195 protein-coding genes, 1 tRNA gene and 15 pseudogenes (1 of these 211 only partly in view) are annotated in these 230,686 nt (G+C 73.0%); 86 read left to right on the top strand and 125 right to left on the bottom strand.

Going from position 1 to position 230,686, the window contains the following annotated elements:
• The 6 genes from prcB to JKP76_RS14780 all read right to left on the bottom strand — a co-directional run.
• Positions 1–727 carry the 5' portion of a proteasome subunit beta gene (gene prcB, locus JKP76_RS14805; RefSeq protein ID WP_200491703.1) on the bottom strand. The gene continues 131 nt to the left of window position 1, outside the view, so 727 of the gene's 858 nt are visible here — the first part of the coding sequence; the start codon lies at positions 725–727; the stop codon falls past the left edge of the window.
• Positions 724–1,092 carry an endonuclease VII domain-containing protein gene (locus JKP76_RS21285; RefSeq protein ID WP_242472124.1) on the bottom strand — a complete coding sequence of 123 codons (369 nt, stop codon included), beginning with the start codon at positions 1,090–1,092 and terminating at the stop codon, positions 724–726. Before JKP76_RS21285 ends, prcB begins: the two co-directional genes overlap by 4 nt.
• Before the next feature lie 418 nt (positions 1,093–1,510).
• Positions 1,511–1,720 (bottom strand): ubiquitin-like protein Pup, encoded by a 210-nt coding sequence (locus JKP76_RS14795; protein ID WP_200491701.1) that lies wholly within the window; start codon positions 1,718–1,720, stop codon positions 1,511–1,513.
• Between the two features lie 89 nt (positions 1,721–1,809).
• Entirely contained in the window at positions 1,810–3,315 is a 1,506-nt protein-coding gene (gene dop, locus JKP76_RS14790; RefSeq protein WP_207147022.1) for a depupylase/deamidase Dop, read from the bottom strand.
• Positions 3,316–3,404: 89 nt separating this feature from the next.
• The gene (arc, locus tag JKP76_RS14785) at positions 3,405–5,186 is read right to left on the bottom strand and encodes a proteasome ATPase (RefSeq protein WP_200491700.1); all 1,782 of its coding nucleotides are present in this window, start codon (positions 5,184–5,186) and stop codon (positions 3,405–3,407) included.
• A 114-nt stretch (positions 5,187–5,300) separates the two neighbouring features.
• The gene (locus JKP76_RS14780) at positions 5,301–6,149 is read right to left on the bottom strand and encodes a tRNA (adenine-N1)-methyltransferase (protein ID WP_309229985.1); all 849 of its coding nucleotides are present in this window, start codon (positions 6,147–6,149) and stop codon (positions 5,301–5,303) included.
• Positions 6,150–6,295: 146 nt separating this feature from the next.
• On the opposite strand from JKP76_RS14780, the gene JKP76_RS14775 reads away from it, so the two are divergent.
• Positions 6,296–7,249, top strand: a complete 954-nt coding sequence (locus JKP76_RS14775; RefSeq protein ID WP_200491699.1) for a RecB family exonuclease — start codon at positions 6,296–6,298, stop codon at positions 7,247–7,249.
• Between the two features lie 110 nt (positions 7,250–7,359).
• Here the strand turns inward: JKP76_RS14775 and JKP76_RS22640 are convergent, their stop codons facing one another.
• Complete coding sequence (locus JKP76_RS22640) at positions 7,360–7,482, bottom strand: hypothetical protein (RefSeq protein ID WP_255522689.1); 123 nt, start codon at positions 7,480–7,482, stop codon at positions 7,360–7,362.
• Positions 7,483–7,766: 284 nt separating this feature from the next.
• Here JKP76_RS22640 and JKP76_RS14770 point away from each other — a divergent pair, with 284 nt between their 5' ends.
• Together JKP76_RS14770 and JKP76_RS14765 are read left to right on the top strand one after the other, a co-directional pair.
• Positions 7,767–8,258, top strand: a complete 492-nt coding sequence (locus tag JKP76_RS14770) for a hypothetical protein (protein ID WP_200491698.1) — start codon at positions 7,767–7,769, stop codon at positions 8,256–8,258.
• On the top strand, positions 8,255–8,788 hold the full coding sequence (locus JKP76_RS14765; RefSeq protein ID WP_200491697.1) for an RDD family protein: 534 nt from the start codon (positions 8,255–8,257) through the stop codon (positions 8,786–8,788). The genes JKP76_RS14770 and JKP76_RS14765 overlap by 4 nt, the downstream gene beginning before the upstream one ends.
• A gap of 21 nt (positions 8,789–8,809) precedes the next feature.
• Here the strand turns inward: JKP76_RS14765 and JKP76_RS14760 are convergent, their stop codons facing one another.
• On the bottom strand, positions 8,810–9,526 hold the full coding sequence (locus JKP76_RS14760) for an HAD family phosphatase (RefSeq protein ID WP_200491696.1): 717 nt from the start codon (positions 9,524–9,526) through the stop codon (positions 8,810–8,812).
• 184 nt (positions 9,527–9,710) lie between these two features.
• Between JKP76_RS14760 and JKP76_RS14755 the strand changes: the two genes are divergently transcribed.
• Positions 9,711–10,727 carry a GGDEF domain-containing protein gene (locus JKP76_RS14755; protein WP_200491695.1) on the top strand — a complete coding sequence of 339 codons (1,017 nt, stop codon included), beginning with the start codon at positions 9,711–9,713 and terminating at the stop codon, positions 10,725–10,727.
• A gap of 24 nt (positions 10,728–10,751) precedes the next feature.
• On the opposite strand, the gene metH is transcribed toward JKP76_RS14755, so the two are convergent.
• The gene (gene metH, locus JKP76_RS14750) at positions 10,752–14,546 is read right to left on the bottom strand and encodes a methionine synthase (protein ID WP_200491694.1); all 3,795 of its coding nucleotides are present in this window, start codon (positions 14,544–14,546) and stop codon (positions 10,752–10,754) included.
• Here metH and JKP76_RS24165 point away from each other — a divergent pair.
• Positions 14,458–15,616, top strand: a pseudogene (locus JKP76_RS24165) (PAC2 family protein). The gene metH and the pseudogene JKP76_RS24165 overlap by 89 nt on opposite strands.
• A 258-nt stretch (positions 15,617–15,874) precedes the next feature.
• On the opposite strand, the gene JKP76_RS14740 reads toward JKP76_RS24165, so the two are convergent.
• Together JKP76_RS14740 and mshC are read right to left on the bottom strand one after the other, a co-directional pair.
• On the bottom strand, positions 15,875–16,930 hold the full coding sequence (locus JKP76_RS14740; RefSeq protein WP_200491693.1) for an HD domain-containing protein: 1,056 nt from the start codon (positions 16,928–16,930) through the stop codon (positions 15,875–15,877).
• Positions 16,930–18,189, bottom strand: a complete 1,260-nt coding sequence (gene mshC, locus JKP76_RS14735; RefSeq protein WP_200491692.1) for a cysteine--1-D-myo-inosityl 2-amino-2-deoxy-alpha-D-glucopyranoside ligase — start codon at positions 18,187–18,189, stop codon at positions 16,930–16,932. The genes JKP76_RS14740 and mshC overlap by 1 nt, the downstream gene beginning before the upstream one ends.
• 75 nt (positions 18,190–18,264) lie before the next feature.
• Between mshC and JKP76_RS14730 the strand changes: the two genes are divergently transcribed.
• Both JKP76_RS14730 and JKP76_RS14725 read left to right on the top strand, forming a co-directional pair.
• Positions 18,265–18,981 (top strand): maleylpyruvate isomerase family mycothiol-dependent enzyme, encoded by a 717-nt coding sequence (locus JKP76_RS14730; RefSeq protein ID WP_200491691.1) that lies wholly within the window; start codon positions 18,265–18,267, stop codon positions 18,979–18,981.
• 12 nt (positions 18,982–18,993) lie between these two features.
• Positions 18,994–19,473: an anthrone oxygenase family protein gene (locus JKP76_RS14725; protein ID WP_200491690.1), complete on the top strand. Its 480-nt coding sequence runs from the start codon at positions 18,994–18,996 to the stop codon at positions 19,471–19,473.
• Positions 19,474–19,497: 24 nt separating this feature from the next.
• Here the strand turns inward: JKP76_RS14725 and JKP76_RS14720 are convergent, their stop codons facing one another.
• The 6 genes from JKP76_RS14720 to JKP76_RS14695 all read right to left on the bottom strand — a co-directional run bounded on the left by JKP76_RS14720 (position 19,498) and on the right by JKP76_RS14695 (position 23,883).
• A complete protein-coding gene (locus tag JKP76_RS14720) occupies positions 19,498–19,890 on the bottom strand; it encodes a VOC family protein (RefSeq protein WP_200491689.1) in 393 nt (130 codons plus the stop codon).
• An 11-nt stretch (positions 19,891–19,901) separates the two neighbouring features.
• Positions 19,902–20,702: an acyl-CoA thioesterase II gene (locus JKP76_RS14715; protein ID WP_200491688.1), complete on the bottom strand. Its 801-nt coding sequence runs from the start codon at positions 20,700–20,702 to the stop codon at positions 19,902–19,904.
• Between the two features lie 167 nt (positions 20,703–20,869).
• The gene (locus tag JKP76_RS14710) at positions 20,870–21,619 is read right to left on the bottom strand and encodes an SCO1664 family protein (protein WP_200491687.1); all 750 of its coding nucleotides are present in this window, start codon (positions 21,617–21,619) and stop codon (positions 20,870–20,872) included.
• Between the two features lie 14 nt (positions 21,620–21,633).
• Complete coding sequence (locus JKP76_RS14705) at positions 21,634–22,185, bottom strand: DUF3090 family protein (protein WP_200491686.1); 552 nt, start codon at positions 22,183–22,185, stop codon at positions 21,634–21,636.
• A gap of 54 nt (positions 22,186–22,239) precedes the next feature.
• Positions 22,240–22,941: a histidine phosphatase family protein gene (locus tag JKP76_RS14700; RefSeq protein ID WP_200491685.1), complete on the bottom strand. Its 702-nt coding sequence runs from the start codon at positions 22,939–22,941 to the stop codon at positions 22,240–22,242.
• A gap of 90 nt (positions 22,942–23,031) precedes the next feature.
• Positions 23,032–23,883, bottom strand: coding sequence for an undecaprenyl-diphosphate phosphatase (locus tag JKP76_RS14695; protein WP_200491684.1), 852 nt, complete (start codon positions 23,881–23,883; stop codon positions 23,032–23,034).
• Between the two features lie 181 nt (positions 23,884–24,064).
• Here JKP76_RS14695 and JKP76_RS14690 point away from each other — a divergent pair, with 181 nt between their 5' ends.
• Complete coding sequence (locus tag JKP76_RS14690) at positions 24,065–25,009, top strand: aldo/keto reductase (RefSeq protein ID WP_309229713.1); 945 nt, start codon at positions 24,065–24,067, stop codon at positions 25,007–25,009.
• Positions 25,006–26,976: an AAA family ATPase gene (locus JKP76_RS14685; RefSeq protein WP_200491682.1), complete on the top strand. Its 1,971-nt coding sequence runs from the start codon at positions 25,006–25,008 to the stop codon at positions 26,974–26,976. Before JKP76_RS14690 ends, JKP76_RS14685 begins: the two co-directional genes overlap by 4 nt.
• Positions 26,977–27,056: 80 nt before the next feature.
• Here the strand turns inward: JKP76_RS14685 and JKP76_RS14680 are convergent, their stop codons facing one another.
• From JKP76_RS14680 to JKP76_RS14665, 4 genes are all read right to left on the bottom strand, one after another.
• Positions 27,057–27,980, bottom strand: a complete 924-nt coding sequence (locus JKP76_RS14680) for a glycine betaine ABC transporter substrate-binding protein (RefSeq protein WP_309229715.1) — start codon at positions 27,978–27,980, stop codon at positions 27,057–27,059.
• Positions 27,977–29,053 carry an ABC transporter permease subunit gene (locus tag JKP76_RS14675; RefSeq protein WP_309232998.1) on the bottom strand — a complete coding sequence of 359 codons (1,077 nt, stop codon included), beginning with the start codon at positions 29,051–29,053 and terminating at the stop codon, positions 27,977–27,979. Before JKP76_RS14675 ends, JKP76_RS14680 begins: the two co-directional genes overlap by 4 nt.
• A complete protein-coding gene (locus JKP76_RS14670; RefSeq protein WP_200491681.1) occupies positions 29,046–30,125 on the bottom strand; it encodes a glycine betaine/L-proline ABC transporter ATP-binding protein in 1,080 nt (359 codons plus the stop codon). Before JKP76_RS14670 ends, JKP76_RS14675 begins: the two co-directional genes overlap by 8 nt.
• Positions 30,126–30,305: 180 nt before the next feature.
• Positions 30,306–30,572 (bottom strand): hypothetical protein, encoded by a 267-nt coding sequence (locus JKP76_RS14665; RefSeq protein ID WP_200491680.1) that lies wholly within the window; start codon positions 30,570–30,572, stop codon positions 30,306–30,308.
• Between the two features lie 132 nt (positions 30,573–30,704).
• On the opposite strand from JKP76_RS14665, the gene JKP76_RS14660 reads away from it, so the two are divergent.
• Positions 30,705–30,908 carry a DUF5703 family protein gene (locus JKP76_RS14660; protein WP_200491679.1) on the top strand — a complete coding sequence of 68 codons (204 nt, stop codon included), beginning with the start codon at positions 30,705–30,707 and terminating at the stop codon, positions 30,906–30,908.
• Here the strand turns inward: JKP76_RS14660 and JKP76_RS14655 are convergent.
• The 3 genes and pseudogenes from JKP76_RS14655 to JKP76_RS24160 form a co-directional block, all read right to left on the bottom strand.
• Positions 30,905–31,726, bottom strand: a complete 822-nt coding sequence (locus JKP76_RS14655; RefSeq protein WP_200491678.1) for a pentapeptide repeat-containing protein — start codon at positions 31,724–31,726, stop codon at positions 30,905–30,907. The two genes, JKP76_RS14660 and JKP76_RS14655, sit on opposite strands and share 4 nt — an antisense overlap.
• A 31-nt stretch (positions 31,727–31,757) precedes the next feature.
• Positions 31,758–32,168 carry a zinc-binding dehydrogenase gene (locus JKP76_RS21280; protein ID WP_309233066.1) on the bottom strand — a complete coding sequence of 137 codons (411 nt, stop codon included), beginning with the start codon at positions 32,166–32,168 and terminating at the stop codon, positions 31,758–31,760.
• A gap of 298 nt (positions 32,169–32,466) precedes the next feature.
• Positions 32,467–32,577 (bottom strand): annotated as a pseudogene (locus JKP76_RS24160) (NADPH:quinone oxidoreductase family protein); the annotation flags it as partial.
• Positions 32,578–32,842: 265 nt separating this feature from the next.
• On the opposite strand from JKP76_RS24160, the gene JKP76_RS14645 reads away from it, so the two are divergent.
• The gene (locus JKP76_RS14645; RefSeq protein WP_242471959.1) at positions 32,843–33,322 is read left to right on the top strand and encodes a class I SAM-dependent methyltransferase; all 480 of its coding nucleotides are present in this window, start codon (positions 32,843–32,845) and stop codon (positions 33,320–33,322) included.
• Positions 33,323–33,419: 97 nt separating this feature from the next.
• On the opposite strand, the gene JKP76_RS21265 is transcribed toward JKP76_RS14645, so the two are convergent.
• The 4 genes and pseudogenes from JKP76_RS21265 to JKP76_RS14630 form a co-directional block, all read right to left on the bottom strand.
• The gene (locus tag JKP76_RS21265) at positions 33,420–33,656 is read right to left on the bottom strand and encodes a hypothetical protein (RefSeq protein ID WP_242471958.1); all 237 of its coding nucleotides are present in this window, start codon (positions 33,654–33,656) and stop codon (positions 33,420–33,422) included.
• A 40-nt stretch (positions 33,657–33,696) separates the two neighbouring features.
• Positions 33,697–33,861: pseudogene (locus JKP76_RS24155) on the bottom strand (SRPBCC family protein); the annotation flags it as partial.
• Positions 33,862–33,932: 71 nt separating this feature from the next.
• Positions 33,933–34,733 carry an SDR family oxidoreductase gene (locus tag JKP76_RS14635; RefSeq protein WP_200491676.1) on the bottom strand — a complete coding sequence of 267 codons (801 nt, stop codon included), beginning with the start codon at positions 34,731–34,733 and terminating at the stop codon, positions 33,933–33,935.
• Between the two features lie 7 nt (positions 34,734–34,740).
• The gene (locus tag JKP76_RS14630) at positions 34,741–36,069 is read right to left on the bottom strand and encodes a M20/M25/M40 family metallo-hydrolase (RefSeq protein ID WP_200491675.1); all 1,329 of its coding nucleotides are present in this window, start codon (positions 36,067–36,069) and stop codon (positions 34,741–34,743) included.
• 114 nt (positions 36,070–36,183) lie between these two features.
• Between JKP76_RS14630 and JKP76_RS14625 the strand changes: the two genes are divergently transcribed.
• Positions 36,184–36,268 (top strand) — tRNA-Leu (locus tag JKP76_RS14625).
• 101 nt (positions 36,269–36,369) lie between these two features.
• On the opposite strand, the gene JKP76_RS22635 is transcribed toward JKP76_RS14625, so the two are convergent.
• Together JKP76_RS22635 and JKP76_RS14615 are read right to left on the bottom strand one after the other, a co-directional pair.
• Positions 36,370–36,666: a tyrosine-type recombinase/integrase gene (locus JKP76_RS22635; protein ID WP_200491674.1), complete on the bottom strand. Its 297-nt coding sequence runs from the start codon at positions 36,664–36,666 to the stop codon at positions 36,370–36,372.
• A complete protein-coding gene (locus JKP76_RS14615) occupies positions 36,555–37,574 on the bottom strand; it encodes a tyrosine-type recombinase/integrase (RefSeq protein ID WP_200491673.1) in 1,020 nt (339 codons plus the stop codon). The genes JKP76_RS22635 and JKP76_RS14615 overlap by 112 nt, the downstream gene beginning before the upstream one ends.
• A 540-nt stretch (positions 37,575–38,114) precedes the next feature.
• Between JKP76_RS14615 and JKP76_RS14610 the strand changes: the two are divergent.
• Positions 38,115–39,343 (top strand): annotated as a pseudogene (locus tag JKP76_RS14610) (IS256 family transposase).
• A gap of 347 nt (positions 39,344–39,690) precedes the next feature.
• On the opposite strand, the gene JKP76_RS14605 reads toward JKP76_RS14610, so the two are convergent.
• Together JKP76_RS14605 and JKP76_RS21260 are read right to left on the bottom strand one after the other, a co-directional pair.
• Positions 39,691–43,050, bottom strand: a complete 3,360-nt coding sequence (locus JKP76_RS14605; RefSeq protein WP_309232997.1) for a type ISP restriction/modification enzyme — start codon at positions 43,048–43,050, stop codon at positions 39,691–39,693.
• Positions 43,051–43,447: 397 nt separating this feature from the next.
• A pseudogene (locus tag JKP76_RS21260) lies at positions 43,448–44,482 on the bottom strand (DEAD/DEAH box helicase family protein); the annotation flags it as partial.
• 752 nt (positions 44,483–45,234) lie between these two features.
• Between JKP76_RS21260 and JKP76_RS23550 the strand changes: the two are divergent.
• From JKP76_RS23550 to JKP76_RS14590, 3 genes are all read left to right on the top strand, one after another.
• Entirely contained in the window at positions 45,235–47,211 is a 1,977-nt protein-coding gene (locus tag JKP76_RS23550; protein WP_200491672.1) for a DUF4209 domain-containing protein, read from the top strand.
• Positions 47,208–48,443, top strand: a complete 1,236-nt coding sequence (locus JKP76_RS14595) for a hypothetical protein (RefSeq protein WP_200491671.1) — start codon at positions 47,208–47,210, stop codon at positions 48,441–48,443. The genes JKP76_RS23550 and JKP76_RS14595 overlap by 4 nt, the downstream gene beginning before the upstream one ends.
• A 143-nt stretch (positions 48,444–48,586) precedes the next feature.
• Entirely contained in the window at positions 48,587–52,207 is a 3,621-nt protein-coding gene (locus JKP76_RS14590; protein ID WP_200491670.1) for an NACHT domain-containing NTPase, read from the top strand.
• 110 nt (positions 52,208–52,317) lie between these two features.
• On the opposite strand, the gene JKP76_RS14585 is transcribed toward JKP76_RS14590, so the two are convergent.
• Both JKP76_RS14585 and JKP76_RS14580 read right to left on the bottom strand, forming a co-directional pair.
• On the bottom strand, positions 52,318–53,949 hold the full coding sequence (locus JKP76_RS14585; RefSeq protein ID WP_200491669.1) for a hypothetical protein: 1,632 nt from the start codon (positions 53,947–53,949) through the stop codon (positions 52,318–52,320).
• A 186-nt stretch (positions 53,950–54,135) separates the two neighbouring features.
• Positions 54,136–54,282 carry a hypothetical protein gene (locus tag JKP76_RS14580; RefSeq protein WP_200491668.1) on the bottom strand — a complete coding sequence of 49 codons (147 nt, stop codon included), beginning with the start codon at positions 54,280–54,282 and terminating at the stop codon, positions 54,136–54,138.
• A 217-nt stretch (positions 54,283–54,499) separates the two neighbouring features.
• Between JKP76_RS14580 and JKP76_RS14575 the strand changes: the two genes are divergently transcribed.
• The 4 genes and pseudogenes from JKP76_RS14575 to JKP76_RS21245 all read left to right on the top strand — a co-directional run bounded on the left by JKP76_RS14575 (position 54,500) and on the right by JKP76_RS21245 (position 62,832).
• A complete protein-coding gene (locus JKP76_RS14575; RefSeq protein WP_200491667.1) occupies positions 54,500–55,648 on the top strand; it encodes a hypothetical protein in 1,149 nt (382 codons plus the stop codon).
• A gap of 527 nt (positions 55,649–56,175) precedes the next feature.
• Positions 56,176–61,668: a MobF family relaxase gene (mobF, locus tag JKP76_RS14570; RefSeq protein ID WP_207168329.1), complete on the top strand. Its 5,493-nt coding sequence runs from the start codon at positions 56,176–56,178 to the stop codon at positions 61,666–61,668.
• A gap of 659 nt (positions 61,669–62,327) precedes the next feature.
• A pseudogene (locus tag JKP76_RS24150) lies at positions 62,328–62,675 on the top strand (TIGR02391 family protein); the annotation flags it as partial.
• 43 nt (positions 62,676–62,718) lie between these two features.
• Entirely contained in the window at positions 62,719–62,832 is a 114-nt protein-coding gene (locus tag JKP76_RS21245) for a TIGR02391 family protein (RefSeq protein ID WP_242471956.1), read from the top strand.
• Between the two features lie 840 nt (positions 62,833–63,672).
• Here JKP76_RS21245 and JKP76_RS14560 read toward each other — a convergent pair.
• From JKP76_RS14560 to JKP76_RS14425, 30 genes are all read right to left on the bottom strand, one after another.
• Positions 63,673–64,989: a hypothetical protein gene (locus JKP76_RS14560; RefSeq protein ID WP_200491664.1), complete on the bottom strand. Its 1,317-nt coding sequence runs from the start codon at positions 64,987–64,989 to the stop codon at positions 63,673–63,675.
• A 3-nt stretch (positions 64,990–64,992) separates the two neighbouring features.
• Complete coding sequence (locus JKP76_RS14555) at positions 64,993–65,289, bottom strand: hypothetical protein (protein ID WP_200491663.1); 297 nt, start codon at positions 65,287–65,289, stop codon at positions 64,993–64,995.
• 16 nt (positions 65,290–65,305) lie between these two features.
• On the bottom strand, positions 65,306–65,866 hold the full coding sequence (locus tag JKP76_RS14550) for a hypothetical protein (RefSeq protein ID WP_200491662.1): 561 nt from the start codon (positions 65,864–65,866) through the stop codon (positions 65,306–65,308).
• Complete coding sequence (locus JKP76_RS14545; protein WP_200491661.1) at positions 65,866–66,423, bottom strand: hypothetical protein; 558 nt, start codon at positions 66,421–66,423, stop codon at positions 65,866–65,868. The genes JKP76_RS14550 and JKP76_RS14545 overlap by 1 nt, the downstream gene beginning before the upstream one ends.
• Complete coding sequence (locus JKP76_RS14540; protein WP_200491660.1) at positions 66,420–68,330, bottom strand: type IV secretory system conjugative DNA transfer family protein; 1,911 nt, start codon at positions 68,328–68,330, stop codon at positions 66,420–66,422. Before JKP76_RS14540 ends, JKP76_RS14545 begins: the two co-directional genes overlap by 4 nt.
• Positions 68,331–68,388: 58 nt before the next feature.
• Positions 68,389–69,558, bottom strand: a complete 1,170-nt coding sequence (locus tag JKP76_RS14535; RefSeq protein WP_200491659.1) for a M23 family metallopeptidase — start codon at positions 69,556–69,558, stop codon at positions 68,389–68,391.
• The gene (locus tag JKP76_RS21240; RefSeq protein WP_242471955.1) at positions 69,555–70,016 is read right to left on the bottom strand and encodes a hypothetical protein; all 462 of its coding nucleotides are present in this window, start codon (positions 70,014–70,016) and stop codon (positions 69,555–69,557) included. Before JKP76_RS21240 ends, JKP76_RS14535 begins: the two co-directional genes overlap by 4 nt.
• 49 nt (positions 70,017–70,065) lie before the next feature.
• Complete coding sequence (locus tag JKP76_RS21235; RefSeq protein WP_242471954.1) at positions 70,066–71,064, bottom strand: hypothetical protein; 999 nt, start codon at positions 71,062–71,064, stop codon at positions 70,066–70,068.
• Complete coding sequence (locus tag JKP76_RS14525; RefSeq protein ID WP_375335656.1) at positions 71,061–72,575, bottom strand: SCO6880 family protein; 1,515 nt, start codon at positions 72,573–72,575, stop codon at positions 71,061–71,063. The genes JKP76_RS21235 and JKP76_RS14525 overlap by 4 nt, the downstream gene beginning before the upstream one ends.
• A complete protein-coding gene (locus tag JKP76_RS14520; protein ID WP_242471953.1) occupies positions 72,572–75,016 on the bottom strand; it encodes a hypothetical protein in 2,445 nt (814 codons plus the stop codon). Before JKP76_RS14520 ends, JKP76_RS14525 begins: the two co-directional genes overlap by 4 nt.
• Positions 75,016–75,390: a hypothetical protein gene (locus JKP76_RS14510; RefSeq protein ID WP_200491658.1), complete on the bottom strand. Its 375-nt coding sequence runs from the start codon at positions 75,388–75,390 to the stop codon at positions 75,016–75,018. Before JKP76_RS14510 ends, JKP76_RS14520 begins: the two co-directional genes overlap by 1 nt.
• Positions 75,387–76,247, bottom strand: a complete 861-nt coding sequence (locus tag JKP76_RS14505; RefSeq protein WP_200491657.1) for a hypothetical protein — start codon at positions 76,245–76,247, stop codon at positions 75,387–75,389. Before JKP76_RS14505 ends, JKP76_RS14510 begins: the two co-directional genes overlap by 4 nt.
• A 286-nt stretch (positions 76,248–76,533) precedes the next feature.
• Complete coding sequence (locus JKP76_RS14500) at positions 76,534–77,106, bottom strand: hypothetical protein (RefSeq protein ID WP_200491656.1); 573 nt, start codon at positions 77,104–77,106, stop codon at positions 76,534–76,536.
• Between the two features lie 408 nt (positions 77,107–77,514).
• Complete coding sequence (locus JKP76_RS14495; RefSeq protein ID WP_200491655.1) at positions 77,515–77,994, bottom strand: hypothetical protein; 480 nt, start codon at positions 77,992–77,994, stop codon at positions 77,515–77,517.
• A gap of 146 nt (positions 77,995–78,140) precedes the next feature.
• Complete coding sequence (locus tag JKP76_RS21230; protein ID WP_242471952.1) at positions 78,141–78,599, bottom strand: hypothetical protein; 459 nt, start codon at positions 78,597–78,599, stop codon at positions 78,141–78,143.
• A 623-nt stretch (positions 78,600–79,222) separates the two neighbouring features.
• Positions 79,223–79,741: a hypothetical protein gene (locus JKP76_RS21225; protein ID WP_242471951.1), complete on the bottom strand. Its 519-nt coding sequence runs from the start codon at positions 79,739–79,741 to the stop codon at positions 79,223–79,225.
• A 290-nt stretch (positions 79,742–80,031) separates the two neighbouring features.
• The gene (locus tag JKP76_RS21220; RefSeq protein ID WP_242471950.1) at positions 80,032–81,372 is read right to left on the bottom strand and encodes a LysM domain-containing protein; all 1,341 of its coding nucleotides are present in this window, start codon (positions 81,370–81,372) and stop codon (positions 80,032–80,034) included.
• Positions 81,369–81,809, bottom strand: a complete 441-nt coding sequence (locus JKP76_RS14485) for a hypothetical protein (protein ID WP_200491654.1) — start codon at positions 81,807–81,809, stop codon at positions 81,369–81,371. Before JKP76_RS14485 ends, JKP76_RS21220 begins: the two co-directional genes overlap by 4 nt.
• Positions 81,806–82,231: a TadE/TadG family type IV pilus assembly protein gene (locus tag JKP76_RS14480; RefSeq protein WP_040339414.1), complete on the bottom strand. Its 426-nt coding sequence runs from the start codon at positions 82,229–82,231 to the stop codon at positions 81,806–81,808. Before JKP76_RS14480 ends, JKP76_RS14485 begins: the two co-directional genes overlap by 4 nt.
• Positions 82,228–82,614, bottom strand: coding sequence for a TadE/TadG family type IV pilus assembly protein (locus JKP76_RS14475; RefSeq protein ID WP_309229719.1), 387 nt, complete (start codon positions 82,612–82,614; stop codon positions 82,228–82,230). Before JKP76_RS14475 ends, JKP76_RS14480 begins: the two co-directional genes overlap by 4 nt.
• Before the next feature lie 85 nt (positions 82,615–82,699).
• The gene (locus JKP76_RS14470; RefSeq protein WP_224499417.1) at positions 82,700–82,885 is read right to left on the bottom strand and encodes a hypothetical protein; all 186 of its coding nucleotides are present in this window, start codon (positions 82,883–82,885) and stop codon (positions 82,700–82,702) included.
• A 40-nt stretch (positions 82,886–82,925) separates the two neighbouring features.
• Positions 82,926–83,840, bottom strand: coding sequence for a type II secretion system F family protein (locus JKP76_RS14465; RefSeq protein WP_040339416.1), 915 nt, complete (start codon positions 83,838–83,840; stop codon positions 82,926–82,928).
• Entirely contained in the window at positions 83,837–84,742 is a 906-nt protein-coding gene (locus tag JKP76_RS14460; RefSeq protein WP_200491653.1) for a type II secretion system F family protein, read from the bottom strand. Before JKP76_RS14460 ends, JKP76_RS14465 begins: the two co-directional genes overlap by 4 nt.
• Positions 84,739–86,139, bottom strand: coding sequence for a CpaF family protein (locus JKP76_RS14455; RefSeq protein WP_040339418.1), 1,401 nt, complete (start codon positions 86,137–86,139; stop codon positions 84,739–84,741). The genes JKP76_RS14460 and JKP76_RS14455 overlap by 4 nt, the downstream gene beginning before the upstream one ends.
• Entirely contained in the window at positions 86,129–86,926 is a 798-nt protein-coding gene (locus JKP76_RS14450; RefSeq protein ID WP_207147024.1) for a hypothetical protein, read from the bottom strand. The genes JKP76_RS14455 and JKP76_RS14450 overlap by 11 nt, the downstream gene beginning before the upstream one ends.
• A gap of 22 nt (positions 86,927–86,948) precedes the next feature.
• Positions 86,949–87,635 carry an SAF domain-containing protein gene (locus JKP76_RS14445; protein ID WP_224499416.1) on the bottom strand — a complete coding sequence of 229 codons (687 nt, stop codon included), beginning with the start codon at positions 87,633–87,635 and terminating at the stop codon, positions 86,949–86,951.
• A complete protein-coding gene (locus JKP76_RS14440) occupies positions 87,635–88,576 on the bottom strand; it encodes a hypothetical protein (RefSeq protein WP_051515983.1) in 942 nt (313 codons plus the stop codon). Before JKP76_RS14440 ends, JKP76_RS14445 begins: the two co-directional genes overlap by 1 nt.
• Positions 88,570–89,241 carry a hypothetical protein gene (locus JKP76_RS14435; RefSeq protein ID WP_040339419.1) on the bottom strand — a complete coding sequence of 224 codons (672 nt, stop codon included), beginning with the start codon at positions 89,239–89,241 and terminating at the stop codon, positions 88,570–88,572. Before JKP76_RS14435 ends, JKP76_RS14440 begins: the two co-directional genes overlap by 7 nt.
• A 113-nt stretch (positions 89,242–89,354) precedes the next feature.
• Complete coding sequence (locus tag JKP76_RS14430) at positions 89,355–89,807, bottom strand: helix-turn-helix transcriptional regulator (RefSeq protein WP_040339420.1); 453 nt, start codon at positions 89,805–89,807, stop codon at positions 89,355–89,357.
• A 488-nt stretch (positions 89,808–90,295) separates the two neighbouring features.
• Positions 90,296–91,147, bottom strand: coding sequence for a hypothetical protein (locus JKP76_RS14425; protein WP_051515984.1), 852 nt, complete (start codon positions 91,145–91,147; stop codon positions 90,296–90,298).
• Between the two features lie 1,494 nt (positions 91,148–92,641).
• On the opposite strand from JKP76_RS14425, the gene JKP76_RS14415 reads away from it, so the two are divergent.
• From JKP76_RS14415 to JKP76_RS14400, 4 genes are read left to right on the top strand one after another with little or no spacing between them, the layout of a single operon-like run.
• On the top strand, positions 92,642–92,908 hold the full coding sequence (locus tag JKP76_RS14415; RefSeq protein ID WP_224499415.1) for a metal-sensitive transcriptional regulator: 267 nt from the start codon (positions 92,642–92,644) through the stop codon (positions 92,906–92,908).
• Positions 92,909–92,929: 21 nt separating this feature from the next.
• Positions 92,930–93,235 carry a rhodanese-like domain-containing protein gene (locus tag JKP76_RS14410; RefSeq protein WP_040339423.1) on the top strand — a complete coding sequence of 102 codons (306 nt, stop codon included), beginning with the start codon at positions 92,930–92,932 and terminating at the stop codon, positions 93,233–93,235.
• A gap of 59 nt (positions 93,236–93,294) precedes the next feature.
• Complete coding sequence (locus tag JKP76_RS14405; RefSeq protein WP_200491651.1) at positions 93,295–94,674, top strand: MBL fold metallo-hydrolase; 1,380 nt, start codon at positions 93,295–93,297, stop codon at positions 94,672–94,674.
• A 56-nt stretch (positions 94,675–94,730) separates the two neighbouring features.
• The gene (locus JKP76_RS14400) at positions 94,731–96,890 is read left to right on the top strand and encodes an MMPL family transporter (protein ID WP_200491650.1); all 2,160 of its coding nucleotides are present in this window, start codon (positions 94,731–94,733) and stop codon (positions 96,888–96,890) included.
• 894 nt (positions 96,891–97,784) lie between these two features.
• Here the strand turns inward: JKP76_RS14400 and JKP76_RS14395 are convergent.
• The 5 genes from JKP76_RS14395 to JKP76_RS14375 form a co-directional block, all read right to left on the bottom strand.
• Complete coding sequence (locus JKP76_RS14395) at positions 97,785–98,636, bottom strand: cytochrome c oxidase assembly protein (RefSeq protein WP_200491649.1); 852 nt, start codon at positions 98,634–98,636, stop codon at positions 97,785–97,787.
• The gene (locus JKP76_RS14390) at positions 98,633–99,115 is read right to left on the bottom strand and encodes a DUF2243 domain-containing protein (protein ID WP_200491648.1); all 483 of its coding nucleotides are present in this window, start codon (positions 99,113–99,115) and stop codon (positions 98,633–98,635) included. Before JKP76_RS14390 ends, JKP76_RS14395 begins: the two co-directional genes overlap by 4 nt.
• A gap of 15 nt (positions 99,116–99,130) precedes the next feature.
• Positions 99,131–99,547 (bottom strand): hypothetical protein, encoded by a 417-nt coding sequence (locus tag JKP76_RS14385; RefSeq protein ID WP_200491647.1) that lies wholly within the window; start codon positions 99,545–99,547, stop codon positions 99,131–99,133.
• Between the two features lie 150 nt (positions 99,548–99,697).
• Entirely contained in the window at positions 99,698–99,919 is a 222-nt protein-coding gene (locus JKP76_RS14380) for a hypothetical protein (RefSeq protein ID WP_200491646.1), read from the bottom strand.
• 85 nt (positions 99,920–100,004) lie between these two features.
• Positions 100,005–101,234, bottom strand: a complete 1,230-nt coding sequence (locus JKP76_RS14375; RefSeq protein WP_200491645.1) for an IS256 family transposase — start codon at positions 101,232–101,234, stop codon at positions 100,005–100,007.
• A 491-nt stretch (positions 101,235–101,725) separates the two neighbouring features.
• On the opposite strand from JKP76_RS14375, the pseudogene JKP76_RS24145 reads away from it, so the two are divergent.
• The 4 genes and pseudogenes from JKP76_RS24145 to JKP76_RS14365 form a co-directional block, all read left to right on the top strand.
• A pseudogene (locus tag JKP76_RS24145) lies at positions 101,726–102,163 on the top strand (GntR family transcriptional regulator); the annotation flags it as partial.
• Between the two features lie 31 nt (positions 102,164–102,194).
• On the top strand, positions 102,195–102,539 hold the full coding sequence (locus JKP76_RS21215; protein ID WP_309232996.1) for a UTRA domain-containing protein: 345 nt from the start codon (positions 102,195–102,197) through the stop codon (positions 102,537–102,539).
• 26 nt (positions 102,540–102,565) lie between these two features.
• Entirely contained in the window at positions 102,566–102,919 is a 354-nt protein-coding gene (locus JKP76_RS21210; protein WP_200493006.1) for a rhodanese-like domain-containing protein, read from the top strand.
• A complete protein-coding gene (locus tag JKP76_RS14365; protein ID WP_200491643.1) occupies positions 102,916–103,794 on the top strand; it encodes a sulfite exporter TauE/SafE family protein in 879 nt (292 codons plus the stop codon). The genes JKP76_RS21210 and JKP76_RS14365 overlap by 4 nt, the downstream gene beginning before the upstream one ends.
• Before the next feature lie 164 nt (positions 103,795–103,958).
• Here JKP76_RS14365 and JKP76_RS14360 read toward each other — a convergent pair whose 3' ends face one another.
• Positions 103,959–104,540 carry a TetR/AcrR family transcriptional regulator gene (locus tag JKP76_RS14360; protein WP_040339429.1) on the bottom strand — a complete coding sequence of 194 codons (582 nt, stop codon included), beginning with the start codon at positions 104,538–104,540 and terminating at the stop codon, positions 103,959–103,961.
• A 62-nt stretch (positions 104,541–104,602) separates the two neighbouring features.
• On the opposite strand from JKP76_RS14360, the gene JKP76_RS14355 reads away from it, so the two are divergent.
• Entirely contained in the window at positions 104,603–105,787 is a 1,185-nt protein-coding gene (locus tag JKP76_RS14355; RefSeq protein WP_200491641.1) for a cytochrome P450, read from the top strand.
• Between the two features lie 57 nt (positions 105,788–105,844).
• Here the strand turns inward: JKP76_RS14355 and JKP76_RS14350 are convergent, their stop codons facing one another.
• The 3 genes from JKP76_RS14350 to JKP76_RS23545 form a co-directional block, all read right to left on the bottom strand.
• A complete protein-coding gene (locus JKP76_RS14350) occupies positions 105,845–107,035 on the bottom strand; it encodes an NAD(P)/FAD-dependent oxidoreductase (protein WP_200491640.1) in 1,191 nt (396 codons plus the stop codon).
• 288 nt (positions 107,036–107,323) lie between these two features.
• Positions 107,324–107,515, bottom strand: a complete 192-nt coding sequence (locus JKP76_RS14345; RefSeq protein ID WP_200491639.1) for a ferredoxin — start codon at positions 107,513–107,515, stop codon at positions 107,324–107,326.
• Between the two features lie 30 nt (positions 107,516–107,545).
• A complete protein-coding gene (locus JKP76_RS23545) occupies positions 107,546–108,694 on the bottom strand; it encodes a cytochrome P450 (protein WP_309229720.1) in 1,149 nt (382 codons plus the stop codon).
• Between the two features lie 357 nt (positions 108,695–109,051).
• Here JKP76_RS23545 and JKP76_RS23540 point away from each other — a divergent pair, with 357 nt between their 5' ends.
• Positions 109,052–109,633, top strand: coding sequence for a TetR family transcriptional regulator (locus JKP76_RS23540; protein WP_200491637.1), 582 nt, complete (start codon positions 109,052–109,054; stop codon positions 109,631–109,633).
• A 508-nt stretch (positions 109,634–110,141) separates the two neighbouring features.
• Here JKP76_RS23540 and JKP76_RS14330 read toward each other — a convergent pair.
• Positions 110,142–110,669: a TetR family transcriptional regulator gene (locus tag JKP76_RS14330; protein WP_309232995.1), complete on the bottom strand. Its 528-nt coding sequence runs from the start codon at positions 110,667–110,669 to the stop codon at positions 110,142–110,144.
• Between the two features lie 198 nt (positions 110,670–110,867).
• Between JKP76_RS14330 and JKP76_RS14325 the strand changes: the two genes are divergently transcribed.
• The 4 genes from JKP76_RS14325 to JKP76_RS14310 all read left to right on the top strand — a co-directional run bounded on the left by JKP76_RS14325 (position 110,868) and on the right by JKP76_RS14310 (position 114,568).
• Complete coding sequence (locus JKP76_RS14325; protein ID WP_040339434.1) at positions 110,868–111,704, top strand: mycofactocin-coupled SDR family oxidoreductase; 837 nt, start codon at positions 110,868–110,870, stop codon at positions 111,702–111,704.
• Positions 111,704–112,540: a mycofactocin-coupled SDR family oxidoreductase gene (locus tag JKP76_RS14320; RefSeq protein WP_200491636.1), complete on the top strand. Its 837-nt coding sequence runs from the start codon at positions 111,704–111,706 to the stop codon at positions 112,538–112,540. Before JKP76_RS14325 ends, JKP76_RS14320 begins: the two co-directional genes overlap by 1 nt.
• A gap of 42 nt (positions 112,541–112,582) precedes the next feature.
• Positions 112,583–113,569: a MoxR family ATPase gene (locus JKP76_RS14315; protein ID WP_200492545.1), complete on the top strand. Its 987-nt coding sequence runs from the start codon at positions 112,583–112,585 to the stop codon at positions 113,567–113,569.
• Positions 113,570–113,635: 66 nt separating this feature from the next.
• On the top strand, positions 113,636–114,568 hold the full coding sequence (locus JKP76_RS14310) for a VWA domain-containing protein (protein ID WP_051515986.1): 933 nt from the start codon (positions 113,636–113,638) through the stop codon (positions 114,566–114,568).
• Between the two features lie 218 nt (positions 114,569–114,786).
• Here the strand turns inward: JKP76_RS14310 and JKP76_RS14305 are convergent, their stop codons facing one another.
• Positions 114,787–117,084, bottom strand: coding sequence for a (Fe-S)-binding protein (locus JKP76_RS14305; RefSeq protein ID WP_200491635.1), 2,298 nt, complete (start codon positions 117,082–117,084; stop codon positions 114,787–114,789).
• 139 nt (positions 117,085–117,223) lie between these two features.
• Positions 117,224–117,928 (bottom strand): TetR/AcrR family transcriptional regulator, encoded by a 705-nt coding sequence (locus JKP76_RS14300; protein WP_051515987.1) that lies wholly within the window; start codon positions 117,926–117,928, stop codon positions 117,224–117,226.
• Between the two features lie 226 nt (positions 117,929–118,154).
• Between JKP76_RS14300 and JKP76_RS14295 the strand changes: the two genes are divergently transcribed.
• On the top strand, positions 118,155–120,452 hold the full coding sequence (locus tag JKP76_RS14295) for an MMPL family transporter (protein ID WP_197022343.1): 2,298 nt from the start codon (positions 118,155–118,157) through the stop codon (positions 120,450–120,452).
• Positions 120,449–120,880 (top strand): hypothetical protein, encoded by a 432-nt coding sequence (locus JKP76_RS14290; protein ID WP_200491634.1) that lies wholly within the window; start codon positions 120,449–120,451, stop codon positions 120,878–120,880. Before JKP76_RS14295 ends, JKP76_RS14290 begins: the two co-directional genes overlap by 4 nt.
• A 48-nt stretch (positions 120,881–120,928) precedes the next feature.
• Here the strand turns inward: JKP76_RS14290 and JKP76_RS24140 are convergent, their stop codons facing one another.
• The 5 genes and pseudogenes from JKP76_RS24140 to JKP76_RS14270 form a co-directional block, all read right to left on the bottom strand.
• The gene (locus JKP76_RS24140; RefSeq protein WP_375335666.1) at positions 120,929–121,198 is read right to left on the bottom strand and encodes a dienelactone hydrolase family protein; all 270 of its coding nucleotides are present in this window, start codon (positions 121,196–121,198) and stop codon (positions 120,929–120,931) included.
• A gap of 100 nt (positions 121,199–121,298) precedes the next feature.
• Positions 121,299–121,658 (bottom strand): annotated as a pseudogene (locus JKP76_RS24135) (dienelactone hydrolase family protein); the annotation flags it as partial.
• Between the two features lie 52 nt (positions 121,659–121,710).
• A complete protein-coding gene (locus JKP76_RS14280; RefSeq protein WP_224499410.1) occupies positions 121,711–122,784 on the bottom strand; it encodes a BtrH N-terminal domain-containing protein in 1,074 nt (357 codons plus the stop codon).
• A complete protein-coding gene (locus JKP76_RS14275) occupies positions 122,781–123,287 on the bottom strand; it encodes a PaaI family thioesterase (protein ID WP_170977905.1) in 507 nt (168 codons plus the stop codon). The genes JKP76_RS14280 and JKP76_RS14275 overlap by 4 nt, the downstream gene beginning before the upstream one ends.
• 112 nt (positions 123,288–123,399) lie before the next feature.
• Positions 123,400–124,947, bottom strand: coding sequence for a long-chain fatty acid--CoA ligase (locus JKP76_RS14270; protein ID WP_200491632.1), 1,548 nt, complete (start codon positions 124,945–124,947; stop codon positions 123,400–123,402).
• A 113-nt stretch (positions 124,948–125,060) separates the two neighbouring features.
• Between JKP76_RS14270 and JKP76_RS24130 the strand changes: the two are divergent.
• A pseudogene (locus JKP76_RS24130) lies at positions 125,061–125,252 on the top strand (TetR/AcrR family transcriptional regulator); the annotation flags it as partial.
• A 522-nt stretch (positions 125,253–125,774) separates the two neighbouring features.
• Here the strand turns inward: JKP76_RS24130 and JKP76_RS14260 are convergent.
• A complete protein-coding gene (locus JKP76_RS14260) occupies positions 125,775–126,839 on the bottom strand; it encodes an MBL fold metallo-hydrolase (protein ID WP_200491631.1) in 1,065 nt (354 codons plus the stop codon).
• Entirely contained in the window at positions 126,836–128,005 is a 1,170-nt protein-coding gene (locus tag JKP76_RS14255; RefSeq protein WP_040339444.1) for an acyl-CoA dehydrogenase family protein, read from the bottom strand. Before JKP76_RS14255 ends, JKP76_RS14260 begins: the two co-directional genes overlap by 4 nt.
• 361 nt (positions 128,006–128,366) lie before the next feature.
• Here JKP76_RS14255 and JKP76_RS14250 point away from each other — a divergent pair, with 361 nt between their 5' ends.
• A complete protein-coding gene (locus JKP76_RS14250) occupies positions 128,367–128,678 on the top strand; it encodes an EthD family reductase (RefSeq protein WP_040339445.1) in 312 nt (103 codons plus the stop codon).
• A gap of 21 nt (positions 128,679–128,699) precedes the next feature.
• Positions 128,700–129,125, top strand: a pseudogene (locus JKP76_RS24125) (MFS transporter); the annotation flags it as partial.
• Positions 129,126–129,436: 311 nt separating this feature from the next.
• On the opposite strand, the gene JKP76_RS23535 reads toward JKP76_RS24125, so the two are convergent.
• On the bottom strand, positions 129,437–129,625 hold the full coding sequence (locus JKP76_RS23535; protein ID WP_309229721.1) for a hypothetical protein: 189 nt from the start codon (positions 129,623–129,625) through the stop codon (positions 129,437–129,439).
• A 42-nt stretch (positions 129,626–129,667) separates the two neighbouring features.
• A complete protein-coding gene (locus tag JKP76_RS14235) occupies positions 129,668–131,119 on the bottom strand; it encodes an NAD-dependent succinate-semialdehyde dehydrogenase (protein ID WP_200491630.1) in 1,452 nt (483 codons plus the stop codon).
• A 136-nt stretch (positions 131,120–131,255) separates the two neighbouring features.
• Here JKP76_RS14235 and JKP76_RS14230 point away from each other — a divergent pair, with 136 nt between their 5' ends.
• Both JKP76_RS14230 and JKP76_RS14225 read left to right on the top strand, forming a co-directional pair.
• Positions 131,256–131,519: an SOS response-associated peptidase family protein gene (locus JKP76_RS14230; RefSeq protein WP_040339449.1), complete on the top strand. Its 264-nt coding sequence runs from the start codon at positions 131,256–131,258 to the stop codon at positions 131,517–131,519.
• Positions 131,520–131,878: 359 nt separating this feature from the next.
• Positions 131,879–132,685, top strand: coding sequence for an SDR family oxidoreductase (locus JKP76_RS14225; RefSeq protein WP_051515990.1), 807 nt, complete (start codon positions 131,879–131,881; stop codon positions 132,683–132,685).
• A gap of 79 nt (positions 132,686–132,764) precedes the next feature.
• Here JKP76_RS14225 and JKP76_RS22620 read toward each other — a convergent pair whose 3' ends face one another.
• The 3 genes and pseudogenes from JKP76_RS22620 to JKP76_RS14215 all read right to left on the bottom strand — a co-directional run bounded on the left by JKP76_RS22620 (position 132,765) and on the right by JKP76_RS14215 (position 135,220).
• A complete protein-coding gene (locus JKP76_RS22620; protein ID WP_309232993.1) occupies positions 132,765–133,202 on the bottom strand; it encodes an alpha/beta hydrolase fold domain-containing protein in 438 nt (145 codons plus the stop codon).
• Positions 133,203–133,284: 82 nt separating this feature from the next.
• Positions 133,285–133,638 (bottom strand): annotated as a pseudogene (locus tag JKP76_RS24120) (alpha/beta hydrolase); the annotation flags it as partial.
• Between the two features lie 136 nt (positions 133,639–133,774).
• A complete protein-coding gene (locus JKP76_RS14215) occupies positions 133,775–135,220 on the bottom strand; it encodes an NAD(P)/FAD-dependent oxidoreductase (protein ID WP_309232992.1) in 1,446 nt (481 codons plus the stop codon).
• Between the two features lie 207 nt (positions 135,221–135,427).
• Here JKP76_RS14215 and JKP76_RS14210 point away from each other — a divergent pair, with 207 nt between their 5' ends.
• Positions 135,428–136,447 carry an AraC family transcriptional regulator gene (locus JKP76_RS14210; RefSeq protein ID WP_166518254.1) on the top strand — a complete coding sequence of 340 codons (1,020 nt, stop codon included), beginning with the start codon at positions 135,428–135,430 and terminating at the stop codon, positions 136,445–136,447.
• Between the two features lie 681 nt (positions 136,448–137,128).
• Here the strand turns inward: JKP76_RS14210 and JKP76_RS14205 are convergent.
• The 5 genes from JKP76_RS14205 to JKP76_RS14185 form a co-directional block, all read right to left on the bottom strand.
• Positions 137,129–138,757, bottom strand: a complete 1,629-nt coding sequence (locus tag JKP76_RS14205) for an MDR family MFS transporter (protein WP_200491629.1) — start codon at positions 138,755–138,757, stop codon at positions 137,129–137,131.
• A 77-nt stretch (positions 138,758–138,834) separates the two neighbouring features.
• Positions 138,835–139,356, bottom strand: a complete 522-nt coding sequence (locus JKP76_RS14200) for a MarR family winged helix-turn-helix transcriptional regulator (RefSeq protein WP_051515993.1) — start codon at positions 139,354–139,356, stop codon at positions 138,835–138,837.
• Between the two features lie 74 nt (positions 139,357–139,430).
• Positions 139,431–139,766 carry a hypothetical protein gene (locus JKP76_RS14195; RefSeq protein ID WP_040339453.1) on the bottom strand — a complete coding sequence of 112 codons (336 nt, stop codon included), beginning with the start codon at positions 139,764–139,766 and terminating at the stop codon, positions 139,431–139,433.
• Between the two features lie 209 nt (positions 139,767–139,975).
• Positions 139,976–140,608 carry a TetR/AcrR family transcriptional regulator gene (locus JKP76_RS14190; protein ID WP_166518255.1) on the bottom strand — a complete coding sequence of 211 codons (633 nt, stop codon included), beginning with the start codon at positions 140,606–140,608 and terminating at the stop codon, positions 139,976–139,978.
• A gap of 85 nt (positions 140,609–140,693) precedes the next feature.
• Positions 140,694–141,596 carry an IS982 family transposase gene (locus JKP76_RS14185; protein ID WP_200491628.1) on the bottom strand — a complete coding sequence of 301 codons (903 nt, stop codon included), beginning with the start codon at positions 141,594–141,596 and terminating at the stop codon, positions 140,694–140,696.
• A 151-nt stretch (positions 141,597–141,747) separates the two neighbouring features.
• Here JKP76_RS14185 and JKP76_RS14180 point away from each other — a divergent pair, with 151 nt between their 5' ends.
• Positions 141,748–143,946 (top strand): MMPL family transporter, encoded by a 2,199-nt coding sequence (locus JKP76_RS14180; RefSeq protein WP_200491627.1) that lies wholly within the window; start codon positions 141,748–141,750, stop codon positions 143,944–143,946.
• 510 nt (positions 143,947–144,456) lie between these two features.
• On the opposite strand, the gene JKP76_RS14175 is transcribed toward JKP76_RS14180, so the two are convergent.
• Positions 144,457–145,344 carry an alpha/beta fold hydrolase gene (locus JKP76_RS14175; protein ID WP_040339455.1) on the bottom strand — a complete coding sequence of 296 codons (888 nt, stop codon included), beginning with the start codon at positions 145,342–145,344 and terminating at the stop codon, positions 144,457–144,459.
• 1,080 nt (positions 145,345–146,424) lie between these two features.
• Here JKP76_RS14175 and JKP76_RS21195 point away from each other — a divergent pair.
• The 4 genes from JKP76_RS21195 (at position 146,425) to JKP76_RS14155 (ending at position 149,496) form a co-directional block, all read left to right on the top strand.
• A complete protein-coding gene (locus JKP76_RS21195; RefSeq protein ID WP_051515995.1) occupies positions 146,425–146,661 on the top strand; it encodes a helix-turn-helix domain-containing protein in 237 nt (78 codons plus the stop codon).
• A gap of 702 nt (positions 146,662–147,363) precedes the next feature.
• Complete coding sequence (locus JKP76_RS14165) at positions 147,364–148,005, top strand: hypothetical protein (protein WP_200491626.1); 642 nt, start codon at positions 147,364–147,366, stop codon at positions 148,003–148,005.
• Positions 148,006–148,067: 62 nt separating this feature from the next.
• The gene (locus tag JKP76_RS14160) at positions 148,068–149,024 is read left to right on the top strand and encodes a hypothetical protein (protein ID WP_200491625.1); all 957 of its coding nucleotides are present in this window, start codon (positions 148,068–148,070) and stop codon (positions 149,022–149,024) included.
• 169 nt (positions 149,025–149,193) lie between these two features.
• Positions 149,194–149,496, top strand: a complete 303-nt coding sequence (locus JKP76_RS14155; RefSeq protein WP_200491624.1) for a hypothetical protein — start codon at positions 149,194–149,196, stop codon at positions 149,494–149,496.
• A gap of 541 nt (positions 149,497–150,037) precedes the next feature.
• On the opposite strand, the gene JKP76_RS14150 is transcribed toward JKP76_RS14155, so the two are convergent.
• The 4 genes from JKP76_RS14150 to JKP76_RS23530 all read right to left on the bottom strand — a co-directional run bounded on the left by JKP76_RS14150 (position 150,038) and on the right by JKP76_RS23530 (position 153,727).
• Entirely contained in the window at positions 150,038–150,427 is a 390-nt protein-coding gene (locus JKP76_RS14150) for a hypothetical protein (RefSeq protein WP_200491623.1), read from the bottom strand.
• Positions 150,428–150,494: 67 nt separating this feature from the next.
• Positions 150,495–150,995, bottom strand: a complete 501-nt coding sequence (locus tag JKP76_RS14145; protein WP_200491622.1) for a hypothetical protein — start codon at positions 150,993–150,995, stop codon at positions 150,495–150,497.
• A gap of 493 nt (positions 150,996–151,488) precedes the next feature.
• Positions 151,489–152,100, bottom strand: a complete 612-nt coding sequence (locus tag JKP76_RS14140; protein ID WP_200491621.1) for a hypothetical protein — start codon at positions 152,098–152,100, stop codon at positions 151,489–151,491.
• A gap of 109 nt (positions 152,101–152,209) precedes the next feature.
• Positions 152,210–153,727: a pentapeptide repeat-containing protein gene (locus tag JKP76_RS23530; protein WP_200491620.1), complete on the bottom strand. Its 1,518-nt coding sequence runs from the start codon at positions 153,725–153,727 to the stop codon at positions 152,210–152,212.
• Between the two features lie 462 nt (positions 153,728–154,189).
• On the opposite strand from JKP76_RS23530, the gene JKP76_RS22615 reads away from it, so the two are divergent.
• The 6 genes from JKP76_RS22615 to JKP76_RS14105 all read left to right on the top strand — a co-directional run bounded on the left by JKP76_RS22615 (position 154,190) and on the right by JKP76_RS14105 (position 159,946).
• The gene (locus JKP76_RS22615; RefSeq protein ID WP_200491619.1) at positions 154,190–154,789 is read left to right on the top strand and encodes a putative PEP-binding protein; all 600 of its coding nucleotides are present in this window, start codon (positions 154,190–154,192) and stop codon (positions 154,787–154,789) included.
• Positions 154,789–155,193: a putative PEP-binding protein gene (locus JKP76_RS22610; RefSeq protein ID WP_200493013.1), complete on the top strand. Its 405-nt coding sequence runs from the start codon at positions 154,789–154,791 to the stop codon at positions 155,191–155,193. Before JKP76_RS22615 ends, JKP76_RS22610 begins: the two co-directional genes overlap by 1 nt.
• Positions 155,190–155,981, top strand: coding sequence for a hypothetical protein (locus JKP76_RS14120; RefSeq protein ID WP_200491617.1), 792 nt, complete (start codon positions 155,190–155,192; stop codon positions 155,979–155,981). The genes JKP76_RS22610 and JKP76_RS14120 overlap by 4 nt, the downstream gene beginning before the upstream one ends.
• 184 nt (positions 155,982–156,165) lie before the next feature.
• Complete coding sequence (locus JKP76_RS14115; RefSeq protein ID WP_200491616.1) at positions 156,166–156,540, top strand: DUF5335 family protein; 375 nt, start codon at positions 156,166–156,168, stop codon at positions 156,538–156,540.
• 32 nt (positions 156,541–156,572) lie between these two features.
• Entirely contained in the window at positions 156,573–158,978 is a 2,406-nt protein-coding gene (locus JKP76_RS14110) for a glycoside hydrolase family 65 protein (RefSeq protein ID WP_200491615.1), read from the top strand.
• Positions 158,979–159,025: 47 nt separating this feature from the next.
• The gene (locus tag JKP76_RS14105; protein WP_200491614.1) at positions 159,026–159,946 is read left to right on the top strand and encodes a universal stress protein; all 921 of its coding nucleotides are present in this window, start codon (positions 159,026–159,028) and stop codon (positions 159,944–159,946) included.
• Positions 159,947–160,007: 61 nt separating this feature from the next.
• Here the strand turns inward: JKP76_RS14105 and JKP76_RS14100 are convergent, their stop codons facing one another.
• Positions 160,008–162,503, bottom strand: a complete 2,496-nt coding sequence (locus tag JKP76_RS14100) for an HAD-IC family P-type ATPase (protein ID WP_200491613.1) — start codon at positions 162,501–162,503, stop codon at positions 160,008–160,010.
• Positions 162,504–162,743: 240 nt separating this feature from the next.
• Between JKP76_RS14100 and JKP76_RS14095 the strand changes: the two genes are divergently transcribed.
• On the top strand, positions 162,744–163,829 hold the full coding sequence (locus JKP76_RS14095; RefSeq protein ID WP_200491612.1) for an Acg family FMN-binding oxidoreductase: 1,086 nt from the start codon (positions 162,744–162,746) through the stop codon (positions 163,827–163,829).
• A 22-nt stretch (positions 163,830–163,851) separates the two neighbouring features.
• On the opposite strand, the gene JKP76_RS14090 is transcribed toward JKP76_RS14095, so the two are convergent.
• Positions 163,852–164,841, bottom strand: coding sequence for a universal stress protein (locus JKP76_RS14090; RefSeq protein WP_200491611.1), 990 nt, complete (start codon positions 164,839–164,841; stop codon positions 163,852–163,854).
• A gap of 440 nt (positions 164,842–165,281) precedes the next feature.
• Between JKP76_RS14090 and JKP76_RS14085 the strand changes: the two genes are divergently transcribed.
• The 3 genes from JKP76_RS14085 (at position 165,282) to JKP76_RS14075 (ending at position 167,524) form a co-directional block, all read left to right on the top strand.
• Positions 165,282–165,683 carry a hypothetical protein gene (locus JKP76_RS14085; RefSeq protein ID WP_200491610.1) on the top strand — a complete coding sequence of 134 codons (402 nt, stop codon included), beginning with the start codon at positions 165,282–165,284 and terminating at the stop codon, positions 165,681–165,683.
• Positions 165,684–165,809: 126 nt separating this feature from the next.
• Complete coding sequence (locus tag JKP76_RS14080) at positions 165,810–166,322, top strand: GAF domain-containing protein (RefSeq protein WP_200491609.1); 513 nt, start codon at positions 165,810–165,812, stop codon at positions 166,320–166,322.
• Positions 166,232–167,524 carry a GAF domain-containing protein gene (locus JKP76_RS14075; RefSeq protein ID WP_200491608.1) on the top strand — a complete coding sequence of 431 codons (1,293 nt, stop codon included), beginning with the start codon at positions 166,232–166,234 and terminating at the stop codon, positions 167,522–167,524. Before JKP76_RS14080 ends, JKP76_RS14075 begins: the two co-directional genes overlap by 91 nt.
• Positions 167,525–167,574: 50 nt before the next feature.
• Here JKP76_RS14075 and JKP76_RS14070 read toward each other — a convergent pair whose 3' ends face one another.
• Complete coding sequence (locus JKP76_RS14070) at positions 167,575–168,264, bottom strand: response regulator transcription factor (RefSeq protein WP_309232991.1); 690 nt, start codon at positions 168,262–168,264, stop codon at positions 167,575–167,577.
• Between the two features lie 174 nt (positions 168,265–168,438).
• Here JKP76_RS14070 and JKP76_RS24115 point away from each other — a divergent pair.
• The 4 genes and pseudogenes from JKP76_RS24115 to JKP76_RS14055 all read left to right on the top strand — a co-directional run.
• Positions 168,439–168,702: pseudogene (locus tag JKP76_RS24115) on the top strand (flavodoxin domain-containing protein); the annotation flags it as partial.
• 41 nt (positions 168,703–168,743) lie between these two features.
• Positions 168,744–168,983: a hypothetical protein gene (locus JKP76_RS21180; RefSeq protein ID WP_242471948.1), complete on the top strand. Its 240-nt coding sequence runs from the start codon at positions 168,744–168,746 to the stop codon at positions 168,981–168,983.
• A gap of 76 nt (positions 168,984–169,059) precedes the next feature.
• Entirely contained in the window at positions 169,060–171,507 is a 2,448-nt protein-coding gene (locus JKP76_RS14060; RefSeq protein WP_200491606.1) for a phosphoketolase, read from the top strand.
• A complete protein-coding gene (locus JKP76_RS14055; RefSeq protein WP_200491605.1) occupies positions 171,504–172,640 on the top strand; it encodes an acetate/propionate family kinase in 1,137 nt (378 codons plus the stop codon). The genes JKP76_RS14060 and JKP76_RS14055 overlap by 4 nt, the downstream gene beginning before the upstream one ends.
• Before the next feature lie 24 nt (positions 172,641–172,664).
• Here JKP76_RS14055 and JKP76_RS14050 read toward each other — a convergent pair whose 3' ends face one another.
• Genes JKP76_RS14050 through JKP76_RS14040 form a run of 3 tightly spaced genes read right to left on the bottom strand, consistent with a single transcriptional unit; the run spans position 172,665 to position 175,704 of the window.
• On the bottom strand, positions 172,665–173,423 hold the full coding sequence (locus tag JKP76_RS14050; RefSeq protein WP_309229723.1) for an SDR family oxidoreductase: 759 nt from the start codon (positions 173,421–173,423) through the stop codon (positions 172,665–172,667).
• Positions 173,420–174,478 carry a phosphotransferase family protein gene (locus tag JKP76_RS14045; RefSeq protein WP_309229724.1) on the bottom strand — a complete coding sequence of 353 codons (1,059 nt, stop codon included), beginning with the start codon at positions 174,476–174,478 and terminating at the stop codon, positions 173,420–173,422. Before JKP76_RS14045 ends, JKP76_RS14050 begins: the two co-directional genes overlap by 4 nt.
• A complete protein-coding gene (locus tag JKP76_RS14040; protein ID WP_200491604.1) occupies positions 174,475–175,704 on the bottom strand; it encodes an MFS transporter in 1,230 nt (409 codons plus the stop codon). The genes JKP76_RS14045 and JKP76_RS14040 overlap by 4 nt, the downstream gene beginning before the upstream one ends.
• Before the next feature lie 324 nt (positions 175,705–176,028).
• Here JKP76_RS14040 and JKP76_RS14035 point away from each other — a divergent pair, with 324 nt between their 5' ends.
• Positions 176,029–177,003 (top strand): zinc-binding dehydrogenase, encoded by a 975-nt coding sequence (locus JKP76_RS14035; RefSeq protein WP_200491603.1) that lies wholly within the window; start codon positions 176,029–176,031, stop codon positions 177,001–177,003.
• Between the two features lie 13 nt (positions 177,004–177,016).
• Here JKP76_RS14035 and JKP76_RS14030 read toward each other — a convergent pair whose 3' ends face one another.
• From JKP76_RS14030 to JKP76_RS14020, 3 genes are read right to left on the bottom strand one after another with little or no spacing between them, the layout of a single operon-like run.
• Positions 177,017–179,767 carry a glycoside hydrolase family 2 TIM barrel-domain containing protein gene (locus tag JKP76_RS14030; protein WP_200491602.1) on the bottom strand — a complete coding sequence of 917 codons (2,751 nt, stop codon included), beginning with the start codon at positions 179,765–179,767 and terminating at the stop codon, positions 177,017–177,019.
• Positions 179,768–179,777: 10 nt separating this feature from the next.
• Positions 179,778–180,101: a PadR family transcriptional regulator gene (locus JKP76_RS14025; protein WP_200491601.1), complete on the bottom strand. Its 324-nt coding sequence runs from the start codon at positions 180,099–180,101 to the stop codon at positions 179,778–179,780.
• 51 nt (positions 180,102–180,152) lie between these two features.
• Positions 180,153–181,409, bottom strand: coding sequence for an APC family permease (locus JKP76_RS14020; protein ID WP_200491600.1), 1,257 nt, complete (start codon positions 181,407–181,409; stop codon positions 180,153–180,155).
• A 216-nt stretch (positions 181,410–181,625) separates the two neighbouring features.
• On the opposite strand from JKP76_RS14020, the gene JKP76_RS14015 reads away from it, so the two are divergent.
• From JKP76_RS14015 to JKP76_RS14005, 3 genes and pseudogenes are all read left to right on the top strand, one after another.
• Positions 181,626–182,021 carry a VOC family protein gene (locus JKP76_RS14015; protein WP_200491599.1) on the top strand — a complete coding sequence of 132 codons (396 nt, stop codon included), beginning with the start codon at positions 181,626–181,628 and terminating at the stop codon, positions 182,019–182,021.
• An 88-nt stretch (positions 182,022–182,109) separates the two neighbouring features.
• Positions 182,110–182,790, top strand: a pseudogene (locus tag JKP76_RS14010) (NADPH-dependent F420 reductase); the annotation flags it as partial.
• 177 nt (positions 182,791–182,967) lie between these two features.
• The gene (locus JKP76_RS14005; protein ID WP_200491597.1) at positions 182,968–184,263 is read left to right on the top strand and encodes an acyl-CoA dehydrogenase family protein; all 1,296 of its coding nucleotides are present in this window, start codon (positions 182,968–182,970) and stop codon (positions 184,261–184,263) included.
• A gap of 98 nt (positions 184,264–184,361) precedes the next feature.
• On the opposite strand, the gene JKP76_RS14000 is transcribed toward JKP76_RS14005, so the two are convergent.
• From JKP76_RS14000 to JKP76_RS13990, 3 genes are read right to left on the bottom strand one after another with little or no spacing between them, the layout of a single operon-like run.
• A complete protein-coding gene (locus JKP76_RS14000) occupies positions 184,362–185,264 on the bottom strand; it encodes an NAD(P)-dependent oxidoreductase (protein ID WP_200491596.1) in 903 nt (300 codons plus the stop codon).
• Between the two features lie 29 nt (positions 185,265–185,293).
• On the bottom strand, positions 185,294–186,076 hold the full coding sequence (locus JKP76_RS13995; RefSeq protein WP_309229987.1) for a CPBP family intramembrane glutamic endopeptidase: 783 nt from the start codon (positions 186,074–186,076) through the stop codon (positions 185,294–185,296).
• On the bottom strand, positions 186,049–186,990 hold the full coding sequence (locus JKP76_RS13990; protein WP_200491595.1) for an NAD(P)H-binding protein: 942 nt from the start codon (positions 186,988–186,990) through the stop codon (positions 186,049–186,051). Before JKP76_RS13990 ends, JKP76_RS13995 begins: the two co-directional genes overlap by 28 nt.
• 108 nt (positions 186,991–187,098) lie before the next feature.
• Between JKP76_RS13990 and JKP76_RS13985 the strand changes: the two genes are divergently transcribed.
• Positions 187,099–187,575: a pyridoxamine 5'-phosphate oxidase family protein gene (locus tag JKP76_RS13985; RefSeq protein WP_309232990.1), complete on the top strand. Its 477-nt coding sequence runs from the start codon at positions 187,099–187,101 to the stop codon at positions 187,573–187,575.
• 15 nt (positions 187,576–187,590) lie between these two features.
• On the opposite strand, the gene JKP76_RS13980 is transcribed toward JKP76_RS13985, so the two are convergent.
• The gene (locus JKP76_RS13980; RefSeq protein WP_200491594.1) at positions 187,591–188,418 is read right to left on the bottom strand and encodes a xanthine dehydrogenase family protein subunit M; all 828 of its coding nucleotides are present in this window, start codon (positions 188,416–188,418) and stop codon (positions 187,591–187,593) included.
• A complete protein-coding gene (locus JKP76_RS13975) occupies positions 188,415–188,918 on the bottom strand; it encodes a (2Fe-2S)-binding protein (RefSeq protein ID WP_200491593.1) in 504 nt (167 codons plus the stop codon). The genes JKP76_RS13980 and JKP76_RS13975 overlap by 4 nt, the downstream gene beginning before the upstream one ends.
• Between JKP76_RS13975 and JKP76_RS13970 the strand changes: the two are divergent.
• Positions 188,905–190,671, top strand: a pseudogene (locus JKP76_RS13970) (xanthine dehydrogenase family protein molybdopterin-binding subunit); the annotation flags it as partial. The gene JKP76_RS13975 and the pseudogene JKP76_RS13970 sit on opposite strands and share 14 nt — an antisense overlap.
• A 68-nt stretch (positions 190,672–190,739) precedes the next feature.
• Entirely contained in the window at positions 190,740–191,402 is a 663-nt protein-coding gene (locus tag JKP76_RS21175; RefSeq protein ID WP_309232989.1) for a molybdopterin cofactor-binding domain-containing protein, read from the top strand.
• A 136-nt stretch (positions 191,403–191,538) separates the two neighbouring features.
• Here the strand turns inward: JKP76_RS21175 and JKP76_RS13965 are convergent, their stop codons facing one another.
• From JKP76_RS13965 to JKP76_RS13940, 6 genes are all read right to left on the bottom strand, one after another.
• Positions 191,539–192,294, bottom strand: coding sequence for a hypothetical protein (locus JKP76_RS13965; RefSeq protein WP_200491592.1), 756 nt, complete (start codon positions 192,292–192,294; stop codon positions 191,539–191,541).
• A complete protein-coding gene (serA, locus tag JKP76_RS13960; RefSeq protein ID WP_200491591.1) occupies positions 192,294–193,523 on the bottom strand; it encodes a phosphoglycerate dehydrogenase in 1,230 nt (409 codons plus the stop codon). Before serA ends, JKP76_RS13965 begins: the two co-directional genes overlap by 1 nt.
• A gap of 19 nt (positions 193,524–193,542) precedes the next feature.
• The gene (locus tag JKP76_RS13955) at positions 193,543–195,204 is read right to left on the bottom strand and encodes an AMP-binding protein (RefSeq protein WP_200491590.1); all 1,662 of its coding nucleotides are present in this window, start codon (positions 195,202–195,204) and stop codon (positions 193,543–193,545) included.
• Between the two features lie 597 nt (positions 195,205–195,801).
• Positions 195,802–198,399 (bottom strand): alpha/beta hydrolase fold domain-containing protein, encoded by a 2,598-nt coding sequence (locus JKP76_RS23525; RefSeq protein ID WP_200491589.1) that lies wholly within the window; start codon positions 198,397–198,399, stop codon positions 195,802–195,804.
• A gap of 88 nt (positions 198,400–198,487) precedes the next feature.
• Positions 198,488–198,886 carry a nuclear transport factor 2 family protein gene (locus JKP76_RS13945; RefSeq protein WP_200491588.1) on the bottom strand — a complete coding sequence of 133 codons (399 nt, stop codon included), beginning with the start codon at positions 198,884–198,886 and terminating at the stop codon, positions 198,488–198,490.
• Positions 198,887–199,016: 130 nt separating this feature from the next.
• A complete protein-coding gene (locus JKP76_RS13940) occupies positions 199,017–200,507 on the bottom strand; it encodes a DHA2 family efflux MFS transporter permease subunit (RefSeq protein WP_200491587.1) in 1,491 nt (496 codons plus the stop codon).
• 344 nt (positions 200,508–200,851) lie between these two features.
• On the opposite strand from JKP76_RS13940, the gene JKP76_RS13935 reads away from it, so the two are divergent.
• The 7 genes from JKP76_RS13935 to JKP76_RS13910 are packed head-to-tail and all read left to right on the top strand — an operon-like array spanning position 200,852 to position 205,903.
• The gene (locus JKP76_RS13935) at positions 200,852–201,247 is read left to right on the top strand and encodes a VOC family protein (RefSeq protein ID WP_200491586.1); all 396 of its coding nucleotides are present in this window, start codon (positions 200,852–200,854) and stop codon (positions 201,245–201,247) included.
• 10 nt (positions 201,248–201,257) lie between these two features.
• Positions 201,258–201,731: a TetR/AcrR family transcriptional regulator gene (locus JKP76_RS13930; RefSeq protein ID WP_200491585.1), complete on the top strand. Its 474-nt coding sequence runs from the start codon at positions 201,258–201,260 to the stop codon at positions 201,729–201,731.
• Between the two features lie 19 nt (positions 201,732–201,750).
• On the top strand, positions 201,751–201,879 hold the full coding sequence (locus JKP76_RS22595; protein ID WP_255522687.1) for a hypothetical protein: 129 nt from the start codon (positions 201,751–201,753) through the stop codon (positions 201,877–201,879).
• Between the two features lie 53 nt (positions 201,880–201,932).
• Complete coding sequence (locus JKP76_RS13925) at positions 201,933–202,934, top strand: hypothetical protein (RefSeq protein WP_200491584.1); 1,002 nt, start codon at positions 201,933–201,935, stop codon at positions 202,932–202,934.
• Positions 202,928–203,992 (top strand): phosphotransferase, encoded by a 1,065-nt coding sequence (locus tag JKP76_RS13920; protein ID WP_200491583.1) that lies wholly within the window; start codon positions 202,928–202,930, stop codon positions 203,990–203,992. Before JKP76_RS13925 ends, JKP76_RS13920 begins: the two co-directional genes overlap by 7 nt.
• Positions 203,993–204,029: 37 nt before the next feature.
• The gene (locus JKP76_RS13915; protein ID WP_309229727.1) at positions 204,030–205,436 is read left to right on the top strand and encodes an aldehyde dehydrogenase family protein; all 1,407 of its coding nucleotides are present in this window, start codon (positions 204,030–204,032) and stop codon (positions 205,434–205,436) included.
• Positions 205,437–205,450: 14 nt separating this feature from the next.
• Entirely contained in the window at positions 205,451–205,903 is a 453-nt protein-coding gene (locus JKP76_RS13910) for a hypothetical protein (RefSeq protein ID WP_200491582.1), read from the top strand.
• On the opposite strand, the gene JKP76_RS13905 is transcribed toward JKP76_RS13910, so the two are convergent.
• Together JKP76_RS13905 and JKP76_RS13900 are read right to left on the bottom strand one after the other, a co-directional pair.
• Positions 205,904–207,298, bottom strand: a complete 1,395-nt coding sequence (locus JKP76_RS13905) for an MFS transporter (RefSeq protein WP_200491581.1) — start codon at positions 207,296–207,298, stop codon at positions 205,904–205,906. It abuts the gene before it with no gap.
• 73 nt (positions 207,299–207,371) lie between these two features.
• Positions 207,372–208,448, bottom strand: a complete 1,077-nt coding sequence (locus JKP76_RS13900) for an NADH:flavin oxidoreductase (protein WP_200491580.1) — start codon at positions 208,446–208,448, stop codon at positions 207,372–207,374.
• 175 nt (positions 208,449–208,623) lie between these two features.
• Between JKP76_RS13900 and JKP76_RS13895 the strand changes: the two genes are divergently transcribed.
• The 9 genes from JKP76_RS13895 (at position 208,624) to JKP76_RS13855 (ending at position 220,952) form a co-directional block, all read left to right on the top strand.
• The gene (locus JKP76_RS13895; RefSeq protein ID WP_200491579.1) at positions 208,624–208,965 is read left to right on the top strand and encodes a hypothetical protein; all 342 of its coding nucleotides are present in this window, start codon (positions 208,624–208,626) and stop codon (positions 208,963–208,965) included.
• A gap of 64 nt (positions 208,966–209,029) precedes the next feature.
• Positions 209,030–210,637 carry a GGDEF domain-containing protein gene (locus JKP76_RS13890; RefSeq protein WP_200491578.1) on the top strand — a complete coding sequence of 536 codons (1,608 nt, stop codon included), beginning with the start codon at positions 209,030–209,032 and terminating at the stop codon, positions 210,635–210,637.
• A gap of 116 nt (positions 210,638–210,753) precedes the next feature.
• Positions 210,754–212,655 (top strand): sugar porter family MFS transporter, encoded by a 1,902-nt coding sequence (locus tag JKP76_RS13885; RefSeq protein WP_200491577.1) that lies wholly within the window; start codon positions 210,754–210,756, stop codon positions 212,653–212,655.
• A gap of 82 nt (positions 212,656–212,737) precedes the next feature.
• Complete coding sequence (locus JKP76_RS13880) at positions 212,738–213,325, top strand: hypothetical protein (protein ID WP_200491576.1); 588 nt, start codon at positions 212,738–212,740, stop codon at positions 213,323–213,325.
• A 56-nt stretch (positions 213,326–213,381) separates the two neighbouring features.
• Positions 213,382–215,808: a phosphatase PAP2 family protein gene (locus tag JKP76_RS13875; RefSeq protein ID WP_200491575.1), complete on the top strand. Its 2,427-nt coding sequence runs from the start codon at positions 213,382–213,384 to the stop codon at positions 215,806–215,808.
• Positions 215,805–216,425: a phosphatase PAP2 family protein gene (locus tag JKP76_RS21170; protein WP_200491574.1), complete on the top strand. Its 621-nt coding sequence runs from the start codon at positions 215,805–215,807 to the stop codon at positions 216,423–216,425. Before JKP76_RS13875 ends, JKP76_RS21170 begins: the two co-directional genes overlap by 4 nt.
• A 108-nt stretch (positions 216,426–216,533) precedes the next feature.
• Positions 216,534–217,349: an ABC transporter ATP-binding protein gene (locus JKP76_RS13865; protein WP_309229728.1), complete on the top strand. Its 816-nt coding sequence runs from the start codon at positions 216,534–216,536 to the stop codon at positions 217,347–217,349.
• 2 nt (positions 217,350–217,351) lie between these two features.
• Positions 217,352–219,895, top strand: coding sequence for an ABC transporter permease (locus JKP76_RS13860; RefSeq protein ID WP_200491573.1), 2,544 nt, complete (start codon positions 217,352–217,354; stop codon positions 219,893–219,895).
• Positions 219,896–219,968: 73 nt separating this feature from the next.
• Positions 219,969–220,952 carry a rod shape-determining protein gene (locus JKP76_RS13855; RefSeq protein WP_200491572.1) on the top strand — a complete coding sequence of 328 codons (984 nt, stop codon included), beginning with the start codon at positions 219,969–219,971 and terminating at the stop codon, positions 220,950–220,952.
• Positions 220,953–221,042: 90 nt separating this feature from the next.
• Here the strand turns inward: JKP76_RS13855 and JKP76_RS22590 are convergent, their stop codons facing one another.
• The 4 genes and pseudogenes from JKP76_RS22590 to JKP76_RS13845 form a co-directional block, all read right to left on the bottom strand.
• A complete protein-coding gene (locus JKP76_RS22590) occupies positions 221,043–221,723 on the bottom strand; it encodes a penicillin-binding transpeptidase domain-containing protein (protein ID WP_309233065.1) in 681 nt (226 codons plus the stop codon).
• A 97-nt stretch (positions 221,724–221,820) separates the two neighbouring features.
• A pseudogene (locus JKP76_RS13850) lies at positions 221,821–223,767 on the bottom strand (FtsW/RodA/SpoVE family cell cycle protein); the annotation flags it as partial.
• A gap of 65 nt (positions 223,768–223,832) precedes the next feature.
• A complete protein-coding gene (locus JKP76_RS21165) occupies positions 223,833–224,999 on the bottom strand; it encodes a hypothetical protein (protein WP_242471946.1) in 1,167 nt (388 codons plus the stop codon).
• 159 nt (positions 225,000–225,158) lie between these two features.
• Entirely contained in the window at positions 225,159–225,836 is a 678-nt protein-coding gene (locus JKP76_RS13845; RefSeq protein ID WP_200491570.1) for a hypothetical protein, read from the bottom strand.
• Between the two features lie 127 nt (positions 225,837–225,963).
• On the opposite strand from JKP76_RS13845, the gene JKP76_RS13840 reads away from it, so the two are divergent.
• Positions 225,964–226,656 (top strand): NRDE family protein, encoded by a 693-nt coding sequence (locus tag JKP76_RS13840; protein ID WP_200491569.1) that lies wholly within the window; start codon positions 225,964–225,966, stop codon positions 226,654–226,656.
• A 9-nt stretch (positions 226,657–226,665) separates the two neighbouring features.
• On the opposite strand, the gene JKP76_RS13835 is transcribed toward JKP76_RS13840, so the two are convergent.
• On the bottom strand, positions 226,666–229,050 hold the full coding sequence (locus tag JKP76_RS13835; RefSeq protein ID WP_200491568.1) for a lysylphosphatidylglycerol synthase transmembrane domain-containing protein: 2,385 nt from the start codon (positions 229,048–229,050) through the stop codon (positions 226,666–226,668).
• Positions 229,051–229,149: 99 nt separating this feature from the next.
• Between JKP76_RS13835 and JKP76_RS13830 the strand changes: the two genes are divergently transcribed.
• The gene (locus tag JKP76_RS13830; protein WP_200491567.1) at positions 229,150–230,664 is read left to right on the top strand and encodes an NAD(P)/FAD-dependent oxidoreductase; all 1,515 of its coding nucleotides are present in this window, start codon (positions 229,150–229,152) and stop codon (positions 230,662–230,664) included.
• Positions 230,665–230,686 lie beyond the last annotated feature (22 nt).

Here is a 230,686-nt window from a genome sequence, read left to right as displayed (position 1 = left end):
AGAGCCGGCGCACCGGGTCGGGCCCGCCGGTCGCGGAGTCGTCGTCGGCGGCGTCGTAGAGCGCCTCGACGACGGTGCGGGTGGCGCTGCCTGCGGCCAGGCCCGGCCGCCAGGTCTTCTTCAGCGAGTTCTTCGCGAACAGCGAGCCGGAGCCGACGGCGGCGTAGCCGCGCTCCTCGTAGTTCCCGCCGGTCACGTCGTAGCTGAAGATCCGGCCGGGGGCGTTGCCCTCGGCGGCGTCGAGGTCGAACCCGGCGAACAGCGGGACGACGGCGAGGCCCTGCATCGCCGCCCCCAGGTTGCCGCGGATCATCGCGGCGAGGCGGTTGGCCTTGCCGTCGAGGGACATCGTCAGGCCCTCGATCTTCTCGTAGTGCTCGAGCTCGACCTGGTACAGCTTCACCATCTCGATGGCGATGCCGGCGGCGCCGGCGATGCCGATCACGCTGTAGGAGTCGGCCGGGTAGACCTTCTCGATGTCCCGGCTGGAGATCAGGTTGCCCATCGTGGCGCGGCGGTCGCCACCCATGAGGACGCCGCCGTCGTAGGTGACGGCCACGATCGTCGTGCCGTGCGGGGCGAGGTCCCCCACGGGCGCGGTCGGTACGGGGCGGCGGCCGGGCAGGAGGTCAGGCGCCGCAGTGGCGAGGAAGTCGGTGAACGAGGAGCCCACCCGGTCCAGGTAGGCGGGCGGGAAGCCGCTCCGGCCGGTCGACGAGTCGTTCACGCATCTCCCTCTCCCGCCTGCTCGCGCCGGCGTGCACCGCTGGTCCGCCCGGTGCTCCGCGTGCTGGTCCCGCGCGCCGCCGGGCGTCGCTGCGACCCTACCGGCGGCTCCCCCGGGCGGCTGGCCGCATCGGCCTCCGCCGCTGACGCCTCCACGAGCCTGGCGATCGCCTGCTCCTGGGCGTGGTGCTGCAGGTAGAAGACGGCTCTCTGCAGGACGACGGGGTCGTCCCGGAACTGGCCGAGCCCACCATTGCAGTTGAAGCAGAGCAGGGCTCGCACGATCCCGCTCGAATGATCATGATCAACATGGACGGCCGGCGCGGCGCGGCAGATGGCGCAGAGCCCGCCCTGCGCCTCGAGCATCGCGTCGGCTTCTTCAGCCGTGATGCCGTACCGACGCTTCAGGTGGTAGGTCCGCTCACCGCCGACGAGATCCTTCGATTTTCGTCCGCGGACGTTGTGGCACGGCTTGCAGTAGGAGGCGCGGCCGGTCGCTGACGCGGCGTTCCGACCGAAGGACTCGAACGGCAGAACTTCGCCGCAGTCCGGGCACCATTTGTGCCCTGCGGGGACAGCGATGTCTCGAGGGTGCCGACGCCGTGGGGGCCCGACCCGGTCGTCACGACTCGCACGATGCCGCCGGCGCGCATGAGCCCGGCAGTAGAAGGCATAGCCATCGCGTGAATTCTTGTTCCGGGTGAACTCGTCGATCGGCCGGTCCTCACCGCAATCGCGGCAGAATTTTGTTTCCATCAGAGGGAGAGATACGGAACAAGATCGTTCACTGACCCCCTTTTTGTACGTACGAGCGAACGAAGTCCTCGGCATTGGACTCGAGGACCTCGTCGATCTCATCCAAGATGGAATCGACGTCGTCGCTCATCTCCTGGCGCCGCTCGGCGGCCTCGGTGTCGACCGAGGCCTCGACCTCGTCGGTCTCCTCGCGCGAGCGCGTCGCCTTCTGCTGCCCGCCGGTGTCCTTGGTGGCCATGGCCTGCCCCTCCCGTCGTGGGAACTGCTGCTGCGGCTGAAGCTACCCGCCGGGTGCGACATCCGGGGGCCGGCGGACGGGCCTGTGGATCACCGGCCGGTGATCGTGTCCACCAGGTCGCGGGCCGTCGCGGAGGCCTCGAACAGCGCGCCCACGTGCTCGCGGGTGCCGCGCAGCGGCTCCATGGTCGGGATGCGCACCAGGTTGTCCCGGCCGAGGTCGAACACCACCGAGTCCCAGGAGGCGGCAGCGACCTGGGCCGGGAACCGGCGCAGGCACTCGCCGCGGAAGTAGGCGCGGGTGTCCTCCGGCGCGTGCACCACCGCGCGGTCCACCTCCTCGTCGGTGAGCAGCCGCTGCATCGAGCCGCGCGCCACGAGCCGGTTGTAGAGGCCCTTGTCCGGGCGCACGTCGGAGTACTGCAGGTCGACCAGCTTGAGCCGGGAGTCGCCCCACGCGAGCCCGTCGCGCGAGCGGTACCCCTCGAGCAGCCGCAGCTTGGCCGGCCAGTCCAGCCGGTCGGCGCAGCGCATCGGGTCGATCGCGAGGTCCTCGAGCACCTCGGCCCACCGGCGCAGCACGTCGTCGGTCTGCTCGTCGCCCTCCCCGTGCTGCGCGACGAACTTCTGCGCCAGCTCCAGGTAGCACTGCTGCAGCTCCAGCGCGGTCATCCGCCGACCGTCGCGCAGCCGCACCTGGTAGGTCAGGGACGGGTCGTGGCTCACCGCCCGCAGCGCCTCCACCGGCTCCTCCAGCGAGAGGTCGCGCGGCAGGAACCGGGCCTCGATCATCGCCAGCACCAGCGACGTCGTCCCGACCTTGAGGTAGGTGGACAGCTCGGCCAGGTTCGCGTCGCCGATGATGACGTGCAGCCGGCGGTACTTGTCGGCGTCGGCGTGCGGCTCGTCGCGGGTGTTGATGATCGGCCGCTTCAGCGTCGTCTCCAGGCCCACCTCGACCTCGAAGAAGTCGGCGCGCTGGGAGAGCTGGAAGCCCGGCGTCCGGCTCTCCACCCCGATGCCCACCCGCCCGGCGCCGGCGAACACCTGCCGGGTCACGAAGAAGGGCACCAGGCCGCGGATGATGTCGACGAACGGCGTCCGGCGGTCCATCAGGTAGTTCTCGTGGGCGCCGTAGGACGCGCCCTTGCCGTCGGTGTTGTTCTTGTACAGCTGGATGGGGCTGGTGCCCGGCACGAGCGCGGCCCGGCGGGTGGCCTCGGCCATCACCCGCTCCCCCGCCTTGTCCCAGAGGACGATGTCGCGCGGGGTGGTCACCTCCGGCGTCGAGTACTCGGGGTGCGCGTGGTCGACGTAGAGCCGCGCGCCGTTGGTCAGGATGACGTTGGCCATCCCGGTGTCCTCGTCCAGGTCGTTGTGGTCCAGCGCCTGGGCCGGGGTGAGGTCGAACCCGCGCGCGTCGCGCAGCGGCGACTCCTCCTCGAAGTCCCACCGCGGTCGGCGGCGCGTCGGCGCCTCGGCCACCGACCAGGCGTTGACCACCTGGCTGGACAGCGTCGTGGGGTTGGCCGTCGGCGCCCCCGGCACGGAGATGCCGTACTCGACCTCGGTGCCCATGACCCGCCGCACGCTCATGAGCCAACCCTAGGCCGGACGGCGCCCCGGGGACGGCGACGGCCCGGCCCCCGCCGTGCGGGGACCGGGCCGTCGGTGCGTGCGTGCGCCTACAGGTACTGGCCGGTGTTCGTGGCCGTGTCGATCGCGCGACCGGACTCGTTGCCCTTGCCGCTGATCAGCGTGCGGATGTAGACGATCCGCTCGCCCTTCTTGCCCGAGATCCGCGCCCAGTCGTCGGGGTTGGTCGTGTTGGGCAGGTCCTCGTTCTCCTTGAACTCGTCGACGCAGGCCTGCATGAGGTGGCCCACCCGCAGGCCGCCGGTGCCGGTCTCCAGCCGCTCCTTGATCGCCATCTTCTTGGCGCGGTCGACGATGTTCTGCAGCATGGCGCCGGAGTTGAAGTCCTTGAAGTACAGGACCTCCTTGTCACCGTTGGCGTAGGTGACCTCGAGGAAGCGGTTCTCCTCGACCTCGGTGTACATGCGCTCGACGGTGCGCTGGATCATCCCGGCGATCGTCGCCTCGCGGCTGCCGCCGTGCTCGGCCAGGTCGTCGGGGTGAAGCGGCAGCGTCGGCAGCAGGTACTTGCTGAAGATGTCCCGCGCGGCCTCGGCGTCCGGCCGCTCGATCTTGATCTTCACGTCGAGCCGGCCGGGCCGCAGGATCGCCGGGTCGATCATGTCCTCCCGGTTGGAGGCGCCGATGACGATGACGTTCTCCAGGCCCTCGACGCCGTCGATCTCGCTGAGCAGCTGCGGCACGATCGTCGACTCGACGTCCGAGGAGACCCCCGACCCGCGGGTGCGGAAGATCGAGTCCATCTCGTCGAAGAACACGATGACCGGCGTGCCCTCGCTGGCCTTCTCCCGCGCCCGTTGGAACACCAGGCGGATGTGCCGCTCGGTCTCGCCGACGTACTTGTTGAGCAGCTCGGGACCCTTGATGTTGAGGAAGTAGGACTTCCCCTGCCCCTCGCCCTTGAGCGCCGACACCTTCTTGGCCAGGGAATTGGCGACCGCCTTGGCGATCAGCGTCTTGCCGCACCCGGGCGGGCCGTACAGCAGGATGCCCTTCGGCGGTCGCAGCTGGTACTCGCGGAACAGGTCCGCGTGCAGGAACGGCAGCTCGACGGCGTCGCGGATCTGCTCGATCTGCCGCGACAGCCCGCCGATGTCGGCGTAGTCGATGTCGGGGACCTCTTCGAGGACGAGCTCCTCGACCTCGCTCTTCGGGATCCGCTCGTACACGTAGCCCGAGCGCGCTTCCAGCAGCAGCGAGTCCCCCACCCGCAGCGGCTGGTCGGTCAGCGAGTCGGCCAGGTAGACGACCCGCTCCTCGTCGGTGTGCCCGATGACCAGGGCGCGCTGGGTGACGCCGTCGACCGGCTCGAGCAGCTCCTTGAGCATGACGACGTCGCCGGCGCGCTCGAACCCGCGCGCCTCGACGACGTTCATCGCCTCGTTGAGCATGACCTCCTGGCCGGGGCGCAGGTCCAGGCCCTCCACGTTCGGCGAGAGGGTCACCCGCATCTTGCGGCCGCTGGTGAAGACGTCGACCGAACCGTCCTCGTGCCGCTCCAGGAAGACGCCGTAGCCGGACGGCGGCTGACCGAGCCGGTCCACCTCCTCCTTGAGCGTGACCAGCTGCTCGCGGGCGTCGCGCAGCGTCGAGGCGAGCTTGTCGTTCCGCTCGGACAGGAAGGCTGCGCGGCCCTCCGCCTCGGAGATCCGTTCCTCCAGCGCCCGCGCCTGGCGGGGGCTGTCGGCCACCTTGCGGCGCAGCAGCGCGATCTCCTCCTCGAGGTAGGAGATCTGCGTCAGCAGCGCGGCGACGTCACGCTCGCGCCGCGCCTTCGTCTCGTCGGGACCATCGATCGGACCTGGGCCCATCGCGCACCTCCGCACATTCGGGGGAGCCAGGACGCAAATCTATACACGCGCGACGACAGTTCGCCGGGGGCTCGCGCGGGGTCCGTGGCTCCCCGCGCAGGGCGGGGAGCCGGGTCAGTACTTCTGCGCGCGGCGCTGGCGGATGGGGGCGACGGCGCCCTCGGCGAGCCGCCGGGCGGTCACCAGGAACGCGGTGTGCGCGACCATCCGGTGCTCGGGGCGCACCGCCAGGCCGACCGCGTGCCACGGGCGCAGCAGCGTCTCCCAGGCGTGCGGCTCGGTCCACACGCCTTGCTCGCGCAGCGCCTCCACGTAGGTGGACAGCTGGGTCGTCGTCGCCACGTAGCCGACCAGCACGCCGCCGGGCCGCAGCGCGGCCGCCACCGTCGGCAGCACCGCCCACGGCTCGAGCATGTCGAGGACGACGCGGTCCACGACCTCGTCGGCCGGGTGGTCGGCGAGGTCGCCGAGGCGCAGGTCCCAGTTGGCCGGCACCTCGCCGAAGAACGCGCCCACGTTGCCCCGGGCGACGTCGAGGAAGTCCTCGCGCCGCTCGTAGCTGGTGAGCGCCCCCTCCGAGCCCACCGCCCGCAGCAGCGAGCAGCTGAGGGCTCCGGAGCCGGCGCCGGCCTCGAGGACGCGCATGCCCGGGCCGACGTCGCCGAAGCCGACGATCTGGGCGGCGTCCTTGGGGTAGATGACCTGCGCGCCGCGGGGCATGGAGAGCACGTAGTCGGCCAGCAGCGGGCGCAGCGCCAGGTAGCCGGTGTTCGCCGTCGAGTGGACGACGGACCCCTCCGGCGCCCCGATGAGGTCGTCGTGCTCGATGGCCCCGCGGTGGGTGTGGAACTGCTTTCCCGGCTCCAGGACGACGGTGTGCAGCCGCCCCTTGGGGTCGGTCAGCTGCACCCGGTCCCCGGCGACGAAGGCCCCGGCCACCGGCTCCGGTCGCCCGGCGGGCACGCCGACCGGCTCGGCGGGGACGTCGAGGTCGCTGTCGGGCTGGGTGTCCACGGGCGTCGAGGGTACGGAGGGCGCCGGTGTGACCCCCGTCCCCGGTCCGGCGCGGGCGCTCGGAACTGTCGCTCCCCCGACCTAGCCTCGGACCCATGACGCTGACGGTGGAGACGACCACGCCGCTCGCGCCCGACGCCGGGCCCGCCCCGGCCCCGGAGCAGGCGGCCGACCGCGCACCGCGCCGGCCCTCCCTCTCCCCCAGCCGCGCCGCGGACTTCAAGACGTGCCCGCTGCTCTACCGGTTCCGCACGATCGACCGGCTCCCCGAGCGCAAGAGCCTGGCCATGGTCCGGGGCACGCTGGTGCACTCGGTGCTCGAACGGCTCTACGACCTGCCCGCCGCGCAGCGCACGGTCGCCGGCGCGCTGGACCTGCTCGAGCCCGCCTGGGCCGACCTGCAGGCCGAGCCCGGCGTCGCCGACCTGTTCTCCGCCGCTCAGGGCGAGGGCGCCGAGACCGACGTGAACGCCCCCGAGTCCGTCGAGGCGTGGCTGGCCTCGGCCGGCAGGCTGGTCGAGCGCTACTTCACCCTCGAGGACCCGACCCGCATCGAGCCCGCCGGCCGCGAGGAACTGGTCGAGGTCACCCTCCCCGACGGGCTGCTGCTGCGCGGCTTCGTCGACCGGCTGGACGTCGCCCCGAGCGGTGCGCTGCGGGTCGTCGACTACAAGACCGGCTCGATGCCCCGCGAGGCGTTCGAGAACAAGGCCCTGTTCCAGATGAAGTTCTACGCGCTGGTGCTGTGGCGCACCCGCGGCGTGGTGGCCGCCCAGCTCAAGCTGATCTACCTCGGCGACGGCGATGCGCTCACCTACGCCCCGGACGAGCAGGAGCTGCTGCGCTTCGAGCGGACGCTCCAGGCGATCTGGTCGGCGATCGAGCGGGCCGCAAGCACCGGCGACTTCCGCCCGAACCGGTCCCGGCTGTGCGGCTGGTGCGACCACCAGGCCGTCTGCCCCGCCTTCGGCGGCACTCCCCCGCCGTTCCCCGCCGAGGCCGCCGCGGCGGCGGGCTGGCGGACCCTCCCGGTCGTCGAGCGGGGCTGACCCCGGCGCGCGAGCGGGAAGACTCCGCCAGGCGTGCGCGCCCCAGGCAGCAGCCTTCTGTCGCCCGCCTGGCGGAGCACCCCCATTCTCGCCGCGCTTCCCTCCCCCCGTCACATCCTGGGCCGGTGCCAGGCCAGCAGCCCGGCCAGCACCCCGAGCGCGTTCGTCGCCCAGTGGGCGCCCGCGCTCGCCAGCACGCTCCCGCTGCGCCGGCGCAGCTCGCCGAACACCACCCCGCCGACCGTCGTGAGGCGACGGCACCGGGGACGCCCGACGGTGCGGCGCGCCCTGGGCAGCGGCGCCGCCCGGGTGTGGCACGCGGGCGAGCGCGGCCTGTCACCGCTGGCCGACGCCCTGCTGCCCCGGGCCGCCGTCGCGGTGCTCTCCCGCCTCGACGTCGCGGGCCTGGTCGAGCGGTTCGTGGACGTCCAGCGGATCGCCGGCGGCCTCGACGTGGACGCGGTGGCCCGCCCGCCTCGACGTCGACCGCGTCGCCGCCCGGCTGGACCTCGACCGCGTGCTCGACCGGGTCGACCTCGACGCCGTCGCCGCCCGCCTGGACCTGGACGCCCTGGTGGCGGCCGTGGACATCGGGCGGGTGATCGACCGGCTGGACCTCGACGAGCTCGTGGCCCGGGTGGACGTCGGGAAGGTCGTGGACCGGGTGGACCTGGACCGGATCGTGGACCGGGTCGACGTCGACCGCGTCCTCGACCGGGTGGACATCGACAGCGTCCTCGAGCGGGTCGACCTCGACGGGATCGTCGACCGGGTCGACATCGACCGGGTGATCGAGCGGGCGCACGTCGTCGAGCTGGCGCACTACGTCGTCCGGGAGATCGACCTGCCCGCCCTGATCCGGTCGTCCACGAGCTCGCTGTCCACCGACGTGGTCCGCAGCGTGCGCGACCAGGGCCTGGACGCCGACCGGGCGGTGGAGCGGCTCGTCGACCGGCTCCTGCTCCGCCGCCGCGGGCGGTCCGACGGCTACCCGGTGGAGGGGACGTGACCCGGACCGGGACGCGACCGCCCTCCCCGCCGGCCTCCGGGGAGCCGGAGCCGGGCGGCCCGTTCCCCTGGCGGGTGGCCCCGGCAGCACCCGCGCCGTCCGGCCGGCTCCTGGCCTCCGGGCGCCCGGCCGGCTTCGTGACCCGGGCGGCCGCCAACGTCGTGGACGTCGGCCTGGCCACGGGGGTGGTCCTGCTGGCCTACGCGTCGGTCGTCGGGTTCCGCTTCCTGCTGGCGCCGACGTCGTTCCGGCTGACAGCCCCGGCCTTCGCCTGGGTGGTCGTGGCGGTCGGCGCCGTCCTGACCGTCTACTGGACGGCGAGCTGGACCGTGGCCGGGCGGAGCCACGGCGACCAGCTGATGGGGCTGCGGGTGGCCGGACCACGCGGCGAGCGGCTGCACCTCGTGCACGCCGCGGTCCGCGCGGTGCTCTGCGCGCTGTTCATGCCCGGCCTGTTCTGGGTGCTGGTCAGCCCGCGGAACCGGTCGGCGCAGGACGTCGTCCTGCACACCAGCGTCCGCTACCGGTGACCGGCGACGGCCGGAGCGGCGTCAGGGGGACGGCCGGCCCGCCGGCACGGCGCTCGACCGCGCCGAGGCGAGCACCTCGCGCAGCTCCGGCAGGCCCACCCCGGCGAGGTCCGCCCGCAGCACGAGCCCCTCGGCCGGCTCGACGGCCTGCAGCGTCGGGACACCGAGCACGGCGGCGCCGGAGGCCAGCCCCGAGGCGATGCCGACGGCGGAGTCCTCGATGACGACGCACCCGCCGGGCTCCACCCCGAGCGCCGCCATCGCCTGCAGGTAGGGCGCGGGATCGGGTTTGCGGGCCGGCACCTCGTCCCCGCAGACGGTGACGGCGAAGGGGTCCAGGCCGAGGTCCGCGCGGATGCGGCGCAGCACGATGTCGGCGATCCGGCGGGGCGTCGTGGTCACCAACGCCGAGCCGAGACCGGCCGCGTGCACGGCCCGCAGCAGGTCGGCGGCGCCCGGTCGCCACGGGATCGAGCCGGCCAGCAGCTCGCCGGTCCGGTTCTCCACCCAGCGGGCGTCGGCGAGGAGCTCCTCCTCGGTGCGGACCAGGCCCAGGTCGTCGTGCAGCACGCGCATCGAGGTCCGCATGCTCGTGCCGACCGTCCGCGCCCGGGCCTCGGCCGACATCCGGCCGCCCAGCCGGGCGGCGAGCTCGAACATCGCCTCGCCCCAGTACTCCTCGGTCTCGACGAGCGTCCCGTCCATGTCGAACAGGACTGCGGCGAGGGTTCTCGGCATGGGGCGGGGTCGTCCTCCGTGAGCGGCTCGGCGCGGGCGCGCCGGTGCACCAGTCTCCCAGCCCTGCCAGCGGAGCGGCCGGAGCGCCCCGCGGCGCCGGCCCGGCTCCCCCTCCGGGAGGAGAGCCGGGCCGCGGGAAGCCCGGGCGCTCCAGCACGCCGCCGGTCCTGACGATGACCCGGGCGTGAGCACACACCCGGGCGCCGCCGTGCTGCGCGACCTCGCCTCCCCGCGGGCGATGGCACGCACGCTGGCGCTGTTCTTCGTCGCGGGCGGCGCGACCGCGCTGCTGGCCGCCGCCGGCGGTGCGAACCACCCCGGGCGCCGGCTGGCCGTCGCGGCCGCCGGGCTGCTCGCCGCCTCGGTGGGGACGGCGGTCCTGCGCTGGGGCAGCGCCTTCCCCCGGGTGCTCCTGGGCGCGCTGGTGACCCTGGGCTGCGCCCTGATCAGCGCCGTCACGCTGATCAGCCCCGACCCGGTCACGGCCGTGGTCTGCGCGTCGATCTCGGCCTTCGTCGGCGTCATGGCCTGCTTCTTCGCCGACGCCCGGATCGCGCTCGCGCACATCGCCACCGCGGTCGTCGGCACCACGGCCGCCCTCGTGCTGCGCGGCGACACCCCCGTCGTGAGCGCGGCGGCGCTGGCCGTCGTCGTCCTCACCCTGTCGGCCGTCACCCGCACGCTGGCGCTGCGGGCTTCCGACGCCGACGCCGACGCGCTGACCGGGCTGGCCAACCGCCGCGGCTTCGACGAGGCCCTCGACGAGCGCGTCCGCCGCCCCGGCCTGGTGCTGTCGGCCGGGCTGCTGGACCTGGACCACTTCAAGCAGATCAACGACAGCGCCGGGCACGAGGCCGGGGACCGGCTGCTGCGCCGGGTGTCCACCGCCTGGCGGGCCGCCCTGCCCGAGGGGGCCGTGCTCGCCCGGCACGGCGGCGACGAGTTCGCCCTGCTGCTGCCCGGGCGCTCCGGCAGCGAGGCGCTGACCGTCGTCCGGCACCTCTGCTCGCTGGTGCCCGACGTCGGCGTCTCCGCCGGGGTCGCCGAGCGCCGGGCCGGCGACACCGCGGCGCAGCTGATGCGCCGCGCCGACCTGGCGCTTTACCGCGTGAAGGCCGACGGGCGGGGCGCCGCCGCGCTGTCCGGAGTGCCCGTCGAGGGCACCGCCGTGTCGGCTGCCGTGGAGGCCGCCGCCTCCTGACCCGGCGCCCCCCGCCCGGTCAGCTTACTCGTCCTCGGTGCGGTAGCCCAGGTTGGGCGAGAGCCACCGCTCGGCCTCGTCGACCGTCCAGCCCTTCCGCCTGGCGTAGTCCTCGACCTGGTCGCGGCCGACCCGCCCGAGCACGAAGTACTGGGACTGCGGGTGCGAGAAGTACAGCCCGCTGACCGCGGCCCCCGGCCACATGGCCATGCTCTCGGTGAGCTGGATGCCGGTGTGCGCCTCGACGTCGAGCAGCTCCCAGATCGTCTGCTTCTCGGTGTGCTCGGGGCAGGCGGGGTAGCCCGGCGCCGGGCGGATGCCGGCGTACTTCTCGGCGATCAGCGCCTCGTTGTCCAGGTGCTCGTCGGCGGCGTAGCCCCAGAACTCCCTGCGCACCCGCTCGTGCAGGCGCTCGGCGAACGCCTCGGCCAGCCGGTCGGCCAGCGCCTCGAGCATGATCGCGTTGTAGTCGTCGTGCTCCTTCTTGAACGCCTGCACCCGCTCGGCCGAACCGAGCCCGGCGGTGACGGCGAACGCGCCGACGTGGTCGCGCAGCCCGGTCTCCCGCGGCGCGACGAAGTCGGCCAGCGACTTGCGGGGCGACCCGTCCCGGCCCTCGGTCTGCTGGCGCAGCTGGTGCAGGACGGTGCGCACCTCGGTGCGCGACTCGTCGGTGTAGACCTCGATGTCGTCGCCGGCCACCTGGGCGGCCGGGAAGAGGCCGAACACGCCCGAGGCGCGCAGCCACTTCTCCTCGACGATCCGGTCGAGCATCGCCTGCGCGTCCTCGTAGAGCCGCCGCGCGGCCTCGCCGGTGGTGGGGTTGTGCAGGATGTCGGGGAACCGCCCGCGCATTTCCCAGGCGTTGAAGAACGGCTGCCAGTCGATGTAGTCGCGCAGCTCGGCCAGCGGGTAGTCGTGGAAGTGCCGCACGAACTGGGTCGCCGTCCCGAGGGTGCACGCGGGGCCGTCGCAGACGTCCTTCGCCTGCTGCAGCAGCATCCGCGGGCGGGGCGGCACGTACCCGGTCCAGTCGATCGGGGTCGCGGCCTCGCGTGCCCGGGCGATGGGCAGCAGCGAGCGGGTGTCCTGGCGGGCGGCGTGCCGCTCCCGCAGCGTCGCGTACTCCGCCTCGGTCTCGGCCAGCAGCGCCGGCCGCTGCTCGTCCGACAGCAGCGCCGCCACGACCGGCACCGACCGGGAGGCGTCCTTCACCCAGATGACCGGGCCGGAGTACTTCTGCGCCACCTTGACCGCGGTGTGCGCGCGCGACGTCGTCGCCCCGCCGATGAGCAGCGGGATCTCGAAGCCCTGGCGCTCCATCTCCGAGGCCAGGGTGACCATCTCGTCCAGCGACGGCGTGATGAGCCCGGACAGCCCGATGACGTCGGCGCCCTCGGCCTTGGCGGCGTCGAGGATCTTCTGCGCCGGCACCATGACGCCGAGGTCGACGACGTCGTAGTTGTTGCACTGCAGGACGACGCCGACGATGTTCTTGCCGATGTCGTGGACGTCGCCCTTCACGGTGGCCATGACGACCTTGCCGTTGCTGCGCTCGGCGTCGCCGGGCTTCTTCTCCGCCTCGATGAACGGGATGAGGTAGGCGACCGCCTTCTTCATCACCCGCGCGGACTTCACCACCTGCGGCAGGAACATCTTGCCCGCGCCGAACAGGTCGCCGACGACGTTCATGCCGTCCATCAGCGGGCCCTCGATGACCTCGATCGGCCGGCCACCGCGCTCGCTGATCTGGGCGCGCAGCTCCTCGGTGTCGCCCTCGACGAAGGCGTCGATGCCCTTCACCAGCGCGTGGGTGATCCGCTCCCCCACCGGCAGGCTGCGCCACTCCTCGGTGGCGACCTCCTTGACGGTGCCGTCGCCGGCGAAGTCGCCGGCGATCTCCAGCAGCCGCTCGGTGCTGTCGGGGCGGCGGTTGAGGATGACGTCCTCGATCCGCTCGCGCAGCAGCTCGGGCACCTCGTCGTACACCTCGAGGGCGCCGGCGTTGACGATGCCCATGTCCATCCCCGCGCGGATCGCGTGGAAGAGGAACACGGCGTGGATGGCCTCGCGCACCGGGTTGTTCCCGCGGAAGGAGAACGAGACGTTCGAGACGCCGCCGGAGACCAGCGCGCCCGGCAGGTTCTGCTTGATCCAGCGGGCGGCCTCGATGAAGTCGACGCCGTAGTTCGCGTGCTCCTCGATGCCCGTGGCGACGGCGAAGACGTTCGGGTCGAAGATGATGTCCTCGGCCGGGAAGCCCACCTTCTCGGTGAGGACGTCGTACGCCCGGCGGCAGATCTGCTTCCGGCGCTCCAGGGTGTCGGCCTGGCCGTCCTCGTCGAAGGCCATGACGACGACGGCGGCGCCGTACTTGCGGCACAGCCGGGCCTCGCGGACGAACTTCTCCTCGCCCTCCTTGAGGGAGATGGAGTTGACGATCGCCTTGCCCTGCACGCACTTGAGGCCGGCCTCGATCACCTCCCACTTGGAGGAGTCGACCATCACCGGGACGCGGGAGATGTCGGGCTCGGAGGCGATGAGCTTGGTGAAGCGGTCCATCGCCTCGACGCCGTCGATCATCCCCTCGTCCATGTTGACGTCGATGACCTGCGCGCCGGCCTCGACCTGCTGGCGGGCGACGGCCAGGGCCGCCGGGTAGTCGCCGGCCTTGATCAGGTTCCGGAAGCGCGCCGAGCCGGTGATGTTGGTGCGCTCGCCGACGTTGACGAACAGCGACTCCTCGGTGACGGTCAGCGGCTCCAGGCCGGACAGCCGCAGCGCGGGCGCCACCTCGGGCACCACGCGCGGCGTCTTCCCGTCGACGTCGCGCGCGATGGCGGCGATGTGCGCGGGCGTGGTGCCACAGCAGCCGCCGACCAGGTTGACGAAGCCCGCGTCGGCGAACTCGGCCACGATCGCGGCCGTCTCGTCGGGCGTCTCGTCGTACTCGCCGAAGGCGTTGGGCAGGCCGGCGTTGGGATAGCAGGAGACGAAGGTGTCGGCGACGCGCGAGATCTCGGCGATGTAGGGCCGCATCTCCTTGGCGCCGAGGGCGCAGTTCAGCCCGACCAGCAGCGGCTTCACGTGCCGCACCGAGTGCCAGAACGCCTCGGTGACCTGCCCGGACAGGGTCCGGCCCGAGGCGTCGGTGATCGTGCCGGAGATCATCACCGGCCAGCGCCGGCCCCGCTCCTCGAACAGCGTCTCCAGCGCGAAGATCGCCGCCTTGGCGTTGAGCGTGTCGAAGATCGTCTCGATCAGCAGCACGTCCGCGCCGCCGTCGACCAGGCCGTTGGCCTGCTCCAGGTAGGCCTCGACCAGCTGGTCGTAGGTGACGTTGCGGGCGCCCGGGTCGTTGACGTCGGGCGAGATGGACGCCGTCCGGCTGGTCGGGCCGATCGCGCCGACGACGTACCGGGGCTTGTCCGGGGTACGCGCGGTCATCGCGTCGGCCTCGCGGCGGGCCAGCCGGGCCGAGGCGACGTTGAGCTCGTAGGCGAGCTCGGACATGCCGTAGTCGGCCAGCGAGATCGTCGTGGCGTTGAAGGTGTTGGTCTCGAGCAGGTCGGCGCCGGCCTCGAGGTACTCGCGGTGGATGCCGGCGATGATCTCGGGCTGGGTGATGCTGAGCAGGTCGTTGTTGCCCTGGACGTCGCTCGGCCAGTCCGCGAAGCGCTCGCCGCGGTAGCCGGCCTCGTCGGGACGGTCGCGCTGGATCGCGGTGCCCATGGCGCCGTCGAGCACCAGGATGCGCTGGGCCAGCAGCGCGGTCAGCTCGGCGGTCGCGTCGGGGCGGAGGACGGGTGACTCGGTCACAGGTGTTCCCCATGGTGGTCGCTGTGGGTGTGCGGGCCCTGGCTTCGCGCGCGCGAGCTCCGGCACCCCGGCGGGTTGGCCCAGGCTTGGGCGGTCCCGATGTCGGCCCCATGGTCTCACCTCTGCCCGCGGCGGAGGGGCACGTCCCCTCTCCGGGGTTCGCGGTCGTCGTCGTCCGACGCCCCGGGTGGATCGACGTAGGCTGGCAGGGGTGATCGACCCGCAGCCCAGCGCCGAGGACATGCCCGACCTCACCGACCCGGTGGTGGTCGTGGCCTTCGAGGGCTGGAACGACGCCGGCGACGCCGCGACGGGTGCGGTCGAGCACCTGGAGCTGATCTGGGACGCCACCCCGCTCGCCGCCCTCGACCCCGAGGAGTACTACGACTTCCAGGTCAACCGGCCGACCGTCTCGCTGATCGACGGCGTGAGCCGGCGCATCGAGTGGCCGACGACGCGGATCTCCGTCGTCCGCCCGCCGGAGAGCCCGCGGGAAGTGATCCTGGTGCGCGGCATCGAGCCGAACATGCGCTGGCGGTCCTTCTGCGCGGAGCTGATCGGCCTGCTCCGGGAGCTCGGCGCGCAGACCGTCGTCGCCCTGGGCGCGCTGCTGGCCGACACCCCGCACACCCGCCCCACCCCGGTCACCGGCTCGGCCTACGACGACGACTCAGGCGCAGGCCTACGGGCTGGAGACCTCCCGGTACGAGGGCCCCACCGGGATCCTCGGCGTGTTCCAGGACGCCTGCGTGCAGGCCGGCCTGCCGGCGATCAGCTTCTGGGCGGCGGTGCCGCACTACGTCTCCCAGCCGCCCTCGCCGCGCGCGACGCTGGCGCTGCTGCGCCGCGTCGAGGAGGTGCTGGAGATCGCCGTGCCGGTCGGGGCGCTCCCCCAGCAGGCCGAGGAGTGGGTGCAGACCGTCGACGAGATGGCCAACGAGGACGAGGAGGTCGTCGAGTACGTGCGCTCGCTCGAGGAGCGCGCCGCCGAGGTCGACCTTTCCCAGGCCAACGGCGACTCGATCGCCCGCGAGTTCGAGCGCTACCTGCGCCGCCGGGGGAATTCCTGACGCGATCCTCCGGATCGCACCGCGGTCAGGTGCCGTCCCCCACCGGCGCTGAGCCGCTGCGTCGCTCGATCGCGGGGACCCTCCGGGCCCCACTCCTCACGACCTCACCGCAGCAGCTCAGCACTCGGCCGTCGAGGACCGGGCGCGTGACCGCGGCTCGGCGATGATCAACGCACGCCGAGGGCTGCCCTCCTCGTGGTGAGGACCGCCGTCAGCGCGATCTCGTCCGCGCGCGGTCGATGGACCGGGGGCTGAGCGTCAGCGGTCGCGGAGCAGGGGCGTCAACCTGCTGCTCGCGTCGTCGTCGAAGAGGCGGTCGTGGGTGTTGAGCGCGAACCGGTCGGTCATGCCGCTGACGTAGTCGACGACCTGGGTGACGGCGTCGGCCTCGGTGTCCCGGTAGGACGCCGGGAGCAGCTCGGGGTGCGCCAGGTGGTGGTCGACCAGCCGGCGGATGACGTCGACCGCCACGTGCTTCTGCCCCGCGGCGGTCTCGGACTCGTACACCCGCTCGAACATGAACGCCCGCAGCTCGTGCATCGCCTCGAGCGGCCCGGGCGCCATGACCACCTGGCCGCTGCCGGAGGTCAGCGAGCCCTCGATGACGGCTTCGATCATCGCGCCCACCATCTGGCTGCCCGGCTCGCCGAACACCGCACGGGTGCTCGCCGGGAGGTCGGTGGGGCGCAGCACCCCGGCGCGGACGGCGTCGAGCGCGTCGTGCGAGAGGTAGCCGATCCGGTCGGCGTAGCGCACGCACTCGGCCTCGCGGGTGGACGGCGGCGGCGTGATCTTCCAGCTGTGCGCGCGGACGCCGTCGCGCACCTCCCAGGTGAGGTTGAGGTCCTCGAGCACCTCGACGATCCGCACCCCCTGCGCGGCGTGGTGCCAGCCGCCGGGGACGTAGGGGTCGAAGGCGTCCTCGCCGATGTGCCCGAACGGCGAGTGCCCGACGTCGTGGGCCAGGGCGATCGCCTCGGCGAGGGTCTCGTTGAGGCCGAGGCCGCGGGCCAGCGAGCGCGCCACCTGGGTCACCTGCAGCGTGTGGGTGAGCCGGGTGACGAAGTGGTCGCCGTCGGGGTTGAGGAAGACCTGCGTCTTGTGCTTGAGCCGGCGGAACGCCTTGGCGTGCAGGATGCGGTCGCGGTCCCGCTCGAACGCCGTCCGCAGCCGGTCCTCGGCCTCCGGACGGGCCCGCCCGCGGGTGGCCGCGGAGCGGCAGGCGGCCGGGGCGAGCTGCTCCTCGGCGCGCTCGCGCGCGCCCCGGTCGGTGAACCGGAACGGGGCCTCCGGCCCGGGCAGCCCGCCGGTCATCAGCAGTCCTGCAGCGCGACGCCGAGCAGCGCGTCGACGGCGTCGCAGACGATCGCCGGGGCCTGCTCCTCCTGCTCGCCGGTGCCGGCGAGGGTGGCCGCGGCCCACGCGTCGACGACGGCGATGGCGCCGGGGCTGTCGAGGTCGTCGGCCAGCCGCTCGCGCAGGCCGTGCAGCACCGGGCCGGCCGGGGCGCCGGTGCCCTGGGCGACGGCGCGCCGCCAGGTGGCCAGCCGCTCCTGCGCCTCGTGCAGCAGGGCCGGCGTCCAGGCGCGGTCGGTGCGGTAGTGCCCGGAGAGCAGCGCCAGCCGGATCGCCATGGGGTCGACGCCCTCGCCGCGCAGCTTGGAGACGAACACCAGGTTGCCGCGGCTCTTGCTCATCTTCTCGCCGTCGAGGCCGATCATCGCCGCGTGCACGTAGGCCCGGGCGAAGGGCTCGGTGGCCCCGCCGGCGCGCAGCGCCTCGGCGTGGACGGCGGAGTACTCGTGGTGCGGGAAGACCAGGTCGCTGCCACCGCCCTGCACGTCGAAGCCCATGCCGATGGTGTCCAGGGCGATCGCGGCGCACTCGATGTGCCAGCCGGGCCGGCCCTTCGTGCCGCGCGGGCCCGGCCACGAGGGCTCGCCCTCGCGCTCGCCGCGCCACAGCATCGGGTCCAGCGGCTGCCGCTTGCCGGCCCGGTCGGGGTCGCCGCCCCGCTCGGCGAAGAAGCGCAGCATGGTCGCCTCGTCGTAGCGGGACTCGCTGCCGAAGCCGGGGGCCTGCGCGATGTCGTGGTAGACGTCGCCGGTGCCGTCGTCCAGCACGTAGGCCAGGCCGGCGTCGAGCATCTCCTCGACGTAGCCCACGATGCGCGGGATCGCCTCGACCGCGCCGACGTAGTCCTCGGGCGGGAGCACCCGCAGCGCCGTCATGTCCTCGCGGAACAGCGCCGTCTCGCGCATGGCGAGCACGACCCAGTCCTCGCCGTCGCGCTCGGCGCGCTCGAGCAGCGGGTCGTCGATGTCGGTGACGTTCTGGACGTAGTGCACGGCGTGCCCCGCGTCCCGCCACACCCGGTTGATCAGGTCGAACGCCAGGTAGGTGGCGGCGTGGCCCAGGTGGGTGGCGTCGTAGGGGGTGATGCCGCAGACGTACATGCGCGCCGTGCGGTCCGGGCTCGTGGGGACGACCTCTCCGCGGGCGGTGTCGTGCACCGAGAGGACGGATCCGGTCCCCGGGAGGGTCGGCAGGAGCGGAGCGGGCCAGGAGAGCACGACCCGAGCCTAGATTGCGGGTCCGACGCCGCCGGTCCGCACGTCCGCTGCGGTCCTCGCCCGGGGAGGACGCCCATGGAGATCGAGCAGTACCTGCCGGCGTTGCGCCGGGCCGACGACCGGTTCGCCGACGTGACGGCGGCCGCCGTCCTGGACCGCGGGTGGTCCGCCCGGGTGCCCGGCTGCCCCGGCTGGACGCTGGCCGACCTCGTCTGGCACCTGGCCACCGTCCAGCGGTTCTGGGCGTGGGTGATGCGCACCCGGGCCGAGAGCCCGGCCGGCTACGCCGAACCCGCCCGGCACCCCGACGACGAGCTGCTCGCCTACGGCGCGGCCCGCAGCGCCGAGCTGGAGGCGGCGCTGGCCGCGGCCGACCCGGGCGAGCGGGTGTGGACGTGGGGCCCGCGGCAGGACGTCGGCTTCGTGCTGCGCCGGCAGCTCCAGGAGGCGACCGTGCACACCGCCGACGCCGAGCAGGTGCTGGGCGACGTCCGCCCGATCCCGGCCGACATCGGCCTCGACGGGCTGGACGAGTGGCTGGAGGTGATGGTGCCGGCGAGCCTCCCGGACGGGCCTCCCCCGCACGCGCACCCCGTCGTCCTCCACGCGGTGGACGCCGACGCCGAGCGCACGCTCTTCCCCGGCTCGCGGCCCTTCCCGATCGCCGCCCTGACCGGCACCGCCGGCGACCTGCTGCTCGCGGTGTGGCGGCGGGTGCCCCTCGAGGTGCTCACCGTCGACGGCGACGGGCTGCAGGCCGCGGCGATGTTCGACCTGGTCGACCTCGGGTGACCGGGAGCTGACGTGCCCACCTCGCTGCAGGTCCTCACCGGCGTCGCCGCGCTCGGCTGCGGGCTGGTCGGCGGGGTCTTCTTCGCCTTCTCCACCTTCGTCCTGCAGGGGCTGGCGCGGCTCCCGGCGGCGGGCGGGGTCGCCGCCATGCAGTCGATCAACCGCACGGCGGTGCGGCCCGGCCTGATGACCGCGCTGTTCGGCACCGCCGCGATCTGCCTCGCCGCCGGCGTGGGCGCGGTCACCGCCTGGGGCGAGGAAGGGGCGCCCTGGGTGGTCGCCGGGAGCGCGCTGTACCTGCTCGGCGGGGTGGCGGTGACCGCTGCGGCGAACGTGCCCCTGAACGACGCGCTCGCCGCGGCCGACCCGGAGGCCGAAGGGACGGCGGACCGGTGGCGGGGCTACGTGCGCGCGTGGGCGCGCTGGAACCACCTCCGCACCGTCACCTGCCTCGCGGCGTGCGCCGCGCACCTGATGGCGCTGGCCGGCTGAGGGCGGTCGGGGATCACCGGGCCCTCAGGGCCAGGTGACGGCGTGCCGGTCGAACTCCTCGCCGGTCTGCACGCCGACGACGCAGAAGACCATCCCCGCCGGGTCGAGCAGCTGCCAGAAGCCGCCGGGCTCGACGAAGCGGTGCCGGGTCGCGCCGAGCGCCTCCAGCCGCGCGACCTCGGCCTCGACGTCGTCGGTCTCGACGTCGACGTGCCAGCGCGGCGGGGTGCCCGCACCGGTCCGCTGGATCTCCACGTGCCAGCCGTCGGCGAACGAGCCGAGCGTCCCCCAGTCCTCGTCATCGGGGTCGGGTGCGACGGCCCGGCCGGTCGCACCCGACCAGAACGCGGACCCGGCGGCGTGGTGCTCGGGCGGCAGGTCGAGCAGCAGGATCGACAGGCGGCTGCGGTGCGGCACGACCGGCCCGCTCAGCGCATGCGCCGGTAGAGGCACTGGCCCCCACCGGAGGCGTGCAGCGCGCCGCCGGGCGACCACACGTTGGCCCGCCAGCCGAACATCCCCCGCGTGGAGACCGGCGCCGCGCCGTCGCAGAGCAGCCAGGGCTCGTCCAGCGCCGGCCGGTGGAAGGCGACGTTGAGGTCCAGCGTCGGCGCGGTGAACGGGGGCCGCTGCCAGGCGTGCGGGCGGACGGCGGCCGGCCAGCTCGGCAGGTCGATGAGGACGACCGACCGGGCGGCGTCGGTCCACGGGTCGGCGAAGGTCGGCGTCCCCCGGAACCGCAGCCACTGCTGCCAGACGGCGGGGCTCGGGCCCTCCGGCGGCCGGGTGGCGTCGAAAGTGATCGGGCGGCTCTCGATGTTGTTCCAGAACGGCACCGGCGCGGCGGAGCCCTCGGGCATCAGCTCCGACATCGGCCGCAGCTCGTCCGGCCCGGGGACGTCGGGGGCCACGGACTCGTCGTGCTCGAGGCCCTCGTTCGGGCCCACGGCCCAGATCATCGCGTTGAGGATCGGCCGCCCGGTCTGGGTGATCGTGACCGTCGACGACGCGGCCGTCCGGCCCGGCTTGGCGTGGTGCACCTCGATGTCGACCGGCTCGGGCCGGGCCACGCCCAGGTAGTGGCAGGAGAACGCGGCCGGCTGCAGCTCGCCCGCCGTCGCCCCGACCGCGCGCAGCGCGAACGAGGCGATGTAGCCGCCCATCGGGCCCCAGATGTCCCACTCGGGCGACGGCGTCCCCCGGAAGAGACCCTCGTCGACCTGCTCCACCCGGGTGGCCTCGCCAAAGATCCATCACACCGCCACACTCCCCGACGGCCGCGTTCCCGCGCAAGCGACGCTCCTGGGACCGCCCGCATGCGCACGAGCGTGGCCTCGCCGGACCCGGAGACCACCCGCGGACGCATCCGGGCGCGCAGAGCGCTAGGAGGGCGAGCTCAGAACGGCGGCCAGGGCAGGGCCGGCCAGTCGCCGCTGGGCTCGGGGTGCAGCTTGGTGCGCAGCAGCTCGGCGACGCGCTGGGACGTGCGGCGCACCTCGCGGCGGGTCAGGTGCTCGTGCAGCTGCTCGCCGAGGTCGCCGCGCAGCTCCTCGGCCAGCCGCTCCAGCACCTCCAGCGACGCCAGCGGGATCGGCCGGCCGGCCCAGCGCCACAGCAGGGTGCGCAGCTTGGGCTCGGCGGAGAAGCAGATGCCGTGGTCGACGCCGTAGGCGTGCCCGTCGGGCATCGGGATGATGTGCCCGCCCTTGCGGTCGGCGTTGTTCACCACCGCGTCGAAGACGGCCATGCGGCGCAGCGCCGGGTCGTCCCGCCGCACGTACTCGGCCAGGTCGACGTCCTCGTCGCCGTCGATCCACAGCTGCACCATGCCGGTGCCGAAGGGGCCCTCGCGCAGCACCGTCGGCGGCACGACCCGCCAGCCGGTGGCCTGCGAGACGAGGAACGCGGAGATCTCCCGCCCGGCGAGGGTGCCGTCGGGGAAGTCCCAGAGCGGGCGCTCCCCCGCGACCGGCTTGTAGACGCACTCGGCGCCGAGCTCCCCGGCGCGGATGGTGCCCACCAGGGTCACGTTGGACGCGTCGAGCATCCGGCCCTCGAGGTCGATCTCGCCGGTGCTCAGCAGGTGCAGCGCCTCGGCGTCGTCGGCCGGCGGCCGGGTGTCCGGTTCGGCGGGCTGCTCGCTCATCGACGCGCCGCCGGTCAGCGGCGGTAGCCGTTCTGCCGCGGGCAGACGTGGCCGGTCGGGTCGAGCGGCATCGAGCACAGCGGGCAGGAGGGCCGGCCTGCGGCGATGACCCGCCGGGCCCGGGCGATGAACGCCCGCGCCGCCATCGGGGTGATGGTCACCCGCAGCGCGTCGGGGCCCTCGTCGCTGTCGGAGAGGATCGCGTCCTCCTCGATCGGCTCCTCGCCGGCCGCTACCGCCTCGACGACGACGGCCTGCTCCGAGCCGTCCCAGGCCAGGCCCATGGCCGCGACCCGGAACTCCTCGTCCACGGGCGGGGTGAGCGGCTCGAGGTCGTCGACGTCGGCGTCGGGCGGGATCACCGCGTCGGCGCGGCCGGCGACCTCGTCGAGCAGCTCGGCCATGCGGTCGGCCAGCACCTGGACCTGGTTCTTCTCCAGGGCGACGCTGACCGTGCGGCCACTGCTGTCGGACGCCTGGAGGTAGAAGGTGCGGTCTCCTGGCTGGCCCACGGTGCCGGCGACGAACCGGCTCGGACGGTCGAAGAGATGGACCTGACGGGGCACATGCCCAGGTTACGCGGGCGGTGCCGGGGACCGCCGGGGTCGCCGCCGGGGAGGTCAGGCGGGCGCGCCGGCCCCGCCACCGACGACGGCGTCCGAGGACGCCCTGCGCCGGCCCCGCTTCTTCGGCGGCGGCGGGATCAGCGCCGAGACGTCACCGCCGGTGTCGTTGACCCGCGCCACGAACGGCCGGGTCTCGGTGTAGGTGACCACCGAGATCGACGCCGGGTCGACGACGATCCGCTGGAACTGGTCCAGGTGCAGGCCCAGCGCGTCGGCCAGCACCGCCTTGATGACGTCGCCGTGGCTGCAGGCCAGCCAGACGGCGTCCGGGCCGAGCTCGGCGTTCACCGCGCGGACGGCGGCGACGGCGCGGGCCTGGGTCTGCGCGAGCCCCTCCCCCTCCGGGCCGGGGAAGACCGCGGCCGAGGGGTGCTGCTGGACGATCTTCCAGAGCGGCTCCTTGGCCAGCTCCTTGATGGCGCGGCCGGTCCAGTCGCCGTAGCGGGCCTCGCCGAGGCGCTCGTCGGTGCGCAGCTCGAGGTCGCGCCCGGCGGTGACCGCCGTCGCCGTCTGCACGCAGCGCTCCAGCGGGCTGCTGACCACCGCGGCCAGCGGCACCTTGGCCAGCCGCTCCCCCACCGCGGCGACCTGCGCCTCCCCGGTCTCGTCGAGCCGGACGCCGGGCGTCCACCCCGCCAGCACGCCGCCGGCGTTGGCCGTCGTCCGCCCGTGGCGGAGCAGGATCACCGTGGTCACAGCGCGGACACTACGGGGAGCGGGCGCCCGCGAGGGCGGGGTTCCGGGCGTCCGGGCCTCACCCGCAGGCCCCGGAACCCCGCCCTCGGCTCAGGGCAGCGACGAGGCTGCGGGCTCCGGGTCGAGCACGCCGGCGAACACCAGCACGAGCAGCAGGACGCCGAGCGCGATGCGGTAGACGACGAACGGCGTGAACGAGCCCCGGTCCAGGTAGCGCAGCAGCCAGGCGATGACGGTCAGGCCGACGCCGAACGCGATGACCGTGGCCAGGACCGTCGGGCCCCAGGAGACGCCGGGGCCGGCGGTGTCGCCGCTGAGCTCGTCGTAGGCCTGGTAGAAGCCCGAGGCCAGCACCGCGGGGATGGCCAGCAGGAACGAGTAGCGGGCGGCCGCGGCGCGGGAGTAGCCGAGGAACAGCCCGGCGGTGATCGTGCCGCCGGAGCGGGAGACGCCGGGGATGAGCGCCAGCGCCTGGGCGAAGCCGTACGTGATGCCGTGCGGCACGGTGAGCTGGTCGAGCTCGCGCTGCTTGGCGCCCACCCGGTCGGCCCAGAAGAGGATCAGCGCGAAGACGATCAGCGTCGTCGCCACGATGCGCAGGTCGCGGAACGTCGTCTCGATGCTGTCCTGGAACAGCAGGCCGAGGATCCCGATCGGCAGGCTGCCGACGATGATCAGCCAGCCCATCCGGGCGTCGGGGTCGCCCTTCCGGCGGCCGCCGAGCGAGCCGATCCAGGCGGTGAGGATCCGCCAGATCTCGCGGCGGAAGTAGAGCAGGACGGCGGCCTCGGTACCGATCTGCGTGATCGCGGTGAAGGCGGCGCCGGGGTCCTCCCAGCCGAAGGCCTCCCCCACGACGCGCAGGTGCGCGCTGGAGGAGATCGGCAGGAACTCGGTCAGGCCCTGGACCACGCCCAGGACGACGGCTTCGAACCAGCCCATCAGCGCGCGCCGGACGGGGTGGGGATGCGGCAGGCGGACACGAGCGGTCACCCTAGGCGGCGCGTCGGTCGGGCCCGGCCGCGCCGCTCCGAGGGCAGCGGTGCTCCCGCGTGCCGGGTGCCGCGCGCCGGTAGGTTGGCCGGTCGTGGAACAACGGGCGCTCGGGCGCAGCGGTCTGGTCGTGAGCCGCCTGGCGCTGGGCACGATGACCTGGGGCCGCGACACCGACGAGGACGAGGCCGCGATGCAACTCACCGCTTTCGTCGACGCCGGCGGCACGCTGGTCGACACCGCCGACGTCTACTGCGACGGCGACAGCGAGCGGATCCTCGGCCACCTGCTCACCGACGTCGTGCCGCGCGACTCCGTGCTCGTCGCCACCAAGGCCGCCGGGCGCACCGCGCCGGGCCCGATGGGCCGCGGCGCCTCCCGCGGCCATCTGCTCGCCGCGCTCGACGCCTCGCTGCAGCGGCTCGGCCTGGACCACGTCGACCTGTGGCAGGTGCACGCCTGGGACGACGTGACGCCGCTCGAGGAGACCCTGGCCGCCTGCGACCTCGCCGTCTCCTCGGGCCGGGCCCGCTACATCGGCATCAGCAACTTCTCCGGCTGGCAGACCGCGCAGGCCGCCACCTGGCAGCGGGCCTGGCCGGGGCGCACGCCGATCGTGAGCACCCAGGTCGAGTACTCGCTGCTTCAGCGCGGGGTCGAGCGGGAGGTCGTGCCCGCCGCGGAGGCGCTGGGGCTCGGCGTCCTGGCCTGGTCGCCGCTGGGCCGCGGGATCCTCACCGGCAAGTACCGGCACAGCACGCCGTCGGAGTCCCGCGGCGCCTCCGCGCCGTGGCAGGCCTTCATCGACGGGCTGCGCTCGCCGAAGTCCGACCGGATCGTGGAGGCGGTGATCACCGCGGCCGAGGGGCTGGGCACCAGCCCGCTCGGGGTGGCGCTGGCGTGGGTGCGCGACCGGCCCGGCGTCGTCGCCCCGGTCGTGGGCGCGCGCACCGCGCAGCAGCTGCAGGCCTCCCTCGACGCCGACGGCGTGCGGCTGCCCGCCGCGATCCGCACCGCGCTGGAGGACGTCTCCGCCGCGCCGGCCGGCTACCCCGAGCGCCGGGCGGACCGGTGAGCGCGCCCGCTGCCGCGCCGGGCGGCGACCCGGTCTTCGCCGCTTTCTGCGCCGCCGGGCTCTGGCCGGGTCTGGGCCGGCGGACCGCCGCCGAGCTGCCCGCGGCCGGCATCACCTCGCCCGACGACGTCACCGCCGACCGGCTGATCAAGCTCCCGCGCGTCGGCCGGCAGCGCGCCGAGCGGCTGTTCTCCGGCTTCCTGGCCGCGGCGCCCACCTACGAGGTCGTGGAGATGCTCCTCGCGGCCGGGCTGCAGGCCAAGCTGGCGGCGGGCGTCGCCGACGCGCTGGGCCCGGACGCCGCCCGCCGGCTGCGCGACGACCCGTGGGCGCTGCTCAGCCTGTCCGGCGTCACGCTCGGGGACGCCGACCGGCTGGCGATCGCCGTCCTCAAGGGCGCCGACCGGCAGGACGCCCGCCGCGGCCGGGCCATCGTCGGGCTCACCCTGCGCACGGCCACCCGCGACGGGCACACCGTGCTCCCGGCCGACCTCGTGGTGGCCGCCCTGCGCGCCGAGGGCATCACCGACCCGGCCGCCGCGATCGTCGCCGCCGTCGACGGCGGCGAGGTCCTCGAGCACGAGCCGCCGCTCCCCGAGGACGACGGGGCAGGTGGGGATGCCGACACAGCCGAGCCCGATCCCGCGCTGCGCACGCTCTCCCTGGCCCGCTACGGCATGGCCGAGGAGGCCGTGGCGGAGAACGTGGCCCGGCTGTCGGCCGCGGCCGAGCTGATCGCGGACCCGCTGTCGGTCCGCAAGGTCTCCAAGGGCCTGGACAAGGCGCAGACCGCGGCCGTCGCCCAGGTGCTGGGGAGCGGCGTCAGCCTGCTGACCGGCGGCCCGGGCACCGGCAAGAGCCGCACGGTCGCCTCGATCGTGCAGCTGCTGATGGCCAAGGGCACCGAGGTGGCGCTCGCCGCGCCGACGGGACGTGCGGCCAAGCGGCTGGAGGAGCTCACCGACCACCCGGCGACGACGGTGCACCGGCTGCTCGGCGCACAGGGCATGACCGGCGGCTTCTCCCGCAACGAGGAGTGGCCGCTGGACGCCGACGTCGTCGTCGTCGACGAGGCCTCGATGCTCGACGTCGAGCTCACCGCGGCACTGCTGGAGGCCTGCAAGGACGGCACCCACCTGCTGCTCGTCGGCGACCCCGCGCAGCTGCCCTCGATCGGCCCCGGCCACGTGCTGGGCGACCTCATCGACTCCGGGGCCGTGCCGGTCACCGAGCTGACCACGCTGTACCGGCAGGCCGAGGGCGGTGCGATCGCCCGGCTGGCGACCGGTGTCCGCGGCGGCGACCTGCCGGTGGTCGACTCCCCCGACCGCGAGGTCGTGATCGTGCCGGCGACCGGCTCGGCAGAGGCGGCCCGCCGGGTGGTGCAGCTGGTCACCGACTCGATCCCGCGGGCGCTGGGCATCGAGCCGGGCGCGGTGCAGGTCGTGACGCCGGTGCACCGCGGGCCGGCCGGCACGATCGAGCTCAACAAGGCGCTCAAGGCGGTGCTCAACCCGGGCGAGGGCACCGTGTTCGGCTTCGACCCGGGCGACCGCGTCGTCGCCACCGCCAACCACCTCGACCTGGAGCCGGTCGGCTTCGCCAACGGCGAGGTCGGCGTCGTCACCAAGGCCGGCGAGGGTTCGCTGGACGTGGCGTTCGCGTCGGGGCCGGTGACGGTGAACGGCACCGCGCTGTCGGACCTGCGGCACGGGTGGGCGATCACCGTGCACCGCGCGCAGGGGTCGGAGTGGCCCGGCGTCGTCGTCGTGCTGCCGCCCGAGGCCGGGGGGATGCTCTCGCGGCCGCTGGTCTACACCGCGCTCACCCGCGCGCAGAAGCACCTGTCGATCGTGCACGCGAGCGGCGCCGCGCTGGTGCGGGCCGTACGCGAGGTCGACGTCCGCCCGCGGCGCACCCGGCTGGCCGCGCTGCTGGCCGAGTACGCCGCCGACCTCGCCGGCTGAGCAGTCCGCGAGATCTGCACACTCGGGGCTCTCCAGCGGTCGAAAGGCCCGAGTGTGCAGATCTCGTGCAGGAAGGCGGGTCAGCCCTTGAGGGACTCCTCGACGTCCGGGTTCTCCTCGAAGAACGCGGTGATCGCCTCGTCGTACTTCCCCTCGCCGTACTCGTTCACGACCAGGTTCTCCAGCGAGCCGTACTGCTCGTCGGTGAGCGAGAAGCCGCCCATCAGCTCGGCGACCTCCCCGCAGTCGTCGGAGAAGCCGTCGCGAGCCAGGGTGTGCAGGCCCTCGGCGTCGCCCAGCGCGCCCTCGGGGTCGGCGAGGTCCTTGACCGGGAACTCGCTGTTGGCCCAGAACGGGCGCCACAGGGTGACGACGATGTCCTCCTGCGCGTCGACGGCGGCCTGCAGCTCGGCGAGCATCGCGGTGGTGGAGGACTCGACCAGGGTGAAGTCGTCGAGGCCGTAGGTCGGCATGACCTCGTCCTTGGTGGTGCGGGTCAGGCCCGCGCCGGGCTCGATGCCGACGATGCGGCCGTCGAACCGGTCGGCCTGGCCGGCCAGGTCGGCGATCGACTCGATGTCGACGTACTCGGGCACGGCCAGGGTGAGGACGGCGCCGCCGTACCAGGAGCCGAGGTCCTCGATGTCGTCGCCGTACTCGTCCATGTAGTCGGCGTGGGTGACCTCCGACCAGGCCGACGGGTAGACGTCGACGTCGCCACCGGCCAGGCCCGCGTACAGCGGGGCGGCGTCGGCGATCTCCTCGAACTCGACCTCGTAGCCCTTGTCCTCCAGGACGTCCTGCCACAGGTGGGCCATGCTCAGGCCGTCGGTCCAGGACGGGATGAACCCCAGGGTGACCGACGCGCAGCTGTCGCCGCCGCCGTTGCCGGAGGCGGTGGTGTCGCTGCCCTCGTCGTCGCTGCCGCAGGCGGTGGCCGCCAGGGCGATCGCGGCCAGGCCGGCTGCCGCTCGCAGGCCGCGGCGGTGTCGGTTCAGGGTCACGTGGTGCTCCTCTCGTCGTGCGGCCCGCCTCGTCGCGGGCCGTCGAACGTGCTCGGCCGCCGGGCGCCGTGGTGGCGTCCGGTCGGCTCCGTGCGGATCAGCGGCCGACGGCCGCCGGAGAACGGGTCGGGTCGGCGTCCCCGGTCGGGACGACGGGGGTGCCGACGGCCGGCGCGGTGCGCCGCCGGACCAGCCACGAGCGGACCCCGCCCGCGCGGCGGCGCTCCCCGAAGGAGGAGGATGAGCCGGTCGAGGAAGATCGCCAGGATCACCACCGACAGCCCGGCCTCGAAGCCCAGCCCGATGTTCAGCCGGGAGATGCTGGTGACGACGACGCCGCCGAGCCCGCCGGCGCCGATGAGGCCCGCGATGACCGCCATCGAGAGCGCCAGCATGATCACCTGGTTGACGCCGGCCATGATCGTGGGCCGGGCCAGGGGCAGCTCGATGCCGCGCAGGATCTGCCACGGCGAGCTGCCGAACGCGTGCCCGGCCTCCACCGTCTCCCGGTCGACCTGGCGGATGCCCAGCTCGGTGAGCCGGACGCCGGGCGGCAGCGCGAAGATGATCGTGGTGACGACGCCGGGCACCAGCCCGATGCTGAAGAACGTGACCGCCGGGATGAGGTAGACGAACGCCGGCATCGTCTGCATGAGGTCCAGCACCGGCCGGACGACGGCGCTCACCCGCGCGCTCTTGGCCGCCGCGATGCCCACCGGGACGGCGACGACGACCGACACCAGCGTGGCGACCAGCACCAGGGCGAGGGTCTCCATCGCCGGCTCCCAGAGCTCCATGCTCTGGATCAGCAGCAGCCCGAGCAGCGAGCCGACGGCGAAGACGACCGAGCGGACGCCGAGCGCGAGCACGGCGAGGAGCGCGGCGAGCAGCAGCGGCGGCGGGGCCAGCAGCCCGTCGGTGACGCCTTCGACGGCGTTCTCGGTGCCGGTGCTGATGGCGTCGAAGACCGGGTCGAGGTTGTCCTTGAGCCAGTCGAAGGCGGTGTCCACCCACTCGCCGACGGGCACCCGCGGCAGGGACGTCTCCGCGAGGACGGCGGTCGGCTCAGCCACGGGATCCCTCCAGCAGCCCGGCGCGGTCGGCGAGCGGCGCGGCAGCGCGGTCGTCCGACGGCCTGCCGGCCAGCGCGGCCAGCACCGCGCGTGCGTCGACCAGGCCGATCGTGCGCCCGGCGTCGTCCACGACCGCGATCGGCGCCTCGCTCGCGCTCACGGGGCCGAGCAGCTCGGTCAGCGGGGTGTCAGCCGGCACCCGGCCGGCAGGAGGGACGTCGGGGCTCGCCGTCGGCACCGCGACGTCGGCGGCGGTGAACACGCGGGCGCGGTCCACGTCGGCCAGGAACCGCTCGACGTACTCGTCGCCGGGGTCGGCGAGGATCGACTCGGGCGTGCCCAGCCGCACGATCCGGCCGTCCCGCATGATCGCGATCCGGTCGCCCAGGCGCATGGCCTCGTTGAGGTCGTGGGTGATGAAGACGATCGTCTTGCCCAGCCGGGCCTGGAGCTCGAGCAGCTGGTCCTGCATCTCGCGGCGGATCAGCGGGTCCAGCGCGCTGAACGCCTCGTCCATCAGCAGCACCTCGGCCTCCGACGCGAGCGCGCGGGCCAGGCCGACGCGCTGCTGCATGCCGCCGGAGAGCTGGTCGGGGCGCTTGTCGGCCTGCCCGTCCAGCCCGACCATCGACAGCGCCTCGCGGGCCGCCGCGAGGCGGGTGCGGCGCTCGACGCCGCGGACCTCGAGGGCGTAGGCGGCGTTGTCCACCACGCTGCGGTGCGGGAGCAGCGCGAGGTGCTGGAACACCATGCTGATCCGGCGCTGCCGGACCTCGCGCAGGCGCTTGCCGCTCAGCGCGGTGATCTCGTCGCCGCCCACCGTGACGGTGCCGGCCGTGGGCTCCAGCAGGCCGTTGAGCATCCGGAGCAGGGTGGACTTGCCCGAACCGGACAAGCCCATCACCACGAAGATCTCGCCGGGCTCGACGGCCAGATCGACGTCGATGACCGCGGGGGTCGCGCCGGAGGCCCGGATCTCGTCGGCGGTGGCCCCGGCCCGGAGCCGCTCCACCGCCCCGGCCGGGTACCGACCGAAGACCTTGAACAGGCCGTCGACTCGCAGTGCGGTCACAGGTCCCTCTCGCCCGGTGTCCGGCGGCAGGGGGCGCCGGACACGTCGTGTCGGGCCGCGCCGACCGCGGCCCGACGATCGACGCTAGGGGCCGGTCAGGACCCGGGCTCCCGGAGTCGGGATCTCGACAGATGCCCGTAACGGGATCGTCACAGACACCCCCGGAACGAGGGACCGGCCTCAGCCGGGCAGGACGTCGTCCTCGTCGGCGGGGACCTCGCTCTCCTGCTCCAGGACGTCGGCCTCGTTCGCCTCGCGGTCACCGACCGGGCGGAGCGGGCTGCCCGACTCCCCCGGGCGCGCGGCGAGCTGCTGCTCGAGGGCGTCGGCCTCGGGCACGGTGTCGCCGGGCCCCGTCGCGTCGCCCGCGGTGGTCACCGCCGGTGGGTCCACCAGGGCGTCCTGCTCCGCGCGGTCGGCGTCGTTCGCGGCACCGGGATCGGTCACGTCGTCCTCCGTCGGGGAAGCGGTCGGGTCGCCTTCTATCCTGCCGTCCGGACGACGGTCCGGCAGGCCGGCGATCGGCGGCGGGGGGACGACGGCGTGACCGACGGGCGCCGGGCAGGCACAATCGGGCCGATGGAGGCGTCTGGCGATTACGAGTTCGCGCCGCTGCGGATCCCACCGGGCACGTCCCGGTCCGCGGCGGCGACCATGCTGAGCCTGCAGTCCGACGTCGGCGGATGGGAGCTCGCCCGGCTCCAGCTGCACCCCGACGGCACGCGCAAGGTGATCCTGCGCCGCCGCTCCCGGCTCTCCTACCTGCCCGGACCGGTCGTCTAGCCCCAGTGCTGCGGGCGGCGGAGCCCGGCAGGGACGCGCGTGGTGACGTCGCCCCGGGCCGCGGCCAGCTGCGGGCCGGTGAGGAACAGGCACGCCGAGAGGTCCGCGCCGCGCACGTCGGTCGCCCGCAGGTCGGCGCCGAGCAGGTCCGCCGTCCCCAGGTCCGCGCCGCGCAGGTCGGCCCCGATCAGGTAGGCGCCGCGCAGGCTCGCGTTGCGCAGCCGCGCCCGCCGCAGGTCGCGGCCCATGAGATCGGCACCGCGGCGGTCGGGCCCGGTGGGCGTGCGGACGGCCTCGCTCACCCGCTGCAGCAGCTCCCCCACGCCCGCCCGGTGAGCGCCGACGTCGAGGGCGCGCAGCGCGTCGGCGTCCAGGGCGGCCAGCCGCTCGGTCTCGGCACGGGCGGCCGCGACGGCGGGTTGCAGCGCCGCCGCGCCGGGCAGGGCGGCCGCCTCGGCGAGGTGCCAGAGGGTCTCGTGGAGCTGGCGCATCACCGGCAGGACGGCGAACTGCGCGGTGGCCAGTTCCGGTGACTCCCGCCAGCTCCGCCCGCCGAAGGTCTGCTGGGTGATCCGCTGGCCGGCGCCGAAGCAGTCGAAGACCGTGCAGCCGGGGAAGCCCTCGGGCCGCAGCCGGTCGTGGATGCCGCAGCGGAAGTCCTGCTGCAGGTGCCGGCACGGCGTCCCGGCGGGCTTGTCGACGGCGAAGTCGGCGGACGCGGCGAACGCCGGCGCCACGCAGCACAGCCCGGCGCAGCGGGAGCAGTCGGCGGACAGCCCCTCGCGCCCCGGGACGATCGGGAGCGGGCGGGGCGTCATGGCCGGTCCAGCCTAGGCGGGACCCGTCGACCTACGGGACGAGGACGACCTTGCCGACGGTGCCGCGGTCGCCGAGGCGGGCCAGCGCCTGCGGCGCCTGGTCCAGCGGCAGCACGTCGCCGACCAGCGGGTCGATCAGCCCCTCGCCGACCAGCCGCAGCAGCTCCTCGTGGGTGCGCCAGAACAGCGCCGGCTCGTGCTTGCGGTACAGCCCCCAGTGCAGCCCGACGACGCTGTAGTTCTTGACCAGCACGTGGTTGGCCGGCGCCGACGGGTGCTGCCCGCTGGTGAAGCCGACGACGAGCAGCCGGCCCTCGAAGGCGATGCAGCGCCGGGACTTGTCGAACACCTCGCCGCCGACCGGGTCGTAGACGACGTCCGCGCCGTGCCCGCCGGTGACCTCCTTGACGATCGGGACGAAGTCCTCGGTCGTGTAGTCGATGACGTGGTCGGCACCCAGCTCGCGGCAGATCTCGGTCTTGCGGGCACCACCCGGCCGTGGCGATCACCTTCGCGCCGGCGGCCTTGCCCAGCTGGATCGCGGCCGAGCCGACGCCCCCGGCGCCGGCGTGGACGAGCAGCCACTCCCCCGCCTGCAGGTGCGCCCGGCGGTGCAGGCCGACGTGCCCGGTCGAGTAGGTGAGGTACAGCGAGGCGGCCTTCTCGTCGGAGAGCCCCTCGGGCGCGGGGTACGCGGCGGCGGCGTCCATCAGCGCGTACTCGGCGAAGGCACCCGGCCCGCTGGCGGGCGAGCCGATGACCCGCTGCCCGGTCTCCACGATCTCGCCGCACAGCTCGACACCCGGCGTGTAGGGCAGCGGCGGCTTCTCCTGGTACAGCCCCTGGGCCATCAGGATGTCGGGGAAGTTGAGGGCGGCCGCCCGCACCTTGACCAGCACCTGGCCCTCGCCCGGGGTCGGGATGTCGACCTCGTCGAAGCTCATGACCTCCGCGGGGTCGCCGAGGTCGTGGACCCGCCATGCACGCATGCCCCCGACCTTGCCAGACGCGGGGGTGACCGCCGTCACCTGCCCCCGCCGGGTCTCGCCGTCCGCCAGGCCGTGGCAGGGTGCTGGACACGACGCCGCGCGACGCCGGCCCGACGTGAGGACCGTCTTGAGACAGCACCTGCTGGACCCGCTGCGCTTCTTCGCCGCTTTCGTGGCCAACCCCCGCCAGGTCGGGGCGGTGCTGCCCACCTCGCGTTCCGCGGTGCGCGACATGCTCGACCTCGCCGACGTCCCGGCCGCCGACCTGGTCGTCGAGCTCGGCGCCGGCACCGGCGTGCAGACCGGCGAGATCCTCGCCCGCCTGCGCCCGGACGCCCGGCTGGTGGCCGTGGAGATCGACCAGAAGCTCGCCACGGCGCTGGCCAAGCGCTACGCCGGTGACGACCGGCTCCAGGTGCTCGCCGACTCGGCCGAGAACGTCGCCGCCCACCTCGACGGCCGGCGCGCCGACGTGCTGGTCTCGGCCCTGCCGTTCACGTCGCTGGGACGGCGAGCTGCGGCGGCGGATCCTCGACGAGCTGCCCCGTCTGCTGGGCCCGCGGGGCGTGATGGTGGTGATCCAGTACTCGCCGCTGATGCTGGGTGAGTTCCGCCGACGGTTCCGCTCGGTGCGCTGGCGGATCACGCCGTGGAACGTCCCGCCGGCGTTCCTCTTCGCCTGCTCGCAGGACGATCCCGCCTGATCAGCTCCGGCGGGCCAGCACCTCGCCGCGCAGGGCGTCGTTCATCGCCCGGAACCCGGCCAGCGTGCCGCCGTCCAGGAATCCGCGCAGCGGGCGCACCAGCAGGCCGCTGAACGACTCGCTCTGCACCAGGCGCGTGCCGGCCGGCGTCGCGGTCAGCTCGAAGCGGTGCCGGCCGTCGAACAGCCCGGGGACGCCGAGGTGGCCCAGCCACTCGAGGACGGCGCCGTCGACCACCTCGGTGACCGTGGGCCGGATGGGCAGCGCCCGGCCGCCGGGCGGCTGCAGCCGCAGCGACAGCCGGCTCCCCCGGTGCGACCGTGCCGGCCGCCGACGGGATGAACGGGTTCCACGCCGCGTGGCCGGGGAGGTCGGTCAGCACCGCCCAGACGGCGTCCGGTGGTGCCTCGACGTCGACCGCTGCGGAGATCCGGTGTCGCATGGGCTGCACTCCCGTCCCGGGGCGGCTGCGGTCGGGGCAGTGTCGCCGACCGCAGCCGCACCGGGGAGGGGTCAGGTCGCCGAGCCCGGCTTCAGCGCGCTGGGGACGCCGGCGGTCTCGCCGCTGGCGGTCTTCGCGGCGGGCACGCCCTTGAACTTGTAGGGCACCGCCCCGATCCCCGGCTGCACGATGTAAGCCGCACCCGGCTCGCCGGAGGTCCACGCGGCGATCATGGCGTCCGCGACCTCCTCGGCCGACAGGATCGGGAAGTTGTTCTGGATGAACGTCTCGCGGATGCCGTCGATGATCGCGGTGTCGGCGAAGCCGGGGCAGATCGCGGTCATGCGGATGTTCTCGTCGATCACCCGCGCGGCCATCGAGCGGACGAAGGTGATCGCGCCGCCCTTGGCCACGCTGTAGCCGGGGTCGGTGGCCAGCGGCGCGAGCCCGGCCAGCGAGGCGGTGACGACGATCGAGCCCCCGCCGGCCCGGCGCAGCGCGGGCAGCGCGGCCTCGGTGCCGTAGACGACGCCGAACAGGTCGATCTCGACGACCTTGAGGAACTCGTCGACGTCGAGGGCCTGCCGCGACTTGCCGGCGATCCCGGCGTTGAGGAACGCGGCGTCCAGCCGGCCGTGCTCGGCCTCGACCTGGGCGACGACGGCGGCGTTGGCCGCGCGGTCGGCGACGTCGAGGACGACGAACGGGCAGCCGAGCTCCTCGGCCACCTGGCGGTTGCGCTCGCTGTCGAGGTCGGCGAGGACGACGGTGACGCCGGCTGCCTTCAGCTTGGTGGCGAGGGCGCGGCCGAAGCCACCGGTCCCTCCGGTGATGAGTGCGACGGAACCGGGCTTGAGTGTGGGAGCGGTCACTCCCCCATCATGCCGACCGCAGGAACCGGTCGAGCACCCGGACGCCGAACCGCAGCGACTCGACCGGCACCCGCTCGTCGATGCCGTGGAACAGCGAGGCGAAGTCCAGGTCGGCGGGCAGCCGCAGCGGCGAGAACCCGAAGCAGCGCATGCCGAGACGCTGGAAGCTCTTGGCGTCGGTGCCGCCGCTCATCGTGAACGGCACGGGGCGGGCGCCGTCGTCCTCGGCCCGGAGTGCGGTGACCATCTGGTCGACCAGCGGCCCGTCGAACGTCGTCTCCACGGCCTGGTCGTGGACGAGCCACTCGCGCTGCACGCCCTCGCCGACGAGCGTGGCGAGCTGGCGCTCGAACTCCTCCTCCTGGCCGTAGAGGAAGCGGCCGTCGACGGTGGCCGACGCGGTGCCGGGGATGACGTTGGCCTTGTAGCCGGCGTCGAGCATCGTGGGGTTGGCGGTATTGCGCAGGGCCGCGCCGATCATCCGGCTGATGCTGCCCAGCCGCGCCAGGGCCAGCTCGGGCTCGGCCGGGTCGATCTCGATGCCGTAGGCGTCCTCGACGGCGGCGAGGAACTGGCGCATCGGCGGGGTGAGCGTGAGCGGGAAGCGGTGGCTGCCGATGCGGGCGACGGCCTCGCACAGCCGGGTGACGGCGTTGTCGTCGTGCACGAACGAGCCGTGCCCGGGCTTGCCCCCGGCGGTGAGCCGCATCCAGGCCAGGCCCTTCTCGGCGGTCTGCACCAGGTAGAGGCGCAGGTCGTCGCGGACGGTGATGCTGAAGCCGCCGACCTCGCTGATCGCCTCGGTGCAGCCCTCGAGCAGGTCGGGGTGCTCGTCGACGAGGAAGTGCGCGCCCAGCTTGCCGCCGGCCTCCTCGTCGGCGACGAACGCGAGCACGATGTCGCGGTCGGGCTGCACGCCGGTGCGGGCCCAGTCGCGGACCAGCGCGAGCACCATCGCGTCCATGTCCTTCATGTCGACAGCGCCCCGGCCCCAGATGTAGCCGTCGCGCTCCTCGCCGGAGAACGGGTGCACGCTCCACTCGGCCGGGTCGGCGGGGACGACGTCGAGGTGCCCGTGCACGAGCAGCGCCGGGCGGCTGCGGTCCCGGCCAGGGATGCGGGCGACCAGGCTGGCCCGGCCGCGCTCGGACTCGTGGATGACCGAGTCGATGCCGACCTCGTCGAGCGTGCCCGCGACCCACTCGGCCGCGGCCCGCTCCCCCGCGCTCGTGGCGGTGGCGCCGGTGTTGGTCGAGTCGATCCGGATCAGGTCGGAGAGCAGCTCCGCGACCTCGTCCTGGGCTCGGGTCAGCGGGGCCACCGTGTCGTCGGTCATGCGGCGATCGTGCCACCGGGCGCGTCCCCTCCCCACCGGCTGGAGCAGGGCGCACCGGGCCGGCAGGGGGTGCTTCGGACGCCGGATCGGGTCCGGTAGTCTTGCCACGCACTCGTCCGGGTGGCGGAATGGCAGACGCGCTAGCTTGAGGTGCTAGTGCCCTTTATCGGGCGTGGGGGTTCAAGTCCCCCCTCGGACACAACATCGCCCCGGTGTTCCTGCACGTCAGGAGCCCGGGGCGTTCTGCTGGAACGGCCTCCTAGGGCCTCGTGATACCCGCGTGATACTTCGCGCACCGGATCACCCTTCGAGCAGGGCAGCGAAGCGGTCGGCCGCCTCGCGACCCATGCCGGGGTGCACGTGCTGGTAGACGGTCAGCGTGATCGTGGCGCTCGCGTGGCCCAAGCGCTCTGAGACGACCTTGACCGGCACGCCGTCGGCCAGCAGGAGCGTGGCGTGGGTGTGGCGGAGGTCGTGCAGCCGGATCACCGGCAGCCGCTCCTCCCCCAGCGCTCGACGCGCCCGCGCGATATGGCCGGCGAAGTGGCGGGAGAACCGCTCAGGGTGCCGATGGGTGCCGTCGAAGTTGCTGAGCACGAGCGCCGAGTCGCGCACGAGATCGAGCGCCAACAGTCCGCGAGCGGCCCGGTAGGCTCACGCAGCGCGGCCACGGTGCCGGAGTCCAGGTCGACAACGCGTGACCGGCCCGTCTTGGTGGGGCCCTCGACCAAGCGCTCGCCGGCGCCCTTGGTCTTCACGACGCCGACGCTGCGGCGGATGGCGAGGCGGCCGGCGTCCAAGTCGATGTCGCGCCAGCGCAGGGCCAGCGCTTCTCCGCGGCGCATCCCGGTGGCCGCTAGCAGCCGCCAGCCTATGGCGAGGTCCTCGTCATAGGCCTCCGCCCAGCTGAGGAACCGGCCAAGCTCGGCCGCGGTCCACGCCTGCATCTCCGGAGGACGCGCCTCCGATGGGCTCGGCGGTGTCGACCGGTCGGTCGGGTTGACCGAGAGCCGTCCCTGTGTGACCGCGTCACCCAGCGCCGACCGCAGGATGGTGTACACGTAGCGCACCGTTCGGGCGGAGAGACCGCCCTGACCATCCGCGCGGCCGGACTCCTCCAGTGTGCGCATCCATGCGTCCACCGCTGGACCGGTGAGCCGGGCGACCGACTGTGCACCGAGGTACGGATCGATGTGCAGCCGGATGTTCTTCCGGTAGGAGGCCAGCGTTGAGGGGCTGAGCCGCTGGCCCTGGATCCACTCGGCGAGGTAGGCGTCGAGACGCTGCTTCGACGGCTCGACCCACTCCCCCACTTCGGCCTTGCGGACCTCCGCGCGCAGTGCCGCAGCGGCGTCCTTCCTGGTCTTGAACCCGCGCTTGAGGACGACGCGCCTTGTACCGTCCGGTCGCTGAGCAGTGAACTTGATCAGGAAGCGCGGACCAGCCTTGGTCATGTACTCGCTGATCCCGCCCTCGCCCGCCTGCCGTCTCCGCGGCTTCACCATCGCAGACCTCCATCGCTCGACCCCGCGACTCCGCTGTCAGCCGGATGACTGCTTCAGGCCAGCCACGGCAACGACTACGGAACGCCCAGCGGTAGTCCGGCGGCCGGCACCGGCAGCCATCTGTGGACGCAAGCCGACGCTGTGGACGACGGTCAGGACGCGACCGCCCAGCTGAACGCCCGCACCGTGGGACTCTTCACGAGCGACCTACCGAGCCTCTCCAGTCCTTCTCCGGTAGGCCGCCCTGCGGAGAGGTACCGCGTGGACGCACTCGATCCTCGGTCTCGGACGTCGATGACGCGACGAAAATCGCGGGACATGAAGAGCGCGGCGCGATAGCCGGACTTCCAAACTGGCCATGCCGGTTCGATCCCGGTCACCCGCTCCATGCCCTGACCGGCTCGTATGTCCGTCTGGGTGACGTCCCCGCTGGTGGTGTAAGTCCAGGCCACGACCGCGTGGGTGATCACGTGCGAGGGGCCATCGTGTGATGGTCAGCGAGACCACGCCAATGGTTCTCGCGGAAGGACACAGCACACGATGGCCCTGGACCAGTCTGCCCTGCTCGAGGTGCTCGATGCACTGAAGGCCGCCGATGTCGATGACCGGATCCGGTCGGCAGCGACCACGATCTACCAGGCCTTGATTGAGGCCGAGCTCACCGCGGTGATCGGTGCCGCCCCGCACGAGCGCACCGAGGCCCGGACCGCGCAGCGCAACGGCTCCGCCCGAGAACCCTGTCGACGACGGCCGGGGATCTGGAGTTGCGGATCCCGAAGCTGCGCGCCGGCTCGTTCTTCCCATCGCTGCTGGAGCGGCGTCGGCGGATCGACCAGGCGCTGTTCGCGGTGGTCATGGAGGCCTACCTGCACGGCGTCTCGACTCGGAAGGTCGATGACCTGGTCAAGGCGCTCGGCGCGGACACCGGGATCAGCAAGAGCGAAGTCAGCCGGATCTGCGCCGACCTCGATGAGGAGGTGGCCGCCTTCGCCGACCGCTCGCTGGCCGATCAGGCCTTCCCCTACGTGTTCCTCGACGCGACCTACTGCAAGGCGCGAGTCAACCGGCGGGTGGTCTCCCAGGCCGTCGTGATCGCCACCGGGGTGGCCGCCGACGGACACCGGGAGGTGCTCGGCTTCGCCGTCGGCGACTCCGAGGACGGCGCCTTCTGGACAGCGTTCCTGCGCTCACTGAAGGCCCGCGGGCTGACCGGCACGCAGCTGGTCATCTCCGACGCCCACGCCGGGTTGAAGGCCGCCATCAGCGCGGTCCTGCTCGGCGCCAGTTGGCAGCGCTGCCGGGTGCACTTCATGCGCAACGTGCTCGCTCAGGTGCCGCGCGGCAACAGCGAGATGGTCGCCGCCGCCATCCGCACGATCTTCGCCCAGCCCGACGCCGAACACGTGCACTCCCAGCTCGACGTCATCGCCGGCATGCTCGGCCGCCAGTTCCCGAAGGTCGAGGCGATGCTGCGCGAGGCCGAGGAGGACCTGTTGGCCTTCGCTGGATTCCCGGTCGCGCACTGGAAGAAGATCTGGTCGACCAATCCCCTGGAACGGCTGAATAAGGAGATCAAGCGCCGCACCGACGTCGTGGGCGTTTTCCCCAACCCCGAGGCACTGCTGCGGCTGGCCGGCGCGGTGCTGGTCGAGGCGCACGACGAATGGCAGGTCTCCGACCGCCGCTACCTCTCCGAGGGCTCCATGGCCGTGCTCAACCACCCGAACCCGACCAAGGAGGTGGCGCAACCGGCACTGATCGCGTCATAGTCACCACACCGCTGACCAACACGGTGAGGACTACATCCACCACTCAGCGGGACGTCACCTCCGTCTGCGCAGCTCAGCGCAGCCTGTGCGCCGCTCCCGTGCCATAACGGTGCTGACCCCTGCTGACCGCTGATCACCGGCTTTGGCCGGTGCTTAAGGCACGGATAAGGCACGCCCCGGCCGTGAATGACCTCGACGTCGCGCAGCTTCGTGCAGGTGCAGGGGCACGGGCCGCCAGCCCACGAGCGACGCTGCGTATGGACCGCCAAGCGTTGTCTCGTGGCCGGCCTGTGCCGCATCAAGAGCGGCCGGCGCACCGTGATCGCGGGCTGACCGTCCCGCGTCTTTCACGCGTCGTGGCGGACATAAAGCGGTGGCAGCGAGTCCACCACCCTGATCGTCTCCAAGGAGACTGTGACGACGCGTGCCAGCAGATCAACGATGTAGCGCGGATCGCCGACTTCGCGGGACCAGTTGTTGGGGTCGTTGACGATGCCCGACGCCTTGTCGGTCTTCACCCAGTAGCGGTCGATGATCCACTCGATGGCCGACCGGCTGCCGAGCATGTACCGGTACGCCTCTTCTGGGATGCCGCGCAGGGTGATCCGGTCGTTGTAGTGGATCACCGACCGATCGTGTCGTAGCCCAGCGGCCTTCTGCTCCGCGGTCGGCTTGCCGAAGGCCATCTTCTTGTCCCGGACAGCGAAGAACGCGTAGTCCGCCTCGCCGCCGGGACCGGAGACGTCGAGGCCCTCCAGCGGGTACGGCTCGACGGTCTCGTAGCCCAGGTGCAGCTCGGCCAACTGCTTACCCGCGTCGACGAAGGCGCGGAAGTCCATGACGAACGGGATGCGGGGCAGCATCTTCTTTATATCCGCGGCGTAGTTCTCCCGGTACTCCGGCGAGTGCAGCAGCCCGTACACATAGTTGAAGATGTCGTCCTTGCTCAGCGACTCGTTCGGGTACGCCGCCGAGAACGCGGCCAGTGCCTCATCGGTTATGTTGTCGATACGCCGGTAGCCGTCGACCACCTCCCCCTGGTGGACGTCGAACATCCCCGACTCGTCGACCTTCTCGTACCGCCACCGCGCGAAGAACTTGCCGCCACTACCTGCGCCTGTGACATGAAGGTTCGGTAGGCAGTCGAGACTGAGTACCGAGAAGGGGACATCCGAGCCCGCCCCGACCTGGTAAATGCCGAGATTGCTCGCCTGTGGAGCAGGGAAAAGCTCGTATAGGCGGTAGACCATGTCGTTCAATGCGCGACTGAAGTAGACCGCTTGCTTGGTGAATGGGCGATACACACTGGTCACGACTCGGTCCTCTTCGAAGCGGCGCTCCCGCCGCCGGTCGAGGTCCGCCAGAAGACTGCGATTCCAGCTGATCAGCTTGTCGTCGCGGGTCGCATTGGACGAGGACCGCCCAGCGGCCCTGTCAGCCTCGTAGGTGCTGACAAGGCGCCGCATGTTTGCTTCGACCGCGTGTGGCCCGAACGAGTAGCACCAGGGATCCCGGTTCGTCTTGAGGCCGCCCGACTGGACGGCGAACACGTCCTCCACGGGCAGAAAGCGGTCGAAGTCGTCGGTTCGCTGATTCACCCAGTCGCCGTGCTCGTTGGCGATGATGACGACCGGGGTCAGGCTGCCGATGCTGCCGACTTCCGCAACCGTGGCAAGCTTCTCCTCGCGGGTGAGATAGTCGCCGACGTCGGTGTAATGCACGCTGGCCGGCCCAGTCGCTGCCGGCTCCTTGACCAGAATCGTGATGGCCACGGTGGCCCGGCTGCCGCTGCCGAAGACCTTGCCGCCCTCGCGCCGAGAATCCTCACCCGAGGTGCGCTGGTTGCCACGCAGGTTGAAGACGTGAATCGCGGAGAACTCTTCGGCGAGCGTCTTGCGCATGCCGTCAGCGGTGTTCGAGTCCAGAAACCCGCCGTTGGTCACGAACGCCACGATGCCGCGGTCCTGAATCCGCAGCGTGGCCCACTTGATGGCCCGGATGTACGAGTCGTACAGCGAGTTCTTGTTGGTCGCCGTCGACCGCGCGGCGTAGGTGTCCCGAATCGCGGCGTCCAGGGTCGGGTACTTCTCATTCGCGTTGTCGTCGTTGGCGGAATCCTGCCCAGATGAATAGGGCGGATTGCCGATGATGACCTGGATCGGCAACTGCTTCTGCCGTTCCAGCCGCTCGTTGTTCTCCGGCATGACGTCGATGTCCTGCTGGTCGCCGTCTTCCCACGACTGGAAGCTGTCGGTGAGCACCAGGCCGGGAAACGGCTGCGGCGTCCCCTCGAGATCCTCGAACGTCGTCTCGATATTGGCCGCGGCGATGTAGTAGGCCAGCAGCAGAATCTCGTTGGCGTGCAGCTCGTTGGCGTACTTCCGCGCCAGGTCGTGCGGCTCGATCAGGCCGCTCTGCAGCAGCCGCACCAGGAAAGTCCCGGTGCCGGTAAACGGGTCGAGCACGTGCACGCCCTCATCGGTAAGCCCCTGGCCGAACTCGGCGCGCAGCACCTCGTCGGCCGAGCGGAGGATGAAGTCGACGATCTCCACCGGCGTGTAGACGATGCCGAGCTTCGCCACCGTCTTCGGGAACGCGGTTGCGAAGAACTTGTCGTAGAGCTCGACGAGCACCCGCTGCTTGCCGGCCGCGTTGTCCACCCCGGCCACCCGCTTGCGCACGGTGTCGTAGAAGCCCTCGAGCGTCTCGTTCTCCACGCCGACAGCGTGCGCATCGAGCACCGCCAGCATGTTCTCCATCGTCCGAGCCACCGGGTTGCCGGCCAGGAAGCTGGAGTGGGCGAACAGCGCCTCGAACACCGGCCGGGTGATCAGGTGCTGGGCCAGCATGTCGATCGCGGCGTCATCGGTGATCGAGTCGTTCAGATTCCCGCGCAGGCCGGCGACGAAGTGCTCGAACTCGTCGGCCGCCGGTCCGGGCTTGGCGAGCAGGCCCTTGATCCGGGTGACATGGGCGGCGGCGATGTCGGCGATGTCCTTCGCCCAGGTCTCCCAGTACCGGCGCTCGCCGACCTTGGCGACGATCCGCGCGTACATCGCGTCCCGGAATTCGTCGGCCGGGAACTCCATGAGCAGCTGCTCGGTGGTCTTCCGCGTGGGCTGGTCCGGGTCGGGCACGGTCACGCCGTCGCCGTCCGTCGGGCCGGTGATCGTGACGATCTCGACGGTGTCGGGCTTTCGCTTGTTCAGCTCGATCTGGTTGACCATCGCGTGGAACCGGTCGTCATGGCTGCGCAGCGCCTGCAGCACCTGCCAGACGACCTTGTAGCGCTCGTTGTCCCGCAGCGCCTCCTCCGGGGCGATGCCGCTGGGCACCACCACCGGCAGCACGATGTAGCCGAGCTCCTTGCCGGGTGCCTTGCGCATCACCCGGCCGACGGACTGCACAACGTCCACCTGCGAGCCGCGCGGGGTGAGGAACAGCACCGCGTCCAGCGCCGGCACGTCGACGCCCTCGGACAGACACCGGGCGTTGGTGAGCACCCGGCACACGCCGTCCTGCGGGGTCTCCTTCAGCCAGGCCAGGTGCGTGTTGCGCTCGTGAACCCCCATGGTGCCATCGACGTGCGCCGCCTGGATGCGGAGTCGCGGCCGGTCCTCGGGCGTGTCGATCTGCGCCCGGTCGGCGAGGTCGGGGAACGCGGCAGCCGCCGCTTTGGACGCCTTGATGTGCTGGGCGAAGGCCACCGCGGTCCGCATCGGTGTGGGGTCGACGACCGCACCGTCGCCGATGGTCGCTGCCGGTCCGAAGTTCTTCGCGAGACCGTTCCAGCAGCCGATGAGCTTCGCGGCCTGGTCGAGCGGGATCTCTCCGGAGTTGGCCATGGCCTGCTGGAAATTTTCCGCGACGTACTTTTCGTGCGACCGCCAGCACCAGCACCTTGTAGTCGGTGAGCAGGTCGGCCTCGACCGCCTGCCCGAAGCTGAGCCTGTGCAGCTCGGGGCCGAAGACCTCCACGTCGCCCATGTCGGCCAGCACCGCGTCGGCATCGGTCGCCTTGCGCTTGACCTCTTCGCCGAACACCCGTGGAGTCGCGGTCATGTAGAGCCGCTTGGTCGCCTTGAGGGCGTCGGCATCGTGCACCCGGACGAACGTCGACTCGTCCCCCTCGGCCAAAGTGACGCCGGTCGTGCGGTGGGCCTCGTCGCAGACGACCAGGTCGAAGCTCGGCAGGCCCCGCTCCTGGGCCTGGATCACCACGTCGATCGACTGGTAGGTGGAGAAGACCACCCGCATGCGTCCGGGAGCCTGCTCGCCCTTCTCGAAGCGAGTCAGCAAGGTCTGCGGATCGGTCGAGGCGGGCTCGGTCAGGTCGATCGGGAGCTGGTCGGCGTCGTCGGACGGCGTGCGCCGTCCGACCCGGACGTCGGAGCAGACTGCGTACGGCGCGATGTCCACCTCGGCGTTGGCCATCCACTCCCGCAGGCTCTGGCTCAGCAGCTGGATGCTCGGCACGAGAAACAGCACGGCGCCGCCCGCGCCCACCAGGTCCTCGGCGATCCGCAGGCTCGTGAAGGTCTTCCCGGTGCCGCAGGCCATCACCAGCTGGCCCCGGTCGTGCTCGGCGAGCCCGACGCGGACGTCATCCAGCGCCTTCTGCTGGTGTGGGCGCAGCGCCTTCTTGCCCGTCGGGACGACGATCTCCGGCGTCGTCCAGGAGAACTGGTCCCAGTCGATGGCGGCGTCGGCCAGGTACCCGATGTCGACGCGCTGGGCCACTCCCCCGGCCAGCGTCTCCTCGGCGTTGGCCGACCAGCCGGCCGCGGTGTCGAACACTATCCGCCTGGTGAACTGCGAGGAGGCCGAGGCGGAGATGAACGAGTCGATGTCGGCCTTGGCGACCGTGCGACCCGGTGCGTAAAACTTGCACTGGATGGCGGTGAGCCCGCCGTCGTCGGCATTCGCCGCGACCAGGTCGATGCCGGTGTCCGGCCGACCGGCACGCTCGGGCCAGTCCGACCACAGCCAGACGTCGGAGAACCGCGACTTCCACTCGGGGTCGGAGGTCAGGTAGGCCCTGATCAGTCGCTCGAACTTGCTGCCCTTGTCCCGCTCGTCCAGCGCTTCGCTGCGAAGCCGGTCCAGGACAGCGTGGATGGTCCCCGTCACGCTTCGCATCTTGCCCGACAGAACGTCCGGACAGGGTTGCCCCGCCCGGACGAGTCAACCCCTCGCAGGGCCCAAGATTGACTGGCCCGCGTCCATCGACGTTGACCTACGGTCGACGACCACCTGGTTCAACCCGTCATCTGAGGCTCTGCAACACGAGGTGCTGGGTTACTTGACGTGTCTACGGCGCTGGGCGGCGCGCTCGACGACGCTCTACGACCGCGACTTGATCAGAGGGACTGCTGGCTCGAACTTCCAACTCCGACACTGCCAGGCCGTCATGATCGCGTTCGTCGTAGTTCGCTGGCGTTCTGTATGCCGCTTGAGCCGCCTCTTTGCGCGACGGCGGGTAACGAGGAACTAGCGCGGACGGGGCCAACTGCAACCACGAGTGCAACCAGCCCGGTTCCATGCCGGGTCGCCAATGACCACCTACGCCAGCGTTGAGTTATAGCCGCCGTCTGCGAGCAGTGGGTGATGGGGCCAAGACGCCAGCTCCGTGTCGGAGGTGACTCGCCGGTCCGGCGTAACGGTGGTTTCCAATCCCCCTCGGGCACTTGTCAGTGATTCCCCCAGCCGGCTGGACCTTGCTCGACCCGCGCAACCCGCATGACGTCCCTCCCACGCGCTGGGAACATGACGGGGTGAGTGCGTCCGACCCCGACGAGGAATCAACATCCCTCCCAATGCCACGGCCGGACGTACCTCCTGGAGCCGACCTTCCCTCGACGGTCGGCGAGGGCACAACCGGGTCCGCGGAGGTGGGCCACGAGAGTCCCGACGAGGGCGCCACCTCCGATGACGATCCACCTCCGGCCGCTCCCCTGCCCTACACGTTTGCAGCCACGGACGTACCCCACGCTGCACGCGTCCTCGACGCCGCGTTCACCGACCTGATCGAGGGTTGGGAGGGATGGGGGGCCATCGAGAAGGCCGTCAAGGAGTTCACCTCACCGCTGAGCGAGGAGTGTGTTCGGGTCCTCGGGCAGCTCGCCGCCCGGCCCCTCAACCTCGAGCTGCGGGGACGACCTGGCACCGACCTCGCCGTCGGCGGCGGCCTTGGCCTTCCCTCCATCAGGGACGTGGGTGCCGACGACGTCGCCCTGTGGGAAGCACTCGCAGAGGAGGTCACTGCACCGGCCGCGCTCGCCCGCCTCAGCGATCTGCTGTTTCTGCGCCGTGTTGGGAATGTCGGTGGTCACGCCCGGCGTGCGGGGCGCGCCTACCTCGACGCCGTCGGCGACCGCGCCGACGACATGGACACCACCACCTACCTGGTGCGGGCATGGACCCTCTGCCGGCTGGTCAAAGCTGCCGAAGTTGAGGGAGAGGTACTCGACGAGATCGAACGACGCGTCGACTCTCTCGTGGCCGGTGACGGCAAGAATCGTCCCGGCGTCCTGTTTCCGCTCGTGGCGGCTCTGTGTGAGAAGCCCCTGGACGCCACGCAGACCACGTCCCTCCGTGACCACGCCAACACGGTTCTCACCACCCTTGCCTCCGTGGTGTCGCGCGCCGACCTCGCCTCGGAGGTCGCGTCCATGCGACGCAAGGTCGCGGGCGGTGCAGCCACCGCCGGCGACCTGGCCGCGATCGACGGGGACGAACTCGCCGGCTACCTGCGCGACGCCGATGCCTCCCCGAACGCTGCGGTGCGGATGCACCGCCTGGAAGCGGCTGCCCGCACCGCGACCACGCGCGGCATGACGAACCACGCGCGCGACATCGCCGCCAAGATGCAGGCCATCCGGCCCGAAGAGCTCGGGATGCAGCGCATCAGCGCCAGCAGCAGCCTGCCCAACTGGGTCCCGGAGTCCTACCTCGATGAGTTCACGCGAGGCTCCGACTGGCGGAGGGGCATCGCCGTGTTCCTGCTCAGCCCGAATGCTCCGTCAGGCAGCGTTAGCAGCCTTCGGGAGTACGCCGTCGAACGACGTGGCAGCCTCGGCCGGCTCTTCTCGACCACGATCTACGGCAACGGACTGCCCCAAGCCACCTTCTCCTCCGAGGCCGAGCAGGACCGCCACGACATGGCTTTCGCCGGGCGCGTCGCCGCCGAGAACCACGGTCAGCTGCTAGCGATCGCCCTGCACCGGATCTCGGAGAGGTTCGGCACGCCCGACCTGGACGAGCTGACCGGCCTGCTGATCAACGTCGGCGCCGCCGACCCCCGCCTCGCCCGCAGCCTCGCCAAGGGCTTCATCTACTTCTGGGCCGGCGACTACGAGGCCGCCGTCTGCGTCCTGATCCCCAAGATCGAGGCCGCCGCGCGCGCACTGCTCCGCGAGCTGGACGAAGGGATCTACCGCGTTCAGGTCGACAAGAGCCCCGGGGGCTACCCCGGCCTCTATGTGTTGCTGACCGAACTCGAAAAGCTCGCTCTCGACGAGGACTGGGCCTGGTTCCTGCGCTGGCTCCTCCTCGGCCCACTCGGGGCGAACATCCGCAACGAAGTCGCGCACGGTTTCGTCACCGAGCTCACTCCCACCTACACCGCGCTCGTCCTGCGCGCCGCGGCCGTGCTCATCACCGCCAGCCCCATCGCCGACGACCTTGGCCGCCACGTCGATGTCCTTCCGCAGCTACGGCCCCTCACCGGCGCTGCGCACATCGCCGACACCATCTTGGTCAAGATCGCCACCGCTGGATTGAGGCTGCACAGCGCGGTCGAGGGCCGGCGCGCCCGACTACGAAGCCGCCTCCTCGACGGATCGAGCGGACCCACCTCGTCCGCATGACCCATCCAGGGCGCGAAGCCGATTCCATCAGCGGTTGGGCAGAGCTCAGGGCAATCACGCAAGCCGGCGGGCTTACCCTCCACGGCCGCCGGGCCGTGCATGCGGTCCTGGCGGATCTCGAGGCCCTGCTCGGGCCCTCCTGGCTCCGTCGCCAGCAAGCCGCGTATGGCGGGCTGCCGCCCGAGCTGCGCCTGTTCGCGTTTCATGCTGGCGCGCTACCGCAGTTCCTCAGCCTGGGACTACGACTGGCCGCCGCCACGGCCGAGCCATCATTCGCGCGGGTGCGCGCCGAGCTCAAGCGCGGCCTGGACCAGCAAGCCTGGCGACACCTGCTCCTGCAGCTGGAAGTGGGGCGCCTTGCGACCGCGACCGGTTGGCGAGCGGGCTTCGAGCCGCCCACCCCCGACAGCGACCGCCGCGCCGACGTCGTCTTCAACACAGCCGACGGGCGGATGCCGCTGGTCGTGGAGACAACATCACTGTTCCGTTCCGACCCCGACCGCGACCACCATGCCTACGAAGATCACCTCGTGGACGCGCTGCTCGCCATCGAGCAACGCCACGGAGTCGTCACCATCACCCACCTCACCGGCCATCTCGACGCCGCCGCGACCGGCGCGTGGCTTCGCGAGGTCGACGCCGCCGCAGTGCTCGTGTCACGAGGCGGCACGGGTCAGACACTCCGCACCCCGGCCGGAACGATTCAGGTGGTGTCCGAGCCGCCCACCGACGGCACAACCTTCCTGGGCGCGCCCATGCATGGCGACCGTTGGTACCGCCTCGCCCGCTCTGTAGGAGGGAAGATCCGGCAGACCAGCGGCTGGCCCTCGATCTGGATCCGTGTCGATGCGCTCGACGGACTGTTCCAGTTCACCGACTGGCAGCAGCGACCGTGGCCCGACCGCATCCAACTCTTGAGCGTCGCCTTCCGTGCGGCTTTTCCCGATGCGTCACACGTGGCTGGGGTGGTGGTGTCCTCCGGGCTGGCCGTGGCACCCGGAGCCACCGACCCGACCATCGAGGACGTCACCGTTGTTGCGAGCGAAGGAACCGGGCTGCGGCGCACCGTCTGCCCGCACCTGGTGCGCGAGACGGTGATCATCCCCCTACAGGCAGACGTCGACGAGCAACTCCAAGTGTGGGCCGCGGGATACGCCGGCGAGCGGTCGTGGCTCGAGAGCGACCTCCAGACCGCGGGACTGGCGCCGCTGGCGCAGCTCTGGCAGGACTGACGGGGGAAACCAGGTTGTCGCTTCGAGTCGGACATGCCCCTTGACCTGCCCACGGGTCGCCAGCGCGTCCGGGTCCGCGATCGCCGCTGCCCTACTGTGGAGCCCTCGGGCAGCAGAACCAGTGGAAGCGGAGGGTGGCAGGCATGCCCAGCCGGTCGGGCCAGGCGAACGAGGCCGGCAGCGTCCACCGTCGCGGCGTCGCCGTCTACCTCGCCGCCCATGGCCTTGCCAGCCGCCCTGTTGCGGCAGCCGATCCGGGTCCCGGAAACCCCACGCCGGTGGCCTTGGCGTTCGAGACTTCCCACGCGACGGACGACCTCCTCTGCACGCTGTCCGATGAATCCCGGCTGTTCATCTCGGCCAAGCGCGCATGCGGCAATGACAGCCAACTGCAGGACACCGTGGAGCAATGGCTGGCCCAGGTTGACGATCTTCAGCCAGGCGACCGCCTGGTGTTGGCCACGGCGGAGCCGAAAGGCATCGTCCACCACCTCGGCAAGGCCCTGAGCCGTCGGCGTACCGCCCCGACCTCCGTCTTCCCCGTCAAGGAGCAGGAGGCTCTGTCCGCGCTACGGAAGCGCATGATCGACGTACCGAAGGAGAAGCAAGACCGGGTCCTCGACGCTGCCGCAGTCCTGATCGTCGATGCCGACCAGCCCGGGCGGCCCCAACACGACGTCGCCTCCAGCCTGCTCGAGGGGACGGTGGTGCCCGCCGGCTCCGGGGTCACTGCCCTGTCTCACCTGGAGGCGCACCTACACACTCACGCCGGTTCGGCCTACTCCGGAGACGTAGAGACCTGGGTGGACCATCTCGTAGACCTCGGTGTCCAGGTCTACGCCGACCGTCGCGGGGCTGCGGCCGCGGCCATCCGCGCCCGACAAGTTGCCGTCGAGCGCTACCGGGTCTCGCTCTCGGCCGAATCCGGGCGAGTGGACCTCACGCTGCTCGCCGACGACCTCGAGCCACTGATCATCGGCGATCTCGCCGATCATCTGCAGGTCACGGTCGAGGACTCTGATCGGGACCGTCAGAAGGTGTCCCTACTGCCCCTCGCCCGACGTCGGCCGCGGTTGCTCATCGAGGGTCTGCCGGGCGTGGGCAAGAGCGCCGCGATGACCCAGCTGGCCGCTCGATGGGCGACGGAACGCGCAGCACCCCTGCCGATCCTGGTCCGGCTGCGCGATTTCGTCCGGACCTGTCAGGCCCCCTCGGACGTCACCCTGGCGCGACTGTGTGAGACGGCAGCGTCGCGGGCCCCGGCCAGTGAGCAGGCCGACCTCATCGAGGCAATGCAGGAGTCGATCGCTCGCGGCGAGGCGGTTCTGCTACTCGACGGGTTGGACGAGTGCCTCGACCGTCGGGCCCTCGTCGCCGACGGCCTCAAGCAGGTTCTGTCTGCGCTGCCTACCGAGACGGGCGTGCTGCTGACCACCCGCCCCAGCGGCATGACGCCCGCGGGCCGGCTCGCCCTGGATGCCGTCCGTCTGACGACGCCACGGAACCTCGACGCGGTGCTAGACCGGCTGCTGCGCCACGTCGCCGAGGTCCGCGTGCCCAAGGCGGACCGGGACGGTTGGGTGGCCGAGCGAGCACGGCGGGTCCGCGACATCCGCCGAGCACACGAGGATCTGGGGACCGTTCCCCTGCTGTCCGTGCTGATCACACTGGTCTTTGCAGACAGCAGCGACGCCGCCCCGCCCGAGCACACCGCTCAGGTGTTGCACCGAGCAGTCACGCAGACGGTCAGCCGATGGGAGCGACGCCGCCCGCTGCTACCCGAGGGGACGCCACCCGGCCCAAGCGACCGTCAGCTGCTCATCGGCTTCGAGACGATCGGCTTCCTGCTCAGCCACCAAACAAATGCCTCAATCGCAGACGTCGACTCCGCCGTCACCTCGGCCATGGCGACGCGCTGGGGGCTGGCCCCCGAGCCGGCCGCGGAGGTCGCCGACCTCGTTCGGCGCTTCTGGGATGACCACGTCGGTGTCTTCGTAGCCGATCCCACTGGCCATGTGGTCCCCCGCAGCCGTGTGTTCGCCGAGATCGGGGCAGCCATGTACTGCCCCACGATGCCTCCGGACGAGCTCGCCAACTGGACGTCGGCGGCCGTGGCCGACCCCGACCGCCACACCGCACTATTGCTGGCCGTGCAGCTCGATCAGCGAATCATCAGCGAGCTACTCAAGCCCGGAAGCGATAGCGATGTACGTAGCCGCCTCGCCGCGGCGGCGCTCCACAGCGGCGCTTCCCTGACAGTCGACCAAGCCGCACAACTGCTGGACCTGCTCGCCCACGCGGCCCAGATCGCTGCGACGACCGCCCCTCCGACCCCCGGTCCCCAGACCACCGGGTTGGCGACTGACAAGCCGACGGCCAAGCAGCTGATAGCCAAGCTCGATGAGCGGCGGCTGCGGCGCGATGGACCAGTGTGGCCCTGGGCCTTGGAGATCGCGCGGCTCCCGCTTCCGGCCTCCCTCGAGCCCCGGCGCGCTGAGGCCCTCGCGGCACTGCCGGTGAGCCAAGATCAGCACCTCGTCGCTCGCGGAATCGCGGTTCTCACAGCTGCGGACACCAGCCACCGGCCGCTGACGCCATACGAGCGCGATGACGTGCTCCGGATGCTCGCCGTCCCCCTCCCCCCGAAGGTCGAGCTGCAGCATCCGTCACGCCGTCGACTGGTGATCGGGCAGTCGGTAGGCCTGCTCGCGGGCCTGGGACAGGGGGCAGCACGCGCCGCGGCCCGGCTCGGTGAACTGGACGGTCGAGCGGTGGAGCTGATCACCGCCCTCGCGCCCAGGGCTTCACACCGCGATGCCATCGCCATCTCCGCCGCGATGCGTGCCCACGGCCACGACCTCAAGCTCCCAACCCTGTCGCCCGAGACGTTCGCGCTCATCCAACAGGCCAGCGACGATTACCGAGACGGCTCCCGGATCCTTCTCGCGGCCATCGCAGACTTGGCTGAGGACGAAGTGGCCTTGACCGCTGCTCAGCGGTGGCGCCTGCCCGACCTGTGCGACTTCATCGCGCTGCTCGATGACGATTCGGTGAGCATCCCCGATTTCCGCGCCGCAGTGCGGCTGGATTCCGAGTCGACGCGGGCACTCTGGATACGCACGATGGCGCTCGCCGCCGACTTCGATCTATCGCTTCTGGCCGCTCAGGCCCGGGCCGCCCTGGAAGAAGACGGAGCCGACGACCAGGTCGCCTTGCCCTTCGAGATGGCCTCAGCGTGGCCGGAACGGGGCGTTGAACTGAACTTCGGACGGATCGACCCTGTTGAGCCCTCCGAGGTCGTCGAGCTGCTGGCGGCTCATTCAGACTGGATCGCAGAATCAGCCGCCCGGCTCCTGTGGGACACCCGCTTCCCTGGGCTCGACGATGAGGTTGCCGCCCTGGTGCCAGAGGTCCCCCCCGATCGTCGGTTCCTCGTGGCCGTGCTGTGCTGCATCCTCAGCGCAGAACCCGCCGTCCGCGCGCACAGCTTCTTCGAGACCGAGGATCCTGCCCTCCGACGAGCAGCGGCTGCCGTGTCGCAGGACGACGAACACGACCCGCAGTTGGAGGTGCTGAGATCGCAGGCGTTGCGGGACGCGGACGCAACCATCCGGATCGCCGCCGGCGCCGCCTCCCTCGATGAAGCCGATGTGCCCCCGCCCGCGTACTGGTCATGCCGCTGGTGCGCGCAACGCAACGACCCCCACGCCGAGGACTGTCACAGTTGCGACTGGGGAAGCCGTCCCCGGCCGGGCGCCCTGTAGGCCAGCGCAGTCGACTCCTGCAGGGTTCGCCTAACGATCGGGTCGACTCCGTCCCCCAGACGTGGACGATCCCGTCCATCGACGCCCGCAAGGCCTGCATGGTTCTACCGTCAGGCGCTGTCCTTACGTCCGCCGAGGAAGACCTGGTCGTCAAAATGGGATAGGTCCCACGGGGTCGGTTCGGGCAGGTCGTCGTCCCCGTTGATCGTGCGCTTTTCGGGTGCCCAAGCCAAGAATGGTTCCTCCACTGGAATGACCATCGTTATCTGATCCGTCGGCGGATCGCTTTCGGGAGTCCGCGTGATCGACTCGGGGACCATTAGCGGGTGACGGATCAACGTGGTCGGCACAGGAAACTCGGTGCCGGCGATCGTCAAGGTGGTTGCCGGCATCACGATCGCTTTCGGAACCACACCTGCCGGTGCCGTCGCCGTCAGGGGACTCAATCGGAACGGAACGACCTCGCCCTCCCAGAGCAAACGCGTACGACGTAGAAGAGCTCGATCAGAACCGCTGTACATGCCACTCAATGGTTGCAGCGCCTGACGAGTGATGTTTTCGATTACGACAAGGTCATAGAGACTGTCGACGGCCACATCGATGGACGCTGCATCTTTGGCCCCCAGCCCGGAGACCCTGAGAACAAAGAACTTCTCGCCACCGACAAAGAAGACGACCTCTTCGCTCATGGTCAATTCTTGCTCGAATACCGCCTCGGCGAGCTTCATTCGATTCGTCGTGCCGTGCCATTCGATGCCCTCGAAGCGAGCATCCGTCACCCGATCGCCCCTAAGGCCGAAGGACACCGTGAACGTCACGCTGCCCGCTACAAGCGCCGCCCAGTGCAGTCGGCCTTCGCTCTCTCCACGTCGAGACACTGCAGCCTCGTAGTCGCAGACGCTCGAGCCGTCCGCCGCGCGACACTCCACCCGGACCCGGTTCGCTGGCGACTGGCGCAAAAGTTCCGTGACCGTGAAAGCCTGAAACCCCTCAGGGAGTTCTGCCAACGCGATGTCAAGATCTGGCATCGGCGAACCGACCGGACCGAGGTAGGCCGCACCTCGCTCGACCAGTTCGCCCACGCCGACAACGACTTCGCGCTCGACGGACTCGGCATCAAGAGCGATTACGCCAAGTCTGTGCAGCGCCAACACCAAGTCCAGCGTCATCAAGCAGAGCACCGCCGCATGAGCGAAGTATGTAACCGCGGCCGAATATCGCTCCTTTATCGGGAAAAGTAGCCCGTCACTCTTACTGCCACGCGTATCCACGTGGACCAAGTCGCCGTAAAGCCAAGCAGCAGCCAACTGAGTGTCAGACACCTGCGGCGTGACGTCCGATCCGTCGGCCCTAGACGACTGCACGGCAAACCGCAGAACGTTGGTGCCATCGAGGTCGAAACGCGACCAGTCGCGCTTCAGATCCGCGAGCCGTCTAAGTAGGTCCGCGGGCACTTCGGATTGAGATACATCGACCGCCGCTTGAATCGCCTTCAGCACATTCGCCTGGAAGACCGACTCACTCTTTACCAGGACAGGACGCACCCGAGCAGCCAACGATTCAAACGCCTCCTCGTCCGGCAGGGCCCGACGCATCTCCATCGTGCCGTCCAAGTGGAGTTGGCCGGTCAACGAGAAGTCGCTCAACGCCGACAGAGACCGACGGTCGCGCGCCAGCGAATGCGCCTCGATCCGACGCGCCCGCAGGACAAACCGGTTGAGCGTTCGTTCGGAGTCAGCCACAGCTCAAGCGTGCCAGGACGCACCGACACTCCAGAGTGCGAGTGCCCCTCCTGGCTGCACGGCGTTGCTGGGGAGCCCTCAGGGGCGAGCAGCACTGGAGACATCAAGATCGACCGGCAGGTCCGTTGCAGGCGCCGCGTTAGCGCGGGGCGGGCGCAGCCCGTCCTTCAGTTCTTCTGCAGTGGGTCAGACGGCCGGACCGAGGATGACGGTGTGGCCGAGCCGTTCGAGCTGGGAGACCAGCCGGCGGGTGTGCGCCTCGTCGTTCCGGCGGCGCAGCCAGTCGGCGCCAGGGTCGGAGTAGGGCTCGTCGCGTTGGCGAAGGAGCGCCACGCGACGTCGCGTCCGAGGCGACGTACGAGGCGATCGTCGGCAGCCGTACGCGAATGTGTCGTTTGATCAGGGCAACATGTCAGCCGTGGTCCAAAAGACGAGCCGCCGGCCGGCGAGGGCGAACCGACCTCGGCCGCCGCGCAGGCGAACCAGCGGCCCACCGGTAGATCCGCTCAAGATTGTCGTGGCTACCTTCCCGTCAACTGGCCCAGATGGGGTGTCGCTGGCGAAGGAGGTCGAGCTCGTCAGGGCGGCGCTGTTGTACGCCGACGAGATCGAGGTGGTCAGTCCAGGCGCCGGTCTGGTGGCGAGCATGGCGGATCTGGCAGACGGGGACCGCTACGGGCTTCTCACCATGTTGATGTCCCTTGAGGACGGTGCTCTCGCACGCCTACCTGCCGAGACCGTGAGCAGGCTCCCGCAGAACTGGCGAGAGATCCTTCCTGCGGCCATGTTCGCCATTGAGATGGGCCCGGACTGGGTCCGACGCTTGCCGGGTGGAAGGCAGATCGACCCGGCTGTCCTCGATCAGATGGCTGCTTTCGATGGCCAGTTCGATGGCCTCTTGGACATGTTTCGGGAGGTCGCCGACCGCCTGCTTGAGCAGTCTGGTGGGTCTGAGCTACAGCCGGCCATTAGGGCTGGCGTGGTGACCGTGTCACCACTTGCGATCAATGACGCGGTGCAACCAGGAGCAATGGCGGCAAATTTTGTCGCGCTGCTCACTGAGCTGCTGGAGAACCGGCGTGTGCGACTGCTCTTCGACGACAGTGTCGCGAAGCTGGTGCGGGGATTAGTGGACGCCGGCCTGGCCACGCCGCATCAGATGACGGTCAAGCACGCGGGCGAGGCCGCCGTGGGAAGCGGCTTCGTGACCCGACTCCCTGCCTTCACTGCAGCTCCGGTCGACGAACTCTTGGATCTGCGGGCCGATCTCGCCGATCCGCTGGCCCGCTATCGCCGAGGCGTGTCCCTCATGGCCAGCAAGCTGGCTTACAGGGCGTACGACGAGGAGTCTGCCGTCGAGATCGAGGACCTGTGGCGGAACGAGGTGGACCCTGCTCTTCGGGATCTACGGGAGGGCTTCTCCGAGCATGGACTCGTTAGGGAGTTGTCGCGGTCTCTCTTGCTTGACCTGAAGACCTACGCCAGCGGCCTCGTCGGTACGGGCTTGTGGGTGGCCATGGATGACCTAACGTCGATCAACGGCGTGATCAAAGCTGTGGGCGCAGCCGCGCCCACGGCGGCTGTTGCCGCGCAAGGAGCCGCCTCTGCGGCGTATAGGCGTCACGACGCGCGCAGACAGTTGAGCAAGCACGAACTGTTCTACCTCTACGAGGTGGAGAACCGACTGAGCGCGAAATAACCAGGCACATGCTGGAGCACCCAAGGCTGTCCCGCGCGCGGCGCGCGTCCGATGCCCGTGCCGTCTGCGCGATCTGTGTACGGCTCACCCGAGCGACTCTCCTGCAACTGCGAGCAACCGACGGTTGGGCCGTTGCTGTTGCCGCTGTCCCATAGGCCGTCCTCGGGCCCCGCGTGCTCGAGACCCGGGCCGACCCTCCAACAAGGGCATCGCGCGCTGCCCGCCCATGCGGAGCAACCATCCCGGGGCCGAGCAGCACTGGAGACTCCAAGATCACGAGGCATCACACGTCTTGCATTCCGGCCAGCGGGGCCCCGTCAGCGCTCGGTTGGACAGGAACCGACGGCGCCTTCCGGTGTTGGGCTGAGGTTTCCTGAGCGAACCGCTCGTCGTTGCGCCTTAGGGCTCAGCGTTGCGTGCCCATCTGAGCGAGCGACGCGGCTCCGGCCCGGGACTCTGCGGCACCGGGCTACTGGAGAAGTGCGGCAGCCGTAGTGGAGTCCGCCCTCCTACGGTCCGCGGCCGTGATGACGCTGCACAAGCTGACGGCCGGGGACGGCTACACGTACCTGACGCGGCAGGTGGCAGCGTTCGACGCGACGGAGCGGGGTCACGCCGGCCTGGGTGACTACTACTCCCAGCGCGGAGAGTCCCCGGGGAGGTGGACCGGCAACGGCCTGGCCGGGGTCGGCGGAGTAAGCGCCGGTCAGCCCGTCACCGAGGAGCAGATGAAGTCGCTCTTCGGGGAGGGGCGCCATCCCGACGCCGATCGGCTCGAGAAGGAGGCCCTGGCCCGGGGACAGGCACCTCAGGAGGCGCGGGCGGTGGGAGCCCTGGGGCGGGCCTTCTACGTCTTCGCTCCTCGAGCCGACGGCTTCCGAGCCCGCTGCGCGGAGGAGTTCGCCGCCTTCAACACTGCCCGCGGACAGCCGGCCACAGCCCCGGTTCCGGACGACGACCGAGCGAGGATTCGCAGCGACCTGGCCCGGGCCATGTTCGCCGAGGCCTACGGCCGCGCACCGCACGATGCCCGCGAGCTCTCAGGGTTGCTTGCCCGGGTCTCGCGGCCGGCGACGACGGCGGTGGCCGGCTACGACCTCACCTTCTCCCCCGTCAAATCCGTATCGGCGTTGTGGGCACTGGCCCCGCGGGCGGTGGCCGAGCAGATCGAGGCCGCCCACGCCGCCGCGGTCGCCGACGCCCTGGCCTGGCTGGAGGAGAACGCGTGCTTTACCCGGCTGGGCACCGACGGGGTGCGACAGGTGGAGACCACCGGGTTGATCGCCGCGGTGTTCACTCACCGCGACTCCCGCGCCGGCGATCCCGATCTGCACAGCCACGTGGCGGTGAGCAACAGAGTGCAGACCCGCGACGGGCTCTGGCGGGCGCTGGACGGGCGGGTGCTGCACAAGGCCGCCGTCGCCGCCTCCGAGCGCTACGACACCCGGCTGGAGGCGCACCTGGTCACCCACTTGGGGCTCCGGTTCGCCGACCGGCCTGGGCCCACCCCGGGACGGCGGACGGTGCGCGAGATCACCGGCATGGAAGAGGGACTCCTGACGGCGTGGTCGTCGCGGCGTCAGGACATCGACGTCCGCCGCGCGGTGCTGGCCGACGGTTTCCAGCGCGACCACGGCCGGCCGCCCACGGCGGTGGAGGCGATCGCGCTGGCGCAGCAGGCGACGTTGGAGACCCGCGGCCCCAAGCACGAGCCTCGCTCGCTCGCCGAGCAGCGGGCCACATGGCAGCGGGAGGCCGCCGCCGTCCTCGGCGGCACCGACCGCATCATCCGGATGCTCGGCCGCGTACTGGGCGCGCGCGGATCCCCGCACCCGGGGATCACCGAGGCCTGGGTCCGGTCGGCCGCCGTCCGGGTGCTGGACACCGTCTCTGCTGCGCGGGCCACCTGGCAGGTCTGGCACGTGCGCGCCGAGGCCGAGCGGGTGGTGCGGGCCGCCGCCCTGGCACCGGACGACGTGGACGCCGCGGTCACCCGGGTCACCGAGGGGGTGCTCTCCCCCGCCCTGTCCGTTCCGCTGGGTGAGTCGGATCCGGTGGTCGAGCCGGCGGAGATGCGCCGCTCGGACGGGGCCAGCGTCTACACCGTCGCCGGTGCCCGGCTCTACACCAACGAGGCGGTGCTGGACGCCGAGGCGCTGCTCCTGGGAGCCGCCGGCCGCCGCGACGGACGACGTGCCGATCCGGCCACGGTGGAGCTGGCGCTGCTGGAAGCCACCGCCAACGGCGCCGAGCTCAATCCAGGCCAGGCGCAGTTGGTGCGCGAGCTCGCGGGCAGCGGCGCCCGGGTGCAACTGGCCCTCGCCCCGGCCGGCGCGGGCAAGACGACCGCGCTGGCGACCCTGGCCCGCGCCTGGACCGCCGGCGGCGGAACGGTGCTCGGCCTGGCGCCCTCCGCCGTGGCCACCGCCGGACTGCGCGACTCCGTGAGGGCTCCGTGCGACACGCTGGCCAAGCTCATTTGGTGCCTCGACGCCGGGCAGGCACCCGACTGGGTGGCCGGCATCGGGCCGACCACGCTGGTGGTCGTCGATGAGGCCGGCATGGCCGGCACCCGCGAGCTGGCGCGCGCCGTCGAGTACGTCCTGGGGCGGGGTGGATCGGTGCGGCTGGTCGGCGATCACCAGCAGCTGACCTCGGTCGCCGCCGGCGGCGTGCTGGCGGAGATCGCCGCCACCCACGGCGCGGTCACCCTGACCCAGTTGGTGCGCTTCACCGACCCGGCCGAGGCCGCGGCCACCGTCGCCGTCCGGGACGGCGACACCCTCGGGCTGGGCTTCTACCTGGACTCCGGCCGCGTGCACGTCGGGGACCTGGCTGCCTGCGCCGAGCATGCCTACACCGCCTGGGCCGCCGACGCCGCCCGCGGTCTGGACGCACTGCTGCTGGCCGCCACCCGGGACCTGGTCACACAGCTGAACCAGCGGGCGCGGGCCGAACGGCTGGCCCGCGTTGCCTCCTCCCCGGGCGCGGAGGTCGAGCTGGCCGACGGCACCCGCGCCGGGGCCGGGGACCCGGTCATCACCCGCGCCAACAACCGGCGGCTGCCGATCACCGCCACCGAGTGGGTGAAGAACGGTGACCGTTTCACCGTCCGGGCCGTCGGCCGGGACGGCGCCCTCGACGTCGTCCACACCAGCACCGGACGGCGGATCACCCTGCCGGCGGGCTACGTCGCCGAGCACGTGCAGCTCGGCTACGCGACCACGGTGCACGGCGCCCAGGGCGTCACCGCCGACGTCTGCCACACCGTGCTCACCGGCGGCGAGTCCCGGCAGCTGCTCTACGTCGCGCTCTCCCGCGGGCGCGCCGCCAACCACCTGTACCTGACCACCGTCGGCGACGGCGATCCGCACAGCATCGTCACCCCCGCCGCCGTGTCCCCGCCCACCGCCACCGACCTGCTGGCCGGCATGCTGGCCCGCGACGGCGCCCAGACCTCCGCGGCCGGCGCCCGCCGGGCGCTGGCCGACCCGGCCGAGCAATTGCACTCCGCCGCCACCCGGTACGCCGACGCGCTGCGCGTCGCCGCCGACCACCGCCTGGGTGCCGCGACTGCAGAAGAACTGGAGAACGCCGCCGAGCGCCTGCACCCGGGGCTGACCAGCGCGCCGGCGTGGCCGGCGCTGCGCGGGCACCTGGCGCTGCTCGCGCTCACCGGTGCCGACCCTGTCGCCGTCTTGAGGACGACGGTCGAAGCGCGGGAACTGGAGACGGCGAGTGACCCGGCTGCCGTCCTCGACCACCGGCTGCCCGTGTCCGGCCCCGCTGGCCCGCTGCCGTGGCTGCCCGGCATCCCGGCGGCCCTGGCCGACGATCCGCGGTGGGGTCCCTACCTGGCCGCCCGCGCGGATCACGTCACTACCTGCGCGGCCCGTGTTGCCTCCGCCGTCGTCGAGATGACCGCGGCCACCGCACCGACCTGGGCTCAGCGACTGCTGGGCCCGGACCACGAGGCACTGCGGGCCGACCTCGCCGTCTGGCGCGCAGCACTCGCCGTTCCCGACAGCGACCGGCGCCCCACCGGACCGCCCCGGCGGCCGGCTGCGGAACGCCGATCCCAGACGCGACTCGACGAGGCGGTGACCGCCGCCGCTCCCGCCCGGGACAGCTCGGTGTGGGCAGCGCTGGCCGACGGCATCGACCCCCGCATCCGACGCGACGAGCACTGGCCGGTCCTCGCCGACCGGCTGGCCGCCGCCGACCGCGCCGGTCTCGATGCCGCCGGCATGCTCGCCGCCGTCGCCGCACGGCGTCCGCTGCCCGACGACCTGCCCGCCGCGGCCCTGTGGTGGCGGCTGTCGCCCCACGTCGCTCCGGCCACCGTGCCCGCGGCGGGCTCGGCCGGACCGCGCCCGGACTGGTGCGCCACCCTGCTGGGCCGGCTGCCCGTCGAACAGGCCGAACGCGTGCTGGCCGACCCCGCATGGCCGGCGCTGGTCGCCGCGGTCGCCAACGGCATCCGCACCGGCTGGTCCCCCGCCGACCTGCTCACCGCCGCATTCGCCGGGCTGCCACCCGCGGTGACCGGCGACGTGACCGGGCTGGCCGAAGCGCTCGTCTTCCGGGTCGCCGCCCTCACCGACCCAACCCCCGCGCAGCACCCCGAACCGCTGCCGGCCGATCTGCAGCCACCCGACGACGCGCACCTGCTGCCGACCGTGCCCGCGCCAACCACCGCCGCCGACCCGGCGGACGTGCCGCCCGGCGACGAGGACGCGCCGTTCGACCCTGACTACGACACCCATCCCCCGGCGTCGCCGCCGCGGTACCTCACGCCGGACCCGTTCACCCTGACCGGCGCGGTCGAGGCCGCCGACGACGCGGACTACCTGCTCGAGCAGCACTTCTGGGCCACCGCCGTGGTCGGCCGCGATCGGCTCATCGAGCTCAACACCCAGACCGCCGCCTTCTTCACCGACCACTACCCCGACTCCTGGGCGCCGGGCTACCTGCGCGACCGGCTGGGCACCGACCTCACCGCCGATGCTTGCTTCACCCCCGGCTACGCCTCGGCCGGCTGGACGGCGCTCGTCGACCACCTGCGTGGCCTCGGCGCCACCGATACCGAACTGGTCACCGCGGGCCTCGCCCAGCGCGCCCGCACCGGCGCGCTGATCGACCGGTTCCGCGACCGGCTCACCTTTTCCATCCACGACCTCGATGGCGCGATCGTCGGCTTCATCGCCCGCCGCCACCCCACCGCAGCCGACGACGGACGCGCCGGACCCAAATACCTCAACACCCCGGGTACCGACCTGTACCGCAAGGGCGAGCACCTGTTCGGGCTCCACGAAACCCGATCCACGCTCGCCGCTGGAGCCACCCCGGCTCTCGTCGAGGGACCACTGGACGCCATCGCCCTCACCCTGGCCGGTGCCGGGCGGACCGTCGGCGTTGCCACTCTCGGCACCGCCCTCACCGACCGGCAAGCCGACCTCCTCGGCCGCTACATCCGCACCGACGGTCCCGGCATCCTCGTGGCCACCGACAACGACCTCGCCGGGCAGCGCGCCGCCGAGCGCATCTACTGGCAACTCACCAGCCGCGGTGACGCCCCGCGCCGCCTCGCCCTACCCGAGGGGCTCGATCCCGCCGACCTCGTCCACCGCGACGGCGCCACCGGGCTGCGGACGGCCATCGACTCCTCATGCAGCCTCGCCGACATCCTGCTCGACGCCCGCGTGACGCTGGCTTTGTGCAGGCGGAGCGTTTTGGACATTCATGCGGCACTGCGCGAGGCCGGCGCGATCATCGTTGCCCTGCCACCCTGCCGGTGGCTGGCGCACATCGATCGGGTCACCGAGGCACTTGGCGTGCCACCCGGCACCGTCCACAGGGCCGTGCTCGACGCCGACTCGAACACCTCGGCGCTTAGCAGAGCCACGGCTGATCCCCCACGGGCGTCCCGCTCGATGCCCCCAACCGAGGATCCTCCGCGGGCTGCCCATACGGGACAGCCGCCGAGAGCCAACTCTCCCGACCTGCATCTCGCCCGATAGTCGGTCCCTGAAGGAACATCAGAGGTCGAACCCGACTGCAGGGCGGGAACCGTATTGAGGCGGCGCTCCGGCCCGCAGGCCGGGGCGTAGGGACGGGTCAGTGGAGGGGCGCGCCCGCCAGCCAAGCTCGAGCGGCGGCTGTGGCGTCGGCGACCAGTCGCTCGGCGATGCCCTCGGTGGTGGAGTCCCACGCGAAGTCTCAAGTACACCGGGGAATAGGGCGATCTGCTCCCAGCCCGCGCCGCCGCGCTGCGCCGCGGGTTCGCCGATCACCTAGCTGAGGAGTACCTCGGCCTCTGTTGAGGCGCGGAAGTTGTCGCGGCGCCGAAGTACCGTCCGCACCCGTGGCACCGACGAGAAGGCCTCCTTGGTCTGAAGGCGTAATCGACTCGCTGAGTGCTGTACTGGCATCGACAGAGTGGCCGGGGCTTAAGGGTTGGGAAATCGCCCGCTTGCTCGATAGCGTCCGCATCCAAGACCCCTTCCCTACGGGGACCAAGCGGCATCGGCTCTCAGCGGCACTCGTCAATCGGCAGGTGGCTGACCAGTCGAGCCATCGCCTCCTGACCTTCGTGGTTGCTGCGCTCGACCCCGCTCGCTACATCGCGGACCCCGGACGCTTCGAAGCTCTGCAGCAGGGCGTCAACGAGGTCCTGTCGATGGTCGGACTTCGCATCACCGACCAAGGCAAGCCAACCACCGCCAAGCAGGCTCGGACGCTCGACGAGGTTGCTGAGTTGGCCGGTCGGCTGCGCGGCGAGATGAACCGCCGGGGCGTGCACCCGCAGGTTCTTGCCTATTGCCAAGAGGAGCTGCTGCGACGCTCGGTCTTCCATGCCGTGTTCGAGGCGACCAAAGGCCTGGCCGAACGACTGCGTCAGATCAGCGGCAGCGTGCTCGACGGCGCTCATCTGGTCAACGCCTGCTTCGCCAAGGCCAATCCCGTCATTCGCATCAACGCTCACCGAACCTCTAGTGAGGTGAGCGAACACAGCGGCTTCGCCAACGTGTTGCGGGGCGTGTTCGGAACGTTCCGCAATCCAACGGCGCATGCTGCCGCGCACCGAGTGGGCGGTCAGCGAGGCCGATGCCCTAGACCTGTTTTCGATGCTGTCGTACCTGCACCGCCGCCTCGATCGAGTGACGGTCGACCGCCGGATCTGAGCCCGGGCCGCGGCGCGGGAGGCAGCGTCAACCGACTCCCGCGCCGCAGTTGCTACTTCCCCTTGCGCTTGGCCGGGGTCTGGGACAGAGCGCTACCGGCGGCTGTCTTGGAAGCCTTCGACGTGCGTCCGTCACGCAGCACCTTGGACGCCGCCTTGGCGGCCTTAGCGCTGGTCTTGTTCTTCGCTGCCATGGTGTCCTCCAACAGGGACGGCCGTGGGGAGGGGTAGGCGCTGACGCCCCCGGCCAACAGGCCGGCGGCGGAGGCGTCAGGCCAACTTCAGCTGCTCAATCGCGACGAGGCGCGACGAGTCAGCGGGGCTTGACCGTGATGGTGACGGTTCGAGTCACCTTGACGGGCACACGGACGACCTTGGTGGTCCGCACGACACGGCGAGGGGGCACGGTCGTCTCCTTCCCGACAGCTTCTGGTCCGTCCGCCCGAGCGTGGCGCTGGCCGCGCCGAACTCGACGACTTGTAGCGTCGTGATTTCCTCCTGCCCAGAGGACTCGCGAGGCCCCGGACTGGTCCCACCCCGGACCTTCCGGGGCTTTGTGCTGTCTGTAACTAGAGGAACACGCGGACACGACAAGTTGGGCGCGACACGCTCAAACCAGCACTACATCTAGCTCTTGGACTGTACGTAGCTACCAGATGTAGGGGTTGTGGCCGGACGATCGAAGCTAGTGGCCACCACTGACAGTTTCGTCGTCGAGGGGTGAGCGGGCGCCGGCACGAGAGGGTGACGCCAAGGGAAGGTGCACCCACAACGCGCTGGCCGTAAGGGCGAGACCAGCTCGCTGTGACGCTGGGCGGGAGCTCGGTCGCATAGGGATCGACTATCGGGACGGCGGGATCTGTCGCGGTGCGTGGAGCACCCGGATGCCCTCGCTCTCGCGGTCGACGGCGTGAGCACGACTGAGCACGCGCTCGGCGTTGCCCGGCACCTTCGTTCCTCGGTCGCGCCGGTCGGTTCGGTGCTGTTGCGCCCGTGGCCCTGTGCCGGCCGCTCGGTGCAGCACGTCGGCCAGTCCGGTCGACAGATCAGCGGCCCGACCGACGACCTGCCGAAGACCGTCAAGGTCGGCGCCGCTGGCCCGCACGTGTCGTCCTGCGATCACCGCCTCGATCCGGTCCTGGGGCATGGCCTCCATGCGTGGCAGGTCTCGGGCGTTCGCGAACAGCTGGCCGGTGCGGGACCAGCGCTCGACCGCCATGGTGAGGTGGTCGGCGAGAACCGGCATGTGGCTCGCGACCTGCTGGACCGCTGCTGCCGCGTCCGCGGCAGTCCTGCGGTCGTGCTGCTCCCCTATGTCGGCGGGCGCGCCGACCTCGTTGCGCAAGGCGCGGACGAGCGCCTGCGACGACGCGACGACGCCTCCGCGGTCGTCGTGGGCTCCTCGGCGTCCGTCGTGGAAGACCATGCTGGCGCGGCCGGCGTGTTGCCAGGCGAGCCCGGCGACCAGCAGCGGTCCGGCGTCCCTTCCGGTCATGCCCGCCGCGACGGCGGCGTAGCGACTGGTGAGCTCGGCGGCGGCGACGGCGGCACGGAAGTCCCGCAGTGTCAGGTCGTCGGCTCGCTGTGCTCGGTCGAGCGCGGCCAGGAGGCCGGCGGCGGCGTCCAGGACGGTCACCTCGGCCTCTCCGGACGGCGGTCCTGGCAGGGGAACCAGACGGTCGAGCACCACGGAATCCGCGCCGGTGGGCGGATCGGCCTGCGCGTCACGCTCGATGGTGACGGCCAACTGGCGGACGACGTCCAGCTCCGGAGCTGCCGCCTCCGGCAGCAGACGGCGACCGAGCCGTGCGCAGTGGTCAGCGACCTCGGCCACCTCGACGGTGGCCGCCCAGCGGTGGGAGCGGCCCATGACCGACCGGTCGAGGCCGATGAGGTCGGCGGCGGCGCCGGCGAGATCGGTGAGCGGCCCGCCGCTGTGCGGCCACAGCCGGCCGGCGGTCGTGCAGGCGGCAGCGAGCGCGGTGACGTTGCGCTGCCGGTGGCTGTCGCCGGGGGTGAGCCCGTCCTCGGCAAGCCCGGACAGCGCCCGGCCGAGGTGGGCCAGTGCTCCGCTGACGTCCTCGATGGCCGCCACCGCCGGGCGGGCACCGGCTCGGTCGGTGAGGTCGTCGAGCAGCTGCCGCAGGGTGGTGACCACCGTTCAGCCCAGCCGTCGCAAGGCGTGGCGGGCGGCGCGCGCGGCGTCGAGGACCGGTGTGCTGGCGAAGGTGTGCTCGTCGAGGAGGCCGAGTGCGCCCATGGCTGCGCGGATGCTGGCGGCGGGGTCGCCGTCGATCAGCGGGACCGGTTCGGTGCGTCCGCCGGCGAGCTCGAGGAGCTCGGCGGCGTAGAGGCACTCCAGGGCGATGTCGGCAGGCACTTGCTCCCGGTCGGCGCCGACGGCGTCGAGCAGGGAGGCGGCGTAGCCGAGGGGGTCGCTGACCGTGTCGACGGTCATGAGGCACGTCCTCTCCTCAGGGGTTGGTTCTGTCGACGCTTGCGTCGCCGCGGTCGGCGGCGGGGGTGTTGCGGGACATCTGTGGAGGACCGACCGGGCTGTGTGTGGTCGAGGAGCGGTGACCGGTGGCAGCGCGCGTCGGAAGGGCGGCGGCGCAGTCGTCGAGCAGCCGCCAGTGCAGCTCGCGAGCGGGGTGCCGGTCGGGCAGCGGAGCGGCGGCGGCCAGCGCAGGCAGCCGGGCGGCGACGTCGTAGCCGGCGGTCGCGGCGCGGGCGAGCGCGGCGGCCAGCGGCAGCCAGTCCGGGCCGCGAACGAGGCGGGCGTCGATGACGGCCACGAGCTGCCGCCAGGCCGGGTCGGTGGCTGCGTCGTCGTCGCCGTGCCCTGGTTCGCTCTCCAGGTCGGCGGCGATCTGCAGGATGCGCGTGGCAATCGCGCGACGGCCCTCGTCGGTCGCGGCGTCGCACCAGGCGGCGAGCAGGTGTGGGGTGTGCCGGACCATCCAGGCGCGGCTGATCCGCACGCCGGCGAGCAGCGACACCCAGTCGCCGCGGTCGGACCGGAAGGCGCTGGGCATCACTTGCCTCCTGCCGCTTCGGGGGTGTGGCCGGTCGGGGTGGCGCCGAGGTCGCCGTCGAATAACGCTCGACGCGCCGCGGTCGCCTGCGGGCTGTTGTATTCGGCGGCCCAGGAGCGGGCGGGCCAGTCGGTGTGCCGGCCGGGTGGACAGCCGATGCCGAGCCGCTCGGCCAGGCGGGCGTGGAAGGCGGGCAGCGCGTAGCGGTGCCACTCCTCCAGCGCGTGGGGAGCCGCCGCGTCGGCGGCGGTGGCACGCAGGCAGGCTAGGACCGCGAGTTCGTGCACGAGATGGGGATGGGCGGGCCAGCAGGAGGGGATCGCCTGGGTGGTCTGCCAGGCGTAGCTGTGGTTGAGCCAGGCGGCGACGTCGTCCAGCCACGGCCACAGCCGGGTGCGTACATGAGCCGAGCAGGTCGCCGGGTCCCAGGGCCGGTCCAGCAGCCGTAGGCCGGCGGGGTCGAGGCCGGCGTCCTCGGCCTGCCGGAGCTGCTCGATGGCCCGGCGGATCTCCCGCGGCGGCAGCGGGAACGGCACGGCCACGTGGGAGGCGGTCATCGCAGGCCCCGCTCGACCGGGGTGAGACCCGCGCGGGCGGCCGCGGCGTGCGCGCGGCCAGTGCGCTCGACCACACTGGCGGTGTGCTCGCGAGCAGCGGCGACGCGATCGCGGGCCGAGGCCTGCGCGGCCAGCAGATGCTCGCCGCGACGTCCGGTGAGGCAGCGGGTCAGCCCGGCGATCAGCGGTGGGGCGTTCTCTGCGACCACGAGGGCCCGGCCGGGCGGAAGCTGGCGTATTTCCTCCGGGCGCAGCACGGGCACGGTTTCGCCGTGGGTGGATCGGGACCATCCGGTGCCCCGGTAGCTGTAGGAGGTGCGCCGGACCCGGGTGCTGCCCAGCAGCTCGGAGAGTTCGCGGTAGAAGCCGCCGTCCTTGCCGCCGCCGAAGACGACGAGCACGTTGGTGAGCCCGAACAGGGCGCGGGCCTCGTCCTCGCCGTAGATGAGCACCAGCTGCCGCCACGTCTGCGCGGCGTAGAGGAAGCTGATCCCGAGGGCCCGGTCGTTGGCCATACGGGTGCGCAGAGTGGGCAGCGGCGCGGTGGAGGGCAGCTCGTCCAGGCAGGCCAGCAGCGGCGGGCACAGCCGCCCGGTCGGGGCGGCGCCTGCCAGCTGCAGGGCGGTGTCGAGGACGTGCTCGGACAGAGCCGTCATCAGCGGGGCCGCCGAGGCGTAGGGATCCTCGCGGCCGAGCAGGTAGACGGTGCCGCCGGCGGCGAGCAGCGCGGCGATGTCCGTGGCCGGCCGGCCGGGCGCGGGAGTGCACCGGCGGCGGATGTCGGCCTGGAAGAACAGGGTCAGCGCCTGCTGCACCGTGGTGGCGGTGTTCCCGGCGGTGCGCGGGTCGCCGTGCAGGGCACCGTGCAGCAGCCCGTCCCAGAACGGCGCGGCGTGCGGATGGGCGCGCAGGACGTCGGCCGGCTGGGTGGCCGCCTGGGGGTGCGCGGCCCACTCCAGGACGTCCTCGATCGTGCGGCCGGTCAGCGCGGCGGCGTGCAGGTAGCCCTGAAGCACCTTGGCGGCTTCGAAGGCGTAGAAGCGGGCCGCCGAGTCGGTGGCGCCGCCGGTGACCGCACCCGGAACGGTGCCGGCGGTGAAGGCCTTGGCGCGGCGCTCGGCCGTCATGGGATCCACGCAGCCGGCGACGGGGTCCCACACCAGCTCCGGCAGTCCAGGAACCGCGCCGAAGGGGTCGAGCACGGCGACCGGGCGGTCGCCGGCCGCGCGGGCGTCGAGGGTGAGCAGCAGGTCCTCGGCCTTGGTCAGAGTGACCAGCGCCGCGCCGGGAGCGTCGAGCAGAGCGGGGGCGAGCAGGTCGAGGGTCTTGCCGGACCCCTGCGGGCCGTAGACGCCGGTCGTGCGATCGAAGGGCACCCACAGCTGCCCGGCGGCGGGGACGGTGGCGTGGCCCAGCCGCCATCCCACGTCCGTGTTCACGACGCGGCGAGGTCTGGACCGGCGAGCCGGAGCCAGATCAGGGCGGACGACGGGTCCGACCCGACGCAGCCGACCGCTGCCGAGCACGTCGGCGACCTGGCTGCGGGTGGCCATGCCCGACCGCCCGGTCAGCCATCGGTGCCCGGCCCAGGCCGCTCCCCCGCTGGCGGCCAGGAAGAGTGCGAGGGACCCGGCGATGACGGTGTACACAACCGCGGGCGGCGGTAGCGCCGCCGCCTGGACGGCGTCCAGCCCGGCGGTGGGATCGGCGGTGAGCAGGCCAGCGACGGAGGTGACCAGGGCGGCCGACCCGTGCGGCCACACCCAGCCGCCGCCGGCCAGCAGTGCCGCGGCTGCGCGGCCGGCCGGCAGCAGGAGCGCGGCGGCCGTCACCCACACCAGGGTGGCGGCGAGCGGGATCTCCCAGCTGGCGGGGCCGACGTCGGGCCGCGACCGGCCGGCGTTCATCGCCGACCGCCTGCGTTCGCGTGGTGCATGGCTTCTCCCTCGATGAAGTCCAAGCGGTTCATGCGGCATCGGAGGCGCGCAGGTCGACGCCGCGGTCGGCCAGCCACGGGACCGGGTCGACCGGCGCGCCGTCCTCGCGGACCTCGAAGTGCAGGTGGACACCGGTGCTGTTGCCGGTCGAGCCCTGGAAGCCGACCAGCGTTCCGGCGGCCACGTGCTGGCCTGCGGTGACCGTGTACGCGGAGAGGTGCCCGTAGCGGGTGATCACCCCGCCGCCGTGGGCGAGCTCGACCAGGTTGCCGTAGCCGGCCAGGCTCAAGCTGCCGTCACGGTCGCAGTAGTCGCTGGTGCACTCGGCTCGAAGCACGGTGCCGTCGGCGGCGGCGTAGACAGGGGTGTTGCGGGGGCCGGCGATGTCCACGCCGGCGTGCAGCGTTCCCCACCGGGACCCGTAACCGGAGGTGACCGTGCCGGCGGTAGGCCGGGTCCACGACCCGGCGGCCACCGGCAGTCCCGGACAGACGGCGGGCGCTGCGCCGGATGGGGCGGCCGCTGCGGCCTGGGCGGTCGGCCACAGCATGGCGGTCAGCTCCCGGGCCAGCGGCGCCCAACGGGCGTAGGCGCCGCCGGCGGCGGAGACCTGCACGGCCTGGGCCGCCTGCGTGAGCGGGATGGTCTGCCAGTCCGGCACCTCGACCAGTCGGGCGTAGAAGGCCTCGGCGGCGTAGACGGGGTCCATCAGCTCGGCGACGGTGCCCCAGCCGGCCAGCCACCTCTGCTGGAAGGTGTTGACGCTGTCGTGGTCGGAGCCGAGCCCGTCGTGCGGATAGGTGAGGCTGGTGGCGGTCACCGCCGCCTGCTCGCCGGTGAGCTCGGGGCTGCTGCCGTCGTTGGCCAGCAACCGGATGCGGGACTCCTGGTAGGCCGTGGCCAGCGCCACCGTGGCCGCGTACGCATCGAGCCCGCGGGCCGCGGCGACGTCGGCGATGATCTGCGCGTGGCCCATCTGGACGGCGTCCAGCTCGATGCCGGCGACGGCGGCGCCGGTGCCGCCGATCGAGCAGGCCGACGACCCGGTCGGCGTCGACGCCTCGTGAGCACCGACGACCGCGAGCGGGATCAGCAGCAGCGTGAGCCCCGCGAACACCGGGAGGGCGCAAGGAGCGGCGGCCTGCCACAGCCACGCCCGCACGTACGACTCCGCCGCCCGCGCCGCCGTCCCGCTCACGCCGGGCCTCCGGCGGCGAGCGCCTCGTTGGTGTAGGTCAGCCGCAGCTCCGGCCCGGTGAGGACGGTCTGCACCTTGAACGCCCGGTCCCCGACCAACCACAGCGCCCGGCCCTTGCCGGCGACCGCCCAGCCGGTGACCAGCCGCTGGGCGATCGGCGTCAGGCCGAGCATGCTGCCCAGCTCGTCGCCGACGGCCTGGTCCTGGCCGTGCAGCACCTTGACGTCACACAGGTGCAGCAGGTCGCGGGCGATGGCGACAGCCTGGGAGGTGGCGTCGCCGGCGGTGAGCATGTCCGACGGCTTGTGGGCCAGCAGGACCTGCACGTCGGCGTCGCGGCGCGACAGCCGCAGGTTGGCGTCCAGGCTCTTCATCGCCTCGGCGCCGAGGCGCATCTGCCGCCACGTCTCGTCGCGGACGACGATGCGCAGGTCACCCGGGTCGGCGATCTCCCGCATCGCCTGGCCCCAGGAGTTCAGGCAGGTCAGCGCGATGCCGACGGCCTGGTCACCGAGCGGCTCGAGGCGGGACAGCGACAGGGACTGAATCGGGGCGCGCCAGTCGACGTCGATCGACGTGTGGTCGTCGAACAGCCCGGCCAGGGAGCCCTTGACCAGGGAACCGAGCGCGTCGCGCAGGGTCCGGGTGGCGTCGAGGAAGTGGCCGCCGGTCGGCGTAGCGGCAGCCGCTGACCAGCTCCGGCGGAGGCTCGTCCAAGGCCTGCCAGAGCTGCGGGATGGTGGGCTCGGTCAACCGGGTGGCTCCGCTGCGGTACCCGGTGAGCAGGCGCAGCGCCTCACCGACGGCGGTCTCCTCCACCGGGCCGAACGGCACCGCCTGGGAGGCGACCAGCCCACGGAGCAGCACGAGCCACCGGGCGAAGACGAGCGCCTCGCGGCGGCGGGCCTCGGCGGCGTCGAGTCGCTTCCAGCCGTACCCGAGCGGACCGAAGGCCAGTGGGTTGACCCGGGCGGGAAGGCCGTGGCCGATGACGAACGGTTCGACGCCGAGCGCGCGGCACAGCGGCTCGTACTCGTCCTTGGTGTCGCCGAGGACCAGGGTGCGGTAGCCGTAGGCGAGCATGCGCAGCGCGAAGGCCTTGACCGTCGCTGACTTGCCCCGGCCAGGCTTGCCGAAGACGACGACGTTCGGGTTGGTGACCGGGATGTCGTCGTCGGTGACCCAGCCGACGGGGTCGCAGTAGAACGCTCCGCCCGACAGCAGGTCGAGTCCCATCTGCGCGCCGGTGGGTGGCAGACCGGAGGTGGCGATCAGCGGCCACACCACCGGCGTCTGCTCCGAGGTCATCCGCCACACCGACAGCGGGGCGAGCGCCGCCGCCCGGCCCCGGCCGCGGCCGCGGATTCCCCGGCCGGGCACCAGCTGGGTGAACGGGCCCCGTTCACGCGGTGCGGCGTTCGCGGAGGGCTGCGGAGGGAGGCGGTGGCCGAAGTCGTCGAGCAGGACGGCGACGTCCCGACCTCGGCGGCTCCCGCGGCCGATCACCGTCGGCTCCGGCGGTCGGGCAGCCCGACGCCGAGGGGAACGGCGGCGGCGGCGAAGCCGGAGTCCTGCGCCAGGTCCAGCCGCAGCGGCACGTAGCCGGCAGCGCGGATGGAAGCATCCAGCCGCCGGCCGTGCTCGGCCACCGGCCAGGTCGCGGGGACCGTGACGCAGGCGGCGACGGCGGGGCGGACCAGGGCCCGCCCGGCCGCGAGCTTCTCGTCCGCCGCGCCGATCCGCTCGGTGTCCCGCCGTTGCCTGGCCCGCTGCCGGAAGCCCATCCGGGCGCGCAGCTCGTTGCCGGTGGTGGCACTCAGCTCCTCCCGGCCGACCAGGCGGGTGGCCCGGTCCAGCGGCATCGGGGCCAGGAAGACGGTCAGGCAGCGCCGCTCCCCCGCCACCGTCGGCACCAGCACCGGCGCCAGCGCGCCGAGCACCGCTCCCGAGTCGGGAAGCAGGACGGTGTCGGTGACCGACGCCCACGCGTCGTGCGCGTAGTGCCGCACCTCGGCCCGGGCCTGGCTGGGGCCGGCGGCAGCCATCGGCACCCCGGTCGCCAGCTGGGCGCCGTCGGCGGCGGCCAGGTCGGCGGCGATGAGCTGGCCGCGCTCACCCGGGGCGAAGCCGGTGCGGACCGCAGCGGCGAGGGCGGCGGAGTCCAGCCAGGTGACCGCAGTGCAGCCGACCGCTCCGCGAAGCGCCGCCTCCACCTCGGCCATCACCCCGTGCAGGACCCGGGCGCGGCCGTCCACACCCCCGCCGGACTCCCGCGCGGCGCGGCTCATCCGCGCCTCGCCGACGACGACAGTGAGGAAAGCCTCGGTGCGCACCGCGGCCGGGGTGAGGGTGGCCCCGAGGAGCGCGTTGATCCGGGTGGCCAGGGGTGCGGCGTCCGCGCGGGTGTGGACTCGTTCCCAGGCCGCGCGCTCGGTGCCGTCGTCGGGCACGGTGCGCACCTGCAGGGCCAGGACGTCGACCAGCTCGGTTCGGGCAGCGAGTTCGCACAGCTCGGCCAGGCCGGCGCCCATCCGGTTGCGCTCGTCCGGTTCGGCCAGGCCGATCCCGGGATGGGTGATCGACGCGACGGCCGCCCAGGTCCGAGCCGCGCAGTTCTGCACGATCACCGGGCGGGTAAACAGTTGACCGAAGGGCGGCCCGTCGTGGGTGCGGATGCCGGCCAGGACGCCCGGCAGGTCCGCCTCGGCCAGGTTCTCGGCCGTCCCGGGCGCGGCCCGGGAGCCGAACACCGTCCATCCCATGACTGCTCCGATCGCGTGCAGGAGGAGATCGACCAGCCAGCGGCCGGCCGAGCGCCCTCGGACCGGCACAAGCAGCACCGCCGCCAGCAGCGCCCACACCGGCAGCCAGAGGACGAACAGGCCCCAGGCCTGGGCGTTGAGGGCGAGCAGCGCCGGAACTCCGGCGAGGGTGACCAGGGCCAGTTGGGCGCCGGTCATCCCGAGGAACCAGCCGGAGACGTCCTTGGCGTAGTCGCCGTATCGGGCGGCGCTCACCGCGCACCGCCGTCGCCGGGTCCGTGCTCGGTCCGCGCCGCCCGGGCGGCCGGCGGATCGGTCTCGTCGGCATCGCCGAGCCCGCTGCCGTCGAGGTGCTGCGACGGCCAGGTCGTGGCGACCGGGCCGTTGCCTCCGTCGGTCCCGTGCAGACCGGGCGTCGAGCCGCCCAGCGATCGGGAGCCGTCCTCCCGGCCGGGCGGCCGCCCGAACCGGGACGGTCGTCCGGCTCCCGAGCTCCCACGTCCGCCCGTAGGCGCCCCCTTCGGTGTCGGCTGCCCGTAGTAGGGCGCGGAGTGGCCGACGCCGACGCCGGAGAGCACGTCGGCGGCCGAGGCAGCCACGCCGGCCGCCAGCCGGCCGGCGGCGGAGGTACCGGCGGTCACTGCCTGGAGTGCCCCGGCGAAGCGGCCGCTGGTCGCCGCGTCCGCCGTCGACTCGCCCTGGGCCCGGTCACCGGCCAGCTGTGCCGCGGCTCCCGAGGCGGCCACCCCGCCCGAGGCCGCGGCCACTGCGGCGCCGGCGGCCCGACCACGTCCGCCGCCGAGGTTGCTCAGTGCACCCACGGCTCCACCGGACGCGGCCAACGAGGAGCGGAGCGCGGCCCCGCTCGACGTGCCCGGATCGACGAAGGCCAGCAGCCGGAACAGCGCCAGCGGACAGATCGCGCCGAGCAGGATCAGCAGGCAGCCGACCACCGCCATGCCGATCGCGGATTCGGTGCTGGTCTCCTCAGCCCCGGTGACGATGCCCTCGGTGATGGTCACTCCCACCCCGAGCACGAGCACGGCCACCGGGGCGACCAGCAGCGCCGCCAGGAACCAGCGCAGGCTGCGCCAGAACCAGGTGCTCGAGGACTGCGCGAGCAGGCCGCCGGCCGAGATCGCCGAGGTCGCCGCCAGCACGATCAGCGCCGCCTCGCGAACCAGCATCACGAGCAGGTAGCCGACGCTGGCGGGCACCAGCAGGAAGATCGACGAGACACCCAGCACGGTGGCGACCGTTCCGTCGACCAGGTCGCGGCCCACGCTGATCGACGGGTCGAAGGCGGCCATCGTGTCGATGCCCAGCAGGCTGCGCAGCAGGGCGGTGGTCAGTCCGGAGACGCCGGTGACCAGCAACGCCGCCACGCCGACGTAGCCGGCCCACACCAACCCGAACTGCACCAGCCCGATCAGCAGCCGGCCCAGGGTCTGCCCGTCCCGGCGCACCGCCGCGGCCCCGAGCTGCACGAGCGCCATCAGTGCCGCGACGGTGGCACCGATGCCGAAGGTCACCGGATAGATCCCGGCCAGCGGGCCGTCGGCGGACAGGTCCGGGGTCGCCAGGGCGTCGATGACCGAGAAGGCCAGTCCCAGCAGCCAGAGCCCCGCCTCCCACAGCGACAACATGGCGCTGACCCACACGTCGGCCACCACCGCTCCGGCCGCCTCGCCGATCACGCAGAACGGGTTGATCGGCAGGCACGGCAGCGAGACGTCGTCCGCCGCGGGAGCTGCGGGGAACGCCACGACCGTCGAGTCAGCCGAGGCCGGAGACGCAGTCGTCAGCCAACCCACCACCGCTAGCATCAGGACGACGACCAGCATGAGCGGACGCGGCGATCGGCCACCTCGATCGAGCTGGGGCCTAGCCATGACGCAGGTAGCCCGCCAGCCGACGGCGATCGCCGCGTCGGTGCCCGGCCAGACCGAGGGAGCCGGCGCGGGCTCCGCCCCCGCTCCGATCAGCCACCGGTCCCCGGTCCAGGCCATGCGCTGGCAGTCGGCGATCGCGATCCGCGAGGTCTCCTCCACGGTGACGGTGAACTCGAAGTTCACGCACACCACCGCGAAGTCCTCACCGACCGTGCCCTTGATCAGTCCCATGACCGGGCGGACCACGATGGCCAGCTGCGGTGACCCGGCACCGGACAGCCCCGCCGCCGACAACAGGCTGGCCATGCCATGCGCCCCGGACCAGGTCTGCGGGGTAGGGCCACCTGGCGCGGCCCACTCGGCGATCACCTGCCGCACGCCGTCCATCGAGCCGGTCTGCATCGCCGTCACGTCGATCGCCGCCAGCTGCGCCAGCGCGCCTTCCGGAGTCCGGGGGAAGCCGGTGGGCACGTCGGCCGGGCCGGCGCCCGTGGCGCGGGGTACCTCGAGCACGCCCGCGGCCCGGTTGGACAGCGGGCCGGGCAGCGCGTCGTCCGGGTCGGCGCTCGGCATGGGCGCGGCGGCGAGCGCGTCCTGCTGCGACAGATCGGTGGCGGGAGCGGCCGCCCGCGGTGCGGCGCCTGCGCCGTCCCGCCGTTCCCCGGTCAGTGCCCCGACGACCGCCAGCACCAGTCCGGCCAGTACCGCCAGCGCCACGAGGGCGCTGACCACGATCAGCAGGAGGAGGCGGGCGGGCCCCCACGTCGACGTCTCCCCCACCGGGCGTTCTGCGCGGCGGCGCATCAGGTGCACCCGCTGCCGGTGATCGAGCCGATGATCGTCAGGATCACCGTGTACGTGATGGCCACCATCACCACGACCGCGACGCCCATGGCGCCGTACCGGGACGCGTGCGGATGGGAGAAGATCCGCCCGACCAGGATCGACCCGAGGGACGCGACCGCGCCGATGCCGATCAGCGCCAGCACGCCCCACTTCACCCAGGCGGTCACGTCGTCGGCGAAGGCCTGCATCCCGGGCGGTGCGGCGGGGCAGACCGCCGCGGTGATCTCCGGCGCCGCGCTCGCCGGTCCGCTGCTCAGCACCACCAGCCCGGCGAGAACGAGCGCGACGGTCGACGCCGCCCGCACCGCCGCGCTCGCTTGCCCGACCGTCATCGGGTCGCCCCGGCCCGCCCGGTCCGCGCTGCCCGGCGCCGGTGCCGGGGTGGCGCCGCCGGGACCACGAGCGCAGCCAGCGCCCGGCCGGCGGCGGCCACCGGCTTCGGCAGCCGGTCCCCGGTCAGCCCGGCGATCTGCAGACGCCGGTCGAGCGGCACCGGGACCACTTGGCCCGTCGACCGCGCCTCACGGAGCCGGGGACCGCAGCTGGCCTCTACCAGCCGTGGCCACCGCGCCGGGCCCACCGCGGCGACCGCCGCGTCCCCGCCGACGGCTGCCAGGACGTGCTCGGTCTGCCGGACCGCTGGAACCGTGACCCGGGTGACGACCACCAGAGCGCAGCCGACGAGCGACCTGGGCGAGTAGAGCAGCGCACCGGTCGTCGACCACCCCGTGTCCACCACCACCGTGGCGTCCGCGTCGGTCTCCGGGAGCGGTGGGAGCGCTCCGTCGGCTGGGTGCTGAGCGAGCCGGACGAGATCGAGTCGACCGCGGCGACCGCACCGCCACCCGGCGCTGTCGGTGCCCAGCTCGATGGTCGGGGCCGCCGACAACCCCGACCGGGCCGGCTCGGAGTAGTCGACCAGCTGCACGCGCCGGCCCTCCGCCAGCCCCTCGGCCAGCGCCAACGCGACGGTGGAAGCGCCGGCCCCCGCGTGCCCGGCCACGACGAGGACGACACGGCCGCCGACGCCCGCTCGCGTCCACTGGATGGGTGAGTCGGGTTGGCCGGCACGGCTGCGGACTGCGGCCCCGAACGCCTGGTCGCCGTGCGCGAGGACGTCATCGGTGACGTCGTCGAAGACACCGGCGCGGATGGCCACGACGGCCGCGCGCATGGCAGGCACGGTCATCGACCGTGCCTGGTGAGGATTGGTGGGGCTGGGAGGCGCCGTCGCCGCCGACGGCGGCGCGTCACGGCTCGGCCGGCCGCGCCTCGATCCCCGATGCGGGGTTGTCGTCTGCATGCGCCGACGGTGGCGACCGGATCTCCAGTAGTTCTCCAGCCGACCTAGGCTCGCGGCCTCCCGCGGTCTCGGGCACTCCGGCGCGGTCTGCCCATTTGCGGTGACGTTCGGGCCGGAGAACGACTGGTGGAGTAGCGGAGAACCCGTGCCGTGGACCGGCGGATGCTACCGGTCAGGGGCGCGCGTCGAGTGCGGTGCGGACGCGGTTGTGGCTGTCCAGCCAGGTGCGCAGCTGCGGGTGGACGTACCCCACGACGTCGAGCAGGTCGATGTAGCGGTCGATGAGGGGCTCGGACAACAGCGGCTCGTGGTGGGCCACCCGGTTGCGCAGCACGTGCAACCGGGCGACCGGGGCCTCCAGTAGGCGCCGGTCAGATCCGGGCAGGTACTGGAACGCGGGCCGCAAGGCCGGCCACAGGGTGGCCGTGTAGCGGCGGGCGAGCAGGAACCGCCAGAAGCCGAAGTTGAGCTCGGCGACGATCTTGCCGGGCAGGAGCGGGGCGCCGGCCCGCTGCAGCCGCTGCTTGGCTCGGGTGATGTCGTCGCGGGCGTGCTGGGCGAGCTCTTGAGCTGGGTCGTCGTACCACTGTCCGGCGCGACCCAGCCGCTGGTGACGGGCGGTCAGGGCATCGTGCAGGACGTTGCGCAGCACGACTTCGACGTGGCCGAGCACCTCCCACAGCGCGCCGGCGACCGCCGCGTTCCAGAGGTAGAGCTCGACCGCGCGGTCCAGGTCGCCACCCACGGCGCGCGCATAGGTTCCCAGCCGGGGCGCGGACAGGTGCCGTTGGACGAGCAGCGCGGTGGGTGAGGGATGACCGATCGGCTCCGGCGCGGATCCGCCACCCGGCGGGGACGTGGACATGTCAGTCCGGCGCTCGTAGACTCGCCGGTGAAGACCCCGGAGCGATCCCTGGCCTCGGCCACATCGCCGGGGTTTCGTCTTGCTCGGGCCGCTTCTCCGAAGCCCCGCGACCGTGCCACGTCCAATCGATGACGCGGGTCCGCCCTGTCATCGCCACGAGCGTCGACCCGCGCGCGGAACGGCGTCCGGGTGCGGGATCACGTCCGGCCCCCTCATGGGGCGGGGTCACCTGCCGTCCATGTGCCGTGCAGCGCCGACGGCGTGCCGGAACGGGTAGGGCATGGCTGGTCAGTCCCGCACCGGCCAGGCGACCAGCGGTCCGAGCCGCACGCCGGCACCGGCGCCGGAGCCGGCCGGAGAGGCGTCACGGTGATCGTGGCTGCCGGCGGCGTGGGCCAGCGCGGCCAACACCAGCTCGAGCGCACGGCGGCCCAGCGCCACCGCCACGTCGGCGAGGTCGACCGGTCGTCCGTCGGCGAGGCTGACCGCCACCCGGAGCACCGCCAGCTCCTCCTGGCTGCCGTGCAGGCGTCCCTGGGCGAGGGCGGGGTCGAGCTCGGGCCATTCGACGCGCGCCCACAGCTGACCGCCGACCGGCTCGGCTTCGATCGTGACCAAGCCGGCGGCGCACAGCCGAGCCGGCCAGTACCCGTCGTTGGCCAGCAGCAGCACGGCAGCCTCGGCCGCGTAGTCACCGACCGCGGCATGCAGCAGCGCGGCCTCCACCTCGTCGAGATCGAGGTCGGCGGCGATCGGCTCCACGCTCACCAGCGTCACTCCTTTCCTCCCCAGGTCCCCCGCTCGCGAGTGTGGCCAGCCGGTACGACATCTCCAGGAGACGGATCCCCGCACGCCCCAGGCTGCGGCCCCGTGTGGGCGGGCCGCTCCCTGGTCATGGGGTATGTGCGGCGGCCTCACGACGCGCGGTCGAGGAACTGCCGGCGGGCGCGGTTGATGGTCTCCGCCGTGCTCATGGGCAGGTCCATCTCGTCCTCACCGTCGTGGACGGCCACGATGCGCCCGACGTAGGTCTCGGCCTCGGCGCGGTGCCCCTGGTGGAAGGCCACCCACATTGCGTCGATCAGTACCTGCTCGTCGTCCGGCGCGACGAGCAGGGCGGTGGCCGAGGCGGTTGCGGCGGCGGCCAGGTCGCCGTCGGCGAGTGCCGTGGCGACGACCTGGTGGGCGACGTCGCAGACGGCTGCGGTGAGCGTCAGGTCCAGGCCGTCCAACCACTCGTAGCCGGCTGGACGTTGGGCGAACGGCGGGCCGGACACCAGCCGCAGAGCGGCCAGCAGGTCGGGCAGGCCGCCGTCGCCGCGCACTGCGGCCCGGGCGCGCAGCTGGCGGAACAGGTCGGCGTCGACGAGCACGCCGGTCAGCGTGTAGCGGCCGCGGTGACCGGAGCTGAGGTGCTTCTGACCGGTGGCGGGGTCGGTGCCCAGCCAGGCGCGAGCGCCCGCGGCGACCCGGTGGACGTAGGCGCGGGCGCTGACGCGGGTCGGTCCTGCCGCCGCGGGCCGGCTGCAGCGCGGTGGCGGCCTCGTCGGCGGTGGCTCCGTGCGGGCGGGTGGCGAGGTAGGCGACCGTCTCCTCGTAGCGGCGCCGCAACCCGGACCTGGCGACGGCCGCCTCGTCACCGTGCGCGCGCAGGGCGACCGGTCCGAGCAGGGTCAGCCGCGGCCGCGCGCAGTCCGGCGACCACCAGTCGGCGAGATCGCGGTCGAGTTGGGCGAGGTCGTCCTCGACCTCCCTGCGTACGTCGGCCGGCGCTGCAGACCCCGGAACGTCGGAAGCACCGCTGGTCGTCCACGACGTCCGCGCGCTCGTAGGAGCGCCGGTCGGCGTGGGTGGCGTCGAGTGCGGGACGGCCTCGGTGATGGAGCCCCGTCGGAGCCGTGGGGACGGGGCGGAGGTCGGTGGTGCAGCGGTGTCCGGACCGGTCAGGTCGCCGTGGAGCGCGCCGGCGGCGTCGGTGTGCACCTGCCAGGGGCGGTCAGCCGTCGGCGGCGGGAATCGGGGCGTCCTCGGAGTCGCGCTCGAAGGCCAGCAGCGTGGCGATGTCGCGGGCCTGCTGGACGGTGAGCTGTGGCGCCGGCAGCCGCAGCCCGAGTGCGGGGACGAGCAGCGACCCGTCGTCGGTCAGCGTAAGCAGCCACTCGTCGCTGACCTGCTCCGGCTCGGCGCCGAGCACCAGGGCGACCGTTCCGCGTCGCTCGCGGGCCCGCAGGACGGCGACGGCCTCGGCCAGTGCGCAGTCCCGATCCGGCGGGGATGGGGCGAGCACGACCTGCGGCATCCAGCCGTCTCCGGCTCCGGCCCGTAGCCGCCCGTCCAGCACGTCGTCGTCGGACTCGGCGGCTTCCGCCAGACCGGCATGCAGGCCGGCATCATCGGCGCTGTCGACCGGGCGGATCCTCCCGGGGGCCAGGTCGACCAGATCGTCGCCGAAGCCGACGGGCGTAACGGTGAGCAGGTCCGACCAGCCGTTGACGGCCATGCTCGGCGGCCACATGCCGGGCGAAGTCCTCGCGACGGTCGGCCGGTCCGGTCACGTACACCCCGCCGAGCCGTTCCACGTCCAGCAGCCAGCGGCCTGCGGTGTCGGTGCCGATGGTGACCAGAGTCGGGTACGGCGCCAGGCGGGTGCGGGCCACCTGGGGATCGACGCCGGTGTCCTGGTCGAGCCGTGCCGACCACCGGAGGCCGGTGTCGTCCGCGATCCACGGTTCCGGCGGAGGACGGTCAGCCGGAGCGTGCAGACGCAGCTCGAGCCGGCCGCCCTGGAGTCGGGCGGCGACGACGTCAGGGAGCCGCCCGTCCGGATCGGCGGAGATCCGCACGGCGAGGCCGCGCAGCGCCAGGTCCAATGCGGCGTAGTCGGCCGTGCCCTCGTCGGCCGCCGATGCCACGACCGTCTGGGTGGCCGACTGCGTCCTCGGAACGGGGGCCAGCCGTCGGCCGGGCCGGCGGCGGCGTAGCCGCTGGCGGCGATGCGTCCAGCCAGGCGGCGCCCACACCTGCGGCGAGCAGCGCCCCGCTGCCGGCGAGCACGGCCGCCAGCTCCGACGGACTCTCGGCGGCATCCCCACCGTCGGCGTCGGCGTCGACCGCCGCCTGCTCCGATTGCTCGGGCATGCCTTCCGGTGTCGGCGAGGCGACCGGGGTCCGGGCGGGCTCCGCTGGGGCAGCCGGCTCGTCCTCGTCCGGCGCCGGCTCGTCGGCCGGGGGCTCCGGACCGGTCGGCGGCGGAGAGGCGGCGGCCGCGGGGGCGGCCGGCGGGAGGTCGAGAACCTGCCCGGGGCGGATCAGGTCGGGGTCGGTGAATCGACCGCCGCCGGGCAGCGGTCCGCCGGCATTGAGGTCGAAGATCGGTTGCCAGTGCTCCAGGCCGTGCTGCTCGGCGAGGTCGGCCAAGGTGTCGCCGGGCTGCACCGTCACCTCGCCGGCGGTCGCGCCGGCTTCGGGAAGGCGTGCGTCCGGTGGAAGGACCAGCGTCCAGCCAGGGCGGATCAGCCCCGGGTCGGTGAGGAGCGCGCCGTCGGGCTGGGGCCGGCCGCGGTTGAGCTCGAGGATCTCCTCGAACCGGGTCCAGTCGCCCAGGTAGCGGGCGGCGATGCGACCCAGGGTGTCGCGCGGGGCCACGGTGTACGTGGGACCGGCCGCTGCAGGCCCGGTCGGCCGGGTGTCCACGGGCGGTGCAGGGGCTGGCGCCGGCTCCTCGTGGCCGACCGGCTGGTCGGCCACGATCGGGGGGCCGGCCAGGGCGGGAGCGGCCAGCAGCGGTCCGCTGCCGACACCGAGGACGGCAGCCACGAGCAGGCCGGCCATCTGCTGCGGCGCCGCCAGGCCGGGCAGTCGCATCGGTGGCAGGCCGCGCAGCTGGCTGGCGAGCTCGACGGCCACCGAGAGGGCGAAGCAGGCCCACGCGACCCAGCCGATGACCACGAGCAGGCCGAGGAAGAGCGCGCCGGTGTCCGGGCGGCTCAGCGCGGTGGTCACCTGTTCCCAGGAGGGCAGCTCGTCGGGCAGGTAGGCGCCGCCGAACTCCCAGAGTGCGACCGGGACGCCGGCGACCGCGGCCGCCAGCAGGACTCCGGCGATCAGCCGGCGCAGCAGCTCCTGCGCCGACAGTGGTGTGGTCATGGGCCCTCTCCCCCGCGCTGGTCGGTGATCAGGTCGGCGGTGCCGGTGCCCTCCACGGTGAGCGTGGAGATCCCGATCAGGCCGAGGAAGGTCGTGGGCTCGGAGATCGTGGTGGTCACCTGCAGGGTGTCGCCGTCGACGACGGTCACCGCCCCGGCCACGTCGTTGCGGTCGAGGTAGTCCTGCGCGGCGGCGACCGCAGCGGCCGGATCCACGCGGACCTGCCCGCTGAGGGCAGCGGCGACGTCGAGCGCCTGTCCGCCGGCCCGGGCGGCTTCGTCGGCGATGGCGTTGGCGCGCTGGGTGGCGGCCACCTTGGCGCCGCCGTCGACGGCCAGGCCGATGATGAGCAGCAGCCCGGGGACGAGGACGACGAGGAAGACGCCGATCGCGCCGCGCTCGGCGTCCGACTGCTGACGGCGTCGCTGGCTGGTCATCGTTCGCGGTAGGCGTCGACGGGGCTGGTGAAGGACGCCTCGACGGTGACCGATCCGGGCAGGCCCGGCGCGAGCAGGTCCGCCATGCCGACGACGCAGGTGATCGACACGGTGACGTCGCCGGGCTGGCCGGGCGGAGTCTGGAAGCCGGTGGTGTCGATGTCGACGCTCGTGCTCTGGCAGCGCAGGTCCTGGGCGGCCAGGGTGCGGTCCGCCTGGGCTCTGGCCAGTGCGGCGGCGGTGACGTCGTCCCGGGCAAGTGATGCCTCCCGGGCGGCCGCGCGGGCGGCCTCGGCGACGGCGCCCTCAGCGACCTGGGTACGTCCGGCCACGACGGCGAACGACAGCAGCAACAGCAGCGCCGGGGTCAGCAACGCCAGCTCGACCGACACCGAGCCCTGATCCCCCGCCCGTCCGTTCATGGCGTGGGCCGTTCCACGGGGCCAACGGCGCTCTGGGTGACCGCCCACCCGGACAGGCCGGGGAAGAGGCTGATCGACGTGCCCGTCACGGTCACTTCGATGCTGCTCGGGGAGCCCGCCACGGTCACGTCCCGGCCGGTGAGCAGATCCTCCGCGGTCTGGTCGAGGAAGCCTTCGGCCGCCGACTGGGCGCGTGCGGTCGACGCGGGCTGCACCCGACCCTCGCGGGCGCCTTCCTGGGCCGCGCCCAGGGCGACCGAGCGGGCGTAGAACCACAGGGCCGCCTGGATCAACGTCATGACCAGCAGGAGCACGACGGGGAACGTGACCGCCAGTTCCACCGACGCCGCGCCGCGTTCCCCTGACAGCTGCCGGCGCGCCACGCCGCTGGTCCGGCGGCCACGGACGTGGCACAGCCGGGACAGCGGTGTGGGGCCGCGTGAGCTGGCGGAGCGGGCCACGGGCGGGCTACTGGATCTCGGCTGAGCGGGAGGTGACCGCGTTGGCGATGATCGCGACCAGCGCGACGGCGATGCCGATCAGAGCCACCGTGATGATCACCTGCTCCACCGACAGCGAGCCGCGTTCCGGCTCGCCCCGCAGATCGCGGAGCCGGTCGCGCAGTGCTGCGGCGAGGATGGTCAGGGTGGTCATCAGCGGCATCATCGGACTCTCCTTCTGAGGGGCATGGCGGTCAGGTGGCCATCAGTCGGGCCAGGGCGGGATAGAGGAAGAGCAGCAGGAAGGCGATCGACAGCAGCGCCACCGGGGCGGTGAGCTTCTCGCTGGCGGTGTTGGCCGCCGCCTCTTCGTCGGCCAGCAGCTGGACGCGCAGGGACTGCGCACGGGCCCGGAGCGTCGGGGCGATCGACGCGCCCTCCTGGGCGGCAACCGCCGCGATGTCGGCGACGTCGGCCAGCTCCCCGACACCAGAATCCGCGGCCAGCCGGCGCAACCCCTCCCACGGTGGGTCGCCTGCGAGCCGGGCCGTGACCAACGCGTCGCTGATGCGGCCGAACACCCAGCCGTCGCCGATCGCGGCGGCACGCTCCAGAGCCATGGTGGGGCCCTCGCTGGCGTCCCGGCGGAGGCTGACCAGGTCGAGGTAGGAGCAGAGCGCCCGGCGCATCTGGCCGCGCGCCTCGGCGGCCTGGTCCCGCACGACCAGGTCGACGACGAGGAACAGGCCAACGGCCAGCGCTAGCGATCCGGCCACCGGAACCACGACCGGCAGGTGGACGCCGACGATGCCGAGGACGGCCGTGAGCAGCGGCACAAACGCCGCGCCGAACAGAGCCATGCCGATCTTGCGGACGGCGTACCCCGCCGGCGTCCAGCCGATCAGCGCCAACGCCGATCCCGGCGCCTGCAGACCGGTCGTGGGCAGCCGAGCGGCGGCCCACGACCCGGTCCGTCCTGCCGCCTGCGCCCAGCGGTCTCCCACCTCCCCGACAGGTCGCACGGAACCGATCGGGGCGCGCCCGTCCAACCGGGCCAGCGCGTCGGACAGCCGCGGCTGCTCGATCACGAGCGCGGTCCGTAGCAGCAGGAACAGCCCCAGCCCGACGGCTGCGCCGCAACCGATGAGGAGTACCTGCGCCGCGCTCACCGGGCCGGCACCTCCTCCGGGTCCCGTGCCGCCCCGCCGCGCGTCGTCGGGTCGACGAGGAAGCGGACCGTCGGCGCCGCCGCCGTGAGCCGGCGCATCCACAGCAGGCAACCGACCATCAAGGCGGCGATGACGGCCAGCACCAGCTGCCCGAGCGCGGTGCCGTAGGGAGCCAGGTAGTCCCCGTTCAGGGCGGCCAGCCCGGCGGCGGCGACGGTGATGAGCAACAGCCAGCGCGCGTTGGCCCGGGGCTTGGCGCGGTCGGCCTCCACCTTGCGGCGCATGGTGACCTCCTCGGTGAGGCTGTGCGCCAGCTCGGTCAGCACCCGGGCCAGCCCCGGACCGCGCAGCTCCGCACCGAGCAGCAGGGCGGCGACCACCAGATCACCGGCGGCGTCGTCCAGGTCGTCGGCGAAGGCCAGCAGCGCACGGGACGTGGACCAGCGCGCCTGCAGCCGGGCAGCCAACGTCGCGACCTCGACCTGGATCGGCTCCGGTGCGGTTCGCGCCGAGCGGATCAGCGTCTGCTCCAGCCCTCCGCCGGCGGCCAGGACATCGGAGGTGCGCCGCACCCACTCCTGCAACGCCTCGAGCCGCTCCACCGCCGCATTCCCGGCGGAGAACTGCGTCAGCAGCCACGGCACCCCGACTACCGCGAGCCCGGCCAGGACCCCGCCGACCGGCCACCCCGAAGCCAGCCACACGACAGCGGCCGCTGCTGCACCCGCCGCCCACAGCGCTCGCTGCCGGCGCGTCGTAGGCCCGTCGGCCCACGCCGCCGGGCGGCGTCGGCGAGGAGGCCGCGCCGGCCGCTTATCGGCGGTGAGCGCATGCGCGGCGAGGAGGGGGCCACCGACCACCAGCGCGCCGCACACGCCGGCCAGCAGCACCACGCCGGTCACCGCCGTCCCCCGGTGGCGCTTGCCCAGTGCTCCTGGCCGGGGCGGAGCCAGCCGGGATCGAAGCCGACCCGCACGTAGTCGGCCAGGTCGACCGGATCGTGCGCGGGCGTCGCCCGCCCATCCGGCCCGGCGGCGAAGACCTCCGTGACCGCCGGTCGCCCGCCCTCCCCCATGCCGTTGCACTCCACGACCTGGCTGACGAAGCGGTGCCGCTGCCCGCCGATCCACCGCTCGTCAACCGTGGTGATGTGCACGATGAGGTCGATCGCCGAGGCGCAGGACCGGTAGGCGTGCTCGGGGGTGACCGAGCCCCGGCCGCGCATGCACAGGTTGGCCAGTCGTTCGAAGGCGTGGTGGGCCGACCGGGCGTGCAGGGTGCAGGCCGAACCACCCTCGCCGGCCTCCATGACCTCGATCAGCGGCCAGGCCTCCTCGCCGCGGACCTCGCCCAGCCACACCCGGCTGACGTTCATCACCAGGGCGTGCTCGACGAGTTCGGTCAGGGTCACCTCCCCGAGGCGACGTCCGTCCGGGCCGCGCTCGCCGGTGCCCTCGCGCGCCTCGAACGGCACCACCCGAGGGTGGCGGTCGGGCAGCTCGTGCAGCAGCAGTTCGAAGTGCTTCTCGATCGTGGCCAGGTTCTCCTCGATCGGGAGTTCGTTGGCCAGCGCCCGCAGCAGCAGGGTCTTGCCGGCGCCCTGTCCGCCGGTGACCACGATGTTCTTCCGGGCCCGCACCGCAGCGCGCAGGAACTCGGCCAGCGGCTGGTCGATCGCGCGCAGCCCCACCATGTCGTCGAGGTCGACGTCGCGGATCCGGTGCCGCCGGATCACAAGCTGCGGGCGGGGCACGGTCTCGATCACCGCGGCCAGCCGGGAGCCGTCAGGGAGGCGCATGGTCAGCAGCGGGCTGGCCGTGGTCAGCGTGCGCTCGGCGCGGCCCAGCCGGGCGGCGATGTGCTGCAGCTGCCGGACCAGGTCCTCGTCGGAGTCGGCGATCGCGTCGACGCGGACGTCGCGGCCGTCGGCGTAGCCGATCCACACGTTGTCGAAGCCGTGCGCCTCGATGTTCTCGACCTGCGCATCGTCGACGTAGGGCTGCAGCCGGCCCAGCCCGAACTGGGCGGCGAACACGGCCTCGGCGATCGCCAGCTCCTCGTCCGGGGACGGCACCGCCTGCCCCGCGCGCATGCGCTCTCGGACCAGCGCGTCCATGCCGTCCTGGATGAGCGTGCGAGCCAGCTCCTGCTCCGCGGCCGAACCCAGGGAAGGACGTCGCTTGAGCTCCTCGGCGAGCGCGGTCGCCGTCGTCTCGTGCAGTCGGCGCACCAACGGCCAGTCGACCTGCGGCCTGACGGCGGGCAGGGACCGCCCCAGGTCGAGCTGCTCAGCGGACATGCTCGTGTCCGATCGGGTGCACCGGTGCGGGGACCTGGGCCGGCGGGCTGAGTATGGCCTCGTGCCGGGCGGCGAACTCTGCGACGCGGGCGGCGACCTCCCGCGCCCCTCTCAGCAGCGCCGATTGGTGGAAGGAGCGACCGGCCGGTACGCCGTCGCTGAGCACCGACGCTGCCTTGTCGTCGCGGGGCAGCGCGCCGAGGACCGGGATGCCGAGAGCGTCGCCGATCTCGCGCTCGCCGTAGGGCTCCCCTGCTGCGACGACGACCGCGGCGAGCGCACAGACACCCGCCCCCGATGCTGACTCGGCCTTCAACGCGGCGACCGCGTGGGTCGCGGCGCGCACGGCGCGCAGCGACGACCGGGACACGACGATCACGGCGGCCGCCCGCCGGACGGCGTCCCGGGGGAAGTGCTCGGCGCCGAGCCGGCCGCAGTCGGCCAGCGCGTCCGTCGTGCCGCCGTCGATCGCGGCGAGCGCCCCGGCCAGGCGGTGCCAGTCCACGTGCCGCGCGCCGATGGGGTCGGTCAGACCGGGCAGCAGCCGCACCCGCGCGCCGGCGTCCAGTTGCAGCAGGTGCGCCTCCAGGTGCCGTGCCGGTCCGCCACGCCGCGCCGCCAGCTCCAGCTCGGCCAGCCCGCCTGCGGAGACTTCGCCGCGGCCGTAGCCGGCCAGGACGTCGCCGCCGGCCGGATCGAGCTCGGCGAGCACCGTGCGGCGGGGCCAGGACAGGGCGAGGGCGAGCGCGGCGGTGGTCACGCCGGGGGCTCCCTTGGCCGAGGTCATCGCGATCAGCACGGTGGGTCGCCTACTCCCCTGCGACCACGACGAGAGCGACCAGCCCGGCGGCTGCGCGGGCTGCCACGTCTGGGCCGTCGGCTTCGTCGACGAGGACGTCGACGACACGCCGCCCGTCCGTGCCCGGCTCCCCTGCGCGGACGACGGTGGCCGCCACGGTGACCGAAGAAGCGGTGGGTGCCGCCTGACCTTCGGTCGGCAGAGGCACCAGCAGCACGTCGTCCCCCGGTCGCAGCGGCGTGCCCGGAAGCTGCACGGCCGGCAGTCCGATGCCGACGAGTTGTTGACCGGGCGGAGGAAGCCGCTGATCGGTGGTCGCGTCGCGGGTGAGGAGTGTTCCGGGTAGGAGGTCTGCTGTTGCTGTTCGGCCGATGACCCGCTCGCGGTCGGTGTACGGGACCGGGGACAGGGCCGGGTCGGCGGCGATGCGTGCCTCCACGAGATCGGCAGCGGTGATCGTCTGCCCCCAGGCGACCGGCTGAGCGACGGCGATCACCGACGTCGTCTGGCCGAGCGAGGTGGCGAGGTAGGCGGCACCGAGTGCACCGAGCACGACCATGGCGACCGCCAGGGCCAGCAGGGCGGGGCGCCGGCGGCGTCGTGGTGGCGGGAGCACCGGAGCCTGGGGCAGTGGTGGGGGCACCCAGCCGTTGCCCTCGACGACGTCGTCGGTGGGGGCTGTCCGCATCCTGGCCATCAGCGCTCCTCGGCCTGGTTGAGCACGTGGAGCTCGCCGACGAAGAGCTCGCCGGTCGAGGACAGCTGCACCGTTTCGGTGCCGGTGCGACCTCCACCGGACCAGGTGACCGTCCACGTGGTCGTAGCGGTGATCGGCCACGGTCCGCCGCCGGGCACGTGGTTGGCCGATGCGCGGTCATAGGTGTGGCCGCAGTCCGGGGAGGGGCCGTCGGCACCCGGGGAGTGAGGCGTTCCGAGGCCGCAGGTGACGGTGGTCCCGTCGCCCATGTCCCAGGCGATGCGGGAGACCACGCCGGTCGCTTCGACGGCGACCGGCCCTTCGGTAGCGGAGCGCGTGATGGGTCCGGAGACGTTCTCCGCGCGATCGGTCCACATCCACATCGGGAGGCCGACCAGTCCGCTGGCCGACGCCTGCGGGGGTGCGGTGCGCAGTAGCGGCGGCTGCAGTTGCATGGCGGCGATGGCGCGCTGTGCGAGGACCTCGGGGTCGATGACTGCGGCCGGTGGCCCGCGACGCCAGGCGATCCCGGTGGCCGTGGAACCGAGCGAGCCGCCGTCCGCCGCACCGCAGTTGGCGATGTAGAGGGCACCGCCGTCCCCTGGCGTATGCCCTTCCCACAGCGGCGAGCCGGGAGGGGGTTGGGGGTCCATCAGCTTGAGGTAGCAGCCGCTGGATGACTCATACCAGCCAAGGTTGTCCTGGTAGCAGGGCACCGCAGCACCGTTCGACGAGGTGCACTCGGACGGTGCCGGCGCCGCAGCCCGGGCGGGGACGGTGGAGGGCGAACTGGGCACGGCCGGCCGGATGTCCTCGATGTAGCAGAAGCCGGAGGGCAGGCAGATCTCCTGGGGCGCGGCGGTGGCGACCGCGGCCGGGACCTGGAGGAGGACGGTCGCCAGGACGCCGGCGGCCGCACGCGCCCAGGAATGGGTCAGCACGTCTCGTCCTGCACGTCGACGGTGGCGACCAACCAGCGGTCCTCGGGTGGCGGGTAGAAGACAACCGTGGCAACGGCGACGTGCGGCGGTCGATCGACGCTCACGACGTCACCAGTGGCCTTGACCGTGGCCGGGAAGTCTCGGGTGTCGACGCAGTCCTGGATCGTGACTGTGCGGAGGGTTCCGTCTGTGCCACCAGCAAGGTCGACAGCGAAGACGTCGGGCGTGTGGATCACCTCGCCGGTGTGGGCGATACCGCGATCCCGGAGAGCCGAGATCTCGAGCAGCTCGGCGGACCGATAGGGGTCTGCGGTCAGCTGCGCGTAGGCCGGCAGCCAGTCCTGCGTCGGGTCGCGGCGCGCATCCTGGACCAGCCGAGTCACATCCCGGTAGACGGCCATCGCCGCGTCGGCGGCCGCCGCCTCGTCAGGGTTCATCGACGGGCCCGAGCTGGTGGACGCCGCACTGGTCTCGGAGGCCGATGCCTGGGGCGAGGTCTGCTCCGTGGCTTCCCCGTCCGTTCCGCATGCGGCGAGTGCCAGCACCGACGCGAGAGCGACGATGCGGCCCCGTACCCCATCGACCGCCCGCGAAGCGGTGCCGTGCAGCGCGGCCGGCGAGCTCGCCGGTCCAGTCTCCAGGACCGCGCCGAGGCCAGCCGCCATCGCACAACGCGACTCTGACCTGCGGATCACGGGCGCCTCCCGGACGAGGTTGCGGGAAATTACCACCAAAGACCGTCAGAAGGGAAAGCCCCAGATCTCCAGTAATCCTCCGGTCAACCTCCAGTTGACGCCAAGGGCGCGTGGTCACGGCGCGCGCGACGGATCGCGGCCTGGACGCGGGACTCGTCCACACCCAGCAATCCGGCCACGGCATGGACGGCGTCCGCCGTCGGCTCGGTACCGGGCCTGCCGTCCTCCAGTCGCACGTACGTCATGACGGACACCCCCGGTGCGCCCATCTCGTTCGTCGCCAGGCCGGCCGCCAGCCGGAGCGCCGCCAGCGGTGGATCGTCGGGATCGACGTCGAGCAGGTGCAGCGGATCGATTCCCACCGCGGCGGCCAGTCGGGGCACGAAGCGGGGCCGCGGACGCTCCAGGCCTAGCTCCCACACGCGGACTCTTGCGGGGCTCGACAGCTCGAGGCGTTCGGCGAGGTCGTCCCGGCTCAATCCCGCGGACTCCCGGGCGGCCTGCAGGCGATCGCCTCGAAGCAGCGGCCGCGCCACGGCAGCCCCCCATCACTCGTTCGGTGGACACCCGTTCGTGGCGTAGGACCCTAGCGCTCACCGTCCGCCTCGGTCGCACGACACCTCATCGTCCGGCGCGGGGTACGCGGCCGACGAGCGTTCGAGCGCCAGGGCTGACCTTTGAGCAACCGTGGCGGCGGAGGGGGTCCGGTCCCCTGACGGCTTTCCATTCACTGGAGAACGTCTCCAGGCTTACAGCGGGCTGCGCAAGCCTCCTGGCACAGGGCTGGGAAGGCCCGGAGGACGGCCGGACCATTACCCCGGAGCTCCCGCGCGGCAGCCGAGGGCGCCTGCACCGTCGTGGCAGAGCATCGAGACGAGGTCTCAGCGACTGCAGGAAGACCGGGTTGGTCTTCGTAGCGCCCAGGGGTTGGCCGATCCGGCGGAACAACGTTTCCGCACGGGTTCGGCCACCTCATCGGGCGGTGGCCGTCGCTGGCGCCCGGCTTCCGAGGGGCCGTGACGGGTCACTCGCTCAGTGCGGTCACGAAAGTGAGCAGCGCCGCGTAGAGGGTGAGGCCGGTGAGGAACCAGCCGAAGCTGGACCTGCGGGTCGAGGGCAGCTCTTCCTTGAAGACGTTGAGCAGGATGGAGCCGCCCAGCAGAGCGGTGAGCAGCGCGACGACGAGGGTGCTGGACGGCGCGAACAGTGCCGCGACGGCCCAGCCGCCCAGGAGGGCAGCGGCCAGTGCCAGGCGTCCGCGGGCGGTGAACCGGGTCGGGTAGTGCTCCTCCAGGCCGCGGTCGGTGAGCACGAAGTGCAGGCCCATGGCGATGGTGAACAGGACTGCAAAGGCGATTCCGGTGCGGAGCCGGAGCGCCATCGTGTACGTGATCAGGGCGTTGTAGACCATGAACGAGGAGAGGTGGAGCAGGTACACGCCGCGGCTGGGCTCCGTCCCCGGATCGCGGTCGTCCTTCGTCGCCGTGCCGCCCTCCGGCGAGCCGGCGCCACCGCTGCTCCGTGAGACGGCGTGGACGGGCGCTGCGCGGTGCTGGCGATCGGCCAGTCGTTCCAGCCCGTAGAAGACGGTGAAGCCGAACAGCGCCACGAGGAAGATGCCGAGGTCCATCAGCGGTGTGGGCCGCACGACGTCGGACAGCGCCTCTCCGATGGCTTCGTTGCCCTCGGCGATCTCGGGCAGGAGGTGCAGGAACACGTAGGCCACGGCGAGCCCACCGGCGAAGGAGCCGGTGGCCCGTTCCGGGACGAGGGGGAGCTTGCGGATCCGCGGGGCTGCCAGGTGCAGCGCGGCGAGTGCCAGGGCGATCAGGAAGGCGCCGATCACGCTCTGCCCGGTGGTCAGCTCGACGTCCACAGCACATCCGTCCTGAGTCGCAGGTCGCGCGGCCGACGTCGCCGCCCACGCCCCCGGTGGAGCGCCACACGGACAACGGGTCCACCGGCAGGCGCCCCACTCATGCCCGGGCAACCGCCGACTACTCCCGCTCCAGCACGGACGGCCTCTGATCAGCGTGCCGGCATGCATGGCGGCGCACTGTGCGTGCTGCGGCTGATCCGTTCGTCCCGCCGAGTGCAGGGCCCGCTACCGGGTACCGGTCGCGGATGGCACTTGACGAGGACACTTTCCACCCCGGTCAGATGGTTCCCCGCAGCGGGATTTACCGCTGTTCGGAGGGACACGGCGACCATGCCTACGAGTCCACCGACGTCAAGGGGCACCGCTTCCCGCCGCTGCCGGACGGGTGCCGTGGAGAGGGCTGGCGGCTGGAGCGGGCGGCCGATCACCACTGAGGCCCAGCCAGCCGCCTCTCGTCGTCACGAGGCTGGGCCGACACCCCGCCGGCTCAGTGCCCACCCCTCAGTTGTCAGACCGGGTGGTGCGTGCTCCGCCGGGCGATGCACGCACGAGCCTCCACCCGTCGGCCGCTCAGTTCAGAGACGACTGCATGCGTACCCCGTCCCTCACAGCGGGGCCTGCCGGTCGCCAGTCGGGCGCACGGAGGGGCCTGGATGGCCTGAGAGGGTCATGCTTGGACATGGCCTAGCTGAGTAGCAGCACATCGGCGCACGACCGCCTCGCCGCGTCACTTGCGGGACCGGCGCATGGCCGGGATGAAGCGGGGGGTCGTCGCGGCGTATGACGGGTAATCCGGAAAGCGAGTGCTCATGAGGCGCTCCTCCCATCGTGCCTTGGCGGCCAGGAGCAGCGTGAGTGCGACCGCCGGAGCAACCCGACGACGGCCTGCGGTCAGGAGTCGACCGGCGCCCAAGAGGAGTAGGCCGCTGTAGATCGGATGCCGCACTCGCCCGAACATTCCATCGCGCCGAAGCTGCGCTTGCGTTGAAGGCAGCGGAGAGGGAGTGAGCGCCGGTCCCAAGCCGGCCGCGGCCACCCCTGCTATGACGAGTCCCGCCCCACTCATGACGCGACCGATCCACCGGAGGGTCCGTGGGTGGGGAGGCGGGCGGACGGGCCACGCGAGCCCAGTGAGCAGAATCGCTTGGGCGCTGACCGCCGCGACTGCCGTGCACGGTTGATGCCTTGAACGCTGGTCCATCGTCGACCCCTCCCCTCAGCCGCTCATCCCACCTCACGAGTCGGCGCGTGGCGAACCGGTCCCCCCAACGACGACCGGTCTCGAAACCGGTGCCGCGAAACATCCACCGGCTCGACAGGGAACCTCTCGAGACCCGGCTACCTGTTCGCCCTGAAGAGGGCTCGCGGTTCCGCCCACAGGCATACCCATGGACACGCACCGGTCAGCCCACGGCGAGGTTCGTATCGCGGAGGCGCTGAGCCGCCGCAAGGCCGGTTGCCGATACCCCCCGGGGTATGTACGGTAGTGCCGTGGACATCCCCCAGGGCGAACTCGCCGACGTCGTCAAGCGCCTTAAGCGCATCGAGGGCCAGATCGGCGGCATCGTCCGCATGATCGAGGACGGCCGGGACTGCTCCGCCGTCGTCACCCAGCTCGCCGCCGCCTCCAAGGCGCTGAACAAGGCTGGCTTCGCCGTCGTCTCCACCGGGATGCGCTTCTGCTCGACCAACGAGGACAGCGAGACCCGCGAGATCGACCTGCGCGAGCTCGAGCGCCTCTTCCTCTCCCTCGCCTGACCAATCTTTCTTGGAGTCACGATGACCCAGCAGATTCCCCAGCTCACTCCAGCTCAGGCCGCCGACCGCACCGAGGCGGTTCTGCTCGACGTGCGGGAGGCCGCCGAACTGGCCGAGGGCCGGATCGCCGGCAGCACCCACATCCCGCTGGGCCAGCTGCCCGCCCGCGTCTTCGAGCTCGACCGGGCCCGCCCAGTCATCACTGATTGCCGTAGCGGCGGGCGCAGCTCCCAGGCCGCGAAGTTCCTGGCAGGCCAGGGCTACGACGTCGCCAACCTCGACGGGGGCATGACGCAGTGGATCGCCGAGGGTCGCCCCACCGCCTGACGTCGTCTCCTATTTGCCACGCAGATACCCCTGCCCCGTACCGTACTGAGGAGCCTTCCGTGCAGATCGACATCATCGAGACCACCGGCCTCGGCGACCGCAGCTACCTGATCAGCGACGGCGGGATCGGCGTCGTGATCGACCCCCAGCGCGACATCGACCGCGTGCTGGCCCTGGCCGAGAAGCGGGCCGTCCGCATCGCGCTGGTCCTGGAGACCCACCTGCACAACGACTACCTGACCGGTGGCCTCGAGCTCTCCGGCCGCGTGGGCGCCGACTACGTCGTCCCGGCCGGTGACACCGTCGCCTACGACCGGGTGCCGGCCGCCGACGGGGACGTCCTCGATGCCGGCCCGATGCGGCTGCGCGTGCTGCACACTCCCGGGCACACGCACCACCACGTCAGCTACGTCGTCGCGGACGCCGACGGTCAGGTGCAGGCCGTGTTCACCGGCGGTTCCATGCTGTACGGCGCCACCGGCCGCACCGACCTGGTCGGTCCGGAGCACACCGATGAGCTCACCCACGCCCAGTACCACTCGGTGCGCCGGCTCGTCGACGAGCTGCCCGCCGGCACTCCGGTCTTCCCCAGCCACGGCTTCGGCTCGTTCTGTGCGGCCACCCCGACCAGCGGCGACTCCTCCACCGTCGGCGAGCAGGCCAAGGTCAACCCGGCCCTGACCCGGGACGAGCAGACCTTCGTCGACGAGCTGATCGCCGGCCTGACGGCGATTCCTGCTTGGTACAGCCACATGGGGCCGGGCAACGCCGCCGGCCCGGCGCCCGTGGACCTCTCCGCGCCGCGACAGGTCGACCCCGCCGAGCTGGCCGGACGGCTGGCCGCCGGCGAGTGGGTGATCGACCTGCGTACCCGCACCGCGTTCGCCGCCGGCCACCTGCCCGGGGCCCTGAACTTCGAGCTGGCCATCGCCAACTTCGTCACCTACGTCGGCTGGCTCATCCCATGGGGCGGACCGATCACCCTGATCGGCGAGACCGAGCAGCAGGTCGCCGAGGCCCGCCGCGAGCTCGTCCGCATCGGCATCGACCGGCTCGCGGGTGCTGCGATCGGCAGCCCCGAGGCCCTGGCCGCCGGCCGCGAGCTTGCCTCCTACCCGGTCAGCGACTTCTCCGGCTTGGCCGCGGCGCTGGGTTCTGACCCGAACCTTGTCGTCCTCGACGCGCGCCGCGACGACGAGCGCGCCGGAGGCGGCGTGCGCGGCTCCCGGCACATCCCGATCCACGACCTGCCCGGCCGCCTCGACGAGGTTCCCGACGGCGACGTGTGGGTGTACTGCGGCTCGGGCTACCGCGCCTCCATCGCCGCCTCGATGCTCGCTCGCGCAGGCCGCCGGCCCGTGCTGGTCAACGGCGGCTACGGCGATCCCGACGTCGGTGCGGCCGCCGTGGGTCTGCACGACGACTCCGCCGCTCGCTGACTCGGCGGCCGTCGCCGGCCGCCACCCACTCCCCTTCTGACGAAAGCGACTCATCCGTGACCACGACGGCGACCAGCCGCCAGCCCGACTCCGTATCCACGTCATTCCGCCCTGGCCCGCTCGGCCGGCTTGGGGTCTGGGTCACCGCCCACGCCAGGACGACGACCGTCGTCTGGCTGCTGCTCATCGTCGGCCTGGGCTTCTTCGCCCCCCGCGTCGAGGCCGCACTGTCCGGAGCCGGCTGGCAGGCCGACGGCTCCGAATCCGTCGCCGCCCGCGAACTCGCCGTCGACCACTTCGGCGGCAACGCCAGCTCGGCCATCCAGGTCGTCGTCCACAGCTCCGACGGCCCGGTGACCGAGGGCGCCGGGGCGGACGTCCTCGCCCGCGCCACCGAGCTCCTCGCCGGCGAGGATCGCATCGGCGAGGTCCTCCAGCCGCAACCCGGCGCGACACTCAGCCCGGACGGCAGCACCGCCGTCCTGCTCGCGGGCGCAGGCGCCGACACGAACGAGATGGTCCGGGCCGCCGACGACCTCAAGGGACCTCTGGAGGCGATGTCCACCGGGTCGGTGGAGGTCAACCCGACCGGCGCTTCGCTGCTGTGGTCGGACTTCAACGAGGCCAACCTCGACGCGATGCTCAAGTCGGAGATGCTGTCCTGGCCGGTGACCCTGGGCATCCTGGTGCTGGCCTTCGGCGCGCTGGTCGCCGCCGGGCTGCCCCTGCTGCTCACGCTCGCCGGACTGGTCGCCTCCGCGGGCTCGCTGGTCCTGATCAACGAGCTCGTGCCGGTCTCCATCTGGGCCATGAACTTCGCGATGATGTTCGCCCTGGCCCTCGGGATCGACTACGCGCTCTTCCTCGTGGTCCGCTACCGCGCGGCACGGATGGGCGCGGGCGCACCACCGGTGCGCGCGATCGCCGAGACCATGGACACCGCCGGCAAGGCCGTCCTGCTCTCCGGCGCGACGGTGCTCGTCTCCTTGTCGGCGGTGATGCTGGTCCCCTCGCCGTCGTTCCGGTCGATGGCCGGCGGCATCATGCTCGCCGTCGTCTTCGTCCTGGCCGCCACCCTGACGCTGCTCCCCCTGGTCCTGTTCAAGCTGGACCTGAAGATCAACCGGATCGCGCTTCCCTGGGTCCGCGCCGGAGAGCACCGCTCCCCGCGCTTCGCCGCGTGGGGTGAGCGCCTGTGGAAGCGACCGATGGTCTACGGCATCGGCTCGCTGCTCGTCCTGCTCGCCCTCGCCGCCCCGATCATCGGACTGAAGACGGCGATGCCCTCGATCAAGGTGCTCCCGGAGGACGCCAGCGCCCGGATCGGCTACGACCAGGTGCAGGAGGCCTTCGGCGAGGGGGCGCCCGGGACCCTGCAGGTCGTCGTGGACACCGCTGACGCCCCGACCGCTGCCGCCGTCCTCGGGGATGACCCCGCCGTCGCGGGTGTGATGCCCCCCATGCCGGCGTCGGACGGCACCGATCTGGCGATGATCCAGGCCGTCCCCACCGTGGACCCCTCGGACCCCGAGCTGTCCACGCTGGTCGACCGGCTGCGCGCCGACCTCCCCGACTCCGCCCTGGTCGGCGGCGCGCCGGTGGAGAACCTCGACCTCAAGACGCAACTGGACGAGTCCACGCCCCTGGTCATCGGGGTCGTTCTCGTGCTGGGCTTCCTGCTCCTGCTGGTCGCACTGCAGGCGCCGTTGATCTCGCTGCTGGGCACCCTGGCCAGCCTGCTGTCCACCGCCGCCGCGTTCGGCGTCGCCCGCCTGGTCTTCCAGGAGGGCATCGGGGCTGGCTTCTTCGGCTTCGAGAGCCAGGGCTTCCTCGACGCCTGGGCCCCGGTGTTCTTCTTCGCGATGATCTTCGCCATCGCCATGGACTACACGGTCTTCCTCCTGGCCAGCGCCAAGGAGCACTACGAGCGGACCGGTGACCCGCGAGAGGCGATGATCGGCGCCCTTGCACACTCCGGCCGGGTCATCTTCGCTGCAGGCGCCGTCATGGTCGCGGTGTTCTTCACCTTCGCCCTGTCCGGCCCCTTGCCGCCCAAGGAGATGGGGATCATCCTCGGCGTCGCGGTCCTGCTCGACGCCTTCCTCGTCCGACTCGTGCTGCTGCCGGTGATGCTCCGGCTCACCGGCGCAGCCGCCTGGTGGAGCCCGGCATGGCTCACCCGGGTCCTGCCGAACATCCGCTTCGCCCACGACTGATCCGGTGGCCGACGGCCGCCCCACTCACCGACAACGAGGAGATCCACCATGTGCCGAGCAGCCACCTGCAAGACCTGCGGCAGGACCACCTGGGCCGGATGCGGCCAACACGTCGACCAGGTCATGGCCGGCATCCCCAGCGCCGAGCGCTGCCCGGGCCACCCTCGCCCCGAGCGGTCCGGCGGCTGGCTGAGCAGGTTGATCGGGCGCTGACTCCACCCGCCTCCGCGCTCACCCACCGGGCGCAGTGCAGGTCTGTCCCTGACGGGCTGGGCGGTCTCCGGACCGTCCAGCCCGTTCCGCATGTCCTGCCACTCGGGCGGTCCGGTGCCCACGCCCTCGAACCTCGTCCGCGCAGCCCCCTGCGGCACGCCCTCGCCGAGGCAACGAGATGGTCGGGAGGGAGTCGGCTGACTGGTACCCCCACCGTCAGACCTGGGCCGTTCGACAGGTATGCCCGGGACCGCTCCTGCCAGGCCTGTTGCACTCGTCGGCGCCTTCTGCCTATTCTCGATCTGTGTACTGGGGATTTGCACCGGGTCGGCCCGCGTTCTGCGTGTGCCTTCTCGCGGTGACCCCGCTTTCGGTCGACGACCGGCTCTGTCCGGGCGGCACGCACTCCCGCTGAGGAAGCCACCCAGCGGCCTACCGCGCCCGCCCGCACTGCCCTGAAGGATTCTCGTTGACCCAGATCGCCGCGCCCCTGCCCTCACCCGCGCCGCTGCAGCCCGGCCTCACCGCGGAGCCGGCCTTGACGACCACGCCGGTTGCGAACACCCCCGTTCCGGCCGGCGAGTCACGCTGGCGGCGCCTTGTCGCTGCCGTCGCCGACACGCATCGGGCAGCCGTCCCCTTCTGACGACACGCGCTCCGCCGCGGCGAGGAGCCGCAGACTCACACAGCAGCGGGGGTGCTGGGGGCCGAGGTCGCTTCGCGCGCCAGAGAGCGTCCGGTGCGCCGATACCAGGCGGCGAACAGGGCGACGAGCAGCAGCAGGTCAGCGACGTGGCCCCCGTAGTACATGACCTGGGCCGCAGCCTCCACCTCCGCAGCGTCGTGCCCTCCGCCCACCGGGAGCACAGGAGCACGGGAGTACAGCAGCTTGGCCAGGAAGGCATGCAGGCCGCCGGCGACGACGACGACGGCCAGGCGTACCGCCATGCCTGGTCGGCGCGGAGCGGGATCGGGGCCGGCCACCGCCCAGGCGAACAGGTACCCGGCCAGCAGGAAGTGCAGGTGCACCAAGTGGTGCACCACCTCCGAGCGCGCGCTGAGGGCGTACAGCGGCGTCAGGTAGAGCAGGTACAGCCCGCCGACGCTCAGCACGGCGGCGGTGGCCACGTGGGACAGCGCGTGCAGCGCCCGGGATCGCAGCAGCACGGCCACCGGGCGCCGAGCGGACACGGGCAGCCCGGCGAGCAGCAGGGTCACCGGGGCGCCCAGCACCAGTGCGATCGGCGCGAACATCCCCAGCAACAGGTGCTGCGCCATGTGCCCGCCGGCCGTGCCGGCGTCGACCGCTGGAGACAGCGCGGCGCTGATCAGGCCGGTACCCAGCAGGAAGCTCGCCGTCCGTCCGCGGCTCCAACCGCGTCCGCTCCCCCGCAGCCGGACGACGCCGGCCAGGTAGCCGGCGGCGAGCACGGCGGCGACCAGCACTGGCAGGAGCCACGTGGCGGCGGCCGCGCCTATCCCATGCGAGCCGCCGTGGGCGAGCACGGCGAGGGCTCCACTCGGCGTGCTCACCGCCGATCGGCCCCGGCCGGCCCCTCGTCCCGGGACCGCCACAGCATGATCGCGCCCACCGCCAGCAGCACCAGCGCAACGCCGTTCCAGGCCAGGTCGTACGGCAGCACATCAACCCCGTAGCGGATCTCGTGGAGGTCCAGGAGCTTGTGGTCGACGATCCCGTCGAACAGATGGAAGATGCCCAGGCCGAGCACGAAGCCGCCCCACGCCGAACGCCGCGCCAGCGTTCCGCGGCGGCGCAGGTCGGCGAACCAGAAGAATCCGGCGACCAGCAGCACGAGGTAGGCCGTCTGCAGCAATCCGTCCGACAGCAGGCTGATGTCAGGGGTGGACCGGTCGTAGAAGTGGTGCCAGCTCAGGATCTGGTGGAACACGATTTCATCGGCGGCGGCCATGATGGCGATGCCGAGCATGGTGCCGGTCCACACCGATCGGCGGCGGTCCGCCGCGACTTGTCGCGGGGCGGTGTCCGTCATACCCGTCCTCCTGCGTCAGTGGCTGGTCAGCCCACGCCGGGACTGCAGGGAGGGCTGGATCCACCGCTCCGCAATCAGCCCGGTCGTGACCGAGTAGATGGCCTTGTGCAGGATGTCGACGACGTGCTCGTTGCGGGGCCAGACCATCGGCGGGGCCCCCACCCCGGTGGTGTTCTCCAGCGTCTGGTCGGTCGACAGCCGCACGATGGTGTGCGCCGCGTGCGCCTGCGGGCCACGAAGCCCGACCGCAGCCCACACACCGCGCAAGGCCCCCAGCACGGCCCCGGTCCCGTAGTGCATCGCCCAGTTCCAGCCCGTCGGACGGTCGGCGTCGGTCGGATGGCGGCCCAGCAGCGTGAGCAGCGTCCGGGCGGGGATGTAGGAGTTCGGCCGGTGGGTGACGGCCTGTTCCAGCTTCTCAGCCGCCGTCATCACAGCCACCCCGAGCACGCCCGCGGCCGCGCCGCGGCCTGCTGCCGAAAGCAGTGCTCGGGCACGACTCGACTCGCTAGCAGTCACCATGGGGCTTCCTCCTGATCGGTCATCGCGGTCTTAGCCCCTCGGCGCGGATCTACACCGTCGTCAGGGACGCCGTCCGTACACGAGCGTGTCCACCGCGGTGCGGGAGTCGGTTGCCCGGTCGATGCGCTCGAGGCGCGATGCTCCAGCTCGCGACCGCTCCGCGCAGCAGCTCGCGGTGGTGGAGCACTCGGGTTCCTGCGGGCCACCGATGCCGCGGGCCAGGTTCTGCCCGGTCGTGCCCGAGGACCAGCAGGTGCCGGCCGGGCGGACGACGTCGGCCACCGTGCGAGGACGTCGACCAGCTGGGGGGTGACGTCCCGCTGAGTGGTGGATGTAGTCCTCACCGTGTTGGTCAGCGGTGTGGTGACTATGACGCGATCAGTGCCGGTTGCGCCACCTCCTTGGTCGGGTTCGGGTGGTTGAGCACGGCCATGGAGCCCTCGGAGAGGTAGCGGCGGTCGGAGACCTGCCATTCGTCGTGCGCCTCGACCAGCACCGCGCCGGCCAGCCGCAGCAGTGCCTCGGGGTTGGGGAAAACGCCCACGACGTCGGTGCGGCGCTTGATCTCCTTATTCAGCCGTTCCAGGGGATTGGTCGACCAGATCTTCTTCCAGTGCGCGACCGGGAATCCAGCGAAGGCCAACAGGTCCTCCTCGGCCTCGCGCAGCATCGCCTCGACCTTCGGGAACTGGCGGCCGAGCATGCCGGCGATGACGTCGAGCTGGGAGTGCACGTGTTCGGCGTCGGGCTGGGCGAAGATCGTGCGGATGGCGGCGGCGACCATCTCGCTGTTGCCGCGCGGCACCTGAGCGAGCACGTTGCGCATGAAGTGCACCCGGCAGCGCTGCCAACTGGCGCCGAGCAGGACCGCGCTGATGGCGGCCTTCAACCCGGCGTGGGCGTCGGAGATGACCAGCTGCGTGCCGGTCAGCCCGCGGGCCTTCAGTGAGCGCAGGAACGCTGTCCAGAAGGCGCCGTCCTCGGAGTCGCCGACGGCGAAGCCGAGCACCTCCCGGTGTCCGTCGGCGGCCACCCCGGTGGCGATCACGACGGCCTGGGAGACCACCCGCCGGTTGACTCGCGCCTTGCAGTAGGTCGCGTCGAGGAACACGTAGGGGAAGGCCTGATCGGCCAGCGAGCGGTCGGCGAAGGCGGCCACCTCCTCATCGAGGTCGGCGCAGATCCGGCTGACTTCGCTCTTGCTGATCCCGGTGTCCGCGCCGAGCGCCTTGACCAGGTCATCGACCTTCCGAGTCGAGACGCCGTGCAGGTAGGCCTCCATGACCACCGCGAACAGCGCCTGGTCGATCCGCCGACGCCGCTCCAGCAGCGATGGGAAGAACGAGCCGGCGCGCAGCTTCGGGATCCGCAACTCCAGATCCCCGGCCGTCGTCGACAGGGTTCTCGGGCGGGAGCCGTTGCGCTGCGCGGTCCGGGCCTCGGTGCGCTCGTGCGGGGCGGCACCGATCACCGCGGTGAGCTCGGCCTCAATCAAGGCCTGGTAGATCGTGGTCGCTGCCGACCGGATCCGGTCATCGACATCGGCGGCCTTCAGTGCATCGAGCACCTCGAGCAGGGCAGACTGGTCCAGGGCCATCGTGTGCTGTGTCCTTCCGCGAGAACCATTGGCGTGGTCTCGCTGACCATCACACGATGGCCCCTCGCACGTGATCACCCACGCGGTCGTGGCCTGGACTTACACCACCAGCGGGGACGTCACCAGCTGGGGGCGCGGAAGGTGCAGGTCCAGCACCAGGTCGAACTCCGCGGAGCCCAGATCGGCGGTCAGCACTTCCTCGACCCGCCACGTGAAGCGCCCCCTGGCGGCGCGCTCTCCTGCTCCCGCGCGAGCCGACGGCCGAGAAGCCGATCGCATCGACGCCCCCATCCCGCACCGGCCAGCCACAGCACCACCACGTTCCGGCAGCGCGTCGATGGGAATCACCTCGACCTGCACCGTGACTCGACCTGCGGATTGCACCTGTCCGGACAATTGGTGTAGACATGACCGTACACGTTCCGATGTGACGCGCACCCCCACGTCGGAGCCGGATCAGGAGACTTCTCGGCGGCACGGCAGGGAGCTTCATGACGGTCGATTCGGCGTCAGGCAGAAACGGAGCGGGGCGCCTGACGCGCACGCCGGGAATGCCGCTGTGGCATCAACTGCTCACCGACCTGCGCGCTCGGCTGGACCGCGGGGACTTCGCCGGCAGCTTCCCCGGCGAACTGGACCTGGTCGAGCAGTACGGCGTGAGCCGGCACACCGTCCGCGAAGCGCTCCGCCACCTACGGGCCGAGGGCGTGCTGAAGGTCTCCCGCGGCCGACGCGCACGCGTGGCAACGCCCGACACGGTGATCGAACAGCCGACGGGGATCGTCTACTCGCTCTTCGCGTCCGTCGAGGACACCGGGCTCGAGCAGCTGTCCGAGGTCCGCGCCCTCGACATCCGGGCCGACGGCGTCATCGCGCCGCGGCTCGGCCTCGAGGAGTCCACCCCACTGCTGTACCTGGAGCGACTTCGCCTGGCCGGCGGATCGCCGCTCGCGCTGGACCGTGTATGGCTGCCGGCCTCGGTGGGCGAACCCTCTGCTCGGGGTCGACTTCCGCCACACCAGCCTCTACGACCAACTCCTGGCGACGACGGGCATCCCGGTCACCGCCGGCGAGGAGACGGTGCGCGCGATCATCCCCACCCCGGCCGAGCACCGGACACTGCACCTGCAGCCACCGTCGGCTGCGTTCGCCGTCGAGCGGGTCGGCATCAGTTCCGGCGTGCCCATCGAGTGGCGGCACACCGTGATCCGCGCCGACCGCTTTGCGCTCACCAGCGCGCTGACATCCGCCCACGGGACACCCGGCGGGCACGGAAGCCTGATGTTGACGCCTACGTACAGCTGACCTCCGCACCGGAAAGGACGCCGGACATGACAACTGCGAACCATCAGGACCGGCTCCCCGACGTCGACGCGCAGCGGGCCGAGGAGATGCTCGACCGCGGCGAGGCGCTACTCCTCGACGTCCGTGAGCCGCAGGAGTGGGCCGCAGGCCACGCCCCTCGAGCCCAGCACGTGCCGCTGGGCGAGCTGCGGCCCGAGTCCATCCCCGCCGGCCGGCCGGCCATCGCGGTCTGTCGGTCCGGCAACCGTTCGGAGACGGCCGCCGATCTGCTGGCCGCCTCCGGGGTGCCCGTGCACAACCTCGCCGGCGGGATGAAGGGGTGGGCCGAGGCCGGTCTGCCGGTGGTCACCGACAGCGGGCAGCCGGGCACGGTCGCGTGATCGCCGCCACGGCGATCGGGCTGGGACTGCTGATCGGGCTCAGCCTCGGCGCCCTCGGCGGCGGAGGCTCCATCCTGGCCGTGCCCGTGCTCGTCTACGTCATCGGGCAGGATGCCCGCACGGCCACGACCAGCAGCCTGTTCATCGTCGGCATCGCCGCCGTCACCGGGGCCCTCGGGCACGTGCGCAGCGGGCGGGTGCGATGGGGCGTCGGCCTCGCCTTCGGGATCGTCGGCGTCGCCGCCAGCCTCGCCGGCACCGCGGCCAACCGCCTCGTCGACGCGGACGTACTGCTGCTCGTGTTCGCCGGGGTCATCCTCCTGGCCGCTGCCGGGATGCTGGCCCAGAGCCGCAGCTCCACGAACTCCCCTCCGGAACGGCGGCTCGTGCACTCCGGCGTCGGCGCCGTCGAGGCCGCGCCGCGCGCGGGGGCCGAGGCCGAGCCCGAGGCCGCATCATCCGTCACCGGGGGCAGGCACACGAGTCGGCGGTGGACCGGCGCACAGGCCGGAAAAATCGTTGCCACCGGCCTGCTGGTCGGCTTCATGACGGGCTTCTTCGGCGTCGGCGGCGGCTTCGTCGTCGTGCCGGCCCTGGTCCTCGCCCTGCGCATGCCCATGCAGCAGGCGGTCGCCACGTCGCTGATGATCATCGCCCTCAACTCGGCCAGCTCCCTGCTGGCGCGAACCGGGTCCGCAGACTTCGACTGGTCCGTGATCGTGCCCTTCACGTTGGCGGCGGTCGCCGGCTCGCTGGCCGGAAAGAAGGTCGCCGACCGCCTGTCGGGTACCACCCTCACCCAGGCCTTCGCCGTGCTCCTCATCGCTGTCGCCGTCTACACGGGTACCGACAGCATCCTGGGCCTGGCCGGCTGATCGACCTGTCAGCGGTTGAACCCTTCCGGCGGCACTTCGGCTGGGGACCGAGTCGGATGGGCTCGCTTCTGCTCCGCCGTCAATGTTCACCGTGGCAGGGCGACCGGACGACCTGACCTACGACCCGGCGATCCCCCGGGAGAGGCGGTGGAGGCGGGTAGCAGTCAGTGGGCGCCGAGCCCGTCCAGCAGGACCGCGACGAGGGTGCCTGTGGCGTCGTCGACCCCAATTCTGCCGCCGGCAATGAGGTGCGACAGCCCAGTGACAGTCACAGCACCGAAGATCATCAGGGCGGCGGCGTCGGCGTCGGCGACCTGCGCAAGAGAGCCGTCAGTGGCGCCTTGGTGCAAGAGTTCGACCACGGGAGCGTGGTAGGCCGCCCGGATCGCGGCGGCCAGCGCAGGCACCCGACCGGCCCGGCCCAACTCTCCGGTCAGCGCGCGACAGACCGCCGGCTGCTCGGCCATCACCGCGAGTTGGGCACGAACGACGCCGACGAGCCTGTCGCGGGCGCTGCCCTCCCCCATCGCCGCGATGGCGACCTGATCCGCAATGTGACGGAGGACGTCCTGGAACAGGAACGCCAGGATCTCCTCCTTACCACTGAAGTAGTAGTAGAGGGTCGCCTTCGGCACGCCTGTGGCGGCCGCGACATCCTCGATCTTCGTGCTCTCGACACCCCGGTCGGCGAACAGCTCGGCGGCCGCAGGCAGCCGGGCGGCGATCTGGACCGGCACCGCACGCATTGACACTCCTCCCGATCTGCTGTTTAGACTGCGAGTACAAACTCCCGACGCAAGGGGTCACCATGCCAGAGACAGACCTCCGGTACGACCCCTTCGACCCGGCCATGCAGGACGACCCGTACCCCGTCTACGCGGACTTGCGCGCCACCCGCCCTGTCTACTGGTGCGCGCCACGGAACTGCTGGGTACTCAGTCGCTACGAGGATGTCAGCGCAGCCCTCCAGGACCCGACGACATTCTCTTCCGCTCGAGGCATCTTCCCGGCACAGGGCTTCGACCTGGCGGGCGCGTTCCTGCCGATGATGATCATGATGGACCCACCGCGGCACGACCTCCTGCGGCGTGTGGTCGCCAAGGCCTTCACGCCGCGCCGGATCGCCCTGCTCGAGACACCGGTGCAGCAGATGGCTGCGGAGCTCACCGAGCGTCTGGTCACCGCCGGCGGTGGCGACGTGGTGCGCGAGTTGTCCGGCCCGCTGCCGGCGATGGTCATCGCCGACCTGCTCGGCGTGCCGCGTGAGGACCGGGACCAGTTCAAGGCCTGGTCGACGGCGCTGGTGACCACCGACATCTCCGCGCCCGATCCGATGAGGTCGAACCTCGACGCCGCGGCTGCGCTCTACGAGTACTTCCGCCAGTTCCTCGACGAGCGCCGGGCGCGGCCACGACCGGACCTCATGTCGGCGCTGGTGACCGCGGAGGTGGAGGGCCGACGGCTCTCCGAGGACGAGCTGCTCGGCTTCTGCCTCCTGCTGCTGGTGGCCGGCCACGAAACCACCACGAACCTCATCTCCAACACCATCGCCGTCCTGGCCGAGCGGCCCGAGGTCATCGACCGGCTCGCGCGCGACCGCAGTCTTCTTCCGTCGGCCGTGGGAGAGATGCTCCGCTACGACTCCCCCGTCCAGGGCCTGTCGCGCACTCTCACGCGAGACGTGCTCCTGCACGACGTCCAGATGAGGTCCGGCGACACGGTCCTGCTGCTGTTCGGCTCCGCCAACCGGGACGACAGCGCGTTCCCGGACGCCGACCACTTCCACATCGACCGGGTCGTCGACAGGCAGCTCGCGTTCGGCCGCGGCATCCACTTCTGCCTCGGCGCCGCGCTCGCCCAACTCGAGACCCGATTGGTGTTCGACGAGCTGCTCAGCCGGACCCATGCCTGGCGGCTCGACACCGGCGCCGCGCCGGTCAGGTTGCGGTCAGGCCCCATCCGTGGCTACGGGTCGCTGACCATCACCATCTGACTCTCCCAGGCCGGGACGCTGCGGTGCTCGGCGGCGCCTCGACCGACATCCTGCTGTTCATCGGCCGGCGAAGGCGAGAGCGTCCTGCCAGGCGGTTCGCCAGCCGATCATCGCCCGGTACTTCATGATCTTGCCCGGCATGTTGAGCCCCAAGGTGCCGACGAGCAGGTCGTCCTGGCGGTAGAGGGCGAGCCATCGAGCGTCGTCGAGGTCCCCGATCACCGTGACCTCGTCGGCGGCGGTGATACCGACCATCTGGAGCTTGTCGCGGTACCAGTCCGACCAGAAGTAGGGGACGGCGCTGTACGGGGTGGCCCGAGCGGGAGCCAGAGCGTTGCGGGCGGCAGCGGCGCCCTGCTCGGCGGCCGACGTCCAGTGCTCGAGGCGCATCGTCCGGCCGAAGAGTGCGTTGTGCCAGCGCGCGACGTCACCCGCGGCGTACACCTCGGGGCCGGCACGCAAGGTCTCGTCGCAGACGACGCCGTCCTCCACGTGCAGTCCTGAAGCGATGAGCCAGTCGGTGACGGGGTCGGCACCGATGCCGACGACGACGAGATCGGCGGGCAGGACCGAGCCGTCGGACAGCGCGACACCTTCCACTCGACCCTCGCCTTCGAGCCCGGTGACGGAGACACCGCACCGCAGCTCGGTGCCGTTGCGGGCGTGCAGGTCTGCGCAGGCGGCTGCCATCTGCTCGCCGACGGCACGAACGAGCGGCAGAGGGGCCGCCTCGAGGATGGTGACGTCGACGTTCCGTTTGCGGGCGGCCGAGGCGACCTCGGACCCGATGAAGCCACCACCGACGACGACCATGCGGCGTCCGGCGTCCAGTGCCCCCCGGATGCTGCGGGCGTCCTCGACCGTGCGCAGGGTGTGCACACCGTCGAGCTGCTCGCCGGGCAGCTGCCGGGCCCGCGCACCCGTCGCGATGACCAGCCGCTCGTAACGCAGCTGCTCCTCACCACCCAGGACGATTTCCCGGGCATCGGTGTCGAGCGCGGTCGCGGGCACGCCGAGGCGCAGCTCGACGTCCAGGGCTCGCAGCTCGTCGTCGGTGCGGTGGTGCGGCATCGCCGGGTCGTCGCCCGGGTCGAGGAATGCCTTGGACAGCGGTGGCCGGTCGTAGGGCAGGTGCTCCTCCGCCCCGACGAGCAGCAGCCGACCCGAGTATCCGGCCTTGCGGGCCGACTCGACCGCACGCAGTCCCGCAAGCGAGGCGCCGACGACGACGAAAGGTGCTTCGGGCATGACTCTCCAGAGAACAGTCAGCGCTGGTGCGCCGAGACACAGCGCGCAGCAGCGGTCGGCGGTCACACGAGCCGGGAGCAGTGGAAGGCGCGACGGGCTGGTCGCCGCGCCCAGCGGTGGCCTGGAGCCCGCTCTCCCTTCAAGCCAGAGGGAGGCGGGATCAACCTGTGCGGTGATGGTCAGCGAGGCGTCGAGACCGAAGTCGGCCGAGATCGCCCAGCCGCCGGCTACGTGCAGGCCCGGGTTCCCGAAGACGTGGGACGTCGCGCTCCCGGCGATGGACCAACCTCACTCCTCGATGCTCAGCGCGCTGGTGGGACAGGCCGCGACGGCCTCCTCCATCAGCGCCCGCTGGTCCCCCGGGGGCGTGGGATTCAGCAGCTCGAGTGCGCCGTCGTCACGGACCTCGAAGAAGTCGGGGGCGACCGACTCGCACATCCCCAACGACGAGCACTTGCTCTCGTCCAGCACGATCCTCACGCGAGTGTCCTTTCCGATCGGGTGGGTCGGTCAGCGCTCTGGGGTGAAGCGCACGGGCAGGTGGTTGACGCCGTGGAAGAAGGTGCTGACCGTGTAGGAGGGCTCGCCGGCCACCTCGATGTCGGGCAGCCGGGTCAGCAGCTCCCGGTAGATGGCCGCCAGCTGCTGGCGGGCCAGCTGGTTGCCCAGGCAGTGGTGGATGCCGCCGCCGCCGAAGCTCACGTGCGGGTTCGGGTTCCGGGAGAGGTCGAAGCGCTCGGGCGCGTCGAACACCTCGGTGTCCCAGTTGGCCGAGGCGTAGAACATGACGACCTTGTCGCCCTGGGTGATCTGTTGCCCGTTCAGCTCGCAGTCGCGGGAGGCGGTGCGCCGGAAGGTCATGATCGGTGTGGCCCAGCGGACCATCTCCTCGACCGCCCCCTTGAGCCGGCCGTCGAGGTCCTCCATCAGCCAGGCCTTCTGCTGGGGGAAGTCGGTCAGGGCCTTCATGGCATGGCTGGTGCTCTGCCGGGTCGTGTCGTTGCCGGCAATGGTGAGCAGCCCGAAGAAGGACATGATCTCCTCGTCGGTCAGCCGCTCGCCGTCGACCTCCGCCTGCACGAGGTTGCTGAGCAGGTCGTCGCCCGGGTTGCGCCGGCGCTCGGCGATGTACCGTCCGGACAGCTCACCGAGGTGGAGCATGGCCTCGAACAGGCGGCCGAGGGGTTCCTGGTCACCCATCAGCTCCGGGTCGTTCCAGCCCCCGGCGAACTGCGACTCGTAGGCCATCCTCGCCCGGTCGGCCTCGTCGATGCCCATCATGTCGCAGATGTTGTGCATCGGGACGAGAGCCGCCACTTCGGGGACGAAGTCGACCTCGCCCCGGGTGGCGATGTCGTCCACGATGCGCCGTGCGTTGGCCTGGATCTGGTCATCGATGCGACGGATCTGCTTCGGGGTGAACGCCGAGCTCAGCAATCGCCGGATCTTGGTGTGCCGTGGCGGGTCCATCGCGATGAAGCCCTGCCCCGCGTCGAGCAACTCCTGCGGCATCGACTCCATCACGATGCCCTCGCCGGAGATGAAGTCCTCGTGCCGCTTGGTGACCTCGACCAGGTCGGCATGGCGCACGACGGCCCAGAACCCCTGGTCGTTCGGGTCCTTCATCAGCATGTCCTCGACCGGCTGGTGCCATGTCACCGGACGCTCGGCGCGCAGCACGGCGTAGGTCTTCTCCCGCTCGGCGGCCGTTTGCGACCAAAACGCTCGGGACGAAAGGTCCGCCTGGTCATAGGGGCGGGTGTCGCGTGGCTGGGCAACAGCGGTCATCACGGCTCCAAGGTCTGCTCCATACGGGTGACGCTTAGGTTGACACACGGCACGGTTTTGTCAAGTCTTGGACTCGATCACCGAATCTGTCACGGCTGGCCTCGCGAGCGGGGATTTCGGGCAGTGCGCCGTGACAGACTGTCGGCACTTGTCAAAGACTCAACAAGCACGAGGGGACGGAGACGGCCAGTGGCGGCAGAGCCTCTTCGTCTGACCTTCCGCCAGCACGTGCGCGACCGCGCACTGGACGCAGTGCGGGCCCTGACCGTGGAGAAGGGCTGGTCCGGCGTGCGCATGGGGGACGTCGCCGCGCTGACAGGGGTATCGCGCCCGACGCTGTACAAGGAGTTCGGCGACAAGCAGGGACTCGGCGAAGCGCTGATCATGCAGGAGACCGAGAGGTTCCTCGTCGGCATCTCCCGCACCCTCGACGCGCACCCTCAGGACGCCGCGGGGGGAATCTCCGCAGCAATCGAGTACGTGCTCGGCGAGGCCGACGCCAGCCCCTTGCTGTGCGCCATCCTCACCTCGGCACGTGACGCCGACAACGACCTGCTGCCCATGCTCACGACGCGTTCTGCGCCGGTGCTCGACGCCGCCACCCGAACCCTGATCAGCTGGTTCACGCAGCACTTCCCGCAGCTCGACCCACGAGACCTGGCCGACGGCGTGGACGCACTGGTCCGACTGGCCGTCAGCCATCTGGTACTCCCCGTCGATGACCGCACGACCACCGCGCACCGGCTGACTCGGATCGCCCTGCGCACCCTGCAACTCGACCAGGTCGTAGGGGACTCCCCCCGGCGATGAACCCGGGCGGCTTCAGCTGGCGCAGCCGTCCACGAGAGGCGATACGGCGGGCCGCTCGTGACGACGGGGCCCGACCGCCCTGCTTCATCGGGGACGGACTCGACCACGCCTCCGCTCCGCCACGACCGTGGTGCTGATCGTGCGTGTCCGATCCCGCCACTCACGCCAGCGCGGGGTCGCAGGAGGGCCGCCCTGCCGTAGCACCGCTACCTAGGTGCTGTACGAATCGTTCGAGGTCGCGGGCAGGGCACGACCTCGCCGCGAGGACGAGCGCCGTCCCCCGCCCATCTCATAGCTCACGCCGGCGACCCGCCGGCGGACAGGCGTTCGCTCGTGCGTCGGCAAGCGCGAGTGCCCTTGCGCAGGTCACGGCCCTCAGCTCTGGGGCCATTGCCATGGTCCGGGACGCTGCGGCCCTGACCGGGCATTCCGACCGGCCCGGCGCTCGCGCGAGTCGGCCTCACGGCCGTGAGGCAGCTGTGGAAGGTGTGGAGGAAGCCGAGCTGAGTCAGGGTGCGGGCGGCTCGGGTGGGAGCAGGAGGTCCAACATCCGGACGAGCGCGTCATCCAGTCCGCTGGCCGGATGGGTGATCCAGTACTCGTGCGCGGCCAGGGTGCCCGCCAGCACCGCGTGCCCGACGACCACCGGGAACACGTCGTCGTCGGGTCGTCTGCCTCGCGCGAACTCGGCGGCCGCCTTTCGCCACTGCGCGTAGATCCGCGTCGCATGGGCCTGCAGGACAGGTACTTCCAGCACCAGCTGCGCCCGCTGCCACGCCCACTCCCGCTCCCCGGGCGGAAAGCGCAGGGCCGCCACCACCGCTCGGACGATGACGAGGCGGTAGGACTCATGCGGGTCCGCCGCCGACAACGCCTGCTGCAGCCGGACCAGCTCTGTCGGCGAGTCAGCGAAGCAGACGTCGGCCTTGACCGAGAAGTAGCGGAAGAAGGTGCGCCGACTGATACCGGCCGCCGTCGCGATGTCCTCCACGCTGGTCTCGTCGAACCCGTGGGCGACGAACAGCCGCTGCGCCACGGCCGCCAGCTCGTGGGCGCTCGTGATCGCCGGCCTGCCGCCGCGGTCGCCAGTCGCAGACCCGCCCCTGCTCCATCCCCTCAGCAACCTCCCCTCCGGATCCAGGCATCGAGCGCCCTTCCATTTCTGACACACGGTGCCATAACCTGAGACGCAGGTCACAGTCGGCAATCGGCCGGCGCACGAAGGGAGATCGCCGTGGGACGAGTCGAAGGCAAGGTCGCCTTCATCACCGGGGCGGCTCGCGGCCAGGGCCGCAGCCACGCGGTGCGGCTGGCGCAGGAGGGCGCGGACATCATCGCCGTCGACCTGCTGGGGACGGTCGGGACGGTGGGGTACCCGCTGGCGACGCAGGAGGACCTGGACGAGACGGTCCGCCAGGTGGAGGCGCTGGACCGACGGATCATCGCCAGCAAGGCCGATGTCCGGGACAGCGCCGCGCTGAAGGCCGCGGTGGACGACGGTGTCGCCCAGCTCGGCCGGCTGGACATCGTGCTGGCCAATGCCGGGATCGCCAGTTTCGCACCGGTCGACGAGATGACCGACGAGATGTGGGACGACATGATCGACGTCAACCTCACCGGGGTCTTCAAGACGGTGCGAGCCGCTCTTCCCCACCTGAAGGCCGGGGGGAACGGCGGGGCCATCGTTCTGACCAGTTCGACCGCCGGGATCAAGGGTCTGGCCAACCTGGCGCACTACGTCGCGGCCAAGCACGGCGTCGTCGGACTGGTGAAGACACTGGCCAACGAACTGGCGCCGCACATGATCCGGGTGAACTCGGTGCACCCCACCGCGGTGGACACCACGATGATCCACAACGAGCAGACCTACACCCTCTTCCGGCCGGACAAGTCGCCGTCGGACGTCACCCGGGACGACGTCGGCGAGGCGTTCCAGAGCCTCAACGCACTCCCGATCGAGTGGGTGGAGCCGGTCGACATCAGCAACGCGATCCTGTGGCTGGTCAGCGACGAGGCCCGGTACGTCACCGGCGTCCAGCTGCCGGTCGACGCCGGGTCGGTGATCAAGTGATGGCCGGACGCGTCGAGGGCAAGGTCGCATTCATCACCGGCGCCGCCCGGAGCCAGGGCCGCAGCCACGCGCTGCGGCTGGCCCAGGAGGGCGCAGACATCATCGCCGTCGACATCGCCGGGCCGGTGCCGTCCATCCAGATGTTCCCGCCGGCCACCGAGGACGACCTGGCCGAGACAGTGCGGCAGGTCGAGGCGCTGGACCGGCGGATCGTCGCCACCAAGGCCGACGTGCGCAACAGCGGGGCGCTCAAGGCCGCGGTGGACGAGGGGGTCGCCCAGCTGGGACGGCTGGACATCGTGCTGGCGAACGCCGGCGTCTTCGAGATCCAGCCGGCCCTCGAGGTCTCCGACGACGCCTGGCGGGAGATGATCGACATCAACCTGACCGGGGTGTGGAACACGTGCAAGGTCGCGCTCCCGCACCTCATCGAAGGCGGCCGGGGCGGGGCGATGGTCCTCACCAGCTCGACGGCCGGGCTCAAGGGGACGCCGAACACGATCCACTACACCGCGGCCAAGCACGGCGTCGTGGGGATCATGCGGACGCTGGCGAACGAGTTCGCCCAGCACTCGATCCGGGTCAACAGCGTTCACCCGACGGGGGTCGACACGGTGATGATCCAGAACGAGAAGACCTGGGGACTGTTCGCGCCCGACGATCCGGCACCCAGCCGGGAGAAGGCCGAGCCGATCTTCCAGTCCACCAATGCGCTGCCCGTCCCGTGGGTGGAGCCTGTCGACATCTCCAACGCCATCCTGTTCCTCGTCTCCGACGAGGCGCGATACATCACCGGGGTGACCCTCCCGGTGGACGCCGGGTACACCGTCAAGTAGCGCCCGCCGCCTTTCTCCGAGGAGCTCGTCCTGACCGAGCACATCCCGCACGCCACCGGCGACGACCCGGTCGTCACCGGCCACCGGGTCACCTTCGACGACGGCGCGCACGTCCGCACGATCCGCACCCGGGTCGCCCAGCACCTCGTCGGACGCACCAGGGAGCTGGACCTGCTGCTGGCCGCGGTCGCGGCCGGCCGGGACGTGCTGCTCGAGGGACCGCCGGGGACGTCGAAGTCGACGCTGCTGCGCTCGATCACGGCCGAGTGGGGCATCCCGCTGGTCTTCGTCGAGGGCAACGCCGACCTCCCTCCCACCCGGCTCGTCGGGCACCACGACCCCGCCCGGGTGCTGCGCGAGGACTACTCCCCGGAGAACTTCGTGCCAGGCCCGCTGGTCGAGGCGATGCGCTCAGGCGGCTTCCTCTACGTGGAGGAGTTCAACCGGGCGCCGGAGGACACCCTCAACACGCTGCTCACAGCGATGGCCGAGCGGCGGATCGCGGTGCCCCGGGTCGGCACGGTCGAGGCGGAGGCCAGCTTCCGCGTCATCGCCTCGATGAACCCCTACGACACGATCGGCACCACCCGGCTGTCCACGTCCGTGCACGACCGGTTGTGCCGGCTGGTGATCGGTTACCAGGATGCCGAGGCCGAGCGGGGCATAGCCGGCCGCCGGACCGGGCTGGAGTCGCCGCGGCTCCTCGCGGACGCAGTGGCGCTCACCCGGGCGACCCGGGAGCGGGATGACCTGCGGCAGGGCAGCAGCGTGCGGGGCGCGATCGACCTCGCGCTGATCGCCGCCCAACTGGCCGCGATCCGCGACGTGCAGCTGCCGGCCGAACCGTCGGTCGCGCCGCCGCGTGGGCTGCCCGAGGAGTACACCGACATCGTCCTGGACGCGATGCTGCTGGCCCTGTCCGGGCGCGTGTTCCTCGACGAGACGCTGGAGACGACGCCGGAGACGGTGCTCCGGGAGATCTGGCAGGACCACTTCCTGCTCCACCCGGCGGCGGCGGAGCCTGGTTGAAGAGCCGTCGACGCCGACTCCCCGGTGACCCGCCGCGACCGCCCGGGCGCGAGCCGGACCCGGGGAATGCGACCACTCCGGCGCAGGCCCAAGCAGCTCACCGAGCAGCCGACGCTCTATGAGCCGTCCCGCGGCGAGGGCGGCATGGCGCTCGTCTCCGGCGACCGGCGGCGGACGCAGACGGCGGCGACCCGGGCCGGCGGGACCGCGTCCGGCACGACCGACGAACCGGCCGACCTCATCGCGCTGGCCGACCTGGCGACCGAGAGCGGGGCGGACCAGCTGACCCGGGCACGCGCGCGGCAGATCGCCCGCCGGCTCGCTGTGCCGCGCCCGCCGCGCGACCAGCGGTCCCGGCGCGGCGTGGGCGAGCTGGCCAGTCTGTCCTGGAGCGGGGGGTCCGACGAGCTGGACCTGGAGCGCACCCTCGAGGCGATCGTCGGCATCCCGTACCCGGAGGGCACCGACCTGGTGGTGCGCGAGCGGGTACGGCAGCGTCGCTCGGTCGTGCTCGTCGTGGACGTGTCGGGGTCGATGAAGGGCGAGCGGGTGCGGACGGCGGCGGCCACGGTGGGGGCGCTGGCCGGCGAGCTGGCCCGCGACTCGCTCGCCGTCGTCGCCTTCTGGTCCGACGCTGCGGTGTTGGTGCGGATGGGCGAGCAGGTCGCGCCGCTCGCCGTGCTCGACCTGTTGCTGCGGGTGCCGACCCAGGGGCTGACGAACGTGTCCTTCGCGCTGGATACCGCGGCCCATCAGCTGGAGGGCGTGCCGCCGCGTGACGCACGGGTGCTCCTGCTGTCGGACTGCGTGCACAACGCCGGACCCGACCCGCGGCTGACCGCTGCGCGGCTTCCGCGGCTGGACGTCCTGGTTGACACCTCCGGGGAGCAGGACGTCGAGCTCGGCCGCGACCTCGCCCGGCTGGGTCGCGGCCGGGCCAGGCTGGTCAGCGACCACCGGGACGTCGCTGCGGCGCTCTCCGCTGTCTTCAGTGATTGACCTGTGGGGATTCGTCACGCACTGCGCCCTCCCCCACCCTGTCCAGCAGTCTCCGCCTACGCCTCGAGGCGGCGTGGTCGAGCGGCATGCCCGCACCTTGCGCGTCCCGTCCGGAGGGACTGTCAGGCGCAGCCGCAGGAGCACGCGGCCACTGTGCAGGAAACGGCGACGGCGCGTGCTCCCCGGGCGGGGAACACGCGCCGTCGCCGGTCCTTCTCCTACTTAGGGTCGTGCTCCGTCGCCGCGGAGTCGAGCCCGACGACGTCGTCGGTCTTGGTGCCGACGTCGGCACCGGAGGCCGCGCCCTGGACGCCCGCCGCCACCGGCTGCATCGAGCGCAGCAGGATCTGGCTGACGTCGAGGACCTCGACGTGCTCGCCGGCCTCGCCGTTCTGCTTCTTCGACGTGAGGGCGTCGGAGAGCATCGTGATGCAGAACGGGCACGCGGTGGAGATGACGTCAGGATCGAGCTCGAGCGCCTCCTCGGTGCGCTCCATGTTGATCCGCTTGCCGATCTTCTCCTCCATCCACATGCGGGCACCGCCGGCGCCGCAGCAGAAGCCGCGGTCCTTGCAGCGGTGCATCTCCTGCGTGGACAGGCCCTGGACGGACTCGAGGATCTCGCGCGGCGGCGTGTAGACCTTGTTGTGCCGGCCCAGGAAGCACGGGTCGTGGTAGGTCACCTTGCGGTCGATCGGGGTGACCGGGACGAGCCGGCCCTCCTCGATCAGCTGGCCGAGCAGCTGCGTGTGGTGGATGACCTCGTACTCGCCACCGACCTGCGGGTACTCCTTGCCCAGCGAGTTGAAGCAGTGCGGGCAGGTGGCCACGATCTTGCGCGTGCCGGGGACGCGGCCCTCGAAGACGCTGTTGAGGGTCTCGACGTTCTCCATGGCCAGCTGCTGGAAGACGAACTCGTTGCCCAGGCGGCGGGCCGGGTCACCGGAGCAGGTCTCCCCGCTGCCGAGGACGGCGAACTCGACGCCCGCGGTGTGCAACAGCTCCGCGACGGCCTTGGTGACCTTCTTGGCGCGGTCGTCGACGGCGCCGGCGCAGCCGACCCAAAACAGGTACTCGACCTCGTGGGGCAGCGGGCCGTCGGCCATGCGGACCTCGAAGTCCAGCTCCTTGATCCAGTCCTCGCGGACGTTGCCGCCCATGCCCCACGGGTTGCCGCGCTTCTCCAGGTTGGTCAGCATCACGCCGGCCTCGGAGGGGAAGTTGCTCTCGATCAGGACCTGGTAGCGGCGCATGTCGTTGATGTGGTCGACGTGCTCGATGTCCACCGGGCACTGCTCGACGCAGGCACCGCAGTTGGTGCAGCTCCACAGGACGTCGGGGTCGATGACCCCGCCCTCCTCGAGGGTGCCGACGAGCGGGCGGTGCGCCTGCGCGTCGTTGGTGCCCTCGATGCGGGCGTAGCCCGAGGCCCAGACCTGCTCGTCGCTGGGCTTGAGGACGTCGTAGTCGGGAGCGGTCTCGCTGGCCGTCTGCGCGCCGAGGAGGTAGGGGGCCTTCGCGTAGAGGTGATCGCGGAGATCCATGATCACCATCTTCGGGCTGAGCGGCTTGCCCGTGTTCCACGCGGGGCACTGGCTCTGGCACCGCCCGCACTCCGTGCAGGTGGAGAAGTCCAGCATCCCCTTCCAGGTGAAGTCCTCGATCTTGCCGCGACCGAAGATGTCGTCGTCGCCCGGGTCCTCGAAGTCGATCGGCTTGCCGCCCGAGGTCATCGGGAGCAGCGGGCCGAGCGCGGGGGCGCCGTCGGCGTTGCGCTTGAAGTAGATGTTGAAGAAGGCGCTGAACCGGTGCCAGGCGACACCCATGTTCAGGATCCGGCTGATGACGACCAGCCAGGTCAGGCTCACGACGATCTTGACGAAGGCGACGACCGTCAGCAGGTCGGGGCTGTCCGGGAGGATCGTGGCCAGGGCGCCGGAGACCGGGTGCGACCAGCCGGGGGCCTCGGTGAGGTCGCTGGAGACCTTGAGCGCGCGGATCAGCAGGATGCAGACACCGACGGTGGCGACGACGAACTCGACGAAGTAGCCGCGGCCCTCGTTGGAACCGGCGAAGCGGCTCTTGCGACCCTGCCGGCGCGGGTGGTCCTTCTGGCGCCGGTAGATCAGGTAGCCGATCCCGAGGATCGTGCCGGTGCCGATGATGTCCGCGAACAGGTTCCAGACGCCCCACTCACCGATCAGCGGGATGTGGAAAGCGGGGTTCCACACCTCACCGAACGCCTCCACCAGCGTCAGCACGAGGCCGTAGAACCCCATGAAGACGAACCAGTGCGCGACCCCGATCGAGGACCACTTCAGCATCCGGGTGTGACCCAGCGACTCGACCAGCGTCGTCTTCAGGCGGGTCCTCACCGGCCCCCACCGGGTGCCGTCGGGCTGGCCGGTGCGGATGATCCGCACCATCGCGCGGACGGCCCGGTAGGCCATCACCACCGAAACGAACAGGAACAGGACGCTGATCGTCCCCAGGACGACCTGCAGCGGGCCCGTCATCAATTCCTCCCCCGCACGCCTGACGGCGTCGGTTGACTCCCGTGCGCCGATCGGCGACGGCGAAACTCTGTGCGGTGTGCGCCTGGGGGCTCATCGCTCCGCGCCCCGGAACTCGCGCGCGAGAACGCGGCCTCGGCGATCACCCGGCGTCCCCTTCCTGAGGGCTGGCGCCGTTCGGACGGCTGCTGTCCGGCTCGCGCGAGGAGCTGGCCATCCGGATTGCCATGAAGCCGCTTCGCATACCCTCCACGCCGTCCTTCTCGTCGAGGGGAGGCAGCGACTCAGCCTGGTCGGGTCCCATTGCATCGAAGACCAGGGACACGTACCGGCGCCGGTCTGCCGGCGAGGCCGGGGGCGTGGAGAGACCGACGACGAGGATGCTGAGCACACGCGGGATGTCGTAGGGCTGCAGGTCCGCCCGGATCTCGTTCCTCTCCTGCGCGTGCCGCAGCAGGACGGCGAAGGGCTCCAGGAACTCCCTCAGCAGGTCGTCGGTCAGCACCGCGAAGTCAGCGGACGAGGCGATCAGTCCGCGCTCCCGGTCGAGTAGCTCCAGCAGTCGCTCGACGATCAGCAGGAACGACTGCCGGGCGCTGCCTTGGGCGCACGACTGACGAAGCAGGGGCAGGAGCTCGTCCCGCATGATCGATCGGTACACCGCCCGGGTCAGGCTCTCCCGGCCGGAGAAGTGGCGGTACAGGGTGGCGATCCCGACTCCGGCTTCGCTCGCGATCTCCTCCAGCGAACCCTGACCACCGGAGGCGAACACCTTGCGGGCGGCCGCGATCAACCGTTCGCTGTTCGCGAGGGCGTCTCGCCGCCGTGTACTCGCCGGCGGTGTCATGGCAGGGTATCCTCTCAGCCGACGCGAGCGGCACCCGCAGTACCGCTGGAGACCACCGGCTGCAGCCAGGGCCTTCCGTGCATACGATAGCTCCCTATCACTTCTGGTCTTCCACGGTGCCCTCATGGGAGCCGTGACGCACTGACCGGCTCTGGGGGCTGCGGTGTCGACATTGCTGTACAGGGTGGGGCGGGCGACGTATCGGCACCCGTTCCGTGTGGTCGCGGTGTGGGTGGTGCTGCTGGTCGCGCTCGTCGGCGCACTGGCCCTCAATCCCCCCAAGCTGAGCACGGAGTTCCGCATCGACGGGACACCGGCCCAGGAGGTGATCGACGAACTGGCCCGGGAACTCCCGGAAGTGAGCGGCGGTCAGGGTTCGCTGGTGTTCCAGGCGTCGTCCGGCGAGCGTCTCGACTCGGACCGGCTCGCCCCGGTGGTCGCCGAGGCCGTTCAGGGCGTCTACGGGATCGATCCGGTCGTGGATCCGGCCGAACTGACCGGAGCCCGAGAGCCAGGGGGCCCGCCCGCAGCCGGTTCCCCGGGCGACGTACCGCAGCCTCCCGGCGCGGCGGCTGTCGCGCCGGGGGCATTGGTCGTGGACGGCCGGCCGATCCCGGGCGTGATGGTGTCCGAGGACGGCCGCGTCGCGCTGTTCCAGTTCCAGTTCGAGGACCAGCTGTTCGAGCTCCCCCAGGGCACCGTGGCCGACACCGTCGCAGCGGCGGAGGCACCGGCGGAAGAAGCGGGGGTGGCCGTGCTTCCGGGCGCCACCCTGCAGGAGATCCCCGAGATCATCGGCATCGGGGAGATCGTCGGCCTCGCCGTGGCGGCCCTGGTCCTCGTCGTCACGCTCGGCTCCGTGGTTGCCGCCGGGCTGCCGCTGCTCACCGCCCTGGCCGGGGTCGGCGCGGGCATCGGCGGCGCCTTCGCGCTGGCCCACCTGTTCGAACTGAACTCCTTGTCCGTGGTCCTGGCGCTGATGCTGGGGCTCGCCGTAGGCATCGACTACGCCCTGTTCATCGTCAACCGGCAGCGGTGGCTCATCCTGACCCGCGGTCTGGACGCAGGAGAAGCCGCGGCCCGAGCCGTGGGCACCGCCGGAAGCGCCGTGTTCTTCGCCGGAACGACTGTCGTCATCGCGCTCACCGGGCTGTTGGTCGTGGGTATCGAACTGCTGACGGTGATGGCGCTCATCGCCGCCGCGACAGTCGCCATCGCCGTCGTGGTCGCCCTGACCCTGCTTCCGGCCCTGCTCGGCCTGGTCAGGGAACGCATCTGCTCACCTCGCGCCCGGGCACACCAGGCCCGGCCCGGCGACCGCTCCCGGAGCCCGGCGCGTCGCTGGGTCGGGCTCGTCGTGCGACACCGCTGGGCGGCCGTCCTCCTGGTCACCGGGGTCACCGCGCTGCTCGCCCTGCCGCTGTCCAGCATGCGGCTCGGGATGCCCTCGGCCGAGAGCTACGGCAGCGGCAGCGCACAGCGCGAAGGTTATGACGTGGTCGCCGAGGGCTTCGGCGAAGGCTTCAACGGGCCGCTGACCGTGGCCGTGCGGACCGCCGAGCCGGGCGCACCGATCGAGCCGCCGACTCTGGAGCAACTGGCGGCAGACCTCGACGCGCTCGAGGGCGTCCAGACGACCATGCCCGCCGGCGCCAGCCAGGACGGCACCATCGCGGTTCTGCAGGTCGTTCCGACCACGGGTCCGACCGACGAGGCGACCGAGGACCTGGTCGCGGAGATCCGCGACCGCTCGACGCAGTACGCGGGCGACCTCGGGGTCACCCTCGGCGTCACCGGCCTGACAGCCATCGGCATCGACATGTCCGAGCGACTGTCCGAGGTGCTGCCCCTCTACCTGGCGGTCGTCCTCGGCCTGTCGCTGATCGTGCTGCTCCTGGTGTTCCGGTCCGTCCTCGTCCCGATCAAGGCGACAGTCGGGTTCCTGCTCAGCATCCTGGCGACGTTCGGGGCGACGACGGCCGTCTTCCAGTGGGGCTGGCTCAACCAGGTGTTCGGGCTCGACAGCACCACCGTGGTGATGAGCGTGATCCCGATCATCGCGACCGGCGTGCTCTACGGGCTGGCGATGGACTACCAGATCTTCCTGGTCTCCTCGATCCGCGAGTCCCACGTCCACGGAAGTCACGGAGCCGACAGCGTCACCGACGGGTTCACCCAGGCGAGCCGCGTGGTGGTCGCTGCGGCGATCATCATGACTGCGGTCTTCGCCGGCTTCATCTTCAACGCCGACCCGACGGTCAAGCAGGTCGGCTTCGCGCTCGCCGTCGGCATCCTGATCGATGCGTTCCTGATCCGGCTCACCCTGGTCCCGGCGGTCATGGCCATGTTCGGCGACCGGGCCTGGTGGCTGCCCGCATGGCTCGACCGGCTCCTCCCCGACCTCGACGTCGAAGGTGAGAAGCTCCTCCAGCGGCTCGACGAAGAGCGCGGGGAGGTTCCCGCCGCCACGGATCAGCCTGGTCGGGAGCCGGCGTCGATCCCCGCGGGGGGAGGATCCCGATGACCCTCGCGCGGTGGGGACGACGGTTTATCACCGGATCCGCCGTAGCGTCGGCGACCCTCCCCTGGCTCGCCGACTGGAACCACGGCCACACCTTCGGTCCCGAGTACGGTCCGCACGCCCGGTGGCACGGGACCTCCGAGGTCCTCGGTGCGACGGCGGAGGGAGTCCTCGCCCTCTGGCTGCTCCGTGCCGCCGGCGACGAGCATCGGCCCGACGAGCGTCTGCTCGTCGCCGCCGCACTGCTGCCCATCGTCCGCTGGGCGCCGTTCAACCTCACGCTGCTGGTGCCCGGGACGTCCCCCTACGACCAGCACCGCATCCCGCAACGGGTCCTGGGCATGCCGGCCGCCCTGCTCAGCCAGGACCTCATCGCGGCCACCGCCGCCGCCGGGCTGCTTCTACGCCGCCTCGCCCGCCGGCGCCCGTAGGGCCGCGGGCGGCCGGCCGTCCGGCCGCTCGGCGAGCGCTCTGCAGGTTCAGCCGGCAGCAGGGTCCCCGTCGTGGAGGTGGTGGGAGAAGAAGCCGAGGATCCGCCGCCAGGCGTCCTCCGCGGATGGATGGTGGTAGCCGAAGCCGGCCACCCGCTCGAGGACGGCGAGTGGCCCGGCGTTGTGCCGGTTCATGAAGGAGTGGCCGGCCTGTGGGTACTCCTTGACGTCGTGGTCGACCGCGAGGCCGGTCAAGGCCTCGTCCAATCGCTCGGCCGCACCGGGCAGGGTCCTGTCGCGACCCCCGTAGCTGGCCACCACGGGGCACGCGCCCTGCAGCACGCGCGTCGAGGTCCGATGGGATCTGCCCGTAGTTCGGGGCCGAGGCGTCGAAGCCGCGGGTGGCTGCGAGCAGGGCGAAGCCGCCCCCCATGCAGAAGCCGAGGATTCCCACGCTCCCAGTGCAGTCGGAGCGCCCCGTGAGCCAGGAACGGGCAGCCGCCAGATCGTCGAAGGCCGGACCTTCTCCACGGGCCAGCGTCCGGAACGTCGAGCGAAGGCAGCGGACAGCTCCCCCGGCGCTGAACAGGTCCGGCGCCAGGGCCAGGTAGCCGCCGGCCGCCAGGCGGTCGGCCTGCTGCCGGGTGTCGTCGGTGAGTCCGAAGGCCTCGTGCACCACCACGACGCCGGGCCACGGGCCCGTGCCGACCGGCGGTACGGCGAGATAGGCCTTCAACTGCGAGGCGCTCGCGGCCCCGCCGATCGTCGTCTCGGGCATCACGGCCTCCGGGGTCAAGTACCAGTCGATGAGCTGTGGGGCAGGCCCGGCGTCACATGGACGCCCGCAGTTCCTCGGCGGCCGCCTCCAGGAACTCCACGGCCTCCTCCTCCAGGCCGGGCAACCGGTCGGCCACCTCCGCCACGGCAGCGACCCGGTCCGGCAGCGGGGTGTCGACTCTGGCAGACCGGCCCAGCCGGCTCCAGCCTTCGGCGCACCTGTCGTAGGCGAGGCCCGCCTGTTCGCTCGCCGCGCTCCCCGTCCGCCTGGCCACGTCATGGCAGCACTCGGCCTGCAGCCGACGGAACAGCCCACCCCCGGTGCCCGCCTTCTCGATGAACACGGGGAGGGCAGCCAGCGCGGACTCCAGGGTCACGTCGTCGAGGACCTGCGGCCAGCGGGCCAGGTCGTCGGCGAATCGGCGGATGCCGGCCAGCCCGGCTGCACTGATCGAGCCCGGCGGCAGGTCAGGGCGGTTCGCCAGCCCGGAACCCCCGCTGCGCATCCCGGCCCCCGCGGCGGCGAACGCGTCCGCAGCGGTGGAGCGCAGGTCCGGAAGCCGCTCCGGCCACTCCACGGCGAACGTCGCGTGCCGTGTGGGCGCCGGGAACCCCGTCGAGCGGCGCGCCCGGGCCAGCGCCGCGTAGGGCACCTCCTGGACGTCCTCGCGGTCGTTGTCGACGACGTAGGCGATCTCCCGCTCGTCGTCGTAGCCGACGATGACGACATCGTGCCGGCTCATCTGCAGCCGGACGCGGAGGTAAGGGAGCTCGGCGATGTCAGCCCACACCATGACGGGCCGGCCGGCGACCAGCTCGTCGCGGACCCACTGCCACCCCAGCGCCTCATCATCGGTACGCCGCAGGTCCACGCCGGCTCCGAGGCGACCGAGCAGGTCCACCTCCATGTCTCCTCCCCTGCCGACGAGGTAGACCGGCGGGGTCAGGCCCGGCACCCGCATGTACGAGAAGTGCAGTGCACCACCGAGGCCGAACACCAGGCCTTCCGCGGCCGCCTCCCCTCCCCAGGCAAGGCCGGCCCACTCCAGCAGATCCCGCAGGGCTCCGGATCCGCAGTGCCCGGCCATGCGGTGGGGGTAACCCTCCAGCAGCCGTCCCCCGGTCACGGTGCCACCCTCACCACGTCGCCGCCGCCACGAGCGAAGTGCTCCCGGCCGACGACGACGAAGACGGCGTTCGCTTCGACGACGAGCGCGCCCCCCTCGTCGGTGCCCTGCGCCCGGACGAACAGCTTCCTGCCCTCCCGGCGCTGTAGTCCGGCCTCGAGCAGATACGGGGTTCCGAGCAGCACCGGCGCCCGGTAACCGACCTCGAGATGGCGGGTGACAGCGGGCTCCCCGATCCGGTAGAGGAGGAAGCCGAACAGGTCGTCCAGCACCGTGGCGACCGCGCCACCGTGCGCGATGCCCGGCGCGCCGACATGCCGCTCGTCGAAGGCGTGCTCGGCGCGGACCGCGTCCCCTTCTCGCCAGACCTGCAGGTGGTGGCCGTGTGGGTTCTCCGGGCCACAGCCGAGGCAGCGTGGATGGTGCGGGGGCAGGTCTCGGGCATGGTCGTGCCCGGCGAACCCCCGCGCCCAGTCGCCGACCACCGAATTCACGTCGTCCACCACCACTGCCTCCTGTCGGACCCGTCTGATTGAGATTTCACGCGTGCACACTCCGGCCCGTGCGTCCCGGCGAGCCGGATGGGGGCAACTTCGGCGTCGCCGACCGGCGTGCTCAGCGGTGTACCGCCGCTTCTCCTCCGCCGTGCTGCTGCCGCAACACCGTCTTCAGCACCTTGCCGGTGGCGTTGCGCGGGAGCTCGGCGACGAACTCGACCCGCGTGGGGCACTTGAAGTGTGCGAGCCGTTCGCGGGCGTACGCGATCAGTTCCTCGGCCGTCGTCGCGGCGCCGTCCTGGAGCGCGACGACGGCCACCGGTGTCTCCCCCCAGCGGTCGTGGGGGACGCCGACGACAGCCACCTCGCGGACGGAATCATGCCGGTAGAGCACCTGCTCGGCCTCGATGGGGTACACGTTCTCGCCACCGGTGATGATCATGTCCTTCTTGCGGTCGACGAGCGTCATGAAGCCCTCGGGGTCCATGCGCCCGAGGTCGCCGGTGTGGAACCACCCACCGCGGAATGCCTCGGCCGTGGCCTCCGGTAGACCCCAGTAGCCGGCGAACACGTTGGGTCCGCGCAGCACGAGCTCTCCGACCTCCCCGGTGCGGACGTCCCTGTCGGCGTCATCGACGATGCGCGCCCGGACGTGGAACATCGGCCGGCCGATGGAACCCGCCTTCTCCTTGACGTGGTCGGCGTCCAGCACTGACACACCGGGCGCTGTCTCGGTCATCCCGAAGCCCTCCTGGAAGGGCAGTCCCTTCCCCTGGAAGAAGTCGATGACCGGCAGCGGGCACGGCGCTCCCCCGGACACTGCCAGCTCCAGCGACGACAGGTCGAAGTCGTCCAAACCGGGCACCGACATGAGCGCCGCCCACATCGCCGGGACCATGAACTGCACGGTGGTCCGCTCCCGGGACATGGCCTCCACGGTCCGGAGCGGATCGAACGACGGCAGCAGGACGTTGGTCCCGCCGACGTAGAGCAGCGGCAGCGTGTGGACACCCAGGCCACCGATGTGGAACATCGGCGCCACTGTCACCGTGACGTCGCTCTCGCGAAGCCCTCGGCCGAAGGAGAGACTGTTCACGACGTTCCACAGGTGGTTGTCGTGGGTCAGCATCGCCCCCTTGGGACGTCCCGTGGTCCCGGACGTGTACATCAGACAGGACAGGTCCCGACGGTCGACGTCGGTATCCACGGGCCGGGGATCGCCGCTGCTCAGCACCTGCTCGTAGTCGAGCTCCCCGTCCTCGGGCTCTCCGCCGACGACCAGGCGGGACCGGACCCGCACCCCGTCCGCGGTGACTGCTGCGCGCGCCATTGGCGCGAGGGGCGCCGAGTACACGAAGGTGTCCGACCCAGAGTCGACCAGGAGGTAGGCGACCTCCGCCGGCCCGAGCCGCACGTTCATGGGCACGAACACAGCCCCCAGCTTCGCGGTGGCCAGCATGGTCTCGAGGAACGCTGTGCTGTTGAGCAGGAGCCCGGCGACCCGGTCCCCTTGGCGGACCCCGAGCGCACGCAGCGCTCGGGCCAGCTGATCGATGTTCCTGTCCAGCTCGGCATAGGTGAGGCGCCGGTTTCCGTCCACCAGTGCGAGCCGGTCCCCGGACAGGAACGCCCTCGTGGCGACCCAGCCACCGATTCCCTCGTCCATGCGCCACCCTCTTCGTCGGGACAACAGTCCGTGACCCAGGTCACGGCAGCTTGGTCCAAACTTGACGGTGTCGTCAAGATGGAGCCCGCGGCCATCGGCGGAAGGGACGGAGCATGACCTCGGCAGGACCTGCGTCACCTCCGGCCACGGCGCGTGGCCGCCGCACCCGATCCGCACTGCTGACGGCCGGACGGCAGCTGTTCGAGGAGTGCGGGTTCTCCGCCGTGGGGATCGATGACATCGCCTTACGCGCGGGGGTCTCCCACGGCACGTTCTACACGTGGTTCGACTCCAAGGAGACGTTGCTCCGCGAGATCGTCAGCGAGGTCGCCGCAGAGGTCTTCTCGGCGACCTCGATCGGTACCCGCCTGCCGGCCAAAGCTGCGTACGCGCGCATCGAGGCCGCCAACCGGTCCTTCCTGCGTGCTGTCACCCGGCACTCCCGCATCCTCCGAGTGCTGGACTCGCTGGCGGACACCCAGGAGGACTTCCGACAGCTCCGCTCGGAGATGCGTGAGTCGTTCGTCCAGCGTGGGATGGAGGGCCTGATCCGGCTGCAGGAGCTGGGCCTGGCCGACCCGCTGCTGCCACCGCGGGCGACGGCCAGCGCGCTGGGCGCGATGGTGGAGTCCTTCGCCCACGTGTGGCAGGACCCGGTGGAAGAACTCGACGAAGCCGCCGCCGTCGACGTCCTCACCCGGTTGTGGGCGGGGGCGATAGGTCTGGCGCCGCCGGCCCGACCCGCCGGTGAAGGCACCGCCGAGAGCCCCGGCGCGGGCGTGACCCTGCTGGGACCGCCGAGGGACCGCGCGGGGCGGCCCGGCCGGTCAGTGCTGCACCCAATGCCACGGCGTCTCGCGGCTGCGCCGCACCCGACCCCTGCTCTCCAGGAGAACCAGGTGCGCCAGGGTCTCGGCAACAGCCGCTCTGCGCATGAAACCCGAGATCTGCTGCCATGGCCGCGACCAGCTCAGCGCGGCGGTCAGCTCCCAGGTCGTGGGCGCCGTCGTCACAGCAGCGTGGATCTCCTGCAGTCGGGCGTCGTGGTGGCCCACCAGCGCCGACACGCGCGCCGCCAGACCGGCGAAGCGGTACTCGTGCCCGGGCAGCACCTCGTCCAGGTGGGAGTCCAGCGCCCCGACACGCGCCACGGAATCGATGAAGTCGGCCAGCGGGTTGCCGCCCGACTGCGCGTGCACCCCGATGTTGGGTGTGATGCGGGGCAGGACGTGGTCGCCGGAGAAGAGGAGGCGACGACGGTGCTCGTGGAAGCACAGGTGCCCGGGCGAATGGCCGGGAGTGTGCACGGCACGCAGATCCCATCCAGGCAAGGGCAGCCGGTCACCGTCGCGGATGAGGCGGTCCGGTTCGGCCTGGCGGACGTAGTCGGCGATCTGCAGCGAGGCCCCGGACAGGACCCGGAGCTCGTCCTCGGGCACTCCGCAGTTCCGCAGCAGTGCGACCATGCCCTCCAGCAGGTCGGTGATGCCGGCCCCGTACCGGGCCGGCAGCAGCGCAGCGTCGTCGGGATGCAGCCCCACCCAGGCCCCTGACGCCTCACGGACCCGGCCCGCCAGGCCGTAGTGATCGGGATGGATGTGCGTCACCATGACGCCGCGGACGTCGGCGACCACGTACCCCGCCGTCGCCAGGCCCTGGGTGAGGGCTTGCCAGGCGTCGTCGGTGTCCCACCCGGCGTCGATCAGTGCCACCCCGTCATCGAGCTCGAGGGCGTAGACGAGGACGTAGCGCAGGGGGCTGTCGGGAATGGGCACCGGGATCGACCACAGCCCCTGCTGGACCCGCTCCACCGGCGGCAGTACGTTTTCGACCCACGCCCGTTGCTGCTTGACGCCGGTGACCCACAACGGGCCGGCGGACCCCGCGGTCACAGACCCATCCGCTTGCTGATGACCTCGTTCATGATCTCGTTCGCCCCGCCGCCGATGCCGAGTATCCGGGCGTCCCGGTAGTGCCGTTCGACCTCCGACTCCCGCATGTATCCCATGCCGCCGAAGATCTGCACCGCCTCGTCAACCACGAAGTCACAGGCGTAGACGGCGGTGTTCTTCGCCATCGACACCTCGGTGACGACGTCCTCCCCGGCCAGGTAGCGCTGCGCCACAGCTCGCGTGTAGGTGCGGGCGACGTCGACCTGACGCGCCATCTCGGCGAGCTTGTGCCGGATCACCTGTCGAGAGGAGAGCGGCCGCCCGAAGGTCTCCCGGTCCCGCGCCCACCCGAGGGCCAGGTCCAGGGCGCGGGCCGCGGTGGCGTAGGCCTGGACTGCCAGGCCGATCCGCTCGCTCTGGAACTGCTGCATGATCTGCACGAAGCCGGAGTTCTCTGTGCCCACCAGCTGCGCGGCCGGCACGCGGACGTCGGTGAAGGCCAGCTCGGCTGTGTCGCTGCACCGCCAGCCCATCTTGTCCAGCCGCCGGGAGACGCTGAACCCGGGCGTGTTCGTGTCGATGACGAGCAGCGAGACACCGCCGTGACCCGGTCCGCCGGTGCGCACAGCGGTGGTCACGAAGTCGGCGCGGACCCCGCTGGTGATGAAGGTCTTGGCTCCGTTGACCACGTACTCGTCGCCTTCGCGCACGGCCCGGGTGCGCAGATTTGCGACATCCGAGCCCCCGCCGGGCTCGGTCACCGCGAGCGAACCGATCAGCTCCCCGGCCAGCGTGGGTCGGACGTAGCGGTCGACCAGCTCGGCGCTGCCGTGGGCGGCGATGTGCGGCACGGCGATGCCGTGGGTGAACAGCGAGGCACAGACACCTGTGGACCCACCCCCGTGCAGGATCTCCTCGGTCATGACCGCCGAGTCGATCGCGTTGCCGCCGCTGCCGCCCACCTCTTCGGCGAACCCGACGCCGAGCAGGCCCGCGCCGGCCGCCTTACGGTGCAGATCGCGCGGCAGCTCGCCATCCCGTTCCCACTCGGCCATGTTCGGAGCGATCTCCCGGGCCACGAAGTCGCGGGCGAGCCGGCGGAGGGCCACCCGCTCGGGCGTGCTCCATGGGTCGGGGGCGTGCGCGGTGACGTCGGTAGGGCTCATGACTGCTCTCCTCCGGTCGGTCCTCCCGCAGCTGGTACACAGGCGGCCGCGTGCATGTCGAGCAGGGCCGCGATGCACCCTCCGCGCCTCGAACGACGTGAGCCACTACGACACCTCAAGCAGGTCGTGGGGACGGCCACGGAGGACTTGACGTCACCGTCAGGTTAGTCGTCCGTGGATGTGGCGCACAACACCCGCATCGTTCGCGCCGGCCATTCCGACAGCGGACTCGCAGCGCCGAGAGGCTCCGGTTGCGCTGGCTGCAGCGGTGGCGGATGTCGGCTCCACTACGCGCGATCCACCACGTCCTGCGGGAGCGGGAGTACCGCCAGATCGCCCACCAGTGCGGTAGGGAGAACGCATGACGCACAGATTGCTCGTCCAGTACGGCCGTCCGACGGACCCTTCTGCGTTCGACCAGCACTACCGCGACGTCCACGTCCCGCTCGCACGGAAGATCCCCGGCGTGGTGCGCTTCGACATCGGCCACGCCAACGCTCTGGACGGCGACACCGCGCCGTACCTGGTTGCCGTGCTCGACTTCGCCTCCGCCGAGGCGTTCGCTTCCGGCATGGGGTCCCCCGAGGGCACGGCCGCCGCCGGCGACGTGCCGAACTTCGCCACCGGCGGCGCGAGCATGAGCCACTACGACATAGAGGACTTCACTCCCTGAGCTGCCGGGTGCCGTCCTCCGGTGCGACGGGGGACGGCACCCGCGTCGGTCCAGGGGACTGCGCTCCCTCGACCGATTTCCCATTGCCGGCGGGCGCGGGAGGCGGCGGCGGCTCTACCGTCGCACCGGTGGGGGGGCTCCGGTGCCGGGTCCCGGGGGCGAGCGGGGCCGCGACGCGGGCCCCTGCTCGTCGCCACCGCCTCCGGCACGGTGCTGAACCCGCTCAATTCCTCGCTGATCGCCGTCGCCCTGATCCAGCTGGCGGAGGACTTCGAGCTGTTGTTCGCCTGCGTCTCCTGGATGATCTCGCTGTTCCACCTGACCAGCGCGGTGGCCCAGCCGGTCTCCGGCCGGCTCGGAGACGTGTTCGGGCCACGCCGACTGTTCCTCGCGGGGCTCGCGCTGGTCGGCCTGGCCAGCCCGCGGCGCCGCTCTCCCCCGAACTTCGCCACGCTCCTGGCCATCCGGGCGGTCCAGGCGCTGGGCAGCTCCGCGATCTACCCCCTCCGGCATGGCGATCATCCGCCGGCTGGTCGTGGAGGGCCGGGCCCGCGCGCTGGCCGTCGATCAGCCCGGCGTTGGGGCGGTCGTGCAGGTCGCGGGTCGCCGTCCACGGTGACCGGGCCGTCGGCGAGGGCGGCCACCGGGGGGAGGAACCGCAGCACCGTGCCGGCCAGCCCGGCGTCGACCGTGACCGGACCGCTGAGCGTTCCGGGTGCGACCAGCCAGTCGCTGCCGTCGACGTCGTCGATGCCGACTCAGAGTGCGCCCAGGCCTGCGGCCATGAGGTCGGTGTCGCGCACCCTGAGGGGGTGCACGAGCCGACTGGGGCCGTCCGCCAGCGCGGCGAGCACGAGTGCCCGGGCGGTCAGCGACTTCGACCCGGGCAGGGACACGACGGCGTCGACCGGAGCAGGGTGGTGCGGCGCGGGCCAGACGTCTCTCACGAGGTCAGTCTGCCCGCCCGCGCCGCACCTCCCCGCACGTGCTCAGCCGGCCTGCGGCTTCTCGGTCTTCTTGACCGGGACCGTGCGGAGCAGCCGCCGGTTGGCGAACTCGAACATGGCCAGCTCGGAGAGCTCGCGGCCGTAGCCGGACCGCTTGACGCCACCGAAGGGCAGCTCCGGGGAGGAGCCGGTGGGCTGGTTGATCCAGACCATGCCTGCCTCCAGCCGCTCGGCCACCGACCGCGCCTCCTCGGGGTTGCTGCCCATGACGGTTGCACCCAGGCCGAAGTCGCTGTCGTTGGCCAGCGCGACCGCCTCGTCGGCGTTCTTCACCTTGTAGACGACGGCCGCGGGACCGAAGAGCTCCTCGCGGTAGGCCCGCATGTCGGGAGTGACGTCGGTGAGGATCGTCGCCGACACGAACGCGCCGGCGTGATCGGGGCGCTGGCCGCCCGCGACGACGGTGGCGCCCTTGTCGATGGCGTCCTGGATCTGCGCCTGCAGGTCCGCGGCCGCCTTCTCGCTCGACAGTGGCGCGAGCGACGTCGCCGGGTCGGCCGGGTCGCCGGGGGCGAAGATGCCGAATGCCTGCTTCAGGCCCTCGACGAAGGGCTCGTAGGCGTCCTCGGTGACGATCAGCCGCTTGGAGGCGGTGCAGGCCTGCCCGGTGTTACCCATGCGCCCGGCGGTGGCCGCCTTGACGGTCGCCTCCAGGTTCTCACCGTCGAGGACGATGAACGGGTCGCTGCCGCCGAGCTCCAGCACGGACTTCTTGAGGTGCTTGCCGGCCAGGGCGGCGACCGACGAGCCGGCCCGCTCGCTGCCGGTCAGCGTCACGCCCTGGATGCGGGGGTCGGCGATGACCTGCTCGACGTCCTCGATCTTGAGGAAGGTGTTGATGAGCGCGCCCTCGGGGGCGCCGGCGTCACGGAACAGCTGCTCGATCGCCACGGCGCACTGCGGGGTGATCTCCGAGTGCTTGAGGATGACGGTGTTGCCCAGCACCAGGTTCGGGCCGGCGACGCGGACGACCTGGTAGAAGGGGAAGTTCCACGGCTCGATGGCCAGGAGCACGCCGACGGGGCGCGTCTCGATGACGGCCTCTCCGCCGCCCATCATCGGCTCGATCGAGGTCGGCTCGAGGAACTTCGGGCCGTTGCCGGCGTAGTACTTCAGGATCATCGAGCAGAGGAAGAGCTCGCCGACGGCCTCGTCCCGGCGCTTGCCCATCTCCTTGGTGATGAGGGCGGCGAAGTCCATGATCCGCTCGTCGAGCAGCTCGGCGGCCTTCTGGACAACGGCCGCGCGCTCCTCGACCGAGCGGTCGCGCCACTCCAGGTACGCGGTGTGCGCCTGGCCGATGATGCCGTCGATCTCCGACGTCTCGGTGAAGGGGTACTCCTTCTCCGTCTCGCCGGTGAACGGGTTGACGGTCGCGTAGCGCCGCTCGGCGCTGTCGCTGGCGGTGGTGGGGGCGTTCTGCGTAGCGGTCACGCGGTGATCCTCGTCTCTGGGGGGCTTGTTCCGCCTAGGCCTACCCCACGAGTGCCCGGCTGTCACGGGGCGGCCCGCTGTCAGCGGGCGCACCTACAGGGCGAGAGGTCAGCCGAACCTGTGCCAGGAGGCGCCCATGTGCGGTTGCTACGCCGCCAGCCGCAAACCCGAGGACCTGGCGCTGGAGTTCGAGGCCGTACCGGCCGGCGGGCAGTCCCCGGTGCCGGCCGACTACAACGTCGCCCCGACCAAGGACGTGCACGTCGTCCGCTGGAAGAAGGAGCGCGACGCCGAGGGCGCGCTGACCCGCGGCGTGCACCGCGAGCTCCGGGCGGTGCGCTGGGGCCTGGTGCCCTCGTGGAGCTGTCGAACGCGGCGACGGCGGGGCTGCTCGCGGTGATCGGCGTGAGCGTCGGATCCACCAACCTGGGGCTGCAGACGGCGTTGTACGACACGGTCCCGCCTGACGAGGTCGGGGCGGCAGCCGGCCTCTTCCAGACCTCGCGCTACCTCGGGGACCATCCTCTCGGCCAGCCTGCTGGGACTGCTGTTCGGCGACCAGATCGACACCGGGAACCTGCACCGACTGGCCTGGTGCCTGTTCGCCGTCAGCGCGCTCGTCCTGGTCCTGCACCTGCGTCTCCCGGGACGGCCACCCGCTGCGTCCTCGACCTGATCGCCCGTCCGTCATCGCCCGGCGAGGGCCCCGGCGTCATGGCAGGGTTCTGGGGGACGCGGAACCCGGCGGTGGAGGATCGGATGCCCGATCAGGCGATCGAGAGCCAAGCGCGGGAGACCGATGTCAGCGGCGTGCGGGTGCTGCTGACCGGCGGCACCAGCGGGCTGGGGCTGGGCATGGTGCGGGCTCTGGTGGCCGATGGGGCCTCAGTGGTCCTGACCGGCCGGGACGCCGACCGCGCGCGCCGGGTCGCCGAGCAGGAGACTGCCGCCGGGCCCGGATCGGCGACCGGAATTGCGATGGACGTGCGGGACGAGGCCTCCGTCGCCGATGGCGTGGCGGCGGCGCGCGCTGCCCTGGGTGGCATCGACGTCCTGGTGAACAACGCCGGCATCGGCATGCGGACTGTCAATCCGCGGTTCCTGACCGAGCCGCGACGGTTCTACGAGGTCGCCCCGGCGGGCTTCGCCGACCTCATTGCCACCAACGTCACCGGCTACTTCCTGGTGGCCCGCGCGGTCGTACCCGACATGGTCGCGGCGGGACACGGCACCGTGGTCAACGTCAGCATCAACGAGGAGACGATGCGTCGCCGAGGGTTCGTGCCCTACGGCCCGTCCAGGGCCGCCACCGACGCGATGTCCCGCGTCATGGCCGCCGACCTTGCCGGCACGGGCGTCCACGTCCACCTGCTGCTGCCCGGTGGCGCCACGGTCACCGGCATGATCCCCGACGACCTGCCGGATGAGGCCCGGGGCGGCCTGCTGGAGCCTGCGGTGATGGGCCCGGCCATCCGGTGGTTGTGCTCTCCAGCGGCGAGAGAGCACAACGATCTCCGCGTCGTGGCCCGGGAATTCGTCCCGCCGGTGGACACGTCCCCCGCGTGACCGACCCGCGGTTCGTCGCACCCACGGCTCGAGCGCCGGGCAGCCGGCCCCCCCGTGGCGGGTCGGCTGCCCGGACCCCTCAGCCGCGCAGCAGCTCGCCGAACCGGGCGCTGCTCTCGTCGATCGCGCTCTGCGCTGCCGGCGAGATGGCGCCCATGTCGAAGAACCCGTGGATCATGCCGCCGTAGCGACGGACGTCCGCGGCGACGCCCGCGGCACGCAGCGCCTCGCCGTAGGCCTCGCCCTCGTCCCGGAGCGGGTCGAACTCCGCCGTCACGACGACCGCAGGAGGCAGCCCCGACAGGTCGGCGCCGTGCAGCGGCGACAGTCGGGCGTCCTTGGCGTCGTCCCAGGCGCCTGCGTAGTGGCCGTAGAACCAGTCCATGGTGTCCTTCTCGAGGAAGTAGCCCTTGGCGTTCTCCACGCGGGAGGGGTACTCCCCCTCCGCGTCCACGGCCGGGTAGATCAGGAACTGGCCGGCCAGCGGCGTCCCGTCGGCGTGCAGTACCTGCGCCACGACCGCGGCGAGGTTGCCGCCGGCTGCTGTCCCCGGCGAGGCCCAGCCGCTGGTCCCCGCCGAACTCGTCGAGGTGCCCGGCGATCCAGCGGGCGGAGGCCACCGCGTCGTCCGCTGCGGCCGGGAACGGGTGCTCCGGGGCCAGCCGGTAGTCCACGGCCACCACGACGGCGTTGCTGCCCTTGCAGACGTTGCGCGCCATGTTGTCGTGGGTGTCGAGATCGCCGATGACCCAGCCTCCGCCGTGGAAGAAGATCACCGTGGGGAAAGGGCCCTCGCCTTCCGGGCGGTAGACGCGCGCCTCGAGGTCACCCTCGGCACCGGGCACCGTCCGGTCCTCACTGCTCCCGACCTGGACGACGTGTTCGGGCGCCCGGGAGCCGTGGGTGAGCGCGAGGTACTGGGCGCGCCCGGCCTCGGCGCTCCCCTCGTACATGGGCGGCATGCCTGCCTGGTCGATCATGCTGAGGACGGCGGCGATGTGCGGGTCAACCGGCACAGGGTTCTCCTTGTGGGGGACGGCTGGGGACGTGCGGGAAGGGACTCCGGAAGCGGTGCGGCGCGACGGCCGGTCAGCCGTACACCAGCGAGCTGTCGTCGAGGTCGAGCGCAGGCAACGAGTCGCGCTCCTCGGCGTACTCGCGCAGGTGGACCCAGGGCTCCTGGTCCCCCTGCTTGAACATCAGGTGCATGGTGCGCATGACGTAGCCGGCGTTGAAGTTCTCCGGGTCGCCCCAGGGCCGCAGCTGCATACCGTCGTCCTCCCGGCGCAGCGTGGGGACGACGGTCGCCACACCCCGCTCCTCCATGTGAGCGAGCAACCGGCAGACGAACTCGCTGACCAGGTCGGCACGCAGGGTCCAGCTGGCGCGGAAGTACCCGAACACGTAGGCCATGTTGGGAACGCCGCTGATCATCATGCCGCGCCACGTGACCCGCTCGGTGAAGTCGACCGGCTCTCCGTCGACTGTGAAGGCAACTCCCCCGAACAGGCTCAGGTCGAATCCGGTGGCGGTGACGACGACGTCGGCCTCGATCTCCTCACCCGAGGACGTGCGGATCCCGGTCGCGGTGAACGTCTCGATGGTGTCGGTGACCACCGATGCCTTGCCCTCCCGGATGGCGGTGAACAGGTCGCCGTCCGGGAGTAGGGCGAGCCGCTGCTGCCACGGCCGGTAGGTGGGGTTGAAGTGCTTGTCGATGTCGAAGCCTTCGGGTAGCAGCGGACGCATCGATTCGATGATGAAGGCCCGCAGTTCGTCGGGCGCCTCCTTGGACATCCGGGTGATCTCGTCCCCCTCGGCGATGTACGCGCGCCGGAGGATCTCGTGGGTCCACTCGTCAGGGACGTCCAGGGCGCGGAGTGTGTTCGCCAGCTCGTGGGTCCTGGGGCGGGCGAAGAAGAACGTCGGCGAGCGCTGCAGCATCGTCACGTGCGCCGCCTCCTGCGCCATGGCCGGCACGAGGGTGGCCGCGGTGGCTCCGGATCCGATGACGACGACGCGCTTGCCGGCGTAGTCGAGGTCCGCGGGCCACTGCTGCGGGTGCACGACATGACCGCGGAACCGGTCCAGCCCCTCCCACTGCGGCTGGTGGGGCCGGGAGTGGTCGTAGTAGCCCTGGCACATCCAGAGGAAGTCGGTGGTGAACCGCAGCGACTCGCCGGTGTCCTCACGGGTCACCTGCACAGTCCAGCGCTTCTCCTCCGAGGACCAGCTGGCCGCGCTCACCCGGTGCCGGTAGCGGATCCGGTCGCCCAGGTCGTTCTCCTGGATGACCTCGTCCAGGTAGGACAGGATCTCGTCCGAGGTGGCGATCGACGCCCCCCGCCAGGGCTTGAACTTGTACCCGAAGGTGAACAGGTCGCTGTCGGACCGGACGCCGGGGTAGCGGTGGGTCCACCAGGTGCCGCCTCGGGCGTCCAGCGCGTCGAGGATGACGAAGCTCTTGTCCGGGAACTGCTGCTTCAGGTGATAGGCGGCGCCGATCCCGGAGATCCCCGCCCCGACCACGAGCACGTCGACGGTGCTGGGTCTCCGCCGCGGTGCCGGTTGCTGCTTCTGCCGTCAAGGTCATGCTTCATTGCCCATCTGCCTGGTGATGTCGGTCACGACGGAAGCTAGCCGTGCGAGGCGGAGGTGAGCCATGCCACAATCGGCCGTGAGTTGAGTATTCCGGCCAACCCCCAACACCCCTTCGACGCGCCCGTCCGCGGCACGGGCAGCGTGGCACTTCTGTGTGGGCTGGCCGTGGAGCACGGCCTCCCCCGCCGTGACGTGCTGGCCGGCGGGGGGATACCGGAAGAAGCCCTCGAGGACCCGGCTGCCGAGATCACCGGCGAGCAGGAGATGCGTGCAATCGCTGCCATCGCCGGCTCGCTGCCCGAGGACGCAGGCCTGACCGCCGGAGCGCGATACCGGCTGGCGAGCTACGGCATCTGGGGCTTCGCCCTGCTCTCGAGCCGCACCCTCCGCGAGGGGACCGAGGTCGCGATGCGATTCGTGGACCTCACGTACGCGCTGACGCGCGTCAGCGCCCGGGAGGACGACGGCGAGGTCCGGCTGTTCTTCGACGACCTGGACGTCCCGGAACACGTCCGGCGCTTCGTCCTGCTCCGCGACAGCTCGGCGGCCCTGCAGCTGTGGCGGGAGACACTGGGGCGCCCTGTCGTGCCGCTGCGCGTGGCGCTGCGACTGCCGCAGCCCGCCGATCCGACGCCGTACGAGACCGCGTTCGGAGTGCCGCCGCGGTTCGGCGCCGCACGGTCGGTCCTGGTCTTCGACGCTGCCCTCCTCGACCAGCCGTTGCCGCAGGCAGCCCCCCTGACCGCCGCACTCTGCGAGGCCCAGTGCCGGGACCTCCTCCAGCGCCGCCACTCACGGCGAGGGACGAGCGGGCGGGTGCGTGACCTCCTGGTGCACACCGGGGGCCGGATCCTCGGACAGGAGGAGGTCGCCGCGGAGATGCACGTCAGCGTGCGGACCTTGCGCCGGATGCTCCGCGACGAGGCAACCACGTTCCGCGCGATCGTGGAGCAGACACGTGAACACCTGGCGGAGGAGTTGCTCGTGACCGCCGGTCTGAACGTCGAGCAGGTCGCTCGACGCCTCGGCTACACGGATGCCTCCACCTTCGTCCATGCCTTCCGGCGGTGGAAGGGAGTCAGCCCCGGCCGCTGGAGGGAGGGGGAAACCCGGCCGTCCACGAGCGGTGACACGTCCCGGCCTGCGGCCGGGCCGGAGTGACGGCGGCGCGGGCTGAGCTGCGCATCGAACCCCGGTGTCGCATCGGAGGGTCGAGAAGCGACGCGCCGGGCCCTCCAGGGCTGCACCGACCCCAGGACTGAGCCTTTCCCTGAGGCCGCTCAGTCAGAGGTCTTCGGCGGCCCTGTGCGGTCCCGCTCCGGCCGAACAGCCCGTGGCGGACAGCCGGCCCGCATCCAGGACTCCAGCTCGGCGAACCCCCGCGCCGCCTCCAGCGCGATCATGACCTGTCGGCGACACGGCCCCTGCCAGGTCGGGGGCCCGGCCGCCAGCCAGTTGGTCAGTACCGCCGGACGCCCTGCCCACGACGTGCCCATGGCCAGGCCGCCAGTCATGAGGCACCACAGCAGGAACCGCGCCACGGCCCGAAGCCACATCGCAGCGGCCTGGAGATACAGGGTGCCTCTGAGATAGCAGTCCACCGCGCACCCCACTCCGTAGGGGTCCAGCGCCGTCAGGGGGTGAGACAGCACCGCCGGTCGGCGCTTCTCCCGGCGTTGCACGCAGCAACCATCGTCGCCCCGTGGCGCCGCAATAGGAAGGGTTTCGGCCCCCGCTGTCCCACGCGACCGGGTGGGGTTGCGACCCGAATGACCCCTCGGGCCTCCGCGTTTCGGAGGTCGGCGGAGGCGGTCGTGTCGCGGCCGCCGCGGGCGTACAACGCTACGGCCGGGCCTTCGGTGGTTGCGTGCCTGCCGTGCCGTGAGTGTCGGAATGAGGAGGGCGAGCGACGTCGTCGGTTCCGCGCCGGAGATCGGAGTCCGGAACGACCGCCGTCTCGAAGGCCTCGGCGAGGTCTTCACCGCTTGTCTGCTCCTGCGGGTGACGGCGCAGCGGGGTCTCCCGCAGGAACAGCAGAACGAGAAAACCGACCAAGGCGAACGGGACGGCGGCGAGGAAGGTGGTCTGCAGCGCATCGGCGAAGCCTGTGATGACCGCGGTGTACACCGGCTCGGGCAGCGCGCCGATCTCTTCAGGGCTGCCGAGCGTCGGAGCCCCTCCCCCGAGCCTGTCGGCCGGGACGCCGGCCTCGGCGAGCCGGGACGGGATGGTGTCGGCGAGGCGATGCGTGAGCAGGGCGCCGAACACGGCCACCCCCAGCGCGCCACCGAGCGAGCGGAAGAACGTGGCACCAGAGGTCGCGACGCCGAGATCTTTCCGCTCCACGGCGTTCTGGGTGGCAAGAACGAGGACCTGCATGACCAGCCCGATCCCGGCACCGGTGACGAACATGTACCCCCCGGCCACGACCAGCGAGGTGTCGGCGGCCAGCCGGCTCATGAGTCCCAGCCCGGCGGCGGCCAGCAGCAGGCCGACGACCGGGAACATCTTGTACCGGCCGGTGGCGGTGATGGCTCGCCCGGACCCGATCGAGGCGCCGAGCAGGCCCACCATCAAGGGGAGCGTGAGCAGCCCGGAGGCGGTCGGCGACTGCCCCTTGACGATCTGCAGATACTGCGGCAGGAAGACGATCGCCCCGAACATGGCGACGCCGACGACGAAGCCCGCCAGACTTGTGATGACGAACGTGTGGTTCGCGAACAGGTGCGGCGGCATGATCGGCTCGCGAGCGCGACGCTCCTGCCACACGGCGAGGGCCAGCAGGACGGCCGCCGCGGCGGCGAGCGCGTAGGTCCACGCGGAGTTCCAGGCGAACTCCTTGCCGCCCAGCGACAGCACCAGCAGCAGAGCGCTGACCGAGCCCACGATGAAGAACGCGCCCAGCCAGTCGATCGAGCGCTTGCTGCGCGGGAACGGCAGTCGCAGCACCCGCTCGGTGACCAGCAGGGCGGCCACGCCGATCGGGATGCCTACCCAGAAGGTCCATCGCCAGGACAGGTGCTCGACGAGGAACCCGCCGAGCAAGGGCCCCGCAACGGTGGCAATGCCGAACACCGATCCGATGTAGCCCTGGTAGCGACCACGCTCCCGCGGACTGACGATGTCGCCGAGGATCGCCTGCGACAACGCCATCAGCCCACCGGCGCCGATGCCCTGGACCGCGCGGAATGCAATCAACTGGGCCATGTCCTGGGCGAAGCCACAGGCGAGAGAGGCGAGCAGGAAGATCCCGATGGCGGACTGGAACATGATCTTCCGCCCGTAGAGGTCGGACAACTTGCCCCAGATCGGCGTGGATGCAGTCGAAGTCAGCAGCGTCGCCGACACCACCCAGGCGAGCTGTTCCTGCCCACCGAGCTCCCCCACGATGGTCGGCAACGCCGTCGCCACGATCGTCTGCGACAGCGCCGCGACGAGCATGCCCAGCATGAGGCCGACCAGCACTGTCACGATCTGCCGGTGCCCCAGCGGCGGCAGACCCTCGCCGCCGGCGGAGTCCGGAGGCGGGTTACGGGGAGCAGGAGAACTCACGCGCGCACGACCTCTTCCGCACGAGTCGTGTCGGCAGGCTGTCCGCCAGGCGCTGCGTCGCTGGCCAGGCCGTCGAGATCCGCGTTCAACCGTTCCAGCAGCGCCGCGAACATGTCCTGTTCGTCGGTCGGCCAGGAGCCGACCAGCTCGCGGACGGCATTCCGGCGGAGCTGGCGTGTCTCCGCGACTGCACTCTGCCCGGCGGACGTCAGTCGCAGCCGGCAGGCCCGTCCGTCGTCCGGATCCGCCTCCCGCGTGGTAAGCCCGGCCTGCTGCAGGGCGGCCACGTGCCGGCTCACCGTCGAGGCGTCGAGGTGCAGGCGGGCCGCCAACGCCCCGTTGCGCATGGGTCCCGCGTCGTTCAGGAGGCCGAGGATCGTGTACGCGCTCCGGTCCAGCAGCTGTACGGGCCCATCGGTATGAAGCCGGACGCGCTGTGCTCGGTGGACGAGGTGGGTCAGCGCCTGTTCAATGCGCTCCAGCGACTCGAGGGCAACCCCACCCTGATCCGGTTGCATGTCCCAACCATACTCGGCTGCTGTACGGCGTCCAGCCGCACAGAGCTGGTCCGCCGCAGCCTCCCCGGCCGCGATCAGGCATCGTCGTCGCCCACCGATCCCGGTGACGCCTGGGCGAGCCAGGACTCCAAGGCAGCAATACCCCGCACCGCCTCACGGTGCACGACCTGATCGTCGACTCCCGATGGAGGCAAGCTGTCGACGAGCTCGGTCGGCCCGAGGCGACGGCCGAGCAGGTGTCCGGCGGCGGCGTAGATGCCGTAGCAGGACAAGGCCGCGGCCCCCAGACATGATGCGGCTGCCGCCGTCCAGGTGAAGACGGACAGGGTCTCCTCCAGCAGACGCCAGAGCGCTGCATCCAGCGCTTGCCAGGCCGAGAACGAGACACCGTCCATGTCGCCGCCGATCAACCGGTGGCGCCGCGGTCCCCGGGGGCCACGGCGCCCGTACGGAAGAAGGGGATCCTAGTCGCCCGAGGGGGTCATACCGACCTTTGTCAGTCCTGACTCCTGGAAGGCGCGGTGGTTCGCCACCCGTCACATCTCACGGCATGGAGTGCGGACACGAGGCGGGCGGACTCAGCGGGTGACCCCGCACGTGGGCTGTTCCGCGGTCCGGCTCACCCGACGGAGAGCATGGCTCCCCGGCGACGGACTGCCTTGCGGTAGCCGGCGAGCATCTGCGCGGTGATCTCGGTGAGCTCTTCGCGGAGCCAGTCCTCGGTGACGTCGGCCGGCGCGGCGAGCAAGGCCCCGGTGAGCGCCTGCAGCGTCGCGCCTCCCCACACCGCGCCCAGATCATCTGCCCCGTCCCCCAGGAGCATCGACTCCACCTTGCCCCGGAGCCGCGTCGTGAGTTCCAGGACGGCAGGTCTGGACATGGCGGCGGCGTCGCGGACGAGGTACCCGGCCAGCCGACGGTGCCGCAGCAGGTAGTCGACGTAGCCGGCCACCTCGATACCCCGGCTCCGGTGCCGGCTCTCCCTCGAGCTGTTGGCCTCGACCAGTCGGATCAACTCGTCCAGTGCCGGCCTGACCAGTGCGAGGAGCAATTCGTCCTTGGTCCGGAAGTGGTAGTACACGGCCGCCTTCGTCACGCCGAGCCGATCCGCGATCTCCTGCAACGAGGTGCCGTCGAACCCCTGGGCGGCGAACAGGTCGAGGGCGGCCTCCAGCACGCGCTGCGCCCCAGGAGTGCGGGGAGCCGATGTCGGGCTACCTGCTGCCGACGTCGCGAGCTGCGGGCTGGTCACCACGTCAGGGTAGCCATCAGCCCGTGTGCCCCACGGCCCACGGCGCTACTAGCCGCATGGCTAGATGAGTGAGTCCGTTTGATCGTCAGCTGTCGTAGGCGATCAGGGAGCGCTTGATCGGGGCTCCGATCTGCCAGTTGTGCCAGATGGCGGTGGCCAGGGCGAGCAGGCGGGCGGCGACGCGGGCGTAGACCCCGGCCAGGGTGCGCCCGCCGTGGTCTTCGAGGCTGAGCTGGCCTTTGAGGGTGTCGAAGACCGCCTCGATCCACTGCCGGCAGCGGGCTAGCTTGCCGTGCCGGGCCGGCTCGTCCTTGCGGTCGGGACGGATGAGGTGGGCGCCGAGTTCGTCATGGACGAAGGCCTCGAACTCCCGTCCGGCGAAGCCCTTGTCTCCGAGGATGACCTGTCCGGCACGGATGAGGTGGTGTTGGTGTTCCAGCAGGGCCTGGGTGACTTCGCGTTCGCCGATCTTGGGGTCGGCCAGGCCCCAGATGATGGGCATGCCCTCCGCGGTGCAGATCAGGTACAGCCGGAACCCCCAGAAGAAGCGGGAGTGGCTGGCGCAGAAGCCGTAGCCGGCATGTCCGGCCAGGTCCGAGCGCTTGACCGTCTCCCGGGAGGCCGCGCACGGCAGCGGGGTGGAGTCCACCAGCCGCAGCAGGTCGTGCCAGGAGTCGGTGTCGCGGGCCAGTTCGGTGATCACCGACGCGATCAGCGGTCCGGCCGCGCGCAGCCGTTTGCCGTATCCGGACTGCCCCGGCAGGTGCGGGAACATGCCGGTCAGATGCGTGCAGGCATACCGGATCCAGCGCCGCTCGCTGGCCACGCCCAGCAGTTGCTGGGCCACGACCAGGCACAGCAACTCGGCATCGGTCAGTGCCGGCTTGCGGCCGCGCCGGTGTGCCCGCGAGCAGCCCAGCCGGGGCAAGACGCGGTCATCGAGTTCTACGTAGAGTGCCGTCAGGAGGGTGTTGAGTTCGTTGCTCACAACCTCGGTCTTGGCACCCTCCGCTCCTCAATCGGTGGACCGACACGCGCCCCGGCCAATCGGACTCACTCATCTAGTAGCCTCTAGCCGATTAGCTAGTCACCGATGCCGGTCCCCCTCACCGCCCCCCCTGACCTCCGGAGCACCACACGTGGCCGTCTTCCTCCACCGTCTCGGACGCTGGGCCTTCCACCGTCGCAAGACAGTCCTCATGGCCTGGGTGCTCGCCCTGGTCGCGCTCGGCAGCCTGGCCGGCGCTGTCGGAAAGGATGCCGACGCTCAGCTCTCCATCCCCGGCGTCGAGTCGGTCACCGCGTTGGAGACGCTGCAGGAGCGCTTCCCCGACGGCGCGGCGGGTGGCGCCACCGCCCGCATCGTCTTCCGCGCTCCCGAAGGTCGGACGGTGAGCGATCCGGAGATCGGCGCCGCCATCCAGGAGACGCTCGCCGCCGCGGCGGAGGCGAAGCAGGTGACCGAGGTCAGCGACCCCTTCCAGGACCGCGGCGTCTCGGCGGACCAGACCACCGCCTACGCCACGGTCGTCTACGAGGTGCAGCCCAACAACATCACCGACGAGGCGCGAGCCGACCTTCTCGACGTGGGAGAGGGCGCCCGGGGCGCCGGGCTCCAGGTGGAGTTCGGCGGCGAGGCCACCCAGGCCGCACCCGAGCAGGGCATCGCCGAGGCGGCCGGGGTCGTCGTCGCCCTCGTCGTCCTCGCGATCACCTTCGGCACGCTGCTCGCCGCGGGCCTGCCGCTCCTGACCGCCCTGATCGGCGTGGCCACCGGCATGGCCGCGGTCCAAGCCCTCTCGGCCGTCGTCGACTTGGACAGCGCCACACCGACCCTCGGTCTGATGATCGGGCTTGCGGTCGGGATCGACTACGCGCTCTTCATCATCATCCGGCACAAGGAGCTGCTGGCGACGGGCACGCCGGCCCGCGAGGCGGCGGGGCGAGCGGTCGGCACCGCCGGCAGTGCGGTCGTCTTCGCCGGGCTGACCGTCATGATCGCCCTGGCCGGGCTGGCCGTCATCGGCATCCCGTTCCTGACCACGATGGGTCTCGTGGCGGCCGGCATGGCCGGCGTGGCGGTCCTGGTCGCGCTGACCCTGGTGCCGGCCATGCTGGGCTTCGCCGGCGATCGGTTCAGCCGCTGGCCGGTGCCTGGTCTGCGGCGCCGTCAGGCAGCACTGGCCACGACGGAGTCCTGGGGCACGCGGTGGGCGCGCTTCGTCACCCGCCGACCGGTACCCGTCGTCCTCGCTGCCGTCATCGGCCTCGGGGTCATCGCCTTGCCGGCCCTGGACCTGCGGTTGGGGCTGCCCACCGACGGGGACCTGTCGGAGGAGGCCACTCAGCGGCAGGCCTACGACCTGCTGGCCGAGGGCTTCGGGCCCGGCTTCAACGGTCCGCTCACCGTGGTCGTGGACGCTACGGACGCCGAGGCGCCGGACACTGCCTTCGTCGCCACTGCTGAGGCGATCGCCGCGCTCGACGGCGTGGCGACCACGGCACCGCCGCGGCCGAACCCGGCCGGCGATACGGCAACCATCACTGTCATCCCGAGCGAGGGGCCGTCCGCGGCCGCGACCGAGGATCTGGTCGGCGACATCCGCGACCTCCGTCCCGGCCTGAGGGAGCAGACCGGCTCCGAGCTCGCCGTCACGGGCAACACCGCGCTCGGCATCGACATCTCCGAGAAGCTGGCCGATGCACTCCCGCTGTTCCTCGCGGTGGTCGTCGGCCTGGCGATGCTGCTGCTGATGGTGGCATTCCGCTCCATCCTGGTGCCGCTCAAGGCAACGCTCGGCTTCCTCCTGAGCGTTGCGGCCACCTTCGGTGCCCTCGTCGCCGTGTTCCAGTGGGGCTGGCTGGCCGAACTGCTCGGCGTCGCCTCGACAGGGCCGATCGTGAGCTTCCTGCCCATCCTGCTCATCGGACTGCTGTTCGGCCTGGCGATGGACTACGAGGTGTTCCTGGTCAGCCGGATGAGGGAGGAGCACGTGCACGGCGCCGAGCCGCGTGAGGCCGTCATCGGCGGCTTCCGTCACGGCGCGCGGGTCGTGACGGCCGCAGCCTTGATCATGGCGTCGGTGTTCGCGGGATTCGTCCTCGGCCCGGACGCCACCATCAAGAGCATCGGGTTCGCCCTCGCCTTCGGCGTCCTCGTCGACGCCTTCGTCGTCCGGATGGCGCTCGTCCCTGCGGTCATGACACTGCTGGGTCGCAGCGCCTGGTATCTGCCCCGTTGGCTGGACCGCGGGCTGCCGAACGTGGACATCGAAGGCTCGACCCTGGAACGCCACACCCCGGCGCCTGACCGCGAGCTCGCCGACGCCCGTCGCTGAGCTCACTGAGCGACAGCTGGGAGGGCCGCTTCCGGAGATGGAGGAGCAGCCCTCCCAGCGTCGCCATACCGCGTTTCGCTCCACCAGCCGGTCCAGCAGGGGCCACGAGTCGGGGAAGGAGTTCCGGGAGGCCACCGACGCCTCACGCTCATCCCGTTGGCCGAACTGCCGTCGGTTCGGCGTACGGACCGGCCCGGTGAGCGTCGCCCGTGATCGTTGCCGCCCCGGTACGCCGTCCATTCGGCAATGAGGGACGCAGAAGGGACATGGGACCTTCGCAAGATCGGTGCGGCGTCAGCACCCACACCTTCGCTCGGAGGTCTCCCCATTGGTCCAGCCCCCGACGCCGTCAACAACCCTCATGGGCACTACAACCAGTCCCCGACCTCGCCGACGGGGACCCGGTAGAGGGTGGACGGAGGCGGAGTCCGACGATCGGCCAGGGGCACCGGACACCTCGCCCCGGCAGCACTGCTCCGGGTGGTGCGCCGCTGAGAGCGGCGGCCGATCTCAGCGGGCCGCTGCGGTCCAGGACGTGAGAAGGGTGCGTAGGGCTGCGACCAACGGCAACGGCTGGTCGAGCATCGGGTGATGTCCCGCGTCGGGCAGCTCGATCACCGGAACCCCCACGGGTAGCAACTGTTCCATCCGCACCGCCATCGCCGGCGGGACCAACCCGAACTCGGACCGGAGGAGTGCGGCCCGGCAGCGTAGGGCGGGCAGCAGTTCCCGCATCAACGCGCGCTGGCCGAACATCGCGGGGTCGAACTTCCAGGTCCAGCCACCCTCCACCTGCCGGAGTGATTGCTCCGCGATGTGCCGGGCGATGAAGGGGAGCATCACGTCCTGGCGCGGCAGCGTGGTGAAGCGGGCCACCGCCTCCTCCAGGGTCGGGTAGACCCGCCGCGGCCGCATCCGGTGGCGGATTCCCTTCTCCTCCGGGGGCTGGTCGTTCAAGGGCGAGTCGATGATGACGACGCCGGCGAGTCGCTCGCCGTGCTGGACACCTGTGGTTGCCGCCGCCCAGCCGCCCATGCTGTGGCCGACCACCACAGGTGGCCGGGTGATCCCACCGGCGGCCGCCGCAGCCATCACCTCGGTCGCCCACAGAGTCATGTCGTAGTGCTCACGGTGACCACTGTCGCCGTGCCCGCTCAGATCGAGCGCCACCACCCGCTGTTCGCCGGCGAAGAAGGGAGCTACGTGATCCCACCACCCGGAGTGAGCGGCGCCGCCATGCACCAGCACCAGGCCCGGGAGCGCCGGGTCCCCCCAGCAGCGGAGGTGGATCGCGCAGCCGTCCACGTCCACGTCCACGTGGTCCGGGCGCGAGGCCAGCGCCGCCGAGAACCAGCGGGGGGTGGTTGCCGTCTCCGGCGATGGATCGTGGTGCTCCAATGGATCCTCCTCCGATGCGCCACGGCAGGCTATCCCCGCTAAACCGGTCATCCGGCGGCGGGTGCCTCGCTGCGACGACCAGCCGAACTCCGTCAAGCGGAGGCCGCGAACCGGTGAGTAGCGACGCCCACCTCTCGTCACCGACCGTGCCGCAGGACGAGCTAGCGACGGATGCGGCCTGTCACGGTGGACGTCACGACAGCAAGGACCTGAGCTGCGGCGATGTAGTCGGCCCCGGCAATCGGGGCCGACGGAGCGCATTCCCCGGGGGCAGCCGGTCGGTGATGTCGTGGATCGTTCCGCCGGTGTCCAGGTTGGCGGTGCGGCGCACGTGGATCCGGTTCCCGGCCGGGGTACGTCGTCCATCAGCCAGCCGGCCTCGGCGCCGACGGCGCGGGTTGTGTCGTCCAGCGGGATGCAGGACTCGCCACCGGTGGCCCTTTCCCGGCGGCGGCGCGACCCATTGACCCTCACCTGGCCGTCGGCCTGCCCCAGCTGGTCCGCACGTTCCGGCCGCCCTGTGAGTGCCCTACTTGCATCGGCGACGGCCCGCTGGCCGGGGGGTCATGCGGGCGGGACCGCACGGTCGAGCTCGGTGCGCCGTCCGTAAGGGCGCCCCACTACTGACGCGCCCGGGCAGTAGCCGATGTCCCGTACTCAAGGCTGACCTCCGGTACTTCTCCGGGGGGATCCTCCGGTAGCAGAAGACGGATCCGAGGCGCCGGCCTGTCGGATGACGGCGGGCGGGCGGTGCTGCCGTGCACTGGAACGAGAGAACTTCTGGAGCCTCGTTCGCGATCGTTGGACGGCAGGCAGCAGGCAGCAGGCAGCAACCGCTCCAGCACGGTTCGGGCCGTGGCAGCGGAGCGGGACAGTTCCGGAGGATAGCGACATGGGCGATGCGCAACTGCTCCGCGACGTGCTGGGCGCCGGTCCCTTGCTGCTGACGCCGGAGGAGGCGGTGTGCCTGCTCGGGGCCGGCTGTAAGACGACCATCCGTCGGGCCTCCGGCACGGACGGGTGCGGTCCTAAGGCGCTCCCGATCCAGCCCGACGTCATCGCTCGTAGGGAGGGACCGCGGTGAACCTTGAGGACCTCAGGGCCAGCGGCTCCGCCGTTGTGACGATCGCGCAGGCGGCCTCGGTATTCGGTGTCGACGTCCGCACGGTTACCCGGGCCATCGAGAACGGCGAGCTGCCGGTGGTCCGGTTGGGTCGACGACTACTGATCCCACGCCTACCCCTGCTGGCCGTCCTCGGCGTGGCAGTCGACGACGCTGTCGGAGGCCCGAACGACACCACTGCTGGTAGTCGTTAGCCGCGCACTCCACAACGACCCAGCTGATCGCAACGAGGACGCCTAGCGGCCCCGTACCGACAAGTCGCCGCCCAGCTGACAGCGCATCGTCTGCGTGGGATGGCGTACTCGTTGACCTGAGCTGGCCGACCGATCGGAAGTCGGGTCCGCGAAGGATCGCCTCGTGATACTCCGCGTGATACTGCTGCCCGTGGATTTAGGGGTATCTGGATGCGAACCTGGGTCGTCTGGGCGTCTCTGACGCAAGGCAAAAGCCCAGTTCAGAGCATCGTGACGTACCTAGATGCTGAACCGAGGACAGGAGTTCAAGTCCCCCCTCGGACACTCAGAAGTGGGCTGATGCCCACCTCCCAGACCTGAACCAGGTCCCTCTCGATCCACACACGGCCACCGTCCCGGGCGGCCCAGGCACGGCAACCATCCCGCCGAAGCCGGCCGATCGCCGTCCCAATGCCCCGGCCGATCACGTCTCCGACGCCGCAGTGGTCCAACGGCTGTTGGCCGCGACTGCCCAACCCGGATCGCCCGGGACGGGTCGGTCCATGCCGAACCCCGCTCCCCCGGCCCCACCCGGCCGCCCGCCGGCGAGCAGCCGAATCCCCCTCACTCCCCCCCGCCCACTCCCTCCCCCGCCCCGGGGCTGGCGGCGGCACGACCCCGTCGCCGGCCACCGGACGGCAGGCCTCCCCCGCCCTGACCGGTGTGCCGTCCTCGTGGACGGGCCTCGGCGCGCTGCTCCGGAGTGCCGGTGAGCGGGCACCCGCCGATGCGCTCACCCTGGTCGCCGTCGCCGTCGCCGTCGGCGCCGGTAGCGCCGACGGCCGTCCCCACGTGGACCTGTCCGGCATCTGGGCTCAGTCGGTCGACATGGCCGCCGCCAGCAGCGCCACGCTCATGCGCACCCTGGACGCCAAGGGCCGGCTGCAGCTGCCGGTCGACGTCGACGCCGCCACCAGGCTCCCCGCCGAGCGCGACGGCGCGCTGGTCACCGTGTACCTGCCCGGAAGCCCGGACCAGCCGCGTCCGAACTACGCCACCAACGCCCTTCCCCTGGATGCCCGTGGCCGGCTCACCGTCACCGCCGGCGTGCGCCGAGAGGCCGGCATCGCCGACGGCGCCGACGTCCTCGCCGTCCTCGATCGCGACCGGCGCACCGTCACCCTGACCGCGGCCAGCCGCGTCGACGCCGGCGTCACCGGCCTGCTCGACGGTCTCCGGCGCCCCGCCGCGGCCGCCTCCGGTGACATCGCCCGCCCCGAAGACGCCGCCGTCATCCCGCAGGCCAGCAAGGCGGATGCCGGCCTCGCCACCGGCTCCGGCGGGCGACTGCGCATCGTCGGCTGACCGGCACCTTCCCCGGTGCCCGCGGCACGACCGGTGCCGCCGCAACGCAGGAGAGACCTCCGATGACCACCATCCCCGCCCCGCACGACGGCGCCCTGCCCGACCCCGAGGAGACCGACAGCCGCGCCACCCGCCGCGAGGCCGACCGGGCCGCCAAGCCGGCCAAGAAGGCCAACAAGAGCAGGAGCGTCGACGCGGCCACGACCACCCGGGAGGCGATGCGCGCCAGCCTCATCGGGCAGGGCTTCGACCCCGACGTCGTCGAGGTCATGCTTCCGCCGGCGGACGTGTCGAAGAAGGCCTACACGGTCCGGCTGGCCGTCGCCGACGCCGTGAGGGCCATGCGTCAGGACCTGCCGCGCAGCGAGAAGACGTGGGCGCCCTACCTGCAGCTGCTCGTCGACGGGCTGCCGGGCATGTGCCCCTGCCCGTGCCCGGCGTGCGCGGTTGGCCCCTGCCCGTGCCCGGGCGGCGTCGACGGCCACGCTGACGTCTGCGCCATGCCCGACGACGAGATGCACACCGACTGCGCCGTCCGCTACGTCGGCGTGCCGGACATGCCGGTCAAGAAGGTCGCCCGCAGCACCCTGTCCGACGCCGCGTGGTGGGCCCAGCGGCGCGGCCTCAAGCGCACCGTCGCGCGCAACGTCAAGCGCGAGCAGGCCGGCCGGCCGCTGCTGCACAGCGACGGCCGCGGCGCCCGTGAGCAGTTCCTGCAGGCCAGCCGCTGGATGTTCGGCTGGCTCGGCGACGACGACAAGGTGAAGGCCAACCCGGCCGCGAAGCTCAAGCTGCCGCCGCGGCAGGAGGCCGGTTCCCGGTCGCTGACCGAGGAAGAGTTCCTCGAGGTCTACGGGGTCGCCGTCAGCACCGGGCAGGACCCCACGCTGGACGGGCTCATCCTCCGTCACCTGCTCATCCAGGCCGTGCGGCGTGGTGCGCTGCTGGACACGACCTGCGGCGGACTGGACGTCGAGGGCTGCCGCATCCGCTACTGGGACCAGAAGAAGCAGACGTGACGCTACCGGCCCACCACGCCCACGCACCTGGCCGACCTGCTCACCCACGCCCTGGCCCGCGGGCCGCGGGTGGCCGCCTCGCCGGATGCGACGCCCGAGGAGCGCCGGCACGGCGTCCCGGCGCTCACCGACACCTCGCCGGTCTTCTACGGCCGACCGGTCGACACCTTTGACGCCGACGGCAACTTCGTCTACCGCCACGTGCCGGCCCATCACCCGCAAGCGCATCGAGAGCCTGTTCGCCCGCGTCCGCCGCAACCTGCCGTGGACCGAGCGCATCGAGCTCCGCTGCCACGACGTCAGGCACACCAGCGGGCGCATCGTGTTCAAGGCCGCCGACCAGCAGGCCGCCAAGCTGCACCTGGCCCACGACGGCGGCAGCACCACCGACCACTACCTCAAGGAGCGCCTCGATGAGCTCGCCAAGCTCAAGCAGCAGTTGTTCGAGCGTCCCGTGCAGGGCGAGCAGTAGCGACAACGTGCACTACGGGCCTACCGGTGCCCCGGTGGGCCCGTTGGCGCGGTAGGTCGTTATGCGCCCCGGTGACGTCGGCTAGGCCCGTGCGGTCAGCCGGCGGTTCATGCTGACCGGGCCGGTGTTCAGCGCGATAAGCAGATCGGCGGGCATGGCAGGAGGCGCCTCGCGTGGAATCCGGCGAGAGTGTCGGCGTCCGACCTGCGGTGCTCCGCCGAGCGACACTTCGCGGACGTTCGCCGAACGACACTCCCCACTCAACGAGTCCGACCAGTGACACTCCCGTTCCGCCGAACGACACTTCGGGGTCTTCGCAGATCTGCAACGCCCCAGGCCAGGGTGGGAATCTACGAGCGGGTTCGGGAGCGTGCACCCTTGGCGCGCAGAATCAGCACCCTTCTGGTCGCAGCCCTAAAGTCGGGCGCTGTGGGTGCGACCGGAGGGGTTCTCAGGGGCGGTCGCCTGCACCGGGACACGCCGAGGGCCGGCACCCCGCGGGAGTGCCGGCCCTTCGGTCGCAGCGGAGCGCAGCAGTGAACTACAGGACCTTGCGGGCTGCCTCGACGTATCGCTGGTTGATGAGCACCCGCCAGTCGTCCTTCGTGCCTTCGATGAGCTCGTAGTCGACGACAGGCGGCATCTTGGCCAGCTCTCGCCGCTTGATACCGCCGACGACGCCGCCGAGTGAGGGGCCGGTGATGCCGAGGTCCTCCAGGGCCTTGCCGTAGTCGGCTCGCTCCTGCTCCTGGGTGAGCAGGTAGCGCACGAGGTCCCTGCCGGCGTCGGTGAGGGCGAGAACGGCCTCCTCGTCGCGGTTCGGGGTTCCTTGCATCGTCCGCTGGGCGATCGCCCGCAGTCGCTCAGCGGTCGCTTCCAGCTCGTTGGCGAGGTTGAGCAGCTCGTGCGGGGTGGTGGGGTCGGTGACCATGGTGGGCCCTCTCGTTGGTGGCGCCGGCACCTCGCCGGCGAAACCATTGAACCGTAGGTTCATCACTTTACGCAACACATTGAACCAATGATTGATCGGTATTGCCTCGATGTCCCGCCGCGCGGACGAGCGCCGGCCGCCGGCCCATCACCGAACTGCGCGCATTGGACATCGTGGCCTGGTGGGCCGGCGCCCCGACGGCCCAGTGAGGGTCGGGCACGTACTTGTCGAACAGCGTGAGCAGCGGGTAGTCGGCCGGCCCGTTGCGCAGCACCGACACGGTCCGCTGGCGGAGCAGGGCGTGCCGCATCCGTTGCGGCACCTGCACCGGGCCGCTGCGCAAGTCGAGGCGACTGCCGTCCCGGCCGAGCATGCCGGCGTGCACGTCGGTGAACCGCTGGTCGGCGGGAAGCAGCTGAGCCAACGCGTCCGAGGCCGGCGTGTAGGGGTCGCGGCCGGCGTCCCGCAGCTCCCACACCTCGTCGGCGTCAGTGGAGGGGTGGGCCTCGAGCTCCCGCAGCGTGCCCAGCTCCACCTTCGCCGCTTTTCTGCGCAAAGCGGTCCTCACCGCGGCCGGAGGCACGACCGTGATCGGGGTCGTCAAGGCGAGCCTGGACACACGGTACTTCCGGGAGAACATCACCGACGTCGGCGCGGTGGTCTGGAGCGTGCCCGGCCGCGTCAGGTTCACGGGGCCCCATGCGACGGGGGCGACCCGACGTGGGGTGTGGCCGTCATCGAGTGGCCCGCCGGCCTGAACCCGCCCAGCTCGACGGTCGAGCAGCCCGGCCGACCCGCCATCCTGCAGACCTGGGAGCCGTGCTGAACGGCGCCCGTCCTGCTGCACACCTGTTCGCCGAGCGTTGACGCCAGCCCGACAGCGGCCAGCGTCGATGTGAAACGCCGTCCGTGGGCGTCCCGAGCCGCAGATGGAGCGGTTGTCGGCCCCTGTCGTCGCGCGCCACCATGACGGTCATGAGCTCGGACCCCGGCTTCCGGCGCCGGACCGGTGCGCCGTGGATCGACCTGCTGTGGTGGGACTGAGGCCCTGTGTCCAGGCGTCAGATCGGTTCGGCGGACCAGGTCGCGTGCAGTGTGCCGGCCGCGATGGCGGCGTCGGCGTCCTCGCCGCGCTCGAGCGCGGCGGTCCGGCACTTGCGCGAGCCCGGAGCGCCGTCGACACGAGGATGGCACCAGTGGCCGTCGACCCGGCAGATGCGCGCCCCGCACCGGCAGTCGGCCCAGCCCGTGACCGCGGTCAGCGCGATGAGCACCTCGGGTTCCTCGACCATCGCCTGCCAGCGGGCCACCTCGGCGGCATCAGCGGTGCGCGACAGGGCGCGCATCGGCTCCCGATCGTGGCGGACCGCCGACGACGAACTCCAGCAGAGGGCGACGAACGCCCGCTCATCTGGGCGCAAGCGGGTCTCCGACACCTGGCCGCCTTCGACCCGGCGCTTGACCCAGCCTTCGCGGGACAGGTGGACGCTGGCGGTCGACCCGGCGCCGCGACGGGCAACGAAGATCAGATGGTTGCCGAAGAGGTCGGGCCAGCATGCGCTGTAGCCATCGGCCCCGGGCCAGTCGTCCAGGGGCAGGGCCGCCGCCACTGGCAAGGAGGTCAGCATCCGCACCGACCCACGCCGCAGCACATCCGACAGCCACTTCTCCATGGCGGGCAGGCTACCCGCGCCATCACATTCTGTAAGCGCCAGTGACGGTGCGTTCGACGCACTACTCGCGAGGATGGCGGCGATCAGCGTCGCGGCTCCTTCAGCGGGTCTACTCGTCGTCGGGCGTCTTCTCGTACCACCGGATCCGGTCGACGTTTCGCGCTCCAGCCATCTGCGGAGCGCTGAGTCCACCACGGGTAAGTCGTGCATTGGTGAGGTCGGCCTCGGTGAGATTCGCGCCGGTGAGATCCGCGCCGGTGAGGTCCGCGTCGGTGAGATCCGCGCGGAGAAGGTTGGCGTTGGCCAGCCTTGCGCGGGGCAGCTGGGTACCGACCAGCTTGGCGTCGTGGAGGTCAGCGCCGGTCAGGTCTGCCTCGCAGAGATCGGCGTTGTGCAGCCTGGTGAGGACGAGGTGAGCACCGACCAGCTTGGCGTCGTAGAGGAAGGCACCGCGCAGATCCGCCGCGGAGAGGGTGGCGCCGGTCAGGTCGGCGCCGGCGAACTGAGCATCGGAGAGGTTCGAACGGGCGAACATGGCGTCAGTCAGCGTCGCTCGCTGGAAGTTCCTGCCTCTGAGGTCCGAGTCGGGGAGCACAGCACCGGGTAGCTTCGCGCCGACGAGCCGGGCGCCGGTCAGGATCGTGTTGTGGAGAGTCGCGCCGGTCAGGTTCGCCCCGTCGAGCCGGGCGCCGGTCAGGTCCGCCCCGAGGAGCTGGGCGCCGGTCAGGTCCGCCCCGAGGAGCTGGGCGCCGTTCAGGTCCGCCCCGAAGAGCCAGGCGCCGGTCAGGTCTGCCCCGTCGAGATGCGCTTCGGTCAGTTCCGCGCCGTCGAGCTGGGCGCCGGTCATGTCCGCACCGTAGAGCTGGGCACCGGCCAGGTACGCACCGTCGAGCCTGGCTCTGCGGAGCATGGTGACCGGTAGCTCGATGGGGTTCTCGCCAGCCACGCGACGGCGTCGGCCCAGCACGGTGACCACGGCCTGGACGTCCTCGGCCGGGTGCTCCGGGACAGCTGGCGTGTGGCGGCGGCGATGCCCGGCGACGCGCCGCTCCCTCACAGGCGGCGCCTCCCCCGGTGCGCGCGGTGCGTGGTGGCGGACGTAAGCGGTGAGTGCCTCCATGATCGTGGGCTGGTCGGTTGGGCTGTCGTGCATCAGCCTTTCGAGGGCGTAGATGCCGCCGAGGCGGACCTCGAGCTTGTCGCTGCCCAGCTGCTCGACGGCCTTCGAGTAGCGGTCGGTGATCTGACCTTCCCGGCTGAGTCGGTAGGTCCGGGCGGTGTAGGCCAGGCCGCCCGCAGCACCGAGCGCAACCAGCATGGCCACCAGGCCGGTCCGGGTGTCGGCAATCGCCTGATGCCGCTCGGCAGGCTCGTTGAGATGCGGGTGGCGGGTGAGCACCGCCGGCAGCACCCAGATAACGGCCACGACCGCGACCATCACGACCAGCCCGAGATAGGTCAGCAGGAGCGGGCGCCGTTGCTGCAGCCGCTGGCGGATCTTCTCCCGCCGCCGGGGCGCCTCCGCGTGGCCGGGCTGCCGCGTCCGTCGCGGCAGCGGGAAGAGCAGCGTCGCCACCGCAATCAGCACGGCGGTGACCCCAACGGCGACGACGATTGCGGTGCTCACCGGGGCGGGCTACCCCTCCTCGGCGTCCTCGCCGCCGAGGACGGGGTCCTCGTCGCCGCTGAGGGTGGCCGGCGCCAGGTGCAGGACCATCTGTCGCGCGCCCTGGGCGGTGAGTCGGTGAGCTTCGCCTGCTTACGCAGCGATCGGCCCGCCGTGTACTGCTCCAGGACGAACGCCTCGACCTGAGAACGAACCACTCGGTCCGGACGGGCGTGGGCAGTGCCGCGGAACTCAGGCAGCGCCCGAGGTCCTGGACGCGGCGGGTTCGGCACCGCAGCAGGCTAGCCGCGCCGACTCCGCGACGCGCCCCTCCGGAAGGTGAACCGCAGCGCTCAGGGTCCTGTGCAGGCGAATGCGGAGCGAGCCCGATCGAGAAGCGTGCACGCGGCGAAGTTCATCGGGGCCACGAGAAGGCCGGCGGAGTCGATGGAGAGTTGGGGTTGCAACGAAACCACCGGGTGAATGCGCTGCGGTTCCAGGCGCGCATGGTGCTCACGGGACCGCGAGAGTGAGACGCGCCCGTCCTCGCGGGCGTCGGAGTGTGCCTCTACGGCCTGCACCGCGTCCTGCGCGTACTGGTCTGGGCCTACCTCGTCCGTCGGGCGAGGGAAGCCGATCTGCCGGCCATCGCCCGCGCGTTCGCTCCTCACCCGGGCGCTCCGGGGGCAGCACCCCTCCGCGCTGATCGCGGCCGGGGAGTCCGAGCAGGTCGTCTCCGACCTGGCCGCCTCGATCGGGACGATCGCCGGCGCGTTCGCGCCCCGCCCGGTCACGTACCGCGCCGCCGATCTGCGCAGCAACGAGTTCCGCGGCCTCACCGGCGGCGACGTGTACGAGCCCGTCGAGGACAACCCGATGATCGGCTACCGCGGCTGCTACCGGTACGTCCACGACCCGTCGTTCTTCCGCCTCGAGCTGGCCGCGCTCGCCCGGGTGCGGGAGGAGTTCCCGGCCGTCGGCCTGATGATCCCCTTCGTGCGCACGAAGTGGGAGCTGGAGGCGTGCCTCCAGCTCGTCGACGACTCCCCGCTCGGTCGGCAGCGGGGCCTGCGGCCTGGGTGATGGCGGAGGTCCCGTCGGTGGCGCACTGGCTGCCCGAGTACGTCGGACTGGGCGTCGACGGCGTCTCCATCGGGAGCAACGACCTCACCCAGCTCGTCCTCGGGGTGGACCGGGACTCCGGCGACCTCGCCGAGCTCTTCGACGAGGCCGACCCCGCCGTGCTCGCCGTCATCGACGCGGTCATAGCCGCAGCCCGGCGGACGGGGATCCCGTCGAGCCTCTGCGGGCAGGCACCGTCCCGACGTCCCGAGTTCGTCGAGCACCTCGTGCGCGCGGGCATCACCTCCGTCTCGGTCGAGCCGGCCGCCGTACCCGCCACGCGGCGGGCGCTGGCCACCGCCGAGCGGCGTCTACTCCTGGAGGCCGCGCACCGCGCCGCCCCCTCGTCGGCGGTGTCCCGGTGACCGGCCGGCTGTCGCAGCTCGACGAACGGATGGCTGCGCTGGAGACGGCCGCCGGCCGGGCGACGCTCACCTCGGCCTTCTGCGACGTACCTCCCTGCGCCCCTGTCCTGCACCCGGACCGGCTGGAGGTGCGCGTCGATCGGACGCCCGGGGCATCCGGCACGTGGTCTCCCCCGCGCCGAGACGTCCAGGGTGTCGGAGCCCTGGTGCTCGGCGTCCGGGTCGCGCTGGCCGGGCAGGGCTGGGCCGTGGAGGTCGACCGCCTGCCCCGCCCGGACGACCCCGAGCTGGTCGCCGTCCTGCGTCCCGTGGCACGAGCTCTCGAAGCGGGGCTCGCTCCGCTCGCCGCCGTGGCCGCCGGAGGGCCGCTCGGCCGTCGCACCACCCGGGCACGGGTGCCCTCGCCCACCCTGCTGTCGCACCTGGGCCGCGTGGCGGCGCTCGAAGGCGCAGTGCTCGTACCGATCACGTCCGACGACGGCCGCCGCGCGGTGGAGGAGTTCGACCGGGAGGCCGGCTCCGTGCTCGGGCACGCCTCGGGCGCGGCCACCGGCGCGGGAGAGCGCGCGGACCGGGACGTCTTCCTGCTCCTCGCCACCGAGGCCGACGACGAGCTCGCCGCGTTGCGGTCGGGAGAGGCGCTGGAACGCGTCCTGCTCGAGCTGGCGCACCGAGGCTGGACCGCCAGCGTGGTCCCCTCCGCCCTCGCCGTCCCCCTCGTCCGGGCCGAGGCGCGGTCGGCGCTGTGCTGGGACGACCACCCCCAGGCCCTGATCAGGATCGGGTGACCCGGTGCGCGGTCGCCCCGACCTGCCTCTCGGCGGTGCTCCAGGTCGGGCGGGGTCCGAAGTCCCCACCCTCCCGGCCTTTGGGCCGCTCCCCCGCAGGACCCGCCGGGTCCACGGTGGTGCCACGCCCGCCCCAGGACGCCGGAGGCGCGGCCGGGGACCGGGAGACGGAGGAGGGAGCGTCATGTCCGAGACCACGGTGGAGCAGCGCGCCGACTGGGGCACGCTCACCGAGCGGCTCAGCGCCGCCTCGGCAGGCAACGAGGTGACCATCGAGATCCTCGACGCGGAGGGCGGCGATGCATCGATGGTCGAGCGGCTGCCGTTCTCCGGCATCACCTACGACCACAAGGACGACGTCCTCGTCGTGTCCGTCGGTGGGAGCGAACCGCGGTTCCCGGTGCAGCTGCGCCACGTGATCGAGCACCCGACCGAGATCCAGTTCGACGTGGTGCGGCAGGGCGGAGCGCTCAAGGTCACCGACGCGTCGGGTACGACCACGCTGATCAGCATCCTGCGGCGTTCCGACCGCGGCGATCACGGTTCCTCGCAGCCGTAGCCGGCGCGGCGGGCGCGGCGAGGGACGTCGGCATGACGGGGTGGTTGCTCCGCTACGACGGGTGGGATCCCTCCGCGGAGGCGCTGCGCGAGTCGCTGTGCGCGCTGGGCAACGGGCGGTTCGCCACGCGCGCCGCCGCCCCGGAGAACCGAGCGGGGAACGGGTCCTACCCCGGGACCTACGCCGCGGGCGTGTTCGACCGCCTGCCCGACGTGGTCGACGGCCACCGGCTGGAGAACGAGAGCATCGTCAACCTGCCCGACTGGCAGTCGCTCACCTTCCGCATCGACGACGGCGCCTGGCTGGACCTCTCCGCCCTGGCCGTCACCGGATACGTGCAGGAGCTCGACCTGCGCCGCGGCGTGCTGACCCGCCGGTTCGTCGTCGAGGACCAGCAGGGGCGGCGGACCGGGGTGGCCCAGCGACGCCTGGTCTCCATGGCCGACCCGTGCCTGGCCGCCCTGGACCTCACCGTGGAGGCCGAGAACTGGTCGGGCACGCTGACCGTCCGCTCGGCCCTGGACGGGCGGGTCACCAACGACGGGGTCGCCCGGTACCGCGGGCTGGACGGGCGGCACCTCGTGGACCTCCGGCCCGTGGTCGACGGCGACGTCCTCGGGCTCGACGCCCGCACCGTCCAGTCGGGTGTCGTCGTGAGCCTGGCCGCCCGGCACCGCGTGCTCGTCGACGGACGGCCCGCCACGGCCGGGACGGAGACGGCCACGGAGCCGGGCTGCGCGGCGGTCGACCTCGTCCTGGCCGTCGATCCGGGCCGACCGGTGACCGTCGAGAAGATCGCCGCTCTGTGCACCTCGCGCGACCGCGGCATCGGCGAACCCGGTGAGGCGGCACGTGACGAGATCGCCCGGGCCGGGAGCTTCGCCGACGTCCTCGCCCGGCACGAGCTGGCGTGGGACCACCTCTGGACCCGGTGCGACGTGCGGATCACCGGCCCGGTCCGCGCCACCCTCGTGCTCCGGCTGCACGTGTTCCACCTGCTGCAGAGCGTCTCCCCGCACAGCGTCGACCTGGACGTGGGCATCCCCGCGCGGGGACTGCACGGTGAGGCGTACCGCGGCCACGTCTTCTGGGACGAGGTGTTCGTGCTCCCCTTCCTGAACCTGCGGCTGCCCGAGGTGGCCCGGGCGATGCTGCTCTACCGCTGGCGCCGCCTGCCGCAGGCCCGCGCGAGCGCCCGGGCCGTCGGCCGGCGAGGAGCCATGTTCCCTTGGCAGAGCGGCTCGACGGGTCGCGAGGAGACGCAGACCATGCACCTCAACCCGCGGTCCCAGCGGTGGCTGCCCGACAACTCCCACCTGCAGCGGCACATCGGCCTGGCGGTCGCCTACAACACCTGGCGGTACTACGAGGCGACCGGGGACGTCGACTTCCTCAGCGAGTACGGCGCCGAACTCATCCTGTCCGTGGCCGCGTTCTGGGGTGACCTGGCCAGCTACGACCCCGTCGGGGACCGCTTCGACATCTGCGGGGTGATGGGCCCCGACGAGTACCACGACGCCCTGCCCGGCGCGGACTCCCCGGGGCTCGACGACAACGCCTACACCAACGTGATGGCGGCCTGGACGCTCACCCGGGCGCTCGAGTGCCTCGACGTGCTCCTCCCGGGCCGACGGCACGAACTCCTCGACCTCCTGGACATCCGCCGCGCGGACCTGGAGCACTGGCAGCACGTCAGCCGGAAGCTCCGGCTGTGCTGGGCGGACGGCGTGCTGCTCCAGTTCAGGGGGTACGACCAGCTCGAGGAGTTCGACTGGGCCGGGTACCGGGAGCGCTACGGCGACATCAGCCGGCTGGACCGCATCCTGGAGGCCGAGGGACGCAGCCCCAACGACTACAAGCTGTCCAAGCAGGCCGACGTCCTCATGCTGTTCCAGCTGCTCACGTCCGACGAGCTGTACGCCGTCCTGGACCGTCTCGGGTACCCGCACGACCGGCACACCATCCCGCGTTCGGTCGCGTACTACCTGGAGCGCACCAGCCACGGGTCGACCCTGTCGAAGGTCGTGCACGCGTGGGTCCTGGCCCGGGGGGACCGGCGGAGGGCGTGGAACTGGTTCCTCGAGGCCCTCGAGAGCGACGTGGCGGACGTGCAGGGCGGCACCACGGGAGAAGGGATCCACCTCGGCGCCATGGCCGGGACCCTCGACCTGCTCCAGCGCGGGTTCACCGGCCTGGAGACACGCGAGGAGGTCCTGGGCTTCGACCCCTTCCTGCCGGACGCCCTCGGCAGCGTGCGGTTCCGGTTGCGCTACCGGCGGCACAGCGAGGTGGAGGTGACCATCGACCACGACACGCTCACCGTCGGCGGTTCCTCCACCGGCTCGACGGTGCTGCCGGTGCGGGTCCGGGACAAGCACTTCAGGCTCGATCCGCGGGGCAGCCTCGCCATCCCCCTGCGCCGGCGACGCGGTGACTGACGCCTCCTCGGCCCCCCGAGGACATCCCCCGACGCAGAGGAGATCCCGTGACCGATCCGACCAGCCCGGCCCCGGTGGTCGTGGGGCTCGACGGCTCCGCCGACGCCTGGGCGGCGGCCGAGCTCGCCGCGGAGGAGGCGCGCCGACGGGGTGCCCCGGTCGAGCTGCTGTTCGCGTTCCCGTGGCCGGAGGGCGCGCGGGTCGCGGCGCCGGAGGGGTTCGACGGACGGGCCGCGATGCACGTGATGGCGGAACTGGTGCTCGAGACGGCGGTCGACACCCTGCGGCGACGCGTCCCCGGCCTCACGGTCGGATCCCGGATGCACGTGGGCGCGGCTCCCGACGTGCTGGTGGCCGCCAGCAGGTCGGCGCAGCTGCTCTGCGTCGGGTCCCGGAGCAGCGGCTCGATCGACGACGTCGTCCTGGGATCCACGGCGTCGGCCGTCGCCCGGCACGCTGCGTGCCCGGTGCTGGTCGTCCCCCTGCGCGCCGGGTCCACGGTCACCGGCCGGTCCGGCGTGGTGGTCGGTGTCGACGGACCGGAGGACGACCCGGTGCTGGACGCCGCGTTCGACGCGGCGGAGGCGCGCGACTGCGGACTGGTGGCCGTGCACACCTGGCGGCACCCCTTCCCCGGAGCGGCCCACGTCGTCCTCGACCCCCTGATCGGTGCCGACGCCGCCCAGCGGCGCCAGGAGTCCCTCCTGGACGACCTCCTGACGTCCCGGACGACCCGCCGGCCCGACGTGCCCGTCCGCCGGGTGGTCGAGCAGGCCCGGGCCGCGGACGTGCTGCTGTCGGCGGCCCTGACCGCGGAGCTCCTCGTGGTCGGCCGGCATCACCGGCCCGGCGGGCCGCTGGGCACGCTCCGGTCGACGACGAACGCGGTGCTGCACCGGGCCGGCTGCCCGGTGGAGGTCGTCCCCGGGGCCGGACCGGCGGAGGCCGGAAGACCCGGGGCGCGCTGACCGGGCCCGCTCGGCGGGACGGGCACGGGGTCCGCGGGACCACCGAGGTCGTGGAGCCGGGTCACGGCGTCCCCCGGGGCGTCGGCTGGGCACCGACGCCAGGGACGCGAACCCCTCGGTCACCGGGTCGGCGGTCCGCCGCGGGGTCGGAGACACCGTCGGAGGGGAGGCCACCTCGCCGGCCCACGAGCTCCACCAGCAGCCCGGCGACGACCCCCAGGGCAGCCGCCACGGCCATCCCCTGCGCGGTCGGCTCCAGCAGGAGCACGTCGGTCCGGACGGTGGGGAGCGCGACGGCGCCCGCCGAGAGGCCGGCCATGGTCCCGATCAGGGCCACCCTCCGCGGCGTGAGCGGGCGGGCCAGCACGACCAGCGTCCACAGCGCGACGACGAGGACGACGACGGTCGCCGTCGTCCTCCCCTCGGCAACCCCCGCGCCGGGGTCGAGCCAGCGGGTGGCTGCGTATCCGGTGTAGGCGGCAGCACCGATGACGATCCCGATGGGCACGGAGAACCGGAGCACCCGGCTGAGGAAGCCCGGCACGTACCGGCGGCGGTTCGGGGCCAGTGCGAGGAAGAAGCCGGGGACGCCGATGGTGAGCGTGGAGATGAGCGTCAGCTGCACCGGCGCCAGCGGGTAGGCCACCAGGGTCACCACGGTGACCAAGGCCAGCACGAGGCTGTAGACGTTCTTGACCAGGAAGAGGTTCGCCGCCCGCTCGATGTTGGCGATCACCCGCCGCCCCTCGGCGACGGCGTGCGGCAGGTGGGCGAAGCGCCCGTCGAGCAGCACCAGCTGCGCGACCGCCCGCGTGGCCGGGGCGCCGGTCCCCATGGCCACCCCGATGTCGGCGTCCTTGAGCGCCAGCGCGTCGTTCACGCCGTCCCCCGTCATGGCCACGACGTGCCCGCGGGCCTGCAGGGCCCGCACCATCGCGCGCTTCTGGTGCGGGGTGACCCGGCCGAAGACGCTCCCGGCCTCGACCGCGGCGCCCAGCTCCTCCGGGTCGTCCGGCAGCGACCGGGCGTCGACGGCATCGCCGGCGCCCGCGATCCCGGGCACGCCCACCGCCGCGGCCACGGCGCCCACCGTCCGCGGGTTGTCCCCGGAGATGACCTTGAGGGCGACCCCCTGCTCGGTGAAGTACCGCAGCACCTCGGCGGCGTCCTCCCGGATCCGCTCGGCCAGCACCACGAGCGCCTCGGGCACCAGCGCACCGGGCAGGTCGGGCTCGGCCGCGTCGCCGGACCAGGGCTGCGGGGACCGGGCCAGCAGCAGCACCCGGCGGCCCTCGGCGGCCAGGGCGTCGGCCCGCGCCCGCGCCTGCTCCTGCGCGGGCCCGGCGGGCGCCGGCAGCACCATCTCCGGCGCGCCCAGCACCCAGCTGGTCCCCGTCGCCGTGCGGACCGCCGACCACTTGCGCGCCGAGGAGAACGGCACCGCGTCCGCTCTCGCCTGACCGCCGGTGTCGGAGAAGACGGCCGCCAGGGCGCGAGCCGTGGCGTTGCCGCCGTCGGCATCGGCGAGCAGCGCCAGCGCGGCGGGCGCCGCGGCGCCGTCCGCGAGCGGCTCGAGGCGGTCGAACGCGACGTCGCCGTGGGTGAGCGTGCCGGTCTTGTCCAGGCAGACGACGTCGACGCGGGCCAGCCCCTCCACCGCCGGCAGCTCCTGCACCAAAACCTGGCGCCGGGCCAGGCCGAGCGTCGCCACCAGGAACGCCAGCGTGGTCAGCAGGACCAGGCCCTCCGGGATCATGCCGACCATCGCGCCGACCGTGCCGGTGACCGCGTCGCGCCAGTCGACGTTGTCCTCGGCGCGGAACTGGCTCCACAGCACCAGCGGGCCGACGACGAGCAGCCCGGCCGCGATCCAGCGCAGGATGCGGTTCGTCCCGTCCTGCAGCTCCGACCGCGCCCGGGTGAAGACCCGCGCCTCGGCCGCCAGCCGCGCGGCGTAGGCCTGCTCCCCCACCGCGGTGGCCTGCATCCGCCCGGCGCCGGCCAGCACCACCGACCCGGACAGCAGCTGGTCACCCGCCCCCTTGGCGACCGCGTCGGCCTCGCCGGTGAGCAGCGACTCGTCGACGGAGAGACCGGCGCCGTCACGCAGCACCCCGTCGACCGGCACCTGGTCGCCCGCCCGCACGACCAGCAGGTCGTCGAGGACGACCTGCTCGACCGCCACCTCCTCCTCCCGGCCGTCGCGCACCGGACGGGCACGCGGCGCGCTCAGCACGGCGAGGCGGTCCAGGGTCCGCTTGGCACGCACCTCCTGGACGATGCCGATGGCCGCGTTGGCCACCACCACGCCCCCGAAGAGCGTGTTCTGCCAGCGGCCCGCGAGTGCCGACACCACCCACAGGACCGCCAGCAGGGCGTTGAAGAACGTGAAGACGTTGGCCCGCAGGATCTGCGTCAGCGTGCGGCTGGTCCGCGCAGCGCCGGCATTGACCGCGCCGGTGCCGACCCGGTGCGCGACCTCGGCGGCGGTGAGCCCGGTCGGGCGGGTGACGGGCTCTTCCCCGGCCCGCACGGGCACGGGACCGGGGTGGGACACCGGGCCATCCTGGCCCGGCGGTCCCCTCGCCGGCCGGGTCCGAAGGCCCCGTTTCCTGAGACCTCGGCCACGACCGGCCCGCGGCCGGGGTCCGCGTCCCCGGGACGTTCGGCGCGCGGGAGGTGACGTGGGCCCCGGGTGGGGACCGCCGGCGCCGCCGAGGCTGGACCGTGCAGCCGCACCGAGGAGCCCTCATGGCACCGCACGCCGACCCCACCCACCCCCGCTCCCCGCCCGACCGTGGCGGAGGCGCTGGAGACCGCGGTCGACCTGGCGCGGCTGGCTCCCTCGGTGCACAACACCCAGCCCTGGCGGTTCGTGCTGCACGGCGACCGGCTGGAGCTCCGCGCCGACCGCGGCCGTCAGCTGGCGGTGCTCGATCCGGTGGGGCGGGCCCTCACCGAGAGCGTCGGCGCCGCCCTGGCCAACGCACGGGTCGCCCTCGCCGCGTCGGGGTGGGCCACCGCGGTGCGGCGGTGCCCCGATCCGCGTGATCCCGATCTGCTGGCGGTGCTCGCTCCGGTCGAGGGCGCCGTGGACGCCGCCCTCACCGCGCTCGCCGGAGCCGTCCCGGACCGCCGGACGAACCGGCGCGCCTTCACCGCGGCCGAGCTGCCCGACGAGCTGCTGGGCGAGCTGGTCGCCGTCGCCGCGGAGGAGGGCGTCCAGCTGATCCCCGTCCGGTCCGCGGACCACCGGCGGCTCGTGGCAGCGCTCACCCAGCGGGCGGACGCCCTGCAGAACGCCGATCCGGCGTACCGCGCGGAGCTGCGCCGCTGGACCACCAGGTCACCCGACAGCGGGGACGGCGTGCCCCCGGCGGTCGTGCCGCACGTCGACGGCCTGCAGCACGACGACCTCCCGCTCCGCGACTTCGACAGCACGGGCACCGGTGAACTGCCGCCGGAGACCCGCTCGACCTCCGGTCAGACGCTGGTCCTGCTCGCCACCCCGCTCGACGACCGGGCGGCCTGGTTGAGCGCCGGCGAGGCGCTGGAGCGGCTGCTCCTGGTGCTGACGCTGCACGGCTGGGCCGCCAGCCCGCTGAGCTCGGCGGTGGAGGTGCCCGTCACCCGCACGCAGCTCCGGTCGGCCCTGACCTGGGACGCCCATCCGCAGATGCTGCTCCGCATCGGCCGGGCGGCGCCCACGCCCGCTCCTCCGCACCGCCTGCGCGACGACGTCGTGGAGAGCGGCACCCGCCGGCCCGGCCTGCACGTCCCGCACGAGCCCCTGGAGCAACCGGATCCGGCGCTCCTCCCCGACGCGGGGGCACCCGCCTCCCGGCCGGTTCCCGACGGCCGGGGTGGGACCACCTGGGCGTGAGGCGGGGCACCCTCCGCGCGGGTCAGGTCGACGCGGCAGCGGCCGGCTGCGCCGCCGGCTTCCCCGCCCGACGGGTGCGCTCCGGGTGCACGACCATGACCGGGCACGGCGCGTGCACGACGACGTGCAGCGCCACCGAGCCCAGCAGCATGCCGGCGATCCGGCTGCGGCTGTGGCTGCCCACCACGAGCAGCGCCGCGCCGTCGGCCACACGGGTCAGCACCTCCCCCGGGGCGCCGTCCTCCAGCCTCAGCCGCGCCGTCGTCCCGGGGCCCAGCACCTCGGCGACGATCTGCTCGGCGCGCTCCTCGAGCTGCGCGCGGGCCTCGGCGGCGGGGGGCAGGTACACGGCGTGCACCTCGCTCCAGTAGGCCACCGGCTGCTGTGCGGCGACGACCTCGAGCTCGGCGCCCAGCACCTGCGCCTCCCGCGCTGCCCGCGCCAGCGCCGCCCGCGCCGTCGCCGAGTCGTCGATCCCGACGACGACGCGGGGCGGGGGCTGCACCACCCCGGGGTGCACGACGACCACCGGGACCGGCGCGTGCGCCACGCAGTGCAGGGCGACCGACCCCAGGAGCGTGCTGCGGACGCCGCCCCGGCCGCGGCTGCCCACGACCAGCAGCTGCGCGCCCTCGGCCTCGGCGACGAGGTGCTCCGCCGCCGCGCCGCCGACCACGGTGACCTCGGTGCTCAACGCGGAGATCCCGGGGACGGCGGCGACCGCCGCATCCCGGAGCGCCTCGTCCACCGCGTCCAGCACCAGGCGCGCCGTGTCCGCCCGGACCTCGTCCAGCCGGCGGCTGTCGACCAGGTAGGGGTCGGCCCAGTAGTAGTCCACCGGGTAGGCGCTCACCAGCTCCACGGTCGCGCCCGCCCGGGCCGCCGCGGCCAGCGCCCAGACGAGGGCCGCGCGCGCCCCGGGGGACCCGTCCACGCCCACGACCCACCGCGCCGGACCGCCGTCCGCGTCGCCGTGCCCGTCGGCCTCCGCAGGCGTCCGCTCCGTCGTCACGTCGTCCTCGGCTCTCCGCCCGGACACGCGCCGGGCCTCGGACCCGAGCCTGCGTCCGGACGGCCGGGGGCGGACGAGGGCCGACGTCCCGGCCGGCGGTGACCTTCGGCCCGCCCGGCTGTGCCCTCTAGCCGCCGCACCGGTGGTCCGGGGCACCTAGCGTCGCCGTGGAGCCGGCCGGATCGTCGACCCGAGGTGACCGATGCCCCTGTCCCTGGCGCAGCGCGCCCTGCTGACCGCCGGCGTGGGTGCCTCGGCTGCGCAGCTGCTGCACGCCACCCGGAACTGGGGTGCCAGCTCCGGGGAGGTGTCCCGCGTCCTCCCCGGCGACGAGCTCGTCCCCGGCCCGGTCGAGCGGACCACCCTGGCGGTGACCGTCGAGGCGCCCTCCCGAGGCGGTCTGGCCGTGGCTGGTCCAGATCGGCCAGGACCGCGGCGGCATGTACAGCTACGACCGGCTGGAGAACCTGCTCGGCCTGGACATCCACTCCACCGACGAGATCCGCGAGGAGTGGCAGCACCTGGCCGCCGGTGACCGCGTCGTCGTCGTGCCCGAGGGGTACCGGGCGATCCCGGCCGGCTACTCCTTCCCCGTGGCCGAGGTGGTGCCCGGGCGGGCGCTGGTGCTGCGCCAGGCTCCGCCGGAGCACCCGTGGGACGCCGTGTGGTCCTTCCACCTGCTACCGCACGGTCCCGGCCGGTGCCGGCTGCTCTCCCGGTCGGTCGCGCGTCGACCGCGGGGCGTCGGCCTCCGCGTGGCGAACCGGGTGATGGAGCCGGTCACGCTCGTCATGACCCGCCGGATGCTGCGCGGCATCGCCGAGCGCGCCCAGCGGCGCTGACGCCCCGCCGCGGCGCCGGGCTCCCTTGACCGCTCACGCGGCGCGGTGCCACCGTCACCAGCAGCGGCCGGAGCCGCCGTCCAAGGTGGCCCCGGTGGCCTCCGTGCGAGCGGACGGGACGGAGCGATGCCGGGACACGGGCCGGGCGACCGGCCGGGAGACAGGTCGTCGAGCCATGACCTGCTGGCCGGGATGCGGCTGGTGGAGCTGCTCAACGAGGTGCAGGAGCGGCTGCGGGCGGTGGCCCGCACGCAGGAGCGGGTCCAGGGGCTGCTCGACGCGTTCCTCAGCGTGTCCACCGGCCTGGACCTCGACTCGACGCTGCGGCGGATCGTGGAGTCCGCGATCGGCCTCGTCGACGCCCGGTACGGCGCGCTGGGGGTCCTCGGCACCCAGGGCGGCCTGTCCGCCTTCGTCCACGCCGGGATGGACGCCGAGGCGGTCGCGTCGATGCCGCACCTGCCGGAGGGCAAGGGCGTGCTGGGTCAGGTCATCGCGGAGCCCTACCCGCTGCGGATCGACGACCTCTCCACGCACCCGTCGCGTCCGTGGGCTTCCCCGAGGGCCACCCGCCGATGCGCAGCTTCCTCGGCGTCCCGGTCCTCGTGCGCGGGGCGGTCTACGGCAACCTCTACCTGACCGAGAAGCGCGGCGGCCCCTTCACCGCGGAGGACGAGGCCGTGCTCACCGCGCTCGCCGGGGCGGCGGGCATCGCCATCGACAACGCGCGCCTGTTCGAGGCGGGCGAGCTGCGGCGGCGGTGGTCGGTGGCCGCCGGCGACGTCCGCGAACGGCTGCTCGGGGACGTGCCGCCCGAGGAGGCGCTGGACCTCATCGTCGACCGCGTGCGGGAGCTGACCGGAGCCGACGCGGCCTGGATGCTCATGGGGCCCGACCCCCAGGACTCGCGGTACACGGTGCGCGCCCAGGCCGGAGCCGACCTCGAGGACGCCGCGGGCGCCCGGCTCCTCCCGTCGGAGGCCCCGCTGCTGGCCGCGGTGGCCGAGACGCAGGGCGTGGTGGTCCTGGACATGAGCGGGGTGGCCTACGACGGCCCCAACGCGCACATCGGCTGGGGCCCCTGCATCGCCGTCCAGCTGCGGGCCGCGGGTGCGCTCCTGGTCGCCGCCAGGCGGGCCGGTGGCGAGGCGTTCGACCCCGCGCTGGCCCCCCTCGTGGGCACGTTCGGCGACCAGATGGCCGTGGCCCTCGACCTGGCCGACCAGCAGCGCACGGCCCGCCGGCTGGACGTCTTCGAGGACCGTGACCGGATCGCGCAGGACCTCCACGACCTCGTCATCCAGCGCGTGTTCGCCGCGGGCCTGAGCCTGCAGTCGGTGCTGCCGCGGGTGACCGACGCGCAGGCCCAGCAGAGGATCCGTGCGGTGATCGAGCAACTGGACGGCACCGTGCGGGACATCCGGACGACGATCTTCGACCTGCACACCACCGAGGACGCCGACGCCGGCAGCAGCCTCCGGCGGCGCGTCCTCGACGTCGTCACCGAGACGGCGGGCGACCTCTCCCCCACCGTGCGCATGTCGGGGCCGGTGGACAGCCTGGTCGGCGGTGACCTCGCCGCCGACGTCGAGGCGGTCACCCGCGAGGCGGTGAGCAACGCCGCCCGGCACTCCGGCGCCCAGCACGTCACCGTCACCCTGGAGGTGACCGACCGGGTGGTGCTGGAGGTCCTGGACGACGGCCGCGGCATCGATGCGCGGGCGCCCCGCAGCGGGCTGCGCAACCTCAGCGACCGCGCCGTCCGGCGCAGCGGCGGCGCCACCGTCGAGGCTCGGCCGGAGGGCGGCACGCGGCTCCGGTGGTGGGCCCCGCTCGGGTGAGCGCCGGATCCGAGCCGCGGGGTCAGCGCTCCGGGATCAGCGCTCCGGGGTCAGCGCTCCGGGCGGGCCGGGCCCCCGGTGCCCCGGAGCTCCGTGGCCAGGACCGCCGCCTGGGTGCGCCGCTCCAGCCCCAGCTTGGCCAGCAGGTGGGAGACGTAGTTCTTCACGGTCTTCTCGGCCAGGTACATCCGCTCGCCGATCTGCCGGTTGGTCAGCCCCTCCCCGATGAGCTCCAGCACGGTGCGCTCCTGCTCGCTGAGCTTCGCCAGCGGCCCCGCGGGCTCAGCAGCCCGCCGCATCCGCTCGAGCACGGCCGTCGTCGCCGTCGGGTCCAGCAGGGAACCGCCCGCCGCCACGGTCCGCACGCCGTTGACCAGGTCCTGGCCCAGGATCTGCTTGAGCAGGTAGCCCGAGGCGCCGGCCATGATCGCCTCGAACAACGCCTCGTCGTCGCTGTAGCTGGTCAGCATGATGACCTTGAGCTCCGGCACGAGGGAGCGGACGTCCCGGCAGACGGTGACGCCGTCGCCGTCGGGCAGCCGCACGTCGAGGATCGCGACGTCCGGCCGCAGCGCGGGGATGCGGGCGACCGCCTCCTTGGCGTTCTTTGCCTCGCCGACGACGGTGATCGCGGGGTCGCTCTCGAGCAGGTCGGCGACACCGCGCCGGACGATCTCGTGGTCGTCCAGGAGGAAGACCCGGATGGCCCCCACCGCCGCGCCGTCGTCCGTCGTCCCCACGGGATCCGCTCCGTCCCTGCCACCGTCCCTGCGCCCGAGGTTAGGCGTCCGACGGTGCACCGCACGCAGAGTCGAAGGTCCCGTCCTCGGCTCCTCCCGGCGCGACCACCGGCCCCGGGTGGCGGCGGCCTCGGCCTCTCCCGGGCCGGGGTCCGCGGCCGCCACGGTGGGCGCATGACCGAACCCCGCAGGCAGGTCCTCGTCGCCTTCGCGACCGCGTCCGGGTCCACCCGCGAGATCGCCGAACGCATCGGCGGGCGGCTCCGGGCGGTCGCGGACGTGGCGATGCTCCCGGCCGGGCCCGGGGTGGAGCTCGACCGGTTCGACGCGTTCGTGATCGGGAGCGCGGTGCACGACATGGCCTGGCTGCCCCCGGCCCGCGGGCTCGCCCAACGCCTCGCACCGGTGGTGCGGGGGCGCCCGGTCTGGTTCTTCAGCGTGGCCGGGATCGACCCGCGCGGCCGCAGACCCGGACGTGGATGGCGCACCAGGAGGCCGCGCGCGTCGCCCGGGGGCTGCCCGGCGAGCTGCACCCGCGCGACCACCGGCTGTTCGGCGGCGTGGTCCGGATGGACGGGGTTCCCCTGTGGGGACGGCTCTTCTACCGCCTCGCCCGCCAGCACCCCGGCGACCAGCGCGACTGGCCCGCGATCGACGCGTGGGCCGACGAGGTCGCCGGTGCCCTCGCGTCGTCGCCGCTCGATGCCGGCTCCCGGTGAACAGCTCCCGCGGGGTCCGGTGGCCACCGGGACGGCGGGCATTGCCGAGGTCGGGCCGCTCCGGTGAGATCGGGCGATGGACGCCGTCGCAACCCGGCCCGAGCTCCCCTCCGACGCCACCGGCCCGCTGTCCGGGGACGAACTCGCCCGCCTCGACGCCTGGTGGCGGGCCGCCAACTACCTCTCGGTCGGGCAGATCTACCTCATGGGCAACCCGCTGCTTCGGGAACCCCTGCGGCCGGAGCACATCAAGCCCCGGCTGCTCGGCCACTGGGGCACCACCCCCGGGCTGAACTTCGTGCACGCCCACCTCAACCGCGCCATCACCGCGCGCGACCTGGACATGATCTACGTGATGGGCCCCGGGCACGGCGGGCCCGGCCCGGTCGCCGCCGCCTGGCTGGAGGGCACGTACAGCCACTACTACCCGGACGTCTCGCAGGACGAGGCGGGGATGCGCCGGCTGTTCACCCAGTTCTCCTTCCCGGGCGGGGTCCCCAGCCACGTCGCCCCGGAGACCCCGGGCTCCATCCACGAGGGCGGTGAGCTCGGCTACGCCCTCGTGCACGCCTACGGGGCGGCGTTCGACAACCCCGACCTCGTGGTCGCCGCGGTCGTCGGCGACGGCGAGGCCGAGACCGGGCCGCTGGCGGCGAGCTGGCACTCGAACAAGTTCGCCGACCCGGCCACCGACGGCGCGGTGCTGCCGATCCTGCACCTCAACGGCTACAAGATCGCGAACCCGACCGTGCTGGCCCGCATCCCGCGCGAGGAACTCCTCGAGCTGCTGCGCGGCTACGGGCACACGCCCTACCTGGTGGAGGGCGACGACCCCGCCACCATGCACCAGCAGTTCGCCGCCACCCTCGACCGCTGCCTCGACGAGATCGCCGCGATCCAGCGGAGGGCGCGGGTCGACGGCGTCACCGTCCGGCCGCGGTGGCCGATGATCGTGCTGGCCTCCCCCAAGGGCTGGACCGGCCCGGAGGTCGTCGACGGCGTCCAGGTCGAGGGCACCTGGCGGGCGCACCAGGTGCCGTTCACCAACGCCCGGGACGACGACGGCCACCGCGCCGTCCTCGAGCAGTGGCTGCGCAGCTACCGGCCGGAGGAGCTCTTCGACGACGACGGCGCGCCGGTGCCCGCCGTCCGGGACCTGCACCCCGCGCACGACCGCCGGATGAGCGCCAACCCGCACGCCAACGGGGGCAAGCTCCTCTCCCCGCTGCGCATGCCCGACTTCCGCGACCAGGCCGTGCCGGTCGCGGCGCCGGGCACGGGGGCGGTCGAGTCCACCCGCGTCCTGGGGCGCTTCCTGCGCGAGGTCATGCGCGAGAACATGACGACCTTCCGGGTGTTCTCACCGGACGAGAACAACTCCAACCGGCTCGGCGACGTCCTCGACGTCACCGACCGGGCCTGGATGGCGCAGCGGCTGCCCGGGGACGACCACCTCGCCCCCGGCGGGCGGGTCATGGAGGTGCTGTCGGAGCACCTGTGCCAGGGCTGGCTGGAGGGGTACCTGCTCACCGGCCGGCACGGCTTCTTCTCCTGCTACGAGGCGTTCATCCACGTCGTCGACTCGATGTTCAACCAGCACGCCAAGTGGCTGAAGACGACGAACGGCATCCCGTGGCGGCGGCCGATCGCCTCGCTCAACTACCTGCTCACCTCGCACGTCTGGCGGCAGGACCACAACGGCTTCTCCCACCAGGACCCCGGCTTCATCGACCACGTCGTCAACAAGAAGTCCGACGTCATCCGGGTCTACCTGCCCCCGGACGCCAACACGCTGCTGTCGGTCGCCGACCACTGCCTGCGCACCCGGCAGTACGTCAACGTGATCGTCGCCGGCAAGCAGCCGGCGCTGCAGTACCTGGACGTCGACGCCGCGGTCGCGCACTGCACGAAGGGCATCGGCATCTGGGAGTGGGCGAGCACCGACGCCGGCGCCGAGCCCGACGTCGTGCTCGGCTGCGCCGGTGACATCCCGACGATGGAGACGCTGGCCGCCGTCGAGATCCTCCGCGGGTTCTTCCCCGACCTGCGCATCCGCCTCGTCAACGTCGTCGACCTCATGCGGCTGCAGGACGACCGCGAGCACCCGCACGGGCTCTCCGACCGCGAGTTCGACGCCTACTTCACCCGCGACAAGCCGGTGATCTTCGCTTACCACGGCTATCCGTGGCTGATCCACCGGCTGACCTACCGGCGCACCAACCACGACAACTTCCACGTGCGCGGCTACGTCGAGGAGGGCACCACGACGACCCCGTTCGACATCTGCGTGATGAACCGCATCGACCGCTACGACCTGGCCATCGACGTCATCGACCGGGTGCCGCGGCTGCGCGCCGTGGGCGCGCACGCCCGCGACCGGCTGCGCGACATGATCACCGAGCACCGCCAGTACGTCCGGACCCACGGCGAGGACCTGCCCGAGATCCGGAACTGGCAGTGGTCGGGGCAGCCCGGCCCCACGACGACGGGCCCGGACCCGCTGCACGAGCCGGAGGCGGGATGAGGGTCCTCGTCGTCAACGCCGGCTCCAGCAGTCTCAAGCTCACCCGCCTGGACGACGACGGCGCGGTGACCGCGGCGACGACGGTAGAGCGCTGGCGCGGCGAGGGGCACCTGGACCCGCTGACGGAGTTCCTCGGGTCGTGCGGCGAGGTGGACGCCGTCGGGCACCGGGTCGTGCACGGCGGCCCCCGGCACACCGGGCCCGCGGTCGTCGACGACCTGCTCGTGGCCTCCCTGTACTCGATCGCGCACCTGGCTCCGCTGCACCAGCCGCGCGCGCTGGCCGGCGTCCGGTCCGTGCGCGAGCTGCTCCCCGGCGTGCCGGCGGTGGCCTGCTTCGACACGTCCTTCCACGCCACGATCCCGGCCGCGGCGGCCACCTACGCGGTGCCGCACGAGTGGAACGAGCGCTGGGGGCTGCGGCGGTACGGCTTCCACGGGCTGTCCCACGCCTACGCCGTCCGCCGGGGCGCGGAGCTGGTGGGCCGGCCGGTCGAGGAGCTGCGCGTCGTCTCCTGCCACCTGGGCGCGGGGGCGTCGCTGGCCGCCGTCCGCGGCGGGGTCTCGGTGGACACCACGATGGGCTTCACCCCGCTGGCCGGGCTGGTGATGAACACCCGGCCGGGCACGCTGGACCCCGGGCTGCTGCTCTGGCTGCTCGAGCACGGCGACGTGCCCGAACCGGAGCTGGCCGACGTGCTGGAGCACCACGCGGGCCTCAAGGGCCTGTCCGGGACGGAGTCCGGCGACCTCCGCGACGTCCTGGCCGGCCGGGACGCCGGGGATGCGCGCTGCGCCCTGGCCGTCGACGTCTACCTGCACCGGCTGTACCGCGAGATCGCGGCCATGACCGCCGCCACCGGCGGGCTGGACCTGCTCCTGTTCACCGGCGGCGTCGGCGAGCACGCGTGGCAGGTGCGGCAGGCGGTCGCGGACGCGCTGGGGCACGTCGGTGTCGCCGTCGACGCCGACCGGAACATCGCCGCCACGGCCGACGCCGACATCGGTGCGGACGGCGCCGCCGCCCGCACCGTCGTCGTCACGGCGCGCGAGGACCTCGAGATCCGCCAGCAGGTGCTCGACGCGCTGGGTGCCGCCCCTGCTGGTTCCGGTCGAGGCCGTGCTGCCGGGTGAGGAGCGCCCGCTCGCCGGCGGGCTTCACCGGTACCCGCCGTCGAGGCGGAGCACCGCACCCGTGCAGTACGACGACGCCGCACCGGCGAGGAACAGGGCGGCACCCACGACCTCGCCGGGCTCCCCCGCGCGCTCCAGGGCGATCGTCTTCCGAGCCCGCTCGGCGAAGGCGTCGAGGTCCCAGGCGGTGGAGATGTCGGTGAGGAACGGGCCGGCCTGGATGGCGTTGACCCGCACCGTGGGGCCGAAGGCGTGCGCGAACCCCTCGGTGAGGGTGTTCAGCCCGGCCTTCGCCGCGGCGTAGGGCAGCTCGGCCGGCGTCGGGCGGATCGCGGCGACGGACGACACGTTGATGATCGAGCCCCCCGCGCCGGCCGCCATCCGGGTGCCGACCAGCGCGGTGAGCCGGAACGGCCCCTTGAGGTTGACCGCCACCACCTTGTCCCAGAGCGCCTCGCCCACCAGGTCCAGGCTCGGGTACAGCGGCGAGAGCCCGGCGTTGTTGACCAGGACGTCGACCCGGCCGAACTCCGCGTAGGCCCGCTCGACGAGGGCGTCGCACTGGTCCCAGGAGCTGACGTTGCACGCGACCGGCAGCGCCCGGACCCCGTGCTCCTCGGCGATCTCGCGGGCCGCCGTCGCGCAGGCCTCGAGCTTGCGGCTGGCGATCACCACGTCGGCGCCGTGCGCGGCGAACGCGCCGGCCATGGCCCGGCCCAGGCCGCGGCTCCCACCGGTCACGAGGGCGACCTTGCCCGTCAGGTCGAACAGCGGGTCGGTCACCGGATCAGCGTCCGGGCCTGGGCGAACAGAGCCAGGGTGTGCGCGTGCAGCTGGTCGCCGACCGCCACCGGGGCCAGGCCGGCGCAGGCGCGGGCGTGGGTCCCCTCCAGCACGATGCCGAGCTTGAAGCAGGCCAGCACCCGGTACCAGGTGATCGCGGAGAGGTCGCGGCTGCTGTGCTCGGCGTAGCAGGCGACCAGCTCGTCCGGCGTCGCCAGCCCGCCGGCCGCGGCGAGCGCCGAGGGGCGCTGCGAGCCGGGGGCGCCGTCCTGCGCCGGCCACGTCGCGAGCAGCCAGCCGAGGTCGAGCAGCGGATCCCCGACCGTGACCATCTCCCAGTCGACGACGGCGGCCACCTCCGGGCCGGTGCGGGAGAACAGCAGGTTGGCCAGGTGGAAGTCGCCGTGCACGAGGCCGGGACGGGCCGCCGGCGGACGGTGCCGCTCCAGCCAGCGGGCCACCTCGCCGACGCCGGGGATCTCGGGGCCCGGGTAGCCGTCGAGCGCGGCGTAGGAGTCCAGCTCGCGCAGCCACCGGCCCACCTGCCGCTCGAGGAACCCCTCGGGGTGCCCGAGGTCGCCCAGCCCGAGGGCCTCGTGGTCGATCTCGCCGAGGACCGCCGCGGCACGGGCGGCGCTGCGGCCCATCGCGGCCCGCAGCGCCGGGTCGCCGGCGTGCGGCTCCGGCAGCTCGACGGTCGCGTTGAATCCGTCGACGTCCTCCATGAGGTAGAAGACGGCCCCGCCGAGAACGCCGGGGTCCGCGCACGCCGCGATGACGGCGGGGACGGGCACGGGGGTGGACGCGAGTGCTGCCAGCACCCGCATCTCCCGGACCAGCGCGTCGTTGCTGCGCGGGCGGAGGTGCCGGGGCGGGCGGCGGAGCACGTACCGACGTCCGCCCCGCCGCACCCGCAGCATCACGTTCTGGGTCCCGCCGGGGATCGGGTCGAACTGGCCGAACTCGCCCCTCGGCAGGCCCTGGTCGTCCATCCAGCGCCCGAGGGCGGCGACGTCCACCAGCGCCGGGTCGACGTCGCCCGGCGTCGTGGTCACGCGTCCCTCGCCGTGCCGGCGCCCTGCCGTCGGGCGTTCGCCGTCCTGCGCCGGCCGGCGAGCGCGTAGGCGGCCACGACGACGACCACCCCGGCGCCCATCCCGGCGAGCGTCCAGCGCAGCCCGAGGAAGTCGGCGAGCAGCCCCAGCGGGAGGGCGGCGATGCCGAAGGCGCCGAAGCTCAGCATGACCAGGCCCTGCACCCGCCCCTGGAACTCCGGATCGGTCAGGTCGAGCAGCTGCGACTGGTTGCTGGTCTGGAAGGCGAGCATCGCCCCGCCGACGACGAGCAGCACGACGACGGCGACGTAGGCGGTCGGCGCCACGGCGAGCGAGCAGATGGCCAGGCCGAAGAGGGCGCCCGCGCCCACGAAGACCCGCCGGCGCCGCACCCACGCGCCACGCCGCCCGAGGAGGAGACCCGCCGCGACACCACCGACGGCGGAGGTCGCGGACAGCACCCCGTAGCCGGCCGACCCCAGGTCGAACAGGTCGCTGGCGATGGTCGGCATGAACGCCAGGTACGGCATCCCGAGCATGGTGACGCCGACGCCGCACCACACCAGGGCGTTCAGCTCGCGGTGCCGGTGCACGTAGCGGACGCCGTCGGCCAGCTCGCCCAGCGGGGAGCGGCCCGACGGCTCCCCCGGCCGCCCGGCCGGCAGCGCGGCGGTCAGCATCAGGCCGACGACCGCCAGACCGGCGCTGACGAGGAAGACCGCCTGGATGCCCCAGGCGACCGAACCGATGACCACTCCGGCCAGCGCGGGCCCGGCCACCCGGTTCACCTCGGCGTTGACCATCAGCAGGGAGACGGCCGCGGGCATCGACCCGCGCGGGACCAGCTCGGCGAGGAAGGCCATCCGGCCCGGGCCGAAGAGCGCGAACCCCGCCGCCTGCAGCACGCTGGCCACCAGCAGCATCCAGTAGGCGATGACGTCGAAGACGACGGCCAGCCCGATGCCGGCGCTCGACACCGCCAGCAGCAGCACCGAGAGCTGCAGCACCATCCGCTTCGGCAACCGGTCGGCGGCCACGCCGCCCCACGGGGTCGCCAGCAGCAGGGCCACGCCGAACGCCAGCAGGATCCCGCCCAGGGCGGCGTTCGACCCGGTCAGCTCGAAGGCGAGCCAGCCGCGGGCGATCGCCTGCGCCATGACGCCCAGGAAGACCGCCGCGGAGTTGAGGTACAGCACCAGGAAGCCGCCGAGCCGCAGGATCGCCATCCCGCCGAGCACCGCAGGCTCCGGTGGGAACGGGTGGGAGCGCCTCGCCCGGCACCGGAACCGCCGGCACCGGGACCTCGGGTGACAGGACCGGCCCGTCGACGTGGCGGACGGCTTCCCCGCTCATGGCCCTCCTCGACCGGCGCCCGCGCGCGGCAGCCGGCACCTCGGCGGCGTCGGGGCGTGTCTCCGCACCCTGCCACACCGGACGCCCCGGGAGGCCTGCTCCACCGTGAGCGTCCGCCGTCTGGTCGGGCCCCGGCCCATCGGGCAGGCTGGCGGCGACCCGCCCGGTGGCGGGCAGCGGCAGGACGGAGATCCAGCATGTGGGCGCAGGCGCTGAGCGGGCCCTTCCGGTTCGAGCAGGTCGAGGTCCCGGCCCCCGATCCCGCGACCCTGCCCCCGCGGCACGTGCTGCTGGCCACCCGCGCCGGCGCCATCTGCGGCAGCGACCTGCCGAACGTCCGCGGCGGCCTGTGGCCGCACCCGGCCGCCGAGGACGGGTGGGGCGCCACGCGGGCCCCCGGCTTCCCGCTGCACGAGATCGTCGGGGAGGTCGTCGTCAGCCGGCACCCCGACCACTCCCCAGGCGACCTCGTCGTCGGCTGGGCGTCCATGTTCGACGGCATCGCCGAGCTGGTGGTCACCGACGGCGACGGCCTGGCCGGCTACGACGCCGGGCTGCCGGCCACCACCGCCGTGATGCTGCAGCCCCTGGCGTGCGTGCTCTACGCCGTCGAGCAGCTCGGCGACGCCTCGGGGCAGTCGGTGGCCGTCATCGGGCAGGGGCCCATCGGCCTGCTGTTCAGCCACGTCCTCAAGGCCCGCGGTGCGCGGCGCGTCACGGGCGTGGACCCGGTGGACCGCGCCGACGTCGCCGCGCTGTTCGGCGTGGACGAGACGGTCACCGCCCGCGCCGAGCGGTGGGCGGGGCGGCTGTCGGACGCCGACCGGCCGTCGGTCGTCGTGGAAGCGGTCGGCCACCAGATCTCCACGCTGGCGCCGGCCCTGGGCGCCGTCGCGTTCGGCGGGCAGGTCTTCTACTTCGGCGTCCCCGACGACCCGGTCTACCCGTTCGACATGATGACCTTCCTGCGCAAGAACCTGACCCTGCGCTCGGGCGTCGCCCTGGAGCGGCGGCGCGTGCTGGCCGACGCCGACCGCTACCTGGCCGAGCACCCGGAGCTGCGGGAGGGCTACGTCACCGCCGTCCACCCGGTCGGCGACGTGGAGGCGGCCTTCGGCGCGGCGCTCACCCCGCGCCCCGGGCAGCTGAAGATCGCGCTGGACATGGCCTGACCGGGCCTCCGGGTCAGCTCAGCCGGTAGCTCCAGCGGTACGTGCCGGGGCCGATCCGGTGCGGGGCGCTGACGTCCGGTCCGACCGGGCCCGAGCCGACGCCCCGGTGCCGGGCGTCGATCCAGAGGTAGGCGGAGTCGCGGGCCGGCAGGTCCTCCAGGTGGCCGGCGGCCGCCAGCTCCTCGTCGGTCCAGCGGCTCACCGTCACGTCCAGGTCGTCGAGCCCGTCCACGGTGAGGACGACGCGGTCGTCGGCGTCCAGGAAGCGCAGCACGCGCACCCCGGTGCGGTTGCCGCTGGCCTGCGGGTGCACGTAGGGCACGGGCCAGTCGTCGACCGCCGTGCGCCAGCGCCCGAACAGCGCGCCGGCCCGGCGGTCGGAGTAGTTCTCGTGCGGGCCGCGACCCAGCCAGTCCACCGCGACGACGCCCCGCGGCAGCTCGAGGCGGACCCCGACGCGCGGGATGTCGTCCCAGTCGTCGGGCACGGTCACCTCGTGGGTGACCCGGTCGCCGTCGGTCTCCGTCCGCAGCTCGACCCGCTCGTGCGCCGAGGGCAGCCCCAGCCGCTCCCACCGCTCGGCGTGCCGCGGCCCGTAGGTCTCGTTGTCGATCGGCGCCCGCCACAGCGCGAGCCGGGTCGGCAGGCTCACCGTCGGACCGGCGCCTGGCGGCTCCGCCTCCTCCGAGCGCGCCAGCTCGATCTGCCAGGACGCGACCGTGCCGACTCGCAGCGCCAGGTGCGCGACCTGGCGTCCGCGCAGCCGCAGCGGCGGGACGGGCACCCGGACGTCGCCGTGCGCACCGGGTGCCAGCGGAACGCGGCCGAACGTGCCGGCCGCGACCTGCTCGCCGTCGACGGTGACCGACCAGTCGACGTCGGCGACGTCGGCCAGGTCGGTGACGTCGTGCTTGTTGGTCAGCCGGACGCCCCCTCCCCCGGTCCAGGCGAAGCCCACCGGCTGCAGGACGTGCGCGAGCTCCAACAGGGCCGGGTGCGGGGTGCGGTCGGCGGCGACCACCCCGTTGAGGCAGAACGGGCCGTCGTGCGGGGTGTCGCCGAAGTCGCCCCCGTAGGCGAGCCGCTCGGTGCCGTCGGGCATCCGCTGCACGAGGGCCTGGTCGACCCAGTCCCAGACGAACCCGCCCTGCAGGCCGGGGTGCGCCTCGATCGCCGCCCAGTACCGGTCGAGGTCGCCTCCGGAGTTGTTCATGGCGTGCGCGTACTCGCACATGATCAGCGGCCGCTCGGGCAGCGCGACCGTCGTCGCCCACTCCTCCAGGTCCTCGATCGCGGGGTACATCGGCGGGACGACGTCGGTCTCCCGCCGCGGGGTGCGCCACGACTCCGGCGGGGTCAGCCCGCCGGCGAGCGCCGCCTCGAGGTAGCCGTTCTCGTAGTGCACGGGACGGGTGGGGTCGTAGGCCCGCAGCCACGCGGCGGCGTCCAGGATCGGCGCCCAGCCGCTCTCGTTGCCCAGCGACCACATCACGACGCACGGGTGGTTCTTGTCGCGCAGCGCCATGCGGGTGATCCGCTCCAGCACCGCCGGGCCCCACTCGCTCCCGGCGAGCAGGGAGCGCAGGTAGGCGTGCGTCTCCAGGTTCGCCTCGTCGACGACGTACATGCCGAGCTCGTCGCAGACGTCGTAGAGGTAGGGGTCGTTCGGGTAGTGCGACGTCCGCACCGCGTTGAGGTTGTGCGCCTTCATCAGCTCGACGTCCCGGCGCATCGCCGCCCGGCTGACCGTCTTGCCCGTCCGCGGGTCGTGGTCGTGCCGGTTGACGCCCTTGATCAGCACGGCCCGGCCGTTGACCAGCAGCTCGTGGCCGCGCACCTCGACCCGGCGGAACCCGACGCGCAGCCGCACCGCGTCCAGCACCGCGCCGTCGTCGTCCACCAGCTCGACCCGGAGCTCGTGCAGGTGCGGGTGCTCGGCCGACCACGCCGCCACGCCGGGGACCTCGGCGGAGACCGTCGCCCCGCGGCCGGTGAAGCGGTAGGCGTTGGTGGCGACGTCCGTCCGGTGCTCCCAGCGGGCGCGCGCCTCGCCCACCGGCTCGCCGTCCAGCAGCACCCGGAGCCGCGCCCCGTCGCTGCGCGCCTCGCCGGTGGTGGCGTGCACGGTGAGCAGACCGGTGCCGGTGGCGGGGTCGCGGTCGGCGACGGCGCGGACGTCGACGAGGTGCACCTGCGGGGTGCGGTAGAGCAGCACCGAGCGGTGCAGACCGGCGTGGTACCAGTGGTCCTGGTCCTCCAGGTAGCTGGCCGCCGACCAGCGGACGACGGTGAGCACCAGCTCGGACGGCCGGCCCGGGGTGAGCAGACCCGTGAGGTCGAACTCCTGGCCGAGACGGGAGTCGGTGCCCATGCCGACCGCCCGGCCGTCGAGCTCCACGTAGAGGACGGAGTCGGCACCGCCCACGTGCAGGACGACCCGCGATCCGGCCCAGTCCGCGGGGAGCTCGACCTGCCGGCGGTAGACGCCGGTGGGGTTGTCGGCCGGGACGCGCGGCGGAGGGCCCGGGAACGGCATCTGGATGTTCGTGTACTGCGGCCCGTCCCCGACGTCCTGCATGGTCCAGCAGCCCGGCACCTGCACGGTCGCCTCGGTGCGGACGGCCCCGCCGGGGCGGTCGAGCAGCGTGAACGACCACGTCCCGTCGAGGGACAGCACGTCGGCGCCCTCGCGGAGGAACGTCGTCATCGGGAGCCGGTTCAGCTGCACCGCCTCGGGCCGCGTCCAGGAGCGCGTCTCGAGCATGCGCGGGAGCCTAGGTGCCCGGCGGCTGTTCCGACGCGTGCAGGCCGAGCACCTCGCGGGCGAGCTCGGCCAGCGCCGCCTTGTCCTCGGCCAGGGCGGCCCGGCCGGCGTCCGTGGCGCGGTACAGCCGCCGGGTGCGGCCGTCGACGACCAGCTGCCGGGAGGTGAGCAGCCCGTCGGCCTCCAGCCGGTGCAGGGTCGGGTAGAGCGTCCCGGGGCTGATCCGGTAGCCGTGCCGCGCCAGCTCCTCGGCCATCCAGGCGCCGTGGATCTCCTCCTCGGCGGCGTGGTGCAGGACGTGGATGCGCATCGCGCCCCGCTGGAACTCCCGCACGCCGCCCTCCTGTCCACGCCGTCGGCCCCGGTCCGGCAAGGGTAGGGCCGCTCAGCCCGGGGTCAGCCGCAGGCGGGCGGCCCGGTAGGCGACGCCCACGAGGACGACGGCGGCACCGCCGAGGACCGCCGACAACGGCAGCGTGGCCGCCAGCACCAGGCAGCCCAGCAGCCCGAGCACCTGCAGCGGGCGGGGGAAGCGGCGGTGCGCGCGGTCCTGGGTGAAGGCCGCGGCGTTCGCGACGCCGTAGTAGAGCAGCACGCCGAACGAGGAGAAGCCGATCGCGCTCCGCAGGTCGACGGTGAGCACGAGCAGGCAGACCAGCGCGGCCAGGGCCACCTCCGCGCGGTGCGGGACGGCGAAGCGCGGGTGCACGGCGGCCAGCACGCGCGGCAGGTCGCCCTCGCGCGCCATCGCCAGGCCGGTGCGCCCCACGCCGGCGATCAGCGCCAGCAGCGCGCCCAGGGACGCCGCGGCTGCCCCGACGCGCACGACCGGCTCGGCCCAGGCCCAGCCGCTGCCCGCGACCGCCGTCGCCAGCGGTGCGGACGAGCCGGCCACGCCGTCCGGCCCGAGGACGGCGAGCAGGGCGACGGCCACCACCGCGTAGACGGCGACCGCGATGCCGAGCGCCAGCGGGATGGCCCGCGGGATGGTGCGCCGGGGGTCGCGCACCTCCTCGCCCATCGTGGCGATCCGCGCGTAGCCGGCGAAGGCGAAGAACAGCAGCCCGGCCGACTGGAGCAGGCCGTGGACCCCACCGTCAGGTGCTGCCCAGCCCGACAGCCGCCCGGGGTCCGGGTCCCCGCCGACGAGAGAGGCGGTGACCGCCACGGCCAGCGCGACCAGCACTCCGGTCACGATGACCCGCGTGAGACGCGCGGTGCGGGTGACGCCGCGGTAGTTCACCGTCACCAGGCCGACCACAGCCGCGACGGCCACCGGCCGCTCCCACCCCGCCGGGGCGGTGTAGGCGGCGAAGGTCAGCGCCATCGCCGCGCAGCTGGCGGTCTTGCCGACGACGAACGACCAGCCGGCGAGGAACCCCCACCAGGGCCCGAGCCGCTCGCGGCCGTAGACGTAGGTGCCGCCGGAGACCGGGTACTGCGCGGCCAGCTGGGCCGAGGCGGTCGCGTTGCAGTAGGCGACGACGGCGGCGAGCGCCAGGCCGACGAGCAGCCCGGCGCCGGCGGCCTGCGCGGCCGGGGAGAACGCGGCGAACACCCCGGCGCCGAGCATCGAGCCCAGGCCGATGACCACCGCGTCGGTGGTCCCCAGGCGCCGGGACAGCTCCGGTCCGGTGCCCACCGCTCCCCCTCACCGTCGGTCGCCGCTCCGCCCCGGATCGCCATCCCGTCCGGCGTGGCGATGTCGGGTCCCGATGTCGGTTCACGATACCGGTGACACCGGGCGGAGCGTGCCGGACGCTGAGGGCATCCACGGGGCTCGGCCGACCCGGAGCACAGCAGCTGCGCCGCCGGTCGCGCCGTCGCCTCCCCCCGTCCCCGCACCGGAGGATCGGCCGTGACCGCAGCCGAGCAGTACGCCAGCGTCCGCTACGTCGTCACCGACGTGCAGGCGGCGATCGACTTCTACACCCAGCACCTGGGCTTCACGCTCCGGATGGACGCCGCACCGGCCTTCGCCGACGTGGTCCGCGGCCCGCTGCGGCTGCTGCTCTCGGGGCCGGCCAGCTCCGGTGCCCGGGCGACCCCCGCGGACGCCGCCACCCCGGGCCGCAACCGCATCCACCTGGTCGTCGACGACCTCGACGCCGAGATCGCCCGGCTGCAGGGCGCGACCTTCCGCAGCGACCCGGTCTCGGGCCCCGGCGGCCGGCAGATCCTGCTCGCCGACCCCGACGGCAACCTGGTGGAGCTCTTCCAGGCAGCGCGGCACCCGGCCGCGGCCACCCCGTAGCCGCACGCCGCGGGCTGCCGCGCCGGCGGAACACCGCGCGCGTCGAGCGGTTGGAGGAGGTGACCGCCCGACTCCACGGCAGGAAGAGGTCATCCCCGTGACCACGCTGGGCATCCTCGGCGCCGGCAAGGTGGGCACCGTGCTCGCCCGCCTCGCGCGCGCGGCCGGGTACGACGTGCTGATCGCCGGCTCCGGCGACCCGGCGCGGATCGCGCTGACCGTCGAGGTGCTCGTCCCGGGCGCGGTCGCCACCACCGCGGCCGAGGCGGCGCTGAAGTCCGACGTCGTCGTCCTCGCGCTCCCGCTCGGCAAGCACCGGGCCCTCCCGGTCGACGCGCTTGCCGGGAAGCTGGTCGTCGACGCGATGAACTACTGGTGGGAGGTCGACGGCGTCCGCGAGGACCTCACCGACCCGCGCACCTCCACCAGCGAGATCGTGCAGGCGTTCCTGCCGGCGTCCCGCGTGGTGAAGGCGTTCAACCACATGGGCTACCACGACCTCGAGGGCGGGGCCCGCCCCGCCGGCGCACCCGACCGGAAGGCGATCGCGCTCGCCGGGGACGAGGCCGCCCACCTCGACGCGGTCGCCCGCATCGTCTCCGACCTGGGCTTCGACCCCGTCGTCGCCGGCCCCCTGGCCGACGGCGTGCGCCTCGAGCCGGGCACCGAGCCCTTCGGTGCCGACGTCGACGCCGCCGAGCTGCGCGCCATGATCGACCGGTTCCCCGCCTCCGAGCGCGGCCGCGAGGTGCTCGCCGCCCGCGGGTGACCCCTCGCGCGGTCGGCGGCCCGACGGCGACACGGGAGCGCATCCGGTTCTGACGAACGGCCCGTGCCGTGCCACCCTCGGGGGGCCGCCGTCCACCGGCGCAGCCTCGTGGCGAGAATCACCAGGAGCCCGGTGGAGCGCCCGCCGCCCGACGAACCAGCTGAGAGGGACATCCAGATGCAGAGAGCCGAGCCCGCGGAACTGTTCGACCTGCGCATGAGCGAGGAGGCCCAGCCGCTCTACGAGCGCGTGGTCCGCTTCCTCGAGGACGTGGTCGCACCCATGCAGGAGGAGTTCCACCGGCTCGGCGAGGGCCGCGCCGACCGGTGGTCGTACGCGCCGGGTCAGCTCGAGGCGCTGGAGGGCGCCAAGGACAAGGCCAAGGAAGCCGGCCTGTGGAACTTCTTCCTCCCCAACTCCGAGGTCGGCGGCCTGAGCAACCTCGACTACGCCTACATCGCCGTCGAGCTCGGCAAGTACCCGCTCGGCTCGGAGGCGCTGAACTGCTCGGCGCCCGACACCGGCAACATGGAGGTGCTCGAGCGCGTGGGCACCCCGGAGCAGAAGGCCCGCTGGCTGGAGCCGCTGCTCAACGGCGAGATCCGGTCGGCCTTCGCCATGACCGAGCCCGACGTCGGCAGCTCCGACGCCAAGAACGTCCGGCTGCAGGCCGTGCGCGACGGCGACGAGTACGTCCTCAACGGCGAGAAGTACTACATCTCCGGGGCCGGCGACCCGCGCTGCAAGATCATGATCGTCATGTGCCAGACGAACCCGGACGCGCCGGTGCACCAGCAGCAGTCGCAGATCCTGGTGCCGATGGACACCCCGGGCGTCCAGGTGATGGAGCCGATGGAGGTGTTCGGCCGCGACGACGCCCCGCACGGGCACATGCGGATCCGGTTCACCGACGTGCGCGTGCCGGTCGAGAACATCCTGCTCGGCGAGGGCCGTGGCTTCGAGATCAGCCAGGTGCGCCTGGGCCCGGGCCGCATCCACCACTGCATGCGCGCCATCGGCCAGGGCGAGAAGGCACTGGAGCTGATGGTCCGCCGCGGCAAGTTCCGCGAGGCGTTCGGCAAGCCGATCCTGAACCTCGGCAAGAACATGGAGACGGTGTCCCGCGCCCGCATCGAGCTCGACGCGTGCCGGCTCATGGTGCTCAAGGCCGCCAAGGCGATGGACGTGCTGGGCAACGCCCAGGCCCGCGTCTACGTCTCCGCGGTGAAGGCGATGGTCCCGGAGAAGGTCTGCCAGATCATCGACCAGGCCATCCAGATCCACGGCGCCACCGGCGTCTCCCAGTGGACGCCGCTGGCCGGCATGTACGCCAGCCAGCGCACCCTCCGCCTGGCCGACGGCCCCGACGAGGTGCACCACTTCGTGGTCGCCCGCGCCGAGGCCGGCCGCTACAACGAGCCGGCCCCGGGCCGCTCGGAGTCCCGCGGCGAGGGCGTGTTCGCCGGTCCGTGATGCCGCCGCCCGCTCCGCGGGCAGCACGGCCGAACGCAGCGGGGCCCGGTCACCACACGGTGACCGGGCCCCGTCCCGCATCCGGGAGGCGGCGCGCCTCAGCGGCGCAGGCCGCTGCGCAGCTCGTCCAGGGCCTGCGCCAGGCCGACCCGGGGCGACCAGCCCCACCCGTGCGCGCGGTCGGTGAGCAGCCGCCCGGTCCACGCCGGCTCGTCGGTCCACTCCGGCTCGACGCCGAGCGCCTCGGCCACCGTGCCGATGTAGTCGCGCAGCGTCGCCGGCTCGCCCGCCACGATCACCGGGGTGGTCGCCCCGGCCACCGGGCCCCGCGCGGGGGCGTCGGCGGTCGCGATCGCGCCGGAGGCGACGTCGGCGATGAACGCGGCCAGGTCGTCGACGTGCACCCACGACCAGGTCTGGTCGGGATTGGCCCGGCGGTCGCCGGCCCCGATCGCCCGCGGTCGCAGCGTGTTCCAGACCGACGTCTCGCCGGCGCCGAGGATCGCGGGCGGGCGGACCAGCACGACGGTCAGCCCGTCGATCTCCGCGAGGGCGGCGTCGGTGGCGTTCTTGCTGTCGGGGTAGGCCCCGCTGCCCTCGGGCGCGAGCGCGCCGTCCTCGGCCACGTCGCCGAGATCGGTCGAGCGGTCGTAGACCGCCGCGGTGGAGACGTGCACCAGCCGGGCGACGCCGGCGTCGCGAGCGGCGCGGGCGAGGACCGCCGTCCCCTCGGCGCCGACCCGGTGCTGCACCTCCCGGGAGGAGGCCATGGGGTGCACCGTGGTGACGACGGCGTCGGCGCCGCGGGTCACCTCGCGCGCGAAGGACGCGTCGGCGAAGTCGCCGACCGCCTCCTCCACGCCGTCGAGGGCGGGCGCACCGCCCGGCCGGCGGACGACGGCGCGCACGCGCGCTCCGCGGTCGGCGAGGGCCCGGCACACCGCGGTGCCCACCAGGCCGTTCGCACCGGTCACGACGACGACGGGGGTCTGCTCGGTCATGCCGCCACTGTGCCAGTGGCCGGCCCGGGTCACCCCTGGAGCGGTCGCTGCTCCGCGAGCCGGCCCGCGAACAGCGGCGGCAGGTAGCGAAGCATCAGCGCCGACCACACCGCGTGCGTGATCATCGGCGCCTGGATGCCCCCGGTGATGCGGCGCTGCTGCGCGAAGAGCAGCCCCATCGGCACGCTGGCCAGCACGAGCGCCGGGTTGCGGGTGGCCGTGGTGGCCAGGCCGTACACCGCGGTCGACGTCAGCACCGGCCGCGGACCGGAGGCCGCGTACAGCGCACCGCGGAAGAACACCTCCTCGGCCACCCCGTTGGCCAGGGCCGTGGTGAGCACGAGCGGCCCGGATCCCTGATCCGCGTAGGTCAGCACCGAGCCGATCGCGCGGTCCAGGACGGGGATGCGGCGGGCCACCAGCGCCGCCGCGTAGAAGGCGCCGAAGGCGGCGACGCCGGAGGCCAGCGGGGTGAGCACCGGCCGGCGCAGCGTGTCCTCCGGGCCGAACATCCGGCCCAGGTGCAGCGGCCCGGACGCCAGCCCCCCGACCACCCAGGTGCCGGCGACGCCGAGGGTGAGCCCGTAGAAGCGGGGTGAGCCCGGCGGGGTCGACAGCGAGACGCCGAGCAGCGAGGCGCCGGCCACCGCGACCACGCCGGTCACCCGCCGCCGGCGCCGGAAGACCTCGTCGCTGTCCCAGTGCTGGCGGGGCACGATGCGCACCAGCGGTGCGGAGGCCCGGGCGAGCGCGGTCCGCAGCCCCCGCAGCGGCCGGCGGCCGGTCACCGGCGCGCCCCGCGGCTGAGCCACCCGCGGCGCCGCTCCCCCACCTGCTGCCGGCGTTCCCGCGCCCGCTCGACCAGGGCGGTCATCACCATCTCGTCGTAGTCCATCGGCTCGAACGGCACCACCGAGCGGATGGCGTCGTCGGTGACGACCACCTCGTTGGTCATCGAGTCGATCAGCGACCGGCCCGTGGTCACGTCGACGTCGGTGACGAAGGCCAGCCAGCGCGAGGACAGCTGCGGGCTGAGCAGCGGCACGGGGACGACGAACAGGTGCCGGTTCTGGATCTCGGCGATGCGGGTGAGCATCTGCAGGTAGGTGAGCACGTCCGGCCCGCCCACCTCGAACACCCGCCCCTCGGCCTCGGGGGCCTCGAGCACCCCGACCAGGTACCGGACGACGTCGGCGACCGCGATCGGCTGCGTCCGGGTGCTGACCCAGCGGGGCGTGACCATGGCGGGCAGGTGGGCCACCAGCTGGCGGGTCATCTCCCAGGACACCCCGCCGTGGCCGACCACGATGCCGGCGCGGAGCACGGTCACCGGCACGCCCGTGCCGCCCAGCAGCGTCTCCACCTCGCGGCGGCTGCGCAGGTGCCGGGAGAGCTCGTCGCCGTCCTGGCCGAGGCCGCCGAGGTAGATGATCCGGCCCACCCCGGCCGCGGCGGCGGCACGGGCGAACGCGCGGGCGGCGTCGGCGTCCTTGCGCTCGAAGTCGGGGTCGTCCAGCGAGTGCACGAGGTAGTAGGCGGCCGCGCACCCCTCGAGCGCGGTGCGCAACGAGGCCTCGTCCCCGACGTCGCCGGCCACAGGCGTGCCGGCGCCCCGGTACCGCTCGGGCCGCCGGGTCATCGCCCGGACCTCGTGGCCGGCCTCCTCGAGGGCGGTGGCCAGCCTGCTGCCCACGAAGCCCGACGCGCCGGTGACCAGGATCCTCATGGGGACAGCCTCACCCGGACCGGCCGTCCCGGCGACCCGCGGGCTCCGGATACCGTGCTGGCCTCGGCGGACCCGCGCGGGGTCGGCCCCGTGCGAGCCGGAGGGCCCGTGCCCAGTTCCCTCGACGAGTCCTCGGCCGGGCAGCGCCGGGGCCGCCGCATCGCCATGTCCCCCGACGAGGTGGACGCCTTCCTCCGCGAGGAGCGGACCTGCCGCGTGGGCACGGTCGGCCCCGACGGCGCCGCGCACGTCTCGCCGCTGTGGTTCGTCTGGGACGGGACGGCGCTGTGGCTGCACTCGCTGGTCCGGGCGCAGCGCTGGGCGGACCTGCAGCGCGACCCCCGGGTGACCGTGCTGGTCGACGCGGGCGTGGAGTACACCGAGCTCCGCGGGGTCGAGCTGTCCGGCCGCGCCGTCGTCGTCGGCGACGTGCCGTGGACGGGGCAGCCGGACCCTGCGCTGGACGAGCCGGTGCGGCTGTTCGGCGACAAGTACGCCGGTGGGCGGCTGCCCGCCGACAGCCGGCACGCCTGGCTGCGGATCGTCCCGGAGAAGCTGGTCAGCTGGGACTTCCGCAAGAGCTGACCGCTCCCGGAACCGTCAGGCGCCGGCGGCGGTCTCCAGCGCCCGGCGGGTGAGCAGCCGGGCGAGGTGCCGGCGGTAGTCGGCGTCGGCGTGCATGTCGGCCACCGGCGAGGTGCCCTGGTCGGCCAGGGCCGCGGCCTCGGCGATCGGGGCGCCGGCCGCGAGGGCCTCCTCGGTGGCCGTGGCCCGCAGGACCGTGCCGCCCATGTTGGCCAGGGCCACCCGGCCGTCGACGGCGGCCGCGGCGACGATCGGCCAGTCGTTGGCCCGCCGGGTGAACTTCTCGTAGCCCCACCCGAGGGTGCCGGTGCGCGGCACCCGCAGCTCGACGACGAGCTCGTCGGGCGACATCGCCGTCTCGAAGAAGCCGGTCCAGAACTCCGTCACCGGCACCTCCCGGCGCCCGCCGGGGCCCTGGAGGACGACGGTGCCCCCCAGCGCCAGCAGCGCGGTGGGCAGGTCCGACGCCGGGTCGCTGTGCGCCGTCGTCCCGCCGATCGTGCCGCGGTGCCGCACCTGAGGGTCGCCCACCAGGCCGGCGACGTGCGGCAGCAGCGGCACCTCGGCGCGGGCGACCTCGTCCCGCTCCAGCTCGTGGTGCCGGGTGCCCGCGCCGATCGCGACGACCGCGTCCGCGCCGTCCCCCTCGACGCGGACGTAGGACATCCCGGGGATGCCGCTGATGTCGACCAGCACCTCCGGGACGGCCAACCGCAGCTTCATCAGCGGCAGCAGCGAGTGCCCGCCGGCCAGCACCTTGGCGTCCTCGCCGTGCTCGGCGAGCGCGGCGAGCGCCTCCTCGACGGAGCCGACCCGGACGTACTCGAAGGGCGAGGGGATCACGCCTGCACCTCCTGCGCGCCCGGGACGCGGCCGGCGGCCGGGCCGGCCTGGGCCGCGGAACGGACCGCCCGCACGATGTTGTGGTAGCCGGTGCAGCGGCAGAGGTTGCCCTCCAGGCCCTCGCGGACCTCCCGGTCGGTCGGGTCGGGGTTGGCGGCCAGCAGGCCGACCGAGGCCATGACCATGCCCGGGGTGCAGAACCCGCACTGCAGGCCGTGCTCCTCGCGGAACGCCTTCTGCACCGGGTGCAGCTCGCCGTCGGCGCCGGCCAGGCCCTCGAGCGTGGTGACCTGGGCGCCGGCGGCCTGCACGGCCAGCACGGTGCAGGACTTCACGCTCAGCCCGTCGACGACGACCGTGCATGCGCCGCAGGACGTCGTGTCGCAGCCGATGTTGGTCGCCTTGAGCCCGCACACCTCGCGCAGGTAGTGCGCGAGCAGGAGGCGCGGTTCCACCTCGTCGGTGCGCTGCTCGCCGTTCACGGTGATGGAGACCTGCATCGGTTGCCCTCCTGGGCGGCGGTCGGTGCGTGGTGCCGGGGTTCGAGGTCTACACCCTGCGACCGGCGGGACACCACCTGGCACCGCGTGTTGCGGGCCGGACCTTGCACGACGACGGGATCGGTGCGAGGTTGCCGGGCGACGCGTTCCTCGGCGGCAGGAGACCCTGGTGGAGATGACGGACGGCCCGAGCGACGTGCTGCCGCGGGGCAGCATCCTCGGCACCCGGGTGCTGCGCACCGAGGACCCGGGGTTCCTCACCACCGGCGCGGTCTACACCGACGACCTGGTCGACGAGCGGCTGGCCGGCGCCGTCCACGTGACGTTCGTGCGCTCGCCGGCGGCGCACGCCCGGATCACCGGCATCGACACCTCGGCCGCCGAGGGCATGCCGGGCGTCGTCGCCGTCCTCACCGGCGAGGACCTCGACGCGCCCGAGCAGCGCGCGGCGATGCCGATGTACCCGAAGCCCATGGCGCAGCCGCTGCTGGCCCGCGACACCGTCCGCTTCGTGGGCGAGCCGGTCGCGGTCGTGCTCACCGAGGAGCTGTACCAGGGCGAGGACGCCGCCGAGCTGGTCAGCGTCGACTACGAGCCGCTGCCGGTCGTCGTCGACCCGAAGGCGGCGCTCGACGGCGAGGTGCTGCTGTTCCCCGAGGCGGGCACGAACGTCTGCTTCGCCGGCCCCGCGAAGCCCGCCGACGCCGACCCCTTCGACGGCTGCGAGGTCGTCGTCACCCAGGAGATCCTCAACCAGCGGGTCGCCGTGGCGCCGCTGGAGGTGCGCGCCGCCGCCGCCGCGTGGGGCGAGGACGGCCGGCTGACGCTGTGGCTGCCCAACCAGGGCGCCCAGGGCAGCCTGCGGGCGGCCCGCGGCCTGCTGGGACTGCCCGCCGACCAGGTGCGTGTCATCACCCCCGACGTCGGCGGCGCGTTCGGCGGCAAGTTCGGCGCCGACCCCGAGCACGCCGTCGTGGCCCTGGTCGCCCGGCACGTCGGCCGGCCGGCCACCTGGGTGGAGACCCGCTCCGAGAACATGCTGGGGATGACCCACGGCCGGGCCCAGGTGCAGACCGTGACCATCGGCGGCGACCGGGACGGCCGGATCCGCGCCTACCGGCTGCACGTGCTCCAGGATGCCGGCGCCTACCCGAAGATGGGCGCGCTGCTGCCCACGCTGACCCTGCTCATGGCCCCCGGCGTCTACGACATCCCGGTGCTGGAGACCTCCTTCCAGAGCGTCGTCACCAACACCACGCCGATCGGCGCCTACCGCGGCGCGGGCCGGCCCGAGGCCACCGCGGCCATCGAGCGGGCCGTCGACCTGTTCGCCGCCGAGCTCGGCATGGACCCCGCCGAGGTGCGCCGGAAGAACCTGGTCGCCCCGTTCACCGAGCCGTGGATGAGCAAGGGCGGTGCCCTCTACGACTCCGGCGACTACCCGGCGGCCCTGGACGCCGTGCTCGAGGCCGCGGGCTACGGCGACCTCCGGGCGGAGCAGGCGGCCCGGCGCGAGCGCGGCGACGTCCGCCAGCTGGGGGTGGGCCTCTCGGTCTACGTGGAGATCACCGGCGCGGGCTCCGAGGCCGGGGACCCCAACGAGGCCGCGGTCGTCGAGGTGCACCCCGACGGGTCGGCGACGATCCTCACCGGCACCTCGCCGCACGGGCAGGGGCACTCCACCGCCTGGGCGATGCTGGCCAGCGAGGAGCTCGGCATCCCGGTCGAGCGGATCACCGTGCGCTGGGGCGACACCGACCTGATCCCGAAGGGCGGCGGCACCGGCGGTTCCCGCAGCCTCCAGCTGGGCGGGGGGCGTCGGTGCGCCAGGCCGCCGGCGAGCTGGTCGAGCTGGCCCGCCAGCGGGCGGCCCAGGAGCTGGAGGTCGACCCCGCCGACCTCGTCGTCGACCGGGAGCTCGCGGGCCTGCGCGTCGCCGGCGTCCCGGGTGCGTCGGTCTCCTTCGCCGCGCTGGCGGAGAAGGAGCGGTTGTTCGTCCGCAGCGTGTTCACCGCGCCGGGCGCCACGTACCCGTTCGGCGCGCACGTCGCCGTCGTCGAGGTCGACGTCGAGTCGGGCAAGGCCGAGCTGGTGCGGCTGGTCGCGCTGGACGACGCCGGGGTCATCCTCAACCCGCTGCTCGCCGAGGGGCAGCGGCACGGCGGCCTGGCCCAGGGTGCGGCACAGGCGCTGCTGGAGGAGATCCTCTACGACGCCGACGGCAACCCGACGACGTCGACGTTCGCCGACTACCCGATCGTCTCGGCCACCGAGCTGCCCTCGTTCGAGCTGGTCGCCAGCGAGACCCCGACCAGCTACAACCCGCTCGGCGCCAAGGGCATCGGCGAGGCCGGCACCATCGGCGCCACCCCGGCGGTGCAGAACGCGGTCATCGACGCCGTCGCCCACCTCGGCGTCCGGCACGTCGACATGCCGACGACGCCGATGCGCATCTGGCGGGCGGTGCAGGCCACCGTCGGCTGATCCCGCCGACGAGGCGAACGCCGCGTGCGTGATCACCACGCACCCGCGGTCGTTCCAGCGTCTGCGAGGCGACCCTCAGCGAGGGCTGATCACGGATCGGCGGCGCTCGGGGCGTCCGGTGCCGGTCGCCGCCGCGTCAGGCGTCGGTGCCCAGCCGGTACAGCGCGGTGTGGTGCACCTGGAAGACCGGCTGGTCGCCGGCGAGGACCAGCGCGTCGTAGCGGACCTCGTCGTGCCGGCCCCGGCGGCCGACGTGCGTGACGCGGCCGTGCGTCGTGAGCACCACGGGCAGGCGGGCGATGCCGAGGAAGCGGCAGTCGCTCGCGGTGTGGATCCACGGCCCCAGGGCCACGTTCTGCATCAGCAGCCGGTGGACCGCCTTCATCAGCATCCCCGGGTGCGCCCAGCCGTTCTCCCGGTACAGCGTCAGGGGCTCCCCGATCGCGTCGAGGTACCACTCGTTCCGCTCGACGGTGCACAGCTCCGCGACGCTGCCGAACGGCCCCACGACCGGGTCCGCCACCAACCCGGGACCGGCCGGCACCTCCGTGAAGCCGGTGAGGTCGGGCCGGTCCGCCGACGGTTGCGCCGAGCCGACGCAACGCACCTCGCCGTCCGGGCCGGTGGCGGTGAGCCGGCCGTCGGCCAGCTCGACGAGCAGCTCCTCGCCGTCGTAGACGGGACGGCGGAAGCGCACGTCCACCCGTCCCTCGGACAGCCACTGCTCGCCCCACCCGGTCACGAGCGGCGTGGTCATGCGGGCGAACAGCTCCACGCCGGGGACCAGCGCGCCGGAGAAGCCGAGCTGCCGGGCGACGCCGTCCTCGTGGATCTTGTTGGCGGCCTCCTCGACGACACGGGCGACGAACCGGTGCGGCGCGGGGGCGTCCATCAGCCGGCGCTCTCCACCAGCCGGGGAAACGCCGGCCCGTGGGTGGTCAACCGGACGCTCTCGGGGAGCGCCCGCAGCGCCGCGAGCAGCGCGGGCGGGAGCTCCGCGCTCACGTCGGTGACGACGTAGCCGAACTCGCCGCGGGTGGCCAGCACCTGGCCGTCGACGTTGAGCCCGTGCTCCCCCACCAAGGCGTCGACCCGCGCCAGGACGCCGGGCACGTTCCGGTGCAGCAGCCCGAACCGCTGCGCCGAGCGGCCGTGCAGCGCGACCGTGGGCAGGTTGACGCTCAGCGTCGTCGTCCCCGCGCCGACGTAGTCGGCCAGCTTGCCCGCGACGAAGCGGCCGATGTCGTGCTGGGCCTCCTGGGTGGACCCGCCGACGTGCGGGGTGAGGATGACGTTGGGCAGCCCCCGGAGCGCGGAGTCGAAGGGGTCGCCCTGCTCGGCGGGCTCCTCCGGGAAGACGTCGACGGCGGCCCCGGCGATGTGCCCGCTGAGGATGTTCTCGCGCAGCGCCTCGTGGTCGACGACGAAGCCGCGGGACAGGTTGAGGAACAGGCTGCGCGGGCGCATGCGGGCGAACTGCTCGGCGCCGAACAGCCCGGCGTTGCCGCCCCGGCCGTCGACGTGCAGCGTCACCGCCTCCGCCCGCTCGAGCAGCTCGTCCAGGCTGCCGCACTTCTCCGCGTTGCCGAGGGCCAGCTTGTCCTCGAGGTCGTAGTAGACGACCCGCATGCCCAGCGCCTCGGCCAGCACCGACAGCTGGCTGCCGATGTTGCCGTAGCCCACGATGCCGAGCGTCCGGCCGCGGATCTCGTGGCTGCCCGCCGCCGACTTGTCCCAGGTGCCGGCGTGCAGCGCCTTGTCCCGGTCGAGCAGCCGCCGGGCCAGGCTGATGATCTCGGCGATCGCCAGCTCGACCACGCTGCGGGTGTTGGAGTAGGGCGCGTTGAAGACGGCGACGCCGGCGGCCGCGGCGGCGGCGAGGTCGATCTGGTTGGTGCCGATGCAGAAGGCCCCCACCGCGACCAGCTCGGGGCGCTGCCGGAACACCTCGGCGGACACCTGGGTCTTCGACCGGATGCCGAGCAGCGTGATCCCGTCGAGGGCGTCGATCAGCTCGGGTTCGGCCAGCGCACCGCGCCGGGACTCGACCTCGAACCCGGCGGCGGTCAGCAGCTCGACCGCGACCGGGTCGATGTTCTCGAGCAGCAGGGCTCTGGGCATGCACCCGAACCTAGCGGCGTCAGGCGAAGCGGTGCGCGGCGGCCGACTGGAGGCCCAGCTCCTCGATGGAGACCTCCCGCATCTCGACCTTGCGGATCTTGCCGGTCACCGTCATCGGGAACTCGTCGACGACCTTCACGTAGCGGGGCACCTTGTAGTGCGCGAGCCGGCCGGCGCAGAACTCCCGCAGCGCCTCGGCGGTGAGCGGTTCGGCGCCCTCGCGCAGCCGCACCCACGCCATGAGCTCCTCCCCGTACCGCTCGTCGGGGACGCCGATCACCTGGGCGTCGACGACGTCGGGGTGGGTGTAGAGGAACTCCTCGATCTCGCGCGGGTACACGTTCTCCCCGCCGCGGATCACCATGTCCTTGATCCGGCCGACGATGTTCAGGTAGCCCGCCTCGTCCATGACGGCGAGGTCGCCGGTGTGCATCCACCGGGCGGCGTCGATGACCTCGGCGGTCTTCTCCGGCTCGTCCCAGTAGCCGAGCATCACCGAGTAGCCGCGGGTGCAGAACTCGCCGGGTTCGCCGCGCGGCACGGTCAGCCCGGTCGCGGGGTCGACGACCTTCACCTCCAGGTGCGGGTGCACCCGGCCGACGGTCGCGGTCCGGCGGTCTAGGTCGTCGTCGGCACCGGTCTGGGTGGACACCGGCGAGGTCTCGGTCATGCCGTAGCAGATGGTCACCTCGGTCATCCCCATCTCGCTGACCACCCGCTTCATCACCTCCACCGGGCACGGGGAGCCGGCCATGATCCCCGTGCGCAGGGTGGACAGGTCGTAGTCGGCGAAGTCCGCCAGGCCCAGCTCGGCGATGAACATGGTCGGGACGCCGTAGAGCGAGGTGCAGCGCTCCTCCTGCACGGCCCTCAGCGTCAGCGCCGGGTCGAAGCCGGGGGCCGGGATGACCATCGTCGCCCCGTGCGAGGTCGCCCCCAGGTTGCCCATCCCCATGCCGAAGCAGTGGTAGTAGGGCACCGGGATGCAGACCCGGTCGGCCTCGGTGTAGCCGCAGCCCTCGCCGACGAAGAAGCCGTTGTTGAGCAGGTTGTGGTGGGTGAGCGTGGCGCCCTTCGGGAAGCCGGTCGTCCCGGACGTGTACTGGATGTTGATCGGGTCGTCGGCCGACAGCTGCGCCTCCCGCTCGGCCAGCAGCCCGCGGTCCGCCGCCCGGCCGGTCGCCAGCAGCTGCTCCCACTCCGGGCTCCCGAGGAACACCACCTCGCGCAGCTCGGGGCACTCGCCGCGCACCTCGGCGACCATCGCGCGGTAGTCGCTGGTCCTGAACTCCGGCGCGGACACCAGCACCGAGATGCCCGCCTGCTTCAGCACGTAGGCCAGCTCGTGCGTCCGGTAGGCGGGGTTGATGTTGACCAGCACCGCGCCGATCTTCGCCGTCCCGTACTGGACGAACACCCACTCGGCGCAGTTCGGCGCCCAGATGCCGACCCGGTCGCCCTTCCGCACCCCGAGGGCGTCGAGCCCGAGCGCGCAGGCGTCGACGTCGGCGACCAGCTGGGGGTAGCTCCAGCGACGGCCGGTGGCGCACTCCACCAGCGCCTCGTGCTCGCCGACGCGGGCCGCGGTGCGGTCGAGGTTCGCGCCGATCGTGTCGCCCAGCAGCGGCACGGCGGAGGTCCCGCTGCTGTAGGAGGGGACCGCGGGGCTCGGCTGGGACACGTCCTACCTCCGGTGCGGTGGGTGCGGCGCGGAGCGGCCCGTTCCCGGGTCGACGCATTGTGGGCCGGACGCGTGCACGCCGTCCAGGGCGGCGGCCCGGCCGGTCCCGGTGCGCTCCACGACGGCTCCAGCGGTTCCCGAGCGCCGCGCGCCATGGTCTGCCCGCTCGGGTGCGGACCACCTGCCCGCACCCGCCCGGACGAGGAGAACGCGCATGACCTGCACGCAGCACCGCCTGGGAGCCGCGCGGGCGACGGCGCGACCGCGCTGATCGACCTGCGCTACGACGTGCCGGTCACCGAGGCGGGGGCCTGGCGATCGCGATCCTCATCGGCGCGACCCTGGTCCGGCTGGTGCTGGTGCCGGCGACGTGGCGCTGCTGGGCTCCCGGAACTGGTGGCTCCCGGGCTGGCTGGACCGGCTGCTCCCCCCACCTGGACCTCGAGCCGGTCACCTCCGAGCCGCTCGTGCCGGCAGACGTGCCCGACGACGAGCCGCCGCCGCGGGTGCCGGAGGCCGCGGGCGCCCGCTGACGCCCGGGCCGGACGCCCCGCGCCGATGCCGGCGCGGGGCGTCCGTCGTGGGTCGCGCGGGCCGTCAGACGGGCGCGGTCTCCGGCAGGAGGGCGCGCAGGTGCGCGGCGATCTCCGCCCGGAACCGGGCACCGGAGAGGACGACGCCGACCATCGAGAGCGAGGTGTGCGTGTGCCCGTGGGCGTTCACGTGCTCGACCGGGACGCCGGCCGCGCGCAGCGCCTCGGCGTAGGCGATGCCCTCGTCCCGCAGCGGGTCGAACTCGGCGGTGACGACGATCGCGGGCGGGAGGTCGTCGAGCCGGCCGCGCAGCGGCGAGGCCGCGGGCTCGCTGCGCCGGTCCTCGTCGCAGTAGTGGTCCCAGAAGTAGCGCATCACGCCGGCGGTGAGCACGTAGCCCTCGGCGTTCTCCCGGTAGGACCCCGTCGCCATGGTCGAGTCGGTGACCGGCGTGATCAGCAGCTGCCCGCGCAGCGCGGGGCCGCCCGCGTCCCGGGCCCGCTGGGCGACGACGGCCGCGAGGTTGGCCCCGGCGCTCCAGCCGGCGACCACCAGTTGGTCCGGGAGGCCGCCGAGCTCGCCCGTGTGCGCGGCCACCCAGTGCAGCGCCGCCTCCGCGTCCTCGACGGCCGCCGGGTAGCGCGCCTCGGGGCCGTGCCGGTAGTCCACCGACACGACGACCGCGTCGGCGCGCACGCAGAGGTCACGGCACAGCGGCTCGTCGGACACCTGGTCGCCGATCACCCACCCGCCGCCGTGGAAGTACAGGACGACCGGGTGCGGCCCGGGCGAGGCCGGCCGGAACAGCCGGTAGGCGAGGTCGCCGGCCGGGCCGAGCAGCACGCCGTCGCGGACCTCGCCGACGTCGGGCCCCTGCGGGCGGTCGGCGTTGAGCGTGTCCATGAAGGCGCGCAGCTGCTCGGGCGGCATCGACTCCAGCGGCGGCAGGTCCAGCTGCGCCATGGCCTCCAGCACCGCGCTCACGTCGGGCTGCAGCCGGCGCACCACGCCGTCGGTGCACCGCTCGCCGTCCGGCCCGGACATCCGGAAGCCGAGGTAGTCCCGCTCGCGCACCTCGTCGGCCACCGCCCGGTAGCCGTCGACGCCCCCGATGTAGGGGTAGAAGACGCGCGGCTTGCCGGGCACGTTGGCGCCCATGTACCAGGAGTTCGCGGTCGGGTGCAGCGTGATCGCGGCGCAGTCGGCCGCGTGCCGGTTCCAGCCCTCCTCGGCCTGCGGGGTCGGCTCGATCGTCGTCATCCCCCGGTCGCGCAGGTCGATGAGGCAGTCGGCCACCCAGTCGACGTGCTGCTCGATGGAGACGGCCATGTTGGACAGCACCGACGGGCTGCCGGGCCCGGTGATGGCGAAGAAGTTCGGGAACCCCGTCGTCATGAGCCCGAGGTAGGTCGAGGGCCCGTCGGCCCACTTCTCCGCCAGCGTTCCGCCGTCGCGACCGGTGATGTCGACGTTCACCAGCGCGCCGGTCATGGCGTCGAAGCCGGTCGCGTAGACGATCGCGTCGATCTCGACGGACTCCTCGGTCGTCTCGATGCCGGTCTCGGTGATGGTGGTGATCGGCGTCGTCCGCAGGTCGACCAGGCGCACGTGCGGCAGGTTGAACGTCGCGTAGTAGCCGGTGTCCAGGCAGGGCCGCTTGGTGCCGAAGTAGTGGTCCCGCGGCGAGAGCGCCTCGGCCGTCTCCGGATCGGTGACGATCGACCGGATCTTCTCGCGGATGAACTCCGCGACGATCTCGTTGGACTCGGGGTTGGTGCCCTGGTCGGCGAAGACGCTGGTGATCACCTGCAGCTCGCCGGCCTCCCACGCCGCCTCCAGCCGCTCCCGCCGGACGTCCTCCGGCGTCCCGACCCCCGTCAGCTCGGTGGCCTCGCCCGGCACGCCCATCCGGGACCACCTGCCGGCCTCGCGGTAGGCCGCCCGGTCCGCGGCCAGGCGCTCCACCCGCGCCGCCGGCGCCGGCCCGTTGTGCGCCGGGATGGAGAAGTTCGGGGTCCGCTGGAAGACGGTCAGCTCGGCGGCCTGCTGGGCGATCAGCGGGATCGACTGGATGCCCGAGGAGCCGGTGCCGATGACGGCGACCCGCTTGCCGGTGAAGTCGACGCCCTCGTGCGGCCAGCGGCTGGTCAGGTGCACCTCGCCCCGGAAGCGGTCGGCACCCTCGATGTCGGGCTGCTTGGGCACCGACAGGCAGCCGGTCGCCATGACGTGGAAGCGGCTGGTCACGGTCTCCCCGCCCGAGGTCCGCACCCGCCAGAGGCCGGCCGCGTCGTCCCAGGCGGCCTCCTCGACCCGCGTGCCGAAGGTGATGTCCCGGCGCAGGTCGTAGCGGTCGGCCACGAACTGCAGGTAGCGCAGGATCTCCGGCTGCTGCGCGTACTTCTCCGACCACGTCCACTCCCGCTCCAGCTCCGGGTCGAAGCCGAACGTGTAGTCGGTGGTGGGGATGTCGCAGCGCGCCCCCGGATACCGGTTCCAGTACCAGGTGCCCCCGACGTCGTCGGCGGCCTCGAAGCCGCGCGCGCGGAACCCGGCGGCCCGCAGCCGGTGCAGCAGGTAGAGCCCGGCGAAGCCGGCCCCCACGACGACGACGTCCACGTCCGGCTCCCGGCCGGTCTGCTGCGCTGCTGCCTCGGTCACGCGCTCCCCCTCGGACTATGACGGTGGTCACACTCGATGGGGACGGTAGTACCACGGGACGGGCCGCCCGGGGCCCGTCCCGGGCGGCTCAGCCGCCGGCGGCCAGGGTGCGGCCCATCTGCTCGTGGACGGCGGTGATCGCCTGCAGCGGGCGCAGCATGACCCGGAACTCCACGATCCGGCCGGCGTCATCGCAGCGGATGATGTCGACGCCGTTGACGTACTTGCCGTCGACGCTGGTCTCGAACTCGAGCACCGCGGTGTCGCCGGCGAGCACCTCCTTCGTGTAGCGGAAGGTGCCGCCCTCCCCGCCGCCCAGCGTCCCGGCCGCGGCCCGGAGGTACTGGGTGGTGACCGCCTTGCCACGCTGCGGCGTGTAGACCACCGGCGAGTAGAAGACGACGTCGTCGTCGAGCAGCTCGTCGAGCCCACCGGGCAGCTCGCCTGCCATGTACCGGTGCCAGCGGGCGATGACGTCGTCGATCACGGGGCCTCCTCGTCGTCCGCGGCGCGGGATGCGCCGCCGCACCGATCCTGCCGGGAGGTGCCCGCCCCCGGGAACGGCGACGGCCCTCCCGGGAGGACCGGGAGGGCCGTCGTCATGCAGAGCGGGCGGATCAGTGCATGAGCACCGGAGCGGCGACCGCGCCGTCCTCGTCGTCCAGGAGGTGCGACTCCTCCTTCTTCCGCGGGAGGAAGGCGACCGGCACCAGGGCGACCAGGACCAGCACGAAGGCGACGGTGAACGTCGTCCCGAACCCGGCGGCCATGGCCTCGAGCGGGTCCTCCGCGCCGGGGAGCCGCGACTGGAGCTGGTTGGTCAGCACCACCGACAGCACGGCGGTGCCGATCGAGCCGCCGATCTGCTGGACGATGTTCATCAGCGTCGAGCCGCGGGCGACCTCGGCGTTGGTCAGCGACTTCAGCGCCGAGGTCATGATCGGCATCATCGTGCCGCCCATGCCCAGGCCCATGACGAACAGCGCCCCGCACAGCACCGGGTAGGGCGTGTCCGCGCCGACCTGGGTGAAGACGAAGAACCCGGCGGCCATGACCAGCAGCGCGAAGGGCACCGTGCGCCCGATCGGCACCTTGTCGGCCAGCACACCGGCGATCGGCATGGTCACCATCGCGCCCAGGCCCTGCGGCGCGATCAGCAGACCGGCCATCAGGGTCGTCTCGCCGCGCACCTGCAGGAAGTACGACGGGAAGAGCAGCCCGGCGCCCATGAACGCGATGACGAAGACGAACATCGCCACGGTCGCGATCGTGAGCCGCCGGTTGCGGAACAGCCGCAGGTCGATCAGCGGCTTGTCGGTGCCCAGCGCGTGGCGGACGAAGGCCAGGATCAGCAGGACGCCGATGGTTGCCGACACCCAGACCCGCGGGCCGAAGGACGCACCCTCGCCGCCCTCGGCGATCGAGGAGACACCGAAGAGGAACAGCGCGAGGCCCGGCGAGAGCAGCAGCATGCCGAGGAAGTCGAACGTCTCGGTCTCGCTCGGCTCGTCCGCGGGCAGCACCCGCCACGAGTAGAGCAGTGCGAGCAGCCCGATCGGCAGGTTGATCAGGAAGATCCAGTGCCACGAGGCGACGTCGATCAGCCAGCCGCCGAGGATCGGGCCGGTGATCGGGCCGAGCAGCATCGGGATGCCGAGCACGGCCATGAGCCGGCCGATCCGGTCCGGGCCCGCGGCGCGGGTCATGATCGTCATGCCCAGCGGCATCAGCATGCCGCCGCCCAGGCCCTGCAGGACCCGGAAGGCGATCAGCATCTCGATCGAGGTCGCCACCGCGCACAGCACGGAGCCGGCGGTGAACAGGAACAGCGCGGCCAGGTACAGCCGCTTGGTGCCGAACCGGTCGGCGGCCCAGCCGGTCAGCGGGATGACGGTGGCCAGGGCCAGCGTGTACGCCGTCATCGTCCAGGCGACGGTGGCGTAGGTGGCGTCGAAGACCTCCTGGAACGTCGGCAGCGCGACGCTGACGACGGTGATGTCCAGGATCGACATGATCGCGCCGAGGACGACGACGCCGGCGATCTTCAGGACGGCGGCGTCGATCTTCTCGGGGTACGCCGGCGCGGTCGGCGCGGCGGGGGTTGTCACAGGCGGTTCTCCTGGTGTCAGCGGGGCGGAGGACGCCGCCCGCGTGGTGTCCGGAAGGCCCGGGGCAGCACGGAGCGCTGCCCCTGGGGACGTGTGGACGGGCCGTCCGCTCGTCGTCGCGGCGTTGCGCGGCGAGCTCCCGGCCGATCGGTGCTGCCCGGGCCGACCTGGCGGACGGGACCCCGGTCGAGCACCGGAGGACTCTATCGCCCGGCGTCACGCGAGCCGAGTGAATTGCGACGAGCCCTCCCGGGAGCCACGCGACCCCTTGCCGGGTGCCGGGCGGAGGGCCAGGCTCGACGGGTCCCATCCGCACGGGGGACGACCTCGATGGAGAGCCAGCCATGCTGAACACGAGCAGGGTCGAGGCGAACGTGCCGGCCGCGGACCTCGGCCGGGCGAGGGCCTTCTACGCCGAGAAGCTCGGGATGACCCCGACCCGCGAGGTGGGCGGCGTCGCCCTCCGGTACGAGACGCGGGGCGGCACCACCTTCAACGTCTACGAGACGGCCTACGCCGGCCAGGCGGGGCACACCATCGCCCAGTGGCACGTGGACGACATCGAGGCCGAGGTGCGCGACCTCAAGGCCAAGGGCGTCACGTTCGAGGTGTACGACCTCCCCGGCGTCCGGTGGGACGGCGACATCGCCTCCATGGAGGGCATGGCCCGGGCGGCCTGGTTCAAGGACAGCGAGGGCAACATCATGTGCATCGACCAGGAGACCGCCACCTCGCCGTAGCCTTCCCCGGGTGCCCGTCGCCCCCCTCCCCGGCAGCGCCCCCTGGTGGCGCCGGCACGAGGAGCGGCTGGGCCGGCGCCGGCCGCACACCGACGGCCTGACGCTGGAGGTGCTGCTCGCCGAGGCGCTCGCCCTCGTCGACGCCGACGGGCTGGACGCGCTCACCGTCCGCGCGCTGGCCACCCGGCTGGGCACCGGCAGCTCGACGCTCTACCGCCACGTGGCCAGCCGGGACGAGCTGCTGGTGCTGCTGGTGGACGCCGTCCTCGGCGAGGTGCGGCTGCCCGATCCGCAGCTGCCCGGCCGCACCCGCGTGGAGCAGCTGTCCACCGAGCTGCGCCGGGTGCTGCGCAGCCACCCGCACGTCGTGCCGGCGCTGAGCGGCGCGCCCATCCAGGGGCCCAACGCCTCGCGGGCCGCTGCCTGCGGGCTGGACAACCTGCTGGCCGCCGGGCATCCCCCCGAGCGCGCGCGGACCGCCTAACCTCGCCCTGCTCGACTACGTGCTGGGCTCCGTCGCCTTCGACGCCGCCACCGAGACGCCCGGCGCGGAGACCCCCGGGCGCCCGGACAGCGACGACGTCTTCGCCTTCGGGCTCGCCACGTTCCTGGACGGCCTCGAGAGGGGCTGACGGATGCGAGCACTGCTCGCTAGTGTCCGGGGTCACACCACCTTGGAGGCACCGTGGCCCGTCCTACCCCCGCCGACGAACAGCTGGTCCACCAGCTCCCCGAGCTCCTGCCGGCAGTCGCGACCCCGCACCCGCACTGGCGCGAGAGCCACTTCTTCGACATCCACGACCCCTCCGGCACCGGGGACGCGGTGTTCTTCACGATGGCCGTGAAGCCGTCGCAGGGGACGATGGACAGCCTGCAGATGGGCCGGGTCGGGGCCGAGCAGATCCTGCACGGCAGCGCGCGCGAGCTGGGCGAGGACCCGCAGACCCCCGAGGTGCCCGGCGCGCGGGTGGAGATCGTGAAGCCGTGGCAGGAGGTCCGGCTCTGGGCCGACCCCGACGTGAGCCCGATCGGCGTCGACGCCGTCTTCCGCGCCCGCACCCAGCCCTACGGCCTGCGCCGCGGCACCATGCGCGCCGCCGACGGCATCGTCTGGGACCAGAGCCACATCCTGCAGTCCGGCACCTGGTCGGGCACCTACACCGTCGCCGGCGTCGAGCACTCCATCGACGGCTGGACCGGCCAGCGCGACCACTCCTGGGGCGTGCGCGACCACGGCCGCTGCCCGCTGTGGATCTGGTTCCAGATCCAGCTCGAGGACGGGATGCTCGGCGTCTGGCACTGGGAGCTGGCCAACGGCGCGACGATCTACACCGACGGCTGCTGGGCCGCGGCCGACGGGAGCGACCCGGTGCCGGTCGTCGGCTTCACCTACGACGTCGACTGGCGCGGCCGGGACGGCGCCGTCGTCGACTACGGGACGAACGGCGAGCAGGTCGCCGGGATCGCCGGCGGCTGCCGGTTCGTGCTCGCCGACGGGCGCACGATCGACGTCGAGGCCGAGGGCGACTTCGTCCGGCCGTACGAGCCGTTCCACCGCGGCGGCCTCAACGTCGTCCGGGTGCGCACCGGCGACGGGCGCAGCGGCACCGCCGTCTACGAGGTGACCGGCGCGCGCCACCACCGCTTCTTCCCCGGCACCGACGTCACCGGGGTGCTGCCGTGCTGACGATCGCCGACACCCCGGGCGCCCTGACGCCGGAGTGGCTGACCGCCGCCCTCACCTCCTCGGGCTCGCTCGCCGTGGGCCGGGTGGTGGACGCCGACGTCCGCCCCCTCGGCACCGGGCAGATGTGCGACAGCGTCCGGATCCGGCTCACCTACGACGAGCCCGGCGCCGGCCCCGCCTCGCTGGTCGCCAAGCTGCCCGCCGCCGACGAGGGCAGCCGGGCCACCGCGAAGGCGTTCCGCTCCTACGAGAAGGAGGTCCGCTTCTACCAGGAGCTGGCCGGCCGGCTGCCGGTGCGCACGCCCCGGCTGCACCACGCCGACCTCGACGTCGAGACGGCGTCCTTCGTGCTGCTCCTGGAGGACCTCGCCCCGGCCGAGCCCGGCGACCAGCTGCGCGGCTGCGGTCCCGACATCGCGGCCGCGGCGGTGCGCGAGCTGGTCAACCTGCACGCGCCGCTGTGGGGCGACCCCTCGCTGCTGGCGCTGGACTGGCTGCACGGCGACCCGGAGGGGCGGGGCGCGCTGCTCGGCGAGGTGCTGCCGATGCTGTGGGCCGGCTTCCAGGAGCGGTACGCCGCCGTCCTGGAGCCGCACGTGAAGCAGGCCGGGGATCTCTACTTCGGCCGGCTGGACGCCCGGCCGGAGCGGGCCCCCGCGCCCACGATCACCCACGTCGACTACCGCCTGGACAACCTGCTCATCGGCCCGGACGGCACGGTCACCGTCGTCGACTGGCAGACCTGCGGCACCGGCACCGGCCCCAGCGACGTCGCCTACTTCCTCGGCGCCGGCCTGCTCCCCGAGGTCCGGCGCGAGGTCGAGGAGCAGCTGGTCCGCGACTACTTCGACGGTCTCGTCGCCGGCGGCGTGACCGGTTACGACTGGGCCGACTGCTGGCTGGACTACCGCCGCGGCACGTGGGGCGGGCTGTCGATGGCGGTGCTGGCCTCGATGAGCGTGAAGCGCACCGACCGCGGCGACGAGATGTTCCTCGCCATGGCCACCCGGCACGCCCGGCACGCCCTCGACCTCGACGCCGCCGACGTCCTCACCTGACCGCACCCGCTCCCCCACCTCCCGAGGAGAACCCGACGTGACCCAGCACCTCATGACCATCAACGGGGAGGCCCGCGACTCCGCGGCCCGCTCCGAGGTCATCAACCCCGCCACCGGCGAGCCCTTCGCCACCGCCCCCGAGGCCACCGCGGCCGACCTCGACGACGCCATGGCCGGCGCCGCGCAGGCGTTCCGCACCTGGCGGCAGGACGACGACGCCCGCCGCGAAGCGCTCCGGCTGGCCGCGAAGGCGGTGAACGAGGCGATCCCGCGGATCGCCCCGGTGCTCACCCAGGAGCAGGGCAAGCCGCTCGGCGAGGCGATCTTCGAGGTCGCCGGCGTCGGCATGTGGCTGCAGTACTACGCCGATCTGGAGCTGGAGCGCGAGATCCTCCAGGACGACGACGCCGCCTTCGTCGAGGTGGTGCGCCGGCCGATCGGCGTGGTCGCGGCGATCGCGCCGTGGAACTTCCCGCTGCTGCTGTCGTCCTGGAAGATCGCGCCCGCGCTGCGCGCCGGCAACACCGTCGTCCTCAAGCCGTCGCCGTACACGCCGCTGTCGTCGCTGGCGATGGTCGAGGTGCTCAACTCCGCGCTGCCGCCGGGCGTGCTCAACATCGTCACCGGCGGGGACTCCCTCGGTGCGGCGATGACCGCGCACCCGACGCCGCGCAAGGTCAGCTTCACCGGCTCGATCAGCGCCGGCAAGAAGGTCGCGGTTGCCTCGGCCGCCGACCTCAAGCGGGTGACCCTCGAGCTCGGCGGCAACGACCCCGCGATCGTGCTGGACGACGCCGACCCCGCCGTCGTCGGCAAGGCGCTGTTCAACGCGGCGTTCACCAACAACGGGCAGACCTGCGTCGCGGTCAAGCGGGTCTACGTGCCGGAGAGCCTGCACGACGCCGTCGTCGACGCCCTCGTCGCCGAGGCGACCAGCGTCGTCGTCGGCGACGGCATGGACGAGGCGACGAAGCTCGGCCCGATCCAGAACCGGCCGCAGTTCGACCGGGTCCGGAGCCTGGTCGACGGCGCGCTGGCCTCCGGCGCGCGCGCCGCGGCCGGGGGTGCCGCGCTGGACCGGCCCGGCTACTTCTTCGCCCCGACGATCCTCACCGACGCCGCCGACGGCACCGCGATCGTCGACGAGGAGCAGTTCGGCCCGGCGCTGCCGGTCATCGCCTACCGCGACCTGGACGAGGCCGTCGAGCGCGCCAACGCCACCACCTTCGGGCTGGGGGCGTCGGTGTGGGCCACCGACACCGAGCGCGGTGAGGGCGTCGCCCGCCGGCTCGATGCCGGCTCCGCGTGGGTCAACACCCACGCCGCCCTGGCACCGAACCTGCCGTTCGGCGGGCTGAAGTGGAGCGGCATCGGGGTGGAGAACGGGCCGTGGGGGCTCAAGGGCTTCACCGACATGCAGCTTCTCCACCGCCGCAAGCAGTAGCGGCGGAGGACGGCGTGCGACCCGACCCGGGGCTGCTGCTCCCGCGACGGGCCGACGAGTACCGGGGCACCCGGTGGGCGATCGGCGTCCTGGTGCTCTACGCCGTCCTCGCGACGGCCCGCAGCCTCGTGCACGTGCTCGCCCCCGACAGCGGCGCCGGGTCGATCGCCACGATCGACACCGGCGCCGCCGGCGGGGACAACGCGGTCGCGCTGCTCGGGCAGTGGGGCGGCGCGCAGCTGGTGCTGGCGCTGCTGGTCTGGGTCGTGCTGGCGCGGTACCGCGGGCTGGTGCCGCTGGTGCTGGCCGCCGTGCTGCTGGAGGCGCTGCTGCGGCTGCTCGTCGGCAGGCTCAAGCCCCTGGAGACGCTCGGCACCCCGCCCGGCGCCCCCGGCACCTGGGTGCTCCTCGTCGTCGCCGCCGCGGCGCTGGTCGCCTCCCTGGTGCCGCGGGAGCCCGCCGGCTGATCAGGCCTTCGCGTGCCCGTCGCGGATGAGCAGCGCGAACGGCACGCTGATGAACGCGCAGGTCGCGGTCAGCAGGTAGACGACGGCGAACGGGCCGGCGGTCGTGGCATCCCCCGCCAGCGCGGTGAACAGCCCGATGCCGACGACGGCGCCGATCTGGTTCGACGTCTGCTGCAGCGAGGTGGCCAGCCCGAAGTCCCGCTCGTCCACCGCGTGCCCCATCGCCGAGACCAGCCCTGGCTGCGCGTGCCCGAAGGCCCAGCCGGACAGCGGCAGCGCCAGGGAGATCGCGACCACCGAGGTGGTGAGCGCCCCCACGGTCATCGACGCCATCACCAGGCCCAGCCCGGCGGCCGCGACCACCACCATCCGCCGCTCGCCGAAGCGCTGGCCCCAGCGCGAGGCGGTCGGCGCCGCGCCCACGATGAAGACCGCACGCGGCACGCTCAGCAGCGAGGTGAGGCCCGCCGACAGGCCCATCACCGACTGCATGAGCAGCGGCGTGAGCACGAAGTTGCCCATCCACCCCGCGCCCAGGAAGAAGCTCGCGGCGGTCACCACGCGGGTGTTGCGGGAGGAGAGCACCCGCAGCGGCAGCAGCGGCGCCGACGACCGCCGCTCGATCCGGACCAGGGCCCAGACGGCGAACGGCACGACGACCAGGCAGCCGATCGGCACCGGCGACAGGCCCCACACGCCCAGCCGGTTGACCCCGAAGGTGAGCGCGAGGGTCGCCACCGCCAGGGCCAGCGCCCCGGGCAGGTCCAGCGGGATGCGCTCCCGCCCGCGCGGGTCGGAGGGCAGCACGGGGATCGCCGCCACCAGCGCCCCGACGCAGACGGCCGCCTGGACGACGAAGATGACCCGCCACCCGACGAGGTCCACCAGCGGGCCGCCGATGACCACGCCGACCACCGCCGCGCCGGCCAGCACGGCCGAGGCCAGCGAGGAGACCCGCACCCGCTGGTGCGGCGGGTGGGCGCGGAAGAGCATGGCGAACGAGCTCGGGATGGTGGCGGCCGAGCCGAGCTGGGAGATGGTGCGCGCGGCGATCAGGCTGCCCGCGTCCCACGCCAGCGCCGTGGCTATGCCGAACACGACCGCCACGGTCATCCCGGTGAGGAACAGCCGCCGGTGGCCGCGCAGGTCGCCGAGCCGGCCCAGCACCGGGGTGCTGACGGCGGCGGCCAGCAGCGGCGCCGTCGTCACCCACAGGACGGTCGAGGGCGAGGAGCCCAGGTCCAGCGCGATCGGCTGGACGGCGATCGTGAGGATCGTCGCCGGGAACGTCGTCGCGAACATGCCGGCCAGGCAGGCCAGCAGGATCCAGCGCCGCCGCCGCGGATCGGGGACGTCGGCGCCGCCCGGGTCGGCGGAGGTCGGCCCGTCGCTCACCGCTCCTCCGCCCTTCCCCTCGGTCGTGCCGGCCGCCTCCCGCGACCCGGATCGGCGCCCGCGCGCCGGTGCGTCAGGACGCCTCGGTGACGAACCCCCGCCAGTTGCGCATGTACTCGACGAACACCGGCGACAGCCCCTCGTCCGCCAGGTGCGCCGGGCTCACCGGGGTGCGCGTGGCGAAGGAGCCGTCGGCCCGGACCCGCTCGGGGAAGTCGTGGTGCAGGATCGACGCCCGCCCGACCATCACGAAGTCCGCGCCCCGGTCGAGGGCCTCGGTGACCTGCTGCCCGCTGCGCACCTTGCCGGCCACGCCGAGGCGGGTGGTGCCGCGGTCGAGGTCGGTGAACCAGTCCATCAGCGGGCGGTCCTGGAAGCCCTCCTCCTCCGGCTGCTTGGCGACGTCCCAGAGGGACAGGTCCAGGTAGTCGACGGCGTCGGAGAGGAGCAGCTCGGCGGCGACCTCGCGCACCTCGCCCAGGCGCAGCCCGAACCGCTCCGGGGAGATCCGGACGCCGACCTGGAAGTCCGGCCCGCAGCGCTCGCGCACGGCGCGGACCACCTCGAACAGCAGGCGGGCGCGGTTCTCCAGCGAGCCGCCGTAGCCGTCGGTGCGCCGGTTCTCCTCCGGGGAGAGGAACTGGGCCAGGACGTAGCCGTGGGCGCCGTGCACCTCGATGCCGTGGAACCCGGCGCGCTCGGCCCGCTGGGCCCCCGCGGCGAAGTCCTCGACCAGCTGCGCGACCTCGTCGCCGGTCATCGCCCGCGCGCCGGACTTCTCGTGGTCCGAGGGGCCGACCGGCCGGCCGACCAGGTCCCGCGGCGACCGGTTGCCGGCGTGGTGGAGCTGCAACGAGGCCAGGGAGCCCTCGTCCTTGAGTGCGGTCGCCAGCCGGGTCAGGCCGGGCAGGTGGTCGTCGGAGAAGACGCCGAGCTGCCCCGGGAAGCCCTGGCCGCCGGCCTGGACGTGCGCAGCGGCGGTCATCGTCAGCCCGTGCCCGCCGCGCGCCCGCATCGACAGCCAGTGCAGCTCCTCGTCGGAGAGCCGTCCGTCGGGGTGGCTCTGCGTGTTGGTGAGCGGGGCCAGCCACACCCGGTTGGGAGCGGCCGGGCCGTGGGCCAGCGTCAGGGGCGCGAAGAGGTCGGACACCCGCGCGAGGCTACCGGGGGTGTGCGGTCGGTCACCTGGCCGCCCTGGGTGGCGGGGGCCGCGCGTCGGGCAGGGCTCACGTCCGGGCTGGAGGGCCCTGGCGTCCGGGGCCGGGCAGGCGGACGATCGAGGGGCGGTACCCACGACGGCACCCCTCCGGAGGAGGAGGAACACCATGTCGGCTCTGGAATTCGGCAGGCCCGCGGCGCACGGCCGCGAACGCACCGGGACGACCTCGGAGATGTCGGAGGTCGAGAAGCTCGCCTGCGAGCGCGAGGCCCGGCACGACGTCCTCGCCCGCCACGGCCTCCCGTCCGCGGCGCCGGTCCAGGAGTACCTGATGCACGTCCGGTCGACCGGTGGTGAGCGTCCGTCGAGGGAGACCTCGACCGCGCCCCGCCGCCGACCGCGCAGAGGGCGGGACAAGGCCGACGCCGACGCCCTCAAGGGCCTGCGCAGCTGGATGCGCTGGGGTGAGGACGGCGGCCCCGACCGGCCGGTCATCCCGTTCAGCTGACCCCTTCGGGGGGACGCGCACCCGCGCGCTCAGGTTCGCCGCCGGTCCTGCCGAAGGTGGAGGCATGTTCTCGCTCTCCGTCGTCGACGCAGGGCTTCCGGACCCGGGCGACGACCCGCTCCGGCGGCTGACCGCCCAGGTTGCCGAGCTGGAGGCCCTCTCGCGCTTCACCGTCGAGGGCATCGCCGAGCGGGCCGAGCGGGTCGCGGCCGAGGCCGAGGCCGAGGGGCCGGAGCTGACCGAGGTGCGGCTGCGCGCCCGGCTCGTCGGCGCGGACATGGCGCGGTGCCGGGGCGAGCACGCCGAGGCCGGCCGGAGCGCTCAGGCGATCAGCCGCTGGGCGGTCGAGAACGAACGGCCCTTCCTCCGGGCGCGCAGCGCCTACGTGCTCGCCTCGATCTTCCAGGAGCTGGGCGACTCCGCCACCGCGCTGGAGCACGCGATCGAGGCCGTCGACCTGCTCGACGACGACGCGCCCGCCGAGCTGCGCATCGACCACTCCCTGCGGCTGGCCGACACCCTGGGGCAGCACGGGGACGCCTCGGCCTCCCTCCGCTACGCCGACGTGCTCGCGTTGACCCACGAGCGCGGTGACGCCCGGCGCGAGCTGGTGGTCCTCAACAACTGGGCCTACATCGAGACGCTGCTGGGCCGCTTCGACGAGGCCCTGCCCATCGCGCAGCAGCTGGAGGCGCGCTCGGCCGACTTCGGCGAGACCCTCGGCGTCGGCCGGCTGGACACGCTCGGCCGTGTGCTCATCGGCCTGGGCCGGCTGGAGGACGCCGAGGCGGTGCTGCTGCCGGGGCTGGCACCCGAGCTGCTGGACAGCTCCACCGACGGGGACGCCGGGGCGGACTTCCTGCTGACCCTCGCCGAGGTGCGGCGCCGGCTCGGCGATCTGCACGGGGCGCGGCAGGTCCTGGACGACTGCGTGGCGCGGTGCGAGCGGCACGGCCTGACCGCCATCCGGGTCCGCGCCCGGCAGGAGCAGGCCGAGCTGCACGCCGCCCAGGGCGACCACCGGGCTGCCTTCACCGAGCACAAGCTCTTCCACGAGCAGCTGGTGGAGCTGCAGTCGGCCCAGCGGGACGCGCGCGCCCGGGCGGTCCAGGCCATGTACGAGACGAGCGAGGCCCGCCGGCAGTCCCGCCGCTACCGGGAGCTGTCGCTGCGCGACCCGCTGACCGGGCTGTACAACCGCCGGCACATCGACGAGCAGCTGATCCGCCTGCTCGGTCCCGGGGGGCTGCCCGCGGCCTCGGCGAGCGTGGCGCTGGTCGACCTCGATCACTTCAAGCGGGTCAACGACACGTTCGGCCACGACGTCGGCGACGCCGTGCTGCGCCGGGTGGCCGGACTGCTCCAGGCGGCCGTGCCCGCCGACGGCGCCCGGGCCCTGGGCGGGTCCTTCGCCGCCCGGATGGGCGGCGAGGAGTTCCTCCTCGTCCTGGTCGACACCGCACCCCCGGACGCCGCCGCCCTGGCCGAGGAGCTGCGGACGGCGATCGCCGGGCACGCGTGGGAGGACCTCACCGGCGCGGTGCCGGTCACCGCCAGCATCGGCGTCACAGGAGCTGCCGACGAGACCCCGGCGGCGCTGCTCGGACGCGCCGACGCGCTGCTCTACCGCGCCAAGGCGCAGGGGCGCGACCGCGTCGTCACCGACGCCTGACCGCTCGACCCGGTCCGCCGTCGGGGCGATCTCCCCGTCTGGACAGGCGGCTTCCCGCTGCCGGACCTAGCGTGGCCGACGCCGCGCCGTCCGCCCACGGGGAGAGTTCCATCAACGTGTCCGAGGAAGAGACCCCCGGCCCGTCCACCGGCACCGCGACCGCGGCCCCGCCCGGCGGGACCACGACGACGGACGACGGCGGGAGCCTGACCGGCGCCGTCGTCATCGTGGCGCTGGTGTCGGCGATCTCCGGCCTGCTCTACGGCTACGACACCGGGATCATCTCCGGCGCGCTGCTGCAGATCAGCGACGAGTTCGACATCGGCAGCGGCTGGGAGCAGGTCATCGCGGCCTCGATCCTGGCCGGCGCGGTGATCGGGGCGCTGACCTGCAGCCGGCTCAGCCAGGCGCGCGGCCGCCGCACGACGCTGCTGATCGTCGCCGGCATCTTCGTCCTCGGCTCCCTGGGCGCCTCGCTGGCACCGAACCCGATCACGCTGTCGCTGGCCCGCGTGGTGCTGGGCTTCGCCGTCGGCGGTGCCACGCAGACCGCGCCGGTCTACGTCGCCGAGCTGGCCCCGAGCCGGTACCGGGGCCGGCTGGTGCTGTTCTTCCAGATCGCCATCGGCGTCGGCATCCTCATCGCCACGATCGTCGGCGCCACCGAGAGCGTCGACTGGCGGGTGTCGATCGGCGCGGCCGTCGTCCCGAGCGCGCTCATGCTGCTGCTGATGCTGCGGCTGCCGGACTCTCCGCGCTGGCTGGTCAAGAACGGTCAGGAGGACCGCGCCCGCGAGGCCCTCGAGCGGGTCCGCCCGTCCGGCAGCGACGTCTCCGCCGAGCTGCAGGAGATCGACGAGCTGGTCGAGGAGGAGCGCTCCGCGGAGACCAGCGGCTGGCGCGGCCTGCGCGAGGCCTGGGTGCGCCCGGCGCTGGTCGTGGGGTGCGGGCTGGCGATCTTCACCCAGCTGTCCGGGATCGAGATGATCGTCTACTACTCGCCGACGATCCTCACGGACAACGGCTTCTCCGACTCCGCGGCCCTCCGGGTGTCGGTCGCCCTGGGCGCGACCTACCTGGTCACCCAGCTCGTCGGGCTGGCGATCATCGACCGCGTGGGCCGCCGCCGGCTGACGCTGCTCACCCTCCCCGGGGCCGCGCTCGCGCTGATCGTGCTGGGCACCTTCTTCGTCACCGGCAACGACGGCGAGGCCCAGGTCCCGTACATCATCGCGACGCTGATCGCCTTCATGGCCTTCACCGCCGGCGGCATCCAGCTCATGGGCTGGCTGACCGGCTCGGAGATCTACCCGCTGGCCACCCGGGAGGCCGGCGCGGCCGCGCAGTCCGCGTCGCTGTGGGGGACCAACCTGCTCATCACGCTGACCCTGCTAACATCATCGACACGATCGGCACCGGCCAGACCTTCTGGCTGTACGCGGCGTTCAACATCGCCGGGTTCGTCTTCCTGTACCGGCGGATGCCCGAGCTCAGCGGCCGCAGCCTGGAGAAGATCGAGAAGCGGCTCTCGGAGGGCCGCTTCTCCCCCGCCGACTTCGCCGGCTCCCGGTAGCCCCGCGCGCGGCGGACCGCACCGGAGGACGTGGGCCTGCCACGATCCGGGCATGCCCACGCTCTCCGGCGTCTCGCACGTCGCCCTCACCGTCCGGGACATGGACGCCAGCGCCGCCTGGTACCAGCGCGTCCTCGGCCTCCAGGAGCTGCGCCGCTACGGCGCCGAGGACGCCGGCTCGCCCCGGGTCCTGCTGCTCGAGCCGTCCAGCTTCGTCGTGCTCGGCCTGTGCCAGCCCGCCGAGGGCTCGGGCGACGAGTTCGACTTCCGCCGCACCGGGCTGGACCACCTCGCGTTCAAGGTCTCCGACGAGGCCGAGCTCGACCGCTGGATCGCCCACCTCGACGAGCTCGGGGTGCCGCACTCCCCCGTCCGCGTGCTCGACCTCGGCCGGTTCGTCTCCTTCGAGGACCCCGACGGCATCCAGTTCGAGCTCTGGCTCTGACCGCGGGGCGCCGTCCCCCGGTCGGGGTAGCGGCGCACCGGGGGCCGTGCAGCCGACCGCACCGCGTGCCGACGAGCACCGGGTGAGCACCCGTCGGTTCGTCCTCGGCCTCGACCTCGACGGCGTCTGCGCCGACTACACCGGGGGCTTCCGGGCGTTCGTGGCCGGGGAGCGCGGCGTGGACCCCGCGACGCTGCCCGACCCGGTCGACTGGGACTGGACGCGGTGCGGCTGGGGCATCGCCACCCGCGCCGAGTACCTCGACCTGCACGGCCGCGCCGTCGCGGCCGGGCTGTTCCGCGACCTCGCGCCGCTGCCCGGGGTGTCGGAGCAGCTGTGGCGCCTGTCGGAGGCCGGCGTGCGCATCCGGGTCATCACCCACCGGCTGGTCGTCAGCGGGGGTCACGGCGCGGCCGCGGCGGACACCGTCACCTGGCTCGAGCGGCACCGCATCCCGTTCTGGGACCTGTGCTTGATGGCCGACAAGCCGGAGGTCGGCGCCGACCTGTACCTCGACGACAGCCCGGCGAACCTGACCGCCTTCGCGGCCGCCGGGCGCGCCGCGCTGGTGTTCGACCAGCCCTACAACCGCGCCGTGCCCGGCCCGCGGGTCGCGGACTGGCCGGCGGCCGCGGACGCCGTGCTGGCCGCGCTCCCCCCGGCCGGCTGAGGCGCGGGGGACGGAAGACCCTGCTGGCCCGGCCCCCGACGCGGTGCACTCTCCTGGTGACGACGCTGCTGCGGCCGGGGCGCGCCTCCGGTCCGGCCGGCGCCCGGGTGCGCGACGGCCGCCGCACGCCGGTCGACCGCTACACCGTGGACCTGGTCCGGGTGGTGCTCGGCGCCGCGGTGCTGGGGCTGGGCTTCCTCGTCGCCCGCCGCGGCGAGCTGCCGGTCGCGGAGCGGGACGTCTTCCAGCTGGTCAACGACCTGCCACCGGCCCTCTTCCCCGTCGTCTGGCTGGTGATGCAGCTCGGCAACGTCGTCGCCGTCCCGCTGGTCGCGGTGCTGGCGCTGGCCGCGCGGCAGGTCCGCCTGGCCCGCGACCTGATCGTCTCCGGCCTGCTCGCCTACGTCGCCGCCGACCTGGTCAAGTCCGTGGTGCGGCGGGAGCGGCCCGGGGGCTTCGCCGTCGACGTGCACTTCCCCGAGGGGCCGGTCACCGGGCTGGGCTTCGTCTCCGGCCACGCCGCGGTCGCCGCCGCGCTGGCGACCGCCGTCGTCCCGTACGTGTCCCGGCGCACCCGGCGGGTCGTGTGGGCGCTCGCCTGGGTGGTGGGCCTGGCGCGGATCTACGTCGGCGCGCACCTGCCGCTCGACGTCGTCTGCGGCGCCGCGCTCGGCTGGGCGATCGGATCCCTCGTGCACGTGGCGTTCGGCGTGCCCCGCCTGCAGGTCGACCCGCAGCGGCTGGCCCGGCTCCTGAACCGGGTCGGCCTCCCGGTGCGCGAGCTGCGCCCGGCGCCGGTCCGCGCTCTCAGCTCGCACCCCTTCGTGGCCACCACGGCCGAGGGCCGCCGGCTGTACGTGAAGTACCTGGGCCCGAACCGCACCGAGCGCGACTGGCTCTACCGGCTGTACCGGCTCGTCGCGGTCCGCGACGTCAAGGACGCCGACGCCGTCGCGCCGCTGGGCCGGCAGGCCGAGCACGAGGCGGTCGCGGCGATGACCGCCCGCGAGCGCGGGGTGCGCACGCCCCGCGTCCTGCTCGCCCGCGGCAGCGACCGCGGCGCCGTCGTCGTCCAGGAGCACCTCGAGGGGGTGCCGCTGGACGAGCTGCCCGCGGAGCGGGTGACGCCCGCACTGCTCGCCCAGGTCTGGCACCAGGTGGGCCTGCTCCGGGACGCCCGCGTGGCCCACCACGACCTCGTGACCGCCAGCATCATGGTCGACGACGTCGGCCGGCCCTGGGTCGTGGACTTCGCCAACGCGCAGACCGGCGCCGACGACGACGCGCTGGCCGGCGACGTCGCCGAGCTCATGGCGTCGCTGGCGCTGGTCGCCGAGCCGGACGTCGTCGTGCGCTCCGCCGTCGCGGGCCTGGGCGCGGCCCCGGTCGCCGACGCCCTGCCGGCGCTGGCACCGCTCTGCCTGACCGCCGCGACCCGCACGGCGCTGCGCACCCGGCCCGAGCGGCTGGGCGTGCTGCGGGCTGAGGTGCGGGCCTCCCTCGGGCTGCCCGACCTCGACCGCCCGGAGTTCCCGCCGACCGGCTGGGCCGCGTGGCTCGCCGTCGCGGCCGGGTCGGGCCTCGCCCTCGTCGGGCTCCCGCTGCTCGGCGCCGACGGCGTACCCGCCGACTTCCTCGAGGACGGCGGGTGGCGCTGGCTGGGCGCGGCGGTCGCGCTCACGGTGCTGGCGCGCACCGCCCGGGCCGCGGGCGCGCTGCTCACCGTCGACCGGCGGATCGCCCTCGGCCGGACCGCCGGCGCGGGGATGGTCGCCGACTCCGCCACGCTGCTGCACGGGCACGACGGCTGGCGCCGGGCGGCCGCCCGCTTCCTGGAGCGGGCCGGTGTGCTGCCCGCGGCCGCCACCGCCGGGTTGTCCCGCTTCGCCGCGGCCGGCGTCGTCGCCGCGTTCCTCGTCGCCGTCCCGACGCTCGTGCTCGCCCTCGTCGACGACCGGTTGACCGGGTGGCGGACGCCGGAGGCCCTCGGCCCGGCCGTCGCCCTGGGTGCGGGCGCCTGGGTGCTCGTGCTCACCGGGCAGTGGCTCGCGCTGCCGTCGGGGCCGGCGCCGGTCCGGCGGGACCGGGCGGAGGTCGCCCGCGCGCTGCGGGAGCTGCTGCGCATCCACCGGCCCGGTGGGGTGCGGCCGTGGCGGAGGGGCGCCCAGCTCGCCTGGGTCACCACCGGCATCTTCCTCGAGGCCGCGGTGCTGGCCGCGGCCCTGCACAGCGTCGGGGGCGAGGTGCCGGTGCTGGCCACCGCGACGGTGTACGGGGCGCTGCACCTCCTGTGGTCGCTGGTGCCGGTCACCGCGGCTCCGGGCGCGGCCGACGTCGCCCTGCTGCTGGCGCTCACCGCGCTGGGCGCGCCGCTGTCGTCGGCGTGCGCGTGCGTGCTGGTCTTCCGGCTGCTGACCTTCTGGCTGCCCGCGGCGGCCGGGGCCCTGCTGACCGCCCGGTTCGAGCACCGGTTCGGCATGTGAGCGCGCCGTTCCGCCGGCGCCGGTCCGACGTCGTCCTGGCCGCGGGCGGGATCGCGGTCACGGCGGCCTGCGCCACCGCCGTGTCCGACGGGACCGTCGACACCTGGGAGCGCCGCCTGTTCGCGCTGGTCAACGACCGGTCCGACGCGTGGGAGACCCCGCTGTGGGCCGTCCAGCTGCTCGGCGTGCTCGGGACGCCGCTGGTCGTCGCCGCCGGGGCGCTGCTGCTGCGCCGCCCGCGCCTGGCCGCGGCGCTGGTGCTGCTCGTGCCGCTCAAGCTGGTGGTGGAGCGGGGCGTGCTCAAGGAGCTGGTGCACCGCGAGCGGCCGGGGACGACGATCCCCGGCGCGGTGCTGCGCGACGTGCCCTCGGCCGGCGGCTCGTTCCCCTCGGGGCACGCGATCGTCGCCTTCGGGGTGGCCGTGCTGCTGCTGCCCTACCTGGCCCGCCGCTGGCAGGTCGTCGTCCTGGTGCTGGCGGTGCTCAACTCCGTGGCGCGGGTGTACCTGGGCGGGCACGCACCGCTGGACGTCGTGGGTGGCGCCGCGGCCGGCGTGGCCCTGGCTGCCACGCTCGACCTGCTCCTCGGCGTGCCGGCCCGCGGCCCGCGGCCCTGACCGCCGGCCCGACGCGCCCGGGCCCGAAAAGCCCTACCGACCTGTCGGTGGTCCCCTCTAGCGTCCTGGCCGCAGACCGTGCCCGCTCCCTCCCCTCTGGAGTTCCCCGTGACCCCTCCCGGTCCGTCTCCCGCCCCGGCCGCCCGCGGCCGGAAGCTGACCAAGGTCTTCGGCGAGGGCGACACCCGCGTGGTGGCGCTGGACGGCGTCGACGTCGACTTCGACCGTGGCCGGTTCACCGCGATCATGGGCCCGTCCGGCTCGGGCAAGTCGACGCTCATGCACTGCATGGCCGGCCTGGACTCGGTGACCGAGGGCCAGGCGTTCATCGGCGACGTCGACCTCAGCACCCTGGAGGACAAGGCGCTCACCGTGCTGCGGCGGGACCGCGTCGGGTTCGTCTTCCAGGCGTTCAACCTGCTGCCCACGCTCACCGCCCTGGAGAACATCACGCTGCCGATGGACATCGCCGGCCGCAAGCCCGACAAGGAGTGGCTGGACACGGTGATCGACACCGTCGGGCTGCGGCAGCGGCTGGCGCACCGGCCCACCGAGCTCTCCGGTGGCCAGCAGCAGCGGGTCGCCTGCGCCCGCGCCCTGGCCGGGCGGCCCGACATCGTCTTCGCCGACGAACCGACCGGGAACCTGGACTCCCGCAGCGGCGCCGACGTCCTGGACTTCCTGCGCCGCTCGGTGCGCGAGATGGGCCAGACGATCGTGATGGTGACCCACGACCCCAAGGCCGCCAGCTACGCCGACCGGGTCCTCTTCCTCGCCGACGGCCGGATCGTCGACGAGATGCTCGAACCCACCGCCGACCGCGTGCTCGAGCGGCTCAAGGCGTTCGACACCGAGACCGACCGCGCACCCGCGGCCGTCCTGCCCGGCGGCACCGGCGACGGCGGCCCGGCGGGGGTGCGCTGACCGTGTGGCGCACCACCTGGCGCAACCTGCTGGCGCACAAGGTGCGCCTGGCCCTGTCCGGGCTGGCGATCGTGCTCGGCGTCGCCTTCGTCGTCGGGACGCTGATCTTCACCGACACGCTGAGCAAGACGTTCAACGACCTGTTCGAGACCACGGCAGCCGACGTCAACGTCACCCGCGCCGCCGCGTTCGACCAGGGTCTGGCCGGCACCGGCGCCGGCGGCACCGCCACCTACGTGCCGGCCGAGCTGGTCGACCGGATCGCCGACGTCGACGGCGTCGCGGCGGTGGAGGGCAACGTCCAGGCCGAGGGCGTCTACATCCTCGTGCCGGACGGCGAGGTCCTCGACACCGGCGGCGCCCCGGGCCTGGGCATCAGCTGGGACACCGAGGAGTCCATCTCCCCCACCAGCCTGGTCGAGGGCCGGGCGGCCGAGGGGCCAGGCGAGGTCATGATCGACGAGGACGCCGCGGAGGAGTCCGGCTACCAGGTCGGCGACACCATCAGCCTGCTCACGCCGGGCCCGCGGATCGAGGCCGAGCTCGTCGGCATCTTCCGGTTCGGTGACGGCAGCGGGCTGGCCGGCGCGTCGCTCACCGCGTTCGACACCGCGACGGCGCAGGAGCTGCTGACCGCTCCGGGGCAGTTCACCGGCATCGGCGTCGGGGCCGAGGACGGCGTCGACCCCGACGAGCTCGCCGGCCGCGTGGCCGCCGCCGTCGGGGACGGCCACGACGTCAAGACCGCCACCGAGCAGGCCGAGAGCCTGGCCTCGGACTTCTCCGAGGCGCTGCAGTTCATCAACATCTTCCTGCTGGTCTTCGCCGGGATCGCGCTGTTCGTCGGCACGTTCATCATCCTCAACACCTTCTCGATGCTCGTGGCCCAGCGGACCCGCGAGCTGGCGCTGCTGCGCGCCCTGGGCGCCAGCCGCGGGCAGGTGACCCGGTCGGTCCTCGGCGAGGCGCTGGTCGTCGGTCTCGTCGGCGCCACCCTCGGGCTGGCCGCCGGCTACGGCATCGCCGCCGGCCTGCGGGCGCTGTTCGGCTCCTTCGGCCTCACCCTGGACGGCAACCTGGTCCTCGCCGCGGACACCGTGGTGTGGGGGTACGTGGTCGGCGTCCTGGTCACCCTGGTCTCGGCGTACGTGCCCGCCCGCCGCGCCGCCCGGATGCCCCCGGTCGCGGCGATGCGCGACGACGTGGTGACCGCGCAGCGCGGCCTGCGCCGGCGCACGGTCCTCGGCGCCGTCCTGGCGGTCGCCGGCATCGCGGCCCTGGTCGGCGGCACGCTCAGCGAGGACGGCGGCACCGGCGCCTCGCTCGTCGGCGTCGGTGCGCTCGCGCTCATCCTGGGCGCGACCGCGTTGAGCCCGGTGCTGGCCCGGCCCTTCCTGCGGACCGTGGGCGCCGTCCTGCCGCGCATCTGGGGCACCACCGGCCGCCTCGCGCAGGAGAACGCCGTCCGCAACCCGCGGCGCACGGCCGCCACCGCGTCGGCGCTGATGATCGGGCTCGCGCTGGTCAGCGCGTTCAGCGTCATCGGTGCGTCGACCAACGCCAGCATCGAGAAGCTGGTCGCGGGCTCGGTGCGCGCCGAGTTCGTCGTCTCCAGCGCGGTGCAGGTGCCGTTCAGCTCCGACGTGGCCGCCCAGCTCGCCGCCGTCGACGGCGTCGAGGCGGTCATGCCGCTGCGCTGGGGCCAGGCCCAGCTCGACGGGAGCACCGCCTTGCTCACCGCCGTCGACCCGGCGTCGCTGGACCGGAGCATCGACCTCAGCTGGGTGGACGGCTCCGCCGACGACCTGGCCGGTGACGGCGTCGTCGTCGACGAGTCGACCGCGGAGGGCCGCGGCTGGTCGGTGGGCGACCAGGTGGAGGTGCTGACCCTCGACGGCCGGACGGAGCAGCTGACCGTCGGCGGGATCTACGAGTCCAACCAGGTCATCGGCAGCACCGTCGTCTCGCTCGACTCGCTGAGCCGCTTCGGCGGGGTCGGCCTGGACCGTTTCCTCTTCGTCGACCTCGCCGACGGCGTCGCGCCGTCCGAGGTGCGGGCGCAGCTGGAGGACGTGGTCAGCGGCTACCCGATCGTGAACCTCAAGGACCGGGGCGAGTTCTCCGACGAGCAGGAGGGCTCGGTCGACCAGCTGCTGCTGCTGATCAACGCGATGCTCGTGCTCTCGGTGCTCATCGCCGCGCTGGGGATCGTCAACACCCTGGCCATGTCGGTCATCGAGCGGACCCGCGAGATCGGGCTGATGCGCGCCGTCGGGCTGGGCCGGTCGCAGCTGCGCCGCATGGTCCGGCTCGAGGCGGTGATCATCTCGATCTACGGGGCGGTGCTCGGGCTGGTGCTCGGCACGCTGTTCGGGGTCGCGCTGAGCCGCTCGCTGGTCGACCAGGGCATCACCGAGCTCGTCGTCCCCTATCCGCGGATGGCCGTCTTCCTCGTGGTCGCCGCGCTGATCGGGGTGCTGGCCGCGGTCGGGCCGGCACGACGGGCGGCCAAGCTGGAGATCCTGGACGCGATCGCGCGCGCCTGAGAGGCCGCGCCGGGGAGCCTGGACCGGCGGCACGGCGGGTTCCACACTGGGTCGCCCGAGCAGGAGGCCGCACATGGATCTCGGCATCGATCTGGGGACCGCCACCACGGTGGTCAGCGACCTGCGGCGCGGCATCGTGTTCGACGAACCCAGCGTGCTGCTGCTCCGGCCCGGCTCCGGCCGCCGTCCCCGGATCACCGCCGTCGGGCGGGAGGCCGGGGAGCTGGTCGGCCGGGCCCCGGCGCGGTTCTCCGCCGTCCGGCCGCTGCACGACGGCGTGGTCACCGACCTGGAGACGGCGCGGCTGTACCTGCGCGCGGTCCTCGCCCGGGCCGGGCGGCGGCTGTGGAGCCCGGTGCGCGCGGTGATCGGGGTGCCGGCCGACGCCACCTCCCTGGAGACCCGCGCCCTGCTCGAGGCCGCCGAGGAGGCCGGCATCCGCCCCGCGACCGCGCTGGACGACGCCGTCGCGGGCGCGGTCGGCTGCGGGCTGGACCCGCTGGAGCGCCGGGTGCACCTGGTCGTGGACATCGGCGGCGGATCGGCCGCGGCGGTGGCGTTCTGCTACGGCGGGGTCCTCGCCCAGCGGACCAGCAAGGTGGGTGGCGACGAGATGACCGGCGCCGTCGCCCGCTACCTCCGGGAGGAGCACCAGCTGTCCATCGGGGAGCTGGAGGCGGAGCGGGTCAAGACCTCGCCGACGGCCGACGCCGGCCCGCTGGTCGTGCACGGCCGCGACGGCGGCACCGGCCGGCCCCGGCTGGTCACCGTGCAGCCCGGCGAGATCGGCACCGCCGTGCGGCCCGTCGTCGACGAGATCGTGCGGGCGCTCAGCGGCTGCCTCGACGACCTGCCCCCGCAGGCCCTGGCCGACGTGCTCGCCGAGGGCGTGCTGGTCTTCGGCGGCGCCTCGCTCGTCCCGGGCCTGCCCCAGCAGCTGGAGAACGCCCTCGGCCTGCCGGTCAAGCTCGCCGAGGAGCCCCTGACCTGCGTCGCCGAAGGTGCCGCCCGGGCGCTGCGCAACCGCCCCCTCCTCGCCGCCTACGGCCGGGGCTGACCCGCCGCCGCCGCCGAGCGTGTGCGCTGACGCCCGGTTCCGAGCCGCGGAACCGGGCCTCGGCGCACACCGTCTCCGCGCGCGGGATCGTCAGGGCGCCGGCGGGCCGACGGCGAGGACCTCGTCGTGGTGCTCGTAGAACCAGTGCAGCGCGTCGTCGACGACGGCGGAGGCGCTGTTCCCGCCGGTGCCGGGGCCCTGCACGAGCGCGGTCATCACGATCTCCGGGTCCGTCAGGGGGGCGACCGCGGACATCCAGTTGTCGTACTCGTCGTCGCGCAGCCCGCCGTCCTGCGCCGTGCCGGTCTTGGCACCGACCGGCACCGGCAGGTCGTTGAGCCGGCTCCCGGTGCCGCCGGCGACGACCGCCCGCATCCCCTCGCGGACCGGCCCGAGGTCGGCGTCGAACGGCAGCGGCCGCGGCGGCGGGGCGGGCAGCGGCGCGGAGGTGCCCGGCCCCGTGCCGAGGGCCATCGCCAGCCGCGGGGTCACCAGCGCGCCGGTCGCGATCGCGGCGGTCCAGCCGGCGTTCTGCAGCGGCGTCACCTGCAGGTCGCCCTGCCCGATGCCGAGGATGACCGTCGACCCGCCGTACCAGGGCTGCCCCTCCGCCGCCGCCAGCTCCGGGCTGCCCAGCCGGCCGGCCGACTCCCCCGGCAGGTCGACGCCGGTCGCGACGCCGACCCCCAGGTCGCGGGCCGTGCCGACCAGCCGGTCGGCGCCCAGCGCCACGGCGAGCTTGTAGAAGTAGACGTCGTTGGAGACCGCGATCGACGTGCACCAGGTCCATCGGTCCCATCGGCCGCCAGTTGCCGAACGTGTGCCCGCCGTAGGTGAAGCTCGCCCCGGTCGGGATCACCTGCCGCGCACCGAAGACCCGGTGCACCTGGTTGGCCACGGCCGCGACCAGCTTGAAGGTGGAGCCGGGCGGCGCCACGGCCTGCGTGACGTGCTCGAGCATCGGTGAGCCCGGGGCCTGCGCGAGCGCCTGCAGCGCCGGGCCGTCGAGCGGCGGCCCGTAGACGTTGTTGTCGAACGACGGCGCGCTGGCCATGGCGAGCACCTGGCCGGTGCGCGGGTCCATCGCGACCGCCGCACCGATCTTTCCCACCCGCCGCGGCTGGGCGGCCAGGGCGGCCTGCACCCCGGCGTCCAGTCGCCGCTGCAGCCCCAGGTCCAGCGACAGCCGCAGATCGGCACCGCGCACCGGCGGGCGCAGCTCCCCGAGGGCCACCGGTACGCCCGTCGGGTCGACGTACAGGCACTGCCGCCCGCTCACGCCCCGCAGCACCGCGTCGTACTGGCGTTCCAGCCCGGCCCGACCGACGACCTCACCCGGCCGCAGGTCCGGCCAGCGCTCCTCGTCCTCCGGGCCGGCCACCCCCACGAAGCCCAGCAGCGGCCCGAGCAGCGCGCCGTGCGGGTAGGTCCGGCGTGGCAGCGGGACGACGAACACCCCGGGGATGGCGGCCGCGGTGACCGCGTCGGCCACCGGGCGCGGGACCTCGGCCACCGGCAGCGACAGGGTGGTGTCCTCGGCGGCGGCGAGCTGCGCGTGCAGGTCCGGAGCGGGGGCACCGACCAGCTGGGCCAGCCGGTCGACGTCGGCCGGCCGGTCGCGCAGCAGCGCCGGGACGCCGAGCACCTGGTCGGGGCCGGCGCCGGCGTCCCCGGCGTCCATCGCCAGCGGGACGTCGTGCCGGTCGGTGATCGCCCCGCGCGGCGCCGGCAGCCGGAAGCAGCGGGTCATCTGGTCGTCGCCGGCGACCTGCAGCTCCGCGCCGCGCTCCTCCTGGAGCCGCCAGCCGTACAGGCCGAACGCGATCAGCAGCGCCGACAGCGCCGCGGCGGCGAGCCGCACCAGCCGCGGCCGCGGGTTGCGCCGGCCGGGGGCGGCCCAGAGCCGGCGGCGGGCCCCGTCGCGCCGGACGGCGAGGACGACGCCGATCGCCGCCAGGTGCACGACCAGCGCCGTGCCGCCGTAGCTGAGCAGCGGGAACGGCACGCCGGCCAGCGGCAGCAGCCCCAGGTTCGCCCCCACCGAGACCACCGTCTCGACGCCCAGCAGCAGCGCCAGCCCGCCCGCGACCAGCGCACCGTGCGGCGTCCGCGACGTCCGGCTGGCCAGCGCCAGCCGCCACACGAGCAGCAGCGCGGCCAGCACCACGGCGGCGCCCGCGACCAGCCCCCACTGCCCGACCAGGCTGGCCAGCGCCAGGTCGGTGTCCCGCTCGGGCAGGTAGGACGCGCGGAGCTGGCGCAGCGGGTCGTCGGAACGGCCGAACAGGCCACCGGAGGCGACCGAGATGTGCGCCTGGCGCACCGCCCACCCGGAGCCGGTGGGCGACTCGTGCGCGCCGACCAGGAAGCTGCCCAGCCGGGCCACCTGGTACGGCCGCAGGAAGCTGATCAGCAGCGGCGCCGACACCGCCGCGGCCGCGCCCAGCGGCACGAGGAACCGGGCCGGGACGCGCCCCAGCAGCAGCAGCCCGCCGGTCAGGACCGTCAGCAGCATCGCGGTGCTGAGGTCGGGCTGCATCAGGGTCAGCCCGATCGGGAGTGCCGCCAGCACGAGCGCGAGCGCGAACCGCTGCCAGGCCGGGCGGTTCGAGGCCAGCACCGCGGCGAGCACCAGCAGGAGGCCGAGCTTGGCCAGCTCGGAGGGCTGGAAGGTCAGCGAGCCGATGGCGAACCAGCGGGTCGCGCCGTTCGCCGACAGCCCGACGGCGAGCACGCCGACGAGCAGCAGCACCGCACCGCAGTACGCCACCCACGCCAGGACGCCCAGGTAGCGCACCCGCACCCGCCAGAACACGGCCAGCGCCAGCACGCCGCCGGCGGCGATCAGGACCGTCCGCACGGCCAGGTCGCGGAATCCGATCAGGTAGAGGTTGGCGATCCCCAGGAACACCAGCCCGCCCGCCGCGACCACGGCGAGCAGGTCGAAGGCGGCGCCCCACCGGGCGCGGCGCTGCTCGCGGGTGCGGTGGGTGCGCCGGGGCCCGGTCCCCGTCGGCGGTGCTGCGCTCGGCACGGTTCGGCTCCCCCGTCCGGTCTCACGCGCCGTGTCCGGCCGGGCGGCAGGAACCCAGGACGACGGGGTCGGAGGCGGCGACCGCGGGCTCCTCGGTGACCGCGATGAGCGCGGCGCCGGCCAGCGGCGGGAGCGCGACCTCGGCGACCACCGCCGTCCGGTCGGCCTGCGGCGGCACGGTCACGCTGCCGCCCGGCACGGGGGTCGACGTCCCCGTGCACCGGTCGACCACCCGGTAGGACCCAGCTGACGACCTGCTGCTCCGGGGACGGCACCAGCCGCACGAGCACCCGCACCGCGCACGTCGCCCCCGGGGTGCAGGTGCCCAGCGGCCGCAGGTCCACCGCCACGACGGCGCCGGCGGAGGGCGGCGCCGGGGTGGCGACGGGCAGCCCGTCGGGCACCGGCTCGTCAGAGGGCTCCTGCCCACCCCGGCCGGCGTCCATCAGCAGGTCGAGGTCGGCGGTGATGTCGTCGCCCAGGAGCACGACCTCGGCGGTGACGGCGGCGCCGAGCACGACCAGCGAGAGCAGCCACGCGCCGATCCGCCGGCCGGTCGAGCGGGGCCGGCGCGGCGGGCGCGGCGCGGGCCGGTCGCGCACGGCAGCCCGCCGCGCGGGAGCCGGCGGCGCGGCCCCGGCCCCGTCGGGCAGCGCCCGCACCGCACGGGCCAAGGCGGCCAGCTCCGAGCGCACCGCGGCCCGGTCGACGTCCATGACCGGCTCGTCCGGCAGGAGGGCGGCCAGGTCGTCGAGGAACCGCTCGGCCGGCCGTGTCGCGGGGCCGTCCGCGGCCGGGCCCAGGGTGATCCGCCCGTCACCGGTGAGCAGGGGCCGGCCCGCACCCCCGCCCTCGGCCAGCGCGGCGCGGAGGTCCTCGGTGAGGACGAGCGCCTGGGGCGCGGTGATCCGCGCGAGGGAGAGCACCCGGCCGAGCTCGACGCCGCCGCTCGTCGACGCGACGGCCGGCGTCGGCTCGCCGGGCGGTGTCGACCCGTCGGGCGGTGCGGGCACGGGCGGCGGCGGTGCGGCAGCGCGCGGCGTCCTCAGATCCGTCACGACCGCCACCCCCGCCCAACGGCTCTTCCTGGGCACTCCCCCCGTGACACGTCGCCGCCGATGCTCCGCCCCGGCCGGGGAGTTGTCACGGGGTTCCGATGCGCTGCCGTGGAGTCACGACGCCGAGACGCGCACGACCGCATCCCGGTCGAACCGCCACCGGACGGTGACCGGCACCGAGGGCCCGTCGGCGTGGCTGTCGGTGGGCGCGTAGGCCAGCATCCGCGCCACGATCACCCGGTCCTCCACCGACAGCCCGTCCGGTTCGTAGACCGGGGGCAGCGGCGCCTGGCCCTGCAGCGTGCGCGGGCTGGGCAGGCTGCCGATGCGGGAGCCGGTCGCCGAGAAGACCAGCACCTCCTGGACGATCCCGTTCGACGGCTGCGGCGAGCACTCCAGCAGGACGACGGTGTCCTCCCCGCCGGTGCCGTCCACGTCGCCGGTGGCGGTGTCCACCACCCGGACGTCGTAGAACTCGTACCAGGGCGGCCGGCTGCCGTCGGCGGGCACCCGCGCCGCGCCGTCCACGACCGGCGCCCGGAACCCGCCGGGCACCAGGCCGTCGCACGTCAGCTCGTAGGTGGTGGCGCGCCAGTCCACCGCCGCGGCCGCGGGCGCGCTGCCGGCGTCCCGCTCCGCGCCGCACCCGGTCAGCAGCAGGAGGAGCAGCCCTCCCGCCGCCGTCAGCCGGGACGGCGTGACCACCGCGCCAGCAGCGGGCCGGGGCGTCGCCGGCCGGGGCCGGCCGCGGCGCGCGGGCGTCCCGTGCGGGGCGGACCGCTGTCGGTGCACATCCCGCCTCCTCGTGGGCGCTCGTGCCCCCAGGGTCCTCGCCGGGGCGGCGGGTGCCAGGGCGGAAGGTCCCCGGTCCGGCGGGGCCGGCGGCGGCTCCGCCGGGGGCGGCACGCAGGATGGGCCCATGTGCACGGTGGTGGTCCGGCGGTCCGGTGCGGGGCCGGCGGAGGTGCTCGCCATCCGCGACGAGCTCACCGGCCGCGAGTTCGACTCCCCCGGCCGCTGGTGGCCCGACGCGCCCTCCGTCGTCGGAGGCCGCGACCGGGTGGCCGGCGGGACGTGGTGCGCCACCGACGTGCGCACCGGCGTGACCGCGCTGGTGCTCAACCGGTACCACGAGCGGCCCGCCGCCCCCGGCGCCCCGAGCCGGGGCGTGCTGCCGCTGCTCGCCGTCGCGCACGGGCCCGGGTGGGTGCCGCACGTGCGGCTGGAGGGCATGGCCGGCTTCCTGCTGGTGCTGGTGACGCCGGACGCGCTGACCAGCTGGGAGCACGACGGCGAGCGGCTCGTGCGCGCCGAGCACGGGGAGGGCACCACCGTGTTCACCTCCGGCGGCCCCGAGGACCGCGAGGACGAGCTGTGGCGGGAGCCGTTCGCGCGGGCGGCCTTCCCCGCGCGCTGGCGGGAGCTGGTGCAGGAGCAGCAGCCGGCCGAGGACCCGGCCGCCCTCGTCGTCCGGCGGGAGCGGGAGGGCCGGGTGTACGGCACCGTCTTCGCCGAGACGATCGACGCCCGCCCGGGCCGGCTGGAGCTGGAGTACAGCCGGCAGCCCTGGACCGGCGCCTGGGAGCGCGCCTCCTTCGCCGCCGCAGGCTGACCCCGCGGGTCAGATGTACCGGCGGCTCTGCAGCCGGACGAACGCCACCCAGCCCACCGGCGCGGGCAGCCAGAAGGTGACCGTGCGGAAGGCGAGCACCGCGGCCAGGGCGGCCGACACGGGGACGCCGGTCGCGGTCAGGCCACCGAGCAGCGCCGCCTCGACGGCGCCCAGCCCGCCGGGGGTCGGGGCGACCGAGCCGACCGCCGAGGACACCAGGTAGACCCCGATGACCGTGGGCAGCGCCAGCGAGGCGTCGAAGGCGCGCAGCGACGCGTCCAGCGCCAGCACGTAGCCGGCGTTCTGCAGCAGGATGCCCCCCAGCGCCGTCGCCAGCCGTCGCGGCTCGGTCGCCGTGGCGAGCAGCTGCGGCAGCGACTGCCGCAGCAGCGGCTCCAGCCGGCTCACCAGCAGCCGCCGCGCCGGCGCGACCGCGAGCAGCAGCCCCACGACGGCGACCGCGCCCAGCAGGACCAGGAGCACCTCCCCGCTGGGCACCAGGGAGAGCCGGGACGCCGACACCCCGCTGGCCCAGCCGACGACGAGCAGCAGGAGCACCGTCGCGGCGACCGTCGCCACCTGGCTCACCGCGACGCTGGCCGCCGCAGCGCCCACCGCGAGCCCGGCCCGCTGGAGGTACCGGATGTTGATCCCCACGTGCCCGACGGTCGGCGGGGTGACCAGCGTCAGCCACGCCGACGACACCTGGACCAGCGTGGTGCGCCCCAGGGAGAGCGCGACCGGCACGAACGGGATGAGCGCGAGCGCCGCGCCGACGTAGGTGAGCGCCGAACCGCCGAGAGCCACCAGCAGCCACAGCGGATCGGCCCGCCGCAGCTCGTCGACGACGCTGACCTGCGACAGCTGCGAGGCCAGCAGGACGGCGGCGACGGTGGACGCGGCGACGGTGAGGATGGTGCGCACCGAGAAGCGCTCGAGGCGGGGCGCGGCGGCGACCGTGCCGTCGGGGCCGGCGAGCGCGCGGCGCAGCTCGGCGAGCAGCTCCGTGCCGCGCACCGCCCGCCGGACCGCCGCCGGCAGGGCCACCGGCTGGAGCAGCGCGGGCACGCGGGCCGGCGTGGGGCCCGGCGTCCGGTCGGCCTGCAGCGCAGCGACCGCCGCCGCGGCGCCGACGACGGTGGCGCCCCCGACGAGCAGGGCGACGGTGTCCAGGTCCCGCTGCAGCTCGCCGGCGGCCGGCTGGGCGGCCCGCAGGTCGCGGAACCCGGCGGCGCCGTCGGCGTCCAGCAGCACGCTGTCCGGGGTCAGGGCACCGTGCGCCAGGCCGACGGCGTGCAGCCGGCGCAGCGCCGCGAAGGCCGCGGCCAGCCCCGCCTCCGCCCCGTCCCCGGCCTCGGTCAGCGGCGTGCCGGGCAGCGGGCGCTCGACCAGCACCAGCGCCGGGCCGACGGCCAGCAGCGCCACCACCGGCGGCACCGGGACGCCGGCGGCGGCGGCCAGGGCCTTGCTCGACGTCTCCCGCTCCAGGTCGCCGCGCTGGCTGAGCGAGGGCCGGCCCACGACGGCGGCGCGGAACCGGAGCATCCGCCCGGCCCGCCGCACCAGCGGCAGCCCGCGGCCGTCGGGGTCGACGACCGTGACGCAGACCGGCCCCTCCTCGTCGGAGCCGGTCAGCCGCACCAGGCCGGCGTGCTGCTCGGTCACCTCCAGCGCGGTGACCACCACCCCGGCGCGGGCGAGCTCGGCGCGCAGGACGTCGTCCCCGGGCCGGGCCGGGCTCACCCCGGCGGCCAGGCGCACGGCCAGGCCGGCGACGGCGCCGAGCAGCACCGCCGCGACCGCCCCCTGCATCGTCAGGTTGCCCAGTGCCACGCCGCAGACGAGCGCGGCCAGCACCACCCACCGCGCCGGCGCCCGCCAGCGGCGGCGGCGCTGCAGGTCCGCGCCCACGAGGAAGGCGATCGTCGCGACGACGGGCACGAGGGCGGCGTCGTCGCGGGGGCCGGTGAGGACGTCGGCCACCACGCCGCCGGCGGCGTCCCCGCTCCGCTCGGCGACCGCTCCCAGCAGCAGCCCCAGCAGCCCGGCGACGAGGGCCTGGACCAGGGCCGCCCGCCGGTGCCGGGCGGCGTCGACCGCGACGGTCGCGAGCACCGCGAGCACCGCGAGCGAGGCGGCCACCGAGGCGACCGAGAACAGCGTGCGCAGCGGATCGCGGACCACCGTCGGGACGGTGCGGTCGAGGGTGTCGACGGCGTCCGGGGTGGTGAGCGTGAGCAGCACGATCAGCGCCAGCCCGGCGGCGGCGGTGAGCAGCTGGACGACGTCGTTGGGCCGCCGCACCCGGGTCGCGGGGGCCAGCACCGCCTCCCCGCCGCCCCCGCTCACCGCGCGATCATCCCCGAGCCCGGCCCCGCGGTCAGCCACCGGCATGCCGGGTCACCCCGAAGGGGAGGGACGGGAACGGTCCCGCGAACGGCTCGTCGCCGGTACGCTCTGTGAGCCAGGTCACACGACGAGCGGGGGTCCGCCATGACCGCGACCGACCAGCGCACCAGCCCGGCCGAGGCCCTGGACGGGTCGCCGGGAGAGCACGTCGACGTCCTCATCGTGGGGGCCGGGGTGTCCGGCATCGGCGCCGCGCACCACCTGCAGGAGCGCTTCCCGGACAGGAGCTTCGTGCTGCTCGACGCGCAGGACCGGCCCGGCGGGACGTGGTGGACCCACCGCTACCCGGGGGTGCGCTCGGACAGCGACCTGTTCACCTACGGGTACCGCTTCAAGCCCTGGCGCGGGCCCTCCATCGCGGCGGGTGGCGAGATCCTCCGCTACCTGGACGAGGTCATCGCCGAGGACGACCTGGCCCCGCACATCCGCTTCCGGCACCGGGCCACGCACGCCTCGTGGTCCACCGAGGACCGGCGCTGGACGGTCCGGGTCACCCGGCTCGACACCGGGGAGGAGGTCCGGTTCACCACGAACTTCCTGTGGATGTGCCAGGGCTACTACAACCACACCCGGCCCTACCAGCCCGACTGGCCCGGCATGGACCGGTTCGCCGGCCGGATCGTGCACCCGCAGCAGTGGCCCGAGGACCTCGACCTGGACGGGAAGCGCGTCGTCGTCATCGGGTCCGGCTCCACGGCGGCGACGCTGATCCCCGCGATCGCCGGGCAGGCGGCGCACGTGACCATGCTCCAGCGCTCGCCGTCCTACTTCCTCGCGCCGCCGCTGACGCACGACCTGGCGACGACGTTGCGCGCGCTGGACATCCCGGAGGAGTGGACCCACGAGATCCTCCGCCGGGCCTACGCCGCCGAGTTCGACGAGCTGGCACGGATGGCGCACGAGGCGCCGGACGAGCTGCACGACTACCTCATGGAGGCGATGAAGCCGCACCTCCCGGAGGGCTTCGACGTCGAGAAGCACCTGACGCCGCGCTACCGACCGTGGCAGCAGCGGATCGCGATCGTCCCGGAGGGCGACCTGTTCGCCGCCCTGCGCGAGGGGAAGGCCTCGATGGTCACCGACACCATCGACACCTTCACCGAGACCGGCATCCGGCTCGGCTCCGGGGACGAGCTCGAGGCCGACGTCGTGGTCAGCGCCACCGGGTTCAACCTGTCGGTGCTCGGGGACGTCGCCTTCACCGTGGACGGCGAGCCGGTCGACTTCCCCGAACGGGTCACCTGGCGCGGCCTGATGATCAGCGGGATCCCGAACATGGCCTACGTCTTCGGGTACTTCCGGCACAGCTGGACGCTGCGCGTGGACCTGGTCAGCGACCTGGTGATCCGGCTCCTGGAGCAGATGGAGACCAAGAAGGCGACCATGGTCGTCCCGACCCTGCGCGACGAGGACGCCGGCATGCAGCCACGGCCGTGGTCGGACCCGGAGGACTTCAACGCCGGGTACGTGATGCGCTCCCAGCACCTGCTGTTCAAGCAGGGCGACCGCGAGCCCTGGGTCCACATGCTGGAGCACGCCGAGGAGGCCGAGATCCTCCCGAAGGTCGACCTCGACGACGGCTCCCTCGTCTACCGGTGACCCGCCCCGACGTCCCCGCACC

It is taken from the genome of Blastococcus sp. TML/C7B (assembly GCF_016612845.1).
Lineage (GTDB): Bacteria > Actinomycetota > Actinomycetes > Mycobacteriales > Geodermatophilaceae > Blastococcus.
This window is presented reverse-complemented; position numbering and strand designations above follow the sequence as displayed.

Bases quoted from the DNA above. Each gene is read 5' to 3' on its own strand.
- JKP76_RS14355 (WP_200491641.1), top strand. From the start codon at position 104,603: ATGCCAGAGACAGACCTCCGGTACGACCCCTTCGACCCGGCCATGCAG.
- JKP76_RS14545 (WP_200491661.1), bottom strand. From the start codon at position 66,423: ATGACCGCCTCCCACGTGGCCGTGCCGTTCCCGCTGCCGCCGCGGGAG.
- JKP76_RS14375 (WP_200491645.1), bottom strand. From the start codon at position 101,234: ATGGCCCTGGACCAGTCTGCCCTGCTCGAGGTGCTCGATGCACTGAAG.
- JKP76_RS13830 (WP_200491567.1), top strand. From the start codon at position 229,150: ATGACCGCGACCGACCAGCGCACCAGCCCGGCCGAGGCCCTGGACGGG.
- mobF (WP_207168329.1), top strand. From the start codon at position 56,176: ATGACGCTGCACAAGCTGACGGCCGGGGACGGCTACACGTACCTGACG.
- JKP76_RS14655 (WP_200491678.1), bottom strand. From the start codon at position 31,726: ATGACGCCCCGCCCGCTCCCGATCGTCCCGGGGCGCGAGGGGCTGTCC.
- JKP76_RS14150 (WP_200491623.1), bottom strand. From the start codon at position 150,427: ATGGTCACCGACCCCACCACCCCGCACGAGCTGCTCAACCTCGCCAAC.
- JKP76_RS14305 (WP_200491635.1), bottom strand. From the start codon at position 117,084: ATGACGGGCCCGCTGCAGGTCGTCCTGGGGACGATCAGCGTCCTGTTC.
- JKP76_RS21220 (WP_242471950.1), bottom strand. From the start codon at position 81,372: ATGACCACACCACTGTCGGCGCAGGAGCTGCTGCGCCGGCTGATCGCC.
- JKP76_RS21180 (WP_242471948.1), top strand. From the start codon at position 168,744: ATGGCGCACCAGGAGGCCGCGCGCGTCGCCCGGGGGCTGCCCGGCGAG.
- JKP76_RS14080 (WP_200491609.1), top strand. From the start codon at position 165,810: ATGCCGGGACACGGGCCGGGCGACCGGCCGGGAGACAGGTCGTCGAGC.
- JKP76_RS22615 (WP_200491619.1), top strand. From the start codon at position 154,190: ATGCGCTGCGGTTCCAGGCGCGCATGGTGCTCACGGGACCGCGAGAGT.
- JKP76_RS14455 (WP_040339418.1), bottom strand. From the start codon at position 86,139: ATGTCCGCTGAGCAGCTCGACCTGGGGCGGTCCCTGCCCGCCGTCAGG.
- JKP76_RS13895 (WP_200491579.1), top strand. From the start codon at position 208,624: ATGTCGGCTCTGGAATTCGGCAGGCCCGCGGCGCACGGCCGCGAACGC.
- JKP76_RS14445 (WP_224499416.1), bottom strand. From the start codon at position 87,635: ATGGCCAGGATGCGGACAGCCCCCACCGACGACGTCGTCGAGGGCAAC.
- JKP76_RS14505 (WP_200491657.1), bottom strand. From the start codon at position 76,247: ATGACCGTGCCTGCCATGCGCGCGGCCGTCGTGGCCATCCGCGCCGGT.
- JKP76_RS14520 (WP_242471953.1), bottom strand. From the start codon at position 75,016: ATGCGCCGCCGCGCAGAACGCCCGGTGGGGGAGACGTCGACGTGGGGG.
- JKP76_RS14310 (WP_051515986.1), top strand. From the start codon at position 113,636: ATGCGACCACTCCGGCGCAGGCCCAAGCAGCTCACCGAGCAGCCGACG.
- dop (WP_207147022.1), bottom strand. From the start codon at position 3,315: ATGAGCGTGCGGCGGGTCATGGGCACCGAGGTCGAGTACGGCATCTCC.
- JKP76_RS13890 (WP_200491578.1), top strand. From the start codon at position 209,030: ATGTTCTCGCTCTCCGTCGTCGACGCAGGGCTTCCGGACCCGGGCGAC.
- serA (WP_200491591.1), bottom strand. From the start codon at position 193,523: ATGCCCAGAGCCCTGCTGCTCGAGAACATCGACCCGGTCGCGGTCGAG.
- JKP76_RS14410 (WP_040339423.1), top strand. From the start codon at position 92,930: ATGACCCAGCAGATTCCCCAGCTCACTCCAGCTCAGGCCGCCGACCGC.
- JKP76_RS14710 (WP_200491687.1), bottom strand. From the start codon at position 21,619: ATGAGCGAGCAGCCCGCCGAACCGGACACCCGGCCGCCGGCCGACGAC.
- JKP76_RS14470 (WP_224499417.1), bottom strand. From the start codon at position 82,885: ATGACCACCCTGACCATCCTCGCCGCAGCACTGCGCGACCGGCTCCGC.
- JKP76_RS14350 (WP_200491640.1), bottom strand. From the start codon at position 107,035: ATGCCCGAAGCACCTTTCGTCGTCGTCGGCGCCTCGCTTGCGGGACTG.
- JKP76_RS14595 (WP_200491671.1), top strand. From the start codon at position 47,208: ATGACCCATCCAGGGCGCGAAGCCGATTCCATCAGCGGTTGGGCAGAG.
- JKP76_RS13835 (WP_200491568.1), bottom strand. From the start codon at position 229,050: ATGCCGGTGGCTGACCGCGGGGCCGGGCTCGGGGATGATCGCGCGGTG.
- JKP76_RS14510 (WP_200491658.1), bottom strand. From the start codon at position 75,390: ATGACGGTCGGGCAAGCGAGCGCGGCGGTGCGGGCGGCGTCGACCGTC.
- JKP76_RS13965 (WP_200491592.1), bottom strand. From the start codon at position 192,294: ATGGACGCCCCCGCGCCGCACCGGTTCGTCGCCCGTGTCGTCGAGGAG.
- JKP76_RS14000 (WP_200491596.1), bottom strand. From the start codon at position 185,264: ATGACCGAGCAGACCCCCGTCGTCGTCGTGACCGGTGCGAACGGCCTG.
- JKP76_RS14160 (WP_200491625.1), top strand. From the start codon at position 148,068: ATGACCACCATCCCCGCCCCGCACGACGGCGCCCTGCCCGACCCCGAG.
- JKP76_RS14450 (WP_207147024.1), bottom strand. From the start codon at position 86,926: ATGACCTCGGCCAAGGGAGCCCCCGGCGTGACCACCGCCGCGCTCGCC.
- JKP76_RS21210 (WP_200493006.1), top strand. From the start codon at position 102,566: ATGACAACTGCGAACCATCAGGACCGGCTCCCCGACGTCGACGCGCAG.
- JKP76_RS14005 (WP_200491597.1), top strand. From the start codon at position 182,968: ATGCAGAGAGCCGAGCCCGCGGAACTGTTCGACCTGCGCATGAGCGAG.
- JKP76_RS13855 (WP_200491572.1), top strand. From the start codon at position 219,969: ATGGATCTCGGCATCGATCTGGGGACCGCCACCACGGTGGTCAGCGAC.
- JKP76_RS14660 (WP_200491679.1), top strand. From the start codon at position 30,705: ATGGAGGCGTCTGGCGATTACGAGTTCGCGCCGCTGCGGATCCCACCG.
- JKP76_RS14110 (WP_200491615.1), top strand. From the start codon at position 156,573: ATGACGGGGTGGTTGCTCCGCTACGACGGGTGGGATCCCTCCGCGGAG.
- JKP76_RS14035 (WP_200491603.1), top strand. From the start codon at position 176,029: ATGTGGGCGCAGGCGCTGAGCGGGCCCTTCCGGTTCGAGCAGGTCGAG.
- JKP76_RS14290 (WP_200491634.1), top strand. From the start codon at position 120,449: ATGACCCTCGCGCGGTGGGGACGACGGTTTATCACCGGATCCGCCGTA.
- JKP76_RS14485 (WP_200491654.1), bottom strand. From the start codon at position 81,809: ATGACCAGCCAGCGACGCCGTCAGCAGTCGGACGCCGAGCGCGGCGCG.
- JKP76_RS14385 (WP_200491647.1), bottom strand. From the start codon at position 99,547: ATGACGGCGGCTGAGAAGCTGGAACAGGCCGTCACCCACCGGCCGAAC.
- JKP76_RS14085 (WP_200491610.1), top strand. From the start codon at position 165,282: ATGTACAGCTACGACCGGCTGGAGAACCTGCTCGGCCTGGACATCCAC.
- JKP76_RS13975 (WP_200491593.1), bottom strand. From the start codon at position 188,918: ATGCAGGTCTCCATCACCGTGAACGGCGAGCAGCGCACCGACGAGGTG.
- JKP76_RS14760 (WP_200491696.1), bottom strand. From the start codon at position 9,526: ATGCCGAGAACCCTCGCCGCAGTCCTGTTCGACATGGACGGGACGCTC.
- JKP76_RS14555 (WP_200491663.1), bottom strand. From the start codon at position 65,289: ATGACCGTCGACACGGTCAGCGACCCCCTCGGCTACGCCGCCTCCCTG.
- JKP76_RS13990 (WP_200491595.1), bottom strand. From the start codon at position 186,990: ATGAGGATCCTGGTCACCGGCGCGTCGGGCTTCGTGGGCAGCAGGCTG.
- JKP76_RS14200 (WP_051515993.1), bottom strand. From the start codon at position 139,356: ATGCAACCGGATCAGGGTGGGGTTGCCCTCGAGTCGCTGGAGCGCATT.
- JKP76_RS13935 (WP_200491586.1), top strand. From the start codon at position 200,852: ATGCTGAACACGAGCAGGGTCGAGGCGAACGTGCCGGCCGCGGACCTC.
- JKP76_RS14435 (WP_040339419.1), bottom strand. From the start codon at position 89,241: ATGGCGGCTGGCCTCGGCGCGGTCCTGGAGACTGGACCGGCGAGCTCG.
- JKP76_RS14550 (WP_200491662.1), bottom strand. From the start codon at position 65,866: ATGCCCAGCGCCTTCCGGTCCGACCGCGGCGACTGGGTGTCGCTGCTC.
- JKP76_RS14390 (WP_200491648.1), bottom strand. From the start codon at position 99,115: ATGACGGACACCGCCCCGCGACAAGTCGCGGCGGACCGCCGCCGATCG.
- JKP76_RS14250 (WP_040339445.1), top strand. From the start codon at position 128,367: ATGACGCACAGATTGCTCGTCCAGTACGGCCGTCCGACGGACCCTTCT.
- JKP76_RS14270 (WP_200491632.1), bottom strand. From the start codon at position 124,947: ATGGACGAGGGAATCGGTGGCTGGGTCGCCACGAGGGCGTTCCTGTCC.
- JKP76_RS21225 (WP_242471951.1), bottom strand. From the start codon at position 79,741: ATGTGGCCGCCGAGCATGGCCGTCAACGGCTGGTCGGACCTGCTCACC.
- JKP76_RS14540 (WP_200491660.1), bottom strand. From the start codon at position 68,330: ATGAACGCCGGCCGGTCGCGGCCCGACGTCGGCCCCGCCAGCTGGGAG.
- JKP76_RS14225 (WP_051515990.1), top strand. From the start codon at position 131,879: ATGCCCGATCAGGCGATCGAGAGCCAAGCGCGGGAGACCGATGTCAGC.
- JKP76_RS14055 (WP_200491605.1), top strand. From the start codon at position 171,504: ATGAGGGTCCTCGTCGTCAACGCCGGCTCCAGCAGTCTCAAGCTCACC.
- JKP76_RS14320 (WP_200491636.1), top strand. From the start codon at position 111,704: ATGGCCGGACGCGTCGAGGGCAAGGTCGCATTCATCACCGGCGCCGCC.
- JKP76_RS14030 (WP_200491602.1), bottom strand. From the start codon at position 179,767: ATGCTCGAGACGCGCTCCTGGACGCGGCCCGAGGCGGTGCAGCTGAAC.
- JKP76_RS14590 (WP_200491670.1), top strand. From the start codon at position 48,587: ATGCCCAGCCGGTCGGGCCAGGCGAACGAGGCCGGCAGCGTCCACCGT.
- JKP76_RS14255 (WP_040339444.1), bottom strand. From the start codon at position 128,005: ATGAGCCCTACCGACGTCACCGCGCACGCCCCCGACCCATGGAGCACG.
- JKP76_RS14140 (WP_200491621.1), bottom strand. From the start codon at position 152,100: ATGGAGAAGTGGCTGTCGGATGTGCTGCGGCGTGGGTCGGTGCGGATG.
- JKP76_RS21285 (WP_242472124.1), bottom strand. From the start codon at position 1,092: ATGCTCGAGGCGCAGGGCGGGCTCTGCGCCATCTGCCGCGCCGCGCCG.
- JKP76_RS14740 (WP_200491693.1), bottom strand. From the start codon at position 16,930: ATGACCGGCGGGCTGCCCGGGCCGGAGGCCCCGTTCCGGTTCACCGAC.
- JKP76_RS21245 (WP_242471956.1), top strand. From the start codon at position 62,719: ATGCTGCCGCGCACCGAGTGGGCGGTCAGCGAGGCCGATGCCCTAGAC.
- JKP76_RS14230 (WP_040339449.1), top strand. From the start codon at position 131,256: ATGTGCGGTTGCTACGCCGCCAGCCGCAAACCCGAGGACCTGGCGCTG.
- JKP76_RS14300 (WP_051515987.1), bottom strand. From the start codon at position 117,928: ATGACACCGCCGGCGAGTACACGGCGGCGAGACGCCCTCGCGAACAGC.
- JKP76_RS22610 (WP_200493013.1), top strand. From the start codon at position 154,789: ATGGCGGAGGTCCCGTCGGTGGCGCACTGGCTGCCCGAGTACGTCGGA.
- JKP76_RS14775 (WP_200491699.1), top strand. From the start codon at position 6,296: ATGACGCTGACGGTGGAGACGACCACGCCGCTCGCGCCCGACGCCGGG.
- JKP76_RS14630 (WP_200491675.1), bottom strand. From the start codon at position 36,069: ATGACCGACGACACGGTGGCCCCGCTGACCCGAGCCCAGGACGAGGTC.
- JKP76_RS21240 (WP_242471955.1), bottom strand. From the start codon at position 70,016: ATGCGGGAGATCGCCGACCCGGGTGACCTGCGCATCGTCGTCCGCGAC.
- JKP76_RS14730 (WP_200491691.1), top strand. From the start codon at position 18,265: ATGGAGATCGAGCAGTACCTGCCGGCGTTGCGCCGGGCCGACGACCGG.
- JKP76_RS14795 (WP_200491701.1), bottom strand. From the start codon at position 1,720: ATGGCCACCAAGGACACCGGCGGGCAGCAGAAGGCGACGCGCTCGCGC.
- JKP76_RS14360 (WP_040339429.1), bottom strand. From the start codon at position 104,540: ATGCGTGCGGTGCCGGTCCAGATCGCCGCCCGGCTGCCTGCGGCCGCC.
- JKP76_RS14695 (WP_200491684.1), bottom strand. From the start codon at position 23,883: ATGGGCTGGTTCGAAGCCGTCGTCCTGGGCGTGGTCCAGGGCCTGACC.
- JKP76_RS14115 (WP_200491616.1), top strand. From the start codon at position 156,166: ATGTCCGAGACCACGGTGGAGCAGCGCGCCGACTGGGGCACGCTCACC.
- JKP76_RS14615 (WP_200491673.1), bottom strand. From the start codon at position 37,574: ATGGTGAAGCCGCGGAGACGGCAGGCGGGCGAGGGCGGGATCAGCGAG.
- arc (WP_200491700.1), bottom strand. From the start codon at position 5,186: ATGGGCCCAGGTCCGATCGATGGTCCCGACGAGACGAAGGCGCGGCGC.
- JKP76_RS13840 (WP_200491569.1), top strand. From the start codon at position 225,964: ATGTGCACGGTGGTGGTCCGGCGGTCCGGTGCGGGGCCGGCGGAGGTG.
- JKP76_RS14060 (WP_200491606.1), top strand. From the start codon at position 169,060: ATGGACGCCGTCGCAACCCGGCCCGAGCTCCCCTCCGACGCCACCGGC.
- JKP76_RS14480 (WP_040339414.1), bottom strand. From the start codon at position 82,231: ATGAACGGACGGGCGGGGGATCAGGGCTCGGTGTCGGTCGAGCTGGCG.
- JKP76_RS14040 (WP_200491604.1), bottom strand. From the start codon at position 175,704: ATGGCGATCCTGCGGCTCGGCGGCTTCCTGGTGCTGTACCTCAACTCC.